Annotated in this window: 189 protein-coding genes, 4 tRNA genes and 7 pseudogenes (2 of these 200 cut by a window edge); 114 read left to right on the top strand and 86 right to left on the bottom strand. The window is 70.2% G+C overall.

Annotation, left to right across the window (positions count from 1 at the left end):
• A protein-coding gene (locus OG858_RS16145) for an NAD(P)-binding domain-containing protein (RefSeq protein ID WP_086749562.1) crosses the window boundary here: on the top strand, window positions 1-336 show its 3' end. Its footprint begins 924 nt before the window's first position; the window shows 336 of its 1,260 coding nt (coding positions 925-1,260); its start codon lies beyond the left edge, outside the window; it ends in the stop codon at window positions 334-336.
• Between the two features lie 51 nt (window positions 337-387).
• Here the strand turns inward: OG858_RS16145 and OG858_RS16150 are convergent, their stop codons facing one another.
• The 3 genes from OG858_RS16150 to OG858_RS16160 form a co-directional block, all read right to left on the bottom strand.
• Window positions 388-1,389 (bottom strand): chaplin, encoded by a 1,002-nt coding sequence (locus OG858_RS16150; protein WP_328544774.1) that lies wholly within the window; start codon window positions 1,387-1,389, stop codon window positions 388-390.
• A 111-nt stretch (window positions 1,390-1,500) separates the two neighbouring features.
• Window positions 1,501-1,758 carry a chaplin gene (locus tag OG858_RS16155; protein ID WP_086750181.1) on the bottom strand — a complete coding sequence of 86 codons (258 nt, stop codon included), beginning with the start codon at window positions 1,756-1,758 and terminating at the stop codon, window positions 1,501-1,503.
• A gap of 250 nt (window positions 1,759-2,008) precedes the next feature.
• The gene (locus OG858_RS16160) at window positions 2,009-2,416 is read right to left on the bottom strand and encodes a rodlin (RefSeq protein ID WP_327724077.1); all 408 of its coding nucleotides are present in this window, start codon (window positions 2,414-2,416) and stop codon (window positions 2,009-2,011) included.
• A 253-nt stretch (window positions 2,417-2,669) separates the two neighbouring features.
• Here OG858_RS16160 and OG858_RS16165 point away from each other — a divergent pair, with 253 nt between their 5' ends.
• Complete coding sequence (locus OG858_RS16165) at window positions 2,670-3,086, top strand: rodlin (protein ID WP_327724078.1); 417 nt, start codon at window positions 2,670-2,672, stop codon at window positions 3,084-3,086.
• A 180-nt stretch (window positions 3,087-3,266) separates the two neighbouring features.
• Window positions 3,267-3,695 carry a rodlin gene (locus OG858_RS16170; protein ID WP_086750179.1) on the top strand — a complete coding sequence of 143 codons (429 nt, stop codon included), beginning with the start codon at window positions 3,267-3,269 and terminating at the stop codon, window positions 3,693-3,695.
• A gap of 83 nt (window positions 3,696-3,778) precedes the next feature.
• Here the strand turns inward: OG858_RS16170 and OG858_RS16175 are convergent, their stop codons facing one another.
• Entirely contained in the window at window positions 3,779-5,704 is a 1,926-nt protein-coding gene (locus OG858_RS16175; protein WP_319064856.1) for an AMP-dependent synthetase/ligase, read from the bottom strand.
• Between the two features lie 123 nt (window positions 5,705-5,827).
• Between OG858_RS16175 and OG858_RS16180 the strand changes: the two genes are divergently transcribed.
• A complete protein-coding gene (locus OG858_RS16180) occupies window positions 5,828-6,460 on the top strand; it encodes a chorismate mutase (RefSeq protein WP_319320216.1) in 633 nt (210 codons plus the stop codon).
• 29 nt (window positions 6,461-6,489) lie between these two features.
• On the opposite strand, the gene OG858_RS16185 is transcribed toward OG858_RS16180, so the two are convergent.
• The 8 genes from OG858_RS16185 to iolC form a co-directional block, all read right to left on the bottom strand.
• Window positions 6,490-8,085, bottom strand: coding sequence for a vWA domain-containing protein (locus OG858_RS16185; protein ID WP_408059409.1), 1,596 nt, complete (start codon window positions 8,083-8,085; stop codon window positions 6,490-6,492).
• Window positions 8,086-8,243: 158 nt separating this feature from the next.
• Window positions 8,244-9,155, bottom strand: a complete 912-nt coding sequence (locus tag OG858_RS16190; RefSeq protein WP_179201201.1) for an ABC transporter permease — start codon at window positions 9,153-9,155, stop codon at window positions 8,244-8,246.
• On the bottom strand, window positions 9,152-11,809 hold the full coding sequence (locus tag OG858_RS16195) for an alpha/beta fold hydrolase (RefSeq protein WP_319064860.1): 2,658 nt from the start codon (window positions 11,807-11,809) through the stop codon (window positions 9,152-9,154). The genes OG858_RS16190 and OG858_RS16195 overlap by 4 nt, the downstream gene beginning before the upstream one ends.
• Window positions 11,810-12,268: 459 nt before the next feature.
• Complete coding sequence (gene mmsA, locus OG858_RS16200) at window positions 12,269-13,771, bottom strand: CoA-acylating methylmalonate-semialdehyde dehydrogenase (RefSeq protein WP_319263935.1); 1,503 nt, start codon at window positions 13,769-13,771, stop codon at window positions 12,269-12,271.
• Between the two features lie 16 nt (window positions 13,772-13,787).
• Window positions 13,788-15,671 (bottom strand): 3D-(3,5/4)-trihydroxycyclohexane-1,2-dione acylhydrolase (decyclizing), encoded by a 1,884-nt coding sequence (gene iolD / locus OG858_RS16205; RefSeq protein ID WP_086750045.1) that lies wholly within the window; start codon window positions 15,669-15,671, stop codon window positions 13,788-13,790.
• Entirely contained in the window at window positions 15,668-16,561 is an 894-nt protein-coding gene (iolB, locus tag OG858_RS16210) for a 5-deoxy-glucuronate isomerase (RefSeq protein WP_328544773.1), read from the bottom strand. Before iolB ends, iolD begins: the two co-directional genes overlap by 4 nt.
• 7 nt (window positions 16,562-16,568) lie before the next feature.
• The gene (locus OG858_RS16215) at window positions 16,569-17,456 is read right to left on the bottom strand and encodes a Cgl0159 family (beta/alpha)8-fold protein (protein ID WP_319065018.1); all 888 of its coding nucleotides are present in this window, start codon (window positions 17,454-17,456) and stop codon (window positions 16,569-16,571) included.
• A gap of 86 nt (window positions 17,457-17,542) precedes the next feature.
• Complete coding sequence (iolC, locus tag OG858_RS16220; RefSeq protein WP_319064861.1) at window positions 17,543-18,493, bottom strand: 5-dehydro-2-deoxygluconokinase; 951 nt, start codon at window positions 18,491-18,493, stop codon at window positions 17,543-17,545.
• A gap of 124 nt (window positions 18,494-18,617) precedes the next feature.
• Here iolC and OG858_RS16225 point away from each other — a divergent pair, with 124 nt between their 5' ends.
• From OG858_RS16225 to OG858_RS16235, 3 genes and pseudogenes are all read left to right on the top strand, one after another.
• A complete protein-coding gene (locus OG858_RS16225; RefSeq protein WP_086750015.1) occupies window positions 18,618-19,535 on the top strand; it encodes a sugar phosphate isomerase/epimerase family protein in 918 nt (305 codons plus the stop codon).
• Window positions 19,536-19,849: 314 nt separating this feature from the next.
• Window positions 19,850-20,050: a helix-turn-helix transcriptional regulator gene (locus tag OG858_RS16230; RefSeq protein ID WP_086750016.1), complete on the top strand. Its 201-nt coding sequence runs from the start codon at window positions 19,850-19,852 to the stop codon at window positions 20,048-20,050.
• Window positions 20,051-20,111: 61 nt separating this feature from the next.
• Window positions 20,112-20,433 (top strand): annotated as a pseudogene (locus tag OG858_RS16235) (GNAT family N-acetyltransferase); the annotation flags it as partial.
• 5 nt (window positions 20,434-20,438) lie between these two features.
• Here OG858_RS16235 and OG858_RS16240 read toward each other — a convergent pair.
• Entirely contained in the window at window positions 20,439-22,070 is a 1,632-nt protein-coding gene (locus OG858_RS16240) for a transposase (RefSeq protein ID WP_328544772.1), read from the bottom strand.
• A gap of 194 nt (window positions 22,071-22,264) precedes the next feature.
• Here OG858_RS16240 and OG858_RS16245 point away from each other — a divergent pair.
• A pseudogene (locus OG858_RS16245) lies at window positions 22,265-22,480 on the top strand (GNAT family N-acetyltransferase); the annotation flags it as partial.
• Here OG858_RS16245 and OG858_RS16250 read toward each other — a convergent pair.
• The gene (locus OG858_RS16250) at window positions 22,461-23,504 is read right to left on the bottom strand and encodes a zinc-dependent alcohol dehydrogenase family protein (protein WP_319322269.1); all 1,044 of its coding nucleotides are present in this window, start codon (window positions 23,502-23,504) and stop codon (window positions 22,461-22,463) included. The pseudogene OG858_RS16245 and the gene OG858_RS16250 overlap by 20 nt on opposite strands.
• A 345-nt stretch (window positions 23,505-23,849) precedes the next feature.
• Complete coding sequence (locus tag OG858_RS16255; protein WP_328544771.1) at window positions 23,850-26,096, bottom strand: MMPL family transporter; 2,247 nt, start codon at window positions 26,094-26,096, stop codon at window positions 23,850-23,852.
• Window positions 26,097-26,269: 173 nt separating this feature from the next.
• On the opposite strand from OG858_RS16255, the gene OG858_RS16260 reads away from it, so the two are divergent.
• The 3 genes from OG858_RS16260 to OG858_RS16270 all read left to right on the top strand — a co-directional run bounded on the left by OG858_RS16260 (window position 26,270) and on the right by OG858_RS16270 (window position 29,643).
• On the top strand, window positions 26,270-26,938 hold the full coding sequence (locus OG858_RS16260; RefSeq protein ID WP_327748880.1) for a TetR/AcrR family transcriptional regulator: 669 nt from the start codon (window positions 26,270-26,272) through the stop codon (window positions 26,936-26,938).
• Between the two features lie 159 nt (window positions 26,939-27,097).
• Entirely contained in the window at window positions 27,098-27,337 is a 240-nt protein-coding gene (locus OG858_RS16265) for a heavy-metal-associated domain-containing protein (RefSeq protein WP_086752458.1), read from the top strand.
• Window positions 27,338-27,372: 35 nt separating this feature from the next.
• On the top strand, window positions 27,373-29,643 hold the full coding sequence (locus tag OG858_RS16270; protein WP_328544770.1) for a heavy metal translocating P-type ATPase: 2,271 nt from the start codon (window positions 27,373-27,375) through the stop codon (window positions 29,641-29,643).
• Window positions 29,644-30,402: 759 nt separating this feature from the next.
• Here the strand turns inward: OG858_RS16270 and OG858_RS16275 are convergent.
• From OG858_RS16275 to OG858_RS16290, 4 genes and pseudogenes are all read right to left on the bottom strand, one after another.
• A complete protein-coding gene (locus tag OG858_RS16275; protein ID WP_037703262.1) occupies window positions 30,403-31,692 on the bottom strand; it encodes a citrate synthase in 1,290 nt (429 codons plus the stop codon).
• A gap of 258 nt (window positions 31,693-31,950) precedes the next feature.
• Window positions 31,951-34,215, bottom strand: coding sequence for an SF1B family DNA helicase RecD2 (recD2, locus tag OG858_RS16280; protein WP_086752454.1), 2,265 nt, complete (start codon window positions 34,213-34,215; stop codon window positions 31,951-31,953).
• Window positions 34,216-34,254: 39 nt separating this feature from the next.
• Complete coding sequence (locus tag OG858_RS16285; protein WP_319320172.1) at window positions 34,255-34,440, bottom strand: DUF397 domain-containing protein; 186 nt, start codon at window positions 34,438-34,440, stop codon at window positions 34,255-34,257.
• 7 nt (window positions 34,441-34,447) lie between these two features.
• Window positions 34,448-34,849: pseudogene (locus OG858_RS16290) on the bottom strand (Scr1 family TA system antitoxin-like transcriptional regulator); the annotation flags it as partial.
• Between the two features lie 118 nt (window positions 34,850-34,967).
• Here OG858_RS16290 and OG858_RS48510 point away from each other — a divergent pair.
• The 3 genes and pseudogenes from OG858_RS48510 to OG858_RS48160 all read left to right on the top strand — a co-directional run.
• Window positions 34,968-35,063 (top strand): annotated as a pseudogene (locus OG858_RS48510) (helix-turn-helix domain-containing protein); the annotation flags it as partial.
• A 338-nt stretch (window positions 35,064-35,401) separates the two neighbouring features.
• Window positions 35,402-36,043 (top strand): HAD-IA family hydrolase, encoded by a 642-nt coding sequence (locus OG858_RS16295; protein WP_256960934.1) that lies wholly within the window; start codon window positions 35,402-35,404, stop codon window positions 36,041-36,043.
• Between the two features lie 237 nt (window positions 36,044-36,280).
• A complete protein-coding gene (locus OG858_RS48160) occupies window positions 36,281-36,667 on the top strand; it encodes a zeta toxin family protein (RefSeq protein WP_406196568.1) in 387 nt (128 codons plus the stop codon).
• 42 nt (window positions 36,668-36,709) lie between these two features.
• On the opposite strand, the gene OG858_RS16300 is transcribed toward OG858_RS48160, so the two are convergent.
• Entirely contained in the window at window positions 36,710-37,357 is a 648-nt protein-coding gene (locus OG858_RS16300) for a hypothetical protein (protein WP_086752450.1), read from the bottom strand.
• 298 nt (window positions 37,358-37,655) lie between these two features.
• On the opposite strand from OG858_RS16300, the gene OG858_RS16305 reads away from it, so the two are divergent.
• From OG858_RS16305 to OG858_RS16375, 15 genes are all read left to right on the top strand, one after another.
• Window positions 37,656-38,720 carry a LacI family DNA-binding transcriptional regulator gene (locus OG858_RS16305; RefSeq protein WP_319064864.1) on the top strand — a complete coding sequence of 355 codons (1,065 nt, stop codon included), beginning with the start codon at window positions 37,656-37,658 and terminating at the stop codon, window positions 38,718-38,720.
• A complete protein-coding gene (locus tag OG858_RS16310; RefSeq protein ID WP_086752446.1) occupies window positions 38,717-40,252 on the top strand; it encodes a sugar ABC transporter ATP-binding protein in 1,536 nt (511 codons plus the stop codon). The genes OG858_RS16305 and OG858_RS16310 overlap by 4 nt, the downstream gene beginning before the upstream one ends.
• Window positions 40,242-42,194 carry an ABC transporter permease/substrate-binding protein gene (locus OG858_RS16315; protein WP_086752444.1) on the top strand — a complete coding sequence of 651 codons (1,953 nt, stop codon included), beginning with the start codon at window positions 40,242-40,244 and terminating at the stop codon, window positions 42,192-42,194. The genes OG858_RS16310 and OG858_RS16315 overlap by 11 nt, the downstream gene beginning before the upstream one ends.
• 277 nt (window positions 42,195-42,471) lie before the next feature.
• Window positions 42,472-43,371 carry a ribokinase gene (locus tag OG858_RS16320; protein ID WP_319064865.1) on the top strand — a complete coding sequence of 300 codons (900 nt, stop codon included), beginning with the start codon at window positions 42,472-42,474 and terminating at the stop codon, window positions 43,369-43,371.
• A complete protein-coding gene (gene rbsD / locus OG858_RS16325) occupies window positions 43,368-43,757 on the top strand; it encodes a D-ribose pyranase (RefSeq protein WP_319064866.1) in 390 nt (129 codons plus the stop codon). The genes OG858_RS16320 and rbsD overlap by 4 nt, the downstream gene beginning before the upstream one ends.
• A gap of 571 nt (window positions 43,758-44,328) precedes the next feature.
• Window positions 44,329-44,661: a hypothetical protein gene (locus OG858_RS16330; RefSeq protein WP_179201537.1), complete on the top strand. Its 333-nt coding sequence runs from the start codon at window positions 44,329-44,331 to the stop codon at window positions 44,659-44,661.
• A 32-nt stretch (window positions 44,662-44,693) separates the two neighbouring features.
• Window positions 44,694-45,005, top strand: coding sequence for a pore-forming ESAT-6 family protein (locus OG858_RS16335; RefSeq protein ID WP_086754559.1), 312 nt, complete (start codon window positions 44,694-44,696; stop codon window positions 45,003-45,005).
• A 143-nt stretch (window positions 45,006-45,148) separates the two neighbouring features.
• Window positions 45,149-45,454 (top strand): hypothetical protein, encoded by a 306-nt coding sequence (locus OG858_RS16340; RefSeq protein WP_086754561.1) that lies wholly within the window; start codon window positions 45,149-45,151, stop codon window positions 45,452-45,454.
• A gap of 16 nt (window positions 45,455-45,470) precedes the next feature.
• Complete coding sequence (gene eccD / locus OG858_RS16345; protein WP_319263917.1) at window positions 45,471-46,859, top strand: type VII secretion integral membrane protein EccD; 1,389 nt, start codon at window positions 45,471-45,473, stop codon at window positions 46,857-46,859.
• Between the two features lie 817 nt (window positions 46,860-47,676).
• Window positions 47,677-48,756: a type VII secretion protein gene (locus OG858_RS16350; protein WP_319263915.1), complete on the top strand. Its 1,080-nt coding sequence runs from the start codon at window positions 47,677-47,679 to the stop codon at window positions 48,754-48,756.
• Window positions 48,757-48,796: 40 nt separating this feature from the next.
• Window positions 48,797-52,825 (top strand): type VII secretion protein EccCa, encoded by a 4,029-nt coding sequence (gene eccCa / locus OG858_RS16355; RefSeq protein WP_319319662.1) that lies wholly within the window; start codon window positions 48,797-48,799, stop codon window positions 52,823-52,825.
• Window positions 52,826-52,844: 19 nt separating this feature from the next.
• Window positions 52,845-54,290: a DUF6177 family protein gene (locus OG858_RS16360; protein ID WP_086749124.1), complete on the top strand. Its 1,446-nt coding sequence runs from the start codon at window positions 52,845-52,847 to the stop codon at window positions 54,288-54,290.
• 128 nt (window positions 54,291-54,418) lie between these two features.
• On the top strand, window positions 54,419-55,621 hold the full coding sequence (locus OG858_RS16365; RefSeq protein WP_328544769.1) for an ABC transporter substrate-binding protein: 1,203 nt from the start codon (window positions 54,419-54,421) through the stop codon (window positions 55,619-55,621).
• A gap of 43 nt (window positions 55,622-55,664) precedes the next feature.
• The gene (locus OG858_RS16370) at window positions 55,665-57,437 is read left to right on the top strand and encodes an ABC transporter permease (RefSeq protein WP_086749126.1); all 1,773 of its coding nucleotides are present in this window, start codon (window positions 55,665-55,667) and stop codon (window positions 57,435-57,437) included.
• Window positions 57,430-58,557 (top strand): ABC transporter ATP-binding protein, encoded by a 1,128-nt coding sequence (locus OG858_RS16375; protein WP_086749127.1) that lies wholly within the window; start codon window positions 57,430-57,432, stop codon window positions 58,555-58,557. Before OG858_RS16370 ends, OG858_RS16375 begins: the two co-directional genes overlap by 8 nt.
• A 65-nt stretch (window positions 58,558-58,622) precedes the next feature.
• Here OG858_RS16375 and OG858_RS16380 read toward each other — a convergent pair whose 3' ends face one another.
• Window positions 58,623-59,213, bottom strand: a complete 591-nt coding sequence (locus OG858_RS16380; RefSeq protein ID WP_256960528.1) for a hypothetical protein — start codon at window positions 59,211-59,213, stop codon at window positions 58,623-58,625.
• 298 nt (window positions 59,214-59,511) lie between these two features.
• On the bottom strand, window positions 59,512-59,967 hold the full coding sequence (locus OG858_RS16385; protein ID WP_086749129.1) for a lactococcin 972 family bacteriocin: 456 nt from the start codon (window positions 59,965-59,967) through the stop codon (window positions 59,512-59,514).
• A 394-nt stretch (window positions 59,968-60,361) separates the two neighbouring features.
• Here OG858_RS16385 and OG858_RS16390 point away from each other — a divergent pair, with 394 nt between their 5' ends.
• From OG858_RS16390 to OG858_RS16410, 5 genes and pseudogenes are all read left to right on the top strand, one after another.
• Window positions 60,362-61,066, top strand: a complete 705-nt coding sequence (locus OG858_RS16390) for a hypothetical protein (RefSeq protein WP_256960529.1) — start codon at window positions 60,362-60,364, stop codon at window positions 61,064-61,066.
• 30 nt (window positions 61,067-61,096) lie between these two features.
• Window positions 61,097-61,204: pseudogene (locus tag OG858_RS16395) on the top strand (transcriptional regulator); the annotation flags it as partial.
• Entirely contained in the window at window positions 61,201-61,443 is a 243-nt protein-coding gene (locus OG858_RS16400; protein ID WP_319263908.1) for a DUF397 domain-containing protein, read from the top strand. The pseudogene OG858_RS16395 and the gene OG858_RS16400, both read left to right, overlap by 4 nt.
• An 8-nt stretch (window positions 61,444-61,451) precedes the next feature.
• Window positions 61,452-62,432 carry an AraC family transcriptional regulator gene (locus tag OG858_RS16405; protein ID WP_319064875.1) on the top strand — a complete coding sequence of 327 codons (981 nt, stop codon included), beginning with the start codon at window positions 61,452-61,454 and terminating at the stop codon, window positions 62,430-62,432.
• 3 nt (window positions 62,433-62,435) lie between these two features.
• On the top strand, window positions 62,436-62,726 hold the full coding sequence (locus OG858_RS16410; RefSeq protein ID WP_319064876.1) for a hypothetical protein: 291 nt from the start codon (window positions 62,436-62,438) through the stop codon (window positions 62,724-62,726).
• Window positions 62,727-62,859: 133 nt separating this feature from the next.
• Here the strand turns inward: OG858_RS16410 and OG858_RS16415 are convergent, their stop codons facing one another.
• Genes OG858_RS16415 through OG858_RS16425 form a run of 3 tightly spaced genes read right to left on the bottom strand, consistent with a single transcriptional unit; the run spans window position 62,860 to window position 65,992 of the window.
• Window positions 62,860-63,657, bottom strand: a complete 798-nt coding sequence (locus OG858_RS16415) for a sugar phosphate isomerase/epimerase family protein (protein ID WP_319264039.1) — start codon at window positions 63,655-63,657, stop codon at window positions 62,860-62,862.
• 32 nt (window positions 63,658-63,689) lie between these two features.
• Window positions 63,690-64,844 (bottom strand): dihydrodipicolinate synthase family protein, encoded by a 1,155-nt coding sequence (locus OG858_RS16420; protein ID WP_327748877.1) that lies wholly within the window; start codon window positions 64,842-64,844, stop codon window positions 63,690-63,692.
• A complete protein-coding gene (locus tag OG858_RS16425) occupies window positions 64,841-65,992 on the bottom strand; it encodes a Gfo/Idh/MocA family protein (RefSeq protein WP_046704088.1) in 1,152 nt (383 codons plus the stop codon). The genes OG858_RS16420 and OG858_RS16425 overlap by 4 nt, the downstream gene beginning before the upstream one ends.
• 235 nt (window positions 65,993-66,227) lie before the next feature.
• On the opposite strand from OG858_RS16425, the gene OG858_RS16430 reads away from it, so the two are divergent.
• The 9 genes from OG858_RS16430 to OG858_RS16470 all read left to right on the top strand — a co-directional run bounded on the left by OG858_RS16430 (window position 66,228) and on the right by OG858_RS16470 (window position 74,876).
• Window positions 66,228-67,271: a LacI family DNA-binding transcriptional regulator gene (locus tag OG858_RS16430; RefSeq protein WP_319064878.1), complete on the top strand. Its 1,044-nt coding sequence runs from the start codon at window positions 66,228-66,230 to the stop codon at window positions 67,269-67,271.
• A 631-nt stretch (window positions 67,272-67,902) separates the two neighbouring features.
• The gene (locus OG858_RS16435; RefSeq protein WP_037703320.1) at window positions 67,903-68,100 is read left to right on the top strand and encodes a CsbD family protein; all 198 of its coding nucleotides are present in this window, start codon (window positions 67,903-67,905) and stop codon (window positions 68,098-68,100) included.
• Window positions 68,101-68,326: 226 nt separating this feature from the next.
• A complete protein-coding gene (locus tag OG858_RS16440) occupies window positions 68,327-69,322 on the top strand; it encodes an iron-containing redox enzyme family protein (protein ID WP_319263903.1) in 996 nt (331 codons plus the stop codon).
• Between the two features lie 75 nt (window positions 69,323-69,397).
• Entirely contained in the window at window positions 69,398-70,186 is a 789-nt protein-coding gene (locus tag OG858_RS16445; RefSeq protein ID WP_328544768.1) for a methyltransferase, read from the top strand.
• Window positions 70,167-70,415, top strand: a complete 249-nt coding sequence (locus tag OG858_RS16450) for a CDGSH iron-sulfur domain-containing protein (protein ID WP_319064881.1) — start codon at window positions 70,167-70,169, stop codon at window positions 70,413-70,415. Before OG858_RS16445 ends, OG858_RS16450 begins: the two co-directional genes overlap by 20 nt.
• A gap of 222 nt (window positions 70,416-70,637) precedes the next feature.
• Complete coding sequence (locus OG858_RS16455; protein ID WP_328544767.1) at window positions 70,638-71,444, top strand: sugar phosphate isomerase/epimerase family protein; 807 nt, start codon at window positions 70,638-70,640, stop codon at window positions 71,442-71,444.
• Between the two features lie 234 nt (window positions 71,445-71,678).
• Window positions 71,679-72,629 (top strand): MHYT domain-containing protein, encoded by a 951-nt coding sequence (locus tag OG858_RS16460; protein ID WP_086749553.1) that lies wholly within the window; start codon window positions 71,679-71,681, stop codon window positions 72,627-72,629.
• A gap of 142 nt (window positions 72,630-72,771) precedes the next feature.
• Window positions 72,772-73,983, top strand: coding sequence for an NAD(P)/FAD-dependent oxidoreductase (locus OG858_RS16465; protein ID WP_327748876.1), 1,212 nt, complete (start codon window positions 72,772-72,774; stop codon window positions 73,981-73,983).
• Window positions 73,980-74,876, top strand: coding sequence for an RNA polymerase sigma-70 factor (locus tag OG858_RS16470; protein WP_086749555.1), 897 nt, complete (start codon window positions 73,980-73,982; stop codon window positions 74,874-74,876). The genes OG858_RS16465 and OG858_RS16470 overlap by 4 nt, the downstream gene beginning before the upstream one ends.
• A 53-nt stretch (window positions 74,877-74,929) precedes the next feature.
• On the opposite strand, the pseudogene OG858_RS48165 reads toward OG858_RS16470, so the two are convergent.
• A pseudogene (locus OG858_RS48165) lies at window positions 74,930-75,094 on the bottom strand (peptidase E); the annotation flags it as partial.
• Window positions 75,095-75,108: 14 nt separating this feature from the next.
• On the bottom strand, window positions 75,109-76,350 hold the full coding sequence (aroA, locus tag OG858_RS16480; protein WP_086749556.1) for a 3-phosphoshikimate 1-carboxyvinyltransferase: 1,242 nt from the start codon (window positions 76,348-76,350) through the stop codon (window positions 75,109-75,111).
• 681 nt (window positions 76,351-77,031) lie between these two features.
• Between aroA and OG858_RS16485 the strand changes: the two genes are divergently transcribed.
• On the top strand, window positions 77,032-78,834 hold the full coding sequence (locus OG858_RS16485) for a glycoside hydrolase family 3 protein (protein WP_328544766.1): 1,803 nt from the start codon (window positions 77,032-77,034) through the stop codon (window positions 78,832-78,834).
• Between the two features lie 231 nt (window positions 78,835-79,065).
• Entirely contained in the window at window positions 79,066-79,740 is a 675-nt protein-coding gene (locus OG858_RS16490) for a hypothetical protein (RefSeq protein WP_328544765.1), read from the top strand.
• Window positions 79,741-79,838: 98 nt separating this feature from the next.
• Here OG858_RS16490 and OG858_RS16495 read toward each other — a convergent pair whose 3' ends face one another.
• The 5 genes from OG858_RS16495 to OG858_RS16515 all read right to left on the bottom strand — a co-directional run bounded on the left by OG858_RS16495 (window position 79,839) and on the right by OG858_RS16515 (window position 88,784).
• Window positions 79,839-81,269, bottom strand: a complete 1,431-nt coding sequence (locus OG858_RS16495; protein ID WP_086749939.1) for a S28 family serine protease — start codon at window positions 81,267-81,269, stop codon at window positions 79,839-79,841.
• A 199-nt stretch (window positions 81,270-81,468) separates the two neighbouring features.
• Complete coding sequence (locus OG858_RS16500; RefSeq protein ID WP_086749938.1) at window positions 81,469-81,819, bottom strand: hypothetical protein; 351 nt, start codon at window positions 81,817-81,819, stop codon at window positions 81,469-81,471.
• A gap of 120 nt (window positions 81,820-81,939) precedes the next feature.
• Window positions 81,940-85,692 (bottom strand): ABC transporter ATP-binding protein, encoded by a 3,753-nt coding sequence (locus tag OG858_RS16505; RefSeq protein ID WP_327743874.1) that lies wholly within the window; start codon window positions 85,690-85,692, stop codon window positions 81,940-81,942.
• Window positions 85,693-86,630: 938 nt separating this feature from the next.
• Window positions 86,631-87,734 carry an esterase-like activity of phytase family protein gene (locus tag OG858_RS16510; RefSeq protein ID WP_086746459.1) on the bottom strand — a complete coding sequence of 368 codons (1,104 nt, stop codon included), beginning with the start codon at window positions 87,732-87,734 and terminating at the stop codon, window positions 86,631-86,633.
• Window positions 87,735-87,794: 60 nt separating this feature from the next.
• Window positions 87,795-88,784: a serine hydrolase gene (locus OG858_RS16515; protein ID WP_086746458.1), complete on the bottom strand. Its 990-nt coding sequence runs from the start codon at window positions 88,782-88,784 to the stop codon at window positions 87,795-87,797.
• 144 nt (window positions 88,785-88,928) lie between these two features.
• On the opposite strand from OG858_RS16515, the gene OG858_RS16520 reads away from it, so the two are divergent.
• Window positions 88,929-89,303 (top strand): hypothetical protein, encoded by a 375-nt coding sequence (locus OG858_RS16520; protein WP_328544764.1) that lies wholly within the window; start codon window positions 88,929-88,931, stop codon window positions 89,301-89,303.
• A 75-nt stretch (window positions 89,304-89,378) separates the two neighbouring features.
• Complete coding sequence (locus tag OG858_RS16525; protein ID WP_060907052.1) at window positions 89,379-89,744, top strand: DUF4180 domain-containing protein; 366 nt, start codon at window positions 89,379-89,381, stop codon at window positions 89,742-89,744.
• Here OG858_RS16525 and OG858_RS16530 read toward each other — a convergent pair.
• Entirely contained in the window at window positions 89,690-91,129 is a 1,440-nt protein-coding gene (locus tag OG858_RS16530) for a phosphatase PAP2 family protein (protein WP_256960169.1), read from the bottom strand. The two genes, OG858_RS16525 and OG858_RS16530, sit on opposite strands and share 55 nt — an antisense overlap.
• A 176-nt stretch (window positions 91,130-91,305) precedes the next feature.
• On the opposite strand from OG858_RS16530, the gene OG858_RS16535 reads away from it, so the two are divergent.
• The 4 genes from OG858_RS16535 (at window position 91,306) to OG858_RS16550 (ending at window position 96,850) form a co-directional block, all read left to right on the top strand.
• Entirely contained in the window at window positions 91,306-91,656 is a 351-nt protein-coding gene (locus OG858_RS16535; protein ID WP_328545331.1) for a hypothetical protein, read from the top strand.
• 297 nt (window positions 91,657-91,953) lie between these two features.
• Complete coding sequence (locus OG858_RS16540; protein WP_086746455.1) at window positions 91,954-92,757, top strand: endonuclease I family protein; 804 nt, start codon at window positions 91,954-91,956, stop codon at window positions 92,755-92,757.
• A 155-nt stretch (window positions 92,758-92,912) separates the two neighbouring features.
• Window positions 92,913-95,186, top strand: a complete 2,274-nt coding sequence (locus OG858_RS16545) for an ArnT family glycosyltransferase (protein ID WP_319064891.1) — start codon at window positions 92,913-92,915, stop codon at window positions 95,184-95,186.
• 173 nt (window positions 95,187-95,359) lie between these two features.
• Window positions 95,360-96,850, top strand: a complete 1,491-nt coding sequence (locus tag OG858_RS16550; RefSeq protein WP_256960804.1) for an FG-GAP-like repeat-containing protein — start codon at window positions 95,360-95,362, stop codon at window positions 96,848-96,850.
• Window positions 96,851-97,069: 219 nt separating this feature from the next.
• Here the strand turns inward: OG858_RS16550 and OG858_RS16555 are convergent, their stop codons facing one another.
• On the bottom strand, window positions 97,070-97,978 hold the full coding sequence (locus OG858_RS16555; RefSeq protein ID WP_327724092.1) for an alpha/beta fold hydrolase: 909 nt from the start codon (window positions 97,976-97,978) through the stop codon (window positions 97,070-97,072).
• 105 nt (window positions 97,979-98,083) lie between these two features.
• On the opposite strand from OG858_RS16555, the gene OG858_RS16560 reads away from it, so the two are divergent.
• Window positions 98,084-98,698 (top strand): TetR/AcrR family transcriptional regulator, encoded by a 615-nt coding sequence (locus OG858_RS16560; protein WP_327724093.1) that lies wholly within the window; start codon window positions 98,084-98,086, stop codon window positions 98,696-98,698.
• 55 nt (window positions 98,699-98,753) lie between these two features.
• Here OG858_RS16560 and OG858_RS16565 read toward each other — a convergent pair whose 3' ends face one another.
• The gene (locus OG858_RS16565; RefSeq protein ID WP_327724094.1) at window positions 98,754-100,445 is read right to left on the bottom strand and encodes a thiamine pyrophosphate-binding protein; all 1,692 of its coding nucleotides are present in this window, start codon (window positions 100,443-100,445) and stop codon (window positions 98,754-98,756) included.
• Window positions 100,442-101,494 (bottom strand): agmatinase, encoded by a 1,053-nt coding sequence (gene speB, locus OG858_RS16570; RefSeq protein WP_319263558.1) that lies wholly within the window; start codon window positions 101,492-101,494, stop codon window positions 100,442-100,444. Before speB ends, OG858_RS16565 begins: the two co-directional genes overlap by 4 nt.
• A 173-nt stretch (window positions 101,495-101,667) precedes the next feature.
• On the opposite strand from speB, the gene OG858_RS16575 reads away from it, so the two are divergent.
• Window positions 101,668-103,257 (top strand): PucR family transcriptional regulator, encoded by a 1,590-nt coding sequence (locus OG858_RS16575; RefSeq protein ID WP_327724095.1) that lies wholly within the window; start codon window positions 101,668-101,670, stop codon window positions 103,255-103,257.
• A gap of 98 nt (window positions 103,258-103,355) precedes the next feature.
• Window positions 103,356-104,150 (top strand): phosphatase, encoded by a 795-nt coding sequence (locus tag OG858_RS16580; RefSeq protein WP_086748781.1) that lies wholly within the window; start codon window positions 103,356-103,358, stop codon window positions 104,148-104,150.
• Between the two features lie 23 nt (window positions 104,151-104,173).
• Here the strand turns inward: OG858_RS16580 and OG858_RS16585 are convergent, their stop codons facing one another.
• From OG858_RS16585 to OG858_RS16595, 3 genes are all read right to left on the bottom strand, one after another.
• Entirely contained in the window at window positions 104,174-105,052 is an 879-nt protein-coding gene (locus OG858_RS16585) for an acyl-CoA thioesterase (RefSeq protein WP_319064899.1), read from the bottom strand.
• A gap of 84 nt (window positions 105,053-105,136) precedes the next feature.
• Entirely contained in the window at window positions 105,137-106,294 is a 1,158-nt protein-coding gene (locus OG858_RS16590; RefSeq protein WP_086747145.1) for an acyl-CoA dehydrogenase family protein, read from the bottom strand.
• Between the two features lie 324 nt (window positions 106,295-106,618).
• On the bottom strand, window positions 106,619-107,215 hold the full coding sequence (locus tag OG858_RS16595) for an SACE_7040 family transcriptional regulator (RefSeq protein WP_086747146.1): 597 nt from the start codon (window positions 107,213-107,215) through the stop codon (window positions 106,619-106,621).
• Between the two features lie 106 nt (window positions 107,216-107,321).
• Here OG858_RS16595 and OG858_RS16600 point away from each other — a divergent pair, with 106 nt between their 5' ends.
• The 5 genes and pseudogenes from OG858_RS16600 to OG858_RS16620 all read left to right on the top strand — a co-directional run.
• On the top strand, window positions 107,322-108,938 hold the full coding sequence (locus OG858_RS16600; protein ID WP_328544763.1) for a carboxyl transferase domain-containing protein: 1,617 nt from the start codon (window positions 107,322-107,324) through the stop codon (window positions 108,936-108,938).
• A 67-nt stretch (window positions 108,939-109,005) separates the two neighbouring features.
• Window positions 109,006-111,030, top strand: a complete 2,025-nt coding sequence (locus OG858_RS16605; RefSeq protein WP_086747152.1) for an acetyl/propionyl/methylcrotonyl-CoA carboxylase subunit alpha — start codon at window positions 109,006-109,008, stop codon at window positions 111,028-111,030.
• On the top strand, window positions 111,027-112,004 hold the full coding sequence (locus OG858_RS16610) for a hydroxymethylglutaryl-CoA lyase (protein WP_086747148.1): 978 nt from the start codon (window positions 111,027-111,029) through the stop codon (window positions 112,002-112,004). Before OG858_RS16605 ends, OG858_RS16610 begins: the two co-directional genes overlap by 4 nt.
• 5 nt (window positions 112,005-112,009) lie before the next feature.
• Complete coding sequence (locus OG858_RS16615) at window positions 112,010-113,170, top strand: acyl-CoA dehydrogenase family protein (RefSeq protein WP_086747153.1); 1,161 nt, start codon at window positions 112,010-112,012, stop codon at window positions 113,168-113,170.
• A 154-nt stretch (window positions 113,171-113,324) separates the two neighbouring features.
• Window positions 113,325-113,444: pseudogene (locus OG858_RS16620) on the top strand (IS630 family transposase); the annotation flags it as partial.
• A 105-nt stretch (window positions 113,445-113,549) separates the two neighbouring features.
• Here the strand turns inward: OG858_RS16620 and OG858_RS16625 are convergent.
• Together OG858_RS16625 and OG858_RS16630 are read right to left on the bottom strand one after the other, a co-directional pair.
• The gene (locus OG858_RS16625; protein WP_319263567.1) at window positions 113,550-113,933 is read right to left on the bottom strand and encodes a GntR family transcriptional regulator; all 384 of its coding nucleotides are present in this window, start codon (window positions 113,931-113,933) and stop codon (window positions 113,550-113,552) included.
• The gene (locus tag OG858_RS16630) at window positions 113,930-114,688 is read right to left on the bottom strand and encodes a hypothetical protein (protein ID WP_319263720.1); all 759 of its coding nucleotides are present in this window, start codon (window positions 114,686-114,688) and stop codon (window positions 113,930-113,932) included. Before OG858_RS16630 ends, OG858_RS16625 begins: the two co-directional genes overlap by 4 nt.
• Window positions 114,689-115,440: 752 nt before the next feature.
• On the opposite strand from OG858_RS16630, the gene OG858_RS16635 reads away from it, so the two are divergent.
• The 6 genes from OG858_RS16635 (at window position 115,441) to OG858_RS16660 (ending at window position 122,946) form a co-directional block, all read left to right on the top strand.
• Window positions 115,441-116,493 (top strand): ABC transporter substrate-binding protein, encoded by a 1,053-nt coding sequence (locus OG858_RS16635; RefSeq protein ID WP_319064901.1) that lies wholly within the window; start codon window positions 115,441-115,443, stop codon window positions 116,491-116,493.
• Window positions 116,494-116,836: 343 nt separating this feature from the next.
• A complete protein-coding gene (locus OG858_RS16640; RefSeq protein ID WP_328544762.1) occupies window positions 116,837-117,694 on the top strand; it encodes a siderophore-interacting protein in 858 nt (285 codons plus the stop codon).
• A 228-nt stretch (window positions 117,695-117,922) separates the two neighbouring features.
• The gene (gene desA, locus OG858_RS16645) at window positions 117,923-119,368 is read left to right on the top strand and encodes a lysine decarboxylase DesA (protein ID WP_327724097.1); all 1,446 of its coding nucleotides are present in this window, start codon (window positions 117,923-117,925) and stop codon (window positions 119,366-119,368) included.
• Window positions 119,349-120,629, top strand: a complete 1,281-nt coding sequence (locus OG858_RS16650) for a lysine N(6)-hydroxylase/L-ornithine N(5)-oxygenase family protein (protein WP_319263571.1) — start codon at window positions 119,349-119,351, stop codon at window positions 120,627-120,629. Before desA ends, OG858_RS16650 begins: the two co-directional genes overlap by 20 nt.
• The gene (locus OG858_RS16655) at window positions 120,626-121,177 is read left to right on the top strand and encodes a GNAT family N-acetyltransferase (protein WP_086749221.1); all 552 of its coding nucleotides are present in this window, start codon (window positions 120,626-120,628) and stop codon (window positions 121,175-121,177) included. The genes OG858_RS16650 and OG858_RS16655 overlap by 4 nt, the downstream gene beginning before the upstream one ends.
• The gene (locus tag OG858_RS16660; RefSeq protein ID WP_086749222.1) at window positions 121,174-122,946 is read left to right on the top strand and encodes an IucA/IucC family protein; all 1,773 of its coding nucleotides are present in this window, start codon (window positions 121,174-121,176) and stop codon (window positions 122,944-122,946) included. Before OG858_RS16655 ends, OG858_RS16660 begins: the two co-directional genes overlap by 4 nt.
• A gap of 541 nt (window positions 122,947-123,487) precedes the next feature.
• On the opposite strand, the gene OG858_RS16665 is transcribed toward OG858_RS16660, so the two are convergent.
• Entirely contained in the window at window positions 123,488-125,137 is a 1,650-nt protein-coding gene (locus OG858_RS16665; RefSeq protein ID WP_179201077.1) for a beta-N-acetylhexosaminidase, read from the bottom strand.
• A 63-nt stretch (window positions 125,138-125,200) separates the two neighbouring features.
• Between OG858_RS16665 and OG858_RS16670 the strand changes: the two genes are divergently transcribed.
• Complete coding sequence (locus OG858_RS16670) at window positions 125,201-126,070, top strand: DUF4429 domain-containing protein (protein WP_328544761.1); 870 nt, start codon at window positions 125,201-125,203, stop codon at window positions 126,068-126,070.
• Between the two features lie 69 nt (window positions 126,071-126,139).
• On the opposite strand, the gene OG858_RS16675 is transcribed toward OG858_RS16670, so the two are convergent.
• A complete protein-coding gene (locus OG858_RS16675; protein WP_086749225.1) occupies window positions 126,140-127,723 on the bottom strand; it encodes a purple acid phosphatase family protein in 1,584 nt (527 codons plus the stop codon).
• A gap of 186 nt (window positions 127,724-127,909) precedes the next feature.
• Between OG858_RS16675 and OG858_RS16680 the strand changes: the two genes are divergently transcribed.
• Window positions 127,910-128,167: a hypothetical protein gene (locus OG858_RS16680; protein ID WP_086749226.1), complete on the top strand. Its 258-nt coding sequence runs from the start codon at window positions 127,910-127,912 to the stop codon at window positions 128,165-128,167.
• Between the two features lie 70 nt (window positions 128,168-128,237).
• The gene (glmS, locus tag OG858_RS16685; RefSeq protein ID WP_086749227.1) at window positions 128,238-130,055 is read left to right on the top strand and encodes a glutamine--fructose-6-phosphate transaminase (isomerizing); all 1,818 of its coding nucleotides are present in this window, start codon (window positions 128,238-128,240) and stop codon (window positions 130,053-130,055) included.
• Between the two features lie 297 nt (window positions 130,056-130,352).
• On the opposite strand, the gene OG858_RS16690 is transcribed toward glmS, so the two are convergent.
• The gene (locus OG858_RS16690; RefSeq protein ID WP_037703396.1) at window positions 130,353-130,883 is read right to left on the bottom strand and encodes a universal stress protein; all 531 of its coding nucleotides are present in this window, start codon (window positions 130,881-130,883) and stop codon (window positions 130,353-130,355) included.
• A gap of 475 nt (window positions 130,884-131,358) precedes the next feature.
• Here OG858_RS16690 and OG858_RS16695 point away from each other — a divergent pair, with 475 nt between their 5' ends.
• From OG858_RS16695 to OG858_RS16710, 4 genes are all read left to right on the top strand, one after another.
• The gene (locus OG858_RS16695) at window positions 131,359-131,829 is read left to right on the top strand and encodes a hypothetical protein (protein WP_319263576.1); all 471 of its coding nucleotides are present in this window, start codon (window positions 131,359-131,361) and stop codon (window positions 131,827-131,829) included.
• 378 nt (window positions 131,830-132,207) lie between these two features.
• Entirely contained in the window at window positions 132,208-133,437 is a 1,230-nt protein-coding gene (locus OG858_RS16700) for a helix-turn-helix domain-containing protein (RefSeq protein ID WP_086749202.1), read from the top strand.
• Between the two features lie 91 nt (window positions 133,438-133,528).
• Complete coding sequence (orn, locus tag OG858_RS16705) at window positions 133,529-134,131, top strand: oligoribonuclease (protein WP_086749203.1); 603 nt, start codon at window positions 133,529-133,531, stop codon at window positions 134,129-134,131.
• 128 nt (window positions 134,132-134,259) lie between these two features.
• Window positions 134,260-134,332 (top strand) — tRNA-His (locus OG858_RS16710).
• A gap of 52 nt (window positions 134,333-134,384) precedes the next feature.
• On the opposite strand, the gene OG858_RS16715 is transcribed toward OG858_RS16710, so the two are convergent.
• Entirely contained in the window at window positions 134,385-134,609 is a 225-nt protein-coding gene (locus OG858_RS16715; RefSeq protein WP_143677248.1) for a hypothetical protein, read from the bottom strand.
• A 184-nt stretch (window positions 134,610-134,793) separates the two neighbouring features.
• Between OG858_RS16715 and OG858_RS16720 the strand changes: the two genes are divergently transcribed.
• The gene (locus OG858_RS16720) at window positions 134,794-136,620 is read left to right on the top strand and encodes a tetratricopeptide repeat-containing protein (protein WP_327724102.1); all 1,827 of its coding nucleotides are present in this window, start codon (window positions 134,794-134,796) and stop codon (window positions 136,618-136,620) included.
• 371 nt (window positions 136,621-136,991) lie between these two features.
• Here the strand turns inward: OG858_RS16720 and OG858_RS16725 are convergent, their stop codons facing one another.
• Window positions 136,992-138,047, bottom strand: a complete 1,056-nt coding sequence (locus tag OG858_RS16725) for a LacI family DNA-binding transcriptional regulator (RefSeq protein WP_086749209.1) — start codon at window positions 138,045-138,047, stop codon at window positions 136,992-136,994.
• A 548-nt stretch (window positions 138,048-138,595) separates the two neighbouring features.
• Between OG858_RS16725 and OG858_RS16730 the strand changes: the two genes are divergently transcribed.
• The 4 genes from OG858_RS16730 to OG858_RS16745 all read left to right on the top strand — a co-directional run bounded on the left by OG858_RS16730 (window position 138,596) and on the right by OG858_RS16745 (window position 143,407).
• Window positions 138,596-139,918, top strand: coding sequence for an ABC transporter substrate-binding protein (locus tag OG858_RS16730; protein WP_086749206.1), 1,323 nt, complete (start codon window positions 138,596-138,598; stop codon window positions 139,916-139,918).
• Complete coding sequence (locus OG858_RS16735; RefSeq protein WP_086749207.1) at window positions 139,915-140,943, top strand: carbohydrate ABC transporter permease; 1,029 nt, start codon at window positions 139,915-139,917, stop codon at window positions 140,941-140,943. Before OG858_RS16730 ends, OG858_RS16735 begins: the two co-directional genes overlap by 4 nt.
• Complete coding sequence (locus tag OG858_RS16740) at window positions 140,940-141,845, top strand: carbohydrate ABC transporter permease (protein ID WP_086749208.1); 906 nt, start codon at window positions 140,940-140,942, stop codon at window positions 141,843-141,845. Before OG858_RS16735 ends, OG858_RS16740 begins: the two co-directional genes overlap by 4 nt.
• 119 nt (window positions 141,846-141,964) lie before the next feature.
• The gene (locus tag OG858_RS16745; RefSeq protein WP_319322276.1) at window positions 141,965-143,407 is read left to right on the top strand and encodes a GH1 family beta-glucosidase; all 1,443 of its coding nucleotides are present in this window, start codon (window positions 141,965-141,967) and stop codon (window positions 143,405-143,407) included.
• A 244-nt stretch (window positions 143,408-143,651) separates the two neighbouring features.
• On the opposite strand, the gene OG858_RS16750 is transcribed toward OG858_RS16745, so the two are convergent.
• Window positions 143,652-144,086: an ATP-binding protein gene (locus OG858_RS16750; protein WP_319064910.1), complete on the bottom strand. Its 435-nt coding sequence runs from the start codon at window positions 144,084-144,086 to the stop codon at window positions 143,652-143,654.
• 253 nt (window positions 144,087-144,339) lie between these two features.
• Here OG858_RS16750 and OG858_RS16755 point away from each other — a divergent pair, with 253 nt between their 5' ends.
• Window positions 144,340-145,221, top strand: a complete 882-nt coding sequence (locus tag OG858_RS16755) for a helix-turn-helix domain-containing protein (protein ID WP_328544760.1) — start codon at window positions 144,340-144,342, stop codon at window positions 145,219-145,221.
• 11 nt (window positions 145,222-145,232) lie between these two features.
• Window positions 145,233-145,427 carry a DUF397 domain-containing protein gene (locus OG858_RS16760; protein WP_319320825.1) on the top strand — a complete coding sequence of 65 codons (195 nt, stop codon included), beginning with the start codon at window positions 145,233-145,235 and terminating at the stop codon, window positions 145,425-145,427.
• On the opposite strand, the gene OG858_RS16765 is transcribed toward OG858_RS16760, so the two are convergent.
• The 11 genes from OG858_RS16765 to OG858_RS16815 all read right to left on the bottom strand — a co-directional run bounded on the left by OG858_RS16765 (window position 145,417) and on the right by OG858_RS16815 (window position 159,713).
• The gene (locus OG858_RS16765) at window positions 145,417-149,589 is read right to left on the bottom strand and encodes a trypsin-like peptidase domain-containing protein (protein ID WP_086747992.1); all 4,173 of its coding nucleotides are present in this window, start codon (window positions 149,587-149,589) and stop codon (window positions 145,417-145,419) included. The two genes, OG858_RS16760 and OG858_RS16765, sit on opposite strands and share 11 nt — an antisense overlap.
• Entirely contained in the window at window positions 149,573-149,884 is a 312-nt protein-coding gene (locus OG858_RS16770; RefSeq protein ID WP_086747993.1) for a trypco2 family protein, read from the bottom strand. The genes OG858_RS16765 and OG858_RS16770 overlap by 17 nt, the downstream gene beginning before the upstream one ends.
• Before the next feature lie 71 nt (window positions 149,885-149,955).
• Window positions 149,956-150,369: a DNA-binding protein gene (locus tag OG858_RS16775; protein ID WP_328544759.1), complete on the bottom strand. Its 414-nt coding sequence runs from the start codon at window positions 150,367-150,369 to the stop codon at window positions 149,956-149,958.
• Entirely contained in the window at window positions 150,351-150,632 is a 282-nt protein-coding gene (locus OG858_RS16780) for a hypothetical protein (RefSeq protein WP_086747994.1), read from the bottom strand. The genes OG858_RS16775 and OG858_RS16780 overlap by 19 nt, the downstream gene beginning before the upstream one ends.
• A 68-nt stretch (window positions 150,633-150,700) precedes the next feature.
• On the bottom strand, window positions 150,701-152,722 hold the full coding sequence (locus OG858_RS16785; RefSeq protein ID WP_328544758.1) for a beta-galactosidase: 2,022 nt from the start codon (window positions 152,720-152,722) through the stop codon (window positions 150,701-150,703).
• Window positions 152,719-154,041 carry a glycoside hydrolase family 36 protein gene (locus OG858_RS16790; protein ID WP_328544757.1) on the bottom strand — a complete coding sequence of 441 codons (1,323 nt, stop codon included), beginning with the start codon at window positions 154,039-154,041 and terminating at the stop codon, window positions 152,719-152,721. Before OG858_RS16790 ends, OG858_RS16785 begins: the two co-directional genes overlap by 4 nt.
• 41 nt (window positions 154,042-154,082) lie before the next feature.
• Entirely contained in the window at window positions 154,083-154,988 is a 906-nt protein-coding gene (locus OG858_RS16795; RefSeq protein WP_086749229.1) for a carbohydrate ABC transporter permease, read from the bottom strand.
• Complete coding sequence (locus OG858_RS16800; protein WP_086749230.1) at window positions 154,985-155,974, bottom strand: carbohydrate ABC transporter permease; 990 nt, start codon at window positions 155,972-155,974, stop codon at window positions 154,985-154,987. The genes OG858_RS16795 and OG858_RS16800 overlap by 4 nt, the downstream gene beginning before the upstream one ends.
• A gap of 52 nt (window positions 155,975-156,026) precedes the next feature.
• Window positions 156,027-157,337, bottom strand: a complete 1,311-nt coding sequence (locus tag OG858_RS16805; RefSeq protein ID WP_086749231.1) for an ABC transporter substrate-binding protein — start codon at window positions 157,335-157,337, stop codon at window positions 156,027-156,029.
• Window positions 157,338-157,587: 250 nt separating this feature from the next.
• The gene (locus OG858_RS16810; protein ID WP_327748867.1) at window positions 157,588-159,012 is read right to left on the bottom strand and encodes a sensor histidine kinase; all 1,425 of its coding nucleotides are present in this window, start codon (window positions 159,010-159,012) and stop codon (window positions 157,588-157,590) included.
• Window positions 159,009-159,713, bottom strand: a complete 705-nt coding sequence (locus tag OG858_RS16815) for a response regulator transcription factor (RefSeq protein WP_086749233.1) — start codon at window positions 159,711-159,713, stop codon at window positions 159,009-159,011. The genes OG858_RS16810 and OG858_RS16815 overlap by 4 nt, the downstream gene beginning before the upstream one ends.
• 134 nt (window positions 159,714-159,847) lie before the next feature.
• Here OG858_RS16815 and OG858_RS16820 point away from each other — a divergent pair, with 134 nt between their 5' ends.
• The gene (locus OG858_RS16820) at window positions 159,848-160,393 is read left to right on the top strand and encodes a hypothetical protein (RefSeq protein WP_086749234.1); all 546 of its coding nucleotides are present in this window, start codon (window positions 159,848-159,850) and stop codon (window positions 160,391-160,393) included.
• 44 nt (window positions 160,394-160,437) lie between these two features.
• Here OG858_RS16820 and OG858_RS16825 read toward each other — a convergent pair whose 3' ends face one another.
• On the bottom strand, window positions 160,438-161,310 hold the full coding sequence (locus OG858_RS16825) for a spermidine synthase (protein ID WP_319064918.1): 873 nt from the start codon (window positions 161,308-161,310) through the stop codon (window positions 160,438-160,440).
• Between the two features lie 147 nt (window positions 161,311-161,457).
• Complete coding sequence (locus tag OG858_RS16830; RefSeq protein ID WP_319064919.1) at window positions 161,458-161,832, bottom strand: hypothetical protein; 375 nt, start codon at window positions 161,830-161,832, stop codon at window positions 161,458-161,460.
• 258 nt (window positions 161,833-162,090) lie between these two features.
• On the opposite strand from OG858_RS16830, the gene OG858_RS16835 reads away from it, so the two are divergent.
• Window positions 162,091-163,602: a hypothetical protein gene (locus tag OG858_RS16835; protein WP_319064920.1), complete on the top strand. Its 1,512-nt coding sequence runs from the start codon at window positions 162,091-162,093 to the stop codon at window positions 163,600-163,602.
• Window positions 163,603-163,705: 103 nt separating this feature from the next.
• Here the strand turns inward: OG858_RS16835 and OG858_RS16840 are convergent, their stop codons facing one another.
• Window positions 163,706-164,299 carry a histidine phosphatase family protein gene (locus OG858_RS16840; protein ID WP_086746716.1) on the bottom strand — a complete coding sequence of 198 codons (594 nt, stop codon included), beginning with the start codon at window positions 164,297-164,299 and terminating at the stop codon, window positions 163,706-163,708.
• Between the two features lie 205 nt (window positions 164,300-164,504).
• On the opposite strand from OG858_RS16840, the gene OG858_RS16845 reads away from it, so the two are divergent.
• The 7 genes from OG858_RS16845 to OG858_RS16875 all read left to right on the top strand — a co-directional run bounded on the left by OG858_RS16845 (window position 164,505) and on the right by OG858_RS16875 (window position 171,285).
• A complete protein-coding gene (locus OG858_RS16845) occupies window positions 164,505-165,536 on the top strand; it encodes a phosphatase PAP2 family protein (protein ID WP_086746715.1) in 1,032 nt (343 codons plus the stop codon).
• Window positions 165,487-166,695, top strand: coding sequence for a hypothetical protein (locus tag OG858_RS16850; RefSeq protein WP_086746714.1), 1,209 nt, complete (start codon window positions 165,487-165,489; stop codon window positions 166,693-166,695). The genes OG858_RS16845 and OG858_RS16850 overlap by 50 nt, the downstream gene beginning before the upstream one ends.
• Window positions 166,686-168,290, top strand: coding sequence for a hypothetical protein (locus tag OG858_RS16855; protein ID WP_319064921.1), 1,605 nt, complete (start codon window positions 166,686-166,688; stop codon window positions 168,288-168,290). Before OG858_RS16850 ends, OG858_RS16855 begins: the two co-directional genes overlap by 10 nt.
• Entirely contained in the window at window positions 168,287-169,630 is a 1,344-nt protein-coding gene (locus OG858_RS16860) for an AAA family ATPase (protein ID WP_319064922.1), read from the top strand. Before OG858_RS16855 ends, OG858_RS16860 begins: the two co-directional genes overlap by 4 nt.
• Window positions 169,631-169,872: 242 nt before the next feature.
• Window positions 169,873-170,235 carry a hypothetical protein gene (locus tag OG858_RS16865; protein WP_037703437.1) on the top strand — a complete coding sequence of 121 codons (363 nt, stop codon included), beginning with the start codon at window positions 169,873-169,875 and terminating at the stop codon, window positions 170,233-170,235.
• A gap of 296 nt (window positions 170,236-170,531) precedes the next feature.
• Window positions 170,532-171,221: a bifunctional DNA primase/polymerase gene (locus OG858_RS16870; RefSeq protein WP_319064923.1), complete on the top strand. Its 690-nt coding sequence runs from the start codon at window positions 170,532-170,534 to the stop codon at window positions 171,219-171,221.
• A tRNA-Lys gene (locus tag OG858_RS16875) sits at window positions 171,212-171,285 on the top strand. Before OG858_RS16870 ends, OG858_RS16875 begins: the two co-directional genes overlap by 10 nt.
• 114 nt (window positions 171,286-171,399) lie before the next feature.
• Here the strand turns inward: OG858_RS16875 and OG858_RS16880 are convergent.
• Window positions 171,400-172,794, bottom strand: coding sequence for a M6 family metalloprotease domain-containing protein (locus tag OG858_RS16880; protein WP_319064924.1), 1,395 nt, complete (start codon window positions 172,792-172,794; stop codon window positions 171,400-171,402).
• Window positions 172,795-173,331: 537 nt separating this feature from the next.
• On the opposite strand from OG858_RS16880, the gene OG858_RS16885 reads away from it, so the two are divergent.
• Complete coding sequence (locus tag OG858_RS16885; RefSeq protein WP_408059410.1) at window positions 173,332-175,053, top strand: putative bifunctional diguanylate cyclase/phosphodiesterase; 1,722 nt, start codon at window positions 173,332-173,334, stop codon at window positions 175,051-175,053.
• Between the two features lie 28 nt (window positions 175,054-175,081).
• Here the strand turns inward: OG858_RS16885 and OG858_RS16890 are convergent, their stop codons facing one another.
• From OG858_RS16890 to OG858_RS16900, 3 genes are all read right to left on the bottom strand, one after another.
• Window positions 175,082-176,197, bottom strand: coding sequence for an LLM class flavin-dependent oxidoreductase (locus OG858_RS16890; RefSeq protein ID WP_086746851.1), 1,116 nt, complete (start codon window positions 176,195-176,197; stop codon window positions 175,082-175,084).
• A 215-nt stretch (window positions 176,198-176,412) separates the two neighbouring features.
• Window positions 176,413-177,144, bottom strand: a complete 732-nt coding sequence (locus OG858_RS16895) for a maleate cis-trans isomerase family protein (protein ID WP_086746852.1) — start codon at window positions 177,142-177,144, stop codon at window positions 176,413-176,415.
• Window positions 177,141-177,950: a maleate cis-trans isomerase family protein gene (locus OG858_RS16900; RefSeq protein ID WP_179200811.1), complete on the bottom strand. Its 810-nt coding sequence runs from the start codon at window positions 177,948-177,950 to the stop codon at window positions 177,141-177,143. The genes OG858_RS16895 and OG858_RS16900 overlap by 4 nt, the downstream gene beginning before the upstream one ends.
• A gap of 192 nt (window positions 177,951-178,142) precedes the next feature.
• On the opposite strand from OG858_RS16900, the gene OG858_RS16905 reads away from it, so the two are divergent.
• Both OG858_RS16905 and OG858_RS16910 read left to right on the top strand, forming a co-directional pair.
• Window positions 178,143-179,102 carry a D-2-hydroxyacid dehydrogenase gene (locus OG858_RS16905; RefSeq protein ID WP_319064926.1) on the top strand — a complete coding sequence of 320 codons (960 nt, stop codon included), beginning with the start codon at window positions 178,143-178,145 and terminating at the stop codon, window positions 179,100-179,102.
• Between the two features lie 20 nt (window positions 179,103-179,122).
• The gene (locus OG858_RS16910) at window positions 179,123-180,532 is read left to right on the top strand and encodes an amidase (protein ID WP_319064927.1); all 1,410 of its coding nucleotides are present in this window, start codon (window positions 179,123-179,125) and stop codon (window positions 180,530-180,532) included.
• Window positions 180,533-180,816: 284 nt separating this feature from the next.
• Here OG858_RS16910 and OG858_RS16915 read toward each other — a convergent pair whose 3' ends face one another.
• Window positions 180,817-181,311: a DUF3830 family protein gene (locus OG858_RS16915; RefSeq protein ID WP_319319667.1), complete on the bottom strand. Its 495-nt coding sequence runs from the start codon at window positions 181,309-181,311 to the stop codon at window positions 180,817-180,819.
• A gap of 147 nt (window positions 181,312-181,458) precedes the next feature.
• Here OG858_RS16915 and ehuB point away from each other — a divergent pair, with 147 nt between their 5' ends.
• The 6 genes from ehuB (at window position 181,459) to OG858_RS16945 (ending at window position 185,862) form a co-directional block, all read left to right on the top strand.
• Window positions 181,459-182,394: an ectoine/hydroxyectoine ABC transporter substrate-binding protein EhuB gene (gene ehuB, locus OG858_RS16920; RefSeq protein WP_086748685.1), complete on the top strand. Its 936-nt coding sequence runs from the start codon at window positions 181,459-181,461 to the stop codon at window positions 182,392-182,394.
• A 50-nt stretch (window positions 182,395-182,444) separates the two neighbouring features.
• A complete protein-coding gene (gene ehuC, locus OG858_RS16925; protein ID WP_319263722.1) occupies window positions 182,445-183,266 on the top strand; it encodes an ectoine/hydroxyectoine ABC transporter permease subunit EhuC in 822 nt (273 codons plus the stop codon).
• On the top strand, window positions 183,263-183,913 hold the full coding sequence (ehuD, locus tag OG858_RS16930; RefSeq protein WP_086748683.1) for an ectoine/hydroxyectoine ABC transporter permease subunit EhuD: 651 nt from the start codon (window positions 183,263-183,265) through the stop codon (window positions 183,911-183,913). The genes ehuC and ehuD overlap by 4 nt, the downstream gene beginning before the upstream one ends.
• 10 nt (window positions 183,914-183,923) lie before the next feature.
• Window positions 183,924-184,700: an ectoine/hydroxyectoine ABC transporter ATP-binding protein EhuA gene (ehuA, locus tag OG858_RS16935; RefSeq protein ID WP_086748688.1), complete on the top strand. Its 777-nt coding sequence runs from the start codon at window positions 183,924-183,926 to the stop codon at window positions 184,698-184,700.
• Between the two features lie 214 nt (window positions 184,701-184,914).
• Window positions 184,915-185,673, top strand: coding sequence for an IclR family transcriptional regulator (locus OG858_RS16940; protein WP_086748682.1), 759 nt, complete (start codon window positions 184,915-184,917; stop codon window positions 185,671-185,673).
• Between the two features lie 115 nt (window positions 185,674-185,788).
• A tRNA-Lys gene (locus OG858_RS16945) sits at window positions 185,789-185,862 on the top strand.
• 138 nt (window positions 185,863-186,000) lie between these two features.
• Here OG858_RS16945 and OG858_RS16950 read toward each other — a convergent pair.
• The 7 genes from OG858_RS16950 to OG858_RS16980 all read right to left on the bottom strand — a co-directional run bounded on the left by OG858_RS16950 (window position 186,001) and on the right by OG858_RS16980 (window position 193,987).
• Window positions 186,001-186,654 carry a response regulator gene (locus OG858_RS16950; RefSeq protein WP_086748681.1) on the bottom strand — a complete coding sequence of 218 codons (654 nt, stop codon included), beginning with the start codon at window positions 186,652-186,654 and terminating at the stop codon, window positions 186,001-186,003.
• Window positions 186,639-187,877 carry a sensor histidine kinase gene (locus tag OG858_RS16955; protein ID WP_328544755.1) on the bottom strand — a complete coding sequence of 413 codons (1,239 nt, stop codon included), beginning with the start codon at window positions 187,875-187,877 and terminating at the stop codon, window positions 186,639-186,641. Before OG858_RS16955 ends, OG858_RS16950 begins: the two co-directional genes overlap by 16 nt.
• Window positions 187,878-187,948: 71 nt before the next feature.
• Window positions 187,949-189,595, bottom strand: coding sequence for a long-chain-fatty-acid--CoA ligase (locus tag OG858_RS16960; protein ID WP_328544754.1), 1,647 nt, complete (start codon window positions 189,593-189,595; stop codon window positions 187,949-187,951).
• A 40-nt stretch (window positions 189,596-189,635) separates the two neighbouring features.
• A complete protein-coding gene (locus tag OG858_RS16965) occupies window positions 189,636-190,106 on the bottom strand; it encodes a DUF3592 domain-containing protein (RefSeq protein ID WP_086748679.1) in 471 nt (156 codons plus the stop codon).
• 135 nt (window positions 190,107-190,241) lie between these two features.
• Window positions 190,242-190,859 (bottom strand): lytic polysaccharide monooxygenase auxiliary activity family 9 protein, encoded by a 618-nt coding sequence (locus tag OG858_RS16970; protein ID WP_328544753.1) that lies wholly within the window; start codon window positions 190,857-190,859, stop codon window positions 190,242-190,244.
• Window positions 190,860-190,970: 111 nt separating this feature from the next.
• Window positions 190,971-192,116 (bottom strand): SPFH domain-containing protein, encoded by a 1,146-nt coding sequence (locus OG858_RS16975; protein ID WP_319064934.1) that lies wholly within the window; start codon window positions 192,114-192,116, stop codon window positions 190,971-190,973.
• Window positions 192,117-192,253: 137 nt separating this feature from the next.
• Window positions 192,254-193,987, bottom strand: a complete 1,734-nt coding sequence (locus OG858_RS16980; protein ID WP_328544752.1) for a peptidoglycan-binding protein — start codon at window positions 193,985-193,987, stop codon at window positions 192,254-192,256.
• Window positions 193,988-194,904: 917 nt separating this feature from the next.
• Here OG858_RS16980 and OG858_RS16985 point away from each other — a divergent pair.
• From OG858_RS16985 to glxA, 7 genes are all read left to right on the top strand, one after another.
• Window positions 194,905-195,345 (top strand): hypothetical protein, encoded by a 441-nt coding sequence (locus OG858_RS16985; protein ID WP_319064936.1) that lies wholly within the window; start codon window positions 194,905-194,907, stop codon window positions 195,343-195,345.
• On the top strand, window positions 195,345-195,980 hold the full coding sequence (locus OG858_RS16990; protein WP_319064937.1) for a hypothetical protein: 636 nt from the start codon (window positions 195,345-195,347) through the stop codon (window positions 195,978-195,980). Before OG858_RS16985 ends, OG858_RS16990 begins: the two co-directional genes overlap by 1 nt.
• A 69-nt stretch (window positions 195,981-196,049) precedes the next feature.
• A complete protein-coding gene (locus OG858_RS16995) occupies window positions 196,050-196,685 on the top strand; it encodes a hypothetical protein (protein ID WP_319064938.1) in 636 nt (211 codons plus the stop codon).
• A gap of 84 nt (window positions 196,686-196,769) precedes the next feature.
• On the top strand, window positions 196,770-197,213 hold the full coding sequence (locus OG858_RS17000) for a hypothetical protein (protein WP_086749144.1): 444 nt from the start codon (window positions 196,770-196,772) through the stop codon (window positions 197,211-197,213).
• Window positions 197,214-197,333: 120 nt separating this feature from the next.
• Window positions 197,334-197,410 (top strand) — tRNA-Lys (locus tag OG858_RS17005).
• A 459-nt stretch (window positions 197,411-197,869) separates the two neighbouring features.
• Window positions 197,870-199,867 carry a glycosyltransferase family 2 protein gene (locus OG858_RS17010; protein ID WP_086749143.1) on the top strand — a complete coding sequence of 666 codons (1,998 nt, stop codon included), beginning with the start codon at window positions 197,870-197,872 and terminating at the stop codon, window positions 199,865-199,867.
• Complete coding sequence (gene glxA, locus OG858_RS17015) at window positions 199,864-201,801, top strand: radical copper oxidase GlxA (RefSeq protein WP_319320810.1); 1,938 nt, start codon at window positions 199,864-199,866, stop codon at window positions 201,799-201,801. Before OG858_RS17010 ends, glxA begins: the two co-directional genes overlap by 4 nt.
• A 315-nt stretch (window positions 201,802-202,116) precedes the next feature.
• Here the strand turns inward: glxA and OG858_RS17020 are convergent, their stop codons facing one another.
• The 6 genes from OG858_RS17020 to OG858_RS17045 all read right to left on the bottom strand — a co-directional run bounded on the left by OG858_RS17020 (window position 202,117) and on the right by OG858_RS17045 (window position 208,918).
• Window positions 202,117-203,139, bottom strand: a complete 1,023-nt coding sequence (locus OG858_RS17020; protein ID WP_319064940.1) for a glycoside hydrolase family 6 protein — start codon at window positions 203,137-203,139, stop codon at window positions 202,117-202,119.
• Window positions 203,140-203,729: 590 nt separating this feature from the next.
• Window positions 203,730-204,434, bottom strand: coding sequence for a class F sortase (locus tag OG858_RS17025; RefSeq protein ID WP_086750624.1), 705 nt, complete (start codon window positions 204,432-204,434; stop codon window positions 203,730-203,732).
• Between the two features lie 8 nt (window positions 204,435-204,442).
• Window positions 204,443-205,186: a hypothetical protein gene (locus tag OG858_RS17030; protein WP_328544751.1), complete on the bottom strand. Its 744-nt coding sequence runs from the start codon at window positions 205,184-205,186 to the stop codon at window positions 204,443-204,445.
• A gap of 206 nt (window positions 205,187-205,392) precedes the next feature.
• Complete coding sequence (locus OG858_RS17035) at window positions 205,393-206,172, bottom strand: HAD-IIA family hydrolase (RefSeq protein ID WP_319064942.1); 780 nt, start codon at window positions 206,170-206,172, stop codon at window positions 205,393-205,395.
• Window positions 206,173-206,385: 213 nt separating this feature from the next.
• Window positions 206,386-207,258: a cell wall protein gene (locus tag OG858_RS17040; protein WP_179201505.1), complete on the bottom strand. Its 873-nt coding sequence runs from the start codon at window positions 207,256-207,258 to the stop codon at window positions 206,386-206,388.
• Between the two features lie 478 nt (window positions 207,259-207,736).
• Window positions 207,737-208,918, bottom strand: a complete 1,182-nt coding sequence (locus tag OG858_RS17045) for an ROK family transcriptional regulator (RefSeq protein WP_328544750.1) — start codon at window positions 208,916-208,918, stop codon at window positions 207,737-207,739.
• 56 nt (window positions 208,919-208,974) lie between these two features.
• Here OG858_RS17045 and OG858_RS17050 point away from each other — a divergent pair, with 56 nt between their 5' ends.
• Complete coding sequence (locus OG858_RS17050) at window positions 208,975-210,060, top strand: Gfo/Idh/MocA family protein (protein ID WP_328544749.1); 1,086 nt, start codon at window positions 208,975-208,977, stop codon at window positions 210,058-210,060.
• Window positions 210,057-210,551 (top strand): heme-degrading domain-containing protein, encoded by a 495-nt coding sequence (locus OG858_RS17055; RefSeq protein ID WP_408059411.1) that lies wholly within the window; start codon window positions 210,057-210,059, stop codon window positions 210,549-210,551. The genes OG858_RS17050 and OG858_RS17055 overlap by 4 nt, the downstream gene beginning before the upstream one ends.
• A gap of 185 nt (window positions 210,552-210,736) precedes the next feature.
• Here the strand turns inward: OG858_RS17055 and OG858_RS17060 are convergent, their stop codons facing one another.
• The 4 genes from OG858_RS17060 to OG858_RS17075 all read right to left on the bottom strand — a co-directional run bounded on the left by OG858_RS17060 (window position 210,737) and on the right by OG858_RS17075 (window position 213,784).
• The gene (locus tag OG858_RS17060; protein WP_328544748.1) at window positions 210,737-211,594 is read right to left on the bottom strand and encodes a fumarylacetoacetate hydrolase family protein; all 858 of its coding nucleotides are present in this window, start codon (window positions 211,592-211,594) and stop codon (window positions 210,737-210,739) included.
• Window positions 211,595-211,746: 152 nt separating this feature from the next.
• Window positions 211,747-212,526: a YidC/Oxa1 family membrane protein insertase gene (locus tag OG858_RS17065; protein WP_328544747.1), complete on the bottom strand. Its 780-nt coding sequence runs from the start codon at window positions 212,524-212,526 to the stop codon at window positions 211,747-211,749.
• Window positions 212,527-212,686: 160 nt separating this feature from the next.
• Window positions 212,687-213,016: a DUF6412 domain-containing protein gene (locus OG858_RS17070; protein WP_408059476.1), complete on the bottom strand. Its 330-nt coding sequence runs from the start codon at window positions 213,014-213,016 to the stop codon at window positions 212,687-212,689.
• 57 nt (window positions 213,017-213,073) lie between these two features.
• A complete protein-coding gene (locus OG858_RS17075) occupies window positions 213,074-213,784 on the bottom strand; it encodes a class E sortase (protein WP_328544746.1) in 711 nt (236 codons plus the stop codon).
• 249 nt (window positions 213,785-214,033) lie between these two features.
• Between OG858_RS17075 and OG858_RS17080 the strand changes: the two genes are divergently transcribed.
• From OG858_RS17080 to OG858_RS17110, 7 genes are all read left to right on the top strand, one after another.
• The gene (locus OG858_RS17080) at window positions 214,034-215,587 is read left to right on the top strand and encodes a glycoside hydrolase (protein ID WP_328544745.1); all 1,554 of its coding nucleotides are present in this window, start codon (window positions 214,034-214,036) and stop codon (window positions 215,585-215,587) included.
• Between the two features lie 196 nt (window positions 215,588-215,783).
• The gene (locus OG858_RS17085; protein WP_328544744.1) at window positions 215,784-216,803 is read left to right on the top strand and encodes a tetratricopeptide repeat protein; all 1,020 of its coding nucleotides are present in this window, start codon (window positions 215,784-215,786) and stop codon (window positions 216,801-216,803) included.
• A gap of 177 nt (window positions 216,804-216,980) precedes the next feature.
• Entirely contained in the window at window positions 216,981-218,561 is a 1,581-nt protein-coding gene (locus OG858_RS17090) for an ATP-binding protein (RefSeq protein ID WP_328544743.1), read from the top strand.
• Between the two features lie 118 nt (window positions 218,562-218,679).
• On the top strand, window positions 218,680-221,568 hold the full coding sequence (locus OG858_RS17095) for a Z1 domain-containing protein (RefSeq protein WP_328545329.1): 2,889 nt from the start codon (window positions 218,680-218,682) through the stop codon (window positions 221,566-221,568).
• Between the two features lie 54 nt (window positions 221,569-221,622).
• Window positions 221,623-222,033 (top strand): very short patch repair endonuclease, encoded by a 411-nt coding sequence (locus OG858_RS17100; RefSeq protein ID WP_119580378.1) that lies wholly within the window; start codon window positions 221,623-221,625, stop codon window positions 222,031-222,033.
• Window positions 222,021-223,016: a DNA cytosine methyltransferase gene (locus OG858_RS17105; RefSeq protein WP_119580377.1), complete on the top strand. Its 996-nt coding sequence runs from the start codon at window positions 222,021-222,023 to the stop codon at window positions 223,014-223,016. The genes OG858_RS17100 and OG858_RS17105 overlap by 13 nt, the downstream gene beginning before the upstream one ends.
• An 11-nt stretch (window positions 223,017-223,027) precedes the next feature.
• On the top strand, window positions 223,028-224,410 hold the full coding sequence (locus tag OG858_RS17110) for a DNA cytosine methyltransferase (protein ID WP_119580376.1): 1,383 nt from the start codon (window positions 223,028-223,030) through the stop codon (window positions 224,408-224,410).
• A 50-nt stretch (window positions 224,411-224,460) separates the two neighbouring features.
• Here the strand turns inward: OG858_RS17110 and OG858_RS17115 are convergent, their stop codons facing one another.
• From OG858_RS17115 to OG858_RS17125, 3 genes are read right to left on the bottom strand one after another with little or no spacing between them, the layout of a single operon-like run.
• The gene (locus OG858_RS17115) at window positions 224,461-225,339 is read right to left on the bottom strand and encodes a DUF6339 family protein (protein WP_328544742.1); all 879 of its coding nucleotides are present in this window, start codon (window positions 225,337-225,339) and stop codon (window positions 224,461-224,463) included.
• Entirely contained in the window at window positions 225,336-226,331 is a 996-nt protein-coding gene (locus tag OG858_RS17120; protein WP_086749995.1) for a hypothetical protein, read from the bottom strand. Before OG858_RS17120 ends, OG858_RS17115 begins: the two co-directional genes overlap by 4 nt.
• A 3-nt stretch (window positions 226,332-226,334) precedes the next feature.
• Window positions 226,335-228,488, bottom strand: a complete 2,154-nt coding sequence (locus OG858_RS17125; RefSeq protein WP_119580373.1) for a helix-turn-helix transcriptional regulator — start codon at window positions 228,486-228,488, stop codon at window positions 226,335-226,337.
• Window positions 228,489-229,518: 1,030 nt separating this feature from the next.
• Between OG858_RS17125 and OG858_RS17130 the strand changes: the two genes are divergently transcribed.
• Window positions 229,519-230,686, top strand: the 5' portion of a protein-coding gene (locus OG858_RS17130) for a DEAD/DEAH box helicase (protein ID WP_328544741.1). 3,596 nt of this gene lie beyond the right edge of the window; 1,168 of the gene's 4,764 nt are visible here — the first part of the coding sequence; its start codon is at window positions 229,519-229,521; the stop codon falls past the right edge of the window.

Raw genomic sequence — 230,686 nt, forward strand, 5'->3', positions numbered from 1 at the left:
CTGGACACCGAACACGTCATCGCGGCCACGGGGTTCCGGGCCACCTGCGAGCGGCTGGACCTGCTGGCGAGTGACGTACGCGCGGACGTGGTGCCCCTCGCCGACGGCTCGCCCTCGGTCGGGCCGGACTTCGAGTCCTCGGTCCCGGGTCTCTTCCTCGCGGGTCTCACCACCGCCGCCGGCTTCGGCCCCGCGATGCGCTTCGTGTACGGCGCGTCGTACACGGCTCCGGCCCTCGTGCGAGGGGTACGGCAGCGGCTGCGCTCGGGCGTGCCCGGCGGGCGGATCCCGGTGCCGGAGGCGCGGGCCGACCTGGCTCCGACCACCGGGGCGTGACGGGCTCGGGTGCCGGGCGGCGCGCTGCGCGTCCCGGCACCCGAAAGCGGCTCAGCGACCGGACGCGGCCCGGCCCCGCCGGTACAGGATGCCCCCACCCGCGATCAGCGCGAGGCTGGCGGCCCCGGCGGCGAGCAGAACCTCACGGTCACTGCCGGTCTCGGGGAGGGTGGGGGGCGGGTCCGTCGGGGGGTGGCTGGTGGGCGGCTTGTCCGTCGGAGGCCTGTCGGTCGGCGGCTTGGTCGCGGGGGGCCCGGCCGTCGGCGGCGCGTGGGTCGGGGGCTTGGTCGTCGGCGGCGCGTGGGTCGGAGGCTTGGTCGTCGGAGGCTTGGTCGGCGGCTGGTGTGGGGGCTTGGTCGGCGGGGTGTCGCCGTAGCCGCCCTCGGTGTCCTCGTCGGTGTCCGGAGCGTCGCCGTAATCGCTCGGGGAGTCGTCGTAGCCGCCCCCGGTGTCCTCGTCGGTGTCCGGAGCGTCGCCGTAATCGCTCGGGGAGTCGTCGTAGCCGCCCCCGGTGTCCTCGTCGGTGTCCGGAGCGTCGCCATGGTCGCTCGGGGAGCCGCCGTAATCGCTCGGGGAGTCGTCGTAGCCGCTCTGGGCGCCGTCGTGGTTGTCGTGGGCGCCGTCGTCCCACTGGTTCGTGTACTCCTCGTACTCGTCGTACTTCTCGTACGCGTCGGGCTGCGTGTACTCCTCGTACGCCTGCTCCCAGGAGTCCTCGGGGTCCGTCGCCGGGGCCGCGGAGTACTGGGGCTCCGCCACCGGAGTGGTGTGGCGCTCCGGGGCGCTCCGGGGGCTCTCCGGGGCGTGGTCGCCGGTGTTGCCGCACTTGTTGCCGATGGTCGGGTTGCCGACGGCCGCAGCGTCGACCGTGTTGCCGCAGATGTTCACCGGGATGGTGACCGGCACCTCGACCGCGTTGCCCGACGCGACGCCGGGCGAGTTCGAGGCGGCCCCGTGCGCGCCCGTGTCCGCGAGCACGGGCGTGCCGTAGAGGGACAGCAGGCCCGTCGTCGCGGCGGCCACGACCATTCTCTTGCGCAGGGTCTGTCGCATCTCGTTTTTCTTCCTGCTCGAAGAAGTGGGAAAAGCCGGCCTTGGAGCCGCTGAGGACATTCCAAGACCGGCTGAGGCACAGCCGAACGGCTGGCGCGATGCGCTACGACGTCAGTCGTTGACGCAGACGTTGCCGGCTGCCGGGTTGAGCAGGCCGATGATGGTGATGGAGTTGCCACACACGTTGATCGGGATGTGGACAGGAACCTGAACCACGTTGCCCGAGAGGACACCCGGGGAACCGATGGCGGCGCCCTTGGCCTCCGCGTCGGCGACGGCCGGGGTGGCCAGACCCACGGCCATGATCACGCCGGCAACGACAGCAGCGCTCTTCTTGAGCTTCACTTCATTTCCCTTCTCTGCGGCCATGCCTCAATTGACGGCCGAAACCGAGCGAGCACAGCATGAACGGCTCGCATCATGACCCGCAGTCTGCGAACGAGGAATAGACACAGGAAGAAACTGAGGAACGCGGGGAGTCGGGTAATTCACCCGATCGCCCCGCGAAATTGTCGAACAGTCATATCGGCGCCACCCGAATGGTCCTGCCCCGATGACAGACGAAGGGCTCGGGCCGCACGCAGCGCGTGGGCGGCCCGAGCCGTTCCTCGAACTACGATCAGCCGTTGTTGTTGCCGTTGCCGTTGTCCGAGAGGATCGGGATGTCGGACAGGATGTGCGACAGTGGCTCGTCACCCTTGGCCTGGGTGGAGTTCTCGGTGCACTGCTGGTTCTGCGGGGCGGACAGGATCGGGATGTCCTGAACAGCAGCACCCACGGCGCCGATTCCGCCGACGTTGGCCTTGAGCGGCAGGCCGATGCAGGGCTTGTTGAGTGAGCCCTGGACCAGCGAGAGCTGCGGGCTCATGTCGCCCTTGGTCACGGAGTTGCCGAACGCCTGGCTGGCACCGTTGCCGCTGAAGGACGTGGTCCCACCGTCGTCGGCGAGCGCCTGGGGAGCGGCGGCGGCTGCGAGGCCGGTGATGGAAGCGGCGACCGCGACTGCTGCCATTGCCTTCTTGAGCATTTCGCATTCCTTTCCTGGCGGACCCGCGGGTCCATGCTCTGGCAGCAACGGCGGCACACCCCTACCGGTTTCGGCACATCACCCGTTCAGCCCGCTCACGCCTGCGCATTCCGGGGGATCGGAAACGCTCCGTACGCCCCTTTGTCACTCCGCCGCATGGGCTGACGGAGTGAATCAGAGCAACCGGGGAGTCACTGGGGAAGTTGTCCATGGCGCTCCGGTGGAACGGGGTTCTTCCAGAAGGGAATCGCAAGTGATCAAGAAGATTATGGCCGCAGCGACGATCGCCGCCTCTGTCGTCGGAGCCTCGGCCGCCGCCGCGCCCCATGCGGTCGCCGACGACGGCGGCACCACGACCTTCAGCGGGAACGACGCCCAGCAGGTGTACGGCAACTCGGCGACGTACGGCAACATGAGCCCGCAGATGGCGCTGATCCAGGGCTCGTTCAACAAGCCCTGCATCGCCCTGCCGGCCAAGCTCAACGTCGGCGGCATCGGCGCCGCCGGAGTCGCCCTTCAGGACATCCCGATCCTGTCCGCCCCGCAGAACCAGCAGTGCACCGAGAACTCCACCCAGGCCAAGGGTGACGAGCCGCTGTCGCACCTCCTGTCCGACATCCCGATCCTCTCGGACAACGGCAACGGAAACGGCAACGGCCGCGGGAAGTAGCCCGACGCCACCACCACATGGGTGGGTCTCCCACCGCTCGGTGACCCACTGACGATACCCAAGTGCCGCGATAAGCCGCCTATTGCGCCAATAGGGGCAATCAACGCAACTGTTTGCCGGATGCGCTGTTGATCAGGGCGCAACTCCGCAACGGAGTCCGCTTTCCGAAAGGGATCGAACATGAAGAAGCTGTGGGCTACCGCGGCTGTTGCCGCTTCCATTGCCGGCCTTGCGGCCACCACCGCCCCCCAGGCGCTGGCTGACGACGGTGGGACCACGTCCTTCAGCGGCAACGGTGCCAGCCAGGCGTTCGGCAACTCCGTGACCAAGGGCGACATGAGCCCGCAGCTCTCGCTGGTCCAGGGCTCACTCAACAAGCCCTGCATCGGCCTGCCGGCCAAGCTCAACGTCGGCGGCATCGGCGCCGCCGGAGTCGCCCTTCAGGACATCCCGATCCTGTCCGCCCCGCAGAACCAGCAGTGCACCGAGAACTCCACCCAGGCCAAGGGTGACGAGCCGCTGTCGCACATCCTGTCCGACATCCCGATCCTCTCGGACAACGGCAACGGCAACAACAACGGCGGCGACAACGGCGCGAAGCACCACTGACGCCACCACCGCACGCACGGAAGCGGGTCGCCGAGTTCATCGGCGGCCCGCTTTCCTGTGGCCGGACAGGTGTCGGCCCCGGCTCACTTCTTCGCGTACAGCGACTCGATCGCCGCCGCGTACGCCGCCATGACCGCGTGGCGTTTGATCTTCATCGAGGGGGTGAGCAGGCCGTTCTCCTCGTTGAACTCGCCTTCCACCACCTTGAACTCGCGGATGGACTCGGCGCGGGAGACGGCCTGGTTGGCGTAGTCGACGGCCTGCTGAACGTCGGCGCGCATCCGGGGGTCCGCGACGATCTCGGAGAGCGGGGTGTCCGGGGACATGCCGCGGACGTGGAGCCAGTGGGTGACGTCCTCGGGGTCGAGGGTGATGAGGGCGGCGACGAAGGGGCGGTTGTCGCCGACGACGATGCACTGGCCGACCGGCGGCCGGCTGCGCAGCCGGTCCTCCAGGACGGCTGGGGAAACGTTCTTTCCTCCGGAGGTGACGAGGATGTCCTTCTTGCGGCCGGTGATGGTGAGGTAGCCGTCCTCGTCGAGGGCGCCGAGGTCGCCGGTGGCGAACCAGTCGTCGGTCAGGGCGGCGTCTGTGGCGACCGGGTTGTTCCAGTAGGTGCCGAAGACGATGCCGCCCTTGATGAGGACCTCGCCGTCGTCGGCGATGCGGATCGCGGTGCCGGGGACGGGCCGGCCGACGGTGCCGGGGCGGGGCTTGAGCGGCGGGACGATGGTGGCGGCCGCGGTGGTCTCGGTGAGGCCGTAGCCCTCGTAGACGATGATCCCGGCGGCGTAGAAGAAGAGGTTGAGGTCGCGGTCGAGCGGGGAGCCGCCGCTGATGGCGTAGCGCATCCGGCCGCCGAGCTCCCTGCGGATGCGGCGGTAGACCAGCAGGTCGTACAGAGCCCAGGCGGCGTACAGACCGGGGGTCGGGCCGGGGCCCTGGTCCAGGAACCTGTCGAGGTGGGCGCGGGCGAAGCGGACGCCGAGGCGGTGGCCGCGGTCGAAGGAGGCACCGCGGCCGATGCGTTCGGCGGTGGCGCGGCCCGTGGCGTGTATCCGCTCGAAGAGGTACGGGACGCCGACCAGGAAGGTGGGGCGGAACTTCTTGAGCGCGGGCCGCAGTTCGTCGGGCTTGATGCTCGGGCAGTGGCCGATCTCGATGCGGGCCATCAGACAGGCGATCTGGATCGTACGGCCGAGGATGTGGGCGAGCGGGAGGAAGAGGAGGGTGGAGGCGACCTGACCGGAGATCTCCTTGAAGATCGGGTGGAGCAGTTCGACCGTGTTGGCGGCCTCCGCGTGGAGGTTGGCGTGGGTGAGGACGCAGCCCTTGGGGCGGCCGGTGGTGCCGGAGGTGTAGCAGATGGTCGCGGCCGTGTCGGGGGTGAGGGCCGCGCGGCGCTTGGTGACCTCGCCGTCGGGGACGCCCCGGCCCAGGTCGGCGAGGTGGGCGAGGGCCTCCCGGTCGATCTGCCAGACGTGCGGGGGCTGGGAGTGGCGGGCGGTGGCGGTGGCGACGGCCTCCGCGTTCTCGGCTGCCTCCGCGACCACGAAGCGGGAGCCGGAGTCGCGGACGATCCACTCGATCTGCTCGGGCGAGGACGTGGCGTAGATGGGGACGGACTGGCCGCCGGCCGCCCAGACGGCGAAGTCGAGGACCGTCCACTCGTAGCGGGTGCGGGACATCACCGCGACACGACCGCCCGGTTCGAGGCCGGCGGCGATCAACCCCTTGGCGGTGGCGGTGACTTCGCGGGCGAAGGCGGCGGCGGTCACCGGGTGGTAGGTGCCGTGGCGGTCGGCGCGGCGCAGGACCACCGCGTCGGGGGCCTCGGTGGCGTTGACGAAGGGGAGGTCGGCGATGCTGCCGCTCGTCGGGCGGGGTGCGAGGGCGGGCGTGCTCGCCTCGCGGACGACGCCCTGCGCGTCCTTGACGACCTCGACCTTGACACGGTCGGTCAGGCCGCCGCGCTGCTTCGCCCGGTTCAAGTCCCTGCGTACGCCCATCACCGCTCCCCGAGGCCCCACGACCACTTCATTACCGACGAGTAAACTTACCGGTGCGTAAGAATTTTTCAATGGTTCGGTCAGACTCCGGAGGCCGGGTGGGGCGTGTGATAGGCCTGGATCATGCGCCCCCACCGCCTCAGGTCCTTCCTGATCTCCGTCCCGGTCTCCGTCTGCCTCTCGTCCGCCCTGGCTCTGTCCGGTGCCGTGCCGGCCGTCGCCGTGTCCTCCTCCGCCTCCGCTCCCCCTCGTACGGCTGCGGGCCCCCGGTCGCTCACCGTGCTGACGGATCTCTTCGCCGAGCGGCTGCTCGTCGCGGACAAGGTGGCGGCGGCCAAGTACGGGACGGCCACGCCCATCGACGACCCCGTACGGGAGAAGGCGATCCTGGACGACGTGGCCGGGCGGGCGGTCGGGCTCGGCCTCGATCCGGATGCCGTGACCGCCGTGTTCCGGGACCAGATCGAGGCCAACAAGCTGGTGCAGCGCGGCCTTTACGCCCGCTGGGACGCACATCCGCAGGAGCGGCCCACCGAGCGACCTGACCTGGTGAAGGAGGTGCGGCCGGTGCTGGACCGGATCACCACGCAGCTGCTGACCGCGCTCCAGGAGACGGAGTCCCGGCGGGCCGGGGCGCCGTGCGAGCCCTGGCTGCGGGTGGCGGCGGCACGGTCCGCGTTCGTACACCGGCTGGACCTGCTGCACGGGGAGGGGCTGGCACGCGCGCTGCCGTCGGTGTGCGGGACGAGGCGCTAGCTGCCCATCAGGGTGTGCGGGACGAGGCCCTAGCCCATCAGCCGGTCCGCCGTCCTGATCGCCTCGGCCAGGGCGCGCACGTCCTTGTCCTCTCGGTCCCTCGCCAAGTCGTCGGCCCGGTAACCCAGTCGGCGGAGGGTCGGGCGGGCCGGGAGGTCGGTCCAGCGGCTGTCCTCCTGGCGGAGGGCGTCGGCGAAGTAGGCCGCCACGGCGGCTACTTGGAGGCCGTACGGGGAGGCTTCCCACAGGTCGTCGTGGAGTGCCGATGCCTCCAGGCCGGCCGACTCCTCGTGCGGTGTGCGGTTGCCGGGGTCCAGCCAGCGGACGGTGGCGGTGGCGAGGTGGCCGCCTTCGGTGCCCTTCTCGGTGCGGACGGCGTAGAGGGCGGTGACGGTGTGGCCGGGGCCGACCTCTCCGCCGTCCACACGGTCGTCGCGGAAGTCCTCGTCGGCGACCTGCCGGTTGTCGTAGCCGATCAGGCGGAACTCCTCGACCGTCGCCGGGTCGAAGGAGACCTGGGCCTTGGCGTCGCGGGCGGTGAGGTCGACGTGGCGCGGGAGTTCCTCGCAGAAGACCTCCTCGGCCTCCTCCTCGGTGGCGACGTAGGTGGTGTGGCCGTCTCCCTGGTCGGCGAGCTGTTCCATGAGCGCGTCGCCGTAGTCGCTGCCGACGCCCACCCCGAAGAGGGTGATGCCGTGTTCGCGGCGTTCGCTCGCGATGCGTTCGAGGATGGTCTCGGCGTCGGTGGAGCCGGTGTTGGCCAGGGCGTCGGAGAGAAGGACGACCCGGTTCGTCGCGCCCTTGCGCAGGCCCTCGACGGCGGTCTCGTAGCCGGTCTCGACGCCCGCCGCGAGGTTGGTGGAGGCGGTGGGTTCCAGGCTGTCGACCGCCTCACGGATCTCGCCCCGGTTGTCGTCGAGGCGGGTCATCGGCAGGACGGTCTCGGCCTCGTCGCTGAAGGTGACGATCGCGACGGAGTCGTCGTCGCGCAGCCGGTTCGTCATCGTGCGCAGGGCGTCCTGGGCGAGGTCGAGGCGGCCCGGTTCGGACATGGAGCCGGAGACGTCGATGACGAAGGTGAGGGCGGCGGACGGGCGCTTGCTGTCGCCCTCGGCGGCGCGTGTGGCCAGGCCGACGCGGACCAGGGACCAGTCCTCGTCAGCGGTGCGGGCGCCGTCGACGGTGACCGAGAAGCCGTCGCCGTCTGGGCGTTCGTAGTCCTGGCGGAAGCTGTTGACGAACTCCTCCGGGCGGACCGTCGACGGGTCGGGCAGGCTGCCGTCGTCCAGGGTGCGGCGGGCGTAGCCGTAGGAGGCGGTGTCGACGTCGAGGGCGAAGGTGGAGAGGTAGTCGGGGGACGGGGCGAAGTCGTCGGAGTCGTCGCCCTGTTGTTCGCCGCGCTGTTCGCCGGTGCCGGTGCCCTCGGGCGCGGGGGCCGGGAAGCCGTCCGCCTTGCCGCCCTGTCCCCGGTCGTGCGACGAGGAGTTGTTGCCGTCGCCGCTCGCGCTGCAGCCGGTGAGGAGCAGGGCTCCGGCCGCGCCCAGGGCGAGGAGTGTGGTACCCATCCGTCGCCGTGCCGTCGGCCTCGGCCTCGTCGTCGGCGTGCTCCTGCGATACGTGTGCATCCGGGCCCCCTAGCCACGTCATCTGTCGCCTTTCGTGGGCGACTGTTGTGACTGTGACGGCGGAGAGGGCCCGGATGTGCGCCACGGGGTGTTGCGGATGCGTCTCGAAGCGGCCACGGCGGGGGCCCGTCGAGACCGGTGGGTGATCCTCCGGTGACCTAGGAGACGACGTCCTTGCGGCCGAAACCGCGGAAGGCCAGGGCGAACAGCACCAGCGCGTACGTTACGGAGACCGAGACGCCCTGGATCATGTCGGTGTACTCGGGCTGCGGGCGGACGACGTCCAGCCAGGCATACTGCCAGTGCGCGGGCAGGAAGTCGCGCCAGTCGCCGAGGGCGGTCACCGAGTCGAGCACATTGCCGACGATGGTGAGGCCGACGGCACCGCCGACCGCGCCGAGCGGGGCGTCCGTCCGGGTGGACAGCCAGAACGCCAGGGCGGCGGTGACCAGTTGGGACACGAAGATGTATCCCACCGTGATCAGCAGCGCCTGAGCGGCGGCGCCTTGCGCGATCTCACCACCGGTGGGCAGTTCCAGGGGGCCCGATCCGTATGCCACCGTGCCGACGGCGAGCGCGACGACCGGCAGCAGCACGATCGCCGCCAGGCTGAGGGTGAGGCCGACGACGAGCTTGGACCACAGCAGCCTGGCGCGCGGGACGGGCGCGGCGAGGAGGTAGCGCAGGGAGGACCAGCTGGCTTCCGAGGCGACCGTGTCGCCGCAGAACAGCGCGACGGGGATGACGAGCAGGAAACCCGCGGCGGCGAACAGGTTCACCGCGGCGAAGTTCGCGCCGGACGCCGTCGCCATGTCCATCAGGTTGACCCGGTTGTTGCCCTCGCCGGGCGTGCCGCCGACCTGGAAGGCGATCAGCAGCACGAACGGCAGGGCGAACAGGATGCCGCCCATGACCATCGTGCGGCGGCGCTTCAGCTGCCGGACCAGCTCGACCCTCAGGGGCAGGGTGCGGCCCGCGCGGTAGCCGTCGGCGACCTCCACGGGTTCGCTACGGCCGGGCTCGGTGTGCCCGGGTTCTGCGTGCTCGGCACGCTCGGCCAGCGTGCTCATGCGGACTCTCCGATCAGGGTGAGGAAGGCGTCTTCGAGGCGGCGGTGCGGGCCGACCGACTCCACGGGGATCTCCAGCCGCACGAGTTCGGCGACCAGGCGCTGGGCGCTGCCGTCGGCGTCGAGGCGGACCACCAGGCCCTCGTCGGCGCGGACGGCCGAGTCGACGCCCGGCAGCGCGGCGATCTTCTCGACGACCGGCTCGTCCACGGGCTCGGACGTACCGACCAGGAGCGTGTCGCCGGAGCCGACGATCTCGCTCACGGGGCCCGCCTGGACGAGCTTGCCGTGGTCCATGACGACCAGGTGCGTGCAGGTCTGCTCGACCTCCGCCAGCAGGTGGCTGGAGACGATGACCGTTCGGCCGGCCGCCGCGTACCGGATCATGACCTCGCGCATCTCGCGGATCTGCGGCGGGTCGAGTCCGTTCGTCGGCTCGTCGAGGATCAGCAGGTCGGGCAGGCCGAGCATGGCCTGGGCGATGGCCAGACGCTGGCGCATGCCCTGGGAGTAGGTGCGGACCGCGCGGGCCAGGGCGTCGCCGAGGCCGGCGATCTCCAGGGCCTCTTCGAGGTGGGCGTCCTCGGCCGGGCGGCCGGTTGCGGCCCAGTACAGCTCCAGGTTCTCGCGGCCGGACAGGTGCGGGAGGAAGCCCGCGCCCTCGACGAAGGCGCCGACCCGGGAGAGGACCGGGGCGCCCGGCACGATCGCGTGGCCGAAGACACGGATCTGGCCGCCGTCCGGCTGGATCAGGCCCATCAGCATGCGCAGGGTCGTCGTCTTGCCCGCGCCGTTCGGGCCGAGGAGACCGAGGACCTGACCCTTCTCGACGCGGATGGAGAGGTCGCGGACGCTGTAGCGGTCGCCGTTCTTGTACTTCTTGCTCAGGTCCGTGATCTGGAGCGGGACCTCGGCGAGCGCGGGGTCGGGAGCCGGGGTGACGATCCGCCGGCGGCCGGTGACGAGGAGGACGGCCGCGATCACGGCGCCGCCGATCGGCAGGTACCAGACCCAGGCGGGCAGGACGTCCGCGCGGTCGGCCCGGCCGAGGGGCGTGGGTACCTCCAGGTCGCCCTTGACGGAGACGGTGTACGTCGCCGGGGTCGTCGGGGAGGCGTAGCCGAGGTCGGTGGAGGCGAGGACGAGGCGCAGGCGGTGGCCGTCGTCGAGTTCGTGGTCGATGGCCGGGAGGGTGAGTTTCACGTCCTTGCCGGCCTTGGCGCCCTCGACCCGGAGGGGCTCGACGAGTTGGGAGGGGAGGACCTGGGACCTGCCGTCCGGGCCGACGTCGTAGACCTTGGCGAAGAGGACGGCGTCCTCGCTGGTCGACTTCACATGGACCGTCGCCGTGGGCGAGCCGGTGATCTGGAGGTCGTCCGCGACGGGCTTGGACTCGAAGGCGGCGAACTGGCCGGGGAAGTCGAGGGAGATGCTGACGCCGAGCGAGGACAGCTGGGCCAGGCCGCCGCCGGCGCCGAGGCCGGGCAGGGCCGAGATGGCGGGCGGGTTGGCGCCGGCCGGGTTCTCGAAGCTCTGCTCGCGTCCGGCGAGCGCGATCGACGTGGGGTGGCTCTCCAGCCCCGGGTAGGTGTCGTCGGTCGTACCGCTCAGGCGGGTCTCGCCGTCGCCGGAGCCGGTGCCGAGGGTACGGGTGACGCGGAACGCGGAGCCGGTGTCGGCGCTCTTGTCGTCCTTGAGGTAGCGGTCGAACCAGGCGTTCGTCCGGGCCTGGACGCGGGAGGTCTCCATGTCGCCGCCGTCGTGACCGCCGGAGATCCAGTCGACCTCCACGGGCGCGCCGTTGGCCTTGATCGCCTTGGCGGCGGCGTCGGCCTGGCCGAGCGGGAAGAGCGAGTCGGTCTGGCCCTGGAGCAGCAGCGTGGGCACCTTGATGCGGTCGCCGACGGCCTCGGGGCTGCGCTCGTCGAGGAGCTTCACGGCCTCCGCGTCGGGCTGCCCGGACTCGGCGACCCGCTGGTACATCTCGCAGAGCCGCGTCTCGAACTTCTCGCAGCCGCCGCCGGTGTTGACGAACAGGCCGGCCCACAGCTTCTTGAAGACGCCGTTCGGGAAGAGGGCGTCCGACAGGTTCCAGTACGTGATCGCGGGCGCGATGGCGTCGACCCGGTCGTCGTACCCGGCGGCCAGCAGTGAGATCGCTCCGCCGTACGAGGCGCCGGCGACGCCGAGGCGCGGGTCGCCCTTCTTGTCGAGTTGTACGTCGGGGCGCTTCGCGAGCCAGTCGATCAGCTTCGAGACGTCGGCGACCTCGCCCTTCGGGTCGTTCAGGCCGATCTTGCCGGTCGAGTCGCCGAAGCCGCGCGCGGACCAGGTCAGCACCGCGTAGCCGTCGCGGGCGAGGGCTTCGGCCTGGCTGCGGACGTCGTTCTTGCTGCCGCCGAAGCCGTGCCCGAGCAGGACGGCCGGGCGGCGGCCGTCTCCTCCTGAGGTGAAGTACGAGGTGTCGATGCGTACGCCCTCGGCCGTGTCCATGGCCTGGTCGGTGCGGGTCACCGGCGCCGCTTCGTCCGAGGCGGTGGCCGTCCAGGTGCCCGCGCCGGCGAGCACGACGACGGCGGCCACGGCGGCGATGGTCCGCCGCGGCCTCCGCCGCAACGCCCCGCGCAGTCGCGGTCCGGTCAGTCGAAGATCCATGCGTCAACGGTACGGGGCCCCGGCGGTGGGCCACGGCCCTCTCAAGGGGGAGGGGTGGGGTATCCCACGGTCGTACGGGAGGAATTCGGTATACAGCGGGTGCGGTATGCGGGGGTGGGTGACGGACTCGACAGCAACCTGATAAGTGGGGCGGCCCGGGTCGTTTCTCGCCCCCGCCGCCCCTACCCGTCCCATCCCCAGGGGCTGTGCCCCTTCGACCCCCTATAGGCGCCCTATAGCTCGAGGGGTGGGATTTGCCGGCGGGTGCGGGTTCGTCGTGGTCGGTCGCGCAGTTCCCCGCGCCCCTGAGCGGGTGCGGGTTCGTCGTGGTCGGTCGCGCAGTTCCCCGCGCCCCTGAGGGCAGGTGCCCGTGCCCTCCGATGGAGGCGGCTCCCCGCGCCCACCGGGAAACAGCTCTCCCCGCGCCCTCACGGGGCGCGGGGAGAGTGAGGCGGGGCCTCAGTGGTTGCGCGGGAAGCCCAGGTCGACGCCCGTGGGGCCGTCGGCCGGGTCGGGCCAGCGGGTGGTGACGACCTTGCCCCGGGTGTAGAAGTGGGTGCCGTCGTTGCCGTAGATGTGGTGGTCCCCGAAGAGGGAGTCCTTCCAGCCGCCGAAGGAGTGGTAGCCGACGGGAACCGGGATCGGGACGTTGACGCCGACCATGCCGGCCTCGACCTCCAGCTGGAAGCGGCGGGCGGCGCCGCCGTCGCGGGTGAAGATCGCGGTGCCGTTGCCGAACGGGGAGGCGTTGATGAGGGCGATGCCCTCGTCGTAGGTGTCGACACGCAGCACGGTCAGCACCGGGCCGAAGATCTCGTCCTGGTACGCCTTCGCGGACGTGGGCACCTTGTCCAGCAGCGAGATGCCGATCCAGTGGCCGTCCTCGTAGCCCTCGACCGTGAAGCCGGTGCCGTCCAGGACGACTTCGGCGCCTTCCGCCGCCGCGCCGGTGACATACGAGGCCACCTTGTCGCGGTGTACCGCCGTGATCAGCGGGCCCATCTCGGAGGTGGGGTCGTTGCCGGGGCCGATCTTGATCTTCTCGGCGCGCTCGCGGATCTTCTCGACGAGTTCGTCGCCGATCGCGCCGACCGCCACGACCGCGGAGATCGCCATGCAGCGTTCGCCCGCCGAGCCGTAGGCCGCCGAGACGGCCGCGTCTGCGGCCGCGTCGAGGTCGGCGTCCGGGAGGACCAGCATGTGGTTCTTGGCGCCGCCGAGAGCCTGGACGCGCTTGTGGTTGGCGGCGGCCGTGGTGTGGATGTAGCGGGCGATCGGGGTCGAGCCGACGAAGGAGATCGCCTTGACGTCCGGGTGCTCCAGGAGACGGTCCACGGCCACCTTGTCGCCGTGGACGACGTTGAAGACGCCGTCCGGCAGACCGGCTTCCGAGAGGAGTTCGGCGATCTTGATCGAGGCCGACGGGTCCTTCTCGGACGGCTTCAGCACGAACGTGTTGCCGGTCGCGATGGCCATCGGGAACATCCACATCGGGACCATCGCCGGGAAGTTGAACGGCGTGATGCCCGCGACGACGCCCAGCGGCTGGCGGATGGAGGCGACGTCCACGCGGCTGGCGACCTGCGTGGACAGCTCGCCCTTCAGCTGGACGTTGATGCCGCAGGCCAGGTCGACGATCTCCAGGCCGCGCGCGACCTCGCCGAGCGCGTCGCTGTGCACCTTGCCGTGCTCGGCGGTGATCAGCTCGGCGATCGCGTCGCGGTTGGCGTCGAGCAGCGCGCGGAAGCGGAACAGGATCTCCGTGCGCCTGGCCAGCGAGGACTGGCCCCAGGTGACGTAGGCCTCCTTGGCGGTCTGTACCGCCGCGTCGACCTCGTCGACGGTCGCGAAGGCGACCTTGGTGGTGACCGCGCCGGTCGCCGGGTCCGTGACCGGACCGAACGTACCCGACGCGCCTTCGACGGTCTTGCCGCCGATCCAGTGGTTGACGATCTTCGTCATGCCGAGAAACTCCTTCTCACAGATGGCGGCGTCGGGTTGAGACGTGCCGGTCGTACTCCTCGCGTGCCTTGACCGCCGACGCGCGGGTCGCGGTCTCGGCCACAGGTACATCCCACCAGGCCTGCGCGGGAGGCGGGCCCGACACTGTGTCGGCCGTTTGGGTCTCCACGTAGACACAAGTGGGAGTGTCGGCCGCCCGCGCATCGGCGAGGGCGGCACGCAGGTCACGGATGGTCTTGGCGCGCAGGACGCGCATGCCGAGACTGGCCGCGTTGGCGGCGAGATCCACGGGCAGCGGGGCGCCCGTGAACGTGCCGTCGTCGGGGTTGCGGTGCCGGTAGGCGGTACCGAACCGCTCACCGCCGACCGACTCGGAGAGGCCGCCGATGGAGGCGTACCCGTGGTTCTGCACGAGCAGCACCTTGATCGGGACGTTCTCCTGCACGGCCGTGACGATCTCGGTCGGCATCATCAGATACGTGCCGTCGCCGACCAGCGCCCACACCGGGCGCCCGGGAGCGGCCAGCCGGACGCCGATCGCGGCCGGTATCTCATAGCCCATGCAGGAGTAGCCGTACTCCAGGTGGTACTGGTCCCGCGACCGTGTCCGCCACAGTTTGTGCAGGTCACCCGGGAGGGAACCGGCCGCGTTGATGAGGATGTCGTCCTCGTCGACGATCTCGTCGAGGAGGCCGAGGACCTGGGCCTGGGTGGGCCGGGTGTCCGGCTCGTCGGCCTCGAAGCAGGCGTCGACGCGGTGTTCCCAGCGCTGCTTGTCCTCCGTGTACTCGGCGACGTACGCGTCCGCGACCCGGTGCCCGTGCAGCTCCAGGGCCTCGGCGAGCGCCTCGAGACCTGCCCGCGCGTCCGCCACCAGCGGCAGCCCGGAGAGCTTGTGGCCGTCGTGGGGCGCGATGTTGAGGTTGAGGAAGCGGACGCCGTCGGCGGCGAAGAGGGTGCCGGAGGCGGTGGTGAAGTCCGTGTACCGGGTGCCGACGCCGATCACCAGGTCGGCGGTGCGGGCGAGTTCGTTCGCGGTCGCGGTGCCGGTGTGGCCGATGCCGCCGACGTCCTGCGGGTGGTCGAAGCGGAGGGAGCCCTTGCCGGCCTGGGTGGACGCCACGGGGATGCCGGTGGCGGCGGCCAGTTCGGCGAGCGTCTCCTCGGCGCGGGCGTGGTGGACACCGCCGCCGGCGACGATCAGGGGGCGGCGGGCCGCACGGATCGCGCCGATCGCGGCGGCCAGTTCGGCGACGTCGGCCGCCGGGCGGCGGACGTTCCAGGTCCGCTCGGCGAAGAACTCCTCCGGCCAGTCGTACGCCTCGGCCTGCACGTCCTGCGGCAGGGCGAGGGTCACGGCCCCCGTCTCCACCGGGTCGGTGAGGACACGCATCGCCTGCAGCGCGGCCGGGATCAGGGCCTCGGGGCGGGTGACCCGGTCGAAGTACCTCGACACCGGGCGGAGCGTGTCGTTGACGCTGATGTCGCCCGCGTACGGCACTTCGAGCTGCTGGAGTACCGGGTCGGCCGGGCGGGTGGCGAAGATGTCGCCGGGGAGCAGCAGCACCGGGAGGTGGTTGATGGTGGCGAGGGCTGCGCCGGTGACGAGGTTGGTGGCGCCGGGGCCGATGGACGTCGTCACGGCGTGCGTGGAGAGGCGGTTCGACTGCCGGGCGTAGCCGACGGCCGCGTGCACCATCGACTGCTCGTTGCGGCCCTGGAGGTACGGCATGTCGTCGGCGTACTCGATCAGCGCCTGGCCGAGGCCCGCGACGTTGCCGTGGCCGAAGATGCCCCAGGTGGCGCCGATGAGCCGCTGCCGCTCGCCGTCGCGCTCGGTGTACTGGGCGGAAAGGAAGCGGACCAGCGCCTGGGCGACCGTCAGCCGGATCGTGCTCATCGGTACCCCTCCGTGTGGTCGGGATGGAAGCAGATCCGCCACTGCCGCTCGGAGCCCGGACCGGCCATCACGTTCAGGTAGTACATGCTGTGGCCGGGCTGCGCGATGGACGGGCCGTGCCAGCCGTCGGGCACGAGCACCGCGTCACCGGAACGGACCTCGGCGAGCACCTCGGACCCGCCCTCGCGGGAGGGGGACACGCGCTGGTAGCCGAAGCCGTGGGGGCCGTCGATCTCGAAGTAGTAGATCTCCTCGAGTTCGGTCTCCTCCCCCGGCCGGTTCTCGTCGTGCTTGTGCGGCGGGTACGAGGACCAGTTGCCGCCGGGGGTGATGACCTCGACGGTGATCAGCTTGTCGCACTCGAAGGCGTCGGCGGAGGCGAAGTTGCGCACCTGGCGGGCGCAGGTGCCGCTGCCGCGGTCTTCCACGGGGACCTCCGGCGCGGGGCCGTAGCGGGCGGGGAGTCGTCGCTCGCACTTCGCTCCTGCCAAAGCGAAGCGGCCTCCCGCGCCGGAGGCGATCTGTACCCGGGCGTCACGGGGCGCGTACACGAAGTCGGAGACTCCGGCGAACACGCTCTCCCTGCCCAGGATCTGAAACTCTGCGTCTTCCTCGCCGCCGGGTTCACCTGATTCACCTGACTCACCGGATTCACCGGAAGGTGCGGATTTACCCGATTCACCCGATACTCGCACCGTGCAACCGCCGTTGAGGGACAGCACGATCCATTCGCTGTCCCCGGTCGTGAACGCGTGCGTCCCGTCCGGCTCCAACTCCACGATGCGCAGGCTGCTGTGGGTCCAGCCGGCCCGCTTCGGGTCGATGTCGACGGCGTACTCCGCGTTCGCGGTGGCGCCCTTGGGTACGTACAGCTCGGTCTTCTGTGTCATGCGGCCCTCACAACAGTCCTACGGCGGTGTCCACGGCGGCGGTCACGTCGTCGTCCGACGGGTAGAGCAATGAGCGGCCGACCACCAGGCCCTGCACGGTGGGCAGTTGCAGCGCGCCCCGCCACTTCTCGTACGCGCCCTCCTGGTCCTCGCCGACATCGCCGCCGAGCAGTACGGCGGGCAGCGTCGAGGTCTCCATCACGCGGGCCATGTCGTCGGGGTTCTCGGTGACGGGCACCTTCAGCCAGGTGTACGCCGAACTGCCGCCGAGCCCGGCCGCTATGGCGATCGACTTGGTGACGGCGTCGGCACTCAGGTCGTTCCTGACCTTGCCGGTGGCCGGGTCGCGGCGGCTGATGAACGGCTCGACGAACACGGGGAGCCTGCGCTCCGCCATGGCGTCCACGGCGCGGGCGGTGGACTCCAGGGTGGTGAGGGAGCCCGGGTCGTCGTAGTCGACGCGCAGCAGGAGCTTGCCTGCGTCGAAGCCGAGGCGCCTCATGTCCTCGGGGCGGTGGCCGGTGAAACGGTCGTCCAGTTCGAAGCTGGCGCCCGCGAGGCCGCCCCGGTTCATCGAGCCCATGACGACCTTGCCGTCGAGGGCGCCGAGGAGAAGCAGGTCGTCGAGGATGTCGGCGGTCGCGAGGACACCGTCCACGCCGGGGCGGGACAGCGCCAGGCACAGGCGTTCGAGGAGGTCGGCCCGGTTCGCCATGGCGAGTTTGCGGTCACCGACGGAGAGGGCACCCCGGGCCGGGTGGTCGGCGGCGACGATCATCAGCCGGCCGGAGTCGCCGATCAGGGGGCGCCGGGTACGCCGGGCGGCGGCCTCGGCGATCGCCTCGGGGTGGTGGACCCGGGTGCGGACGAGGGCGGAGACGTCGACGCGGCTCAGGGGGCCGGCGGCGGAGGCGCGACCGAGAGGGTCGGCGGCGGGGCTGCCGTTGGTGGCAGCGGTGGGACGGCCGGGCTCGGTGGTGCTCACAGGACCGCTCCTGCCGCGACCGCTGCCTCGATCTCCGCCACCGTGGGCATCGCGGAGGAGCACTCCAGGCGGGAGGCGACGATCGCGCCGGCCGCGTTGGCGTGCCGCATGATCTTCTCCAGGTCCCAGCCTTCGAGCAGGCCGTGGCAGAGGGAGCCGCCGAAGGCGTCACCGGCGCCGAGGCCGTTCAGGACGTTGACGGGCAGCGGCGGGACCTCGGCGGACTCGCCCTTGCTGTTGACCGCGAGGACACCCTTGGGGCCCTGCTTGACGACCGCGAGTTCGACCCCGGCGTCGAGCAGTGCGCGGGCGGCGGCCTGCGGCTCACGGACACCGGTCGCGACCTCGACCTCGTCGAGGTTGCCGACCGCGACGGTCGTGTGCCGCAGGGCCTCCTCGTAGAAGGGGCGGGCCTCGGCCGGGTCGGTCCAGAACATGGGGCGCCAGTCGAGGTCGAAGACCGTCGTACCGGCCCTGGCCCGGTGGGCGAGGGCCGCGAGCGTCGCCGTGCGGCTGGGCTCCTCGCTCAGGCCGGTGCCGGTCACCCAGAAGATCCGGGCCCCGGCGACGGCGTCGAGGTCCAGCTCGTGGGCGTCGATCTCCAGGTCCGGGGCCTTGGGGCGGCGGTAGAAGTACAGCGGGAAGTCGTCCGGCGGGAAGACCTCGCAGAAGGTGACGGGGGTCGGCAGGCCCGGGACCGGGGTGACCCAGCGGTCGTCGACACCGAAGTCGCGCAGCGCCTGGTGGAGGTACTCGCCGAAGGGGTCCTCACCCGTGCGGGTGATGACGGCGGTGGAGCGGCCGAGACGGGACGCGGCCACCGCGACGTTCGTCGCCGATCCGCCGAGGAACTTCCCGAAGGACGTCACCTGCGGCAGCGGGACCCCCGTCTGCAACGGGTAGAGGTCCACACCGATCCGCCCCATGGTGATGAGGTCGTACGCCATCGAGTTCCCTTCACGCGCCGGTTCGGTCAAGGTCTAGTCCCGTCGGAGCGACCCTGTCAATACTTTGTCCAGACATTCGGACTACCTATTGACACCTTCCGCTTCGGGACTGAAGCTGACTCCCATGACGTCGTTGTCACCTCAGTCCTCACTCTCGCGCATCCGAGTCGGCTCGGCGCCCGACTCCTGGGGCGTCTGGTTCCCCGACGACCCCCAGCAGGTCCCCTGGCAGCGCTTCCTCGACGAGGTCGCCGCTTCCGGCTACGAGTGGATCGAGCTGGGCCCGTACGGCTATCTGCCGACCGACCCGGCGGTCCTCGCCGAGGAGACCGCCAAACGCGGCCTGAAAGTGTCGGCCGGCACGGTCTTCACCGGCTTGCACCACGGTCCGGACGTCTGGGAGAAGACCTGGGCGCACGTGGCCGACAACGCGGTCCTCGCACAGGCCATGGGCGCCAAGCACCTCGTCGTCATCCCCTCCTTCTGGCGGGACGACAAGACGGGCAAGGTGCTGGAGTCCAGCGAACTGACCGTCGAGCAGTGGCGGCACCTCACCCAGCTCACCGAGCGGCTCGGGCGGGAGGTGCGGGAGAAGTACGGCCTCCAGATCGTCGTCCACCCGCACGCCGACACCCATATCGACAGCGAGAAGAACGTCGTCCGCTTCCTGGACGGCACCGACTCGTCGGTGGTGTCGCTGTGCCTCGACACCGGGCACTACGCCTACTGCGGCGGCGACAGCGTCAAGCTGATCGAGACGTACGGGGAGCGCATCGGGTATCTGCACCTCAAGCAGGTCGACCCCGAGATCCTGGCCGACGTCCGCGCGAACGAGATTCCGTTCGGGCCGGCCGTGGCCAAGGGTGTGATGTGCGAGCCGCCGAAGGGTGTGCCCGAGCTGGGGCCGGTGCTGGCCGCCGCGCAGAAGCTGGACGTGGATCTGTTCGCGATCGTCGAGCAGGACATGTATCCCTGCGAGCCGGACAAGCCGCTGCCCATCGCTCAGCGGACTCGGGCGTTCCTGAGGTCCTGCGGCGCGTGAGCGCTCCGCCGGGAACCGGGCTCTGAGGCGCCGGGGAACTGCGGGTTGTTCGCAGGCTGCGGCTGGTTCGTGGCTCGTCGCGCAGTTCCCCGCGCCCCTGACGGGGCGCTGATGCCTCACTCTTGCCACAAAGAACCCCTTTCTGTCACGAATGTCACGTGTGTGCGGGTCTTCCGTCACACGTGCACGACGGACCCTGCCGGTGATCACCTCGCGTCGTTGAGCGACACAGATTTGTGATCGCCAGCGCAGTGCCCGGCTCCCCCGATGGTCTTCCCGGCCGCCGCCGTGGTGCGCGCAGGGAGGTGCCACTGATGACCGACCGACGCCTCTGGTCGTACAAGGACATCGCGGCGCACATCCGTGTGCAGCCCGACACCGTCCGCTCGTACCGCAAACACGGGCTGCTGCCGCCGCCCGACCACATGGAGAACGGCAAGCCCTACTGGTACGCCGACACCGTCCGCGCCTGGGTGGCCTCCAGACCGGGCAATCGAGGGCGCAAGGTCGACTGACCCGCTCCGCAGCCCACTTATTCATTCGTCCCCGGGTCCGTCCGCTGTCCAGGATCCGGGGATGACTTTTTCCCAGAAACCCGTGCTCACCGGTGAGAGGGCCGTGCTGCGGCCGTTCACCGAATACGACGCGACGGCATCGTGGACCGGGCGAGCGGTGAACTGGTGGGTGAGGCCGTGCTCAATGTGAGGGTCCCCCCGGTTCGAGCGAAGCAGAGAACTGGGGGAGGGACGAGGCCAACCGCAGCTGCTGCTTCCGGATTCTGATCGGGCCTGGCGGACGGGGCCGGGGGCTGGGCACGGAGGCCGTGCGACTGACGGTCGGGCATGCCTTCGAGGGGCTGGGGCTGCATCGCGTGTCGTTGTACGTCCACACCCACAACCGTTCCTAGAGACTGAGCGGGAGTGAGTCCTGTTGCCAGAACCCATGCTCAGCCGAACGCCCCGGACGGTGTTGGGCGTTCTGGTTGCCCGCGTTCGCTCCGCGTCCGGGCGGCACGGATCGTGTCCGTGGTCCGGGAACGCGGGGGCGGGGTCCCTCACGCCCAGGAACATCCGGTCGGGCCTGGACGGTCCGATGCCCCACACGATCACTCCGGTCGTGTGGGGGCGGTGCCGTCCGTCGCCGGATCGGGTGTTGTTGGGCGCGCCTTCCGATCGCCACGGCGGCAGCCTCGTGGCGAGTGGTCTTACGAGTCGTGCTGGTGAGGGGTTTCTGCCAGTGTTGGGCGCCCCAGCGGCTGGTGTAGGCGGGGTCGACGGCGATGACCGCGACACCCGTCTGATCCGCCATCGAGGAGAGCCGACCGCGGAGTCTCCCGGTGGGCATACCGGAGATCAACTGCCGGAAGCGTTTTTTGCGGCCCTGCTTCTCCCGGGTCTTCTCCGCACCGAAGTCCAGGTCCTCCACCGCGATCGCCTTCACACCACACGTTTGGGCCCAGTGCAGGAGGCGGGTGAGGGCGTGGCGGACCTGCGCGTCGCGGTGTTCGGCGCTGCCGGTCAGGCCGTAGAAGAAACGGCGCGGGCTGCCGGTGGGGTTGCCATGGGCATCCAGGCGCCAGGAGGCCAGGTGGCCGGCGTTCATGTCGACGCCGATCACGCCGTGGGCGAGCGCGGCCTCGATGGGGATGGTCTGTGCGACCGGGAGCTGCCAGGACGCGGTCAGATAGCAGCGGTCCCGGCCGGTATCCAGGTGGATGCGGTAGGCGATCGCCCGGTTGGCCGCAACGCGGTCCGCCCACTCACCGCCCCGGTGCGCGAACACGACCCGACCTGCGAGGACGTAGCGGCCGTGCGGGGCGTTCGCCAGATGCGCCAGCGGCGCGGGCAACTTGATGCTCACCTCGCCGTCGGGGCTGATCCGGATGGTCTCGTTGCCGTGGCGCTTGCCGGACTCCCCGTCCGCCTGGCAGAACCAACGCTCCGCCTCCCAGCCCCGGCGCCACTGCGACTGGGTGAGCCGGGCAGCCTCCAGGTGGTGGCGGGCATGGGCCAGGCGTTTACCGCCACGTACGACGTGGACGAGGCCGGCCTCACGGTCGGCCCGCGCGGCAGCCAGCCGGTCCTGCAGTACCCGCAGCCGCCGCGACTTCGCATGCCACTCCCGCCGGGACCGGTAACCCCCCGGCGCCTTCCTCGTCCCCTTCTGCCCCACCGGCAGGGACAGCCGGTTCTCGATGGTGCGGATGCCGACTTCCAGGTGCTGGATGTGCGCCAGCTGGCAGCGCCGGGCCAGCGCCCACTGGTCGTGCGAGGCTTTGCTGATCGACCCCGCCCACCGTGACGACGACAGCGGCGTCAGCTCCCGCTTACGCACCGCCCACGCCTCACCGGAATGCGACAGGCCGTCCCGGCACCGTGTCTTGAGGTCCTTCGAGACCAGCGACCCCAGATACGCCCCCACCAGACGCAGCACCTGCTCATCGCCGGGCGTCACGTGCTTCAGACGGGTCCGGACAGCCACACCGCCCGGGCCGGACGCGACGAACGACGGCGCCACACTCCTCAGCCCACCCACCCCGTCACCCCCACCCGAAGAACCCTGCCGCCATGACGAACGAGCACCACCCAGGAAGGTCACACATTCGACGCAAGAACGTCAGTTCCCTGCCGCAAGACGACCCCACCGCCGAGATACACGACACGACACCGCCCGCCCTCACTGCCGCTCACCAGAACGCCCTTGAACGCACTCCAGCGCCAGCAGCTCCAAACCCCCGGGCCCAACACGCCTACGAGAAGGCCGGCTTCGTGGCCGAGGGGGTCGAGCGGCAGACCCTGTGGCAGGACGGAGAGTGGATCGACACCGTGCGGATGTCGGTCCTCGCGCCGGAGTGGGCCGCCCACCAGGGGCGGCCCGACATGGGGCGGGGCCAGCCGGGCGGGCGGGGCGAGCCGCGTGGGCGGGTCAGCTCCACGGCTCGATGACCGTCACTCCGCTGCCGGGTGCCGTGCCCATCGCCGCGAGGGCGGCGGGGGCCGCGTCCAGGGGGATCGTCGTGGTCACCAGGAGGTCGGGGCGGAGGACTCCCGCCCGGACCAGCTCCAGCATCCGGGGGTAGGCGTGGGCCGCCATGCCGTGGCTGCCCAGGAGTTCGAGCTCCAGGGCGACCGCTCGGGCCATGGGGACGGGGGTGGTGCCCGTCTCGGACGGGAGCAGGCCCACCTGGATATGGCGGCCTCGGCGGCGGAGGCTGTTGACGGAGGCCGCGCAGGTGGCCGGGGAGCCGAGGGCGTCGAGGGAGAGGTGGGCGCCGCCGCCGGTCAGCTCGCGGATCGCTGTGGCTGTGTCTGGTTCCACCGACGCGTTCACGCACTCCGCCGCGCCGAACTTGCGGGCCAGGTCCAGGGCCTGAGGGGAGATGTCCACGGCGATCACCCGCGCGCCGGAGGCCGCCGCGATCATCACGGCGGAGAGGCCCACACCGCCGCAGCCGTGGACCGCGACCCACTCCCCCGGCCCGACGCGGCCCTGTGCGACGACCGCGCGGAATGCCGTGGCGAAGCGGCAGCCCAGTGCGGCGGCCGTGCCGTACGACAGCTCGTCCGGCAGCGCCACCAGGTTCACATCGGCATGGTCCAGGGCGACGTACTGGGCGTACGAGCCCCAGTGGGTGAAGCCCGGCTGGGTCTGCCGCTCGCACACCTGCTGGTCCCCGGCCGCGCAGGCGGCGCAGGTGCCGCAGGCGCACACGAACGGGACGGTGACGCGGTCGCCGGGGCGCCATGCGGTCACCGCCGTGCCGGTCGCCTCCACGACGCCGGCGAGTTCGTGGCCGGGGACGTGCGGGAGGGTGATGTCGGGGTCGTGGCCCTGCCAGCCGTGCCAGTCGCTGCGGCAGAGGCCGGTGGCTTCCACCCGTACGACGACTCCGTGAGGGGTGGGGGTGGGGGCCGCGACGTCCTTCACCGTGGCCGGTTCTCCGAACTGCTCGAACACGACTGCGCGCATGTGTCCCACCTTTCGACTGCGGCGGGCCGGTGATCGTGCTCCCTGCCGGTCCGGACCTGCCCCGGTCAGCATCGCATCGCCGGGCAGAGGGTTCTCGCCCCCGCCGCCCCTACCCGTCCCCTCCCCAGGGGCTGTGCCCCTTCGACGCCCTTTTGACCTCCGGTCGGCTTTCCTGGGGCTGTCGCCCCAGGCCCCGCCCGGGGCGAGAGGGCGGCTGACGTGATTCTTGTCCGTGCCGGAGCGTCGTGGCTTGTCGCGCAGTTCCCCGCGCCCCTGGAGGCACGACGGCCCTTCGGGCCTGTCGTGCCACCTCCCGTTGGGGCGTCCGTCCGTCTTGTTCGTCTCTCAGACTCCGGGGCTGCTCGAGACGGGCTCCGGCTCCTTCGACTTCTCCTCGGTCTTCGGGGGTACCACCGGCGCCTGTTCACCCTCGCTCAGGCCGAACCTCTCGTGGAACCTCCTCAGCGGGGCCGGTGCCCACCAGGTGGCGCGGCCTGTCAGGCGCATCACCGCCGGGACCAGGAGGCTGCGGATGACCATGGCGTCCATGAGGACGGCGAGGGCTATGCCGAGGCCGAGCATCTTGGTGTTGGTGACTCGGGAGGTGCCTATGGCGATCATGACGACGGCGAGGATGACGGCGGCGGCGGTGATGAGGCCGCCGGTGCGTTGGAGGCCGAAGCGGACGGAGGCCGTGTGGTCGCCGGTGTGGTCGTACTCCTCCTTGATGCGGGAGAGCAGGAAGACGCCGTAGTCCATGGAGAGACCGAAGGCCACGCAGAACATCAGGACCGGGAGGGTCGTCTCTATGGAACCCGGGCTGGTGAAGGCGAGGAGGCCGGAGAGGTTGCCGTCCTGGAAGACCCAGACCAGCGCGCCGAACATCGCGGTGAGACTGAGGGCGTTCAGCAGGACCGCCTGGAGGGGGATCAGCACGCTGCCGGTCAGGAGGAAGACCAGGATCAGGGTGACGATCGCTATGAAGGAGAGGGCCCAGGGGAGGCCGTCCCCTATCGCCGCCTTCGTGTCCACCAGGACCGCCGCCGTGCCCGTCACCGAGGTGTCGAAGGGGGCGTCCATCGCCCGGATGTCGTCCACCAGGCGCTGCGCGCCCTCGTCGACCGCCTCACCCTTCGGCTGCACGGTGAAGTAGGCCCAGTCGCCCTGGACCAGTGGTCCGTCCACCCGGAGCACCTCGGGCAGGTCCGCCAGCCGCTCCTTGTAGGCGGCGTACTGCGTCTTCGCCGCCTTTCCTTCCGCCAGCACCGCCAGGCCGCCGCCGGGGGTTCCCGGGAAGCCGTCCCTGAGGTGCTGTTGGACGACATGGGACTCGGCGGTCGAGGGGAGCTGGCGGTCGTCGGCCGTGCCGAACTTCACGCCCAGGAAGGGGAGGCCGAGAAGGACCAGGCCCGCTGTCGTGGCGATGGCGAAGTACGGGGCGCGGCGCATGACGAGGGCTGCCATGCGGCCCCAGGCCGCGCCGTCCTCCGCGACCGGGGAGTCGCTCCCTTCGGTGTCCGACCTCTTGCGGCGCTTGAACAGCTTGCGCAGGTCCCAGGCGTTGACGCGCTCGCCCAGGAGGACCAGGGCCGCGGGGAGGAGGATCAGGGCCGCCGCCGCGGCCAGGAGGACCACCGCGATGCCCGCGTAGGCGAAGGACTTCAGGAAGTACTGCGGGAATACCATCATGGCCGCCAGGGAGACGGCGACCGTGAGGGCGGAGAAGAGGACCGTGCGGCCGGCTGTGCGCAGGGTGGTGGCGACGGCCGTCAAGGAGTCGGCGCCGGTGGCCAGTTCCTCGCGGAATCGGCGCACGATGAACAGGGCGTAGTCGATCGCGAGGCCGAGGCCCATGGCCGTGGTGAGGTTCAGGGCGAAGACCGAGACGTCGGTGACCTCGGTGAGGCCGCGCAGGATCGCGTTGGTGCCGAGGATCGCGACGATGCCCACGCCCAGCGGCAGCAGGGCGGCGACCGCGCTGCCGAAGACCATGACCAGCAGGACGAGGGTCACCGGCAGAGCGATCATCTCGGCCCGCAGCAGGTCCTCCTGGATGATCGTCTGCATCTCGTGGCGCACGGCGAGAATGCCGCCGACCTTGACCTCGACCGGGCCGTGTGTGCCGCGGAACTCGGGCGCGATGCGGTCCAGGGTCTTGTTCACCGCCGTCTCGTCGCCGGTGAGGCGGGCCGCTATCAGCCCCTCCCGGCCGTCCTCCGCGCGCAGGGTCGGCGCGCCGGTCTGCCAGTAGGAGCCGACGCCCGTGACGCCCTTCTCGGCGGCGAGCCGCTCGGTCAGCTGCTTCGCCTCGGCGGCGACGGCCGGATCGTCGACCGAGGCGCCGCCCGCGTCGACCAGCAGCAGGAAGTTCGGGTTGGAGTCGGGGAACTCGCGTTCCAGGGCCTTCGTCGCGTAGGTGGACTGGGCGGCCGGGTCCTCCCAGCCGCCGCTGCCGAGACGGTCGGCCACATCGCTCCCCGCCACGACCGCGAGAGCGGTGAGCAGCAGGGCGACGAGCAGGGAGAGCCGGGGGCGGGCGGTCACGAACCGGGTCCAGCCTCCCACTCGGGGTGGCCGGTTGACTTCGGTCATGGTGCGGTGTCCCCTTCACTCTGATCCGTCGCTCTGATCCGTGCTGTGCGCTGTCGGGCAGCACGGGAGCACCGAGCCATACACTGGAAAACACGAGACATCGCTCGCGTTTCTCAAGAATGCGAGCGACCACTCGCGTTTGTCAATCACGTCCGGAAAGCTGGGGATAACGCGTGCCCGTGAACCAGGAGAAGGAGCAGCCGCGCCGCCGTCAGGCCCGCGGCGAGCGCCGCATCGCCCAACTCCTCGAAGCCGCGGCCTCCGTGTTCTGCTCGACCGGGTACACCGCCGCCAGCACCAACGCCATCGCCCGCGAGGCCGGGGTCTCGCCGGGCACGCTGTACCAGTTCTTCCCGAACAAGGAAGCGATCGCGATCGAGCTGAGCGAGCGGCTCATGCGCGAGATGCGGGAGACGTACGGAGAGGCGCTCGCGCCCGTGGACCCGGCGACCCCGCTGGAGGAGGCGGTCGGCGCCGCCGTCGACCGCTTCATCGACTTCAACTGCCGGCACCCGGTGATCTTCACGCTGATGCACGGCCCGGACGTCCCCGGCCGGATCGCCGAGCAGCACGACGCCCTGCACACGGCCCTGCTCGCGCGGATCGAGGCACTGCTCGCCCCCTTCCTGTCCGACACACCGGCCGCCGACATCACCCGTACCGCGCACGTCTGCGTGGCCATGTACAAGGCGGGCCTGGAGCTGGTGCTCGGCCGCGAGGGCGCCGAGCGCGACGCGTACGTCCAGGAACTGAAGAACGTCCTGCTCCGCTACCTGGAGCCCCTGGTGTGCGACCACCCGCCCGCCGCCCTCTCGAACACCCCCCGCCCTCCGGCCCTCTGACACTCCCGGGCGCGGCCCACGAGCACCCGCCGCGCCCCGGACACCCCCGGCACCCCACCCGCCCCGCCCGACCCCTCTTGGATTCATACCCCTAGGGGGTATAAGGTGGACGCTCTGAAGGGTTACTCGGACCCAGACACCCCGACGAGGAGTAACGACATGACCGTCGAGACCGACACCCAGGGCTCCGTCACCGCCGTCTACCAGGTGAGCGGAATGAGCTGCGGGCACTGCGAAGGCGCCGTTTCGGGCGAGATCACCCAGCTCGCCGGTGTCTCCTCCGTGAAGGCCGTCGCCTCCACCGGTGAGGTCACCGTGGTCTCGGCCGCCCCCCTCGACGAGGAGGCCGTACGCGCCGCCGTCGACGAGGCGGGCTTCGAGCTGGTCGGCAGGGCCTGAGGCCGGGCACGGGTACGGACGTCAGGGGCACGGACATGACGAGCACCACCGCGGCAGCCCCGGCAAGCGCGCCCGTCCATGAGGTCGAGCTGACCATCGGCGGGATGACCTGCGCCTCCTGCGCGGCCCGCGTCGAGAAGAAGCTCAACCGCCTGGACGGGGTCACGGCGTCGGTGAACTACGCGACGGAGAAGGCGAAGGTCAGCTACCCCGCGGGGGTGGCGGTCGCCGACCTGATCGCCACCGTGGTGAAGACGGGCTACACGGCCGAGGAGCCACCGCCCCCGGCTCCCCCGGAGACCGCCGCGGAACCGGCGACGGAGGACGGGACCGACCCCGAACTCGCTTCCCTGCGGCAGCGCCTCACCGTCTCGACCCTGCTCGCGCTCCCCGTGATCCTCATGTCCATGGTGCCCGCCCTGCAGTTCGACAACTGGCAGTGGCTCTCACTGACGCTCACCGCGCCGGTCGTCGTATGGGGCGGGCTGCCCTTCCACCGGGCCGCGTTCACCAACCTCCGGCACGGCGCGGCCACGATGGACACGCTCGTCTCGGTGGGCACGCTCGCCGCCTTCGGCTGGTCCCTGTGGGCCCTCTTCTGGGGCCACGCCGGCATGCCGGGCATGCGGCACGGTTTCGAGTTCACCGTCTCGCGCACCTCGGGCTCGTCGACGATCTACCTCGAAGTGGCTGCCGGGGTCGTGGCGTTCATCCTGCTCGGCCGCTATCTGGAGGCCCGCTCCAAGCGTCGCGCGGGCGCCGCGCTCAAGGCGCTGCTGAAGCTGGGCGCCAAGGACGTCTCGGTGCTCCGCCAGGGTCGCGAGGTGCGGATCCCGGTGGGACGGCTCGCCGTCGGCGACCGTTTCGTCGTACGCCCCGGGGAGAAGTTCGCCACCGACGGGACCGTCGTGGAGGGCGCCTCCGCCGTCGACGCGTCCATGCTGACCGGCGAGTCGGTGCCGGTGGACGTGACGGCCGGGGACGCCGTCACGGGTGCGACCGTGAACGCCGGGGGCCGGCTGGTCGTCGAGGCGACCCGGATCGGCGCGGACACCCAGCTGGCCCGGATGGCGCGGCTGGTGGAGGACGCGCAGAACGGCAAGGCGGAGGTGCAGCGGCTCGCCGACCGGATCTCGGCGGTCTTCGTCCCCGTCGTCATCCTGATCGCGGTCGCCACCTTCGGCGCCTGGCTCGGCCTCACGGACGACACCACCGCCGCCTTCACGGCGGCCGTCGCGGTGCTGATCATCGCCTGCCCGTGCGCGCTCGGCCTCGCGACCCCGACCGCCCTGATGGTCGGCACCGGCCGTGGCGCCCAGCTCGGCATCCTCATCAAGGGCCCCGAGGTCCTGGAGTCCACCCGCCGCGTCGACACCGTCGTCCTGGACAAGACCGGCACCGTCACCACCGGCCGGATGACGCTCCGGAAGGTGCACGTCGCCGAGGACGCCCCCGACGACGTCACCGAGGAGGACGTACTGCGCCTCGCGGGCGCCGTCGAACACGCCTCCGAACACCCGGTGGGCCGGGCGATCGCCGCGGGCGCCGAGGACCGGGTGGGCGCACTGCCGCCCGTCGAGGGTTTCGAGAACCTGCCCGGTAAGGGCGTACGCGGCCGCGTGGAGGGCTACGGCGTCCAGGTGGGCCGGATCCTCGAAGGACCGCTCCCCGAGTCCCTGAACAGCGCCAAGGAGGCCGCCGAGGGCGAAGGGCACACTGCGGTCGTGGTCACCCGCGACGGAGTGGCACTCGGTGTCGTCACGGTCGCCGACGCGGTCAAGGAGACCAGCGCCGAGGCCGTACGGCGGCTGCGGGCGCTCGGGCTCACACCGGTGCTGCTGACCGGGGACAACGAGCGGGTGGCCCGGTCCGTGGCCGCCGCGGTCGGCATCTCCCCCGAGCACGTGATCGCCGAGGTGCTGCCCGAGGACAAGGTCGACGTCGTACGCCGCCTCCAGGGCGAGGGCCATACGGTCGCGATGGTCGGGGACGGGGTCAACGACGCGGCCGCGCTGGCCACGGCCGACCTGGGGCTCGCCATGGGCACCGGAACGGACGCGGCGATCGAGGCGGGCGACCTGACGCTCGTCCGCGGGGACCTGCGGGTGGCCGCCGACGCCATCCGACTGTCGCGCCGGACCCTGTCCACCATCAAGGGCAATCTGGCCTGGGCCTTTGGATACAACCTGGCGGCGCTGCCGCTGGCCGCCGCCGGGCTGCTCAACCCGATGATCGCAGGGGCCGCTATGGCCTTTTCGTCCGTTTTCGTGGTAACGAACAGCTTGCGACTCAGGACATTTTCGTGACCGCCGGGCAAAAGTCCCTCTAGAGTCCGGAAGCAGCCTCACATAAGCTCTTCACAAGGCTCGCGCATCATCCTTACGCTGGGGCCTCGATCACCGATTCGCGTCTCTTGCGCATCTTCAGGACATGCGGCAAGAGACGCAGATCACAGTGGTGTGAACGTAACCACTGAAGGGGTTCGTGAGTCTAAGTTGGCGATGTCAGAAGCGTCTTGGGGGGCGTGACTGACATCTGGGGATGTCTTGGGGGACGTTCCCGGAATTGCGTTGCCGGGGCACGTGCACCGGGGAGCTTTGAGCGGCCCTCCCGTACGTACGCGTCCCGGCAGACCGCACACCGCCGCACAACAGAGAGATACAAGTAGGACGAGTTCTGCTCGTTCTGCTCAGCGATTCAGGCGCTGGTCCACCAGACGCCCGGCCGGATCCCGTGGGGGGAATCCGCACCGGGACATGGGAAGGCGCCCTGCTCGCCGGCCCGTGGGGGGACCAGCGTTGCAGGGCGCCTTCTCTCATTCTTTTTGGGGCTCGGTTCGCCTCCGGGGCACCCAAGCCGGTGTCGAGGCGGCGATCGTGCTCGAGCCTTCGGGCCTCCGCGCGATCGCCGTCTCTACACCGGCGCACCCCTTCGGCTCACTCGCCGTAGGGCGCCCTCTTCTGTGGTGCGACAAAGCAGTCAGCCCCAGTGGGGCAAGCCAAGGGGCCCGTACGGATGATCTTCCGTACGGGCCCCTTGGCCTGCAAAGTACTCGGCGCGCAGGGTCAGCGGGCCTCTACCGGGACGAAGTCGCGCTCGACCACGCCCGTGTAGATCTGGCGCGGGCGGCCGATGCGGGAGCCGGGCTCCTTGATCATCTCGTGCCACTGGGCGATCCAGCCCGGGAGGCGGCCGAGGGCGAAGAGAACCGTGAACATCTCGGTCGGGAAGCCCATGGCGCGGTAGATCAGACCCGTGTAGAAGTCCACGTTCGGGTAGAGGTTGCGCGAGACGAAGTACTCGTCCGAGAGCGCGTGCTCCTCCAGCTTCAGCGCGATGTCCAGCAGCTCGTCGGACTTGCCGAGGGCCGAGAGGACGTCGTGCGCGGCGGCCTTGATGATCTTGGCGCGCGGGTCGAAGGACTTGTACACCCGGTGGCCGAAGCCCATCAGGCGGACGCCGTCCTCCTTGTTCTTCACCTTGCGGATGAAGGAGTCGACATCGCCGCCGTTCTGCTTGATGCCCTCCAGCATCTCCAGGACGGACTGGTTGGCGCCGCCGTGCAGCGGGCCCCAGAGCGCGGAGATACCGGCGGAGATCGAGGCGAACATGTTCGCCTGCGAGGAGCCGACCAGGCGCACGGTGGACGTCGAACAGTTCTGCTCGTGGTCCGCGTGCAGGATGAGCAGCTTGTCGAGCGCGGAGACGACGACCGGGTCGAGGTCGTACTCCTGGGCCGGGACCGAGAAGGTCATGCGCAGGAAGTTCTCGACGTAACCGAGGTCGTTGCGCGGGTAGACGAACGGGTGACCGATCGACTTCTTGTACGCGTACGCCGCGATGGTCGGCAGCTTGGCGAGCAGGCGGATCGTGGAGAGGTTCCGCTGCCGCTCGTCGAACGGGTTGTGGCTGTCCTGGTAGAACGTCGACAGTGCGCTGACCACGGAGGACAGCATCGCCATCGGGTGCGCGTCGCGCGGGAAGCCCCGGTAGAAGTTCTTGACGTCCTCGTGCAGCAGCGTGTGCTGCGTGATCTCGCCCTGGAAGGTGGCGAGCTCGTCGACGGTCGGAAGCTCGCCGTTGATCAGCAGGTACGCCACCTCAAGGAAGGTGGAGCGCTCGGCCAGCTGCTCGATCGGATAGCCGCGGTACCGAAGGATGCCCTGCTCGCCGTCGAGATAGGTGACGGCGGATTTATAGGCGGCGGTGTTGCCGTAACCGCTGTCCAGGGTGACCAGACCGGTCTGGGCCCGGAGCTTCCCGATGTCGAAGCCCTTGTCGCCGACGGTGCTGTCGATCACCGGGTAGGTGTACTCGCCGTCGCCGTACCGCAGTACTACAGAGTTGTCGCTCACGTCATCCCTCACCGACGTAGTGCCTCATCCTTGAGGTGCCCTGACTGTCTCTACCATCCCCCAATTGGCTCAGGAGAGTGCACTCGGGGTCGACCATCGGGCCCATCGGCGGCACTGAGTGCCGCCAACTTGCTCATCCTGCCCCCTCCGTCCGACATCTGGAAGGGCTGTGTGACCTTTACGACTCGTTTGATCGATCAAATTTCACTCACGGGTCGCTCGAACGGCACGAGAGGTTCCCCCGAAGAGAGCCCACAGCTACAAAACCCGTGGTGCGAGCCGGAAGTCGAGGGCCGTGCACCGTCGGCCGGCGGAGACCGTGCGGACCGCCTGGCCTATCGCCTTGCGGGAGCCGACGAGGACGACCAGCTTCTTCGCCCTGGTCACCGCCGTGTAGAGGAGGTTGCGCTGGAGCATCATCCAGGCTCCGGTGGTGACCGGGATCACCACGGCCGGGTACTCGCTGCCCTGGGACCGGTGGATCGTCACCGCGTAGGCGTGCGCCAGCTCGTCCAGTTCGTCGAACTCGTACGGCACCTCCTCGTCCTCGTCCGTCAGGACCGTGAGCCGCTGGTCGACCGGGTCCAGCGCGGTGACGACGCCGACGGTGCCGTTGAAGACGCCGTTCTCGCCCTTCTCGTAGTTGTTGCGGATCTGGGTGACCTTGTCGCCGACGCGGAAGACCCGGCCGCCGAACCGCTTCTCGGGCAGGTCGGGGCGGGCGGGGGTGATGGCCTGCTGGAGCAGCCCGTTGAGGTTGCCTGCGCCCGCCGGGCCCCGGTGCATGGGTGCCAGCACCTGCACGTCCCGGCGCGGGTCGAGCCCGAACCTGGCCGGGATGCGCCGGGCCGCCACGTCCACCGTGAGCCGCCCGGCCTCCTCCGTGTCGTCCTCGACGAAGAGGAAGAAGTCCTTCATACCGTCGGTGACCGGGTGGTGCCCGGAGTTGATCCGGTGCGCGTTGGACACCACGCCGGACTGCTGGGCCTGACGGAAGACCTTGGTGAGGCGGACGGCAGGGATCGGGCTGCCGTCGGCCAGGAGGTCGCGGAGGACCTCGCCGGCGCCGACGCTGGGGAGTTGGTCGACGTCGCCCACGAAGAGCAGATGCGCCCCCGGAGGCACCGCCTTGACCAGCTTGTTGGCCAGCAGGAGATCCAGCATCGAGGCCTCGTCGACGACCACCAGGTCGGCGTCCAGAGGACGGTCCTTGTCGTACGCCGCGTCGCCGCCCGGCTTCAGCTCCAGCAGGCGGTGGACGGTGGAGGCGTCGGCGCCGGTCAGCTCGGCGAGGCGCTTGGCGGCGCGGCCGGTGGGGGCGGCCAGCAGGACCTTCGCCTTCTTGGCGCGGGCCAGTTCGACGATCGAGCGGACGGTGAAGGACTTGCCGCAGCCGGGACCGCCGGTCAGGACGGCCACCTTCTTGGTCAGCGCGAGGCGTACGGCCGCCTCCTGCTCGGGGGCCAGCTCCGTGCCCGTACGCCCCCTCAGCCAGGCCAGCGCCTTGTCCCAGGCCACGTCGTGGAAGCCGGGCATACGGTCCTCGCCGGTGCGCAGGAGGCGCAACAACTGGGCGGAGAGGGAGAGTTCGGCACGGTGGAAGGGGACGAGATAGATCGCGGTGACCGGGTCGTCGTGCTCGCCGTTCTGACCGGGGACCTTCTCCCGTACGACGCCGGGGTCGCCGGAATCCTCGTCCGGCAGGGCGAGTTCGGCCAGGCACTCGATGACCAGGCCCGTGTCGACCTGGAGGAGTTTGACCGCGTCGGCGATCAGGCGCTCCTCCGGGAGGTAGCAGTTGCCCTGGTCGGTGGCCTGCGAAAGGGCGTACTGCAGGCCCGCCTTGACGCGCTCCGGGCTGTCGTGGGGAATGCCGACGGACTGGGCGATCTTGTCGGCGGTGAGGAAGCCGATGCCCCAGACGTCGGAGGCGAGGCGGTAGGGCTGGTTCTTCACCACGCCGATCGAGGCGTCGCCGTACTTCTTGTAGATGCGCACGGCGATGGACGTGGACACCTCCACCGTCTGGAGGAAGAGCATGACCTCCTTGATCGCCTTCTGTTCCTCCCAGGCGTCGGCGATCTTCTTGGTGCGCTTGGGGCCGAGGCCGGGGACCTCGATGAGGCGCTTCGGTTCCTCCTCGATGATCTGGAGGGTGTCCAGGCCGAAGTGCTGGGTGATGCGGTCGGCGAAGACCGGGCCGATGCCCTTGACCAGGCCGGAGCCGAGGTAACGGCGGATGCCCTGAATGGTGGCCGGGAGGACCGTCGTGTAGTTCTCGACGGTGAACTGTTTCCCGTACTGCGGGTGCGAGCCCCAGCGGCCCTCCATGCGCAGCGACTCGCCGGCCTGGGCACCGAGGAGGGCGCCGACGACGGTGAGGAGGTCGCCGCCGCCCCGGCCGGTGTCCACGCGCGCGACCGTGTAGCCGTTGTCCTCGTTCGCGTACGTGATGCGTTCGAGCACGCCTTCGAGTACGGCGAGCTGTCGTTCGCCCGGGGGGTTCCCCGCCTGTTGAGCCATGATCCGACGGTACCGGTGAGGTACGACAGAGGTGGCGGATCAGGTGCGGGAACGGGTTTTGAGGGCTGCGAGGAAGGAGGTGAAGGCGAGGGTGGAGAAGGTGAGGGTGGCCCGGGACGGGGTTTTGGAGTCGCGGATGGCTATGTGGGTGGGGGTGGGGGCTATCTCGACGCAGGCGTTGCCGTCGTCCGGGCCCGAGTAGGACGACTTCCGCCAGTTGCACATGGGCGCCTCACAGCTCTTTCGCCAGCCGGTCGATGAAGTCGCGCGACCGTTCGGGGTTGAGCGACACGGCTTCCACCTTACGGAAACGCGTTCGGAAGGCGTTGAGCTGTGCTTCGGAGTCGATGAACGCCGAGCCGGTGGGCACGTCTCGCACCACCGTGTCCAGTCTGGGCACCGAGCCACCCGCGTACGTCATGGTGCTGGCAGCTCTGGCGAAGCCGTCCAGGTCGAAGGGAACGACGCGCACCGAGATGTGGTCCGCTTCGGAGTGATCGAGAAGCTTGGCGAGTTGAGCTCGGGAGGCGGCGCGATCACCGACCCTGATGCGCAAGGCCGCCTCGTGGATCACCAACTCGTACGGGATCACGCGCCGCTGGCGCGCCATTCGGTGGCGGACACGCAACTCAAGTGGTGCGAGTTGGCCGCGGCGTAGAACCAAGACCGGCCTCGGCGGACCAGGCCGCTACTGACTTTGCCGGCGTGATGTCGTAGCTGACGCATGATGGTTTCGGTGGTAGGCCGGTTGCATGAGCTATCCGCAAGGGGGCGGGCTGACCGCGGAGCGGCAGGCGTTTCGTGAGCACATTCGATTGCAGACGGCCCATTTGTTCGCGGCTGGGAAAGGCCCGCCGGCTTACAAGCGGACCCTTCCCTACGATCGGACCGGCGGTCCGACGGAAGCTGACCGCACGTGACCACGGTGCGGGGCGCCGCTCACTGTTCGACAAGCGCCGGGCCGCCGGTGCAGGAGCGTGCCTTCACGCTGGCCCTACGCCGCTATGAGGTGTGCGCGCACTGCGACACCGGAAAACGACATACCCGACCACCAAGCCAACGAGGCTATTCTCTGCGGGGATATGCAGGTCCATCACGAGGGGCCTCTGCTCTCGCGGGCCCACTTCGCAAGATCACAGTGAATCTGCCGATTCGGCGCCCGATGCCCGGAGAGGTTGGAGACCGGATGGAAGCAATCCTTTTCGACGTCGACGGAGTCCTCATCGATTCGGGGGCAGCGCACGAACGCGTATGGAAGGCGTGGGCTGAACGGCGCGAGCTCGACCCTGATCATGTGTTCGCCGTGACCCAGGGGAAGCGACGAGTTGACACTCTCCGGGCTCTGGCTCCCCACCGTTCAGAGGACGAGGAGAACGAACTCCTCAACGCTCTCATGGCGAAGGAGGAGGCATCAATCCGCGCGTACTCGGGGGTGCGCGCGTTGCTGCGGGACCTGGCACCGGACCGATGGGCCGTGGTGACGTCCAGCAGGGGTGACGCGACCGTTCGCCGTTTCGAGGCAGAGGGGTTGCCCGTACCTGCGGTGCGGATCTGTGCGGAGAACGTGCCGGAGGGCAAACCCAGCCCCCTGGGTTACTTGGCTGCCGCCAAAGCGCTCGCGGTTGACCCGGCGGCCTGTGTGGTGGTGGAGGATTCCCCGGCCGGCGTCGAAGCCGGGTTGGCAGCGGGCTGCACGGTCTACGCCGTGGCCAGTACGCGCCCGGCCGAACAGCTTCGGGAAGCACACGTCACCTACGAAAGCTTCGACCAGATCGCTGACCGACTCAGGGAAGGTACGAACTCATGGCTGACGTCGCCTCGTACATAAAGCAGGACGCAGAGCTTTCAGCTGCTGAGGAGATCCGGACACACTGCTCGGATGGGCTGCCACTCAACTGGACCGAGCGTCAGACAAGGGAACCAATACAGCGACCGCAGCCTACTGGCGGGCTCAGTGCGATGCGTACGAGCAGTTGACGCGCACAATACCCCGCATGACAGCCGATGAGGTGAGTGACCTCATCGCCGCGCTCTCCCCCGTAGTGAAAGGCATGGTGAAGAAAGGATGAGTCTTGCAGGGTTGGATCCCAAGCGCTACAGCCTGCCCGGCAAGGAGCACGACCGGATCTACCGCAATGTGGTGCGACCTCGGGTGTGGAACATTCCAGCAGCTGAGCACCCCGCAGCCGTCATCCTCTGCGGAACTCCGGGCATGGGGAAATCCAGCGTTGCGCGTCAAATTCTGGCCAACGAGCCAGCCGCAAAAATCAGCAGTGACAAGCTCTCGAAGTTTCACCCGCGGTGGTCCCACCTCCTGGCCGCCGACGAATCGACCGCCGTGTCAAGGGGGGAGGGGCCCGACGTCGTGGTGATCACTCATCGGCCGGGCGGGAATCCGGTTCGATTGGCTGGAGCTTCCAACTCCTGCGGGGGACGTACTTGTTCGAGGTGACGACGTGGCGGCCCGGGTGTTCGCGCTTGTGACCCAGCCCCATCAGGTCTCGTCCCCCAGGCTCCCCGCCAGGTGAACGGCCGCGTCGACTTGCTCGTCCAACGGCGTCCATTTTCCCGGCCAGCCCCTGTACCTCACACACAACTCCCGGCCAACCGACTTCACCGACTCCACGCTCTCCGGCAGGTCCAGCCGGCGTATGTCCCGGGCGCGCAACCGTGTCGACGGCCGCTCCTCGGACAGGCGGACCAAGACCGCAGTCAACCACGCGGTCCCTGCCTCGCCCGCATCCTCGGTCGAGCAGACGATGCCCACCTCGACGCCGTCCCGGCGGCCCACGGCGAACAGTTCGCCGCGGAAGAGCGGGCTCGCCAGCAGTTCCCGGCGCTCCTCATGGGTGGGTTCGGCGCTGTTGGTGGTGAACGCGGCCAAGTCGGCTCCGCAACTCCACCCGTTACGGTCCGCCCAGGCCGTCAAGATCCGGCGGCTGTTCTCCCGCCGCTGTGCTGCGCGCTGTACTTCGCCGTGAGAGATGACGGTGACCCAAACGCCGGCCACGGCCAAGACAGCGGCGAGGAAAAGCAACATCTGCCACGGCCAGTCCCCGAAAACCCAGAAGGCAAGGAGGACCGCCGACCCGGCCGCTGCCGTGAAGGCACCCTGTATCAGGGATTCCCGCTGATCGTCCATAGGGGACACGACACTCAGTAGACCACTGGGGATCGTGCATGGCTACGGTCTGTGCAGAGTCCGTAACCATGCTCTATGAGTCCTGCGGCGTCCGGCGGCCATAGTGGCGCACCCGTGGACGAGGAGGACTTCCGATGCGCAGCGTGACCTATCGCGGCTCACGGGATCCCCTGGACCGAGTCGTTCCACGAGCCTCGGTCACGATTGGATTTCAGCCACTGCCGACCCCTTGCTCCGAGCCGTGTAATCGATTCCAATCCTCCTCGTGTAATCGATTCCACGAGGAGGTGGGGCGGCGATGGCGAGTATCAAGGACGTCGCGGCCGAGGCGGGGGTGTCCGTCGCCACGGTGTCGCGGGTTCTGAACGACCATCCGTCGGTCAGTGACGACGCGCGTGCGCGGGTGATGGCCGCCGTGGCCGCGCTGGGCTACCGCCCCAACGCCGTCGCCCGCTCCCTGCGCACCGATCAGACCCACACCCTCGGGCTTGTCATCAGCGATGTCATGAACCCCTACTTCACGGAGCTGGCACGGTCCGTGGAGGAGGAGGCGCGGGCGCTCGGGTACAGCGTGATCATCGGGAACGCCGACGAACGGCCCGAGCTGCAGGACCATCACGTACGGAACCTGCTCGACCGGCGGATCGACGGGCTGCTCGTGTCGCCGACGGACGGTGGTTCGCCCCTGATGCTGGACGCCGTGCGGGCGGGGACTCCGATGGTGTTCGTGGACCGGTGGATCCCGGGTGTGGACGTGCCGATCGTCAGGTCCGACGGGCGAAGCGCCGTACGGGATCTGGTCGCGCACCTGTACGGGCTCGGGCATCGGCGGCTCGCGATCATCGCCGGTCCGGCGGCCACCACGACCGGGCGGGAGCGTGTCGAGGCGTTCCGGGAGGCCCTCGCCGAGCACGGGCTGCCGCTGCCGGACACCTACATCGGGCAGGGCGACTTCCAGGCCGAGAGCGGGCGGCGGGTGACCGAGGGGTTCCTCGACCTGGCCGAGCCGCCGGAGGTCGTGTTCGCGGCCGACAACCTGATGGCGCTCGGGGCGCTGGACGCCGTCCGCGCACGTGGGATGCGGGTTCCGGAGGATGTCGGGCTGGCCGCGTTCGACGACATCCCGTGGTTCGTGCACACCGATCCGCCGATCACGGCGGTCGCCCAGCCGACGGGCGAGCTGGGGCGGGCCGCCGTACGGGCCCTGGTCGACCGCATCGAGGGGCGGCCCCCGCGGTCCGTCACCCTCCCCGCCCACCTCGTCGTACGCCTCTCGTGCGGCGAGTCCACCGCCGGTGCCCCCACCGATTCCCCCGCCGGATTCCCCGCCGAGTCCCCCGTAACGAACAGGAGCGCGTCGTGAGCGACCCGGACGAGTTGCTGCGTATCGAAGGCATACGGAAAACCTTCCCCGGAGTGGTCGCGCTGGACGGCGTCGACTTCGATCTGCGCCGGGGCGAGGTGCACGTCCTGCTCGGTGAGAACGGCGCGGGCAAGAGCACGCTCATCAAGATGCTCTCCGGCGCCTACACACCCGACGCGGGGCGGATCCTCGCCGGTGGCGATGAGGTGCGCATCCATGGTGCGCAGGACTCCGAGCGGCTCGGGATCGCCACCATCTACCAGGAGTTCAACCTCGTACCGGATCTGACGGTCGCCGAGAACATCTTCCTGGGGCGCCAGCCGCGCCGCTTCGGGCTGATCGACCGGAAGCGGATGGAGGCCGAGGCCGCCGAACTGCTGGACCGGGTCGGCGTGAACGTGTCGCCACGCGCGCGTGTGCGTGAACTCGGGATCGCCCGGCTGCAGATGGTCGAGATCGCGAAGGCGCTGAGTCTCGACACCCGCGTGCTGATCATGGATGAGCCGACCGCCGTGCTGACGACCGAGGAGGTCGAGAAGCTCTTCGCAATCGTGCGTCGGCTGCGTGCGGACGGGGTGGGTGTCGTCTTCATCACCCATCACCTGGAGGAGATCGCCGCTCTGGGGGACCGGGTGACCGTCATCCGGGACGGGAAGAGCGTCGGGCAGGTGCCCGCCTCCACACCCGAGGACGAGCTCGTACGGCTCATGGTCGGGCGGTCGATCGAGCAGCAGTATCCGCGGCAGCAGGGCGAGGCCGGCGCCGGCGAGGCGTTGCTCGTCGTCGAGGGGCTCACCCGGGACGGCGTCTTCCATGACGTGAGCTTCGAGGTGCGGGCCGGTGAGGTCGTCGGTGTCGCGGGGCTCGTGGGGGCCGGGCGTACGGAGGTCGTGCGGGCCGTGTTCGGCGCCGACCGGTACGACAAGGGGGGCGTGAAGGTCGGGGGTTCCGCTGTTCCCAAGGACGACGTCAACGCCGCCATGGCCGCCGGGATCGGGCTCGTGCCCGAGGACCGCAAGGGCCAGGGGCTGCTGCTGGACGCCTCCGTCGAGGAGAACCTCGGGCTGGTGACCCTGCGGGGCGCCACCAGGGGCGGGTTCGTCGACCTGAAGGGGCAGCGGGAGAACGCTGCCCGCGTCGCCGAGCGGCTCGGGGTGCGGATGGCGGGGCTGCACCAGCACGTCCGCACCCTGTCCGGCGGCAATCAGCAGAAGGTCGTCATCGGCAAGTGGCTGCTGGCGGACACCAGGGTGCTGATCCTCGACGAGCCGACACGTGGCATCGACGTCGGTGCGAAGGTCGAGATCTACGAGCTGATCAACGAGCTGACGGCCGGCGGCGCCGCCGTACTGATGATCTCCAGTGACCTGCCCGAGGTGCTCGGCATGAGCGACCGGGTGCTGGTCATGGCCCAGGGGCGGATCGCGGGAGAACTCGCCGCCGCCGAGGCCACCCAGGACGCCGTGATGGCTCTCGCCGTCTCCAACCCCACCAACCCCCTCAGTGAGAAGGAGGCCCCCCGTGGCCGCTGACACGCTCAAGAGCTCGACGGGCGCGAGTGGCGCCTCGGGGCTTCGTCGGCTTCTGCTCGACAACGGCGCGCTGACCGCGCTCATCGTCCTCGTCGTCGCGATGTCGGTGCTCTCCGGCGACTTCCTGACGACCGACAACCTGCTCAACATCGGTGTCCAGGCCGCCGTCACCGCGATCCTCGCGTTCGGTGTGACCTTCGTGATCGTCTCGGCGGGCATCGACCTGTCGGTCGGTTCGGTGGCGGCCCTGTCGGCCACCGTCCTCGCCTGGAGCGCCACCTCGGAGGGCGTACCGGTCTGGATAGCCGTGATCCTCGCGATCGTCACCGGTGTCGCGTGCGGTCTCGTCAACGGCTTCCTCATCTCGTACGGGAAGCTGCCGCCGTTCATCGCGACGCTCGCCATGCTGTCGGTGGGGCGCGGCCTGTCGCTGGTGATCTCGCAGGGCAGCCCGATCGCGTTCCCGGAGTCGGTGTCGCACCTCGGTGACAACCTGGGCGGCTGGCTGCCGGTGCCGGTTCTGGTGATGGTCGTGCTGGGTGTCGTGACCGCCGTGATCCTCGGGCGTACGTACATCGGGCGTGCCATGTACGCGATCGGCGGCAACGAGGAAGCGGCCCGGCTGTCGGGGCTGCGGGTGAAGCGGCAGAAGCTCGTCATCTACGCCCTGTCCGGACTCTTCGCCGCCGCCGCGGGCATCGTGCTCGCCTCCCGGCTCTCCTCCGCGCAGCCGCAGGCCGCGCAGGGCTACGAACTGGACGCGATCGCGGCGGTCGTCATCGGCGGCGCCTCGCTGGCCGGCGGTACGGGCAAGGCGTCGGGGACGCTGATCGGCGCGCTGATCCTGGCGGTGCTGCGGAACGGGCTGAACCTGCTGTCGGTGTCCGCGTTCTGGCAGCAGGTCGTCATCGGTGTGGTGATCGCGCTGGCGGTGCTCCTCGACACCGTGCGCCGGAAGGCGGGGGCGACCCCGGTGGCGGCGGGTGCCGGTGGCTCCGGGGACCGGCGGAAGCAGGCGGTGACGTACGTGCTGGCGGCGGTGGTCGCGGTGGCCGTCGTGGGTGCGACCTCCTTCCTGCACAGCGGGTCGTCGGCGGCGAAGAGCGAGAAGATCGGGCTGTCGCTGTCGACGCTCAACAACCCGTTCTTCGTGCAGATCCGGGCCGGCGCGCAGGACGAGGCCAAGAAGCTGGGCGTGGACCTGTCCGTCACCGACGCGCAGAACGACGCCTCACAGCAGGCCAACCAGCTGCAGAACTTCACCAGCGAGGGCCTCGGCACGATCATCGTCAACCCGGTGGACTCCGACGCGGTGACCCCGGCGGCGAAGGCCGTGAACAAGGCGGACATCCCGCTGGTGGCCGTCGACCGCGCGGTGAACGGCGCGAACACGACCGCGCTCGTCGCCTCCGACAACGTCAGCGGCGGCGAGCTGGCCGCCAGGTCGCTCGCCGAGAAGCTGGGCGGCAAGGGCGAGATCGTCATCCTCCAGGGCCAGGCGGGCACTTCCGCCAGCCGGGAGCGCGGCGCCGGCTTCGCCGAGGGTCTGAAGGCCTACCCGGGCATCAAGGTCCTCGCCAAGCAGCCCGCCGACTGGGACCGCACCAAGGGCCTCGACGTGATGACGAACCTCCTCCAGTCCAACTCCGGCGTCGACGGCGTCTTCGCGGAGAACGACGAGATGGCGCTCGGCGCGATCAAGGCGCTCGGCGCCAAGGCCGGCAAGTCCGTCCAGGTCATCGGCTTCGACGGCACGGCCGACGGTCTGAAGGCCGTCGAGTCGGGCACGCTGTACGCGTCGGTCGCGCAGCAGCCCGCGGAACTCGGCAGGATCGCGGTGCGCAACGCGGTGAAGGCCGCCGAGGGCGAGAAGGTCGCGAAGTCGGTGATGGTGCCGGTGAAGGTGGTCACGTCGGAGAACGTGGCCGAGTTCAGCGGCTGAGACGATGCGCTGGCCGGACGGGAGCGTCAAGACCCGTCCGGCCGCTTCGGCTCTGCCGGCCGCTTCGGCTCTGCCGGGTGTTTCGGTTCTGCCAGGTGCTTCGGTCTTTCCGGGTGTTTCGGTTCTGCCGAGTGCTTCGGTCTTTCCGGGTGTTTCGGTTCTGCCGAGTGCTTCGGTCTTTCCGGTGCTTCGGCTCTGCCGAGTGTTTCGATCGTTCCGCCCGGCAACGCGACCGGCCGTCGGGCGGCCCCAATCCACCTGCACAGGGAGATGGATCATGTACGACTACGACCTCCTGGTCGTGGGATCGGCCAACGCCGACCTGGTGATCGGTGTCGAGCGACGGCCGGGGGCCGGTGAGACCGTGCTCGGCTCCGACCTGGCCGTGCATCCGGGCGGCAAGGGTGCCAACCAGGCGGTGGCGGCGGCCCGGCTCGGGGCGCGTACGGCGTTGCTGGCGCGGGTCGGTGACGACGGCAACGGGCGGCTGCTCCTCGACTCGCAGCGCGCGGCCGGGGTCGACACGGCGGGGGTGCTGGTCGGCGGGGCGCCCACCGGGGTCGCGCTGATCACGGTGGACCCGTCGGGCGACAACAGCATCGTCGTGTCGCCGGGCGCCAACGGAAAGCTGACTCCCGAGGACGTGCGGGCGGCGGACACGCTGCTGCGGGCCTCGCGGGTGGTGTCGGCGCAGTTGGAGATCCCGCTGGAGACGGTGGTGGAGGTGGTGCGACGGCTTCCGCAGGGGACGCGTTTCGTGCTGAACCCGTCGCCGCCGCGGGAGTTGCCCGCCGAGGTGCTGGCCGCCTGTGATCCGCTGATCGTCAACGAACACGAGGCGCAGGTCATCGTCGGGGGTGAGCTGGCGGGTTCGCCGGAGGACTGGGCGCGGGCTCTGCTGGCGCTGGGGCCGCGTTCGGTGGTCGTCACGCTGGGCGCGGAGGGCGCGCTGGTCGCTGACGCCGAGGGCAGCGCGCGGGTGCCCGCCGTGCGGGTGGACGCCGTGGACACCACGGGGGCCGGGGACGCGTTCACCGCGGCGCTGGCGTGGAAGCTGGGGGCGGGTGCGGAGCCGTCCGTGGCCGCCGCGTACGCGGCCCGGGTGGGGGCCGCCGCCGTCACGAAGGCCGGGGCGCAGGTGTCGTTCCCGACCGCCGAGGAGGTCGCCGCGCTGTGAAGCGGGCCGGGATACTCAACCGTCATCTGGCGGGCGCACTCGCGGAGTTGGGGCACGGGCACGGCGTGCTGGTGTGCGATGCGGGGATGCCGGTGCCGGACGGGCCGCGCGTGGTCGACCTCGCGTTCCGGGCCGGGGTGCCGTCCTTCGCGGAGGTGCTGGACGGGCTGCTCGACGAGCTCGTGGTCGAGGGCGCGACCGCCGCGCGCGAGGTCCGGGACGCGAACCCGGAGGCGACCGCACTGCTGGAGGACCGCTTCCCCGACCTGGAACTGGTCTCCCACGAGAAGCTGAAGGAGTTGTCGGCGGGCGCGCGACTGATCGTACGGACCGGGGAGGCGCGGCCGTACGCGAACGTGCTTTTGCGGTGCGGGGTGTTCTTCTAGCGTTGCCGTGCGGGGTGTCTTCCGGCGTTGCCGTGCGGGGTGTTCTTCCAGCGTTGCCGTGCGGGGTGTCTTCCGGCGGAGGGTGTTCTTCCGGTCGGTCTTCGCCGTCCGGAGGCGCCCGGAACGTTTCGAGGGGCCCGGTCCAGTGGACCGGGCCCCTCGGCTTTTCCCCTCCCGTATCAGAACCCCCGCGATCCCCCCAGATCCCCCTCCGGGAAGCCCTGATGCCACCTACGACCCGCGGAGTGCGGGAAGGGTTGCACGGTGTCTTGAGAATTTTTTGGTATGCCAAGACCGGGCTGGGGTTGATCAGTGGCGATCGGTCGAGGTGTCGACTTCGGCCGGAGTGCGTTGTCAGCGCCGACTGGCAGGGTTCGACCTGGGCGCGATCGGCCGAGTGGTCGGGAGGGAATGCGGAACGGGTGATTGCCGGGAGTGCGACGCAACACAAGGACGTTCGAATTATGTCCCGATGATGTCACCGCACAGGCAAGTGCGTTGCGGGTGCAACGCGTTGTGGGAGAGCATGTTCGGGACGTAGGTGAACCGGACACACGGGGGTGGGCACGACGTGAAGTTCGACATGGGGTCGACGACCCTGGCGGAACTCGGGAAGAGCACGGTCGGTTCCAGCGACGACCTCGGGACGCTGATCCAGCTGCTGATCAGCGCGGCCGAACCGCTGGAGGGCAAGTTCAACGGCGCCGGCAAGTTGGCGTTCGACTCGTTCAAGAGCCGCGCGGACGAGATCACCGCCGATCTGAACGGCTCGCTCGCCGCGATCCTGGGCGGCCAGTCGGGCATGGACAACGCGTTCGGCACGGGTGACGTGGAGTCCCAGGACAACGCCAACCAGAACATGGGCCTGGCCAACTTCGACGCGGCCCGCTTCGGCGCCCGATAAGCCATCGAGAGCATCAGCAGGGGGACATCCACATGGCTCAGAACCAGGACCGCCGTTCGTACGACACCGGGGCCTCGGGCGAGGTGCAGACCGCGCTCGGCACGATCGTGGGGCAGTTGGAGCGGGTGCTCGGCGACCGTGACGCCGCCGTCAAGGCCGCGATGACCGAGTTCCAGGCCGACGGTGTCTCGGACGACTACCACGGCAAGGAAGAGCGCTGGAAGAAGGCCGCGACCGAGGTTCGCGAGATCATCCGTCTGGTGCGCACCACGCTCGAACAGAACGACGGCACCGCCCAGTCCACGCTGGCCAAGGCCCGCGCGGCGGTCGACCAGATCGGCTGACGGAGCGGATCGAGCGACAGCGTGCCGATCCGCCGCCGGAGCGTATCGGCCGGCAGCGCAGATCATCTGACAGAGCAGATCTGCTGACAGAGCAGATCTGCTGACAGATCGGCTGACAGAGAAGTGATCGGGGTCCCGTAGCCGTGGCAGCGCAGGATTACGACAGCCAGTTGCTGGAGTCGGTGTCGGTGCGGCGTCGACGGCTGCGGGACGCCCTGCTGTTCGGAGCGCAGCGACAGCGGCGCTCGGTGGACGAACGGATCGGGAAGATCTTCGCCGGGATCGTCATCGCGGCGGTGTTGTGCGCGGGATGTGTGGGGTGGTCTTTCGTGTCGAACCGCATCATCGGAAAGAGCCCGTACGGAGGTTCCGTGCAGCCGTCGGGCACGCCGTCCCCGTCTGTTTCCACAGCGGTTTCCACAGCCCCGACCAGCGCTTCTACCCGGTGATAGGTTCGATCGCGTGATGTCTACGGGGACGTTGGGACAGGCCACGGGCGGGGCGCGGACGGCGCTCAGCCGGGTCACGCTGGTGGGCGAGCGGCGGCGGGTGGATCTCGTGCTGCCGTCTCGGGAGCCGGTCGGACTGCTGCTGCCGGAGATCATGCGGCTGCTCGACGACCGGGTCGGCGGGCGGCCCGAGTTGCGGCATCTCGTCACCGCGGACGGTTCCGCGCTGGCGCACGACAGCACACTGGAGTCGGCCGGGGTTCCGGACGGCGCCGTACTGCGGCTCGTCCGGGCCGAGGACGCGCCGTCGGCGCCCGTCGTGCACGACGTCACGGACGAGGCGGCCGAGGATCTCGACGCCCGCGGCTGGCGCTGGCGGCCGGCCACGCGCAGGGTCACCGCCGGGCTCGCCACGGTCGGCTGGGCCCTGGCCGCCGGAATGTTCGCACGGGCCGCGTACGAGCCCGGGGTCGTCGCCGGCACGCTGCTCGGCGTCGCGCTGGTGGCCGCGCTCGCGGGTGCGCTGTTGGGGCGGGCCGGGAAGCGGGGCCTGGCGACGACACTGATCGCGACGGCCGGTGCGCTGGGGCTGCTCGGCGCCTCGACGTCGGCGCAGGCACAGGACTGGTCCGGGACGCCGCAGGTCGCGGCCATGGCCACGGCCGGGGTCGTCACGCTCGCGCTCCTCGGGCTGTTCACCCCGCTCGGGCGGGGCGGGCTGGTCGGGGCGGGGGCGCTGGCCGGGGCCTCGGTGTGCTGGCTGGGGGTCGCCGCGACCGTGTCGGGCGCGGTGTCGCCGTCGGTGCCGGAGCAGGCCGAGGTGGGGGCCGTTCTCGCGGTGGTCTCCGTGGTCGTGCTCGGGCTGCTGCCCCGGCTGGCGCTGATGGCGTCGGGCCTCTCCGGCCTGGACGACCGGCGTTCCGGTGGCACCTCCGTGAGCCGCTTGCAGGTGTCGGCGGCGCTCACCGCCACGCACCGGGGGCTCGCCCTCGCGACGGTCACCCTGGCCGTCTCGGCCACCGCGGCCGGGGTGTTCGCGTTGCGCGCGCCCACCAAGTGGACCGTGCTGCTGGCCGTCGTCACCATGGTCGTCCTCGCGCTGCGCGCGCGGGCGTTCCCGCTGGTCGCCGAGGTCGTGGTGCTGCTCGGCGCGGCGGCCGTGCTCGGCGTGCGGCTGGTCTCGGCCTGGCTGGACCATTCCGGCGGGGCGGCCGGTCCGCTCGCCGTCCTCGTCCTGCTCGCCCTGCTTCCGCTGCTGGTACTCGCCGTGCAGCCCGCCGAGCATGTACGGGTACGGCTCCGGCGTTTCGGCGACACCCTCGAATCCATCGGCGTCATCACTCTGTTCCCGCTGCTCATCGGGGTGTTCGGCGTGTACGGACGACTGCTCGACACGTTCGCTTAGGAGCTGGGGGCCGCACATGGCGCAGGCAGGGGACTGGCAGCGGGATGTGCTGCGCGAGCTGGGCCGGCAGGAACCGGCCGGCGGGGGCGACGACGCCACCCCCGGACCACCGGAGGCTCCGGCCCGGCGGGCCGAGCCGACGCTGAGGTTGGTGCGGTCGATGCCGACGGGCCCGCCCGAGCCGACGCAGACGCCTGAACCGACGCAGACGCCCGAGGCGCCCGAGCAGCCGGGGTCCGCGCAGGGGACCGGGGACGATCGCTCCCCTCGATCGGCACCGGCCCACGGCACACCCGCGGGGCAGTCTTTGGCGCAGGCGGGGCCCGCCGTGCAGCCGCCGGCACAAGCAATGCCCGCCGTGCAGCCGCCGGCACAAGCAATGCCCGTCGCGCAGCCGCCGGCACAAGCGATGCCCGCCGTGCAGCCGCCGGCACAAGCAATGCCCGCCGTGCAGCCGCCAGCACAAGCAATGCCCGCCGTGCAGCCGCCGCACGTCCCAGAGCCACCAGTTCGTCCGACGCACGTCCCACAACCGACACCTGCCGCGCAGCCGTCGGCACACGCAGGGCCCGTCGGACAGCCTCCGGCACAAGCAGGGCCCGCCGGACAGCCTCCGGTTCAACCGATGCCCGCCGCGCACCCACCGGCACAGCCGACGCCCGGCGTGCACCCACCGGCACAGCCCGGCGTGCACCCACCGGCACAGCCCGGCGTGCACCCACCGGCACAGCCCGGCGTGCACCCACCGGCACAGCCCGGCGTGCACCCGCCCGTCGCGTCGCCCGTCGTAGGGCCGCCCGTGCCCCACACCCCCGCCGTGGGTCCCCGCACGGGGCTCCCCCAGGTCTCCGCGCACCCGCCGGTCGCGCCCGGTGGCGGGGACCGGGCGGGGCAGCCCGGCGACGTCCCTCCAGGGTCGGGGGGCTCCCCGGCCGCACCTGCTCCCCGTGGTTCCCGTGCGCCTCAGACCCCCCTGCGCGCCCCCGACTCGGTCCCCACGATCGATCCTCGGCTCGCGCACGCGCTCGGGCGGCCGCAGCACGGGGACTCGGTGGCCCGGCGTACGGGGCGGTCGATCCGGAAGCTCACCTCCTCCGCCGCGCAGGACGTGGCCGAGGAGACGCGGATCGCGCGGGAGCTGCAGCAGCCGGTGACGACGGGACGGGTGATCGCCGTGACGTCGATCCGGGGCGGGGTCGGGAAGTCGACGACGGCCGCGCTGCTGGGGCGGACGTTCAACCACTACCGCCACGACCCCGTGCTGACGATGGAGGCGGACGCGGCGCTGGGCACCCTGCCGGTGCGGATGGGGGCCGACTCGGTGCGCTGGTCGGTGGCCGATCTCGCGCACATCCTGAACCCGGCGATGCAGCTCACCGATGTCACCGGGTACCTGGTGCCGGTGTCCGACGGTGGCTGGCTGCTGCCCGGGAGCCAGGGCCGGGTCGGGGCCCCGCTGGACATCCGTACGTACCGCACGGTGACCCTCGCGCTGCGGCGCTACTTCGCGGTGACGGTGGTGGACTGCGAGACCCTGCCGGGCGAGGTGGCCCGTACGGCGATGGACACGGCCCACGCGCGTGTGGTCGTCGCGCCGATGACCGCGGAGGGCGTCAACGGCACCCGCCAGGTCCTGGACTGGCTCGGCCAGTTGCCGCACTCCGCGCTCGCCTCGACCGTCGTCGCGCTGACCGCCAACTCCCCCGACCTCACGCTGGACCTCAAAACGGCGGTCGCGCATCTCAGGGAGTCCGGCGTCCACGTCGTCCCCGTCCCCTACGACCGCCACCTCGCCCAGGGCGGCCCCATCCGCACCGCGCTGCTGGGGCAGGAGACCCGTGAAGCGGCGATCACGCTGGCGGCGGAGGCGATGACCCGGGCGGTGCGGATGCGATGACCACGGCAGCCACCCGAGAGATACGAGAAGGGGTCCGTCCGTGACCCAGCAGTTGATCCATCGGCCCGCGCGGAGCACCCGGCCGCTCGGGGCCGCCGGGGCCCGGACGATCGAGCCGCCGCCGAACCTCCCGGAGGGCAAGGCGGGGACGGCGGCGACGGCGCTGCTGCCGATGGCGGGTGTCATGGGCTCGGTCGTGATGATGACCGTGATCCGGAACAGCCAGTTCGCGGCACTCGGCGCGATCGTCCTGGTGTTCGCGCTGCTCGGCGCGGTCGCCCTCTTCCTCTCCCAGCGCGGCAAGGCCCAGCGCACCCGGCGTACGCAGCGGGAGCGGTATCTGGAGTATCTGGAGGAGCTGCGCGAGGAGTTCGGCACCGACGAGCGGCAGCGGCGGCAGCTCGCGCGGGTGCTCGATCCGCCCCCGGAGGCGCTGTACGACCTGGTGCGCGACCCCGCCCGGCTCTGGGAACGGCGGCGGCAGGACACCGACTTCCTGCGGGTGCGGGTCGGCACCGGTGACGTACCCGTGGCGGACCTGGCCATCGGGCAGAACCAGGGCGGGGTGCTGACCCCGCCGGACCCGTTCATGCTGAACGAGGCGCGGGCGCTGCTGGCCCGCTACTCCGTCGCCAACGACTGCCCGATCACCGTGCCGTTGGACCGCGCGGGCAATGTCAGCGTGGTCGGCGACCGGGAGGGTGTGCTGCGGGTGGCCCGCGCACTCCTCGTCCAGATCGCCGTCTCGCACGCGCCGGACGACGTGGCCGTGGCGCTCGGGGTGCCCGGCGAGCGGCTGGCGGACTGGGAGTGGGCCAAGTGGCTGCCGCATGTGCTGGACGGACAGGAGCACGACGGCCCGGTGGCGGCCCGCCGTATCGCGCCGAGCCTGCCGCAGCTGGCCCGGCACTTCCGTCATGAGCTGGGCCGACGTGCCTCGTACGCGGCGGAGGTGCGCCGAGGGCTCGCCGACCGCAAGGCGCTGAGGCTGGCGTCCCGCATGCTCGTCGTGAGCGACGAGTACGGGGAGACGGCCGCCGAACTGCCCCGGCCCGACACGGCGGTCGGGCTGCCGGACATGGGGGTCACCGTGCTGCACCTGCTGGAGGAGCAGGTCCACGAGCCCGATCAGGTGTCGGTGCGGATCACCGTGCGGGGCGATCAGGTGGTGGTGGAGGATCTTCGTGCGCCGGACCCCCTCTCGATCGCGGAGCCCCACACCGTCCCGGCCGCGCACGGCACCTCCGACCACGTCACCGCCGCCGGTGCCGAAGGCCTCGCCCGGCTGCTCGCGCCGCTGCGGCTGTCCGCGGAGTCGGCCGCCGAGGGCACCCCGGTCACCGGTCCCGTCGACTTCCCGGGCCTCCTCGGCATCGACGACCCGGCCGTCCTGAACCTGGTCGACCTCTGGGCGCCGCGCCGTGAGCGTGACTTCCTGCGCGTGCCCATCGGCTTGACCGACCGTCACGAACCCGTGCTCCTCGACCTCAAGGAGTCCTCTGAGCTGGGCATGGGCCCGCACGGGCTGTGCGTCGGCGCGACCGGTTCCGGTAAGAGCGAGCTGCTGCGCACCCTCGTGCTGGCGCTCGCCGCCACCCACTCCCCCGAGGATCTGGCCCTCGTCCTGGTCGACTACAAGGGCGGGGCGACCTTCGCCCCGTTCACCGAACTCCCCCACGTGGCCGGTGTGATCACCAACCTGGAGAACCAGGCGGGGCTCGTCGAGCGCGTCCACTCCAGCCTCGCGGGCGAGGTCAAGCGGCGGCAGCAGGTACTGAAGGACGCGGGGAACGTGGCCGACATCGGGCACTACGCCGCCCTGCGCGCGACCCGGCGCCCGGACCTCGAACCGCTCCCCCACCTCTTCGTCGTGATCGACGAGTTCGGTGAACTGCTCACCGCCAAGCCGGACTTCATCGACCTGTTCCTGTCCATCGGCCGCATCGGGCGTTCCATCGGCGTCCACCTCCTGCTCTCCAGCCAGCGCATCGAGGGCGGCAAGCTCAAGGGCCTGGACACCTATCTCTCGTACCGGCTGGGGTTGCGCACCTTCTCCGCCGACGAGTCGCGGACCGTGCTCGACACGACCGACGCCTTCCATCTGCCGCCGCTGCCGGGCTTCGGCTATCTGAAGGTGGACACCTCGACGTACGAGCGGTTCAAGGCGGGGTACGTGTCGGGTGCGTACCGGGGTCCGGCGTTGGTCGCGCAGGAGGACGACACGCCGCTGGCCTGGGCGTATCCGACGTACAACACGCTCGACAGCGCGTCCGCCACGAACGCGGTCGTCGACGAGCCCAAGGCGACCGAGCGGGAGACGGGGCCGACCGTGATGTCGGTGATGGTGGACCAACTCGCCTCCGCCGCACGGCCGGTGCGGCGGATCTGGCTGCCGCCGCTGCCGGACGCGATCACGCTGGACACGGCGGCCGGGCCCGTGCAGATCGACGAGCGGGGGCTTCAACTCGCCTCCGCCAGGGGACCGTTGCGGGTGCCGCTCGGGGTGCTGGACGATCCGGCGAAGCAGTGGCAGGGGCACTGGGTGCTCGATCTGACGGTCGCGGGCGGGCACGCGGCGGTGATCGGCGGCCCGCAGTCCGGCAAGACGACGCTGCTGCGGACGCTCGCGCTCTCGCTCGCCACGACCCACACGCCCGCCGAAGTCGCCCTCTACGGGCTGGACCTGGTGGGTGGCGGGCTGTCCGCGCTCTCCGGGCTGCCGCACGTCGGCGGGATCGCCGGGCGGGCCGACCGGGAGCGGGCCGCGCGGACGGTCGCCGAGGTGCGGACGATGCTGGCCGAGCGGGAGGAGCTGTTCCGGGAGCACGGGATCGACTCCGTCGACCAGCTGCGGCACCTGCGTGGGCAGGGCGGGCTGCGGGAGCTGGGATCCACCGACATCGTGCTCATCATCGACGGATTCGGCGCGCTGCGCGACGAGTTCGCCGAGCTGGACGACACGGTCGTGGATCTGCTCAAGCGCGGTGGCGGCTACGGCATCCATGTCGTCGGCGGCATGCTCCGCTGGAACGACGTACGGATCGCGACGCAGTCGATGTTCGGGACCCGGGTGGAGCTGCGGCTCAACGACCCGAGCGATTCGAGCGTCGACCGCAAGCTCTCCGAGACGCTGTCGCCCGACACTCCCGGGCGTGTCCTGACCGACGGCAAACTGTTCGCGCAGGCCGCGCTCCCCCGCCTCGACGGGCGGCCGTCGACGGGTGACCTCGGTCCGGCGCTGGAGAACGCGGCCCGTACGATCCGCTCCACCTGGCACGGTGAACTGGCCGCGCCCGTAAGGGTGTTGCCGACGAGGCTGTCGTCCGACCGGCTGCCGGCGCTGGTCGCCGAGCCGCACCGGGTGCCGATCGGTGTGGACCAGGACGCCCTGGCGCCCGCCCTCCTGGACCTCTTCGGCTCGGACCAGCATCTGCTGATCCTGGGCGACAACGAGTGCGGCAAGACGAACCTGCTCAAGCTGGTCGCCGCGCAGCTGGTTCAGCGGTACTCGGACGAGGAGCTGGTCTTCGGTGTCTTCGACCCCCGGCGCGGGCTGCGGGGTGTGATCCCGGAGCCGTACCGGGGCGGGTACGCGCACAACGCGAAGCTCGCGGCGGGCCTGGCGACGGGTATCGCGAGCGAGCTGGAGAAGCGGATGCCGCAGAGCGCCGACCCGGACGCACTGACCGACGAGCCCACGTTCACGGGCCCGCGGATCGTGATCCTGGTCGACGACTACGACATCCTCACCACCGCCGGACAGCAGCCGCTGGCACCGTTCCTGCCGTATGTGTCGTCGGCGCAGGACATCGGGCTGCACTTCGTGATCACGCGCCGGGTGGCGGGCTCGTCCCGGGCGATGTACGAACCGCTGCTGCAGACCCTCCGCGAGACCGGTACGGCCGCGCTGCTCATGACCGGCGAGCGCAGCGAGGGCCAGCTCTTCCCGGGCCTGTACGCCTCGGCGCAGCCGGCCGGGCGTGGCACGCTGGTCCGCCGGGGCCGGCCCCACCAGCTGATCCAGACCGCCGTGGCAACCGACAAGAACCCCGAAGGACTCCCGCTGTGACCCCCGGAGGACTCCCGCTGTGACCAAGGACGTCATCGCCCTCACCCCGAAGATGCCCGACGTCTGGACCCTCATGACGAGTCTGTACGCCGGCGGCTCCGACCTGGACCTGTCGGCGGCGGCCGACGGCGCGGTCGTCCAGCTGCACGGTCCCGGCGGCCGACCGCTGGTGTCCGTGGAGTCGCCGGTGCTCGTGCAGGTGCCCGGTGAGGCGGAGCGGCTGCTCGGGCAGGCCGTTCAGGCCCCGTTCTGGTGGACGGAGGCGCGGGCGTCCACGGCGGTGCCGGAGGCGGAGCGGCTCGCGGGCGTGGTGTGCGGGCGGCTCAACGCCCTGCTGGGCGGCTCCACCTGGCCTCCCGGGGCGGCGAGCACGAAGGTGGTGGACGTGTCGGCCGTGCCGTCGGCCGGGTCGGGGCAGCCCGCCGTGGACGTGGTGACCGAGCATGCGGCCGTCGTCCTCGTCGACCGGCCGGTGGTGGCCCTGACCAGCTGGCTCGCGGAGATCATGCGGACGGCCGTGGCGTCCCGGCGGTCCCTGCAGATCGTCACGCCGCCCGGTGTACGCCTGACCACCGCCGCCCGTACGACACTCGCGCGCGTCCCCAACCGCTGGGTCGTCCAGGACCCGGAGTGCGGGTACTACGACGGGCTGTCGGGGGCGGTGCTGCGCTGGCAGGACGGGGCGTTCTCGCCGGCGTTCGCGCAGGACGGGACGGCGGCCGTGGCCGCCGCGTTCACGCGCCCGGCGAGCGGTCCGGCGAGCGGCCCGGCGGACGAGGCGCCGGGCCGGCAGCTGATCGTCGCCCTCCGTACGGTGCACCGGGCCGACGAGGGGCTGCTGCTGGGCGGCGCCCTGGAGGCGGCGTGGGAGGCACTGACGGGGACGGCGCCGGCCGGCTGGGGTACCGCCGAGCCCGTCAACCTCCCCTGGTCGCCACGGCAGTTGACCGACCTGGCCCGGGAGCGGGTGCCCGAGCCGTCGCAGCTGGTCGTCGTCGGCACCCCGGACCGGCCGGCCATGGCGACGGTCCGGGTGACGCGTACGACGAAGGGCGTGGAGGAGGACGTGGTCCTGACCGTCGGGTACACGGCCGGCGAGGACGTGCCGCTGGAGCGGATCGAGCCGCTGGCCGACACGCTGGTCCGGGAGCACGGGCTGCGGACCATGCTGGCCTCGGTGCGGGTGGCGCGTGCCGACCTGACGACCGCGCCCCGCCTGGAGGGACCGCCGCTGCCCGCGGCCTTCACGCTCGGCCCGGACGACGTGCACACCATCGGGCTGGACCGCGCGCGGCGGCCCCCGGTCGAGGTCCGGGCGGTCCACCTCGGCCCGACGTCCCGTCCGGCGCTGCACTACCCCCTCGGGGACGGTACGGACACCGAGGCGTGGGCGCGGTTCCAGCAGCTCACGGCCCATCTCAAGGGTGATCGTTCCCAGCCATCCGCCCCTGGTCAGCAAGGGTGACTCGCGTCACTAACACAACGACCAATACCACCAGTACGAGTTCTGACCGGCAAAGGATGTACCGGCCTGACCTGGGTCTCTAACCTCCCGGCAACAGCTGCCAGAAGGCACGCGCCAGGAGGAGAACCATGGCCAGATCCAGCCACATCGGCACCGGGCACACCATCGTCACCGGCACGGGGTCCGTGCACCGGCGTCCCGTCCGGCGTCCCCTCGCGGCGGCGTTCGCCGCGACCCTCGCGCTCGGCACCCTGGGCGCCTGCGGCGGTGGCGACACCGACGCGCCGAAGGTGGCGGAGAACAAGATCTCGGCGGGCCAGGTGCCGGACTACTACCCGGCGGACTACGCCGACCTGATCTCGGCGGCGGAGAAGGAGGGCGGCAAGCTCACCGTCTACTCGAACCTCGGCGACGAGAACATGGCGCCGATCGTCCGGGACTTCAAGAAGAAGTACGACTTCATCAAGACCGTCTCCGTCAACGAGCTGGACAGCGACGAGCTGTTCCAGAAGACCCTGTCCGAGAACGCGGCCGGCTCCTCCCCGGCGGACGTGCTGATCTCCAGCGCGGCGACCGCGTGGGCCGACTTCTCGGGCCGCAAGGGCACGGTCCTGGAGTACAAGTCGCCGGAGCTGGAGGAACTGGGCGCGAGCGCGGAGCTGCTGCCGAGCGTGTACTCGGTGTCGCAGGACCCGATGACGATCGCGTACAACACGTCGCTGATGGAGACCCCGCCGACCACGCTGACGGACTTCGCGAAGATCCTCACGTCGGACGAGGACAAGTACAAGAACAAGGTGACGGTCCGCGACCCGGAGGGCTCGTTCGGCTTCACGGTCACGCGGGCGCTCACCGAGGGCAACCCGGAGTCCTGGACCGACCTGGAGAAGATTCTTCCGCTGACCCGCCCGGAGACCTCCTCCGGCACCCAGCTGGAGAAGATCGTCGCCGGTGAGTACATGGCCGGCTTCCTGATCAGCGCCTCCCCCGCGTACCCGGTCGTCGAGGACAGCGCGGGTCTTGTGAAGATCGTCTTCCCGAAGGACGGCACGGTCGTCCTGCCGCGCGGCCTCGGTATCGCCGCCGAGGCGCCGCACCCGGCGACCTCGAAGCTCTTCCTGGACTTCGCCCTCTCCGACGAGGGCCAGCGCGCGGTCGCCGAGGGCGGTCTGGCCTCGTACCGCGAGGGCGTCAAGGGCGAGGGTCTGCACACCTACCAGGAGGTCGTGGACGCGGTCGGCGAGGAGAACATCATCCACGTCGAGTACAAGCCGGTCGCGAAGGACGACGCCGCCGCCTGGCTGGAGCGCTTCGACGGACTGCGCAAGTAGTCCGTAACCAGGCAGCCTCCAGGGACGATCGGAGTCAGAGCAGATGTCAACCCTCACCCAGCCGCCCCGCACCCCGGCCGGCGAGTCACCCACGGAAACGTTCAGGCCGCCGCGCTACCGCCGCCCCCTCGGCATCGGGCGGGACACGGTCGTCCAGTACGCGGTCCTGGCGTTCCTCGCCGTCCTGGTGCTGGCCCCGATCGTCCCGACCCTCTACCAGAGCATCCGCAACCGCCCGCTCTACGAGGCGGGCGGAGCCTTCACCCTCAGCGGCTACACCGACCTCTTCACCAAGGCCGGCTTCGGTGAAGTCGCCCTGAACACGCTGCTGTTCGCCTCGCTGACGACGATCCTCAGCCTGGCCATCGCCATCCCGATGGCGATCGTGGTGGTCCGGACGAAGCTGCCGGGCGGCCGGCTGGTCGCGCTGGCGATGCAGTGGCCGTTCTTCATCTCCTCGCTGATCCTGGGCTTCGGCTGGATCATCATGTACGGCCCGGCCGGGTTCGTCAGCGTCAAGGTGCAGCAGGTCTTCGGCGGGGTGCCGTGGAACCTGTACTCGATCCCCGGCATGGCTCTCACGGAAGCCGTGGCACTCGCCCCGATCGCGTACGTCTTCTGCGCCAACGCCCTGCGGCAGTCGGACGCGTCGCTGGAGTCGGCCGCCCAGGTCTGCGGTGCGGGCCCCTTCCGCATCCTCGCCCAGGTGATCGTCCCGCTGCTGCGGCCCCCGATCGTCTACTCGGCGATCCTCGTCTTCTCCGTCTCCATCGAGACGCTGAGCGTGCCTCTGCTGTACGGCCAGCCGGTCAGCATCGACGTCTTCTCGACCTTCCTCTACCACAACGGACTTCAGTCGGTGGACCCCGACTACACGATGCTGGGCGCCGCCTCCACGGTGATCCTCGTGCTCACCCTCAGCCTGGTCGCCGTACAGGCGAAGCTGCTGAAGGACGCGGCCCGGTTCGTGTCCGTGCGCGGCAAGGTGACCCGGCCGCGCAAGCTCGACCTGGGCTGGCTGAAGTGGGTGAGCATCGCCTGCATCTGGTTCTACGTGATCGTCGGCGCCCTGATCCCGATCGCGGGCCTGGTGATGCGGTCCTTCACGCTCGTCTTCACGCCGCTGCAGTCGCCGTTCAGGACGGTGACGACGAAAAACTACGAGCTCGTCTTCGACTCCGACAACTACGTGCAGTCGCTGTGGAACAGCCTCATCGTGGCCGGTGTCGGCTCGGTGGTGGTCAGTGTCCTGGCCGTGTTCGCGGTGATGGTGGCCCGGCGCTCCACGTTCAAGTGGGGCCGGGCGGTGGAGTATCTGGCCCTCATCCCCCAGTCCCTCCCCGGCATCATCATCGGTATCGGCTTCTTCTGGGCCTTCGCGCTCGCCCCGTTCGGGATGGGGTCGGTCCTCCAGGGCACGATCTACGCCGTCGTCATCGCCTTCGGCATGCGGGCCCTGCCCAGCGCGTTCGGCTCGGTCGCCCCGGCGATCATGCAGATCGGCGGTGAGCTGGACAACGCGGCCCGGGTCTCCGGCGCCGACTGGCTGATGACCTTCTTCCGTGTCCTGCGGGCCCTGATCACGCCGGCGTTCGCCGGAGCCCTGGTGCTCACCTTCGTGATCATGCTCAAGGAGTACTCCCCGGCCGTCTTCCTCAGCTCGGCCGACAACAACATCCTCGGCACCACCATGCTCAGTCTCTGGACGCAGGGCAGGGCCGGATCCGTCGCCGCGCTGGCCACCCTCCAGATCGGCATCACCGCGGTCTTCGTCGCACTCGCTGGACTGCTCATGAAGGGAAAGCACCATGCCTGAGGTGACCGTCAAGAACCTCGCCAAGACGTTCGGCGACAACTCCGTCCTGCGGGATGTCACCTTCACCATCAAGGACGGCGAGTTCTTCACGCTGCTCGGCGCGAGCGGCTGCGGCAAGTCGACGACGCTGAACTGCATCGCGGGTCTGGAGCAGCCGACGGAGGGCTCGATCGCGGTTGGGGGGAGACCGTTCGTGGACGCCGGGGCCGGGATCTTCCTTCCTCCCGAGGAGCGCAACCTCGGCATGGTCTTCCAGTCGTACGCGCTGTGGCCGCACATGACCATCGCGAAGAACCTCGCGCTGCCGCTCAACATCCGCAAGGTGCCTAAGGACAAGCAGAGGACGCTGATCCACGACGCGCTGGACAAGGTGGGCCTGGCCGCGCTGAGCGGCCGGTACCCGCACCAGCTCTCCGGCGGCCAGCAGCAACGCGTCGCCCTGGCACGGGCGTTGGTGTACTCGCCGACGGTCCTGCTGCTGGACGAGCCCCTGTCGAACCTGGACGCCAAGCTGCGCGAGCAGGCCCGTGCCTGGCTCAAGCGGCTCCAGGAGGAGCTGGGCATCACGACCGTCTACGTCACCCACGACCAGGACGAGGCGCTCGCGCTGAGCGACCGGATCGCCGTGATGGAGGGCGGCAACATGATCCAGATCGGCACGCCGCACGAGATCTACGAGCGGCCCGCGGCCCCGGCCGTCGCCGCGTTCGTCGGCCGCTGCAACTTCCTCACCGGCAAGGTGGTGAGCCTGGACGGCACCCGGCACACCGTGCTCCTCGACTCCAGCGGGGACGTCGTACGGGTCGACAGCGAGCGGCGCGTCCCGACCGGGGACTCCGTGACGGTGGCCGTCCGCCCCGAGCGCCTGGAAGTCGTCGCCTCGGCCGAGACCCCGGCCGGCGTGAACAGGCTCGACACCCAGGTCATCACCAGCTCCTACGTCGGCTCCCGCTACGAGTACGACGTCCGCCTCGGCGACCAGGTGGTGCAGGTGCTGAGCGGCAACGGGGGCCTGGCGGGCGAGGTGGCCCTGGTCTTCGACCCGGGGCACGCGCTGCTGTACGCGGACAAGGTCGAACTGCCGGAGGACCAGCGGGACTTGCTGACGGTCGTCAGGTGACGGAGGGGCCTGGCCGAGCTTTGACCCGCACGTGGGTCATCGCCTCCCCCCACAGGCCCCGACCTCTACCGGACCTGGGGCGGTTCGCTTCGCGGTGCCGCACCCTCCGCGTACTCCCTGGGGCGACTACGTCGATCACGCCACCAGTCCTGCGCTGAGTGAACGATCAGCACGACAGCAGTCACCAGCGCGACGACGCGAATCGCATTCCAGGTTATGTCGGTGGTCAATCCCTGCGAGTCCGCCTCCACGACGAGCCGCTGAGAGGTCTCGAGGAAAGCAATCAGCGGAACAAGCAGGCGGAAGGGGAGGCCACCGATACCGGGCGTGCGTGCCAGGTTTCCCAGGAAGCCCAAAGGCGCCCCGAGGACGAACGCCGCCAGTCCCCAGGCCAGCATTTTGGAAGTGAGACCCTCGCCGGCCCCACCGGAAATCACCCGACCCATCGGGGCCTCAGGGCTAAGATACTTGAAGAGGTAATACGCGACCACACCGATGGCCAATGCCGAAGAAGCCAGCAGCGACGACTCGATTTTAGATCGCCGCGACCAGCCGACCACAAAAGCAAAGCACGCCCACGACCACCCGCCGGAAAACACAAGATGCACAGCATGAAGAAGCGGGTTTTCGAATTTACCTGCCAGTGGGCCGACCATGCCGAGTACGAGACCCGCCCCGAGAGTCATCACAGCAGGAAAGGCGCGAGTATGCGAAAAGTGTACGATTTCCTATACCTCACTCTGTGCTCATGATCGCATGCACTCGGCTCCCGGCGTCACCGTCGACAGACGGGCGTGACGCAGGCGCAGGCACGGGCCTGTGCGATCACGGAGCTCTCCACGCTCAGTGATCACACGGAGAACCCGTGCCTGCACCGCCGCTGGTCCTGGACCGTGAGATCTCAGCCGCCGACTACGCTTGTGGCCGCCTCGAGTGATCCATTCGGGGCCGGTCTCAGTCCTTGGACCAGAACGCCTGGCACGTGTAGGCGCCACCACCGGTCAAGTGGGCGCTGGCCGTGAGGTTGGCGCGAGCCCAGGCGCGCTTCGAGCCGCCGGCGATCTTCACGGTCGCACTATGACCCACTGCGTGATGGAAGTAATTCGAGTAGCAGTCCTTGCCACCCGCGACGGCGTTCCAGCCGAAGCTCCAGGTTCCGCCACCGACCTCGACAATGGTCTGCGGCTTCACAAGCCTCACCGAATCGTCCATCGTGATCGTCACCATGCCCCATTCGCTGGGGTTACCCAGATGCGCAGGCGGCTGGGTGCCGTCCCCACGAGTGTGGAACGTGACCGCGCTGGAGACGTCGGCCTGATCGTCGGCCGCGGCAGCCGGTGTGGCGAGGGCGCCGGCTGCCAGAGCTGCGCCGGCAAAAGCCAGACCCAGAGATTTCCTGAAAACCTTCACGAAACATTCCTCCCGTTGTTCCCCCACACGGGGGACGGAAGGATCCTAGGCAGCACCACATCCCTCAACAAAGGAATATTGAGGCGCTCGCCCAAAAAGCGCCATCGACCGATTTGCGCACTCCAAGCGGGCTTCCCCCACATTGCGACGGCAGCTTGGATGCGTAATGCCCCAATATCGCGCGTTGGTCAGACCCTTCGCCCACTCCAGCAGGCTGGTGGCCGAGTCCTGATCTCGATGCTGCACGGCAATCCGTCGACGGATTCGGTAGATCGCCCGCTTTGGGTAGATACCGGGGCAGACCGAGGTTGCCGGGGTCGGGCAGCGAAGCGCGGGGCGATGCTGCCTGACGCCTCCGCTGTATGCCCGGTAGCCGCCGGGTGAGGCTGTGGCCATGAGAATCGGTGCGTCGCTCCTCACGTTGTCCCTGGTCCCGCTACTGGCCTGCGTCCTGGTGTTCGCCGAGTGGCTGCCCCGGGACATGGACCGCTACGCCGACTACAGGGCAGCCGGGCGATGCGCCGCCGACTCCCCCGTGGTGAAGTACGAGGACTGCCTGCGGACGGCCCCCTTCACCGTCGACGGTACGCGCAACAAGGCGGGCAGAAGCGGCAGTTACCAGGCCACGCTGTCCGGCGCGCCCTTCTGGAACGGGACCGTGTCGTTCGGCGACCCCGACCCCCTGCTGGCGCGGCTGCGGCCCGGGGACCGGGTCACCGGCACAGTCTGGCGCGGGGACGTCGTGGCGCTCGGCCGGGGAGACGTCCGGCAGAGCACCTCCGTCGAGCCTCGCGACGAACCCCAGATGACGGCCGCGATCGGCACGTTCGCGGGCCTGCTGGCCGCCCTCGCGTTCTGGCTCGGCACGATGCGGCTGACCGGCCCCCGCGACCGTGAGCCCCGCACCTGGGCCCATTACGGCAAGCCCCTGCTCATCACCCTGGTCGGCGTGTGCTTCGGGATCGGGCTGCCGTCCGTGTGGCTGGGCCTCCCGTGGCGGCTCGTGCCCGCCGTCGTCGTCCCCTTCATGGTGTGCGCGGCCTGGCTGCTCCACCGGTACCGCGTCGCTTCGGCGGCCTCCGGTCCGGCAGCCGCTTGACCAGCGACCGCCAGCCCGGCAGATCGGTCTCCAGAGGAGGTCGGCGTCCTGCAACGGCGGTGTGCCAGGATGCGATCGCAGGCTCTCACCTCCGAAGACTCTGTGAGCCTGTTGCGGCGGATGCGAGGAAATCCATGAGCAGCTCCGAACCGACCTGGTTCAAAAGCAGTTACAGCGGCGCCGACGGCGACGACTGCGTCGCAGTGGCCCTCTCCTGGTTCAAGTCGAGCTACAGCAGCGGCGACGACTGCGTCGAAGTGGCCGTCGCCCTCCCCCACACCATCCACGTCCGCGACTCCAAGAACACCACCGGCCCCCAGCTCACTCTCTCCCCCACCGCCTGGGCCGACTTCGTCCCGTACGCCGCTCAGGACTGACCCTCGCCATGATCGGAACGGTCTTCCGAAGTGACGACGTGCCCAAGGAGCACCGGTTCGAGTACTGGGGCGAGTTGATGCACCGGGCGATCGCGCCCAGTCACATGAACAGCTTGTTCGCCGACGACTTCTGGGCGGAACAGCGGTTGCTGGAGCTGGGCCCGGTGCTGGTGTGGCCGACGGCGCACCTGCCGACGGAGTTCCGGCGTACCGAGAAGCTGATACGGCAGTCCGACCCGGAGATGTACCACCTGTCCCTGGTGGTCGGCGGCGACCTGGGGTTCGAGCATGTGGGGCGGGCCGAGGCGTACGGCCCGAGCGACCTGTGGCTGAGCGACACCTCACGGCCGTACGAGGTGCACCTGCCGGCCGACCGGGGCCGTCAGGTGATCACGGGGGTGGGTGTGGACTTCCCCAAGGCGCTGGTGCCCCTGCCGCCCGCCCGCATCCAGCAGCTGCTGGGGCGGCGGCTGCCGGGGCGGGAGGGGGTGGGCGCCCTGCTGACGGGGTTCCTCACCGGTCTGGAGCAGCAGGCCGACGTCCTGCAGCCGTCCGACGCGCCCCGCCTCGGCACCGTCCTGATCGACCTGCTGTCGGCCTGGTTCGCACAGGTGTTGGAGGCGGAGGACGCGCTGCCTCCGGAGACCCGCCAGCGGGCTCTGACGACGCGCGTACGGGCGTTCATCCGCCAGAACCTGCACGACCCCGAGCTGGCACCGCCCGTGATAGCGGCCGCGCATCACATCTCGCTGAGCTATCTGCACCGGATCTTCCAGGAGGACACCCCCGGCGAGACGGTCGCGGCCTGGATCCGCGCCCAGCGCCTCGAAGGCGCCCGCCGCGACCTGGCGGACCCCAACCTCGCCTCCACGCCCGTCCACACCATCGCCACCCGCTGGGGGATGGTCCGCCCCTCCGACTTCACGCGGGCGTTCCGGAGCGCGTACGGGGTGTCGCCCATGGAGTACCGCGCGCGGGAGACGGAGTGAGAGGTGTCGGCCTTGTGGATCGGCGCCGCCGTGGCCGGTGTCGCCCTGGCGGTGGTGCTCGTGGACCTGCCCGACCTCGACCTGCTTGCCGCAGAGCGGCTTGAGATCGTCGAGGTCGGAGGTGAGGACGGTCACCGGGGGCTGCGCCGAGCGGGCGGTGGCGGCGACGATCGCGTCCAGGGCGTACTTGTGCCCGCCGGTCCTGCCGCTGTCCTTCATCCGCGCGACGGCCTCTTCGGCGATGTCCGCGGTGACCGGCTCCACGACGAGTCGGGAGAGGTCAGGCCGGTCTGACCCGGGCGTCCTCCACGACGAGTCGGGAGAGGTCAGGCCGGTCTGACCCGGGCGTCGGTTCCGCTCCCTGCCGTACGACGCCGCCGCCGGCCCCCGGGATACCACCGGCCCCCGGGAACCGGACGCGACTACCTCACACCGCGTGCTCCACGAACCGCTGCGCCGTCTGCGCGAGCAGCTCTCGGCCGTCGCCCGCCCACAGCTCGTCGTTGAACAGCTCGACCTCGATGGGGCCGGTGTAGCCGGCCGCCTCGACGTACGACTTCCACTCGCGCATGTCGATCGAGCCGTCGCCGATCTGGCCCCGGCCGGTCAGGACGCCCTGGGGCAACGGGGTGATCCAGTCGGCGAGTTGGAAGGTGTGGATGCGGCCGGAGGCACCCGCGCGGGCGATCGCCGCCGGGGCCGTGTCGTCCCACCAGATGTGGTAGGTGTCCACGGTCACGCCCACCTGGTCCGCCGGGAAGCGTTCCGCGATGTCCAGGGCCTGGGCCAGGGTGGACACCACGCAGCGGTCCGAGGCGAACATGGGGTGCAGCGGCTCGATGGCCAGGCGTACGCCGTTGGAGGCGGCGTAGGGGCCCAGCTCCGAGAGCGCGTCCGCGATGCGTTCCCGTGCGCCGTGCAGGTCCTTCGAACCCGCCGGGAGGCCGCCCGAGACCAGGACCAGCGTGTCCGTGCCCAGGGTCGCCGCCTCGTCGATCGCCTTGCGGTTGTCGGCCAGCGCCGCCGCCCGCTCCGTCGGGTCGATCGCCGTGAAGAAGCCGCCCCGGCAGAGGGTCGTGACCGACAGACCCGCGTCGCGGACCAGCTTGGCCGTGGCGTCCAGGCCGTACACCGCCACCGGCTCGCGCCAGAGGCCCACGCCCCCGATACCCAACTCCACGCAGCCGTCGACCAGTTCGGGCATCGACAGCTGCTTGACCGTCATCTGGTTGATGCTGAAGCGCTCAAGTCCGTTACTCACTGGGCCACTCCGTACACCGCGAGCAGGTTCTTCATACGGGTCTCCGCCAGTGCCGGGTCCGGGAACAGGCCCAGGCCGTCGGCGAGTTCGTAGGCGCGCGCGAAGTGCGGGAGGGAGCGGGCCGACTGGAGGCCGCCGACCATCGTGAAGTGCGACTGGTGGCCGGCCAGCCACGCCAGGAACACCACGCCCGTCTTGTAGAAACGGGTGGGGGTCTGGAAGAGGTGGCGGGAGAGCTCGACGGTGGGGTCCAGGAGCTCCCGGAAGCCCTTCGCGTCGCCCGTGTCCAACACCCGTACCGCTTCCGCCGCCAGCGGGCCCAGCGGGTCGAAGATGCCGAGCAGGGCGTGGCTGAAGCCCTGCTCGTCGCCCGCGATCAGCTCGGGGTAGTTGAAGTCGTCGCCCGTGTAGCAGCGGACGCCCTGCGGGAGCCTGCGGCGGATGTCGATCTCGCGCTGGGCGTCCAGCAGGGAGACCTTGATGCCGTCGACCTTGTCGGGGTGGGCCGCGATCACGGCGAGGAAGGTCTCCGTGGCCGCGTCGAGGTCCGACGAGCCCCAGTAGCCGTCCAGCGCCGGGTCGAACATGGGGCCGAGCCAGTGCAGGACGACCGGTTCGGTGGCCTGGCGGAGCAGGTGGCCGTAGATCTCCAGGTAGTCCTCGGGGCTCGTCGCGGCGGCGGCCAGCGCGCGCGAGGCCATCAGGATCGCCTGGGCGCCCGACTCCTCGACGAGCGCCAACTGCTCCTCGTACGCCTTGCGGATCTCCACCAAGGAGGCGGGGCCCGTGAGCTGGTCGGTGCCCACGCCGCAGGCGATACGGCCGCCGACCGACTTCGCCTCGGCGGCGCTGCGGCGGATCAGTTCCGCCGCGCCCGCCCAGTCGAGGCCCATGCCGCGCTGCGCGGTGTCCATCGCCTCGGCGACGCCCAGGCCGTGCGACCACAGGTGGCGGCGGAAGGCGAGGGTGGCGTCCCAGTCGACGGCGGCCGGGGAGTCCGGGGACACGTCCGCGTACGGGTCGGCGACGACGTGCGCCGCCGAGAAGACCGTACGGGAGGTGAAGGGGGCGCCGGTGGAGAGGGCGAGCGGTTCGGTGCGGGGGGTGTAGGGCTTCAACAGCCCGTCCGCGCCGGGGAGTCGGATCGTCACAGCGAGATCTCCGGTACGTCGAGACGGACGCCCTCGGCCGAGGACTTCAGGCCCAGTTCGGCGAGCTGGACGCCGCGGGCGCCGGCCAGCAGGTCCCAGTGGTAGGGCGCGTCGGCGTAGACGTGCTTGAAGAACAGCTCCCACTGCGCCTTGAAGCCGTTGTCGAACTCGGCGTTGTCCGGCACCTCCTGCCACTGGTCGCGGAAGGAGTAGGTGGCGGGGATGTCGGGGTTCCACACCGGCTTGGGGGTGGCGGAGCGGTGCTGGACACGGCAGTTGCGCAGGCCCGCCACCGCCGAGCCCTCGGTGCCGTCGACCTGGAACTCGACCAGCTCGTCACGGTTGACGCGGACGGCCCAGGAGGAGTTGATCTGGGCGATCGCGCCGCCGTCCAGCTCGAAGATGCCGTACGCGGCGTCGTCGGCCGTGGCGTCGTACGGCTTGTCCTGCTCGTCCCAGCGCTGCGGGATGTGGGTGGCGGTGAGGGCCTGGACGGACTTCACGCGGCCGAACAGCTCGTGCAGCACGTACTCCCAGTGCGGGAACATGTCGACGACGATGCCGCCGCCGTCCTCGGCACGGTAGTTCCAGGAGGGGCGCTGGGCCTCCTGCCAGTCGCCCTCGAAGACCCAGTAGCCGAACTCGCCGCGGATGGAGAGGATGCGGCCGAAGAAGCCGCCGTCGATGAGGCGCTTGAGCTTCAGCAGGCCCGGGAGGAAGAGCTTGTCCTGGACGACGCCGTGCTTGATGCCGGCGGCGTTCGCGAGGCGGGCCAGCTCCAGTGCGCCGTCCAGGCCCGTCGCGGTCGGCTTCTCCGTGTAGATGTGCTTGCCCGCCGCGATCGCCTTCTTGAGCGCCTCCTCGCGGGCCGAGGTGACCTGGGCGTCGAAGTAGATCTCGACGGACTCGTCGGCGAGGACCTCGTCCACGTCCGTGGTCCAGTGCTCCAGGCCGTGCTGCTCGGCGAGCGCCTTCAGCACGTGCTCGCGGCGACCGACGAGGATCGGCTCCGGCCACAGCACGGTGCCGTCGCCGAGGTCGAGGCCGCCCTGCTCGCGGATGGCGAGGATGGAGCGGACGAGGTGCTGGCGGTAGCCCATGCGCCCGGTCACGCCGTTCATGGCGATCCGTACGGTTTTGCGTGTCACGGCCGGTCCTTTCGTTGGTGTGCGTTCGTTTCTGCGTACGCGTCCGGCGCCGCGTACGCCCGACGAAAGGGTGAGCGTCACAGCAAGCGCTTTCTATCCAATGAGAAGCTAGCCTCTGAGCAGCGGTCTGGACAAGACCGCGAGGGGGTCGAGTTGTTCGAGGGGGCGAACGGTGATCGCGGCCGTAAGGTTCCCCGACAGCCCGAACATCACGCGCACCGGAGGACGAGCAACGATGACTGTGACCCTGGCGGACGTGGCGGCCCGTGCGCAGGTGTCGCCCGCGACCGTATCCCGGGTGCTCAACGGCAACTACCCGGTCGCCGCGTCCACGCGCGAGCGGGTGCTGAAGGCCGTGGACGAGCTGGACTACGTCCTCAACGGGCCCGCGAGCGCGCTCGCGGCCGCCACCTCCGACCTGGTCGGCATCCTCGTGAACGACATCGCCGACCCCTTCTTCGGGATCATGGCCGCGGCCATCCAGTCCGAGATCGGCGGGCCGGGCGGGCGTGCGGGCGGTGAGCGGCTGGGTGTGGTGTGCAACACGGGCGGCTCCCCCGAGCGCGAGCTGACGTATCTCACGCTGCTCCAGCGGCAGCGGGCCGCCGCTGTCGTGCTGACCGGTGGGGCCATCGAGGATCCCACGCACCTGGCCGCCGTCGGCAACAAGCTGCGAAAGCTGGCGGAGGCCGGGACGCGGGTGGTGCTGTGTGGTCGGCCGCCGACGCCGGAGGCCATCGCGATCACTTTCGACAACCGGGGCGGCGGTCAGCAACTCACCGAGCATCTGATCGGGCTGGGGCACCGGCGGCTCGGGTACATCGCCGGGCCGCAGGAGCGGACGACGACCCGGCACCGCCTGGAGGGGCATCGGGCGGCGCTGACGGCGGCCGGGATCGAGGACGATCCCCGGTGGACGGTGTACGGGCGCTACGACCGGCTCTCCGGGTACGAGGCGACGCTGGAGCTGCTGCGGCGGGATCCGGCTCTGACCGCCGTGGTCGCCGCCAACGACACGGTGGCGCTGGGTGCCTGTGCGGCCCTGCGCGATTCCGGGCTGCGGATTCCGGACGATGTCTCCGTGGCCGGGTTCGACGATCTGCCCTTCAGCATCGACGCGGTGCCCGCGTTGACGACCGTGCGGTTGCCGTTGACGGAGGCGGGGGCCCGCGCCGGGCGGATCGCCATGGGGCGGGAGGAGCCGCCGCCGGGTGGGATCGCCACGGTGCGGGGGGAGTTGATGGTGCGGGGGTCCAGTGGGGGGCCGCGGGAGGCCTGAGGGAGATGAGGCCGGGGGCCTGCGTCGTATGAAGCCCGGGGGCAGCGGCGCATGAGGCCTGGGGAGGCCAGCGGCGCATGAGGCCTGGGGAGGCCAGCGGCGCATGAGGCCTGGGGAGGCCAGCGGCGCATGAGGCCTGGGGTCTTGAGAGGGATGGGATCGGGGAATCTTGACGGGGTGGGGGCGACGGCCACCGCCCCGTCGGCCGTTGCCGCCTGCCAGCCGTTGCCGCCTGCCGGCCGTTGCCGGTCCGACTGCCGTTGCCGGTCCGGCGGACCGGCAGTACGCGGTACGCAGTCGCGCGTCGCCGGCCAGGAGGAACAGCGGCCGGAGTAACGGCTTCGGGGCGTCGTGCCTGGTCGGCTCGTGCCTGGTCGGCGAGCGGTCGGCTCGGCTCGCCTGAGGCGTCCCGACGCGGCAGTGGGTGACGTCTTCACCGGGCGACGCCTTCACCGGGCGGGCCGAGGTCCGCGCGGGAGACCACGCTCGGTCGGCCCGGATCCCCTCCCCAGCGGGATCGCCACACCCGCGGTGAACACACAGTGTGACGTCTCGGCGCGCGACAGTCACCACTCCGCCTTACGTTGTGCGGGAGGGCCATCACCTCACCCGCCACCACCAAGGAGAAATCGTGGCCGCCAAGGACAAGGGCAGCATGGACAAGATCAAGGGCAAGGCCAAGGAGATGACCGGCAAGGTCACCGGCAGCCGGGAGCAGCAGGCCGAGGGCCAGATGCAGCAGGCGCGCGGCGAGGCCAAGAAGATGAAGGGCAAGGCGCAGGAGCGCGTCCAGGAGACGCAGCGCTCGGCGAAGCGCGACGGCATGTGAGGTCGCGTCGCGCGTAGGCATGACGCGTAGCGCCGAGGACCGGAGTCTGCGGTTCCCGGCCGGTGGATGGGGGCTTCCGTGGGCATGGGAGCCCCCATCGCCATGAGCGCCACGACCGCCGCCGTCGACCACCGCCGTTGATCGCCCACCGTCTTTGTCGCCGCCATGACCGCCATGAGCGGGGACCCACAGGTGAGTGCTCGCGCATCACGGGTACCCGGCGCCCATGGAGACCCGCGTGGCAGGACCGGCGCTGCCGGAGAGCAGGGGCCGGATCTCGGCCGGGGTCGCGGGGTTTCTGCGGGGCAAGGGGGTGCTGCCCGACAGCCGGGAGATCGCCGGGGCCGACCCCTTCGGCGACGATCTCCAGCTCGCCCTCTACCTCTGCTACGAACTGCACTACCGGGGTTTCGCCGAGGTCGACGCCGGCCTCGAATGGGACCCGGAGCTGCTGCGCTGCCGGGCGGCCCTGGAGTGGCCGTTCCTGGAGACGCTGCGTGACCGGGCGACCCGGCATGGGAGCGCCCGGGAGGCGCTGGACGACCTGCTCGTGGAACCGGCGGCCGGCGACAAGGCCGGTGTCGGTGACTTCCTCCAGGACGAGGGCGAGCTGTGGCAGGTGCGTGAGTATGCGGCGCTGCGGTCGCTGTACCACCTGAAGGAGGCCGACCCGCACGCCTGGGTGCTGCCCCGGTTGTGGGGGCGGGCGAAGGCGGGGATGGCCGCGATCGAGTTCGACGAGTTCGGCGGGGGCCGGGCCGAGCGGGTGCACGCACGCCTCTTCGCCGACCTCATGACCGACCTGGGGCTCGACCCGGCATACGGCCGTTATGTGGACGCCGCCGGTGCCGAGGCGCTCGCCCTGGTGAACCTGATGTCCCTCCTCGGGCTGCACCGTGCCCTGCGTGGCGCCCTGGTCGGGCACTTCGCGACGGTCGAGATCACCTCCTCCCCCGGTTCCCGGCGCCTCGCCCAGGCCATGCGACGGACCGGGGCCGGCGCCGCCGCCGAGCACTTCTACGACGAGCACGTCGAGGCCGACGCCGTACACGAGCAGATCGTCCGGCGGGAGGTCGTCGCCGGGCTGCTGGAGGAGGAGCCGCAGCTGGACGCCGACGTGGCCTTCGGCGTCGACGCCACCAACCATCTGGAGGACGCCCTCGCCGACCGCCTCCTCGGAGCGTGGCGGGCAGGCCGGTCGTCCCTGCGCACGCCGGTCTGACGATCGGATGACCGGCTCCCCCGCCCGCTCCCCGGCCGCTCCCCCGCCGACTCCCCTACCTGGAGGCCCATCCCCGTGATCCCCCTCTCCCTCCCCGTGTCCCTGCCCGGCGTCTACGCCCCGCAGGACGACACCGAACTCCTGGTCCATGCCCTGGGGCGCGAACCTCTCGCCCCGCGGGCCCGTGTGCTGGACGTCGGTACGGGGACGGGTGCCGTCGCACTGGCCGCGGCGCGGCGGGGCGCGCTGGTCACGGCGGTCGACATCTCCTGGCGGGCCGTGCTCAACGCCAGGGTCAACGCCGTACTGGCGCGGCTGCCGATGACGGTCGTACGCGGAGACCTGCTGGGCCCCGTGTCCGGGCGGTCCTTCGACCTCATCCTGTCCAATCCGCCGTACGTGCCGGGCCCGGAATCGGCGCGGCGCCGGCCGGGTCAGGGGCCGGGCGCCGCGCCGAGGCCCGACAGGCTCCGCCCCGCGAGGGGAGCCGCGCGGGCCTGGGACGGCGGGTGGGACGGCCGGCTCGTGCTGGACCGCATCTGCCGGGACTCGCCGTCGCTGCTGCGGCCCGGCGGGGTGCTGCTGCTGGTCCACTCGGCGCTGAGCGACGCGGAGCGGACGCTGACACAGTTGCGGGCGGCGGGGTTGCGGGCCGACGTCGTGGAGCACCGCCGGGTCGCGTTCGGGCCCGTCCTGCGGTCACGGAGCGACTGGCTGCGCAGTCGCGGGCTGCTGCGGGCCCGGGGGAACGGCGACGACGGCAGCCACGACGGCATCGGTGACGGCGACAGCCACGACGGCGACAGCCACGACGGCGACGAGAAGGAAGAGCTGGTGATCATCCGTGCCGAGAGTCCCCGCTGAACGCCGCCGCGTCACCCTGCAACGCCCTGGCCCGCTGCTGGTCGAGGGGCCGGTCGAGGTCACGTTGGACGACGGTACGACCGTGTCGTCGGACCGCTTCTGCGTGGCCCTGTGCACCTGTCGTCGCAGCCGGATCTACCCCTGGTGCGACACCAGCCACCGGCGCCGCGCCCAGCCGCCGCCCACCGGTGCCGACGACCCCGGACCCGCCCAGCCGCCGCCCGTCTGAAGGGACCCCGGCGCCGGACGGGGACAGTTCCTCTGCCGCGGCTCCCACTTCGGCCCGGACGGGAACATCGTCCATGCCCGCGCCCCTGAGAACAGGGCTGCCCCCGTCCTGCCGCCCCGTCAGCCGGCCGGAGCCTTCCGGCCCCCACCCGTCGGCCGACCCGCACCCACACACCCCGGCAGGGTGCCGCACATCGCCGGCCGACGTGTACGGTCCGAAGGCATGAAGCTCGCGTTCTCCACCCTCGGTGTCCCCGGTCTCCCCATCGCCGACGTCGTACGGCTGGCCGTCACGCACGGCTATCACGGCGTCGAGTTGCGCGCCCATCCCGAGGAGCCGGTGCATCCGGGGATCGGGGCCGACGAACGGGCCGAGGTGGCCGCCGAGTTCAAGGCGGCGGGCGTGGAGATCCTGGGGCTCGCCGGGTACGCGCGGGTCGCGGCGCCGGGCGAGGACGGACCCGTACTGGACGAGATCCGCGAACTGCTTGACCTGGCAAGGGACTTGGGTGCCCCCTTCGTCCGTGTCTTCCCCGGCGCCGACCTGGCCGGCGGTCAGAACGTGCGGGAGGCCGACGCGATCGCCGCCCGGCGACTCGGTACGGCGGCGGAGGACGCGGCCGACCGGGGCGTACGGGTCCTGCTGGAGACCCATGACTCGCACCGCACCGGCGCCGACGCGATCCGTGTGCTCGGCCCGGTCGGCCACGGCAGCGTCGGCTCGCTCTGGGACGTGATGCACACCTGGCTCGGCGGCGAGCAGCCCGCCGAGTCCTACGCCGCCCTCTCTCCCTTCCTCGGCTACGTCCAGGTCAAGGACATCGCCTCCCCCGACGACACCACCCCGCTCCCGCTCGGCGCGGGCGTCCTCCCGCTCGGCGAGTGCGTCGAACTCCTCTCCCGCAAGGACTGGGACGGGTGGCTCTGCTGGGAGTACGAGAAGCGGTGGTACGAGGGGGCCACGCCGCTGCCGGAGCTGCTGGCGGCGGGCCGGGAGCACCTCGGGCGACTCCTCAACGACGCGGCGTAAAACCATGGCCTGAGCTTGAGTTATCAAGTAAACCTCGGCAAGACCTCAAGCTCAGGCCGCTTTCCGCAGGCATTTTGACCGCGAATCAGTATCGACTCACACAAAGTCGATCACCCGTTGAACAAGTACCGACAGTAACTCTTGGAAAACGGAGCGCTGCGGTACGCGCCTACAGCAGACTTACCTCCCGCAACAGCCATGCGCAACTGGCCATGTATCGGGGGGATTTGGCATATGCAAGGCACAGTCGACGGTTTCAGCTACGGTGCGGTCACCCCAGTGGCGGCCTATGTCATGGCCTGCCTGGGCGCGGCGCTCGGACTGCGCTGTGTCGTCAGGTCGGTCTACAACGAACAGTCCTGGAAGCCCGGCTGGCTGGCCCTCGGGGCCGCGTCGATCGGCTGCGGCATCTGGACGATGCACTTCATCGCGATGATCGGCTTCCGGGTCAAGGAGAGCGAGATCCACTACGACGTCGGGCTGACCGTGCTCAGCCTCGTCGTGGCCGTCACCGTCGTCGGCATCGGGGTCTTCGCCGTGGGCTACCGCGGTGTCAGCAGGTCCACGCTGTGCTCGGCGGGGTGCGTCACGGGGCTCGGGGTGGCCGCCATGCACTATCTGGGCATGGCCGCCATCCAGTTGAACGGCTACATCCAGTACGACATCGCCGTCGTCGCCCTCTCCGTCGGCATCGCCATCGTCGCCGCGACCGCCGCGCTCTGGGCGGCCGTGTCGATCCGGGGCTTCCTCACCAGCCTGGGCGCCAGCCTGGTGATGGGGGTCGCCGTGTCCGGGATGCACTACACGGGGATGGCCGCGGTGGGGGTGCATCTGCACGGCTCGGCCCCCGGCGCGTTCACCGGTGAGTCACCCACGTCGATCCTCATGCCCATGCTCATCGGACCGGTCATCTTCCTGCTGCTCGCGGGTGTGGTCGTGATGTTCGACCCGATGCTCGTGCTGGGCGAGGGCGACTGGGACCGGTCCGCCGTCCGCCGGCGCGAACTGGAGCGGCAGCGGACGGAACCTCCGCAGTCCTGGCGCGCCGACCGCCCCGACGTACCGCTGCAGCACCCGGACGACTCCCCCGGCTCCCTCTTCGACCCCTCGACCCGCCGGGCCCGGCAGCAGCCGCAGGAAGAGCCCCGCCCACAGAGCACCGGACGCCGTATCCAACAGTGGTGAGGACACTCGGTGAGGACGCTCGGTGAGCCGTTCGGTGAGCCGTTCGGTGAGGCCGTTCCGAGAAAATCAGGCACGCGATGTCACAGCGACCGCGCCGCCGGTGTCTTGAGGTCGAATCCCCTTGAAGCGGAGGAGACACACCATGACTGAGAACATCGATGTGATCGTGATTGGCGGCGGATACGCGGGTGTCATGGCGGCCAACCGCCTGACCCGGCACGACGACGTGACCGTGACGCTGATCAACCCTCGCCCGACCTTCGTCCACCGGATCCGCCTGCACCAACTGGTGGCCGGGACCGACGAGGCCGTCGTCGACTACCAGGAGGTCCTGGCCCCGGACGTCCGGCTGGTCGTCGACACCGTGGCCGGGATGGAGACGGCCGAGCGCCGCGTGACGCTGGCGACGGGCGGCACGGTCGGCTACGACTACCTGGTCTACGCGGTGGGCAGCGGCAGCGCCGACCCGGGCGTGCCCGGAGCCGCCGAGTTCGCCCACCCGATCGCCTCCCTGGAGGAGGCCGAGCGGCTGCGGCCGATCCTCGACACCGCGCCCGCGACGGCACCGGTGACCGTCGTCGGAGCCGGCCCCACCGGCATCGAGACCGCCACCGAACTGGCGGAGAAGGGCCACGCCGTGACCCTGGTCTGCGGCGGGGTGCTCGGCCCGTATCTGCATCGCCGGGGCCGGCGCTCGGTCGCCCGGCGGCTGGCCGAACTGGGGGTCGACGTGCTCGACGGCCCCGGCACGAAGGTGACGGAGGTGACGCGGGATGCCGTACGGCTCGACGACGGCCGTGCGGTACCGAGCACGGTGACCGTCTGGACCGCGGGGTTCGGCGTACCGGACCTGGCCGCACGCAGCGGGCTGAGCACGGACGCCCTGGGCCGCCTGCTCACGGACGAGACGCTGACGAGCCTGGACGACCCGCGCGTCGTCGCGGCCGGGGACTCGGCGGCACCGTCGGGCCTGCCGCTGCGGATGAGCTGCCAGGCCGCGATGCCGCTGGGCGCGCGGGCCGCCGACACGGTGCTGGCCCGGATCGCGGGTGAGCGGCCCGCGCCCCTCAACCAGGTGTTCGCCGGCCAGTGCATCAGCCTGGGCCGACGCGCCGGCATCTTCCAGTTCGCCCACCGGAACGACGTGGCGCTCTGGTTCCACATCGACGGCCGCACCGGCGCGAAGCTCAAGGAGTTCGTGTGCGCGGGCATCGTCAAGCATCTGGCCGGCGAGGCCCGCAAGCCCGGTTCGTACGGCCTGCACCGCGTCTCGGGAGGCGCCGGGCGCCGTGAGCTGCTGCGGGCCGAGCGCGGCGGGGCCGCGGCCACCGCAGGGCGGGAAGTCGAGGTATGAGCGAGCACACCACCGACCCGGCGACCGAGACGTTCGTCGCCCACCGCAATCTGCTCTTCACCGTCGCCTACGAGATGCTCGGGTCGGCCGCCGACGCCGAGGACGTCCTCCAGGAGACCTGGCTGCGGTGGGCGGGGGTCGACCTGGCGCAGGTACGCGACCGGCGCGCCTACCTGGTCCGGATCACGACCCGGCAGTCACTCAACCGGCTGCGCGCGATGAGCCGCCGCAAGGAGTCGTACGTCGGCCCCTGGCTGCCCGAGCCGCTGCTCACCGCGCCCGACGTGGCCGAGGACGCGCTGCTGGCCGAGAGTGTGTCGATGGCGCTGATGCTCGTCCTCGAAACGCTGTCGCCGACCGAGCGCGCGGTCTTCGTGCTGCGTGAGGTCTTCGACCTCGGCTACGACGAGATCGCGGCGGCCGTCGACAAGAGCCCCGCGGCCGTACGTCAGATCGCGCACCGGGCCCGCAAACACGTCGACGCCCGTCGGCCCCGCCAGGCGGTCTCCGCCGACGAGACACGGGCGGCGCTGGAGTCGTTCCGGCGCGTGGTGGAGACCGGGGATCCGCAGGGCCTCCTCGACGTACTGGCGCCCGACGTCGTCCTGGTGAGCGACGGCGGCGGCATCAAGCGGGCCGCGCCCCGGCCGATCACCGGCGCCGACAAGGTCGTCCGCTTCATGTTCGGCGGCCTGAGCAGGACCGGCCTCCCCCTGACCGTCGTCCCCACCGTCGTCAACGGCAGTCCGGCCCTCGCGCTGCACCTGGACGGCGAGTTGGACGGCATCCTGGCGATCCGCGTCGAGGACGCTCGGGTCGCCGGCCTGTACTACGTCCGCAACCCGGAGAAGCTGTCCCGGGTGGAGTCGGAGACCCGGCTCACCCTGCGGTGAGCGTTGCAGAGGGCGGGGCGGGTTCTTCGGCAGCGGATCCGCGGGGAGGCCACTCAGTGCGCGGCTCCCGGCAGGAGGCGGGGCTCCACCCGCTCCTCCGTCGCCGTATCGCCCTCCCGCCGGACGATGTACGCCCCCTTGCCCGGGAGTTCGGTGACGGCCTCCGCCAACCGGGTGCCCCGGTGGACGAGTCCGACACCGTCGTCCGTGCGGTGGGACTTCGGCCGCGGCCCTACCCGGCGGCCCGCGCCCCCCGCCACAGCTCCGCGAACGCCTCGTGGAAGCCCGGGAACGTCTTCCGTACGCAGCCGGGGTCGTCGAAGGTGATGCCGGGCGTCCGCAGGCCCGTCACCGCGAAGGACATGACGATGCGGTGGTCGCCGTGGGTCCTGATCTCCGCGCCCCGGGGGGTGCCCGGGCGGATCTCGATCCAGTCATCGCCCGTCACCACGTCCACGCCCAGCCGCCGGAGGTTCTCCGCGCAGGCCTCCAGCCGGTCGCACTCCTTCACCCTCGTGTTCGCCACGTCCTCGATCCGCACCGGCCCCGACGCGAAGGGGGCGATCGCGGCGAGCGTCGGCATGGTGTCGGAGATGTCCCGCATGTTGACGGTGACGCCGTGGAGTTCGCCGGTGCCCTTCACCGTCGTACGGTCCACGCCGACGTCCACCAGCGCGCCCATCCGCCGCAGGACCTCCACGAAGCCCAGGTCGCCCTGGAGCGCCCCCTGGCCCAGGCCCGGCACGGTGACCTCGCCGCCGGTGAGCGCGGCGGCCGCGAAGAAGTAGCTGGAGGTGGAGGCGTCGGGTTCGATCGGGTAGGTGGTCGCGCGGTAGCCGCCCGGCGGGACGACGTAGGTGTCGCCCTCCCGGCCGACCTCCACGCCGAACGCCCGCATCATCGCGATCGTGATCTCCACGTACGGCACCGAGACCAGGTCGGTGACGGTGATGCGCAGGCCGGTGCGGGTGAGCGGGCCGAGCAGGAGCAGGGCGGTCAGGTACTGGGAGGACTGGCCGGCGTCCAGCACCACCTCGCCGCCCTCGACGCCGTGCGCGGTGACGGTGAGCGGGTGGTGGCCCTCCGCCTCCTCGTGCCGCAGGTCCACGCCGAGGTCGCGCAGGGCGCGGGTCAGCGGGGCGAGGGGGCGGCGGCGCATCTGGGCGGAGGCGTCGAAGCGGTAGGTGCCGTGGCCGGCCGCGGCGAGGGTCGGCAGGAAGCGGGCGGTGGTGGCACCGTCCCGGCAGTACACGTCCGCCTCCGCGACCGCGGGGCCCTGCGGGCGGCCGTCGACCTGCCAGGCGTCCGGGGTACGGCCGACGCGGTAGCCGAGGCGTACCAGGCCCTCCGCGAAGCCCTCCGTGTCGTCGGACCTCAGGGGGCGGACGAGGGTGGTGACGCCGTCGGCCGCCGCCGCGAGGAAGAGGGCGCGGGCGGTCAGGGACTTGGAGCCGGGGATGTCGACGAGGGCCATGCCGCCATGCTGGACCGGGGGCCGTCTCGCCCGCCGAAGCGTCCGGCTTGTGGACCGGGCGCCTGATTGCTCGGGGCCGGCTGTGCGTCGGCGGGCGCGGGTGCGTGGGGCTTCTCGCGCAGTTCCTCGCGCCCCTAAAAGCCCAGGCCCCTGCGGGCCTGGAAGACCATCGCCCCGCAGGCCTGAAAGGCAACGGGGCTGCGGGCCGAAAAGCACGGGGCGCAGCCCCTGCTTTTCAGGGGCGCGGGGAACTGCGCGAGCAACCACAACGCACCCGCACCCGCACCCGCCAACACACAGCCGCCCCCCGAGCTCCCCCGCGCCCCTCCCTCCCCACCGGCACCAACTTCCCGAAATCCGCAGCCCCCGGGAACCCGAACCCGCCCCACCTCGTCCAACCGCCATGCCGCCGGACGAGTCTCCGCAGCGCGGTGTCGGCCTCGCTGCTGGCTGCGAACGCTGACCAACCCTCTCCGCCGCCTGCGGCCGGCAGCACGCCGTCACCGGCGCGCCCCCTCCGACAGCGCCGGTGACGGCCCCTCAGGTCCAGCAGCCCACAGCCTCGCCGCAGGCACCGCCGTGCGTTCCCTTGACCGGAAGAAACTTCCCGGATAATCGTGACACCTTGGAAGTTTCCTTCAGCAGCTCCCTCTCTCCCCACCTCCGGAAGGAGCGACGCACGTGCCCTCCAGACGTACCGTTCTCGCCGCCACGGCCGGCGTCACCACGTCCCTGGCCCTCGGCACCGACGCACAGGCCGCCGGCGGCCCCCACGACAAGAGACTTCGCGGCCTCATCGCGCGTATGACCCTTGAGGAGAAGGTCGGCCAGCTCTTCGTGATGCGGGTCTACGGGCACTCCGCGACCGCACCCGACCAGGCCGACATCGACGCCAACCTCCAGGAGATCGGCGTCCGGACGGCCGCCGAACTGCTGGCGAAGTACCGCGTCGGCGGGATCATCTACTTCTCCTGGGCGCACAACACCCGCGACCCGCACCAGATCGCCGCCCTGTCGAACGGCATCCAGCGTGCCTCCCTCGGCCTCCCCCGCGGCCTGCCCGTGCTCATCTCCACCGACCAGGAACACGGCATCGTGGCCAGGGTCGGCATGCCCGCCACGCTGCTGCCGGGCGCGATGGCCCTCGGCGCCGGCGGCTTGGGGGCCGACGCCCGCGAGGCCGGACGTATCGGCGGCGCCGAGCTGCGGGCGATCGGCGTCCGGCAGGACTACGCGCCGGTCGCCGACGTGAACGTCAACCCGGCCAACCCGGTCATCGGCGTCCGGTCCTTCGGCGCCGACCCGAAGGCCGTCTCGGGGCTGGTCGCCGCACAGGTGAAGGGGTATCAGGGGGCCGGGGTCGCGGCCACCGCCAAGCACTTCCCGGGGCACGGGGACACGGCCGTCGACAGCCACTACGGCTTCCCGGTCATCGAACACACCCGGGAACAGTGGACAGCCCTCGACGCCCCACCGTTCCGGGCCGCGATCCGCGCCGGCATCGACTCGATCATGACCGCGCACATCATGGTCCCCGCCCTGGACCCCTCCGGCGACCCGGCCACCCTCTCCCGCCCGATCCTCACCGGCATCCTGCGCGGCGAGCTGGGCTACGACGGGGTCGTCGTCACCGACTCGCTCACCATGCAGGGCGTACGGGACAAGTACGGCGACGACCAGGTGCCGGTGCTGGCACTGCGGGCCGGTGTCGACCAGCTCCTCAACCCACCGTCGATCGACGTGGCGTGGAACGCCGTCCTCGCCGCCGTACGCGCCGGGGAGCTGACCGAGGCCCGCCTCGACGAGTCGATCCTCCGCATCCTGCGGCTCAAGGCGAAGCTCGGGCTGTTCGAGCGGCCGTACGTGAGTGAGGGAGGCGTCGACCGGGTGGTGGGGATCGGGCGGCATCTCGACGCCGCCGACCGGATCGCCGAGCGGACCACGACACTCCTGGTCAACGAGGGCTCGCTGCTGCCGCTGTCCCGTAGTACGCACCGGAACGTGCTGGTGGTCGGTGCCGACCCGGCGTCCCCGTCGGGCACCACGGGACCGCCGACGGCCGTCCTCGCCGCCGAACTCACCGCCCTCGGCTTCACCACGACCCGCCTGTCGACCGGTACGGCTCCCACCGGGTCCGTCATCGACCAGGCCGTCGCCGCGGCGGCGGGCAAGGACGCGGTGGTCGTGGCGACGTACAACGTGACGGCGGCCGGCACGCAGAAGACCCTCGTCGCACGGCTCCTCGCCACCGGGGTCCCGGTGGTGGCGGTCGCGGTCCGGAACCCGTACGACGTGGCCCAACTGCCCGACGTGAAGGGCTGCCTGGCGTCGTACTCGTGGACGGACGTCGAGGTGCGGGCGGCGGCGCGGGTGCTGGCCGGGCGGGTGGCGCCGCGCGGGAAGCTGCCGGTGCCGGTACAGCGGGCCGACGACCCGGCGCGGGTGCTGTACCCGATCGGGCACGGCCTGACCTACGGACCCTGACCTACCTACGCACTCTGACCTACGCACCCTGGCCTACCCACCCTGCCGCACCGAGCTGACGTACGGATCCTGATGTACGGAATGTGACGTACGGGTCCTACGTCGCATACCTCGCGCACCACCCCCAAGTGGCGCAAAGCGCACGATATGTCTGACGTGGCCCTCTCCGCGGGGTCACGCTGGGCGGGGGTTCATCGGGGGGTGGCCGTGCGAGGGGTGCGTCGCGTTCGAATGGTGCGTACAGGGGTGCTCGTGGCTGCCGTCGCGCTGGGCGTCGCCGCGCTCTCGGGGTGTCAGGCCTGGTCGGGCGGCGTGGGCGAGGAGTCCGAGGAGCGGACGACCACGACGGCGCCGGCCCTGCCGTCCGGGTACGGGACGGTGTTCCTCGGGGTCGACGAGTGCAGTTCGTTCGGGACGACCAGCTTCACCGAGGTGCCCTGCGCGGGCGAGCGGGCCGCCGCCCGGGTCGTGGCGCGGCACGACGGCCGGGTCGGGCAGGGGCCGCTCTGCCCGCCGACCACGGACTTCGTCCTCCACATCAGCGTGTCCCGGTCCTCCTTCGGCGAGTCCGGCGAGTCCGGCGAGTCCGGCGAGTCCGGCGAGTCCGCCGAGGACGAGGACGGCGACGGGTCCGTGCCGCAGGGGTACGCCTGTATGCGCAAGCTCCAGCCGCCGCACCCGGGCGACCCCGGTGGCGGGGGCGGCCCCCGCACGATCGTCGGCGACTGTGTCTACGGCGCCGGGCAGGGCGAGGTCCGCGAGACGGCCTGCGACGGCAAGGGCAGGCACGATCCGGAGTACGAGGTGACGACGGCCGTCGACGCGAGGGCGCAGTGTCCGGCCACGACCGATCTGTATGTGCGGTTGGGCGGGAACCGGCCGGTGGGGTGCGCGGTGCCGGTGTGAGAGGGACCGGACGACGGCTGAGCCCCGGTGCCGCCGTACAGGCTCGGCACCGGGGCTCAACTCACGTGCGAGGCAGGCCGGTTACGGCCGCAGACCGGTTACGGCCGCAGCGCCGGCTCCCGCTCGACATCACGCTTGTCGAGCTTGGAGTCGAACTTCGCCAGCGGCTTCGCCTTGCTCGGGTCCGCCTGGACGGTGGCCGGGGCGACGCCCGCCCACTTCAGGATCCGGGCCGTGGCCAGGTCCTTCTGCGCCTCGACCAGGCCGGCGACGTTGGCGCCGTGGTTGGCGCCGGGTGCCGTGAAGACGTACGAGTCGCGGGCCTTCTTGCCCAGGTGGAACGGCTCGGCGCCCCACGGGTCGTTCTGCCCGTAGACGAAGAGCATCTGCTTGGCGTTGTCACGGACCCAGGTGTCGACGTCCCGCATCGCGTGCTGCTGGAACTTCATCTCGATGTCCCGCGGGACGAAGTTCCGGGGCGGCTGGTAGCCGTAGCGGATGTACTTCTTCTCGATGTGCGGGAACTGGATGTCGGGCGCGCCCAGCTGCGTACCGGCCTGGTAGTAGTACGGCGTGTACTGCTCCAGGCCCTGGTCGGTGTAGGCGGAGAAGCCGGAGATCGTGTCGATGGACGTCCAGATCTCGTCGTCCGTCGCGGCCTCGGCGTCCTTCGGGATGGCGTCGCTGTCGCAGTCCGCGAGCTTGCTGTACTGCCAGAAGCCCCACACGTAGTCGAGGACGACCGCCTCGTACGCCTTGTCGAGGCTGCCGACCGTGTCGAAGGTGTAGCCCTCGGCGGCGACGACCTCCGCGTACTTCTTCTCCAGCGGCTCACGCCGGACGAGCGCCTCGCGCTGCACGGCGTTCAGCCGGTCGCGGCACTCCTTGGTGCCGACGTTCGCGAAGAACCGGTCGTACGCCGAGTCCTCCTTGTTGACGACGTCGTTGGGGGCGACGTACGCGACGACGCCGTCCATGTCGTGCGGGTAGAAGCGCTCGAAGTAGGTGGCGGTCATGCCGCCCTTCGAGCCGCCCGTCGAGATCCACTTCTTGTTGTAGATCTTCCTCAGCGCCCTGAAGATCCGGTGCTGGTCGCTGGCCGCCTGCCAGATGTCCAACTTGGACCAGTCGGCCGGGTCGGGGCGGGACGGGTTGAAGAAGCGGTACTCCATGGAGACCTGGTTGCCGTCCACGATCTGCGTGGGCTCGCGGCGGCCGGGGTTCGTGGAGACGTTGTAGCCGCCGGTGTAGAAGACCGTCGGACGGGCCGTGTCCTTGTGCAGCACCGTGATCCGCTGCTGGAACGTGCCCTTCTTCGGGTTCCTGTGGTCCACCGGCTGGGTGAAGTTGAGGACGAAGAAGCGATAGCCCGGGTACGCCTTCTCCTGGACCAGGCTCATGCCCCGTACCCCGAGCAGTCGGTCCTTGATGTCGGCGGCGTCCGACCCCGCGGCGGTGGCCGCCCCCGCCGTGCTCAACGTGCCAATGAGCACCACGAGCGACAGCACCCATCTGAGTGCTTTGCGCATGCGTTTCTCCCCTTTGCAGCAGCTGTGCGCCGGAAGCTATCGGAGCCACGGTCGGGGCACCAGGGAAGAAAGGGGCCAACTGGACTGCTTCCAGCCGCAGATGGGAGGGATAGGGAAAACCCTGTGTGGCACACCCATCCGCCAGAGGCCCGGGAGGCGGCGGCCCGGTGGGCATGGCGGGCGTGGCGGGCGTGGTGGTTCAGCGGAGGATCCATCCCGAGTCGTACGTCTTGCCGCCGGCCCGTGCGTTGATCCACACGGCGCGTCGGCCCGCGTGCACGGTCACGGGACCGGCGGGGTGTTTCTTGTTACGCACCCACTGGCCGCCCCAGGCCCGGATGCGCACGGTCCCCTTGCGGGCCTGCTTCCGGGGCACGAGCACGGCGCACACATACCGGCCGCCCTTGCGGTACACCCGTACGGTCCCGGTGTCGAAGGTCAGCGTCCGCACCTTGCGTCCGCCGCAGGACGCGGCGGCTTCCGCGCTCGCCGGCGGCCCGGCCAGTGTCAGCAGCCCGGCGGTCGTCAGCACGGCCAGTCCGAGCGTCATTTGCCGACGTATCCCACGCCTGCTCACTACTGCCCCTCCCGCTACACGCCCGTACTGATGTACGGACGCATGACCCCCTCGAACGGTTGCCCGCTCAGGGGGACACGCTACGAAGGGCCCCTACGGCTTCAGAACCGGCTCGCCCACGAAGGTCCGCCAGAGTTCCGCGTACCGGCCGTCGCGGGCCAGCAGTTCGTCGTGGGTGCCGTCCTCCGTGACGCGGCCGTGGTCCATGACGACGACGCGGTCGGCTCGGGCGGCCGTGGTGAGGCGGTGGGCCACGACGAGCGTCGTACGGCGGCCGGCGAGGCGGTCGGTGGCGTGGTTGACCTGGGCCTCGGTGGCCAGGTCCAGGGCGGCCGTCGCCTCGTCGAGGAGCAGGATGTCGGGGTTCACCAGCTCGGCGCGGGCCAGGGCGATCAGCTGGCGTTGCCCGGCGGAGAGGTTGCGGCCGCGTTCGGCGACCTCGTGGAGGTAGCCGCCGTCGAGCGTGGCGATCATGTCGTGGGCGCCGACGGCACGGGACGCGGCCTCCACCTCGGCGTCGGTGGCGGCGGGGCGGCCGTAGGCGATGGCGTCCCGGATCGTGCCCTGGAAGAGGTACGCCTCCTGCGGGACGACGCCCAGGCGGTGTCGGTACGAGGTGAGGTCGAGGTCGCGCAGGTCGGTGCCGTCGACCGTGACCCGGCCGCCGGTGGGGTCGTAGAAACGGGCGACGAGTTTGACGAGCGTCGACTTGCCGGCGCCGGTCTCGCCGACGAAGGCGACGGTCTGCCCGGCGGGGATCGACAGCGCCACACCGCTCAGGGCCGCTTCCCCTTCGAGGTCGGCCCCGTACGCGAAGTCCACGTCCTCGAAGGTGATGTCGCCGCGCAGGGAGACCACCTCCCGGGGCTCGGAGGCCGCCTTCGTCGACGTCGGCTCCTGGAGGAGTTCCTGGATGCGGCCCAGGGAGACGGTGGCCTGCTGGTAGCCGTCGAAGACCTGGGAGAGCTGCTGGACGGGGGCGAAGAAGAGGTCGATGTAGAGGAGGTAGGCGACCAGGGCACCGGTGGTGAGGGTGCCCGCGTCGACGCGGTGGGCGCCGACGACCAGGACGGCCGCCGCGGCCGCCGAGGACAGGAACTGCACGAACGGGAAGTAGATCGAGATCAGCCACTGGCCGTGGACGCGGGCCTGGCGGTAGCTGTCGCTGCCGGCCGCGAACCGCTCGCCCCCGTCACGCTCGCCCCGGAACGCCTGCACGATCCGCAGCCCGGCCACCGACTCCTGCAGGTCCGCGTTGACCACGGAGACCCGCTCACGGGCCAGCTCGTACGCCTTCACGCTCGCCCGGCGGAAGAAGACCGTACAGACGATCAGCGGGGGGAGCGTGGCGAAGACGACGAGGGCGAGCTGTACGTCGAGCACGAGCAGGGCACCCATGATGCCGAAGAAGGTGACGACGGAGACGAAGGCCGTGACGAGGCCGGTCTGGAGGAAGGTCGAGAGAGCGTCGACGTCCGTCGTCATCCTCGTCATGATCCGGCCCGTCAGCTCCCGCTCGTAGTAGTCGAGTCCGAGGCGCTGCAGCTGGGAGAAGATCTTCAGACGGAGGGAGTACAGGACGCGTTCGCCGGTTCGGCCGGTCATGCGCATCTCGCCGATCTGGGCCGCCCACTGCGCGATGACCGCGAACAGGCCCAGCAGGGACGCGGCCCAGACCGCGCCCAGGGCCGCCTGCGAGACGCCCTCGTCGATGCCGTGCCGGATCAGCACGGGCAGCAGCAGGCCCATGCCCGCGTCGACGGCGACGAGCGCCAAACTGATCAGAAGGGGCGGGCCGAAGCCGCGCAGCAGCCGCTTCAGGCCGTACGACTCCTCCGGCGCGACCGCGCGGGCCTCGTCGATGCCGGGGGTGTCGGTCGCCGGGGGCAGCGCTTCGACCTGGGCGAGGAGTTCGGGGGTGGCGGGGGTGCCGTCGAAGGCGGTGTCGCGGGGCTCCCGGTCCCCGGTCCACAGCCGGGGCGTGATGCCGCGCTCGGCGTCGAACTCGGCGTCCAGTTCGTCCCGTATCGAGTCCCGTACGGCGGTGTCGTCGGCCTTGGTGAGGGAGGTCGGCGGGACGTGCCCGGGTGAGACGCCGCCGAGTTCGTCCGGGTCGGTGAGCAGCCGACGGTAGAGGGCGGAACGGCGCTCCAGTTCCTCGTGGGTGCCGATGTCGCCGAGGCGGCCCTCGTCGAGGACGGCGATGCGGTCGGCGAGGTTGAGGGTGGAGCGGCGGTGGGCGATCAGGAGGGTGGTGCGGCCCTCCATGACGTGGGTGAGCGCCTCGTGGATCTCGTGCTCCACGCGGGCGTCCACGGCGGAGGTCGCGTCGTCGAGGACGAGAAGGCGGGGGTCGGTGAGGATCGCGCGGGCGAGGGCGACGCGCTGGCGCTGGCCGCCGGAGAGGGTGAGGCCGTGTTCGCCGACCTTGGTGGCGTAGCCGTCGGGCAGCTCGGCGATGAAACGGTCCGCCTGGGCGGCGCGGGCGGCGGTCTCGATCTGCTCGTCGGTCGCGTCCGGACGGCCGTACGCGATGTTGGCGCGGACCGTGTCGGAGAAGAGGAAGGAGTCCTCGGGGACCAGGCCGATCGCGGCGCGCAGCGAGTCGAGGGTCAGCTCGCGGACGTCGTGGCCGCCGATGAGGACGGCGCCGCGGGACACGTCGTAGAAGCGTGGGAGGAGGAGGGAGACGGTGGACTTGCCGGAGCCGGAGGAGCCGACGACGGCGAGGGTCTCGCCGGAGCGGATCTCGAAGCTGAGGCCGTCGAGGACGGGGGTGGTTCTGCCGTCGGCGCCGTCATAGCCGAAGGACACGTCGTCGAACTCGACGGTCGCGGGCGCGTCGGCGGGCAGCGTCTTCGTGCCGTCGTCGAGCGTGGGCTCGGTGTCGATCAGCTCCAGGACGCGCTCGGTGCCGGCGCGGGCCTGCTGGCCGACGGTGAGGACCATGGCCAGCATGCGGACGGGGCCGACCAGCTGGGCGAGGTACGTGGAGAACGCGACGAACGTGCCGAGTGTGATGTGCCCGCGCACGGCCAGCCAGCCGCCGAGCGCCAGCATGGCGACCTGGCCGAGGGCGGGGACCGCCTGGAGGGCGGGGGTGTACCGGGAATTGAACCGGATGGTGCGCAGCCGCCCCGCGAAGAGCCGCCGCCCGACCTCCCTCAGCTTCCCGGTCTCCTGCTCCTCCTGCCCGAACCCCTTCACCACGCGTACGCCGCTGACGGCGCCGTCGACCACGCCCGCGACGGCGGCGGCCTGGGCCTGGGCGTACCAGGTGGCGGGGTGCAGCTTGGTGCGGCTGCGCCCGGCGATCCACCACAGGGCGGGGGCGACGGCGATCGCGACCAGGGTGAGCGGCAGGGACAGCCACGCCATGATCACGAGGGAGATCAGGAACAGCAGGATGTTGCCGATGGTCATCGGCAACATGAAGAGCAGGCCTTGGATCAGCTGGAGGTCGCTGGTGGCACGGCCGACGACCTGCCCGGTGGACAGCTCGTCCTGCCGCCGCCCGTCGAGGCCGGTGATCGTCCCGTACATCTCCGTCCGCAGATCGTGCTGGACGTCGAGGGCGAGGCGGCCGCCGTAGTAGCGGCGGATGTAGGTGGAGACGTACACGAGGAGGGCGGCGCCGATCAGGGCCGCCGCCCAGGGGCCCATGTCCCTGGTCCTGTCCCCGATCACGTCATCGATGATCACCTTGGTGATCAGGGGGACCAGCGCCATCACCGCCATACCGGCGAGGGACGAGCCGAGGGCGAGGATCACGCCCTTGGGATACCGCCAGGCATATCCGGCCAGTCTGCGCGCCCAACCTCGGTCGCCCCCCTGCTGCGCTGCCACGCCGGTGCCCTCCTGTTCGTCCTGGTCTCCGCAAGACACCAACGCGGCGGAAGAAGGATTTCATCCCGCCGCAATATTCGGGGGGCGCCTGACGGCTCGGGGTTCGGTTCGTCGGCGGGTGCTGGGTGCGGCGGGGCTGGGTGCGGCACGGGCCGGGTGCGGCACGGGCCGGGTGCGGCACGGGCCGGGTGCGGCACGGGCCGGGTGCGGCACGGGCCGGGTGCGGCACGGGCCGGGTGCGGCACGGGCCGGGTGCGGCACGGGCCGGGTGCGCAGTTCCCCGCGCCCCTGAAAAAGCAGGGACTGCGCCCCTTGCTTTTTCGACGGCCGCAGGGCTGTCCTCTTTTAGGGGCGCGGGGAACTGCGCGACCGGCCCCCACCCAACCCGCGCTTTGGGGGTCGAAGGGGCGCAGCCCCTGGGATGGGACGGGTAGGGGCGGCAGGGGCGAGAAACGCCTACGCCGGACCTTCCTCCCGCTCCTGCTCCGTGGTGTCCACACCCCCCTCCGCCGGCTCCTCGTCCCGGCTGAACAGGCACACGAACACGCACCCGCAGCGATCAACGCGGCCACGTACCAGTTCGCGCCCGGCATGTCCCACGAGAGGGACGTGCCGAAGAGGATCCCCGCCGGCAGCGAACCGATCATGCTGCCGGCGCCGCGGAAGAAGTGCATGGCGCCCATGGCCTTGGCGAGCCGGTCGGCGGGGACCTTGCGGGTGACCCAGATGTCGAAGGACGGGACGAAGAGGATCTCGCGGAGGACGACGGTGACGCAGCCGACGACCACCCAGGGCGCGGAGCGGCCCGCGCCGAACGCCGTGAACGCCGCGAACGCCACGAACACCGCGAACACCGCGAACACCGCGAACACCGCGACCATGCCCGCCAGACCCAGCACCATCACCGCGCCGTGCGCTCCGGGACGCGAGGTATGGCGTCAGCGTGCCGGGGCCCCTGTTTCCACCGGTGTGATGGTCCAGGGCCTCTTCGTCGCCTCTGGCGCCACACGGACCCGAAGCGAGTAGAACCGGGTGGTCTGTACGGCGTTCTGGTTGTCGTCGCTGACCAGCACCACGTTCAGCCGTCCCCCGGACCGCGAGGGCCCGGTGACGGCCATCCCCTCGATGTTGTCGAGCAGCGGATTCGGCTGGGGCTGCTTGGCGGTGGCGCCGAGGGAGGGGCAGTTCACGAGGTCGGCGAGGAGGGTCTTGCGGACGAGCCGTACGCCGTCACCGTCCTGCCCGGTGAGGACGTCGACGCCGCTGGTGTCGGTCGCGCCGCGCGTGTCGGCGGCATAGAGGCGAACCGTGTTGCCGACCCCGGCGGTGAAGCCCCGCTCCAGCACCAGCAGCCGCCCGCCCGGGAGGCCCGCCACCTCGACGACGCCGAGTCCGGTGTCGGAGCGGTAGCCGTACTGGGCCGAGAGCCTGAAGTCCCGTGCGCCGCCGTGGCGTTGCCAGGTCTGGAAGCGGACGGCCCCGGCGGTGTCGCCGCTGAGGGCGCCCTCCATCGAGGCGAGCAGGGTGCGCTCGCCGGGCAGGAGGGTGAGCCCCTCGAAGGTCTGGTTGGCGACGGCCCGCCCGGCCGGGGCGACCTTCAGCGCGTCGGGCACGGGAAGGCTGCCCAACAGCCGCCCCCGCCGGTCGTACCGCCGTACGGACGGCTCGGTCTCGGAGGTGACGAGCCGGGTGCCGTCGCGGTCGACGGCCAGACCCTCGGAGTCGAGCGCGGCACCGGTCTCCGTGGCGAGCGGGACGACGCCCCTCGGCCGGAGCGTGCGGCCGTCGAGGGTGAAGAGGGAGGAGCGGTCGGAGACGGCGAGGAGCGAGCCGTCGTGGTCGACGGCGAGGCCGGAGAGGTTCCCGACGAAGGTGCCCGCGTACGTCGTCTTGTCCAGGGCGTCGGAGTACGCCTCGATCGACACGGACGACGAACAGGCGTGGCTCCGCGCCGAGTCGGCGTGGACGGGCCCGGCGGCGGCGAAGGTGGTGGCCGCCGCCAGGCCTGCGGTCAGGGTCGCGACGAGGCTTCGGAGAGGCATGGCGTCACCGTAGGACGACGCCGGTGATCCACGGATGGCCTCGCCGTGAACGTCCGGATATCAGCCGCTGCCGGTCCCGGCCTCCGGCACCGGCACGGTCGCCTCCTGAGGCCGGTCGGTGGGCACGTACCGCTCCACGCTCGGCGTACCCGAGGCGTTCTTCGCGACGGGCACGAGATCCTTGTGGATGACCTTGGCGACGGCCTGGATGGTGTTGACCCCGTACTGCATGTCGGGGTTGCCGTGGGTGAGAACGGTGATCGTGTAGTCCCGCTTGCCGCCGACGAACGTGCCGACGCTGTGCACCCGCCAGCCGTGCGTGGCGCGCGACAGCCACCCGTTCTTGACGTGCACCTTCACGGTGGAGGGCGCCCCTGCGGGGGTTCCCCAGCGCTGCCCGGCGACGACCTTGTTCATGAGCTTGAGGACGTAGGCGCGGGCGTTGTCGCTCAGGACGTTGTTCTTCGCGGTGAGCAGCGCGAGCAGCCGCTGTTCGTCCCGGACGGTGATCTGGGTGAGGCCCCAGTAGTTGTTCGCACCCGGCTTGGTCTGGGTCATCTTGGCGGCGGTGAGGAACGCCTTGATCTTGGTCAGTCCGAGTTGTTTCCACAACGTGCTGGTGGAGGCGTTGTCCGACTTGGTGATCATGGCGGTGGCGAGCTTGGTCTCACGGTCGGTGAGATAGCGGTTCTTCTTCTTCGCGTCGTACAGCAGCGCGGCGAGCACCGTCACCTTCACGACGCTGGCCGAGTCGAAGGCGGTGTCGCCCCGCAGCGTGCAGGTGGTGTCGGTGACCCGGTCGTACAGCCCGACCGCCACCGTCCCCTTCCGCTTAGCCAGCGCGGCCGTGATGTCCTTCTGCAGCTTCTCGGCCAGTCCGGCCTGCTTAGACGTACAGGTGACCTGCGGCGTCGGCGCCGCGGCGGCGGCCGGCGCGAACGCCGTGGCCGCCGACGTCACGATCATCCCCGCCCCGATCCCCGCAGCGACCACACGTGTCCTTCTGGACGTACGCGACACCCGGGATACCCCCGATATCCGGTGAGTCATCAGACCCTTCCCATCCCCTTGAGCGACTGGAACCCGCCTCAGGCGGGCTCACCTCAGTCGACTCGCAAGTATGAGCGATGGTTGTACGTACGTTCGCAGAACCGGGGATTCATATCGGCGCGGGGCCGTGGGCATGAAGAAGGCATGGCAGGGACGACACTGGACGATCACGCCAAGGCCGGGCGGCTGTACGCCGCCCTGCGGGCGCTGCACCTCCTCACGACCGCCTCGGGATCACCGCCCGGGCCGGAAAGGCTCGCACCGAAGAGGGTGCCCGCCCAACTGGTGGACAGCGGACTGGAGTCGCTGCACAAGTACCTTGTCAGGGCCAGGGCCCAGGGCGGCGATCGATGGGCCGCGGTGGTCGAGGTGTACCACGAGATACCGGAACTCTTCCCGGCACCGAGGGTGCCCGGCACCACCATGAGCCCCGGCGAACAGCGGTCGTTCATGGAGGCGTACGAGGAGCAACTCCGCTCGTACAAGGCGAAGTTCGGCAAGCTCTTCCCGACGGAGTGAAGTCCTCCCACAGCGCCGCGAGGCCGGCAGCCGCCCTGATGTCTCGCAGGGAACCGGACAGTAACCTCGAGACTCATGACCACCACCCTGCAGACGATCCACGACGTGTCCGTCCTGATGTGCGCCCCCGAGGGCGAGACGATCGCCCGGGAGAGCGACGCCCTGGATCTCATCGGCAATGCCGGGTACCAGGGCGCCGCCTGGGTCGTCGTCCCCGTCGAGCGTTTCGACGGGGCGTTCTTCGAACTGCGCACCCGCGTCGCCGGCGACATCATCCAGAAGTTCGTCCAGTACGGCGTCGGCCTCGCCGTCATCGGCGACATCTCCCGCCACACGACCGCCAGTACATCCCTGCGGGACTTCGTCCGCGAATGCAACCGCAACCGTCAGACGTGGTTCTTGGCCGATGTCGACGAGCTGCGGGAGCGACTGAAGGGCTGAGGAACACGTACCGGTTCCGGGTGCCGTTCGGAGTGCCGTTCGGGGCCCGGCTCCGGCTGCCGCTCCGGCGCGGCCTTCGTCGCCCACCGTCGGTCGATCCGTACGTAGCCGTAGACCACTGACGCCATCATCAGCAGGAGGAGCGGCCCGAACACCCACGGGTGTCGGGCCATCTCCAGCGGCAGATAGCGATATGCCACCAGGAGCGCGACGAAAACCGTCGCGCCGTGGACGACCAACCGGATTCCCGACCGGTCCCAGCCACGGTCGAACGTGCGCAGGGCCGCCTCGATGGTGACCGTGAAAACGACACCGGCGACGAGATCCACGCCGTAGTGGTAGCCGAATCCCAGTGTCGCGGCGAGTGTGGCGATCAGCCAGAACGTGCCCGCGTATCGCAGGTAGCGTGGCCCGCCGCGGGAATGAATGAAAATCGCGGTGGCCCATGCCGTGTGCAGACTGGGCATGCAGTTGCGAGGCGTGATCTCGTCGTACGGCATCGAGTGCGGGACGCCGATCGGCGGCGGTGTGTCGGGCCACAGGTTGGCCAGCGCCCAGTGCTCGCCGCCGGTGCCGAAGGCTCCGGGGCCGTAGGCGAAGACCGGTCCGACCACCGGGAAGATCATGTAGATGCCCGGCCCGAGGAGGCCTATCACCAGGAACGTGCGCACCAGGTGGTGGCGCGGGAAGCGGCGCACGGCGGCCACGTGACGCAGTTGGTAGAGCGCGACGCAGACCGCGGCCACCGCGAGCTGGGTGTAGATCCAGTCGAGAAGATGGGAGCCGATCGGGCCGGTGGCCCTGACCATCCGGCCCACCAGCCACGACGGGTTGCCCAGTGCGTGGTCGGCGGTCGCCAGATACGGGTCGAGCACCGTCGGGCGGGTCTTGGACGTGATCAGCAGCCAGGCGTCACCGGTCTTGCGCCCGGCCACCAGCAGCAGGCCCAGCCCGACGCCCTTCAGCAGCAGCGCCCGTTCACGGCCGGTGCGGCGTGTGACGGCGATGACCGCACAGCCCAGAAGCACCCACAGCGCGCCGTTGCCGAACATCATCCCGGCGTCGAGAACCCACCGCACCAGAAAGAAGACGATGTCGATCCCGATCGCGACACCGAGCGCGATGAACCGTTGCCGCCAGGTGAGCACCACCATCATCAACGCCATACTGGCGTACAGCAACGGCCCCGACTTGGGCGCGAATATCACCTCCCGCGCCTGGTTGGTGATCGGCCCCGGCAGGCCGTAGCCACGAGAGGCGATCTCCAGCGCGAGAATGAATCCGACGGCCGCGACACTCACCGCGGCCCACAGAATCACCCTCGGCCGACGCCACGTGGTGGACACGAACGCGCTTCTTATTCGCGGGAGCACCCGCGAGACCATGGATATCAACTATTCGGCCGTCGTCTTGTTCGGTTGGCCGGGTCTCTTCTTGGTGGGCAGCATGGCTTTCCGGTGTGTGGTGTGGGCGAGTGGACCGGGCACGGCGAGCGCGATCGCCCCTTGGAAGACGGGCGACCGCCCCTTGAGGTTGCTCGCTGCCGGATAAGTTGGGCACCCTGCCGTCCGCTCTTGTCATCGGACACGACCCGCAGGCGGTACCCGGCGTCGACGAGGAAGCCCTGCGTGCGGCCCTCGACGCGGAGTTGGCCCGGTTCGGCGCCCCCGGCATCGACGCGGCCGCGGCGCCGGCCGGGTACGACGAAGCGGCCGAGCCCACCGTCGTCGCGGCCCTGACCGAGCGTCCGTGGGACGTGGTGGCCGTCGGCGGTGGGATCCGCGAGGCGGGGCCGCTGCTGCTGCTCTTCGAGCAGGTCGTCAACCTGATCCGCCTCCACTCTCCCCAGGTCGCCATCGTGTTCGACACCAGCATCGCCGACAGCTGCGAGACAGCTGGGCGCCGCCTGTGAACTCCGACGGGCCGACCGGCGGGCCGGCCGCCGGCCCGACCGGCGAAACACGGGCGCAGCACGCCTGATTCCGCACGTCAATTGGGGTCTCCCCTCGCGTCGGGGCACGCCGAAGAGGCTGGGGGCACGGGGGTTGTGCCGTTAGTCATAACGTCACCGAATCGCCTTCCCTTCGTAACACACGGACTGACCCGTCCATGCCAATCTCTCGGTTACCCACACAGTCAACCCGCGTAGAACGAGGCTCCCCGAAGCAACTCCTCGCGCTGCGCGGCCCTCTGGGAAGGGACACCCCTCATGCCCGCTGCGCGGATACGCAGTTGGAAGTCGGTCGCGCTCGCGACGTCGGCCGTGCTCGTCGGTATCGTCCTCCCGGCGGCCACCGCCAGCCCCGCCTCGGCGACGACGACCGCCTACGACAGCACGTACTACAAGAACGCGATCGGCAAGACCGGCACGGCCCTGAAGTCCTCCCTGCACACGATCATCAGCCCCCAGACGAAGCTGTCGTACTCGGCTGTCTGGGAGGCCCTGAAGGTCACCGACCAGGACCCGAACAACAGCAGCAACGTGAAGCTGCTGTACAGCGGCATCTCGCGCAGCAAGTCCCTGAACGGCGGCTCGACCGGCAACTGGAACCGCGAGCACGTGTGGGCCCAGTCCCACGGCGACTTCGGCACCTCCGCCGGCCCGGGTACCGACCTGCACCACCTGCGCGCCGAGGACGTACAGGTCAACGCCCGGCGCGGCAACCTGGACTTCGACAACGGCGGCAGCAGCTTCACCAACAGCGGTGGCAGCCTCGTCGACTCGAACTCCTTCGAACCCCGCGACGCGGTCAAGGGCGATGTGGCCCGCATGATCCTCTACATGGCCGTCCGGTACGAGGGCGACGACGGCTGGCCCAACCTGGAGCCCAACGACCTGGTCACCAACGGCGGCACCCGCTTCCACGGCCGCCTCTCCGTGCTGAAGACCTGGAACGACGAGGACCCGCCGGACGCCTGGGAAGAGCGCCGCAACGACCTCGTCTACAACAACTACCAGGGCAACCGGAACCCGTTCATCGACCACCCGGAGTGGGTCGAGGCGATCTGGTAGACGCCCGCCGAGCGCGGCGAACCCCCGGCCCGCACGGGCCGGGGGTTCGCCGTTCGCACAGCGCCACGTCCCCTTTACCCGCCCCTGTGCGAATTCACAGGCGGCTGCCAGGCACGCCACAGTGCGCGCCCATGCCGCCGCCGCACGGTGCAGTGGTGACATCTGCCACCGATCCACGTCCCCGCACCTGCGACAGCGCCGAGCCGGTCCCGACCCCGTCGGCGCCGGCCTCCGAGCCGCCACCGCCCGCCACGCCCGTACAGCCGCCGCAGGCCGCGCCACGCTGGTCGCTGCCCGCCCTGCTCGGGATCATGGTCCTCGCGGCGGTGCTGTACTCCTGGAACCTGTCCTCCTCCGGCCTGAACAGCTTCTACAGCGCGGCCGTGCTGAGCGGCACACAGAGCTGGAAGGCATGGTTCTTCGGCTCGCTGGACGCGGGCAACTTCCTCACCGTCGACAAGCCGCCGTTCGTGCTGATGGTGATGGGCCTGTCCTGCCGGATGTTCGGCTTCGGAACGTGGCAGATGATGGCCCCGCTGATCGCCTCGGCCCTCGGCACCATCTGGATCCTGCACTCCTCGGTGAAGCGCGTCTGGGGCCACGGCGCGGCGGCCGTCGCCGCACTCGTGCTCGCCCTCACCCCCATCACGGTCGCCATCAACCGCGACAACAACCCCGACACCCTCCTCGTCTTCCTGATGGTGGCGGGCGCGGCCCTCGCCCTGCGGGCCGTGCACAACGGCAGGCTGCTGCCGCTCCTCGGCTCGGCCGCCTGCTTCGGCCTCGCGTTCAACACCAAGATGCTCCAGGGCTACATCGCCCTGCCCGCCGTATTCGCCGTCTACCTCTACGCGGCGAACACCGGCCTGGTGAAGCGGATCGTGAACCTGCTGTTCGCGGGCGTGGCCCTGGCCGTCTCCAGCTTCTGGTGGGCGGCGGCCGTCTCCCTCGTACCCGCCGACGAGCGGCCGTACATCGGCGGCTCCACGGACGGCACCGCCTGGAACCTGATCATGGGCTACAACGGCCTGGGCCGGATCCTCGGCGGCGAGGGCAACGGCGGAGGCGGGGGCGGCGGAGGCGGCGGCTTCTCCGGCACCGCGGGCCTCGGCCGGATGTTCAACGACACCCTCGGCGGCCAGATCTCCTGGCTGCTCCCCTTCTCGGCCATCGCGCTCATCGGCGGCCTGGTGCTGCGCGGCCGCGCCCCGCGTACGGACCTCACGCGCGCCGCGCTGGTGATGTGGGGCGGCTGGACCGCCCTGCACTACCTCACCTTCAGCCTCGCCGAGGGCACGATGCACCCCTACTACACGACCGCGCTCGCCCCCGGCATCGCGGCCCTCTGCGGGGGCGGCGGCCTGATGCTGCTGCGCGCCTTCCGCACGGACAAGCGGTGGCTGTGGGTGCTGCCGGCCGCGTTCGCGGTCACCGGTGTGTGGGCGGTCGTGCTGCTGCGCCGGGCGACGGACTGGAACACCTGGCTGTGGCCGGCCGTCGCGGTGGTCATGGTGGCCGCGGTCGTGGGCCTGATCGTCTTCCGTTCCGGCGGCTCCGGCAACCGCGTACGGCTGCTGGCCGCCTCCCTCACCGCGGCGGTCGTCGCCTCGGTCGCGGGCCCGGCCGCGTACGCCGCCACGGAGATCTCGGGTACGGGCGGCGGTATGGGCGGCACCAACCCGACCGCCGGGCCCACGACGGGCGGCGGCATGGGCGGCTTCGGTGGTGGCGGTGGCGGCAATCGCGCGGGCGGCGGCGGTCCTGGTGGCGGCGGGTTCCCGGGCGGCGGTCAGAACGGGCAGGCGAACGGGCAGGCCAACGGGCAGACCGGCGGTCAGACCGGCGGGCAGCAGCAGGGCGGCGGTCAGATGGGTACGCCCCCGAGCGGCGCACCCGGCGGCACTCAGCAGAACGGGACCCAACAGGGCGGGCAGAGCAGCGGTCAGGCCCCGCAGGGCGGCACGAGCGGCGGCCCCGGTGGCGGCATGGGCGGCGGCGGTGGTGGAGGCGGCATGGGCGGCGGCGCCGACAGTGAGCTGATCTCCTACCTGAAGAAGAACCAGGACGGCGCCAAGTGGCTGCTCGCGGTGTCGAGTTCGCAGAGCGCGTCCCAGCTCATCCTCAGCAGCGGCGAGCCCGTCATCTCCATGTGGGGCTGGTCCGGCAGTGACCAGGCCATGACCCTCGCCAAGCTCAGGGAACTGGTGAAGAACGGCGAACTGCACTACATCCAGCTCGGCGGCGGCATGGGTGGCCGAGGCGGCGACTCCGGCCTCAGCTCCGAGGTGACCGCGTGGGTGCAGGAGAACGGCACCGCGGTGAACACGAGCGAGTACGGCGGAAGTACGACGTCGGACTCGGGTGCCACCTCCGGTGAGAACAACCAGTCGTCGAGCGTCTACCGCCTGGACGCGTCGGACGTGAAGTAGGCACCGGCCCGTACCTCACCCGAGAGCCCCTGGACGACATCACGTCCAGGGGCTCTCCGTCAGTTACCCATCCATGACATTCGAACGTACAACCGGTGAAGCCCTATCGGAGTCGGACTACATGGACGCGGCGCCTCCGCCACGCCGGACCCCACGACCCGAAAGGCACGTGCATGTCACCAGCACGAGCACGACGCAGCACCCACGCGGCACGGCTGAGCGCCCCCATGGCGGCAGTGGTGCTGCTGACCGGCGGCCTGACCGCCTGGTCGCTCGGCCCGGCCTCGGCGGCCCCCGCGAAGGTGGGCGTGGCGGACGACTTCAACGCGGACGGGTATGCCGACCTGGTCGTGGGCGCCCCGAACGCCAAGGTGTCCGGGAAGGCCAGGGCGGGCTATGTGGCCGTCATGTACGGCTCGAAGAGCGGGGTCTCCACGGCGAAGAAGAAGCTCGTCAGCCGTTCGACGAGCGGCGTGCCCGGCTCCGCCACCGCGAACCAGCGTTTCGGCTCGACGTTCACCAAGGGCGACCTGGACCGGGACGGCTACGGCGACCTGGTGATCGCGGGCGGCCCGGCGGGCTCCGTGATCCTCTGGGGCTCGGCCTCCGGGCTGACCGGCGGTACGAGCATCGCCAAGTTCGGGGCGGCCCCGCAGGCGGGCGACTTCGACGGCGACGGCAAGACCGACCTCGCGCTCTTCTCCGTGCAGGACATCTCCGGCGACGACCCCGAGGGTGCCCCGGCGGCCCTGTGGAAGGGCCCGATCTCCCGCGCCGGCAAGCCCGCCGCCGTCCTCCCCCTCCTCGACAAGTCCCTGTGGTGGGGCTGGTACGAGGACGACGCCTCCTGCGCCACCGGCCACGGCTGCGAGAACGGCCCCTCCTCGATCACCGGCCCGGTCGTCTCCGGCCAGGTCGGCGACGTCAACGGCGACGGCAGGGACGACCTGGTCCAGTGGCACTACACGGGCGACGGCACCTGGGGCAACCGTCTGCTCCTGGGCGGCGCTTCGGGCTTCACCCGCGGCTTCGTGCCCGGGGACGACACGAGCCGCGACCCGGCCGGCACGGGCATCGGCGACGTGAACGGTGACGGCTACGACGACGTGGTCGTGGGCGCCGAGGGCTGGTCCGACCAGGTCCGCGTGGCCTACGGCTCCCCCACCGGTACCTCCGAGTCCAACGTCCAGACCTTCGACCAGAACCTGCCCGGCTTCCCCGGCGCACAGGAGGACGGCGACCTGGTCGGCTCGGCGGTCTCGGTCGCCGACGTCACCGGTGACGGCTACGCCGACATCGCCCTCGGCATCGCGTACGAGGACGTCGGCACCATCGTGAACACCGGTTCGGTCGCCCTGGTCCCCGGCAGCGCCTCCGGCATCACGGGCGCCGGTACCAAGGTCTTCCACCAGGACACCGCCGGGATCCCCGGAGCCGCCGAGGCGGAGGACAAGTTCGGTACCACCGCGGCCCTCCTGGACCTCAACGGCAACGGCCACCCCGACCTCGCCGTCGGCGCCCCCGCCGAGAACAGCGACAACGGAGCGGTCTGGGTCCTCCCCGGCACCGCCACCGGCCTGACCACCAAGTCGGCCCTCGCGTTCGGCCCCGGCGGTGTGTCGGGCCCGGCCACGGACGCGATGTTCGGCGCGACTCTGCGCTGACCACCGTTCCGGTTCGGCGTGACCGCCGCCGCGCGGTCACGCCGAACCGGTGATACGGCTGTGGCCGTCAGGTCGAACCGGTGATACGGCCGTGGTGTCAGACCGAACCGGTGATACGGCCGTGGTGTCAGACCGAACCGGTGATACGGCTGTGGCCGTCAGACCGAACCGGTGATACGGCTGTGGCCGTCAGACCGAACCGGTGATACGGCCGTGGTGTCAGGCCGTGTGCCGCAGGATCTCCTCGGCCAGACGGGCGTCCAGAGCGGTCGGCAGGGTATGGCCCAGGCCCTCGATCATGACCAGCCGGGCGCCGGGGATGGCGGCGGCGGTGGCCTCGGCGTGCGCGGGCGGGAACATCGGGTCCTCGGTCCCGTGCAGCACCAGCGTCGGCGCGGTGACGGAGACGAGATCCGCCGTGTCGTCCCCGCCGGCCGCCCCGGCGAGCGTGTGGTTGAACCCGGCCGACAGATCGCGCGCCCGCTCGTACACCCGCCGCTCCATGGCCCGGTACTCCTCCTCGTCGAACGGCAGCACCGAGCCGTGCAGCACCCGCCACAGCGGAAGACGGAGGGCGAGATGACCCTCCAGGCCCGCTTCCGGATCGGGGAGGGCGGAGGCGAGCGCGGCCAGCAACTCGGCGCTGGGCGGAGGCAGTTCACCCGCTTCCGGCGGCGCCCCTTCCAGTACCCGCCGCACGACCGCCGCCGTGTCCGTGCCCAGCGGCTGGGACGACAGGCTCGTCAGGGTCAGCACCCGCTCCGGATCGGTGACGGCGACGCGCTGCGCGATGATCCCGCCCAGCGACGCCCCCACGAGATGGGCCCGCTCCACCCCGAACGCATCCAGCACGGCGAGCGCGTCCGAGGCCATGTCGGCGACGGTGTACGGCCGGACGGCGAAGTCGACGACCGAGGACCGCCCGGTGTCACGGTGGTCGTACCGGATCACCCGCCGCCCGCCCTCGACCAACCGCCAAACGATCCCGTCGTTCCACTGCACGCCCTGCGCCTGCGCGCCCATCACCAGCAGCACGGCCGGACACTCGGGGCCGCCGAACTCCTCGGCCCACAGCTCGATGCCGTCCACCCGAACGATCCGCTCGCGGCCGACCAGGTCTTCGCTCATGACTCTATTTTCCTGCATGGTCGTTCAAGATAATGACTCGATGCCGATGCCGCACGGTTTTTTCGAAGTGGACGCCTCGGCACCCCACCCGGCACCCTGATCCCCATGGCCGGGGTCAAGGGACAAGTACAGAAGCGAGGCGTGGAACGCCGTCGCGCGATGGTGGACGCCGCGATCAGGCTCTTCTCCCAGCAGGGCGTACGCGGCACGGGCGTCGCCGCGATCGCCGAACAGGCCGGCGTCACCCCCTCCGCCCTCATCCACCACTTCGGCAGCAAGGACGGCCTGGTCCAGGCGGTCCTTGAGGAGGCCGACCGCCGCGCCCTGGCCCGCCTGTCCGCGACCCCGACTTCCGAGCCCACCCTCACCGAGGCCTTCGACTGGTTCGTGCGCGACGCCGAGCACACGGCCACCACCGAACGCGAACTGACGGCCCTGCACACCACGTTGACCGCCGAGAACCTGGAGCCGGGCACCACCCTCCACGCCTGGTTCCGCGACCGGGGCCGAGCCCTACGCGTCCACCTGACCGCTCTCTTCACCCGAGCCGCGGCCGACGGCACGACCCGCCCCGACCTGAACCCGGCCCTCCTGGCCACCGAAGTGGCCGCCTTCCTCGAAGGCGCCCACCTCCTCTGGCTCCTGGACCCCGACCAGGTGGACCTGCCCACCGTGCACCGCGGCTACTTCGAGGGGCTGGCCTCCCGTCTCCGCCCCTGACATCCGGCCACCGTCGAGGAGAGCCCCCACCGACCCCTCTCCGTACGCGGAGCGGTCAGCCCTCCAGATGCGTCGGCGCGAACATCCGCAGCACCACCGGGAGCACGACCACCGAAGGGCCCGGCGCGGCAAGGGACTTGGCCAGGTCGCCCGCGAGGGTCTCGGGGGTGGTCCGCGTGCCGGGGACGCCGAACGACTCGGCCAGGGCCACATAGTCGGGCCGGGTCAGTTCCGTGCCGGTCGTCTCGCCGAACGCGTCGGTCATGTACTCGCGCAGGATGCCGTAGCCGCCGTCGTCGACGATGAGCCAGGTGACGTCGAGGTCGTACTGCCGGGCCGTGGCCAGTTCGGCGATCGAGTAGAGCGCGCCGCCGTCGCCGGAGACGGCGAGGACCGGGTGGGTGGGGTCGGCCGCCGCCGCGCCGAGGGCCGCCGGGAAGGCGTAGCCGAGGCCGCCGGAGCCCTGGGCGGAGTGCATGGTGTTGGGCCCCTTGGGGTCGAACGCCGACCAGGCCCAGTACGCCAGGATCGTCATGTCCCAGAAGGAGGGCGCGCGCGGCGGCAGAGCCCGTCGGACGGAGGCCAACAGGTCCTGTTCCAGGGTGAGGTCCTGGGCGTCGATGCGCTCGCGGACCTTCCCGAGCACCTCACGCACCCGCTCCGGCGCGGACTCGTCCTCCCGCGTCTCCTCGATCGTCTCCAGCAGTGCCTGGAGGGCCAGGCGGGCGTCGGCGTGGATGCCGAGTGCCGGATGGTTGGACTCCAGCTTTCCGAGGTCCGCCTCGATCTGGATCACTCGGCCCCGGGGCCTGAACGTGTGGTAGTTGGACGACAGTTCACCGAGACCCGATCCCACCACCAGCAGGACATCCGCGTCCTCCAGGAAGTCCGTCGTGTGCCGGTCCTCCAGCCATGACCGGAGCGACAGCGGATGCGTCCACGGGAAGGCACCCTTCCCCCCGTACGTCGTCACGACCGGCGCCGACAGCCGCTCCGCCAGCTGCCGCAGCTTGCCGGACGCGTCCGCCCGTACGACCCCGCCGCCCGCGATGATCGCCGGGCGGGCCGCGGACGACAGCAGGTGGGCGGCCAGCGCGGTCAGTTCGGGGCGCGGGGGCAGCTCCTCGGGGAAGGCGTCGCCGCCCGTCACCACCGGGAGGGACGTCTCGGCCAGCAGCACGTCCTGCGGGATCTCCACCCACACCGGACCGTGCGGGGCGGTCAGCGCGGACTGCCAGGCGGCGGCCACGGCCGAGGGGATCTGGGACTGCGTACGGACGGTGTGGACGGACTTGACGACACCCCTGAACGAGGCGGACTGGTCCGGGAGTTCGTGGAGGTAGCCGCGGCGGCCTCCGCCCAGGCCCGCCGTCGGGATCTGGCTGCTGATGGCGAGGACGGGAGCCGAGGCCGCCGCCGCCTCCTGGAGCGCGGCCAGGGACGTCAGCGCGCCGGGGCCCGTGGACAGCAGCAGCGGCGCCGCCTCGCCCGTGATGCGGCCGTACGCGTCCGCCGCGAACCCGGCGTTGTTCTCCACCCGCAGGCCGATGTACCGCAGGTCGGAGCGGCGCAGCGCGTCGAACAGGCCGAGCGCGTGCTGGCCGGGGAGCCCGAAGACCGTCGTCGCGCCGAGCCCGGCCAGTGTCTCCACGACCAGGTCTCCGCCGTTGCGGCCGGGGGGAGGGTTCAGCGCGGCCTCCGTCTGGGCGGCCGTCGGGCGGAGTACCAGGTCGTGGTCGTGGGTCACTGCGCTGCCTTCTCCTGCTCTTCCTGCTTCGCCCGCGCGATCTGGCGGGACATGATCGTGGTGAGTTCGTACGCCGTGTGCGAGGCGGCCACCGCGGTGATCTCGGCGTGATCGTACGCGGGCGCCACCTCGACGACGTCGGCGGAGACCAGGTTGCAGGAGGCCAGGCCCCGCAGGATCTCCAGCAGCTCCCGCGAGGTCATGCCGCCGGCCTCGGGCGTCCCGGTGCCCGGCGCGTGGGCCGGGTCCAGGCAGTCGATGTCGATGGAGATGTAGAGGGGCCGGTCGCCGATGCGCTGGCGCAGCTGGTCGGCCACCTCGTCCGCGCCCCGGCGGTAGATGTCGGCGGAGGTGACGATCCCGAAGCCCATCTTTTCGTCGTCGGTGAGGTCCTGCTTGCCGTACAGCGGGCCGCGCGTGCCCACGTGCGAGAGGGCCTCGGTGTCGAGGATGCCCTCCTCCACGGCCCGCCGGAACGGGGTGCCGTGCGTGTACTCGGCGCCGAAGTACGTGTCCCAGGTGTCGAGGTGCGCGTCGAAGTGGAGCAGGGCCACCGGCCCGTGCTTCTTGGCGACGGACCGCAGCAGCGGGAGCGCGATGGTGTGGTCGCCGCCGAGGGTCATCAGGCGGGCCCCCGTCCCCAGCAGCTCGTCCGCCGCCGCCTCGACCGTCTCCACCGCCTCGTTGATGTCGAACGGGTTCGCGGAGATGTCACCGGCGTCCGCGACCTGGGCGAGGGCGAAGGGGGAGGCGTCCTGGGCCGGGTTGTAGGGGCGCAGCAGCCGGGACGCCTCACGGATCGCGTTGCCGCCGAAGCGGGCGCCCGGCCGGTAGGAGACACCCGAGTCGAACGGCACTCCCACGACCGCGACGTCCGCCCGGCCCACCTCGTCGAGGCGCGGCAGCCTGGCGTAGGTCGCGGGCCCGGCGTAGCGCGGGATGCGGGAGGAGTCGACAGGTCCTCGGGGCGAGCCGACCGGACCTCGGGACGCGTCGACGGGGCCGTGGGGCGTGTCGACGGGGCCGTGGGGCGTCTCGTTGCTGCTCATGGGAACTGCCTACTTCCTGCATACGCTGTGGTCGGCACGGATGGTTATGCGCTGATATGTGCGACTCGCGTTGACTCTACTGGTGACGAGCACCGACCCTAGGCCGCTGAAAGGCGGCTGCGAAGTGTACGTTCCATCCATTCAAGCCGTGGCTGATGTAAGGAACGCACACCATGCCGGACCCGGCCTCACCCCCCACCCCGGCCGTCCCTCCCACTCCGCCCGTACCCCTCTCGGCCCTCCTCGCCCGCGACGACCTGGGCCTGCGGCAGATCGCCGGGCCAAAGGACGCGGGGACGGCCATCCACTGGGCGCACACCTCGGAGATGTCGGACCCGTATCCGTATCTGCTCGGCGGCGAGCTGCTGCTGACGGCCGGCGTCCACATCCAGGAGGCCGCGGGGTCCGGCACCTACTTCGACGACTACGTCTCCCGCATCGTCGCGGCGGGCGGCGCGGCCCTCGGCTTCGGCGTCGCCCCCGTCCACGACAGCGTCCCGAGGGCGCTGGTCGTGGCCTGCGACCGCTACGACCTGCCCCTGATCGAGGTCCCGCCCCGGACGACCTTCTCGGGCGTCGCCCGCGCGGTCTGGCAGCTCATGGCCCGAGCCCGCCACGCCGAACTCCGCCGTGTCACTCAGGCCCAGCAGGGCCTGGCGGCAGCCGCGTCCCGCCCGGACCCGGTACACGCGGTCCTACGGCAACTGGCCCAGCGGGTCGGCGGCCGGGCGGTGCTGTACGGCCCGGACGGAACGGAACTGGCGACGGCAGGGCGAGGACCGACGCCGGATGCCCTGGCCGGCCTGGCGGCGGTGGTACAGCCGGGTTCCCGTCAGAACGCCGGCCGCCCCTCAAGGGGCGCCGGGAGCTGCGCGGCCGGCCCCGCCGAACCCGCGCCCGCCGACCCACCACAACCCCCTTCCCCGCGCACCTCCACACCCGCCTCCGCCACGGACACGGTCGACGGCACCCACCTCGCCGCCTACACCCTCACCTCCGGGGGACACGGCTTCACCCTCGGCGTGGCCACCCCCCACCGGGACCCCGGCGACCACACGATCGCCTCCGTCGCCGCCGTCCTCCTCTCCCTCCTCACCGGCGAGCAACAGAGCGGCACGGGTGCGGCACGCGTGTCCGCGCTCGTCCGCCTGCTGCTGGGCGCCCCGCCCGATGAGGTGGCCCCCCTCCTGGGCGGAGCCCCCCGCTGGCTCGTCGTGCACGCCCACCCCGCCGAGACCGGCCCTCCCGACACCCTCGCCGCCGCCGCGCTCGGTGCCGCCCTGGGCTCCGCGCTGGTCGACGCCCACGGGGACGTCGTACGCGTCCTCGTCCCCGCCGACCGCGAGGTCGACGCCCAGCCCGGCTGGACGTGCGGGGTGAGCGCCCCCACCGAGCCGCACGCGTGGAAGGCCGCCGACGTACAGGCCGCCCGCGCCCTGGCCCGGGCCAGGGCGACACGGACGGCGCTGGTCCGGCACGGCTCCCGCACGGCCCTCACCGACCTGGTGCCGGCGGTGGACGCGACCGCCCACGCCCAGGCTCTGCTGGCCCCCCTCACCACCGCTCCCGGCGCCCCGGCCCTCACCGAGACCCTGCGCACCTGGCTCTCCCTGCACGGCAGTTGGGACCGTACGGCCGTCGCCCTGGCCGTCCACCGCAACACGGTCCGCCAACGTATCGGCCGGTGCGCGGCGTTGCTCGGCGTGGACCTCGACGACCCGGACGTACGGATGGAGTTGTGGTTCGCGCTGCGGCGGGAGTGACACGGCGGCCGGGGGCCACCGGTCCGTCGCGGAGTGACGCAGGTCGCAGCGGGCGGGACGCCCGCGACTCCCGCTGTCGTCTGCCTCACAATGGACGCATGCCGATACCCGGGACCCCCAGCCGCGCCGAGCTCGTCGAACACCTTGTACGGACGCGTATCGCGGGCGACGTCGCCACGCCCCGCGAGAACAACCTCTCCCACTACCGCGAACTGGCCAACGGCAACCGCCACTACTGGCTCGGCCTGGAGCTCGGGGACCGCTGGACCGACGAGCAGGACGTGCTGGCCGTGATGGCGGAGCGCGTCGGCGTGAACGACGACCCGGGACACCGCTACGGCCAGGACACCATCGACCCGGACCTGACGGTCGACGCGCTGGAGCGCATGGCGGCCCGGCTGCGCAAGGCGGCGGAGGGCGCGCAGCGCGTCCTGTTCGCCACCGGCCACCCCGGCGGGCTGCTCCAGGTGCACCACGAGACGGCGCGGGCGCTGCGCGCGGCGGGCTGCGAGATCGTCGTCATCCCGGAGGGCCTGCAGACGGAGGAGGGGTACGTCATGCAGTTCGCGGACGTGGCAGTCCTCGAACACGGCGCCACGCTCTGGCACACCCACTCCCCCGAGCCGATGCGCGCCATCCTCCGGGGCCTGGAGGGCGCCGGCCGCCCGCTGCCCGACCTGGTCGTCGCCGACCACGGCTGGGCGGGCTGTGCCGGCCAGCTCGGCGTCGACTCCGTCGGCTACGCGGACTCCAACGACCCCGCCCTCTTCCTCGGCGAGTCCGAGGGCACCCTCCAGGCCGTGGTCCCGCTGGACGACCACGTGGTCAGCCCGCGCCACTACGACCCGATGTCGGCTTACCTGCTGGAGCAGGCGGGGCTCAAGGACGGCTAGGCCCCTTCGGCCTGTCGTGGGTCTCAGGGCGTCTTCGGCCTCGGTACGCGGACGACGCCCTCCTGGATCACGGAGATCGCGAGCCGGCCGTCCTGCGTGTAGATCCTGCCCTGGCCGAGGCCACGGCCGGCCGACGCGGACGGCGACTCCTGGTCGTACAGGAGCCACTCGTCGGCGCGGAACGGCCGGTGGAACCACATGGCGTGGTCGAGGGAGGCCCCGACGACGTCGCCGACGGCCCAGCCGCCGCGCCCGTGCGCGAGCAGGATGGAGTCGAGGAGCGTCATGTCGGAGACGTAGGTGGCGAGGACGACGTGCAGGAGCGGGTCGTCGTCGAGCTTGCCGTTGGCCCGGAACCAGACCTGGGAGCGCGGTTCGCGCGGCTCGCCGTAGCGGCCGTACGGCGGGTCGTCGACGTAGCGGAGGTCGACGGCGGCCCGCGCCTCCAGCATCTTCTCCACGACGGCCGGGTCGAGCCCGTACGCCGGGAGCCGTTGCTCGGCGGTGGGCAGGGACTCCGGGTCGGGCGCGGCTGGCATCGGGGCCTGGTGGTCGAGGCCGTCCTCGTACCGCTGGAACGACGCGGAGAGGGCGAAGATCGGCTGGCCGTGCTGGACGGCGACGACGCGGCGCGCGGTGAAGGAACGGCCGTCGTTCATGCGCTCCACGGTGTACACGATGGGCGCGCCGGCGTCGCCGATGCGCAGGAAGTACGCGTGGAGGGAGTGCGGCAGCCGGTCCGCGGGGACCGTCCGCCCGGCGGCGACGAGCGCCTGGGCCGCGACCTGCCCGCCGAAGACCCGGGGGACGATGGCGGGCCGGGACCGGCCGCGGAAGATGTTCTCCTCGATCTGCTCGAGGTCGAGCAGATCGAGGAGAGACTGCAGTGGTACCTGACTCATGGGGTCAGTTGTACTGCACAGTAATTTCCGGGGCCTTACGGACCCGTGTCACAGTCCGTGTGAAGGCCTGCGTGACGGCCCGTGTCACAAGCCCATGTCCTTGGCGATGATCGACTTCATGATCTCGCTGGTGCCGCCGTAGATGCGGTTGACCCGGTTGTCCGCGTACAGGCGGGCTATCGGGTACTCGTTCATGAAGCCGTAGCCGCCGTGCAGCTGGAGGCAGCGGTCGATGACGCGGTGGGCGACCTCGGTGCAGAACAGCTTGGCGCTGGCGGCCTCGGCGGGCGTCAGCTCACCGGCGTCGAGGGCCTCCGTGGCGCGGTCGGCGACGGCCTCGGCGGCGTCCACCTCGGCCTGGCAGGCGGCCAGCTCGAACTTGGTGTTCTGGAAGTGGGCGACCGGCTTGCCGAAGACGACCCGCTCCTGCACGTACTGCTTGGCGAACCGGACGGCGGCCTTGGCCTGCGCGTACGCGCCGTAGGCGATGCCCCAGCGCTCGGAGGCGAGGTTGTGGCCGAGGTAGGAGAAGCCCTTGTTCTCCTCGCCGAGGAGGTTCTCGACGGGCACCTTGACGTCGACGAACGCCAGCTCGGCGGTGTCGGAGGTCTTCAGGCCGAGCTTGTCCAGCTTGCGGCCGACCGAGTAGCCCTCGGACTTGGTGTCCACCACGAGGAGGGATATGCCGTGGCGGCGGTCCTCGGCGCTGGGCGCGTCGGTGCGGGCGCAGACGATCATCTGGTCGGCGTGGACGCCACCGGTGATGAAGGTCTTGGAGCCGTTGAGGACGTAGTGCGTGCCGTCCTCGCTCAGCTTGGCGGTGGTCTTCATGCCCGCGAGGTCGGAGCCGGTGCCCGGCTCGGTCATCGCGATCGCCCACATCTCCTCACCGGAGACGAACTTCGGCAGGTAGCGCTTCTTCTGCTCGTCGGTGGCGAGCAGCTTGACGTACGGCAGGCCGAGCAGCACGTGCACACCGGAGCCGCCGAAGGACACACCCGCGCGGGCGGTCTCCTCGTACAGGACGGCCTCGAACTTGTACGAGTCGATGCCGGCGCCGCCGTACTCCTCGTCCACGCGGATACCGAAGACGCCCAGCTCGGCGAGCTTGTAGTAGAAGTCGCGCGGCGCCTGGCCGGCGGCGAACCACTCGTCGTACACGGGCACGACCTCGGCCTCGATGAAGGCACGCAGGGTCTCCCGGAACGCCTCGTGATCCTCGTTGAACACCGTACGGCGCACCGCCGGCCCCTCTCTGCGCCTAAGCCGGCGCCGCTCTCGCGGGTGTGGTTGCTCGCCGTCGAGGGTTCCTCAATTGATGGTTGCGGCCCCATCGATACGGCTAAGCGCTCGCTCAGACAACCGTACCGGCGGGTAGGCAAGCGCGTCCAGATGGTCGGCCCCGTAACGCTCATCACGCTTTTGACCCACAGCCGAGACCGCCGCCCCGGACCCACGCCGCCAGGGGCGCGGGGAACCGCGCGGCCGGCCCCACTCGACCCGCGGCCCACGACCGCCGGAACCCCACCCCCGAACCCGGCCCACCGGACAGCCGGAACCGGGCGGTCAGCCGGAGGCAGCCGCCTCGAACGCCCCCCGGGCCATCCGGTGCAGCAACCCCGCCGTGGCCGCCCGCCCGGGCAACGACCCCGGCCGCCCCAGATGCGGCGTCGAGTTCAGGAGCCCGAACACCGAGTGCACGGCGGACCGGGCGGCGGGCTCGGCGAGCCCCGGGTGCGCCTCGCGGAGCACCTGCACCCACAGCTCGACGTACTGGCGCTGCAACTGCCGTACGAGCTTGCGGTCGCTGTCGCGGAGGCGGTCCAGCTCGCGGTCGTGCAGGGTGATGAGGGGACGGTCGTCGAGAGCGAAGTCGATGTGCCCCTCGATGAGCGAGTCGAGGAGGGCCTCGGCGTCGCGCCCGTCGGCCTCCGCCACCCTCCGCTTCGCCCCCGTCAGCAACTGCCCGCTGATCCCCACCAGCAGCTCCGCGAGCATCGCGTCCTTGCCCGCGAAGTGCCGGTAGAGGCCCGGCCCGCTGATGCCGACGGCCGCCCCTATCTCGTCGACGCCGACACCGTGGAAGCCTCGCTCGGCGAAGAGGCGGGCGGCTTCCTTGAGGATCTGTTCGCGGCGGGTGGGCGCGTCGGTTCTCGTGGCCATGAAGTCGATTCTAGACAGGGAGGTTAGCGGTCGTTAACCTGACGGAAACGCGTTAACGCTCATTAACAGGTGACCACAGGTGACCACTGGGTGAGGGGACCGCACGATGGACCAGGCACCGGAGCTGACGACCGCGGCAGATCCCGCGGCTCAGGCGTATCGGGCCAACGAGGCCGCGCACCGCGCGCTGGGCGAGGAGCTGCGGGCCAAGCTGGCCGCGGCGCGCCTCGGCGGCGGCGAGAAGGCGCGCGCCCGGCACACCGCACGCGGCAAGCTGCTGCCGCGCGACAGGGTGGACACCCTCCTCGACCCCGGCTCGCCCTTCCTGGAGCTGGCGCCCCTGGCCGCCGACGGCCTGTACGACGGCCAGGCCCCGGCCGCGGGCGTCATCGCCGGGATCGGCCGGGTCAGCGGCCGTGAGTGCGTCGTCGTCGCCAACGACGCCACCGTCAAGGGCGGCACGTACTACCCGATGACGGTGAAGAAGCATCTGCGGGCCCAGGAGGTGGCCCTGGAGAACCGCCTCCCCTGTCTCTACCTCGTCGACTCCGGCGGCGCCTTCCTGCCCATGCAGGACGAGGTCTTCCCCGACCGCGAGCACTTCGGCCGGATCTTCTACAACCAGGCCCGGATGTCCGGCGCGGGGATCCCCCAGATCGCCGCGGTCCTCGGGTCGTGCACGGCGGGCGGCGCTTACGTCCCCGCGATGAGCGACGAAGCCGTCATCGTCCGGGGGCAGGGGACGATCTTCCTCGGCGGCCCCCCGCTGGTGAAGGCCGCCACCGGCGAGGTCGTCACCGCCGAGGAGCTGGGCGGCGGCGAGGTCCACTCCCGGATCTCCGGCGTCACCGACCACCTCGCCGAGAGCGACGCCCACGCCCTGCGCATCGTGCGGACCATCGTCTCCACCCTCCCCTCCCGGGGCCCGCTCCCCTGGTCGGTCGAGCCGGCCGTCGAGCCCAAGGTGGACCCGTACACGCTGTACGGCGCCGTGCCCGTCGACTCCCGCACTCCGTACGACGTACGCGAGGTCATCGCGCGCGTGGTCGACGGTTCGCGGTTCGCCGAGTTCAAGGCGGAGTTCGGGCAGACCCTCGTCACCGGCTTCGCCCGCATCCACGGACACCCGGTCGGGATCGTCGCCAACAACGGCATCCTCTTCTCCGAGTCGGCCCAGAAGGGCGCCCACTTCATCGAGCTGTGCGACCAGCGCGGCATCCCGCTGGTCTTCCTGCAGAACATCTCCGGCTTCATGGTCGGCCGGGACTACGAGGCCGGCGGCATCGCCAAGCACGGCGCCAAGATGGTGACGGCCGTGGCCTGCACCCGCGTCCCCAAGCTGACCGTCGTGATCGGCGGCTCGTACGGCGCGGGCAACTACTCGATGTGCGGCCGGGCGTACTCCCCCCGCTTCCTGTGGATGTGGCCCAACGCCAAGATCTCGGTGATGGGCGGCGAACAGGCCGCGTCCGTCCTCGCGACCGTGAAGCGGGACCAGTTGGAGGCGCGCGGCGAGGACTGGCCCGCGGCGGACGAGGAGTCCTTCAAGGACCCGATCCGCGCCCAGTACGAGCGCCAGGGCAGCGCCTACTACGCCACGGCCCGCCTCTGGGACGACGGCGTGATCGACCCGCTGGAGACCCGCCAGGTCCTGGGCCTCGCCCTGACCGCCTGCGCCAACGCGCCCCTGGGTGAACCCCAGTTCGGCGTCTTCCGGATGTGAGGGGGAACCGATGAATCCGACGAAGCCGATGGAACCGAAGAAGCCGATGGAACCGAAGCAGCCGACCATGTTCGACACGGTCCTGGTGGCCAACCGGGGCGAGATCGCCGTCCGCGTCATCCGCACCCTCCGCGCACTCGGCGTCCGCTCCGTCGCCGTCTTCTCCGACGCGGACGCCGACGCCCGGCACGTCCGGGAGGCCGACACGGCGGTACGGATCGGTCCGCCGCCGGCGACGATGAGCTATCTGTCGGTGGAGCGGCTGCTGGAGGCGGCGGCCCGGACGGGCGCGCAGGCGGTGCACCCGGGGTACGGCTTCCTCGCCGAGAACGCCGGGTTCGCGCGGGCGTGCGCCGACGCGGGTCTCGTCTTCATCGGTCCGCCCGCCGACGCCATCTCCCTCATGGGCGACAAGATCCGCGCCAAGGAGACGGTCCGGGCGGCCGGGGTGCCGGTGGTGCCCGGTTCCAGCGGCAGCGGTCTGACCGACTCCCAACTCGCCGACGCCGCCCACGAGATCGGCATGCCGGTGCTGCTGAAGCCCAGCGCGGGCGGCGGCGGCAAGGGCATGCGGCTGGTCCGGGACGCGGAGCTGCTGGCCGACGAGATCGCCGCCGCCCGCCGCGAGGCCCGCTCGTCCTTCGGCGACGACACCCTCCTCGTGGAGCGGTGGATCGACCGCCCCCGGCACATCGAGATCCAGGTCCTGGCCGACGGTCACGGCGGCGTGGTCCACCTCGGTGAGCGCGAGTGCTCCCTCCAGCGCCGCCACCAGAAGGTCATCGAGGAGGCGCCCAGCGTCCTGCTCGACGAGGCCACCCGGGCCGCGATGGGCGAGGCGGCCGTCCAGGCGGCCCGCTCCTGCGGTTACTCCGGCGCGGGCACGGTCGAGTTCATCGTCCCCGGCGGCGACCCCTCCTCGTACTACTTCATGGAGATGAACACCCGCCTCCAGGTCGAGCACCCGGTGACCGAGCTGGTCACGGGCGTCGACCTGGTGGAGTGGCAGCTCCGGGTCGCGGCGGGCGAGCGGCTGTCCTTCGGGCAGGAGGACGTACGGCTGACGGGGCACGCGGTCGAGGCGCGGATCTGCGCCGAGGACCCCTCGCGCGGCTTCCTCCCCTCCGGCGGCACGATCCTGCGCCTGCGCGAGCCGGACGGCGACGGTGTCCGTACGGACTCCGGCCTCACCGAGGGCACTGAGGTCGGCTCGCTGTACGACCCGATGCTCTCCAAGGTCATCGCCTACGGCCCCGACCGGCCCACCGCCCTGCGCAGACTCCGCGCGGCCCTCGCGGAGACGGTCACCCTGGGCGTCCAGACGAACGCCGGGTTCCTGCGCCGGCTGCTGGCCCATCCGGCGGTGGTGGCGGGCGAGTTGGACACGGGGCTGGTGGAGCGGGAGGTGGACGGGCTGGTCCCGGACGAGGTGCCGGTGGAGGTCTACGCGGCGGCGGCGGCACTGCGCCAGGCCGCGCTCACTCCGACCGCCGGCGACGGCGCCGGCTGGACCGATCCGTTCGACACCGCGGTCGGCTGGAGGCTGGGCGGCGAACGGGCCTGGACGGCACACCACCTGCGGCTGCCGGGCCACGAGCCGGTCACCGTGCACGTGCGCCGCACACCGGACGGCGGGACCGAGGTGCTGCCGGACGGGGCCGAAACCCCCCTGCGGGGGTCCGGGGGTGCGCCCCCGCGTCCCGGGGCGGAGGGCAGGTTCACCTTCCACCTCGACGGCCTCACCCACACCTTCCACCACGCCTCCGACTGGCTGGGCCGGGACGGCGACGCCTGGCAGGTGCGCGACCACGACCCCGTCGCCGCCGCGCTCACCGGCGCCGCCCACGCGGGCGCAGACTCGCTGACGGCGCCGATGCCCGGGACGGTCACCGTGGTGAAGGTTGCCGTCGGGGACGAGGTGGCCGCCGGGCAGAGCCTGCTGGTGGTGGAGGCGATGAAGATGGAGCACGTCGTCTCCGCGCCGCACGCCGGGACGGTCACCGAGCTGGACGTCACGCCCGGGACGACCGTCGCCATGGACCAGGTGCTGGCGGTCGTCGCACCGCACGAGCTGGAGGAGGCGGCCGTATGACCGTCCAGGAACAGGGCCTCCCCATGACCGTGCCGACCGAAGGCCTCCCGGCCCGCGTCCGTATCCACGAGGTCGGCGCCCGGGACGGCCTGCAGAACGAGAAGGCGACCGTCCCGACGGCAGTGAAGGCGGAGTTCGTCCACCGGCTGGCCGACGCGGGCCTCACCACCATCGAGGCCACCAGCTTCGTGCACCCCAAGTGGGTGCCCCAACTGGCGGACGCGGAGGCCTTGTTCCCCCTCGTCACCGACCTCCCGGTGGATCTCCCCGTCCTCGTCCCCAACGAGCGCGGCCTCGACCGCGCCCTCGCCCTCGGTGCCCGCCGGGTCGCCGTCTTCGCCAGCGCCACGGAGTCCTTCGCCAAGGCCAACCTCAACCGCACGGTCGACGAGGCACTGGCCATGTTCGACCCGGTGGTGACCCGGGCGAAGGCCGAGGGCGACGTGCATGTACGGGGCTACCTCTCGATGTGCTTCGGTGACCCCTGGGAGGGTGCCGTCCCGATCCCCCAGGTCGTCCGGGTCTGCCGCGCGCTCCTGGACCTGGGCTGCGACGAACTGAGCCTCGGCGACACGATCGGTGTGGCCACCCCGGGCCATGTCCAGGCACTGCTCACCGCGCTGAACGAGGCGGACGTCCCCACGTCCGCGCTCGGCGTGCACTTCCACGACACCTACGGCCAGGCCCTCGCCAACACCCTGGCGGCGCTCCAGTACGGCGTCACCACGGTCGACGCCTCGGCCGGCGGCCTCGGCGGCTGCCCGTACGCGAAGTCCGCCACCGGGAACCTCGCCACCGAGGACCTCGTGTGGATGCTGCGGGGCCTCGGCATCGACACGGGCGTCGACCTCGGCCGCCTCGTCGCCACGAGCGCGTGGATGGCCGGACACCTGGGCCGACCCAGCCCGTCCCGCACCGTACGAGCCCTGTCCCACAAGGACGACGAGGGCCACGAGGACCACAAGGAGCAATGACGTCCATGAACCACCGCCTCTCCCCCGAGCTGGAAGAACTCCGCCGTACGGTCGAGGAGTTCGCGCACGAGGTCGTCGCGCCCAAGATCGGCGACTTCTACGAGCGGCACGAGTTCCCGTACGAGATCGTCCGCGAGATGGGCCGCATGGGGCTGTTCGGGCTGCCGTTCCCCGAGGAGTACGGCGGCATGGGCGGCGACTATCTGGCGCTGGGCATCGCGCTGGAGGAGCTGGCCCGGGTGGACTCGTCCGTGGCCATCACCCTCGAAGCCGGGGTCTCCCTGGGCGCGATGCCGATCCATCTCTTCGGTACCCGGGCGCAGAAGGAGGAGTGGCTGCCGCGCCTGTGCTCCGGCGAGGTGCTGGGCGCGTTCGGCCTCACCGAGCCCGACGGCGGCTCGGACGCGGGCGCCACCCGTACGACGGCCCGCCTGGACGAGTCGACAGACGAATGGGTCATCAACGGCAGCAAGTGCTTCATCACCAACTCGGGGACGGACATCACGGCCCTGGTCACGGTCACGGCGGTCACCGGCCGCACCCCGGACGGCAAGCCCCTCATCTCCTCGATCATCGTCCCGTCCGGCACCCCGGGCTTCACGGTGGCCGCCCCCTACTCCAAGGTCGGCTGGAACGCCTCGGACACCCGGGAGCTGTCGTTCGCGGACGTCCGGGTCCCGGCGGAGAACCTCCTCGGCGAACTCGGCCGTGGCTACGCCCAGTTCCTGCGCATCCTCGACGAGGGCCGCATCGCCATCTCGGCGCTCGCCACAGGGCTCGCCCAGGGCTGTGTGGACGAGTCGGTGAAGTACGCGAAGGAACGGCACGCCTTCGGCCGCCCGATCGGTGCCAACCAGGCCATCCAGTTCAAGATCGCCGACATGGAGATGAAGGCCCACACGGCCCGGCTCGCCTGGCGCGACGCGGCCTCCCGGCTGGTGGGCGGCGATCCCTTCAAGAAGGAAGCGGCCCTGGCGAAGCTCTACTCGTCCACCATCGCCGTCGACAACGCCCGCGACGCCACCCAGATCCACGGCGGCTACGGCTTCATGAACGAGTACCCCGTCGCCCGCATGTGGCGCGACTCCAAGATCCTGGAGATCGGCGAGGGCACCAGCGAGGTGCAACGCATGCTGATCGCCAGGGAGTTGGGGCTGACCGGATAGCACTGCGGCCGGAAAGGGTTCGCCGTGTTGGTCCTCCCGCATGGCCGGACGGCATCGGCCGGGTTCTCTGGTGCCGCAGGCGCAGGGCTTCACCGGGGCGGCGGGCGGGGCGGTCGGATACGGCGGCGACGTCCTTTCCGACCGCTGGATCACGATGGCCGAGGCTGTGCGGGCATGCAGGCCGACCGATCAGAAAGGGCAGGAACTGCAGTGGACCGTACGCCGGAGCGGTACCAGCTCGGTGCGCTACCGCCGGGCGATGATGCTGCCGGCGTTTCCATGGACGGGAGGGCCGTCCCCCGTCTGCCCAAGCCTGACGACGAGTGCCCCTTTCTCAACCCGGAGGGCAGGGACGAAGCGCTGATGTCCTCTGGGTAGGTCAGGGACCATGGAGAGTCGCGAGAACGTGACGGATCGCCGCGAGCACTTCTTCGTCCGTGGCGTCGAGCTGTCTGGCGGCTGCCGCGTAAGTGCGTGCATGTTCAGCCAGTTTCGCTTTGGTGTCGGTTGGGCCTGGGGGGGCGACAACCCGGGTGCCAGATCCGCGGCGGCTCTTCACCAGACCGGCAGTTTCCAGTTCGCGGTATGCCCGGACCACCGTGTTGTTGGCTACGCCGAGGTCAGAGGCGAGCTGTCGCACGGGCGGCAGTCTGTCGCCCTGCTGTAGCTGGCCAACAGAGATCAAGTCGGCTAGCTGTACGCGGAGTTGCTCGTAGGGCGGCACCGGGGAAGCGTGGCTCACGCTGACGTTCTGCACTGTCACGGCCGAGCCTTGATGTAGATCTGCGGCAGCAGAAGGACGCTCAGGCAGTGGCCGGCAGTCACTGCGGAGGTGAGGGCTGCGAGGCCCAGCCCCCACAGGGCCACGTTCTGCATCAGGCTCGCGCAGGACGTGTTCAGCACGGCCTCGGCCATCGTCGAGGAGACGGCGAAGAGAGGGGCGGTCACCAGCACTCCCCATGCGCCGACCGCCGCCCGGACCGAGATGCGGCGTTGGTCAACGCTTCCGGACCGGACTGTGACTCGGTGCAGGAGCAGTGCGCAAGCGACGGTACCGGCGGCAAGACCGCTCAGGGCCGGCCAGGCGTAGTAAGGGCCGGGCCAGGGTGAGAGCAGTTGGGTGCCTGCCGGACAGGTGACGGACAGGGCGCGGCCCGAGCGGCCGTCGGCGTCCGCCGAGGCCGTAACTGCGGCGATGGTCACAAGCATCAGCAAGAGACCCGCCTGGACGGCCAATACTGCACTGAGGGACCGGGGCAGATACTCCCGGATCCGGCGTGGCGCCACCTGGGCCACTCGAATCCAGCCGGAACCTGGGCGCGCGGTCAGATCCGCCGCAAACACGCCGGCCATGACACACAGAGCGAACACGGGAAACCCGTACAGCAGATCCACGTCAGGCTCAGGGTCGAACGAGACCAGCGCGTTGACCGCCAGGCCGGTCGCCGCGCCGACCCACCGCACGGGCGTATCGAGCCGCGCCCGCCACGCGGCTTCCGTTCCTGCGGCAGCCGGCATGCTGATCACTTTGCCCTTCCGCCCAGTGTATTAACCATGTGACACAATTATCGACCGAGCCCGAAGCGTGTCAAGGAGTTGACACACTCGATTCGCGGCGAGAACGACCCGGGCCGCCGACCCGAGTTCGGATGGACCAGCAGACAGGCGTCAGCTTCGCCGCTCCCTGACCGCCCGCCTGGCCACCAGAGCGATAGCCGCCCGCACGTCAAGGACTCGCTCACCCCGGGCAGGCGCTCGTGGTCACCGCAGTACCGATGGGCACGCAAGCGACCCCCCGGGCGCCGTCGACCCCAAACCGGAGCCCGCCCAGGCGGGGTGCAACGCACGCCGCTCGCCGACGAGTCGGCCCGGCCGGCTCGATCCCGGCAGCGCAGCCCCGCCGGACGACCGCCCCCAGACAGGATGCGTTCGAATGAAGGCCGGAATCAGCCATGCCGAGCCGACGCCGACACCCTTCCGCCCGACTCGCCGCACACAAGTCGGACGACCGTTTGCCCCATGTAAAGAACAGCCGAGTCGGGTTCAAGCATCCTTCACATTGGCGACACAAGCCACGGGTTTAAGGGCCAGCAGCACCCTGCGAACCCCACCAACCTTCGATTCACAGGTAATTCAAAGATTAGGACAGAGTCGGACCCGGGCATTCCATTCCCTGGAACCACCCCCTGGACAAGCAGTGAGGTTAGGCTAACCTACCTTCGAACTCACCCTCGGGCGGCACTCCGCCCCGTTCGAAAGTAGCCATACACATGTCCAACGCCAGAGCCGCTCACCTCACCCGCCGTGGCATCCTCGCCGCCGGTGGCGCACTCGGTCTCGGTGCCGTCCTCGCCGCCTGCGGAGACGAGGACGCGACGAGCAGCAGCACTGGCTCCGACAAGGAGACGGCTGCCGCCAAGTCCGGTCCCTGGTCGTTCAAGGACGACCGCGGCGTGACCGCCAAGACCGACAAGGCCCCGGCGAACATCGTCGCCTTCGTGGGTGTCGCCGCCGCGCTGTACGACTACGGCATCGACGTCAAGGGCGTCTTCGGTCCGACCAGGACGACGGACGGCAAGGCCGACGTCCAGGCCGGTGACCTCGACATCAGCAAGGTCACCATCCTCGGCAACGTCTGGGACGAGTTCAACGTCGAGAAGTACGCCGCACTCGCCCCCGACGTCCTCATCACCACGCTGTTCGACGACGCCGGCACCCTCTGGTACGTGCCCGAGACCTCCAAGGACAAGATCGCCAAGCTCGCCCCGAGCGTCGGCATCTCCGTGTACGACCGTCAGATGACCGAGCCGCTGCAGCGCATGCTGGAGCTGGCCAAGTCCCTCGGCGCGGACACGGAGTCGGAGAAGATCACCGCGGCCAAGAAGCGGTTCGAGGACGCGGCCGCCCGGCTGCGCGCGGCCGCCAAGGCCAAGCCCGACATCAAGGTGCTCGCGGGTTCCGCCAGCCAGGACATCTTCTACGTCTCCGGCTCGAACCTCTCCATCGACCTGGAGTACTACAAGGCCCTCGGCGTGAACTTCGTCGAGCCGAGCGCCGCCGCGCTGGAGGCCAGTGGGGGCTGGTTCGAGAACCTCAGCTGGGAGAACGTCGACAAGTACGACGCGGACGTCATCATCATGGACAACCGCACGTCGGCGATCCAGCCGGACGCGATCGAAGAGGCGACGTGGAAGAAGCTGCCGGCTGTGAAGGCGGGGCAGGTCATCGGGCGTAACCCCGAGCCGATTCTGTCCTACGACAAGTGCGCGCCGCTTCTCGAGGAGCTGGCCGAGGCGATCGAGAACGCGAAGAAGGTCAGCTGACCGGCGTAGCCCGGCCGCGGGTCGCATGTGGCTGGGGTCGTGGTCCCGCGTCGTGGTGTACGCGATCAAGCTGTGCGCGTTCCGGTACGAGACCGCTGGCGATCTCCGCAGAGGCGGCAGTCCACGAGGCGCCCTGCTGAGGCGGGTTGAACACCCGGTCCGGCGGTGCCACCGTCCCCGACCTGCGGATTCCGGGACCTTGATCGGCTACACCACCCGGCGGGACGCCGTCGTGGCTGGCCGCGCCCACGCGGCGCAGCCGCACATGTCAGCACCCCGCGCCCCTGAGTTGCCCGGGCACGCCCCTCCCACATACGACCCCGCCCCTGATGCAGGAGCCCCCATGACGACGGCCGTAGCCGCCCCCTTCCGTTTCTTCTCTCTTCAGGTCGTGCGGACGGAGCGGCTGGGGCCGTCTCTCGTACGGGTCTCGTTCGCGGGGGACGATCTGAGGTATTTCCACTCCGACGGCCGGGATCAGTCACTGTCCCTCTTTCTGCCGCAGCCGGGGCAGGACGTCCCAGCCATCCCCTTCGAACTGGGCGACGGCTGGTGGCAGGCATGGCGGGAACTGCCGGACGACGTAAGGGCGGTGATGCGCTCGTACACCCTGCGGGGGCTCCGCTCGGACATCCACGGCGACACCGTCGAGATCGACATCGACTTCGTGCTGCACGGGGTGGAGCCGGGGGCCGCCATGCCCGCCGGGCCCGCGTCCCGGTGGGCGTCGGCGGCGCGGGCCGGTGACCGGGTCGTGCTGCTCGGACCCGCCGTCGCCGACAACCGCGCGATCCGCTTCCGTCCGCCGGCGGACACCGACCTGGTGCTGATCTGGGGTGACGAGACGGCGCTGCCCGCCGCCTCGGCGATCCTGGAGTCGCTGCCCGCCGGTACGCGGGCCCGGGTCTGGCTGGAGGTCCACCACGCGGGCGACATCCAGGACCTGGCCACCGAGGCCGACGCCGAGATCACCTGGCTCGTACGGGCCGAGGGGGCGCCGACCGCCCTCGACACCGTCCGTGCCGCCCGACTGCCGTCCAGCGAGCTGCCGTACGCCTGGATCGCCGGTGAGTCGGGCCGCGTGAAGGAGCTGCGCCGTCATCTCGTGCGGGAGCGCGGGATCGACAGGCGGCGGGTGACCTTCGTCGGGTACTGGCGTGAGGGTCTGACGGAGGAGCAGCTGCGGGAGCGCGGCGAGTAGACCGAGTCACCAGAACTACCCGAGCCACCAGAGATACCGGAGCCCGCAAGTCACCGAAGTCACCGAAGTCACCGGAGACACCGGAGACGGTGAAGTGACCACGGTCACGGCCGAGTTCGGGCTCCACTTGCGTTAGTTAGGTTAGGCTTACCTAAGTTGGACGACGTGATGTCACCCCCCACTCACCTCTCCGTCCCACCCGGACCGCCCCGCTCGGAGGACCTCCCCATGCGCTCGCACCTGCTCAATGACACGACCGCGGAGCGGTACCGCCGCACCGTGACCGAAGGCGTGGAGCGGGTGGCGGCCAAACTCGCCACCACCGACCGACCGTTCACCGGTGTCACCGTCGACGCCCTCTCCCCCCACATCGAGAAGATCGACCTCGACAAGCCGCTGCACGACACGGCCGCCGTCCTCGACGAGTTGGAGGACGTCTACCTCCGCGACGCGGTCTACTTCCACCACCCGCGCTATCTCGCCCACCTCAACTGCCCGGTCGTCATCCCGGCCGTGCTCGGCGAGGCCGTCCTCTCCGCCGTCAACTCCTCCCTGGACACCTGGGACCAGTCGGCGGGCGGCACCCTGATCGAGCGCAAACTCATCGACTGGACGAACGAGCGCATCGGCTTCGGTCCGTCCGCCGACGGCGTGTTCACCTCCGGCGGCTCGCAGTCCAACCTCCAGGCCCTGCTCCTCGCCCGTGAGGAGGCCAAGACCGACGACACCGCGAGACTGCGGATCTTCACCTCGGAGGTCAGCCACTTCAGCGTGAAGAAGTCGGCGAAACTGCTGGGCCTCGGCCAGGACGCCGTCGTCTGCGTCCCGGTCGACGGCAACAAGCGCATGCAGACGGTCGCCCTCGCCCGCGAGCTGGAGCGCTGCAGGAACGACGGCCTCGTCCCCATGGCCGTCGTCGCCACCTCCGGCACCACCGACTTCGGCTCCATCGACCCGCTGCCCGAGATAGCCGAGCTGTGCGCGCAGTACGACACCTGGATGCACGTCGACGCCGCCTACGGCTGCGGTCTGCTCGTCTCGCTCAAGCGCCGCGACCTCCTGAACGGCATCGAGCGCGCCGACTCCGTCACCGTGGACTACCACAAGTCCTTCTTCCAGCCGGTGAGTTCGTCCGCCGTCCTCGTCCGTGACTCGGCCACGCTGCGCCACGCGACCTACCACGCGGAGTACCTCAACCCGCGCCGCATGGTCACCGAGCGCATCCCCAACCAGGTCGACAAGTCCCTGCAGACCACCCGCCGCTTCGACGCGCTCAAGCTGTGGATGACGCTGCGCACGATGGGCGCCGACGGCATCGGCCAGCTCTTCGACGAGGTCTGCGACCTGGCGGAGGAGGGCTGGAAACTGCTCGCCGCCGATCCGCGCTACGACGTGGTCGTGGAGCCTCAGCTGTCCACGCTGGTCTACCGCTACATCCCCGAGGCCGTCACCGACCCGGCCGAGATCGACCGCGCCAACCTGTACGCCCGCAAGGCCCTGTTCGCCTCCGGTGACGCCGTGGTCGCGGGCACCAAGGTCGGCGGTCGCCACTACCTGAAGTTCACCCTGCTCAACCCCGAGACGACGGCCGAGGACATCGCCGCCGTACTCGACCTGATCGCCGGCCACGCCGAGCAGTACCTGGGAGAATCCCTTGACCGCGTCGCTTCCTGAACCCGCCGTGAAGACCTACGACTTCATCGGCATCGGACTGGGACCCTTCAACCTCGGCCTCGCCTGCCTCACCGAGCCCATCGCCGAACTCGACGGGATCTTCCTGGACTCGAAGCCGAACTTCGAGTGGCACTCGGGGATGTTCCTCGACGGCGCCCACCTCCAGACCCCGTTCATGTCGGACCTGGTCACCCTCGCCGACCCGACCTCCCCGTACTCCTTCCTGAACTACCTGAAGGAATCGGGCCGCCTGTACTCGTTCTACATCCGCGAGAACTTCTACCCGCTGCGGGTCGAGTACGACGACTACTGCCGCTGGGCCGCGAACCGGCTGAGCAACGTCCGCTTCGCCACGACGGTCACCGAGGTGACGTACGAGGACGACGTGTACGCCGTGCGGACGGCCGACGGCGACGTCCTGCGCGCCCGCCACCTCGTCCTCGGCACCGGCACGCCCCCGTACCTCCCGGAGGCGGTCCAGGGCCTGGGCGGCGACTACATCCACAACTCCCGCTACATGCGGCACAAGCGGGAGCTGCAGAAGAAGAAGTCGATCACCCTGGTCGGCTCCGGGCAGTCGGCCGCCGAGATCTACCACGACCTGCTCGGCGAGATCGACGTCCACGGCTACCAGCTGAACTGGGTGACACGCTCCCCGCGCTTCTTCCCCCTGGAGTACACCAAGCTCACGCTGGAGATGACCTCCCCGGAGTACATCGACTACTTCCGCGAGCTGCCGGAGCCGACCCGCCACCGCCTGACCCAGGAGCAGAAGGGCCTCTTCAAGGGCATCGACGGAGACCTCATCAACGAGATCTTCGACCTGCTCTACCAGAAGAGCCTCGGCGGCCCGCTCCCCACCCGCCTGCTCACCAACTCCGCCCTGAACAGCGTGCGTCACGAGAACGGCACGTACACCCTGGGCCTGCGTCAGGAGGAGCAGGGGAAGGACTACGAGATCGACTCGCAGGGCCTGATCCTCGCCACCGGCTACAAGTACACCGAGCCGGAGTTCCTCAAGCCCGTCCGCGACCGGCTGCGCTACGACACGCAGGGCAACTTCGACGTGGCCCGCAACTACGCGATCGACACCACCGGCCGAGGCGTCTTCCTGCAGAACGCCGCCGTCCACGCCCACAGCATCACCTCGCCCGACCTGGGCATGGGCCCGTACCGGAACGCGTACATCATCCGCGAACTGCTCGGCACCGAGTACTACCCGCTCGAGAAGAGCATCGCCTTCCAGGAGTTCGCGGTATGAGCGGCCTCGACGGTGCGCACTACACCTTCCGTCCCCTCGACCCGCTGAACGACGCCGAGCTGCTGCACGGCTGGGTGACGCACCCCAAGGCGGCGTACTGGATGATGCAGGACGCCAGGCTGGAGGACGTCGAGCGCGCGTACATGGAGATCGCGGCCGACCCGCACCACCACGCCCTGCTGGGGCTGCTGGACGGCGAGCCCGTCTTCCTCATGGAGAAGTACGACCCCACCCACCGTGAGCTCGTCGGCCTGTACGAGCCCGAGCCCGGGGACGTCGGCATGCACTTCCTGGTACCGCCGACGGACACCCCGGTGCACGGGTTCACCAGGTCCGTGATCACCGCCGTGATGGCGCACCTCTTCGAGGACCCGGCCACCCACCGGGTCGTCGTCGAGCCGGACGTGTCCAACAAGGCCGTCCACGCCCTCAACGACGCCGTCGGTTTTGTCCCCGACCGCGAGATCGACAAGCCGGAGAAGCGCGCACTGCTGAGTTTCTGCACGCGAGAGCAGTTCTTCGAGGCCGCCCGAGGAGTAGCCGTATGACCCTGTCCGACGCCGTAGCGCATCTGTCCCCCCACCGCTGGGCACGGGCCAACCGCCTGCTCATCCGCAAGGCCCTCGCCGAGTTCGCCCACGAGCGGCTCATCACGCCGGAGGCCACCGCCGACGGCCGCTTCGAGGTCCGCTGCGACGACGGCTCGACCCGCTACGGGTTCACCGCCGTCCGGCGCGCCCTCGACCACTGGCAGGTCGACGCCGACTCGATCACCCGTCGACGAGACGGCGTCGACCTCCCTCTGGCCGCCCTGGACTTCTTCATCGAGCTGCGGCACTCCCTCGGCCTGAGCGACGAGATCCTCCCGGTCTACCTGGAGGAGATCTCCTCCACCCTCGCCGGCACCTGCTACAAGCTCACCAAGCCGCAGACGCCGGTCGCCGAGCTGGTGGACGGCGGCTTCCAGGCCATCGAGACCGGGATGACCGAGGGCCACCCCTGCTTCGTCGCCAACAACGGCCGTCTCGGCTTCGGCGTCCACGAGTACCTCTCGTACGCCCCCGAGACGGCGAGCCCGGTCCGTCTGGTCTGGCTGGCCGCGCACCGCTCACGGGCGGCGTTCACGGCGGGCGTGGGCATCGAGTACGAGACGTTCCTCCGGGACGAACTGGGCGCGGAGACGGTCGAGCGCTTCGACTCCGTGCTCAGGGAACAGGAGTTGGACCCCGCCGACTATCTCTTCATCCCGGTCCACCCCTGGCAGTGGTGGAACAAGCTCACCGTCACCTTCGCCGCCGAGATCGCCCAGCAGAACCTGGTCTGCCTCGGCGAGGGCGACGACGAGTACCTGGCCCAGCAGTCGATCCGGACGTTCTTCAACCGGTCCGCCCCCGAGAAGCACTACGTCAAAACGGCCCTGTCCGTCCTCAACATGGGCTTCATGCGCGGCCTCTCGGCGGCGTACATGGAGGCGACCCCGGCCATCAACGACTGGCTCGCCGGTCTCATCGACAGCGACCCGGTCCTGAAGTCGACCGGTCTGTCGATCATCCGCGAGCGCGCCGCCGTCGGCTACCGGCACCTGGAGTACGAGGCCGCCACCGACAAGTACTCCGCCTACCGCAAGATGCTGGCCGCGCTGTGGCGCGAGAGCCCGGTCGCCTCGCTCCAGGAGGGCGAGTCCCTGGCGACGATGGCCTCCCTGGTCCACGTCGACCACGAGGGCAACGGCTTCGCCGCCGCGCTGATCGCACGCTCGGGCCTGACCCCGACGGAGTGGCTGCGCCGCTACCTGAAGGCGTACTTCACCCCGCTCCTCCACAGCTTCTACGCCTACGACCTCGTCTTCATGCCGCACGGCGAGAACGTCATCCTCGTGCTGAAGGACGGTGTCGTCGAGCGGGCGATCTACAAGGACATCGCCGAGGAGATCGCGGTCATGGACCCGCAGGCGGTGCTGCCGCCGACGGTCGAGCGGCTGCGCGTCGAGGTCCCCGAGGACAAGAAGCTCCTGTCCCTCTTCACGGACGTCTTCGACTGCTTCTTCCGCTTCCTGGCCGCGAACCTCGCCGAGGAAGGCGTCCTGGACGAGGAGGAGTTCTGGCGCACGGTCGCCGAGACCGTCCGCGACTACCAGCACTCGATGCCCGAACTCGCCGACAAGTTCGCCCGGTACGACATGTTCGCCCCCGAGTTCGCGCTGTCCTGCCTCAACCGCCTCCAGCTGCGCAACAACAAGCAGATGGTCGACCTGGCGGACCCGGCGGGCGCACTCCAGCTCATCGGCACCCTGCAGAACCCCCTCGCGGGCGTGTAGCCCCCGGCACGGCCCCACCGAAGCAGGCGGGCACCTCGGAGTACGGTCCTCCGAGGTGCCCGCCGTGTCATGCGTCCGACGGCGAACGATTTCGACTGCGGGCGAGTGGGGGCTGATCACGCAGTTCCCCGCGCCCCCAAAAAACCAGACCCCCACGAGCCTGAAAGCCCACGGCCCCGCAAGTCTGAGGACCAAGGCCCCCGCGAGCCTGAGGACCAAGGCCCCGCGAACCTGAAGACCAAGGCCCCGCGAACCTGAAGACCAAGGCCCCGCGAGCCTGAAGACGACGGACCCGCGAGCCTGAAGGCCAAAGGCCCTCGGGCCTTATGGCGACAGGCCCGCGGGCCGAAAAGCAAGGGGCGCAGCCCCTGCTTTTCAGGGGCGCGGGGAACTGCGCGAGAAGCCCCGCCGGACCCGCACCCGCCGCCGCACCGAACCCCCGAGCTCTATCGCGCAGACCAGGGCACCGACACCGCACCACCGAACACCCGAGCCCTACCACGCAAGCCAGGGCACCGACACCGCACCGAACACCCGAGCCCTACCGCGCAAGCCAGGGCACCGAAGCCGCACGGAAGAACCCGATCCCGAGCGCCTCCCACCGAGCCCCCTGCGCGGCGAGCCGCACCCGATACCCGTCCCAGCCATGCGTCGACGCCGGCGACCACCCCAACTCCGCAACCCCCGGCAGCCTCGGAAACGCCATGTACTCAACATCGTCCGAGGTCACGATCGTCTCGGTCCACAACGGCGCCTCAACCCCCCGAACCGCGGAGTCAGGAACACCCGCCAGGTACTCCCCCGGATCCCAGTCGTAGGCCCGCCGCACATCCACATACCCCGCCCAGTCGAGCCCCAGCGGCGTGTCCTTGTCGTACTTCATGTCGAGGTAGATCCGGTCGGCCGGCGACAGAACGACCCCCGTCCCGTTCCGCGCGGCAGCCGCGACCCGCTCCTTCTCCTCGGCCTCCGTGCTGTCCAGCCCCCAGTACTGCGCGAGCGCGCCCCGCGCCGGAGTGGCTCCGGTCAGCTGGTGCCAGCCGATCACGGTCTTCCCGTACCTCTCGACGACCGGCTGCACCCGGTCCATGAACTTCGCGTAGTCCTCGTGGCTGGTGGAGTGCGCCTCGTCACCGCCGATGTGCAGATACCGCCCCGGAGTGAGCGCGGCCAGCTCCCGTACGACGTCCTCCACGAAGTCGTGCGTCACATCCTTGCCGACGCAGAGGGAACTGAAGCCGACCTCGGTGCCGGTGTAGAGCGGGGGCGCGACACCGTCGCAGTTCAGCTCGGCGTAGGAGGCGAGGGCCGCGTTGGTGTGGCCGGGCAGGTCGATCTCGGGAACGACCTCCAGGTGGCGCGAGGCCGCGTACCGGACGATCTCCTCGTAGTCGGCCTTCGTGTAGTGGCCGCCGGGGCCGCCGCCGACCTGGGTGGAGCCGCCGTACGGGGCGAGGCGCGGCCAGGAGTCGATGGCGATGCGCCAGCCCTGGTCGTCGGACAGGTGCAGGTGGAGCTTGTTGAACTTGTAGAGCGCCAACTGGTCGATGTAGCGCTTGACCTGGTCCACGCCGAAGAAGTGCCGGGAGACGTCCAGCATCGCGCCGCGCCAGCCGTAGCGCGGGGTGTCCTTGACGGTGCCGCCCGCGATCAGCCACGGACCCGGCTGCACGGAGTCCTTCTCGACGGCGGCGGGCAGAAGCTGGCGCAGGGTCTGGACGGCGTGGAAGAGCCCGGCGGGCGCGCGTGCGGTGAGGGTGACACCCGAGGGGCCGCTCTCCAGCCGGTAGCCCTCCTGGCCGAGACCCGTCTCCCCGGGGGCCAACCGCAGGCGGATTCCAGCCTCTTGGCGTTCGGTCACCGGCAGCCGGTACCCCGTCGAGGGCCGCAGGATCCCCGCGAGGTAGTCCCCGATCCGACGGACCTCGGGCCCGCCGTCCACGACGATGCGGGTACCGCTCGTCAGCCGGTAGGGCGATCCCCCGGCCCGGACCGAGGCGGGGGCCGGGATCACCTGCCCGAGCGGGATCGTGACGGTGTCGGCCTGGGCGTTCTCGGACACGGGTGCGGCTCCCACGGCGAAGATCCCGGCCGCCACCACCAGCAGCGCACCGAGAAGGCGGGTCGATCTGTGGTGCGATCTCACAACGAGCTCCCTCCACCCATCGACGAACTGTGCGCTCCCCACCATCGCCCCTGCACCCCCTTCAGGTCTAGACCATCTCTTCCCGCAGCCGGTGGAACAATCCTCCTCATGGCGGAAATCCTCCAGCGCGACGGCACATGGACCTTCGACGGCGACACCCTGCGGCTGACCCCGGGCCGCGACAAGGGGGTGAGCCTGCTCCGCAGGACTCTGGGTGAACTCTCCGTCCCGCTGGGCGCGTTGGCGGGCGTCTCCTTCGAACAGGGCAAGAAGTCGGGGCGGCTGCGGCTACGGCTGCGCGACGGCTCCGACCCGCTCCTCCAGGCCACCGGCGGCCGGCTCGCCGACTCCGACGACCCGCACCGGCTCAGCGTCGACGCCGACCGGTACGGCGTCGCCGAGTACTTCGTGGACGAGGTCCGCAACGCGCTGCTGCTGGACGAGGTGCCGACCGACGCGGTGGACTCCTACCTGCTCGCCGGGCCCGCCGTCCCGCTCTCCGTCTCCGCCGGGGACGGCACGGCGAGCTTCGACGGCGACCACGTACGCCTGGAGTGGAACTGGAAGACGGAGGACGCCAAGGCCGCGTCCGGGACGCGGACGCTGCCGCTGGCGGACATAGCGGGCGTCGAGTGGCACCCCTCGGTCGGCCTGGAGAACGGCAGCCTCCGCTTCACCGTGCGGAACGCGCCGACGAAGGCACCGCCCAAGTACGACCCCAACTCCGTCGAGCTGTGGGGCTTCAAGAAGGACCCGCTGATGGCCCTGGTCGCGGCGGCCGTGCAGGCCCGCCTCCCGCATCCGGCGGCCCCCGCGCCCAAGCAGCCGACCCCGCCCGCGCCGGACCGGCCGGCCCCCGAGGAGGACCATGACGCCCTGCTGCGCCGCCTGCGCGAACTGGGCGACCTCCACCGGTCCGGCGTGCTCACGGACGAGGAGTTCACCCTGGCCAAACAGGCGGTCCTCAAACGCATCTGACGCGTGTGAGGACCCCCTTCCCGGCACCGGACCGTTCGTGCGCCCCGCCTTCCGGGCGCACCGGCGGCGCTACTTGGCCCGGCGCGCCACCGTGAAGTGGTCGACCTGCGCACCGGTCTCCGCGATACCGCGCACGGTCAGCGTGGCGTAGTGCCCCTTCGGCGCGGGCTTCACGTCCACGCGGAGGAAGGAGTAGTCCAGGTAACGCACCCGCGACCACGTGACGGTCTCGTTCTGCTTGCCCTCCTTGGTGTTGATGTAGGACGAGACGGACTCGACCTCGTTCTCGTGCCCCTCGTACGACAGCGGGGCGGTGAAGGAGTAGAGGCTGCGGCCGGCCGCGCCCGCCGTCACGTACACCACCCCCTCGGTCTCCGGGTACGCCGTGCCGCCGATCGGGAGCTTCTTGGTGACCGCGCCGGCCTTGATGACGTCGGTGCGCTCGTACTGGTGGTTGTGGCCGTTGATGACCAGGTCCACCGCGTACTTCTCGAACAGCGGCACCCACTCCTGGCGCACACCGCCTTCCGAGGCGTGCGCGGTGGAGGTGCAGTAGGCGCAGTGGTGGAAGAAGACCACGACGAAGTCGACGTCCTTGGCCGCGCGGAACTTCTTGAGCTGCGCCTCCAGCCACTTGGTCTGGGTGCCGCCGGAGATGCCGAGGTTGGCCGGGATCTCGAAGGAGATGTCGTTGGCGTCGAGGGAGACGACGGCCGTGTTCCCGTAGACGAAGGAGTAGACGCCCGGCAGGTTCTTGCGGTCGGGGCCGTTGTCGGGGAGGTTCCAGCGGGCCTCCTCGCCGCCGTAACCGTTGGGCGAGTACCAGGCCTCCATGTCGTGGTTGCCGTAGGCGGGCATCCACGGCACGGACTTGGCCACGGCCTCGGTCTGGGCGAGGAACTGGTCCCACACCCGGGAGTCGAAGCCGGTGTCGGCGGTCTTGCCCTGGCCGGCCGGGTCGGCGTAGGCGATGTCGCCGGCGTGCAGGTGGAAGGCCGGGTTCTGGCCGAGGAGGAGGCTGTTGTTGGCGAGGCCGTGGTAGCCGACACCCTCGTCGCCGAAGGCCGTGAAGGTGAAGGGCGCCTTGTGGGCGGGGGCGGTGGTGAAGGTGCCGATGGTGCCCGCGAACCGCGGTGAGGCCGGGTCGAAGCCGTCGTGGCCGACGCCGTAGAAGTAGGTCCTGCCGGGCTTGAGGTGGGTGAGCTTGGCGTGCACGTAGTACTGCGTGTGATCGGCACTGGCTCCGACGCCGGCCGGGGTGTGGAGGGTGCGGACCTCGGCGTCGATCTTGACGGAGAGGTGCGAGGCGTGGGTGCCGATCCGCACGAAGGGCTTCTTCACCGGGAGCGGGACCTGCCAGGAGATGGTGATCTCGGTGCGCGGGTCGTTGCCGTAGGCGAGGTGGCGGCCGAAGGGGGCGACGAGGGAGCCGTCGACGCGCTCGGCGCTCGCGCCGGCCTGGGTCGGAACCGAGGTGCGGAGGGCGGCCGGGGTGGCGGCCCGGGCCGTGGCCGGAACGAACGCGCCGCCCGCGACGGCGCCGAGCGTGACGGCGCCGCCTCTGATCATCGAGCGCCGGGAGAACTTGGAGCGCAGGTACTCGTGCTGCTCGGCCATGCTCATGCGCTCGGCCAGCTGCTCGGGTACGCCCATGCGAGGTATGTCCATGACGTCCGAAACTCGTCGCCTCAGGCGACGGGATGCGGGACGCCGGATGGACGGCGCACGAACAGCGACTCATAACACATTCAACGTTCCCCCAAGGGGTGGTAACAGCCTCCTGCCCGATATCGGGCAGAATTCTTGCGAAACGCCCGCCCGTCCCCCAGGATCTACCGAGTGCACGACGAACTCGTTGATCATTTGACGCGATCCTCGCCCCTAAACCGGGGCGAGGCGCTGCGTGTGATCCAGGACGTGCTCGCCTTCTTCGACGAGACGACCGAGGCCTACGTCCGTCGCCGCCACCGCGAGCTCCAGGCCCAGGGCCTGGTCAACGCGACGATCTTCGAACGGATCGAGGCGGACCTGAAGTACCGGGCGGTCGCGCCGCCGGAGCTGACGCTCAGACAACTGCGGCGCATCGTCTACGGCTGATCGTCCGCGGCCGACCCGGCCGCGGACGATCAGCCACGACCGAACACCTACGGCTAGGGGATACGTATATATGTGCGGGATTGTCGGTTACATCGGCAAGCGCGATGTGGCGCCGCTGCTCCTTGAGGGCCTGCAGCGCCTGGAGTACCGGGGCTACGACTCGGCGGGCATAGTGGTCACCTCGCCCAAGACGGCCGGTCTGAAGATGGTCAAGGCCAAGGGCCGCGTCCGTGACCTGGAGGCCAAGGTCCCCGCGCGCTTCAAGGGCACCACCGGCATCGCCCACACCCGCTGGGCCACCCACGGCGCCCCGTCCGACGTGAACGCCCACCCGCACATGTCGGCCGACAACAAGGTCGCCGTCGTCCACAACGGCATCATCGACAACGCCTCCGACCTGCGGAAGAAGCTCGAAGCGGACGGCGTCGAGTTCCTCTCCGAGACGGACACCGAGGTCCTCACCCACCTCATCGCCCGCTCCCAGGCCACCACCCTGGAGGAGAAGGTCCGCCAGGCGGTACGCATCGTCGAGGGCACCTACGGCATCGCCGTCATGCACGCCGACTTCAACGACCGCATCGTCGTCGCCCGCAACGGCTCCCCGGTCGTCCTCGGCATCGGCGAGAAGGAGATGTTCGTCGCCTCGGACATAGCCGCTCTGGTCACCCACACCCGCCAGATCGTCACCCTCGACGACGGCGAGATGGCCACCCTCAAGGCCGACGACTTCCGCACCTACACCACGGAGGGCACCCGCACCACGGCGGAGCCCACCACCGTGGAGTGGGAGGCCGCCTCGTACGACATGGGCGGCCACGACACCTACATGCACAAGGAGATCCACGAGCAGGCCGACGCCGTGGACCGCGTGCTGCGCGGGCGCATCGACGACCGCTTCTCCACCGTGCGCCTCGGCGGCCTCAACCTGGACGCCCGCGAGGCGCGCCAGATCCGCCGCGTGAAGATCCTCGGCTGCGGCACCTCGTACCACGCGGGCATGATCGGCGCCCAGATGATCGAGGAGCTGGCCCGTATCCCCGCGGACGCCGAGCCGGCCTCCGAGTTCCGCTACCGCAACGCGGTCGTCGACCCCGACACCCTCTACATCGCCGTCTCCCAGTCCGGCGAGACGTACGACGTGCTGGCGGCCGTCCAGGAGCTGAAGCGCAAGGGCGCCCGCGTCCTGGGCGTCGTGAACGTCGTCGGCTCGGCGATCGCCCGCGAGGCGGACGGCGGCATCTACGTCCACGCCGGCCCCGAGGTCTGCGTCGTCTCCACGAAGTGCTTCACCAACACCACGGTGGCCTTCGCCCTGCTGGCGCTGCACCTGGGCCGCACCCGCGACCTCTCCGTCCGCGACGGCAAGCGGATCATCGAGGGCCTGCGCAGGCTCCCCGCCCAGATCGCCGAGATGCTGGAGCAGGAGGAGGAGATCAAGAAGCTGGCCGAGCAGTACGCCGAGGCCCGCTCGATGCTCTTCATCGGCCGCGTCCGGGGCTACCCGGTGGCCCGTGAGGCCTCCCTGAAGCTCAAGGAGGTCTCGTACATCCACGCCGAGGCCTACCCCGCCTCCGAGCTCAAGCACGGCCCGCTCGCCCTCATCGAGCCCGCCCTCCCGACGGTCGCCATCGTCCCCGACGACGACCTGCTGGAGAAGAACCGCGCCGCCCTGGAGGAGATCAAGGCCCGCAGCGGCAAGATCCTCGCCGTCGCCCACCGGGAGCAGGAGAAGGCCGACCAGACGATCGTCGTCCCCAAGAACGAGGACGAACTCGACCCGATCCTCATGGGCATCCCCCTCCAACTCCTCGCCTATCACACGGCGTTGGCCCTGGGCCGCGACATCGACAAGCCCAGGAACCTCGCGAAGTCGGTCACGGTCGAGTAGGGACGCAACCCGCAGAGGCCGTACAACGAGGACGGACCCCCCGTGATGCCACCCATCACGGGGGGTCCGTTCGACACGCCGGGGCCGCCCAACGCCCCGACGCCGCTGCCAACTACCCGTGGCCGTCACACCACTCCGTCAGGCATCACGCGGGTTATGCCCTTCACAAGGGCACAAACACCCCTACGCGTCAGTAGACTTACGCGTTTCCGAAAGCGACGCGGAACGCCAAGGACCGACGACACGGAACGCCACGGACCGACGACGCGGAACGCCACGGAACAGCGACGCCGAACGTCACGGAATGACGATGACCGGCCGCTGCGCCCGCTTCGCGAGCCGTCCCGCGACCGACCCGAAGAGCCGGCCGACGAGCCCGTGCGTGGAGCCGACGACGATCGCGTCGGCCTCGTACTCCCGCCCCACCTCTTCGAGTTCGTGGCAGATGTCGCCGCCGCGCTCCACGAGGATCCAGGGCACTTCGGCGAGATAGTCGGCGCACGCGAGCTCCAGCCCGAGGACCTCGGTCCGGTGATCGGGGACGTCGACGAAGACGGGCGGCTCGCAGCCGGCCCACACGGTCGTGGGCAGCCGGTTGGCGACATGCACGATGATCAGGCCCGAGCCGGAGCGGCGGGCCATGCCGATGGCATACGCGAGGGCACGCTCACTGGACGTCGAACCGTCGAAGCCGACGACGACGCCATGCTTGAAGGCGGGATCGCAGGAGGGGCGTGTCTCTTCTGCCGCAAGGGGCTCGGCCGCCGTGTGATCGGCGACGGGCCGCCGCTTGCGGTCCGCGGAGTCGAAGAATTCTTGACCGGCCATGGGTGTCTCGGCGTTTGGTCCTCGTGTGGGACGACGTGGATGGGACGTCAGTGTGCGGCGGAGCCGTGTCCGGGAATCATCTTCCCCACCCCATACCCCCAAGGGTACGACCGCACGCCTCCTCCGCCCAGTTCCCGCACCGGCTGCGCGGGGTTCCAGGGAGCATGCACGAGCACTGCCCCGTAACGCAATGGTTGCTGCCACGTACAGCCGGTTTCGGACCGACGGGCGCCTCACGGCTCGGGGTGCGGTTCTCGCATGGTCGTCGTGACTGCGGGCAGTCGTGCCGCCAGGGGTGATGAGGGAAGGCGGGCGCAACGACACCCCGCGAGCGGGGGCGGACGAAGACACCGGCGAAGACACCGGCGAAGACACCTCCGACGGCAACCCGATCAAGCAGTACCAGTGACCGACAGGTCGAACAGGCGTTGAACCCCGGTAAGCCGCAGCCCAGGGAGCCAGGAGGGAGCCCGCAGTGTCCGCACACCGCACCGCGCCCCGGTCCGCCCCCGAAGCCGACGAGATCCCCCCGCCCCCGCGAAGCGCCCCCGGCCGCGCCCCCCAGCCCGTGCCCCACCCCACCGACACCGCCACGGACGTGGTCCGCTGGGCGGCGTTCAGCTGCGTCCTCGTCCCGGTCGTCCTCGTCTGGTACGGCACCTCCCTCGCCGGCGCGACGGGCGCGGCCCTCGGCCTCGCCGCGGTCACCGGCGTCTGCCGCGTCCTCCTCCGCCAGTCGGAACGCGGAGCGGCCCGGGCGGCCCGCAGGACGGCCTCACACGCGTCGGCCACACACACGACGCTCACCCGCGCGACACCAACCCGTAGGACAGCCGCCCGTTCGATGGCCGAAGATCGCACCCCCCGGCGTGGCCGTCGGGGACGCTCCTCTTCCGGGGCGCACAGGGGCGGACGGAACTCCGGCCCGAGTACGCCGGTCGACTGACCGGTTTCCGCGCACACCCCCGTATCTTTTCAGCCAACTTCTGTTACCCGCACACCCCTTGGCCGAACACCCCTCCACCCCCCGTTCGACCTGCACTGAAAGGGGTCCAGGGGCCGCGCGCACCCTACGTGGACCGGCCACTGGGACGAGGCGCACTTCCCTGCACGGCCCACGAGTGCAACGCTTCGTGATCGAATGCTTCACGCCAAGTTGCCATGTCGACAATGTGCCGGGTGGCGAACTGGTCACGCCGGCACCACGGGACACAGTAGATTCGATCATGACTGTCTTACGGCGGGGGACTCGTGCAGGACCAAGGGGAAACGTGCAGGAGCGACACAACCGAGGAGCCGCGACCACCGAGGGGGGCTTAGCAGTATGAGCCACGACTCCACCGCCGCGCCGGAAGCCGCGGCCCGGAAGCTGTCCGGGCGACGCCGCAAGGAGATCGTCGCGGTGCTGCTGTTCAGCGGCGGTCCCATCTTCGAAAGTTCCATACCACTGTCGGTGTTCGGGATCGACCGCCAGGACGCCGGCGTACCGCGCTACCGCCTGCTGGTGTGCGCGGGAGAGGAAGGCCCGCTGCGGACCACGGGGGGCCTGGAACTCACCGCACCGAACGGCCTTGAGGCGATCTCGCGTGCGGGCACGGTGGTCGTGCCCGCATGGCGTTCGATCACCTCACCGCCGCCGGAGGAAGCGCTCGACGCACTGCGCCGAGCGCACGAAGAGGGTGCCCGCATCGTCGGGCTGTGCACCGGCGCCTTCGTGCTGGCCGCCGCCGGCCTGCTGGACGGCAGGCCGGCGACGACACACTGGATGTACGCGCCGACGCTGGCCAAGCGCTATCCGTCCGTACACGTCGACCCACGAGAACTCTTCGTGGACGACGGCGACGTACTGACATCGGCCGGCACCGCGGCCGGAATCGATCTATGTCTGCACATCGTGCGGACCGACCACGGGAACGAGGCGGCCGGCGCGCTGGCCCGTCGTCTCGTCGTCCCACCCCGTCGATCGGGCGGCCAGGAGCGCTACCTCGATCGATCTTTACCAGAGGAGATCGGCGCCGACCCGCTCGCCGAGGTCGTCGCCTGGGCGCTGGAGCACCTCCACGAGCAGTTCGACGTGGAGACGCTCGCGGCACGGGCGTACATGAGCCGTCGTACGTTCGACCGCCGGTTCCGCTCGCTCACCGGGAGCGCTCCCCTGCAGTGGCTGATCACTCAGCGCGTACTGCAGGCGCAGCGTCTCCTGGAGACGTCGGACTACTCGGTGGACGAGGTCGCGGGGCGGTGCGGCTTCCGTTCGCCGGTGGCCCTGCGCGGGCACTTCCGGCGGCAGCTGGGCTCGTCCCCGGCGGCGTACCGGGCGGCGTACCGGGCGCGGCGTCCGCAGGGTGAGAAGCACAGCGACCACCACCACGACGGCCCGCACGGCATCCATGGGCCGTCCCCGGTGTCGCCGGAGCACGCCCCGGTGCCGCTCCAGGCCCGGCGCACGGCGGCGGCGAGCACCCTGGCGCCGTCGGCGTCCCTCTCCACGGAGGGCACCAAGCCCGAGCTGTACGCGACGGGCCGCCTGCCGGGGCAGCGCAGCGCGCCGTAGCACCAACCGGCCCGTACGGCCCGGTCCCGCACCTGATCACCCCGGTGCAGGACCGGGCCGTACGGCTGTCACGGGCCGTAAGGTGAGACACATGAACGATCGCATGGTGTGGATCGACTGCGAGATGACCGGCCTCTCGCTGTCCGACGACGCGCTCATCGAGGTGGCCGCCCTCGTCACCGACTCCGAGCTGAACGTGCTCGGCGAAGGTGTCGACATCGTCGTCCGCCCGCCGGACTCGGCGCTGGAGACCATGCCGGAGGTGGTGCGCACGATGCACACCGCGTCCGGCCTGCTCGACGCGCTGCCCGGCGGCACGACGCTGGCGGACGCCGAGGCACAGGTCCTGGCGTACGTACGGGAACACGTGAAGGAACCGGGCAAGGCCCCCCTGTGCGGCAACTCGGTGGGCACGGACCGCGGCTTCCTGCTCCGGGACATGCCCACGCTGGAGGACTACCTCCACTACCGCATCGTGGACGTCTCCTCGATCAAGGAGCTGGCCCGCCGCTGGTACCCGAGGGCGTACTTCAACAGCCCCCAGAAGAGCGGCAACCACCGCGCCCTCGCCGACATCCGCGAATCCATCGCCGAGCTGCGCTACTACCGCGAGGCGATCTTCGTCCCGCACCCCGGCCCCGACTCGGACACGGCACGCACGATCGCCGCGAAGCACGTCCTGCCCGCGCTGTAATCCCGTCCACGGGGCCCGTCCGGGCCCCCGAACGCCCTCCACCGAAACGCGTGCGCGGGCACCCCTCAGGACCCTGTACACTTTTTCTCGGCCGGTCGGTGAAACCTTCGGATGAACCGCCGGTCATGGTGGGTGTAGCTCAGCTGGTAGAGCACCTGGTTGTGGTCCAGGATGCCGCGGGTTCGAGTCCCGTCACTCACCCTGAGAGTCCGGCCCCGGTCCGCGAAAGCGGACCGGGGCCGGACTTGTTTCGTCAAGTCTGTCGGCGGTGGCCTCGCCAGGCCGTGAACAGGCCCGTGCCGACGGAGGTGACGGCGGCGAAGGCTTCGGGACCGGCCAGCAGGAACACCGCGGTGACAACGGTGAGCATGCCCACCAGGGCGACGAAATCGAGCGTGCGCTCGACGAGAGCTGCGTGAGCCGTCTCACGCGCTCCCTGCTCGGTCGGACGCTTCATGGCATGTGTTTTCTCGGTCATGCCGCCAGTGAAGCCGGACCCAGTGGGAATGCTTCAGACAGTCGAACGGTCCCGCAGCATCCCGGACGTGGCGGAACACGACCGGACGTCCGTGAACGCGGTCGGACGGCCGGCAACTCTCCCGCTCCGTATGCCGGACGGATGCCAGGGACGCATTCCGGGGCGACAGTCGGAGGGTGACCGCGTGGACGTCGAGCAAGGACTCGCCGAGTTGGCCGCGGACTTGAGGGCACTTCAGGTCCAGCACGGCAACCCGGCCCTGCGCGAGATCGAACGGCATGCCCCGGCCGAGCGCCCGCTGCCCCCGTCGACCGTCAGCGAGGTACTCAACGGCAGGCGTCTGCCCCGACTCGACCTGCTGCTCGCGCTTGTACAGACACTGCTGGGCTTCACCGGTGGCGGCGACCACCGCCCGGTGCCGCCGCGTGACCCCAGGATCGAGAGCTGGCGCGACCGCTGGAGCGCACTGCAGCTTCTTCAGAGGTCGGCCAAGCAGAGCATCTCGGCTGCCGAGGCGACTCAGCAACAACCGCACGCGCACCCGCACCCGCCGGCCCCGGCCCCGGCCCCGTCGCCGTCGCCGTCGCTGTCGCCGGAACCGGACCATCCGGCTGAGGCATCCGTGTTCGACGAGCCTCCGGCCGTCCGTATCTTCGTGGCGATGCCCGGCAGCTCAATGGGGGGCGGGGCCCGCTGGACGAACATCCCGGAGATCCGACGACAGTTACTGGAGCCCGTGGCCACGCGCGTCGGCAAGGTGCTGGGCTGCGAGACGCATCTGGTCATCGAGAAGGAGAAGACGTTCATGGGGACGATTCACCGCTCGATGTTCCGCGAGGCCATGGAGGCAGATGTCTACATAGCCGACCTGAGCGGCGCCAATCCCAACGTCTACCTGGAACTCGGTGTCCGGTGGGCGCTGCGCGACGCGGTGACCGTGCTGATCGCCCAGGACGTGCGCCAGGTCCTGTTCAACGCCGCGGCAAGCCGGGTGATCGGCTACGGCCCCATGCCGGAGGAGCTCAAGGAGGCAAGGCGGCAGATCACGGAGGCCGTGGTCGGGGGAGTACGCCGACGCGAACATGTGGACAGCCCCGTACGTGAGGGCTCCGCCTACGTCACGGTGCCGCGTGCCCACTACGAAGCCCTGGCCACGGAGATCGCGGGCCTGCGGGCACAGCAGGGCGAGGACCTCATCGACGCAGCGCTCGCCCTGAGCCATGACAACCAGGACCGGAGCATCGAGTTGCTGCACGAAGCAGTGGCCCGCAATCCTTCGAGCCTGCGCGGACACTTCGAGCTGGGTGTCGCACTGCGCCGGAAGAACCGCCATGCCGAGGCGGAGGCCATGTTGTGGATCTGTGTGAGGCTGCGGGCCGACCATGCCCCGAGCTGGCGTGAACTGGGCACCACGCGCAGCAAACGCGGTGGGCTCCAGGAGGCCGCGGACGCCTTCGCCCGCGCGGTCGAACTCGACGACTCCGATGGGGAGACCTGGGCCACCCTGGGCGGTCTGCACCGACGTCTGGCGCGCCGAGAACCTCCCGAGCAATTCGACCCCGTCGAACTGGAGAGGGCCCTGGGTTGCTATCGCCGGGCCATCGCACTGAGCGGCAACGACACCTATCCGCGGCTCAACGAGGCCCGGGTGGAACTGCTGCTCCACGGAGTCCGCGGCACCGACCCCTCCCCCGTCCTCGACAGATTCCGCCGGCTGGAGCATCTGGCGCGCTTCGCCGCGGAGGATGCTGCGGGAACCGACCCCTGGCCCGTCTTCGACCTCGCGGACACCCTGTTGCTGACGGGCCGCGAGGAGGAGGGGCTCACGGAACTGCGGAAGGCGATCGGCCTGGTACGGCCGCACGAGACCGAGTCGGTGCTCTCATCCGTCGTGGCGCCCCTGCAGGACTTCCTGAACTGCCAACGACTACTGGCCCCGACCGCCACGAGCGCCATCGGTGCGGCGGTCGCCGAGTGCCTACGGCATCTGCCGCAGCGAATTCAGAGCTGACGGCCGACACCACCGTAGGCAAGACGTTCCGGTTTCTACCGCCGCCTTCACAAACCACCGCTCATCGCGATCGGGCAGCCTCACCCCGTAGGCCCTCCCCCGAGTCCTGCTTCCCGACCGCCCGGAAGACATCACCGATCCGGGCCAGGTGCGCCCCTGACGGACCCTCGACCCGCTCCTGCCCACCAGCGGGTGGCCACCCGCGTCTTCCCCGCTCCTGCCAAGGTTCTCCATGAGGCAAGGACGCGGTGCTTCTCCGGCAGACGCAGACCATTCCACGGGGCGGAGAGCCACCGGACGATGACCATGACCATGGGCGATGACGGTCAGGCCCAGCATCTCGGAACCCCGGTGTTCGAACAGAGCCGCTCTCAGGAAGAAGCCCGCGCCACCAGCTCCGTGGGCAGCATCACCTGTCGCCGCTCCAGCCCCCGGGACACCGCCGGGCGGCGGTCCGCGATCTCGTCGAGGAGGAGGTCGATCATGGCGCGGCCCATTTCCTCTATGGGCTGGCGGACGCTGGTGAGGGGTGGGTCCATGTGGCGGGCGATCGCCGAGTCGTCGAAGCCGACGAGGGCGACGTCGTCGGGTATGCGGCGGCCCGCCTCGCGGAGGACCTGGCGGGCGCCGGCGGCCATGACGTCGGACTCGGCGAAGACCGCGTCGAGGTCGGGGCAGCGGGCCAGCAGTTCCGTCATCGCCCGGCGGCCGCCCTCCTCCGTGAAGTCACCGGGGACGATCAGGCGCTCGTCGACCTCGCGGCCGGCGTCCTCCAGGGCGTCCCGGTAGCCCACGACGCGCCGCTGGGCGCCGTAGACGTCCAGGCGGCCGGTGATGGTGCCGATCCGGGTCCGCCCCCGCTCGATCAGGTGTTCCACCGCCGAGCGGCCGCCGCCGTAGTTGTCGGAGTCGACGGAGGGGAGCGTCTCGTGCTCCGAGCGGGGGCCGCTGATGACCGCCGGGATTTCCAGTTGTGACAGCAAATCGGGGAGCGGGTCGTCCGCGTGGACCGAGACCAGGAGGACGCCGTCGACGCGGTGCGCGGCCAGGTACTGGGCCAGACGGCGGCGCTCCCGGTCGCTGCCCGCGAAGATCAGCAGGAGCTGCATCTCCGTGTCGGACAGCTGTGCGCCCACGCCCTTGAGGATGTCGGAGAAGTACGGCTCGGAGAAGAAGCGGGTCTCCGGCTCGGGGACGACCATCGCGATCGCATCGGTGCGGTTCGCCGCGAGAGCACGGGCCGCCGTGTTCGGGACGTAGCCGAGCTCCGCGACGGCCGCCTCGACCGCCGCGCGGGTCGCGTCACTGACCCGGGGCGAGCCGTTGATCACCCGGGACACCGTCCCCCGGCCCACGCCGGCCCGAGCGGCGACCTCTTCCAACGTCGGCCGTCCACCGCTCCGGCCCCGTGCTCCGTGGCCTGTCACCATGGTCGCCTCCCGTTCACACCGCGCTGGCGTGGAATCTAACAGTCCTGATCGTCGTACGACGTCCGAGAAGTGCTCATCCGGGTTTCGGCGCCGTCGGTGAGACCGGCCCGGCGCCTCCGACGGCGTCCCCTCCGGGACGACTGGTTACACGAGTCCAACAGTGTCGGCGCCCCGGAACCCGGCGGGCCCGGCGGCGGGCCGGCGCCGCGGACCCGTCCGCCCGTGTCGGCCCGGGTGCCGTCGGCGCCCGATTCCGCAGACCGCTTGAGCCCCGGCCGGGCCCCGCCCTACCGTTTCCGGGCATGCCAGGCCACCGACCCCGGGTTAGTTAACAGCCCGATAACCGAAGGCATCTCTCCGCGCTCGCTCCCTTGACACCCCCGCGCGAACCGACGACTCTTCAACACATCACTCGTGGGAGCGCTCCCACAGTACCTGGCACTTACACAACCCGCACGTTCCCCGCCCGAGCCGCAGCATGAACTAACGGGCCCAACAAAGCCGTTGGCCGGGGGGTCGGCACGTCAGGGCATCAGGAGGACGCAATGCGAGCACGTACCCGAACCGCCCGCAACACGGTGGTCCTGGCAGCCGTCGCCGCCCTGGGCGCCGGGCTGCTGGCCGGCTGTTCCGAGGACCCGGACGACGGCACGTCGAACGAGGGCGGCGGCAACACCGAGGGCAAGATCACGCTGACGGTCGGCACCTTCGGCGTCTTCGGCTACAAGCAGGCCGGCCTGTACGACGAGTACATGAAGCAGAACCCGAACGTCGTCATCAAGGAGAACGTCACCACCAAGACCTCGGTCTACTGGCCCAAGACACTCACCCGTCTGCAGGCCGGCTCCGGCACCGACGACATCCAGGCGATCGAGATCGGCAACGTCACCGAGGCCGTGGAGACGCAGGGCGACAAGTTCGTCGACCTCGGCAAGGAGGTCGACAAGTCGCAGTGGCTGGACTGGAAGAACCAGCAGGCCACGACCAAGGACGGCAAGCTCATCGGGCTCGGCACCGACATCGGCCCGATGGCGATCTGCTACCGCAAGGACCTGTTCGAGAAGGCCGGCCTCGAAACGGACCGCGCCAAGCTCGCGGAGCAGTGGAAGGGCGACTGGAGCAAGTACGTCGACCTCGGCAAGGAGTACATGAAGAAGGCGCCGAAGGGCACCAAGTACGTGGACTCTGCCTCCTCGGTCTACAACGCGGCCCTCGGCGGCGCGACCGAGCGCTACTACGACAAGGACGGCAACACCGTCTGGGAGAAGTCGCAGGGCGTGAAGGACGCCTGGAACGACGCGATGACGGTGGCGACGAGCGACATGACGGCGAAGCTGAAGCAGTTCGAGCTGCCCTGGGAACAGGCCTACGCCAAGGGCTCCTTCGCCACGGTGGCCTGCCCGGCGTGGATGATCGGCTACATCCAGGAGAAGTCCGGTGACGCCGGCAAGGGCAAGTGGGACGTGGCGGCGGCGCCGACCGCGGCCAACTGGGGCGGCGCGTTCATCGGTGTGCCGACCGCGAGCAAGCACCAGAAGGAGGCCATCGCCCTGGCGAAGTGGCTGACCGCTCCGGAGCAGCAGGCCAAGGTCTTCGCCAAGCAGGCCAGCTTCCCGTCGACCCCGTCGGCGTACGGGACCCTGAAGCCGAGCGCCGATACCACCGCCTACTTCTCCGACGCGCCGCTGACGCAGATCTTCTCCGACTCGGCGAAGACGATCCCGGTGCAGTACTTCGGCGCCAAGGACCAGCCGATCGGCACCGCGATCACCGACATCGGCATCGTGCAGGTCGAGCAGAAGGGCAAGAGCCCTGAAGAGGGCTGGGACGCCGCCAGCAAGGAGATCAAGGACGTGCTCGGCCAGTGACCAGCTCCAAAGAGGCACTCGCGCATTCCGCGACGAGCGCCGAGACCGCGCCCGGCGATGAGCCGGGCGCGGTCCGGGGCGCTCAGGGTCGCGGTACGCCGCCGCCGGGCACCGACTCGTGGCGCAGCCGGCTGTACCGCTGGGACATGAAGGCGTCCCCGTACGTGTTCATCTCCCCCTTCTTCCTGATCTTCGGGGCGTTCTCGCTCGTCCCGCTCGTGTACACGGGCTGGTACTCGCTGCACAACGTGCAGCTCTCCGACCTGGACAACCAGACCTGGGTGGGACTGGACAACTACCAGAACCTGCTGTCCTCGGACTTCTTCTGGAACTCCCTGTGGGTCACCTTCGCCATCGGCGTGATCGCGACCGTGCCGCAGCTGATGGTGGCGATCGGTATCGCGCACCTGCTCAACTACCGGCTGCGTGGCTCGACCGTGTGGCGGGTCATCATGCTCACCCCGTACGCCACCTCGGTGGCGGCAGCCACACTGGTGTTCGTGCTGCTGTTCTCCTGGGACGGCGGCATGATCAACTGGCTGCTCGACTTCATCGGGATCGACCCCGTCAACTGGCGTGAGTCCAACTGGGGTTCGAAGTTCGCCGTCTCCACGATCGTGATCTGGCGGTGGACCGGCTACAACGCGCTGATCTACCTGGCGGCGATGCAGGCGATCCCCGCCGACCTGTACGAGTCCGCGTCCATCGACGGCGCGAACCGCTGGCAGCAGTTCATCCATGTGACGATCCCGCAGCTGCGGCCCACGATCCTGTTCACCGCGGTGGTCTCCACGATCGGCGCGACCCAGCTCTTCGGTGAGCCCCTGCTGTTCGGCGGGGCGGACGGTTCCAAGGGCGGCTCCGAGCACCAGTACCAGACGCTCGGCCTGTACATGTACGACCAGGGCTTCATGATCGGCAACCTCGGCAAGGCGTCCGCGATCGCCTGGTCGATGTTCCTGATCCTGCTGATCGTGGCCGCGATCAACCTGCTGCTCACCCGACGGCTGAGGAAGTCCCCATGACCACGAGCGAACTGACTCTTCCCCGGACTCCGGAGAAGGTTCCGGAGAAGAAGGGCTCCCGCCGACGGGTGATGGGCGCGGGCAAGCAGCTGCACGCGGGCCCGCTCACCTATGTCGTACTGACCCTCTTCGCCGTGGGCTCACTGGCCCCCCTGGTGTGGACGGCGATCGCGGCCTCACGCACCAACCAGCGGCTCGCCGAGGCGCCACCGCCGCTGTGGTTCGGCGGGAACCTGTTCAGGAACCTGGAGACCGCCTGGGAGCAGGCCGGGCTCGGCACCGCCATGCTCAACACGACGTTCGTGGCCGGGACGATCACCGTCGGTACGGTGCTGTTCTCCACGCTCGCCGGGTTCGCCTTCGCCAAGCTGCGGTTCCGGTTCTCCAGCACGCTGCTGCTGCTGACCATCGGCACGATGATGATTCCGCCGCAGCTGGCCGTCGTCCCGCTGTATCTGTGGATGAGCGATCTGAACTGGTCCAACCAGCTGCAGACGGTCATCCTGCCCACGCTGGTCAGCGCCTTCGGCACGTTCTTCATGCGGCAGTACCTGGTCCAGGCGCTGCCCACCGAGCTGATCGAGGCGGCGCGGGTCGACGGCGCGAGCAGTCTGCGGATCGTGTGGCACGTCGTCTTCCCGGCAGCGCGGCCGGCGATGGCGGTGCTCGGGCTGCTGACCTTCGTCATGGCCTGGAACGACTTCCTGTGGCCGATCCTGGCCCTGAACCAGCAGAACCCGACCGTCCAGGTGGCCCTCAACGCCCTTGGCACCGGCTACATCCCCGACCAGTCGGTGATCATGGCGGGCGCGCTGCTCGGCACGTTGCCGCTGCTGATCGCCTTCCTTCTGTTCGGCAAGCAGATCGTGGGCGGCATCATGCAGGGCGCGGTCAAGGGATGACCCGGCTCGCCGCCGCGTAGTTCCCCCTCGGGGGCCGGGCCAGCGCCGTCCCCGCCCCCCTCTGCTTCATCCCCCCACCCGCCACTGTCGGTCTCCACGACCACTATGGGAGCGCTTCCATGCCTGAATCCGTGAACCCGGTGACCCCGGTGACCTTTCCTCCCGCCTTCCTCTGGGGCGCGGCCACCTCCGCCTACCAGATCGAGGGAGCGGTGCGTGAGGACGGCCGTACGCCCTCCATCTGGGACACTTTCAGCCATACCCCGGGCAAGACCGCCGGTGGCGAGACCGGTGACATCGCTGTCGACCACTACCACCGCTACCGCGACGACGTGGCGATGATGGCGGACCTGGGCCTCAACTCGTACCGCTTCTCCATCTCCTGGTCGCGGGTGCAGCCGACGGGCCGGGGCCCGGCGATCCAGCGCGGCCTCGACTTCTACCGCCGTCTGGTCGACGAGCTGCTGGACAAGGGCATCAAGCCGGCCGTCACCCTCTACCACTGGGACCTCCCCCAGGAGTTGGAGGACGCGGGCGGCTGGCCCGAGCGGGACATCGTGCACCGCTTCGCCGAGTACGCGCGGATCGTGGGCGAGGCGCTCGGCGACCGTGTCGAGCAGTGGATCACCCTCAACGAGCCGTGGTGCACCGCGTTCCTCGGCTACGGCTCCGGGGTGCACGCGCCGGGCCGTACGGACCCGGTGGCGTCGCTGCGCGCGGCCCACCATCTGAACCTGGCGCACGGGTTGGGCGTCTCGGCGCTCCGCTCGGCGATGCCCGCCCGCAACTCGATCGCGGTGAGCCTCAACTCGTCGGTGGTACGGCCGATCACGAACTCCCCCGAGGACGTGGCCGCGGCCCGGAAGATCGACGACCTCGCGAACGGCGTCTTCCACGGGCCGATGTTGCAGGGGGCGTACCCGGAGACCCTGTTCGCCGCCACCTCGTCGCTGACGGACTGGTCGTTCGTGCAGGACGGTGACGTGGCGGCGGCCAACCAGCCGTTGGACGCGCTGGGGTTGAACTACTACACGCCGACGCTGGTGGGCGCGGCCGAGGCGGACGCGACCGGGCCGCGCGCGGACGGCCACGGGGCGAGCAACCACTCGCCGTGGCCGGCCGCGGACGACGTCCTGTTCCACCAGACTCCGGGCGAGCGTACGGAGATGGGCTGGACCATCGACCCGACGGGTCTGCATGAGCTGATCATGCGGTACTCGCGGGAGGCGCCGGGACTGCCGATGTACATCACCGAGAACGGGGCGGCGTACGACGACAAGATGGACGCGGACGGTCGCGTCCACGACCCCGAGCGCATCGCCTACCTGCACGGCCACCTGCGGGCGGTCCGGCGCGCGATCGCCGAGGGGGCGGATGTGCGCGGGTACTACCTGTGGTCCCTGATGGACAACTTCGAGTGGGCGTACGGGTACGGGAAGCGGTTCGGGGCGGTGTACGTCGACTACGCGACGCTCGCCCGTACGCCCAAGTCGAGCGCGTACTGGTACGGGCAGGCGGCGAAGACGGGGGCGCTGCCGCCGCTGATGACGACCTCGGCGTAGGGGACGTCGGGGTGTAGAGCCGGGGGCTGGGGGAGCCCTCCGGGGGGAACGGGGGTCCGGGGCGCGGCGCGATTAGGGGAGCGCCGCGCCCCGGGCGTTGTCGGAGGCGGCGAGCAGGGCTACTGCGAGCGTCTGTTTCTTGGCATACGACGGCTTCCCTGCGGGGCGGTGCCGGCGGTCTTCTCGACGGCTTCGGCGCGGAGGGCCAGGGCTGCCAAGGCCAGTAGTTCGACATCAAGGTCAATCAGCGGCTGGGCCGCGTAAGAGCGTTCCGGCTTGTTCGTGATGTGCATGCTCCCAGTTCGAACCAGGTGGCCTTGCCCTGGCCGGAGCTGTCCGTACGCACACCCCACGCATGGGCGCCGAACGAGATCAACTGCATGCCCCGGCCGCCCTCGTCATCGGGGGTGGCCGAGCGTCCGATGGGCAGGCCGGGGGCCTCGTCGTGGACGAGGACGCGGAGGCGGGCGGGACGGATCCAGGAGGCATGGAGGATGACAGAGGTCGTGCAGCCCTTCGCCGTACAGGCGTTGATGGCATTGGTGACTGCCTCGGAGGTCAGCAGGACCGCGGTGTCGGTGAGTTCGGGGTGGTCGGCGGCGGTGAGAAGGGCCCGGACGGCTTCCCGGGCGGTGCGGACCCAGGCGGGGTGGGGCGGGAAGGTGAGGGAGAGGTTCATGGGGTCAGCCTCTTTCGGCGGGGTCGAGCGTGCACGCGGTGACCAGGTCCGGGCCTCGGCGCCTGGGAACCGGCTTGAGGGCGGGGGTACTTCCTCGTGACGCGGAGTGGGTGGCAGATACTGACGGTAGGGTCATTCATGACCTAGGTTCAATCGTGAACGCCATAATTGACCCTTGTGAGTGACTCGCCTGGCGACTGGTCGACGGCTTGAGCAGGTGAGCGGCACACTGCGCACGACCGAGGGAGGGACAATGCCACCAAGGAATAGCCCCAGTGAGCGACAACTCCGTCTGGGGATCGAACTGCGCAAACTCCGGCTTCGCGCAGGCATGTCCAGCGACGACGCTGCCAAGTTGCTGGAGGGCGAGCGCTCACGCATCAGCTACATCGAGTCCGGGCGGCTCGGGGTCTCCCGCAACCGGCTGCACCCGCTGCTTCGCGCGTACAACTGCCCGCCGGGTCCCCACTTCGACGAGTTGATGAAGATGGGACAGGCCAGCGGCAAGGGCTGGTGGGACGACTTCGCCGACACCATCGGCCCGGCGGCCCGCGACCTGGCAGAGCTCGAAGCCCGGTCGACGGTGTTGCGTACGCATGAGCCCCTGGCCATCCCCGGCATGCTTCAGACCGACGAGTACGCCCGCGCCGTCCTGGCCGTCACGGAGCCGCAGTCCCCGCATGTCGACCGGTACGCCGAGTTCCGCCTGGCCAGGCAACGCGTGCTGAACGCCGAGCCACCGGTGATCTACCACGCGGTGATCAACGAAGCCGCGCTCCGCACTCGCGTGGGCGGCCCGGCAGTCATGCGCCGCCAACTCCTACGACTCATGGAGGTCAGTCGACTGCCCAACGTGACTGTGCAGGTGTGGCCCTTCGAGTCCGGCATCTACTCCGCGCACATTCAGTCGTTCGTCATCTACGGCAACACGGCGCCCGAATTGGACACGGTCTACCTGGAGCATCCGACGAAATCACTCTTCCTCCGCGATGGAGACCAACTCGACCAGTACGCGAAGATGTTCGAGCGACTCACCAAACTGGCGCTGACACCGGTGGACCCTGAATCAACCCCGGAGTCGCACGAGTCCCGCGACTCACTGAGCCTCATCCAACATGTGATGTACGACCTCTGAAAGGACCCTCGATGCCACCTCAACTCTCTTGGCAAAAGTCGTCGTTCAGCACCGGCGGCGAGGGCAACTGCATAGAGCTGGCGGCAGCCACCACCCACCGCATACACCTCCGCGAGAGCGACCGGCCGCACGAGATCACCACGGCCACCCCCCGCGCCTTGGCGCACCTTTTGCACACGGTCAAAGGCGGAAGCCTCAGTCGCTGAGGCCCACATGGGCGAAAACCACGTCCCATACGCGGTGGACGGCGTCGGGGTCGATGGCGGCCAGGACCGGAACGACGTGGTGCCATCCGTCCGGGGTGGCCGCCTCTGCGAGCAGAGCTCGCGCGCGACGGAGGTCCGGGCCACCCAAAGGCGGAAGGACCATGGCCGCGAATCGGCAGATTGCGGGGATGTAGGTCGAGGAATTCTCAAACGACGTGCTCTTGCGGACACCAGGTACGCAGGCAACGTACGCAGCGAGGTCCGCGAGCGTCTCCCCACGTTCTTCTCCCGTTGCTCTGCCACGAGCAACGGCCTGGGCCGCTTCGTGATCGCCGAGAACGGCATACACGATTGCCTCTGCGGTGCCCGGTCTAGAGGGCCAGGACTCCCTGTTCTTCAACAGGGCTTGGTCGAAGCGGCGACGAGCCGCAGCCGGATCCTCGACGGCGGTGAACAGACTCATGAGCACTTCGTCATGGAACGTGCGGCCCACAGAGTCGTCCGAGGCCATGTGCTGCAGGGCCCTGAGGATGCGGCCGCTGCGCACCCCATCGTGGGGACGCACGACAGCGAGCAGCATCGCAAGTAGCGACGGAGTCCCAGAGCGTGTGCCCGGGAGCAGGTCATCGACCAACCGCGCCGCTGCTTCCGGATCATGCGGCCACAGACCCGATGAGGCCGTCATGCACACCATGTCATGGTCATACCCGACCAATTGATCCCGCATCCCGCCCAAGCGATGCTCGATCATCTCCATGACGCGGTCCGTCGCACCCGCATGAGCAAGTGCCTCAAGTGCTGTCGTGAGAGTGTCGGCGCGCACCATTGCAACGGGGGTTGTCAGCGCCGCATGGATGGCCTCTTCAGCAAAGCGCAGCGCCCGGCTGCGGTCCGCTGGTGCAACGGCCACGGCTGCGGCGGCATACCCCCAAGCCTGCGCGTCACGCGAGCCGAGCGCCCTGATGAGACGTTCGGCCTCGCTCGACAGGCTCACTGTTGCAAGCGCACCGGCGAAGGCGGCAAAGCGATCGGGCTGAGAGAGGCGGATCTCTCCGCCTTCCGACTGGTGCCCAGGCGCTGCGCGGTCGAGCAATCTCCATGACCGTTGCGGGTCGTGCTCTGCGAAGTGGGCCGCGAGCACGGCGAGCGCCTCGGACACATGCCACTGCGGGACCTCCGACTCGTTGAGCAGCAAGGTCTCTAATTGATCAGCAGCCCCGGCACGAACAAGCAACCCAGCTGTGACAGCAGTCGACGAGGCGTTCTCGCCACGATGTGCGGCGACCTTCCAAAGGCCTGCCAAGGCCGCCCACGCCTCTGCGGCTCGGCCTCGGCGAGCCAGCCCTTCGGCGATCGCCGCCAGTTCCTCACGCAACTCCAGTGAAGTCGCCTGCCGGACGGCCCGCGCGAGCAGCCAGCCGTCATCCAACTGATCCGCTACAACGAGTGCGCGCACGGCCTCGGTCAGCCGGTACCAGTTGTCCTCGTTCCCCCAGATTTCAGGGCCTTCAAGGCTCCGCAGAAGGTTCTGTGCATACTCAGCCGCGCGCCTGGCGATGCGCTCCGCCTCGCGCGGACGCACCTCCCGTAGGACGTCCGCCACAGTTGCGGCGACCTCCACCGAGTCTTCCGCATCATAGTGAGCGAGCATGACCACAGAGTCGTACAAGCGCACCGCACTACCAAGGTCGCCGCAAGCCGCCCATGCCTCAGCTATGGATGCCATGGCACGCATGCGAGCCGGCACTCGCCACATGTTCTCTACGGCCTTCTCGGCTCGCCTCAGCAGACCTGCCGCGTCCCTCGGAGCCTGCAGCGCAGTCGCAGTTGACACGAATGCCTCGACCATCGCTTCGACGTCAGAGTCGTACTCCGGAACAGGGAGTTCGCTGAGCCGACGCAGTGCTTCGTCTCTTAACCCCACTGCTGCGAGAGCGATGGCCAGCCTGCCCCGTGCTTCCAGAACGCAGGTGTCACTGTAGAACCCGGGACGCTCCGCAATCGTCTCCTCAGTCAGCCGCAGTGCTTCCTCCGCCACCCCCACCGCCCGCAGGTCTCCCTCGTCGGCCAGGACTCGCGCGACTCGTCCCAATGCTCGGGCCCGATCCATGGGGCGGAAGACACTTCGAGCAAGGCCAATGGCAAGTCGGGGGCGGCCGAGACGGGCGTAGACAGCTGGGATGTCCGGGTGGAGTGACTCGTTGCGCCGGGCGACCAGATCGCCGACGACCGCAAGCGCCACCGACATGCCCAGGTCTTCGGGCGCCACTCTCCGAACGGTCTCCCGCGCCGCCGCGATCTCCGCGAGACACGCCGCGTCGCTGCCCGTCACCTCTCGGAGGCGGTCGCGGCGCCGGGCGTCGGTGGCCAGGGCGGTGGTTCGGCTCACGTCCCGGAGCAGGGCGACCAGGCGGCCGTACGGCTGAAGCAGATACGGCGGCGTGTCCTCAGGCCAGCCCCGACGCTCGTACGTCTCCGCCCAGACGTGCACCCGTTCCCGGTACGCGTCCACGTCGGGCCCCAACTCGTTCTCGGCGGTCTTGAGGAGGGTCTCGTGGGCGAAGAGGTAGCCGCGGCTGGTGGTGTACAGGGCCGTGTCGCCGCCCCCGGCGCTGTTGAAGTCGCTGCCACGCAGACGCAGGATGCGGCCGAAGACACTGCCCAGTCTGTGGCGGAGTGTGTAGCCGGGCTCACCCGTGAGTGCACGGAGATCATCGTCCGTGAGGGTGCCGCGCGCGGCCGTGAGTAGACCGAGCAGGTCGCGCTCCAACCGTTCACCGGTGAACGCCCGATGGAGGTCGTACTTGGCTTCGTGCTCGGTGTGCCGAGCCGCTTCCACCGTGGAGAGCTTGACCACCGGGCAGCCGCGCAGGGGATGGCTGCCCTTGACGTCCGACGGGATACCCGGGATGTCGGGGCTCGGGCGGCTGGTCACCAGGACGCGGACGTTCGACGGCAGCCGCTGCGGCAGGAGCGCGGCGATACTCGTGCCGCTGCCGCCGGGCTGCAGGGACTGGTCCTCGTCGAGGCCGTCCACGACGAGGAGGAGTGTGCCGCCGTTCTGGGCGACGCGTTCTGCGGCCTCGCGCAGGAGGAGTCGGCGTTCGCCGTCGCGGGCGGTCGGGGAGGCGTGGCGGTTGGGTTCGCGGCCCGCGATCGTGGCGAGCTGTTCGATGACGGCTCCGGTGTACGCATCGCCGTCCGACTGACCGGCATAGCGTGCCGTGATGAAGAACCAGACCGGGACGACACCACGGGGCGGGTGCAGGGCGAACCAGGCCGCGAGGGCCGTCTTGCCGGTCCAGGGCGGTCCCTGGAGCCAGCGGTACTGGGTGGGGCCGCCGCAGAACTCGACGAGGTCACGGAGTTCGGACTGTCTGTCGGTCAGTTCTTCGGGGGCGATGTCGGCGAGTTGTGCCCGGTAGATCTCCTGGATGAGGGCGAGGCCGGTGGCCGGTAGGGCGTCCGGCAGCGTGCCGGGGCACAGCTCGCATCCCAACGCCTCTTCCAGCGAGGCCAGTTCCGTCGCGGACAGCTTCTCGGCCCAACGGTCCGCCCGGCTCGCCGCGACACGGCCGGGCCCGTCGGACCGGTGATGCCGGGTGATCACGCCGACGAGACGATCGCCCGCGAAGAGGGCCGCGCCGGACATGCCCTCCCACGCGTCCCGCTCTGGGTCCGGATCGTCCGCCGGAGGCGAGGTGACGCACAGATCGAGCGTGCCCTCGCGCCGGTTGGACAGGACCGCGCAGGTCGCGTGTACGTGCTCGGCGTCCCGGAATCGCGAACCGTCGTCGCCCGTACGGAGCTTGAAGCGCGGGAAGCCGAGGGCCGTACAGCGCAGTACAGCGTCGTGCTCACCGACGCGGCCGTACGGGACCGGGATGAGTTCCGTATCGTCATCCGGGAGGGCGAGCACGGCAATGTCGATGCCCTCGTGCCGCCAGGCCACGCTCGCCTCGACGGTCCGCTCACCCGGCCTGTCGGCCTGGAAGCGCACCCGGATGGTCGTGGCGCCCGCGACGACGTGCGCGGCGGTCAGCACCTTGCCCGGCGAGACCAGATAGCCCGAACCGCGACGCCCCGCACCACCACCCGACAGCGCGACGATGATCTCGGCGACCCGCTCCGGCCGCAGCCCCCGGTCAGCGTTCGCCGTCAACCTCGCCGCCCGCGATCAGCACCGACTGCGGTGAACTACCGTCGGCAGCCACAGCCTTGGGTGTCAGCGTGACCGTGATCCGCTGGGTCTGGGCGTGTGCGTACTTGCCGTTCGCCCCGGCGTCGACAACCCACAGTCGGACCTTGGAGTCCGCGCCGGCCTCACGAGTGACCGCGACGGTCGCCTCGATCTCCACAGGACCGACCTCGAACCGGACCGCCTCGTCGGCTCCGTCCACGAGCGCGCTGCTCAGCTGTTGCCGCAACTCCCGGATCATGTCGGACAGTTCGATCACGCTTCCCCCTCGCGCCACGGTGTTCAGATGCTACAAGTCACAGCGGCACACTGCCGGTTCCAAGCACCGCCCTATACGGCAACCAACCGCACCCGCTCCCCGCAAAGCTTCGCCATGTCGTCGATGTCCGAGGTGAGCATGACCACCGGGCGGTGCTGGCGCAGCGCCATCTCGGCCACGGCGGCGTCGATCGCGTACTCGTGGCCGTGCAGGCCTGCCCCGATCAGCATGGCCGAGGCAGCCTTGGCGTCCTCGTCCCCGATGGGCACGATCCGCATGCCGGACAGCATCCACGCGAGCCGCGCCCTGTCCGTCCGGCGATGAACCGCCTCGATGATCGTGAGGGCACCGATGACCACCTCCATGCCCCGTTTGCGCGCCTCGGCGACCAGCGCGACGGCAGGCTCGTGATCGCCGACCAGCTTGGACAGGCCTTCGCGGTCCAGCACGAGGGTGCCCTCGTGGCTCAGCCTGCGGAGGGCCACTGGCCCTCCGCGAACACCTCGTCGAAGACGCGACGCGCCCGCGCCTCTTCGTCGGCGGAGATCGGCCCCTTGCGCTGTCCGTGGTCGGCCAGATACTCGTCCAGGATCCGACCGCGCAGCTCACGCTCCACCGCTTCGGTGATGAACGCCGAGAACTCACGCTTACCGACTCGCTGCCGGATCGCCTCTGCAGTCCCCTCCGGAAGCGAGAGGCTCACCCTGGTGGCAGGACCTTCCCGTCTACTGCTGACGACCCGCCCCAGGCACGCTGACCAACGAGTCGGGCCGCGGCCCCCGAAGGAGCCACGGCCCTGGTCGATCGTGATCGGTGTCAGCGTGGTTCGCGGACGACCGCCACGTCCCCGGCCGCCACCAGCACGCTCGCCGAGGCACCGCTCGTGGCGACCCCCTTGCCCGTCAGCAGCTCGGACGCGTCGGCCGCGACCTCGATCTCGGCCGCCGACTCCCCGTGGTTGATCAGGAAGAGGTAGTCCGCGTCCGCACCCCGGCGCAGGACCGCCTCGACCCCGTCGGGGGTCGTACGCACCGACGCCACGCCCGCCTCCTCGCGGATGCGGCCCAGGAGGGAGGCGAGGGTCGTCGGGTCCGGGCGGGTGGCCACGTACCAGGCCGTGCCCGAGCCGTGCGTGGCGCGGGTGACGGCCGGGACGCCGGCCAGGGGGCCGGAGGCGTACGTCGCGATCGGCTCGGCGCCCGCCAGGGCGACCCGCTCCGACCAGAGTTCACCCGTGCCGGCCTCGCCCAGGCCGGCCAGGGCCACCGACTCCCCCGGCAACAGCGGGAACAGCTCGTCCGTGCGCACGCCCAGCGCCTCGCGGAACGCTCCGGGGTAACCGCCCAGCCGGACATGGCAGTTCTCGTCCACCGCCCCGCTGTGGAAGCCTACCGCCAGCGTGCCTCCGGCCGCCGCGAACCCCGTCAGGTTCGCCGCTCCCTCGTCGTCCACCAGGTACAGGCTCGGCGCCAGGACCAGCTTGTACGCGGACAGGTCCGCGTCGGGGCGCACGAAGTCCACCGCCACACCGGACCGCCACAGCGGCTCGTACCAGGCACGGACCAGGTCCTGGAAGCGGAGTTCGCCGCTCGGCTGGGACGGGAGTTCCACCGCCCACCAGGCGTTCCAGTCCCAGACGATCGCCACCTCGGCGACGCCCGCGCTGCCCCGCACCTCCGCCAACGACCCCAGATCCGCGCCCAGTCGCACCACGTCACGCCAGATCTGGCTGTCCGTGCCCGCGTGCGGGAGCATCGCCGAGTGCCACTGCTCGGCGCCCGCCTTGGCGGCCCGCCACTGGAAGTAGGCGATGCCGTCGGCGCCCCGGGCCACGTGGGACAGGGCGTTGCGGCGCAGCTCGCCCGCCGTCTTGGCCCGGTTGACCGGCTGCCAGTTGACCGCGCCGGTGGAGTGTTCCATCAGGAGCCAGGGGCCGCCGGCCAGCGAACGCACCAGGTCGCCGCTGAGCGCGATGTCGATCTCGGACTCGGGGTCCGTCGACTGGAGGTAGTGGTCGTTGGAGACGACGTCCAGCTCCGGCGCCCAGCGCCAGTAGTCCAGCTTGTCGAAGTTGTACATCACCATGAAGTTGGTGGTGGCGGGGGTGGCGGGGGCCGCCTCCAGCAGCACCTCCCGCTCCGCCTTGCACAGTGACAGCAACGCGTCGCTGCAGAAGCGGCGCCAGTCCAGCTGGTGGGCCGGGTTCGGGACCGCGCCCGTCGGGCGGGGCGGGATGATCTCGTCCCAGTCGTAGTACCACTGGCTCCAGAACGTCGTGCCCCAGGCGTTGTTCAGCGCCGCCAGGTCGTCGTACTTCTCCCGCAGCCAGACCCGGAACGCCGCCGCGCTCGTGTCGCAGTAGCACTCGCCGTTGTGGCAGCCGTACTCGTTGTGGATGTGCCACATGACGACGGCCGGGTGGTCCGCGTACCGCTCGCCCAGCACACGGGCGATCCGCAGGGCCGCCTCGCGGTAGGCGGGACTCGACGGGCAGAAGGTCTGGCGGCTGCCGTACGAGAGGGTGCGGCCGTCCTTGTCGACCGGCAGGGCGTCCGGGTGCGCGACGAAGAACCAGGCGGGCGGAGCCGCCGTGGGTGTCGCCAGGTCGGCGGCTATCCCGTTCTCGTGGAGGAGCGCCAGGACGCGGTCGAGGCGGGAGAAGTCGTACTCGCCCTGCCTCGGCTCCAGCAGCGCCCACGCGAAGATGTTGACGCTGACCATGGTGACGCCCGCCTCGCGCATGAGGCGTACGTCCTCGGCCCAGACCTCCTCGGGCCACTGCTCGGGGTTGTAGTCACCGCCGTAGGCGATGCCGGGGACCTTCAGTTCGCGCTTCATTCGGCAGCCTCCGTGCCCTTGGCCAGCAGACGGCGAGTCGTGTCCACGCCCCAGGCGTCCAGCGACAGCAGACGGTCGCTGGAGGCCATGAGGCCACCCGTCGCCTCGACGTGCGCCGCCCAGCGTTCCCGTGTCTCCACGGCCGGGCGGGCCATCAGGCAGTCGGGGTCGTTCACCCAGAGACGGCCGTGCTGCCACTGCCGGCCGACGCCCGTGAACTCGGCGGGGTCCTGGCCGGGCTGGCTGTGGTCGTCCGCCTCGGGGCGGCGGTGCGGGGCCGTGTCGGGGCTGACCCGCATGGCGTCGAACAGGCCGATGGACGGGAGGATCGGCGCGCCGCAGCCCAGCAGGTAGGCGTCGGGGCCGATCGCGTCGCGGATCAGCTCGATGCCCTCGCGGTACGCCGTCAGGGCGTCCACGGAAGCGTGCCGTACGCCGTCCAGCGCGCCCGCGTACAGGAAGTCGACCTTGAAGTAGTCGTAGCCCTCGGCGCGCAGGGTCGTGAAGACCTCGGTCAGGTACGCCGCCGCCTCGGGGTGCGTGGTGTCGAGGACGTACAGGTCGTGGCCCCAGTTGCGGCCGGCGTGCAGCGGCCGGCCCGCCGTGTCCCTGACCAGCCACTCCGGGTGCTCGGCCGCCAGGGTGCTCGACGGGTCGACCAGGAAGGGGGCCGTCCAGATGCCCGCTCGGCGGCCCCGCGCCCTGATCGTGTCGGCGATGCCCGCGCGGGAGCGGAAGCGGCCGGAGAGGGTCAGCCAGTCGCCCAGGGCGCGCTGGTAGCCGTCGTCGATCTGGACGACGTCGATGGGGAGGTCGAGGGTGTCCATCGCACGGAGGTTCTCGTGGATGTCGTCCTCGGTGACGGAGGTGAAGTACTCGTACCAGGAGCACCAGACGGTGGGGGCCGGGCGGGGGGCCGCGAGGCCGAGGCCGGCGGCCCAGTCGCCCAGCACCGACTGGATGTCCTGGCCCGTCCACTCCTTCACCGGGCCGTCGGAGCTCACCTCGGCGACCCCGTCCCGTACCACCAGACGGATGGACGGGACCTCACGTACGGGGTCGGGGGCGGCCCAGAGGCGGACCGGTGTGCCGTCGCCCGGGTCGAGGGCCAGCAGGCCCTCGCCCTGGAAGGTGCCGGCGGGGGCGGTGACACCCGGGCGGTAGCAGACCGTCGCCCAGTTGTCGTCGGTCGGACGGTACGGGGCCGCGTCGAGGGCGTAGGCGCCGCTGGGGCTCCAGGACTGCCAGCCCTCCTCGTGGACCCGTGCCGTAGTGGTGTCCACGGGCACGGAGACCACGTGGGTGAAGGGGTGGTGCACGGAATGCTTCTCTTTCACGGAATGGGCCGCCGGACGGGCCGTCAGCCCTTGTTGGCGCCCAGGGTCAGACCGCTCACGAACTGCCGCTGGAGCGCGAAGTACACGACCAGTGTGGGGATCGCTGTCAGGAGGGCGCCGGCGGCGACCAGGTTGGGGTCGGTGAAGTACTGGCCGGAGAGGTTGTTCAGGGCCGAGGTGATCGGCATGTTCTCGCCGGTGGAGATCAGGACGAGGGCCCAGAAGAAGTCGTTGTAGATCCAGATGGAGAGCAGGGTCGCCAGGGCGGCCATCGCGGGCCTGCACAGCGGCAGCACGATCTGCCAGTACAGGCGCCACACGGACGCGCCGTCGACGAGCGCGGCCTCGGTCAGCTCGTGCGGCAGGGAGCGCATGTAGTTGCTGAGCACGAAGGCGCAGAAGCCGGACTGGAACGCCACGTGGATGAGGACCAGGCCGAGGGCGGAGTCGTACAGCTTGCCGCTCATCGTGATGCCGGGGATGTCGATGAGCAGGTACAGGCGGTACAGCGGGGTGATGATGACCTGCTGCGGGAGCAGGTTGCCCGCCGTGAAGACCAGGAGCAGGAAGATGTTGACGCGGAAGTCGAAGCGGCTGACGTAGAACGCCACCATCGACGACAGGAACAGCGTCAGCAGTACCGCCGGGACGGCGATGATCAGGGTGTTCACGAAGTAGTGCGTCATGTCCGACTGGGTGAACGCGTTCGTGAAGTTGTCGAGGCTCAGCTTGTCGGGCCACGAGACGTAGCCCTTCTCGCTGGTCTCGCCGTACGGGCGCATGGCGGCGTACAGGGCCCACAGCAGGGGCGCCAGCCACGCCAGCGCCGCACCGGCGAGGAAGACGTGCAGGAGGATCCGGGCGGGGCGGACGGGCGTGCGCTCCTTGGGAACGGCGGTGGCGGCGGTGGTGTCGACGGTGGTGCTCATGCGCGCCGCTCCTTCCGGAAGGTCGCGATCAGATACGGGATGATCACGACGAGGGAGATCACCAGGAGGACGACCGCGATCGCCGATCCGTATCCGATACGGCTGGACTCTCCGATGATGTTGTTGGTGACGAGGATCGACAGCAGTTCCGTGCCCTCGGCGCCCTTGTTGAAGACGAAGACGAGGTCGAAGGCGCGCAGGGCCTCGATGATGGTGACGACCAGGACGACGGTGTTCGTCGGGCGCAGGGTCGGGAAGATGACGTTCTTGAACGTCTGCCACTCGTTGGCGCCGTCCAGCGCGGAGGCCTCCCGCAGGGACGGGTCGACGCCCTTCAGGCCGGCCAGGTACAGGATCATCATGTAGCCGGCGTGCCGCCAGGACGCGGCGATGAGGATGGCCCAGAGGTTGAGGTCCGGGTCGCCGATCCAGTCGATGTAGTGGCCCGGCTCGTTGGCGCCGATCAGGCTGTTGATCAGGCCCGTGTCGGGGTTGTAGATCAGCTGCCAGACGAACCCGATGACGGCGAGCGACATCACGACGGGCAGGAAGAAGGCCGTCTGGTAGACGCGGCTGAACCGGATCTGCTTGTCCAGCTGCACGGCCAGGAACAGGCCGAGCGGCGTCGGGATCAGGATGAGCGCCACGAACCAGATGATGTTGTGCTCGACGGCGGGCCAGAACTGCGGGTTGTTGGTGAACAGTTCCTTGAAGTTCTCCAGCCCGACCCACTTGATCGAGTCGAAGCCGATGCCGTCCCAGGTGGTGAAGGCCAGCGCGATCGAGGCCAGCGCCGTCACCCAGACCAGGGTGACGTGCAGGATCGTCGGCAGACCCGCCATCAGGCCCAGCGTGAGCCTGTCGCGGCGGGTGAGGAGCCGCCGGTGTCCCTGGGGCACCTTCGCGGCTTTTGCGGTCTTGGCGGCAGGGCCGGAGCCCGGAGGCGGCGTGGCCGCCTCCGGGCTCTCGGTGGGGGTGGTCGTCATGTCAGGAGGTCATCCAGTCGTGAGGACGGTCGATCGTCAGGATGCTCGGTCGTCAGGACGCGAAGATCGTCTTCTTCTGGCGCTCGATGGACGAGAGCAGGCTGTCGACGCCCTTGGGGTCGCGGATGAACTTCTGCAGCGCCGGCTGCATCACCGTGGAGGTGAAGTCGGGGCGGCTGTCGCGGTCCATGAACTGGGTGAGGGTCTTGGCGCCGGAGATCATCTCGTACGCCTTCTTCTGCAGCGGCGAGTACGAGGAGGTGTCGGCCTTGGTGGAGGCGGCCACCACGTTCGGGTCGGCCTTGAGGTAGATCTGCTCGGCCTCGGGGGTGCCGAGGAACTCCATCAGCTTGACCGCGCCCGCCTTGTTCTTCGGGCTCTTGCTCATCATGAAGCCGTCGGTCGGGGCCTCGACGGTGTCCTGGCCGTACGCCGGGTCGATCTCCGGGAAGGCGAAGAAGTCGAGGTCGTCGAGGTCGGCCTTGTTGGTGAACTGCTGGCCCACGAAGGTGCCCAGCAGGTACATGCCGGCCTTCTTCGACGCCAGGGTCTGCGCGGCGTCCTGCCAGGTACGGCCGACGGCGCCCTCCTGGTGGTACGGCAGCAGCTCGGCCCACAGGTCGAAGACCTTGCGCACCTTGGCGTCGGTCCAGGACGCCTTGCCCGCCATCAGCTCGACGTGGAAGTCGTAGCCGTTGGTGCGGAAGTTGAGCTGGTCGAAGGTGCCGAGCGCCGGCCAGGCGTCCTTGTCACCGAAGGCGATGGGGACGAGCTTGTCCTTCTCCATCTGCTTGCAGAGGGCGATCAGCTGGTCCCACGTGGTGGGAACCTCGTAGCCCTTCTCCTGGAAGACGCTCTTGCGGTAGAAGAGCGCCCAGGGGTAGGTGTACAGCGGCACGAAGTAGAACTTGCCGTCCTCGCCCTTGCTGAGGCCCTTCATCGCCTCGGGGAAGTTGCCCCCGATCTTGTCCCACACGTCGTCGATGTCGGTGGCCAGGCCCTTGGAGGCGAAGAACTGCATGCGGTAGCCCGCGAACCAGTGGAACACGTCGTCCGGCGTGCCCTGCAGGTAGGTGTTGATCTGCTCCTGGAACGTGTTGTGGTCCTTGGTGTTCACGTCGACCGTGATCCCGGACTGCTTCTTGAACGCCGCGTAGATCTCGGCGAACGCCTTCTTCGGCACCGCGTCCGACGCGTTGGAGCCGAGGGTGACGGTCTTCGAGTCGGCGGCCGTACTGCCGCCGCCTCCGCATGCGCTGAGCAGGGGGACTCCAGCGCCGAGTGCCGCGGCCCCGCCGACGCCGCGCAGCAGGGTGCGACGGCTCGGCCCGGGGACGGAGAGACCGGAAGGTGTGAGATGCATGTACGGCTCCCTGGGGGACAGGTGGTTCGGTCTCAATGGCCCTCGCCGGTGACTGATCGAAAACAATCAGAAACCAACTCGACCGAACACGGTGGCCGCCATAACAGCTCTATGTCATGTCATACGTCAAGACTTCTTGTCCCCCTTTGTTGAAACGTAATCCGTGGATGTCGAAACGTGACCGACACATACGTGAGCCACCTCACTCACCGGAGGGGGCGCAGTCGCGGGACACCATGACCGCACAACATCAACCACCGAGGTCACCGGCTCGGGCGGAAGCCGTTCCGGTGTGTCTGCGCCTGCGAATCGACACCCCTCGGTGCCCCCTGCGCGCCGGCGCCCTGCCGTCGCCCGCCGCACCCCCGTTCAGCTGGATCCAGATCCGCACCTCGGCCCCGCCCAGCACCGACGACCCCAGGCGGACGTCACCGCCGGTCGACTCGGCGAGCCTGCGCACGATGTCCAGACCGAGCCCGGTCGAGCCGTCGCTGCCGGAGCCCCGGCCACGGGCCATGGCGGCCTCGGGGTCGGCGATGCCGGACCCCGCGTCGGAGACCAGGAGGATCACCGCGTCCTCCCCGTTGTGGACGTCGACCGCGAAGGCCGTGCCCTGCGCCGTGTGCCGGAAGACATTGCCGAGGAGGGCGTCCAGCCCCGCGGCCAGGTCGGCTCGGGCGACGGGTATGCGGACCGGGCGCTCGACCCCGGCCACCCGCCACTTGCGGCCCTCGTCCTCCGCGAGCGCCGACCAGAACGCCATCCGCTCCCGGACCACCTCGGCCGCGTCGCACCCGGCGCCGGGCCCCACCGCCGCCGTCCGCGGCTTGGCCTCCCGCGCCGTACGGATGATCGTGTCGACCTCACGCTCCAGCTGTTCGACCGCCGCCCGCGTCTGCTCGGCGGCCGGCCCGTCACCGAGCGAGGCCGCGTTGAGCCGCAGCACGGTCAGCGGTGTCCGCAGCCGGTGCGACAGGTCCGCCGCCAGCTCCCGCTCGTTCGCCAGCAGCTGGACCACCTGGTCGGCCATCGCGTTGAACGCCACCGCCGCCAGCCGCAGCTCCTTCGGCCCCTTCTCCGGCACCCTCGCGCCCAGCTGCCCCTCCCCCAGCTCGTGCGCGCTCTCCACCAGCCGCCGCGCGGGCCGGACCATCCGCACCCCGAGCCGGTCGGCCACCGCCACCGAGCCGACGATCAGCGCGAGGCCCACCCCCGCGAGCACCGCCCACGACGTCGCGACCCCGTTGCCCACCTCCGACTCGGGCACATACACCTCGACCACCGCTATCTCGCCGGAGCTGAGCGCGGTGGGCTGGAGCAGTGTGGATCCGCCCGGCACCTCGGTGGTCGAGGCCCGGCCCAGCTTCCGCACGGTCGCGATGTCCTGGTCGGAGGCCCGCTGCCGGCCCAGGTCGAGCGCGGCCGCGCCCGCACCGTCCGCCGGTATGTGCACCGCCATCCCGACGTCCGAACCTGCCGAGGCGACGACCCGCTCCAACTGCTCCCGGTCGGTGGTGATGGAGAGCGCCGGGGCGATCGCGGCCGCCTCCCGCTCGGCGTTGGAGAAGGCCCGGTCCCGTGCCATCTCCTTGATCACCAGCCCGAGCGGCACCGCGAAGGCCAACACGACCATCGCCGTCACCGCCACGCACACCTTGACCAGCGCCCACCTCACGGCCGCGCCCCCGCCCCCGGCGGCTCCAGCTTCACGCCGACCCCCCGCAGCGTGTGCAGATAGCGCGGCTTCGCCGCCGTCTCCCCCAACTTCCGCCGCAGCCACGACAGATGCACGTCGATGGTCTGGTCGTCCCCGTACGACTGCTGCCACACCTCGGCCAGCAGCTCCTTGCGCGGGACGACGACCCCGGGCCGGGCGGCGAGGAACGCGAGCAGGTCGAACTCGCGCCGGGTGAGATCGAGCCGTACGCCGTCCAGCTCGGCCTGGCGGCGCAGCGGGTCGATCACGAGGCCCCCGACCCGGATGACCGTGGACGGGGGTGCCTCGCCGACGAAGGCGCGGGACCGGCGCAGCACGGCGGCCATCCGCGCGGACAGGTGTTCGACCGAGAACGGCTTGGTCAGATAGTCGTCCGCGCCCGCGTTCAACAGGCGGACGATCTCCGTCTCGTCGTCCCGCGCGGTCGCTATGATCACCGGGACGTCCGTGATGCCGCGCAGCATCTTCAGCGCCTCCGAGCCGTCGAGATCGGGCAGCCCGAGGTCGAGGATGACCACGTCGAAGTGGACATGCGCGACCTCGCGCAGCGCCTCCAGGGCCGTACCGACGCTGCGCACGGTGTGTGCGGCGTCCGTCAGATGCCTGATCAGCGCCGAGCGTACGAACTGGTCGTCCTCGACCACGAGCACACTTGCCATGCGCCGCACCGTACGCCAAACGGGGCGGGCCGGTCGGGGCCTGTGGACAACTCACGCGGAGGCCCCGTACACAGGCTCGGGAACGGGCCCGCACACTCCCCACCCCACGACACCACCGGGGCTCGTGGGGCAGTATGGCCGCGATGCGCAGAGGACTCCTACACGTACTGGCCTGGCTGCTCGCCACGGGCGCGGCGGTCACGCTGACGTGGTGGGGCGTCCACACGGTGATGGCCGGTACGGCCTACGACCCGCCCCGCGCCCTGCCCATCACGGCCGCCGACGCCAAGGACGAGGGAGCTCCGACGCCGATCACCGCGACGGCACTCCCGGAGCCGTCGAGAAGCACCGAAGCGCCGGAGAAGGGCGACGCGGAGGAGCCGTCCTCCACCCCCGCGAAGCCGTCGAGGTCCGCGAAGCCCGGCCCCGGTCCGAGCACCGGCGCCCCGGCCGACTCGGGCGAGATCAAGGCCTACGACACCGAGGGCGGCCGCGTGGTCCTCTCGCTCGACGAGGAGTACGCGACCCTCGTGTCGGCGACGCCCGGCTCGGGCTGGTCGATGCAGGTGTGGAAGACGGAGACGTGGATCCGGGTCGACTTCGCCGCCGGTTCGGACCGGGTGTCGGTGTTCTGCACCTGGCACGACAGCGCGCCCCGGGTGGACGTCCAGAACTTCTGAGAACGGCTGCTGCGAGGATCGGTTCCGCCGGAGGACCGGTGACCTCAGCGGAACGCCGACGACGGCGGCGCGGGCGAGGCCACCGCGCCCGCGTCCGTCACCGGCACCGCGCCGCCCGTGAAGTCGGTAAGGGCCCGGCCGTGTTCGACGCGGCCGGGGTGCGGGTCGGAGGCGGCGCGACGGGTCAGTTCGGCGACGGGCAGCGGTCGGCCGGAGGCGACGAGGACCGCGTTGCCGAATCGTCTGCCCCGCAGCACGGTGGGGTCGGCGATCAGCGCCAGCTCCGGGAAGACGCCGGCGGCGGTGGCGATCTGGCCGCGCAGATGGGCCAGCGGCGGTCCGTCGGCGAGGTTGGCGGCGTAGTACCCGCCGGGCCTCACCACCCGCCGTACGTCCGTGAGGAACTCCGTCGACGTCAGGTGCGCCGGGGTGCGCGCCGCGCTGAACACATCCGCGATCACCAGGTCCGCCCATTCGTCCGGCACCTTCGCGAGCCCTTCCCGCGCGTCCGTCGACCGCACCCGTACGCGCGCGTTCGGATCCAACGGCAGCTGCCGCCGGACCAGTTGGACGAGTGCCGCGTCACGCTCGACGACCTGCTGGGTGGAGCGGGGGCGTGTGGCGGCGACATACCGGGCGAGGGTGAAGGCGCCCCCGCCCAGGTGCACGACGTGCACGGGCCGGCCGGCCGGGGCGACGAGATCGATGACATGCCCGAGCCGGCGCTGGTACTCGAACGACAGATACGCCGGATCGTCGAGGTCGACGTGCGACTGCGGCGCCCCGTCGACCAGCAGTGTCCACGCCCGAGGCCGGTCCCGATCCGGAAGCAGTTCGGCGAGCCCCCCGTCGACCTCCTCGACCACGGCGTCGGCCCCCTGCCCACGCCGCCCCTGCCCCTTCTTCGACCTGCCCATTGACCCATTATCGACCCCGACGGAGAGGGGCGCCGCCCTCTGGCGGGCCGCAGGCCCGCTCTTGAGGGGCGCGGGGAACTGCGCGACCAGCCACGACGAACCCGCGGCCGCCGACGAACAGAACCACCTACGGCGACTGGGCCGCGCTCACCGACAGTTGTCCGCCGCCTCGATCAACCGCGCGGCCTCGCCCAGCGCAGCGCGCAGCACCGTCGGATCCGTCGCCAGGTCCGCCTCCCCGGGCGGCAACAACCAGCCCGCCCCCTCCGGAGGAGCCAGCACCGCCCCCCGCCCATCGCTCTGCGTACACGTACTCCCCGGCACGTCCCAGGCGTCAGCCGTACCCGGCGGCACCAGAAACCCGAGGGTGTCGCAGGTGTCGTCGTGCAGAACGGGCCCGACCGTCATGACGGGCCCCACCGCGTCGAGGGCGCCCCGGCGGAGAATGTCAACCGCCTCCAGACCCTGCCGCGCGGGCACCGTCACCAGGTCGCACTCGGAACGGGGTTCGAGGTTCTTCATCCGGGCCTCCCACGCCTACCAGCCCCCTGCCCAACGCACCGCTCCGTCAAGGGCTACGGCGAAACTGCGCCGCAAAGGATGGCAGTTCATGGCGGATCCAGGATGAGATATCCGGTTTGTAGCCAAACCTCGCTTGGGGGCACCGACGGGGCGGGTACGTTCTTGCCCCGCCGGACACAGCGGAACCAACCGTGCAGCACGCACACAAGTCCTACTGAATCCGGCATGGTTCGACGGTTCGCGAGAGAGGGCCCGGCCATGGCGTCGTCATCGGTGACCTCGTCCCAGTTCCCCCGGCCACAGCGGCCGAACCTCGCCTTCAGGCGGCTGCGCGGGCAGCGTTCGCCGGGCGAGTTCGCCGCGGCGGTACGGCGGGCCGCGCGTGAGATCGGCGAGCGGGTGAGCTGTGACGCTCGGTACGTCGGACGGGTCGAGGCGGGCGAGATCCGCTGCCCCAACTACGCGTACGAACGGGTGTTCCTGCACATGTTCCCCGGCCGCACACTGACCGACCTGGGGTTCGCGCCCCGCGCGGAGGTACGCGGTCGGGGGGCGCGCCCCGCCGACGAGGCGCCCTCCCCTCGCGACAAGAGCCGCTCGCACTCCTCACATGGAATGAGGGGTGAGACGGAAGACGCGTACGAGCCGTATGACACGCAAGAGATGTACGAGATGCAGGACCCGCGGGGCGACACGGGCTATGTGCGCGGCCGGCGGGGCACGCAACAGACGTACCAGAACGACGAGGAGAGCGACGTGCAACGTCGCGCGTTCATGACCGGCGGTACCGCCGCGGTGGCGGCCGCCTCGCTCGGCCCCCTGGCACCGGGGGGCACCGCCTCGGCTGCCGGCCGTCCCGTCCGCCGGGCGGGCACGGGGGAGGCGGGGGCCCTCGAAGCGGCCGTACGCAAGATCCGGCTGCTCGACGACCGGCACGGGGCGGACGGGCTGTACCGCAGGGCCTCGGCGCCTCTGCGGGCGGCGTACGCGCTGCTCGACGCGGGCACCACCCGGCAGGCCACCGCCGACCGGCTGTACTCGGGGGCGGGGGAACTGGCCATCTCGGTGGGCTGGTTGGCCCATGACTCGGGACGTTTCGACGACGCTCGCTCGCACTACGCGGAGGCCCTCGCCACGGCCCGGATGTCGGGGGACGCGGGGCTGGAGGCACACGCGTTCTGCAACACGGCGTTCCTCGCGCGGGACGCCGGCCGGCCGCGCGAGGCGGTACGGGCGGCGCAGGCCGCGCAACGGATCGCCCGGCCCCTGGGGTCGCCACGATTGATGTCCCTGCTGGCGCTGCGGGAGGCGGGCGGCTGGGCGGGGCTCGCCGACCGCACCGGGTGCGAGCAGGCGCTGGCCCGGGCGCACGCCCTCTACGGGCGGGGGACCTCCGAGGCCGACCCGGAGTGGATGAGTTTCTACGGGGAGGCCGAGCTGGAGGGTCTGGAGGCGCAGTGCTGGTCCACGCTGGGCGACTGGCCCCGGGCGGCCCGGCACGCGCGCCGGGCGGCCGGTCTGCAGAACCCGCACTTCACGCGCAACATCGCGCTCTACACCGCCGAACTCGCCGACGACCTCGCGCGCGGGGGGCGTCCCGACGAGGCCGCGGCGGCCGGGATGCGGGTCCTCGACCTCCTCGACGAGGTCCAGTCCTCCCGCGTCCAGCAGATGCTCGCGGGGACGGCTCGGGTGCTGCTGCCGCACCGCCGGGCCTCGGGGGTGTCGGCGTTCCTGGAACGGCACGCGGGGGTCGCGCGGACCGCGTAGACAGCCACCTGTCGTAGCTGCGGGCAGTCGTGCCGCTCGGGTGGCACGGGTGGCTCGGGTGGCACGGGTGGGCGCAGTGATGACGGGCAGACCTGCCCCGCAGCTACGACAGGTGCCCCGTGTCGTTCCATGACTCGATCGCCGGGTCGCCGTAGGCCCAGCCGAGGACCGACAGGGAGGTCGGGTTGAGCCGGATGCGGGCCGCGAAGTCGAGGTCCGACCCCAGCCAGCGCGCGGCTATGCACCGCAGGATGTGCCCGTGGGCGAAGACCAGCACATCGCGGTCCTCGCTCCGCGCCCACCCGACCACCTCGTCCGCGCGCGCGGAGAGCTGCCGAAGGGTCTCCCCCTCGGGAACGCCGTCGCGCCACATGAGCCAGCCGGGCCGGAAGGCCTGTATCTCGGCGGGGGTCAGCCCCTCGTACGCCCCGTAGTCCGCCTCCATCAGCATGTCCCACTCGGTGGCCCGGTCGCCGAAGCCGGCCAGATCGCAGGTCTCACGCGCGCGGGACAGGGGACTCGTCCTGACATCGACACCGGGCAGCCCGTCCAGGGGCGCCCGGTGAAGGCGCTCCCCGAGGAGCTTGGCACCGCGCCGCCCCTCTTCGAGGAGCGGAATGTCCGTCCTGCCGGTGTGCTTCCCGAGCAGGGACCATTCCGTCTGTCCGTGCCGGGCCAGCAGAACGCGCGGTGCCATGAGCGACCTTTCCGGGGGCCTTCTGCGAGAAGGGAGAATTGAGAGGCGGATGCTTCCATCATCGCTCACGCTGTCGGGGGGCAACCCGGAAGGCGATCTCTGCGTCTTGGACATCGTCTTGCACAAGAGCCACAGCTGAACCACGCACAGATGAACACCGATCTCAGGTGAACACCGACGCACGCAGATGGGGGAGGACGTTCGGATGCCGCAGACCGAGGCGACCGAGGCACCGGTTACCAGAAGGACCGGCGCACCGGTTACCGAGGGGGCGCCGACCGCGCGGCTCCGCTGGTGGACCGAGCTGCCACTGATCCTGCTGGTGTACGGGGCGTACTCGGCCGGCCGACTGCTCGCCCGCGGCGACACCGCCCACGCCGTCGACCACGGCCTGGCGCTCCTGCGGATCGAGAAGGCCCTGTGGCTCAACGCCGAGCATCCGCTGAACCGTCTGTTCACCCGTGAGCCCTGGATCGGCATACCCGCCGACTTCTGGTACGCGTCGCTGCACTACCTGGTCACACCCGCGCTCCTGATATGGCTCTTCAGGTCCCGCACGGTGCGCTATCGCGCGGCCCGCACCTGGCTGCTGGTCTCCACCTTCATCGGCCTCGTCGGCTTCACCCTGTTCCCCACCTGCCCGCCCCGGCTGCTCGACCCGTCCCACGGCTTCGTCGACACCATGGCGCACTACAGCTCGTGGGGCTGGTGGGGCGGCGAGGCCAGCGCACCCAGGGGCCTGGGCGGCATGACGAACCAGTACGCGGCGATGCCGAGCCTGCACGTCGGCTGGGCCCTGTGGTGCGGTGTGATCCTCTGGCGCTTCGGCGGCGGCTCACGCCTCGTGCGGACCGCCGCCGTCGCGTACCCGCTGATCACCACCATCGTGGTGATGGGCACCGCGAACCACTACTTCCTCGACGCGGTGGCGGGCGCCGTCGTGATGGGGGCGGGCCTGCTGCTGACACCGCTGGTGCTGCGGACCGCGGACCGGTGCCGGACGGCGCTCGGACTCCCGGCGATGACCACGGGCCGGTTCGGTGACGGTGACCGACAGCACAGGGGGGAGCCCGTCGTTCCAGCCACGGCCGCCTCTCGCGGCTCGGTTTCCCCAATTGTCAGTGCCGGGTGCCAGACTTCCCCGGGTGAGCGAATTCCACGGCAGCGGATCATCGAACCCGAGCCGGGTGCCGCCCCCTCGGAAGCAGGGGACGGCGCTGCGGCAGCGGCTCGCTGAGCTGCGCGGACCCGAGGTTCCACCCAAGTCGCTGGACGCGCGCGCCCTCGCCGCGCTCGCGGCCAACCCGGGCTGCGAGCGCCGCGCGCTCCTGGACGGCGCGGGCGTGAACAAGGCGGTGCTGGCGGACGCGCTCGGCTCGCCCTCCGCCTTCGGCCAGTCCCAGTTCGCCTTCATGCGGGGCAACGCCTTCGAGGCCAAGGTCAAGGCGGACGGCGGCGCGGAGCTGCTGCGGTTGGTGCACGAGAGACTGGACCCCGGCGCCGAGCCACCGACCTCCGCCAAGGTCCCCGACCTCACCGCCGTGGGCCCCGAGGGTCGCGCCGCCCGTACGGCACTGGCGTTGCGCGAGGCCACGGACGCCGGCGGCTGGGCGCTGCTCGACCACCCCATGCTCGCGCTCGACGTCGCGGGCACCCCTGCGTTCCTGGAGCCGGACGCGGTGGTGGTCCACCCGGACGGCAGCTGGTCGGTCGTCGAGATCAAGTCCTTCCCGATGCTGGACGGTTCGGCGGACGCCGCGAAGGTGGGCGCGGCGGCCCGCCAGTCCGCGGTGTACGTGCTGGCGCTGGAGGAGGTCGCCGCCCGGCTCGGCGGCGAGGCCAGGAAGGGCGCCCCCGCACCCGAGGTCCGCCACCGGGTGCTGCTGGTCTGCCCCAAGGACTTCACCAACCTCCCGACGGCCGCCGCGGTGGACATCCGCAAGCAACGGGCGGTCACGCGCCGCCAGTTGACGCGGCTGACCCGCATCGAGGAGATCGCGGACACCCTCCCCGAGGGCACCTGCTTCGCCACGGACCTTCCCCAGGAGCAGCTGACGACGGCCGTCGAGGCGCTGTCCGCCTCCTACGCCCCCGAGTGCCTCGCCGCCTGCGAGCTGGCCTTCCACTGCCGGGCCCGCTCCCGCGCCGAGGGCGCGGTGACCTCCCTGGGCCGGGCCACACGCGCCGAGCTGGGCGGCCTCACGACGGTCGACGACGTCCTGGCGGCGGCCCACGGCAGAGCGGGCGACCCGGACGACCCCGCCGTGGCCGCGCTGCGCAGGGCGGCGGAGCTGCGGGCGGAGGCGCTGGGGTCGCAGGCGCTGGGAGCCCCGGCCGGGCGTCCGGAAGCCGCCGTCCTCCCCGGTTCGGCCCCGGAGGGGGTTCCGTGTCGCTGATCGCCACCCTCGCCCGCTTCGAAGCCGTCAGCACGGGACGCGCCCAGCCCGCGGCCACCGTCCTGCACCGGCATCTCTCGGCCCGCCCCCTCGTCCTCGTGCCGCTCACCACCGCCGGTGAGGCCGGGGCCCCGCTCGGCGCGCTCGTCGGCACCGACCGGGACGCGCCCCGGCTGCTGGTGGTGCCCCAGCCCCGGGACCGTGACCTGCGGTTCGCGTTCCTGGCCGAACTGGCGGACATCGTCCTGCCGTACGTGGACACGTACGCCGACGTGGTGGAGGCGGCCGAGCGCAGCGAAACCGACCCGGAGACCGGCAAGCGCGTCAAGGTCGAGGTCGAACTGTGCGCGGACGCCCCGCAGTTGATCCTGCCGAGCCGGACGGGCATCGACTTCCTACGGCTCCTAGGGCGCTCCATGCGGTTCCGGCGCACCGCCGAGCAGGACCCGGAGGCGCCCCATCCGGCGCCGCCGCGCGTGCCGTTGCTCGGCAGGTGGCTCACGCACTTCGGGGAGCGGGCCCGGGTGCCGGGCTCCTCGCTGCTGCTCGCGCTGACCGACCTGCTGTCGCGGCACTGGGCGACCGGGCAGTCCGGGGTGGAGGACCAGCATCTGGCGTCGCTGCTCGCCTGGATCGACCCCCCGGAGGGGGAGTCGGGTGAGGCGGCGGCGCGGCGGGCCGAGCTGGCGCGGGACGCCGGGGGCCAGTTGCTGTGGCCGCCCGCCGGGCCCGCGACCGACCCGGCGTTCGACAACAAGCTGCTGGCCCCTGCCATCGAGCGGTACGACCGGGCGCGGCTCGCCCTGGCCGCCGCCGAGGACGGCCTGGAGGCGGACGACCGGCTGGGCGCGCTGGCCGCCGCCGAGCGGGAGATCCGCGCCCTGGTCGAGAGCCGCACCCGGCCCACGTGGGACGCGGTCTGGCACGGCCTCGACCTGCTGCGCGCCCTGCCGGAGGGCGCCCACGCGGCCGACCGGTGGACCCGCGACCGCTGGTCCTTCACCGGCCACCGGGACCGGATCGTCGCCGGGGAACCCCCGCAACCCCGCATCGACGACGCGGTCACCGCCGCGAACAAACTGGCCGCGCGCGAGCGGGAACAGGCCCGCCTCGACGCCCAGGAGGCCCTGGACGACCCCCTCGTCATGGCCGGGCGGCGGCTGGCCGGGGAGGCGTTCGCCGGACAGGTCACGGACGTCGTCATGGCCTACAGCGAGAGCAAGCGGCCGAGCCCCCGGCCCCTGGTCACCGTGGCGACGCGGGACCGGCCGCATCTCGGGGAGCGGGCGAAGGTGTACCGCTCGCTGGGCGGGAAGCCGCAGACGGCGGAGTTCGTGGGGTACGAGGAGGGCGAGGAGGGCGAGGGCCTTCTGGTGCTGCGGATCATGGACAAGATGGGGCGGGGCAAGGAGCCGGAGGCGGGGTCGGTCCCCGACCGGGGCGACCTGCTCTGTTTCACCCTCTTCGAGCACGACCAGCGGGGCGGGGCGAAGCTGCCGGACCCCGAGGAGACACCGTGGACACACGGTGGGCCGCCGGGTGAGCCCGACGCCGTACCACTGCCGGATCCGGTGACCGACGAGGATGTCCTGTGACCCCCACCGAGGCCCTGCTCGACCCCGGAGCGACGGCCGGCCGTGCCACCGACGCGATCCTGCGCGACACGCTGCGCGGCGACGCGCGCGGCGTCGTCGTCGACTCGCCGCCCGGCGCCGGGAAGTCGACGCTCGTCGTCCGCGCGGCGCTCGAACTCGCCTCCGCCGGCCGCCCCCTGATGGTCATCGCGCAGACGAACGCGCAGGTCGACGACCTGGTCGTCCGGCTCGCCGAGAAGGACCCGGACCTCCCGGTCGGCCGGCTGCACAGCAGCGACAGCGACCCGTACGACAAGGCGCTCGACGACCTGGCGAACGTGCGGAAGTCGACGAAGGCGGCCGATCTGGCCGGGCTGGACGTCGTGATCTCCACGGCCGCGAAGTGGGCGCACGTCAAGGGTGTCGAGCCATGGCGGCACGCGATCGTCGACGAGGCGTACCAGATGCGGTCGGACGCGCTGCTGGCCGTCGCGGGGCTGTTCGAGCGGGCGCTGTTCGTGGGTGACCCCGGGCAGCTGGACCCGTTCGCGATCGTGGGCAGCGAGCAGTGGGCGGGGCTGTCGTACGACCCGTCGGCCTCGGCGGTGACGACGCTGCTGGCCCACAACCCCGAGCTGCCCCAGCACCGGCTGCCGGTGTCGTGGCGGCTCCCGGCGTCGGCGGCGCCCCTGGTCTCCGACGCGTTCTACCCCTTCACCCCCTTCCGCAGCGGCACGGGGCACGGGGACCGGCGGCTCGGGTTCGCGGTGCCGTCGGACGGCTCCGGGCCCGACCGGGTCATCGACGAGGCTGCCGAGTCGGGGTGGGGTCTGCTGGAGCTGCCGGCCCGGCACACCCCACGGACCGACCCCGAGGCGGTACGGGCCGTCGCGCTGGTCGTACGGCGGCTCCTCGACCGGGGTGGGGCGGCGACCTCGGAGCGGTCCGAGGAGCCCGTGCCGCTGACCGCCGACCGGATCGCCGTCGGCACGGCCCACCGCGACCAGGCCGCCGCGGTGCGCTCCGCGCTGACCGAGCTGGGCGTCTTGGACGTGGTCGTGGACACGGCCAACCGGCTCCAGGGGCGCGAGTACGACGTCACGGTCGTGCTGCACCCGCTGTCCGGGCGCCCGGACGCGACGGCGTTCCACCTGGAGACCGGGCGGCTGTGCGTCCTGGCCTCCCGACACCGGCACGCGTGCATCGTGGTGTGCCGGGCGGGCGTCACCGACCTGCTCGACGACCATCCGTCGACCGAGCCGGTGCAGCTGGGTGTGACCGTGAAGTTCCCGGACGGGTGGGAGGCGAACCACGCGGTGCTGGCGGAGCTGGGGGAGCATCGGGTGGGCTGGCGGCCCTAGTCGGGGCCCGGCGGAGCGCGGGCTCCTGATCTGCGGCTCGGGGGCGCGTGGCCCGCAGTGGGCTCGGACCGGTGCGAGCGGGGCGGCGCCTTCGGGGGCGCAGGTGTGTGGGGGCCGGCGCGTGGGGAGTCTGGGCAGGGTCGATGCCCACTTGCGCGGTCACGAGAGAATGGACGGTGGCCCTCCACCCGGGACGCTCCCGGGGACCGGCCCACTGAACCGTCGTACGAGGAGGAGAAGACATGGCGGAGCCCACGTCGCGTCGGAACGAACCGCGGCTACGCCCCGCGCCCCTGCTCTTCGAGCCGGCGGAGGCGGCAGGCGACCCCGAGCACTTCTTCGATCTGGAGTCGATCGACGATCCGCGGGCGTTGCTGTCGCGGGCGACGGAGTTGGCGCAGGCGTTTCGGGCGGCGGCGGACCGGGCCGTGGAGTTCCAGGCGATCGCGGCGGCGCAGCTGGCGGATCCTCGGCGGTTCGATCGGCTGACCTCGGCGGACATCGCCGAGCGGGCGGAGTGGACCGAGGACTATGCCAAGAAGATGGTCGAGTACGGGCGGGAGCTCCTGCGGGGGCGGGACGTCAGCGGGCCTGAATCCATCTGAGCGGGGGTTGCGCGGCCAGGGTCGGCAGGTGAACCGGGCTGCAGCTGGTGCTGAGGTCGGGGCGGTGCGGGGTTTCGCTCACCGGCGCTTGCGGGGTGCCGCTGCGCCCGCCCTCCCCCATCGCCCCCAGCGGCACCACTGCCCGCGGTCATGTGCGGCCGGTGAGTGCTCTCCCAGCCGGAGGAAACAGCTTCCGGCATATGCCGGGTGGGCAAGATACCCCACTTGCCCATCTCACGTACCAATTTTCGGCAACCACTCGGGGTCGAGCGGTCACGGACGGTAGATCTGGATGTATGAGCGGTGGAGTTGAGACGGGCAGGTACCCGCAGGACGGGGCCGATGTCGCGAGGGTCACGGCGGAGGGGGCGGCTTGGCTGGCCTCGGCAGGAACGTATCCGCGCAGCACGTTGACGCTGTGGGAGGAGCGGCCGGCCGCGCCGGTGGTGTTGCCGTGCGGGACCGTCTTCGACGTCGTCAGCGTGCCGGCGATCTTCGGGCGGCGGATGCTCGACCGGTTATGGGACGAGGGCCCCGGCTCGGGACCCATCGCCGTGTACCGCGGGCGCATGCTGCTGTTCGCCGCCCCCGGCACCGCCCACCGGCTGCCCACGCTCCTGGAGTGGGAGGAGTGGGGCTCCCCCGGCCGCACGGGCGCCGTCCCGCCCCTCCTCTGTCACGGCACGGGCGACGCCGTGACCGTCCCGGCCGTCCTCCACACCGGAGGCGACAGCACCTTCGAAGGCGACGACAAGGGCATCGGCGAGGCCGGCGGCGGGACGCCGGACGCACCCGGAATCACCCGCCTCGGATCCCGCTGGCTCGTCGCCCCGGACACCCGCCGACCTTGGCTTCCTGGGCCCGAGGTACTGCTCTGGGCGGCCGTCCGGGCGGCCCGCGCGAGTGCCTCCGCGACCGTGCGCGTATCGATTTTTCCTCCCGCCGATCAGGGTGCTAAGGTCTACGACGTCAGCAGGCGCCGCTAGCTCAGTTGGTTAGAGCAGCTGACTCTTAATCAGCGGGTCCGGGGTTCGAGTCCCTGGCGGCGCACGACACGAAGGAAGCCCCTCGCGGAAGCGAGGGGCTTCCTTCGTTCCCCGGCACACCCCACCCGGGGGCCCCTCCGGCCGCCCTCACCCGACCCCTATCGCCCCGCAACGGTCCCTATCGCCCCGTCACGATCCGGACCGCCCACGCCCCGGTCGCCGTGCGCCCCTCCACCTCGACCCGTACGGCCTCCCCCGGCACCGTGAAGCTCTCCCCCACACCCACCGGTGCGTCCGCGAGGGGCGGGTACACGGAGTCCTCCCAGCAGGCCTCGGTGCGCGGATGGGCGTCGAGGACCTCGATGGGGCCGCCGCCGGACTCGGCGCCGCTGCGGATGCGGTAGACGAGGACGCCCTGCGTGCAGACGGAACCGTCGTTGCCGACCGCACCCCGCGCCTCGATCGCGAGCGCGCTGTCGGGACCCGTACGGACGACCGCCAGTTTCGTACCCCGTCCGGCCCCGAAGGTCCGCACCCCGACACCGGCCACCATCCCGCCCGCGCTCCCAGCGCCACCGCCGACGACACCGGCACCACCCGCACGCCCGACGACCTCACCACCCTCGGCCTCGCCCACCTCGGCCGCTCCCGTCTCCCCTTCGTACGCCCCCCGCGGTCCCGCTCCCACCGCCTCCAGCGTCAACCGGGTGCTCCCCACCCCCCGTACGCACGTCACCTGGCGCGGTTCCAGCCAGCCCAGCTTCCACTTGTGCCAGGCGAACAGGTCCGGGGCCAGGGCGAACTGGCTGCCCATGAGGTCCCAGTCGCCGACATGGGTGTCCCAGTCGCCCTTGCCGTCGGCGGGGCGGTGATAGAGGTCGGGGAGGTCGAAGACGTGGCCGGTCTCATGGGCGAGGACGAGGCGGTCCGGGGGGTGTCGCTCGAACACGGTGACGACCCGGCGGAGGCCCGTGCCGTCGACCTCCAGCGGGGTTTCGAGGTTGACCACCTTCGTCGCGTCCGAGTCGACGCCGGGCGCGTGGGGGTCGGCGACGAAGTACACGATGTCGTAGCGGGAGAAGTCGACGTGCGGGTCGGCCGTGGCGAGGGCGTCCCTGAGGTAGGCGGCCCGGTGCGCCGCGTTCCAGTCTCGCCGTATGGCGTACGCCGTCGACGGCTGGGGCATCTCCAGCCACTCGCGGCGCGGATGGGGGCGGAGTGCGAACTTTCCGTACGAGGCGCGTTCGAAGAACTCACTGGTGGCCGGAAAATGATCCGCGGTCAGCTCGGCCGGTGTGGTGAGAGGGGCCGCGTCCGGGAATGACAAGAATACGAGTACGGCGTCGAGGTCGCGGGTGGGGCGCGGATAGGCGGAGTTCCAGGTGTCGAGGCCCTCCGAGTGATGCGCCTGGGTGCGTCGCAGCGTGCACGGCTCCGACAGCGGTACGGCGGAGGGGGCAGCGATCAAAGAGGTCGCGGCGAGTGCGGTGAGGGAGGTGAGCATGGCCGCTGTACTGCGCAGAGCGGGCGCCCGGTCGCCGAGCAGTTCCTTCCAGGGGAGCGGACGCTGCACGGAGACCTCCGGATGCGGATCTTGTGAACACCGCGTCCAGATTTTCGGAATTAGTAGTACTTTGCCCTGTTTCTCTGCACCAGAAGAGTGAGGAACAGGCGAGAAGGAGCCGGATCGCCCCCAATGGCCGACACCCCGGGCACTCACGGAACGTCACAAGCAGTCGACGGAGCGGGGAAGCCGTTCAGCTCGGGGCAGAAACGATCTGTCAGATCAGGTCGTTGTTCAGGGAGACTGGAGAGTGGCTAGAAGGCCTCGGGGCCAGCCTCTATGATCGGCACACTTTCCTGCACGGACACGGCTATGAGCGCCCTGCCTACTTGGTTCGGCCGCTCCGACGAGACACATGAGATCCGTACGAAAACGAGTGCACTGCGGGAGCGAACGGTGAGCGGAACGTCCCAAGGGCCGGGGCCCGCGGCAGACCTCGTCCGGCCGGCGATTACAGAACGTCACGCCAATGCGTCAGTTCAGTCGTCCCCGCCGTCGGGGGAGAGTCCCACGGCACCCGCCGCGTTCTCCGTCGCGCCGCTCGCCATGGCCGTCGTCGACCGGGACGGGCTGGTCGTCACCGCCAACGGGGCGATGGGGACGCTGCTGGGTACGGGTGGGGAACCGCTGGTCGGACGGGTCGCCGCCGACCTGGTGGACCTCGCCTCGGACACCCGGACCTGGCACGCCTACCGCGAGGTGCTGCGCGGCCGGCAGGCCCGGCTGCGCTGTACACGCCGACTGAAACAGCCGGACGGGGCCTGGCTGTGGGTGCAGGTGTCGGTGGCGCCGCTGCCCGAGGAGGAGCGGGCGGTGCTCCTCTCGGTCGCCGACATCAGCGCCAACCGCCAGCTTCAGGCCAGGCTTCGTCACCTGCAGATGCACGACCCGGTGACCCGGCTCCCCAACCGCACCCTCTTCTTCGAACAGCTCTCCGCCGCCCTCGAACGGGAGGCGTACGACGAGGTCGGCACCGGCCGGATCGGCCTGGTCTATCTGGACCTGGACGGATTCAAGGCGGTCAACGACACCCTCGGCCACCGTGTCGGCGACCGGCTCCTCACGGCCGTCGCCGAGCGGCTCACCCGCTGCGCCGACGAGGCCGCCCTCCTGCGCACGGCCGGTACGGCCGCCGGGGCGCCGCTGGTGGCCAGACTCGGTGGTGACGAGTTCGCGCTGCTCGTGGAGGACTCCACCGGCACGGAGCAACTCGCCGACCTGGCCGACTCGGTCCTCAAGGCCCTCCAGGCGCCCTTCGACCTGGCCGGTCAGCGGCTGTCCGTCTCCGCGTCGATCGGGGTGGTCGAGCGGCAGTCGGCGAGCACGACGGCGACGGGGCTGATGCAGGCCGCCGACACGACGCTGTACTGGGCGAAGGCCGACGGCAAGGCCCGCTGGACGCTGTTCGACCCGGAGCGCAACGCCCACCGGATGACCCGTCAGGCCCTGTCGTCGACGCTGCGGGCGGCCGTCGGACGGGGCGAGTTCGTCCTGGACTACCAGCCGCTGGTGGGCATGGCGCAGGGCGAGGTGCGCGGGGTCGAGGCGCTGGTGCGCTGGCATCACCCGCAGTTCGGCCTGTTGACGCCGAATCGGTTCATCTCACTGGCCGAGGAGGACGGCTCGATCGTCCAGCTCGGGCGGTGGATTCTGGCCACCGCCTGCCGGCAGGCCCGTCGCTGGCAGATCGACCACCCCGACCGGGCGCCGATCTTCGTCAGTGTGAACGTCGCCGTCCGCCAGGTCTGGGACTCCGACCTGGTCGCCGACGTCGCCGAGATCCTCGCGGAGACCGGCCTCGCCCCGCACCTGCTGCAGCTTGAGCTCACCGAGTCCGCGCTCATGGGCTCCGCCGGCCGCCCGCTGCAGGCCCTCAAGGCGCTCAGCGACATGGGCGTACGCATCGCCATCGACGACTTCGGCACCGGGTACTCCAACCTCGCGTACCTGAGCCGGCTGCCGGTGTCGGTGCTGAAGCTGGACGGGGCGTTCGTACGGGGGTTCCAGTACGAGAGCGGGGAGGAGAGCGGGGCCGCCGGGGACGACGGGCAGCCCAACCCCGCCGACGAGATCATCGTCGAGGCCCTCGTCCAGCTCGCCCACCGGCTCGGGCTGTCGGTCACGGCGGAGGGCGTGGAGACCGACGCGCAGGCCTCCCGGCTGCGCCGGCTCGGCTGCGACACCGGGCAGGGGTGGCTGTACTCCCGCGCGGTGTCGCCGGAACGGATCGCGGAACTGCTGGGGGCGGCGGCCTGCCCTCAGGCCTGAAGGAGCCTGAGGGGCCCAGGTGCTCCGATCAGGCCTGCGGTTCGGCTTCGGTACGGGGGACGCGCGGCAGGTCGTAGGCGTCCGCGATCAGTTCGTACGAGCGCAGACGCAGGTCGGGGCTGTGGGCGTGGCTGGTGAGCATCAGCTCGTCGGCGCCGGTGCGCTTCTGGAGGTCGTCGAGGCGGGTGCGGACCTCGTCGACGGTGCCGTGGACGACATCGGCGTTCCAGGAGTCGATGAAGTCCTGTTCGACCACGCTGAATTCGTACGCCTCCGCCTCCTCCGGCGTCGGGACGAGGCCGGGGCGGCCGGTGCGCAGGCGGACCATGTTGAGCGCGGCGGCCCTGACCTGGCGGCGGGCCTCCTTCTCCTCGTCCGCGGCGAGAGCCGAGACGCCGATCAGCGCGTACGGGGCGTCGAGAACCGGCGAGGGGCGGAACGACTCGCGGTACAGGTCGAGCGCCGGAATCGTGTTCCGCGCGGAGAAGTGGTGGGCGAAGGCGAAGGGAAGGCCGAGGGAGCCGGCCAGGCGGGCGCTGAAGCCGGAGGAGCCGAGCAGCCAGACCGGGGGGCGGTGCGGGGACTGGACGCCGCCGGGTGAGGTGCTCTGGATGGGGCCCGGGACCGCGTGGACACGGCGGTAGGGGTGGCCGTCCGGGAAGTCGTCGTCGAGGAAACGGATCAGCTCCGCGAGCTGTTCGGGGAAGTCGTCGGCGCCTTCGTGAAGGCGGGCCGAGCGACGGAGGGCGGCTGCGGTGGCGCCGTCCGTGCCGGGGGCGCGGCCGAGGCCGAGGTCGACACGGCCGGGGGCCATCGCTTCGAGGGTGCCGAACTGCTCCGCGATGACCAGGGGGGCGTGGTTGGGGAGCATCACGCCGCCCGATCCGAGGCGGATGCGGGTGGTGTGGGCGGCGAGGTGGGCGAGGATCACGGCCGGGGAGGACGAGGCGACGCCGGGCATGGAGTGGTGTTCGGCCACCCAGTAGCGGTGGTAGCCGCGGTCTTCTGTCTGGCGGGCGAGGGTGACGCTGGTGCGCAGGGCGTCCGTGGCTGTGCGGCCGGCGCCTACCGTGACCAGGTCGAGGACGGAGAGAGGGACCGGGGCGGTGCCCTTGGCTTCGCCTCGTATCTCGTCTGTGGTCACGGTGGGGCCTCCTGCGGACGGATCGGTGGTGGCTACGGTCGGGACTAACAGGAGGGTGGCTCCGTTTATTCCCCGCACCCGCCGCCCCTACCCGCCCCTACCCGTCCCGTCCCCAGGGGCTGCGTCCCTCCGACCCCGAGGCGCGGGTTCGGTGGGGGCTTGTCGCGCAGCTCCCCGCGCCCCTGGGAACGGGGCGCGGGACTCCCGCCCGGAAACTAGACCTGCACGATCGGTTCCCGTGTGAACAAGGCCCCCAGTTCCGGGGCGTTGACCCTCCTGTCCGCCAGCCTCAGGGCCTCCCAGACCGTGACCTGGTTGGCGGTGAGGACCGGTTTGCCGAGTTCCTTCTCCAGGGTGGGGATGTGGGAGGCCGTGTGGAGCGCCGTGTCCGGGAGGAGGAGGGCCTGGGCTTCGGGGTGGTCGGCCGAACGGGCCAGGGCGAGGGTCTCGTCGAGGCCCCAGGTGCCCACCTCCGCCGCCGTGATGATGCCCGCGCCCCGCACCGACAGGACTTCCACGCCTGCCGCCGCCAGGAAGTCGACGAAGAGCCGGGCGATGTCGTCGGGGTAGGTCGCCGCGACGGCCACCCTGGTGGCGCCCACCTCCCGCGCCGCGTGGGCGAAGGCGAAGGAGGTGGAGGAGGCGGGGAGGCCCGCCGCGCGGGCGAGGGCGCGGATCTGGTCGTGGGCGCCTTCGTAGCCGTAGACGAAACTGCCGCTGGTGCAGGCCCAGACGACGGCTTCCGCGCCGGAGAGGCGCAGGGCCTCGCAGCCGGCGGCCAGTCGTTCGGGTGCGCCCATCTCGCGCAGGGCGTCCACGCGGTGGGCGTCCTCACCGATGTCGGTGTGCACCACGTCCACCCGGATGTCACTGCCGAGCAGTTGTTCCATACGCGGATAGTCGTCCTCGGCGGAGTGGCCCGGGTAGAGGAAACCGAGTGCGGTCATGCCCAACCTTCCTGTTCTTCCGGCAGTACCGGCGGTGGCGGAACAGGTCCCGCACCGAACGTCTGCCTGGCCGACTCGTCGAGCAGAGCCTGGTACGGACCCACCGCCCGGGTACCCAGATGACGCAGCGCCGCCCATATCGTCACCTGGTTGGCCGAGAGAACGGGCATCCGCAGTTCCGCTTCCAGCTGGGGGATGACGTCGTACGTGGGGAGGTTGGTGCACGAGATGAAGAGGGCGTCCGGCGTCGCCGAGCGGACCGCGCGATGGGCCATGGCGACCACATCGTGGTACGGAACCTTCCAGATGTGCCGGACCAGGCCGAGCGAGGCCCGGCCGATGACCTGGACGCCCGCCTCCGCGAGGTACTCCTCCAGGGACTGGGTGACCGAGTCGGTGTACGGGGTGACCAGCGCGACACGGCGCGCGTTCAGCTCGGCCAGGGCGGCGAGCATCGCGCCCGAGGTGGTGACCGCGTGCGCGGCGCCCGCGCGGGTCATCGCCTCCCCCATCGCGCGCTCCCCCGCGACCCCGCCGACGAAGCTGCCACTGGTGCAGGCGTAGGCCACGACCTCGGGCGCGACCTCGTTGAGGGCCCGGACCGCATCGTGGAGCGTCTCGTGCTCGGAGACCAGCCGGGCGAGGTCGAGGCTCACCTCGACCGGGACGTACGGGGTCCGGGTGAGATGGAGGGAGACATCGTCCGGGACCCAGCGCCACAGCTCGCGGTCGAGGGCGAAGTCGAACGGGGCGATGACACCGACGCCGCGCTGCGGCCGGGGCCCACCGAGGAAGGAGACGTTCATGACAGCCACCGGCCTCACGGAGAGAGAAGTGTGGACGACAGACCGTGCGCAAGTCCGTGTTGACGAAGGTAGGTTCGGGTGCGAGCGTGGTCAATCAGTGCATGTCACACGCATCCCGTGGGGCCGGTAGAGCCGCTTCCGTTTGTGATCTGTCTTTTGTGATCTGTCTTTTGTGATTGGTGTCTTACGCCTATGACCTCGTCGCATCGCCCGCACCTCCTCGTCCTCGACACCGAGCCGCGTCCCCGGCTCGGACGGCTCACCGGGCGGGCCACGATCGAGTACGTGGACGCCTCGACGCTGGCCGAGCGGCTGCCGTACGCCGATGTGCTCCTGGTGTGGGACTTCGCGTCCCGCGCGGTGCGGGACGTCTGGCCGGGCGACGGGCCCCGGCCGCGCTGGGTGCACACGGCGAGCGCGGGCGTCGACCATCTGCTGGGCCCCGGGCTCGCCGCCGACGAGGACACGGTGGTGACGAACGCGCGCGGGGTCTTCGACGCGCCGATCGCCGAGTACGTCGCCGCGCTCGTCCTGGCCATGGCCAAGGATCTGCCGCGCAGCTGGGAGTTGCAGGGGCGGCGGGAGTGGCGGCACCGGGAGACGCTGCGGGTGGCGGGCGGGCGGGCCTGTGTGGTGGGGTCCGGGCCGATCGGTCGGGCCGTCGCACGCCATCTCAAGGCCCTCGGCCTCCATACGGCCCTGGTCGGCCGGGCCGCGCGCGCCGGCGTCCACGGTCCGGAGGACCTCGACCGGCTGCTGGCCCGCGCCGACTGGGTGATCGCGGCCGCGCCGCTGACGGAGGCCACGTACGGCATGTTCGACGCCCGGCGGTTCGGGGTCATGCAGCCGTCCGCACGGTTCGTGAATGTGGGGCGTGGGCAGCTCGTGGTGGAGGACGCGCTCGTCGAGGCGCTGCGGAAGCGGTGGATCGCGGGGGCGGCGCTGGATGTGTTCGAGCGCGAACCGCTGGGTCCCGACGATCCGCTGTGGGAGGTGCCGGGGCTGATCGTCTCTCCCCACATGAGCGGGGACACGGTGGGGTGGCGGGACGAACTCGGCGCCCAGTTCGTGGAGTTGTTCGAGCTGTGGGAGGCGGGAAAACCGCTTCCCAATGTGGTCGACAAGCAGCGCGGGTACGTACCCGGACACTGAACTCCCCTGGGAGGGGCCACATGTCGGAGCCGACGCGATTGACGGAGCTGTCCGCCGTACGACTCGTCGAGGGGTATCGCAAGGGCGAGTTCAGCCCCGTGGAGGTGGCGCGGGCGACGCTGGAGCGGGCCGAGCGGGTGCAGCCTGACGTGAACGCGTTCGTGCGCCTTGACGCCGAGCCGGCCCTCGCCCAGGCGCGGGAGTCGGAGGGGCGCTGGCGGCGCGGGGAGCCGGCCGGGGCGGTGGACGGGGTGCCGGTCACGGTGAAGGACATCCTGCTGATGCGGGGCGGGCCGACGCTGAAGGGCTCCAGAACGATCTCGGCTGCGGGTGGTTGGGACGAGGACGCGCCCTCCGTGGCCCGGCTGCGCGAGCACGGTGCCGTCTTCCTGGGGAAGACCACGACACCCGAGTTCGGCTGGAAGGGCGTCACCGACTCGCCGCTGAGCGGGGTGACGCGGAATCCGTACGACCTCTCGCGTACGGCCGGGGGCTCCAGCGGGGGCGCCGCGGCGGCCGTGGCGCTCGGGGCGGGGCCGCTGGCGCTGGGCACGGACGGGGGTGGCAGCGTCCGTATCCCGGCCGCCTTCTGCGGGGTGTTCGGGCTGAAGCCGACGTACGGGCGGGTGCCGCTGTATCCCGCGAGCGCCTTCGGCACGCTGGCCCATGTGGGGCCGCTGACACGGGACGCGGCGGACGCCGCGCTGATGCTGGACGTCGTCTCCGGGCCCGACACGCGGGACTGGTCGGGGCTCGGGCCGGCGCCCGGGTCCTTCGTGGACGCGCTCGCCGGTGGGGTGCGGGGGCTGCGGGTCGCGTACTCGGCGTCGCTGGGCGGGCAGGTCGCCGTACAGCCGGACGTCGCCCTCGCGGTGCGGCAGGCCGTGGAGGGGCTCGCCGGGCTGGGGGCGTACGTCACCGAGGCCGACCCCGACTTCTCCGATCCCGTCGAGGCGTTCCACACGCTGTGGTTCAGCGGGGCGGCGCGGGTGACGCAGCGGCTGGGGGCGCGTGAGCGGACGGTGCTGGACCCCGGGTTGCGGGAGATCCGGGATCTCGGGGCGCGGCTGTCCGCGCTGGACTATCTGGCTGCGGTGGATGTGCGGATGGATCTCGGGCGGCGGATGGGGGCCTTCCATGAGCGGTACGACGTGCTGGTCACGCCCGCCCTGCCCGTGACGGCCTTCGAGGCGGGGGTGGAGGTGCCGGGTGGGTCCGGGCATCGGCGGTGGACGGGGTGGACGCCGTTCACGTATCCGTTCAACCTGACGCAGCAGCCTGCGGCGAGTGTGCCTGTGGGGGTGGATGGGGGTGGGCTGCCGGTGGGGGTTCAGGTGGTGGCGGCTCGGCATCGGGATGATGTGGTGTTGCGGGTGGGGCATGCGTTGTACGAGGCGGGGGTTGCGGGGGTGGTGCCGCCCCGGCTTTGATCGCCCCCGCCGCCCCTACCCGTCCCATCCCCCAGGGGCGCTGCCCCTTCGACCCCGAGGGGGGGTGCGTTGTCGGGTGCGGGTGGCGTGTGGTTGGTCGCGCAGTTCCCCGCGCCCCTGAAGAGCAGGGGCTGCGCCCCGTGCTTTTCGGCCCGCAGGGCCGATGTCTGTCAGGCCCACAGGACCTGGTCTTTCAGGGGCGCGGGAAACTGCGCGAGCGACCACGAACCCACCCGCACCCGCCGACGCTCCCGCACCCCCGGGCCATTGGGCGCCCCGCACCGTCATGCCCGGCTGAACCGCAGGCTCTCCCCCAGCGCCCCCGCCCTCCACAGGTCGTTGCACGCCTCCGCCATCTCGTCCAGGCCCGACATCACCTGGCCCCAGACGATGCCCGGCACCCAGCCCACATCGCCGTTGAGCAGCAGGTTGTTGCGTTCGTAGAAGAGGGCCAGGTCGACGAGGGTCGTGCCGGGGCGGACCTCGCGGTCGTAGCCGTACGCGTTCGTCGCCAGTTCCGTGCCGGCGAAGGAGAAGTAGCAGAGGTCGCCGGGGATGGGCGTGACGGTGGGGTTCTCCAGGGGCGGCTCGCGGTCGGCGAAGGGTGGGAAGAGGGCGTAGATCTCGTTGCGGGCGTACTTGGCGTGGTAGACGTCACCGGACAGGGGCAGGGCGTCCCACACCGCCGCGCAGGTGACCGGCGCGCGGTCGTCCAGCAACCGGGCCGTGCAGCGGACCCCGCGCCGGTCGAGCGCGATCTCGACGTGCCGTTCCGCCATCGACGCCTCCTTGCATCATCACGTCCGTCCGGTGGCGCCTGCCCCGTGGCCCGGGCCTCAACCCCGACCGTTCGCCGCGGGCACCGGTGCGTGAAGGACCGGAAAAGACCTGGCATACCCGTTGCCGCCTCGGGTAGCCGCGCGGCCATGGCTCGATTGCACGCACACGACAGGAAAAGCCGACATCCCAGCAGACCCGGCATCCCCCGCCGCACCCTGCTCACCGGCACCGCAGCCCTGGTCAGTACGGGCGCGGTGGTCGGTGCGAGCAGCGGGTGCAGCCGGGTGGCGACCGCGGACACCGGCGACGGCGGACAGCTGTTGCAGCAGCTGCGGGCGAAGGGCACCGTCCGGCTGGGCATCGCGGGTGAGCAGCCGTACGGCTACATAGGCAAGGACGGCGAGATCACGGGCTCCGCGCCGGCCATCGCGACGCGGATCTTCCGCAGACTCGGCGTCGATCACGTCGAACCGTTCCCGACCGAGTTCGGTTCGCTGATCTTCGGGCTGAACTCCCTGCAGTTCGACGTGGTCGCCGCCGGCATGTACATCAACCCGGAGCGCTGTGAGCAGGTGCTCTTCGCCGACCCCGAGTACCAGATGAAGGACGCCTTCATCGTGCCCAAGGGGAACCCGAAGAAGCTGCGCACCTACGCCGACATCGCGCGGACCGGGGCCCGTATGGCGACCGGCATCGGCTACGCGGAGATCGACTACGCCGAAGCGGCCGGGGTGAAGAAGATCGACACCCTGCCCGACCAGCTGGCCGGTCTCCTCGCCGTCGAACAGGGCCGGGTCGACGTGTTCGCGGGCACCGCCGTCACCGTGCGGAACGTGGTCGAGCAGACCGGGAGCACGAAGGCGGAGGCGACCGACGAGGTCACCCCGATCGTGGACGGCAAGCCGGTCGTCGACGTCGGCGGGTTCGCGTTCCGCATGCCCGAGCGGAATCTTCGGGACGCCTTCAACCGCGAGCTGCACAAGATGAAGCGGAGCGGGGAGCTGCTGGAGGTCATGCGGCCCTTCGGGTTCACGAAGGACCAGATGACCGACATCAGGGCAGAGGAGAAGTGCCGCCCATGAGTGCCATGAACGACATGACCGCCATGGGTTCCGTGAGTGCCGTGAGCGCCATGAACGAGGTGACCGCCGCCGGTTTCCTCGACGGATTCACCTTCAGCTCGGGCCTGTGGGAACTGCTCCTGCGCGGTGTGTGGATCACCGTCCAGCTGACCGTGTACGGCGCGGCCCTCGGTGCGGCCGTCGCCTTCGCCGTGGGGCTCGCCCGGCAGCACCGGCTGTGGATCGTGCGGCTGGTGGCGGGCGCGTACTTCGAGATCTTCCGCGGCACCTCCGCCCTGGTCCTGATGATCTGGGTGTTCTTCGTGGTGCCACTGACCTTCGGCTGGCAGCTCGTCCCGATGTGGGCCGCCGTGCTCACCCTCGGCTGCACGTACGGCGCGTACGGCTCGGAGATCGTGCGGGGCGCGGTGGCCGCGGTGCCGGCGGCGCAGCGCGAGGCGGGGGTGGCGCTGAGCTTCACGCCCGCCCAGCGGATGCGGAAGATCGTGCTGCCGCAGGCCTGGCCGGAGATGGTGCCGCCCTTCTGCAATCTGCTCATCGAGCTGCTGAAGGGCACGGCCCTGGTGTCCGTGCTCGGTGTCGCCGACACGACGTTCGCCGCCCAGCTGGTGCGCAACGCCACCGGGCAGAGCGCGCCCGTCTACACGGTGATCCTCGTCATGTACTTCGTCCTCGCCTTCGCCATCACCCGGGTGATGCGGCAGGTCGAGCGGCGGGCCAAGGCCGGCGTCGGCCGGGCCCCCGCGAAGGGCGTCCCCGGGCCGCGCGAGGCCGTCGCCGGGCGCCCCCAGGACCTGGCCGCAGCGGGTGCGGGAACAGGAACGGGAACAGGAACGGCCGCGAAGACGTCCGCCCCCGGAGGTGCCTCATGAAGTGGGACTGGTCCACACTGGGCGACTTCATGCCGGCCTTCCGGGACGGCGTACTGGTCACCCTGCAAGCCCTTCTCTGGGGCGCACTGCTCGCCTTCTCCCTCGGCCTGGTCTGGGCCCTCGCCCAGCGCTCGAAGCTGAAGGTGGTGCGCTGGCCGGTCAAGGCGGTCACGGAGTTCATCCGCAACACCCCGCTGCTGGTCCAGCTGTTCTTCCTCTTCTACGTACTGCCCGAGTGGGGCCTGACCCTGTCCGCGCTGGCCACCGGCGTGCTCGGCCTCGGGCTGCACTACTCGACGTACACCGCCGAGGTGTACCGCGCCGGTATCGACGGGGTGCCCGCCGGCCAGTGGGAGGCGGCGACGGCGCTCAGCCTGCCGCGCTCGCGCACCTGGACCGCGGTGATCCTGCCGCAGGCGCTGCGCCGGGTCGTGCCCGCCCTCGGCAACTACGTCATCGCGATGCTGAAGGACTCGCCGATGCTGATGACCATCGGTGTGCTGGAGATGCTCGGCGAGGCCCGCCAGTTCGGCTCCCAGACCTTCCAGATGAACGAGGCCATCGTGACCGTCGGCATCGCCTTCATCGTCATCGCGTACCCCGCCTCCCTCCTCCTGCGAGCCCTGGAGCGTCGTCTTGTCCGCTGACACCCCGCTGATGAAGGAACCCGAGTCGCCCGGTACACGTCCGGCCGACACCGGTGAACTGATCCGCTTCGAGAACGTGACCAAACGATTCGGCAGCAACACCGTCCTCGACCGGCTGGACTTCTCGGTCGACGCCGGCAAGCACGTCACGCTGATCGGCCCGTCCGGCTCCGGCAAGACGACGATCCTGCGGCTGCTGATGACTCTCACCAAGCCCGACGAGGGGCGGATCACCGTCGGCGGGCAGCAGCTGTACCCGGCGAGCGACAAGCAGTGCCGTGAGGTCCGCAAGAACATCGGGATGGTGTTCCAGCAGTTCAACCTCTTCCCGAACATGAAGGTGCTGCGGAACATCACCGAGGCGCCCGTCAACGTCCTCGGGCTCTCCAAGGACGAGGCCGAGGCGCGCGCCCGCGAGCTGCTCGACCTCGTGGGGCTCGCCGACAAGTGCGACTCCTACCCGAGCCAGCTCTCCGGCGGGCAGCAGCAGCGGGTGGCGATCGCGCGGGCGCTGGCGATGCGCCCGCAGGTGCTGCTCCTCGACGAGGTGACGTCCGCGCTCGACCCCGAGCTGGTCGCGGGCGTCCTCGACCTGCTCGGCGACATCGCCCGCACCACCGACATCACGATGCTCTGCGTGACCCACGAGATGAACTTCGCCCGGGACATCTCGGACCAAGTTCTGATGTTCGATTCTGGCCAGGTGATCGAGTCGGGCAGCCCCGAGCAGATCTTCGGCGATCCGTCGCACGAACGAACGCGCGAGTTCCTGAGCGCGGTCATCTGACTACACCGAGTGAACGGGGTAACGCGTGGGAACATGCGAGGTCCACCCGCCGGGCCATGCCTTTGGCATATGCCAGAGTGCTGGTCCGGCAGTTGGGAGGCCCGAGGGCCCGGGGAATTTCTCGTGAACAACCCCTCCACGCAGGGCTCTTGGGCCGTATCGTGGGAAACGGCAAGCTGTCCGAAAAACGGCCCGAGAAGCGCAGGGGGAAACCGTGGCGCTCAAGCACGAGCCGACCGCGCCGTACCACTCGGCCCAGGACGCCCTGCGCGTCCTGGAGACGGTGGCGCAGCACGCAGGTGGCGTCACCGACGCCGAGATCGCCCGTCGCACCGGCGTCGACAGCGAGCGCCTGACCGCGCTCCTGCGGATGCTACGTCGCGAGGGATACGTGGAGCAGACCACCGACGGCGCCTACGTCACCGGTGCCGCGTTCGCCCGGCTGGGCTCCGCGGAGGGTCATGACCAGGCCCTGCGCGAGCAGCTCCAGCACACCCTCGACCGGCTGCGCGACTCGGTGGGCGCCGCCGTCTACATCACCCGATACCTGGACGGCGAGATCCAGGTCACCGGCTGGGCCGACGGCCCGGCCATGCCCGCGGTCCACGAGTGGGTCGACTTCCGCTCCTCCGCCCATGCCACCGCCTTCGGCAAGGGCCTGCTGGGGCAGCTCGACCTCAACGGCCGCCGTGACCATCTCTCGCGCCACCGCCCGGCCCGGCTCACCGCCCGCACGATCACCAACGAGAAGGTGCTGCTGAGCAAGCTCGACGCCCAGACACCCACGGTCCCGGTCCTCGACCTCCAGGAGTACGCGCCGGGCACGGTCTGCGCGGCGGTCCCCATCACCGCGGGCTCCGCCGTCGGCTGCCTCGCGCTGTCGCTCCCTCTGGAACACGCGCACCGGTTGCGCGCGGCGGCGCACACGCTGAACCGGGGAGCGGCACCGGTACTGCTCTCCTTGGCGATCTAGACACGCGGGGACCTACGGAGATCCAGCTCACGTTTAACTGGTCGAAGGCACCCCTACGGACCAGGTAGTATTTTCTCTGTCGCCAGCCGCCGAAGGCGGAAGAGCGACAGAGTCTGCGCCGCTAGCTCAGTTGGTTAGAGCAGCTGACTCTTAATCAGCGGGTCCGGGGTTCGAGTCCCTGGCGGCGCACAATGACGATGGCGGGGCATGTTCGCAGAAAGCGCGAACCTGCCTCGCCATCGTCGTTCTCGCCATCGTCGTTTTTGCGCGGCTCCGCCGCGCGCCGTGGGGGCTCCGCCACCCACACCCCCTTCCGCCGTGCGGGCCTCAGCCTCGCAGGTACGCCAAGACCGCCAGCACCCGTCGATGTGTGTCCGCCGCCGGCGGCAGGTCCAGCTTCCCCAGGATGTTGCCGATGTGCTTGCCGACGGCCGCCTCGGTGACGACCATGGCGCGGGCGATCGCCCCGTTCGACTTGCCCTCGGCGACCAGGGCCAGCACTTCCCGCTCGCGCGGGGTGAGCGCCGTCAGCGGATCACGCCGGCGCCGCAGCAGCTGCCGTACGACCTCGGGGTCGACGACCGTGCCGCCGGCCGCGACCCGCTGCACCGCCTCCGCGAACTGTTCGACCTGGCCGATGCGGTCCTTGAGGAGATAGCCGACGCCGGTGCCGTCGCCGGTGTCCAACAGCTCGGCGGCGTAGGCCCGTTGGACGTACTGGCTGAGGACGAGGACGGGCAGGGAGGGGTCCGCCGCGCGTAGTTCGAGGGCGGCGCGCAGGCCTTCGTCCGTGAGGCCGGGCGGCATCCGCACGTCGGTGACGACGAGGTCGGGGGCGTACGACGTCACGGCCGCCGTCAGCGCCTCCGCGTCCCCGACCGCCGCGACGACCTCGTGGCCGAACCGGGTCAGGACGCCGACGAGTCCTTCCCGCAGCAGCACGCTGTCCTCGGCGAGCACGATCTTCAGCGCTGCGGGCACGGGATCTCCAGGGACAGGACGGTCGGGCCGCCGGCCGGGCTGTGGACGGACAGTCTCCCATCGAGCACGGCGAGCCGGTCGGCGAGGCCGGTCAGGCCCGTGCCCCGCGCGGGGTCGGCGCCGCCCGTCCCGTCGTCCCGCACCTCCACCCGCAGCCGCCCGCCCGCGTACCGCCCGCCGATCCATGCCCGTTCCGCCCCGCTGTGCCTGCCGATGTTGGCGAGCGCCTCCCGGACCGCGAAGTACGCGGCGGACTCGACGGAGTCGGCGAACCGCGGGAGGTCAACGTCCAGTTCCACGGGGACGGCGGAACGGTCGGCCGCGTCGGCGAGGGCGTCCGGAAGGCCGTAGTCGGCGAGGACCTGAGGATGGATGCCGTGGATCAACTCCCGCAGTTCGCCCAGGACTTCGTCGGCCTCCCGATGGGCGGCGGCCAGCCGGTCGGCAAGTTCGGGCGGGGCGTCGAGCCGGACCAGGCCCAGGGTCATGCTCAGGGACACGAGCCGCTGCTGGGCGCCGTCGTGCAGATCGCGCTCGATCCGGCGCCGCTCCGCCTCGAAGGCCGCCACCAGCCGGGCCCGTGAGCGCGTCACCTCGCCCAGCCTCCGTTCCGCCTCCGCCTGGCTCGGCGCGAGCAGCAGCCGGGCGAGAGCGACGCGGGCCCGTGCGTACCGGACGAGGGGCCACAGCAGAGCGAGGAGGAGGACGACGCCGATGGCCGTGCACAGCAGGGCCTGGCCGTAGGAGTCGATCAGCCAGAGCTTGGCGATCCGCGCGTCACCGCTGGCACTGCTCGTCATCGCCAGCTGCACGGGCGCCCCGATCATCGCGCCGGGTACGCCCAGCGCCCCGAACAGCACGAGCGCGTCCAGCGGCCACAGCACGAAACCGAGGAGCCCCGTGTACGCCAACTCCCGCCAGGTCGCCCGCTCGGTCAGCCGCAGCCGGGCCCACGCGCCGAGACCGGGTTCGGCCGGGGTGGCGTGCGGGTCGGGCAGCGGCGGGGCGCTGGTGAGGGCCGGCCGCCGCCGTTCGAGCGCGCCGACGGGGATGCCCGACAGGACGGCCACGGCGAGCAGCGGCAGGCCCACGAGGACCGGGGCCAGGGCGAGACCCAGGGTGCCCAGGACCAGGAGCACCACCAGCAGGGGGCCGCCGACCAGCACACCGCTCAGCAGGTAGGCCACCGCCCGCGCCACATCCCGTACGACCGTTCGGATCATGGAGTCACGGTAGGCGGGAGCGGTGGGCAACGGCCATACGCGCAGGGGGCGTTCCGGAGGTAGGCCCAGCCCTACCTCGTCAGCAGCTCCTCCCGCCCCCGCTCCCGGTACTCCGTCACCAGTCGCGCCAGATCCACGGCGGAGAACTTGCGGTACGCCCATTTCCCCGGCGGGCGCCACCAGACCGGGTCCGGGCAGCAAAAGCCCTCGCGGCGGAGGGTGGCTCGTTGGATCTTGTTGGTGGCGGTGACGGGCATGGACGGGACAACGCGTACGAAGCGGGGGGTCATCTTCGTGCCCAGGTCGGGCTGGGAGACGAGGAATTCGGCGAAGCCGTCCGGGTCGAAGGCACCCGCGATGGTCGCCATGACCTGGTCCCCGGCGACCGGGTCGGGGACCGCGTAGACGGCGACGGCCTCGGCTCCGTCGTAGCGGGCGAGGATGTTCTCGATGACGGCGGCGGCAAGGTTCTCGCTGTCGACGCGGAGGCGGTCGTCGGTGCGGCCGGCGAAGTAGAGGAAGCCTCCGGTGTCGCGGTAGAAGAGGTCGCCGGTCCAGTACCAGCCGTCGTGGCGGCGGGCGGCGTCCGCCTCCGGGTTGCGCCAGTAGCCCTCGAAGGGGTTGGGGCCACGGTTGACCAACTCCCCTATCGACTCGGTGCCGTTGAGCAGACGGCCGTCGTCGGCGAGGAGGGCCGGCGGGCACTCCTTCCGCGTCTGCGGGTCGACCACCGCGAGGTCGTCGCCGGGTGCCGCCCGCCCGATCGCGCCCGGGGGCGCCCCGGGCGTCCGCTGGATCGCCGCCCCGCCCTCGGACGACCCGTACCCCTCCACGAGCCGCACCCCGAACCGCTCCTCGAACGCCGCCGCGTCCACCGCCCCCGCCTCCGTGCCGAAGCCCATGCGCAGGGGGTTGTCGCGGTCGTCGGCGCGGGGCTCGGTGGCGAGGACGTACTGCACGGCCCGTCCGACGTAGGTGAAGTATGTGGCCCCGTACGCCCGTACGTCGTCCAGGAAGCCGGAGGCGGAGAACCGGCGCCGTAGCGCGATCCCCGCCCCGGCGACCAGCGCGGGGGCCCAGTCGGCGATGACCGCGTTGCCGTGGAACATCGGCATGCAGATGTAGTGCACGTCGTCCCGCCGCACCCCGAAGCGGTCCACCAGCGCCCGTCCGGCCGCGGCGAGCCGTCCCTGGGAGCAGATCGCTGCCTTGGGGGCGCCGGTGGAGCCGGAGGTGAAGTAGAGGAGGAGGCGGTCGGCGGGGGTGGCCCGCGTCGGGTCGGGTGCGGCCCCGGCGTGCGGGGCGAGGAGGTCGGCGTAGGACTGGGTCTCCGTCACCAGTACGTGCACGCCCGGAAGTTCGAGGTCTTCGAGAAGCGGTAGGTGGGCCCGTTCCGTGATCAGTACCCGGCACTCGGTGTGCAGGATGTCGCGGGCCAGTTCGGGGCCCCTGCGGGTGTGGTTGATCCCGGCGACGGCGGCGCCCGCGAGGGCCGCCGCGCTCAACCACAGGGGGAATTCGGGGGTGTTGTCGAGGAGGACGCCGATGTGCGGTTCTGCGGCCGGCGGCAGGAGGTCGGCGAGCAGTGCCGCACGGGCGGCGGCTCCGGCGGCGACCTCGTGGTGGGTCAGGACCTGTTCCTCGAACCACAGCCCGGGTCGGTGGTCGTCCCACCGGTCGGCGACGAGCTGTGCGACCGTGCGCCTGATGGACTCCATGTCGGCGCACGGTAGTTGACGGCTCGTCAGTTGAGGAGGGTCACGGCATCGTGAACGAGGAGTCCGTGGAGAACTGGTGGAAGGTGACCATGAAGAAGACGCAGAACGCGAAGGCCACCCCGAGGAATGCCAGGAGGCCGAGGCCGGCCGCGGCCTGCTTGACCCGCTGGCCGGGCGCGTGGGCCGTGGCGACCACGTTGGGGCCGTCGGTGTAGTACACGGTGACGAAGTCGCCCTCGACCGTCGTCATCGGACCGTCCTCCTCCTCGAAGCGGACGGCCTGGCCGTCATGGGTCCTGAACTCGTACACGTGGTGGATGGTCGTCCTCACGCGGCTGTGCTCACCCACGCCTTCGCTGACCGTCGTGAACGTCTTCAGGCAGCGCGCCTCGGCCGTCAGCCCGCTGTTCCAGGCCCTTCTGATACGCAGCCAGCGGCTCAGCACCCGGTACGCCATGAAGCCGATGATGGTCATCATGACCACGGGAATGAGGTAGAAGAAGACGTCCATGGTGCGTTCCCCCGGAGTTCGGCCGCCGCCCTGGTCGGCGGTGTGTGGGGAACGTACCCGCGTGGGGGCCCCGCGCAGCTCAAGGGATGCTCAGAACTCGCGGGGCCGGGTGGCGCCGACGCTCGGAAGGTGACGTCAGAAGGTGACGTCCGAGCAGGCGTAGAACGCGTTGGTGGTGTCCGCGACCGTCCAGACCGCGAGGATCACGTGGTGGCCGCTCAGCCCGGACGGCAGACGGCCCGTGTGGGAGAGCGTGGACGGCGGGCGCTGGCCGTTGTACGGGACGGTGAAGAACGGAGTGAGGTTGAGGTCGGAGCGGGCCAGGGCGTGGTTCTGGTTCCAGCCCGCCTTGGTGACGTAGTACTTGAAGTCCGTGGTGGCGTGCATGGCGGTGAACTGCCAACGGAAGGTGTAGTTCTGATTGCCCGTCACCCTGGAGGTGGGCCAGGCGCCGCCGCCCGGCCTGGTGGACGCGTCGAGCCGGCCGAACCTGCTGTTGCCACCGGAGCAGAGCCGCCCGTCAGCCGGCCCTGAGCCCGGGAAGCCCTTCGGACCCTCGACGCTCTGCGGCTCCCACTGGATGTCGCCGCAGTTGGTGACGGTGCCGTTCTGACAGAGCTTCTGCCGGCTGACGGGGAGGTCGGTGTAGCCGTGGCCGGTGGCGCCACCACTGGAGAGCACGAGCGCTCCGGTGGTGGCGAGGCCCACGATGGCCGCGTACCACTTGGTCCTGTTCCGCGCGTGATTGAGCATGCTGCCGCTCCCTGGAGTACGTGGGGGTGATTCCAGGTCTAGACCAAGTCCCAGATTATGAGCGGCTCCTGGCCGTGTCCATATCAACGACGCCCCTACCGGTTCAGGGGTTCACGAGGACACTTCGCGCCTCCCTGTGTAGAACGCCACCGTCAGATCCTTGACCAGCGCCTTGCGTTCGTAGTCGTCCAGTTCGACCAGGCCGCGCAGGGTCAGCCGGGTCACCGTGTCCTCGACCGAATCGACGACCGAGGTGAGGACGGTGTCTCGGTGCTGGGCGTCGAGCGCGGCGATCCGGCGGCGCTGCATCACAGCGGCCACCTCGGGCGCGTACTCGATCCGGGTCGGCTGGACCGAGAACACCTCCATCCCGACCGGCGCCGTGTCCGCCACGACCAGCCGGGTCAGCGCCTCGCCCACCGCATCCGTGTTCCGCAGGGTCGCGTCCCGGACCAGCGCGCCCGGCGGCACATCCGCGGGCAGCTGTGCCAGCACCCGGGAGACCGCCGCCTCCACGCACTCGCGCAGATACCGCTCGTGGTCCTCGACCCCGAGCAACGCCCGCGCGGTGTCCCTGACCCGCCACGCCACCAGGACCACGACCCGCAGCGCGACCCCGTTCGCGTCGACGGCCGCCATCGGCTCGCTCCGCCAGTGCCGCAGCCGTACGTCGACCCGGCGGCGCAGCACGAGCGGGTTCACCCAGAGCAGCCCGGTACGGCGGACGGTCCCCCGGTACCGCCCGAACAGTCCCAGCACCCAGGCCCGTCCGGTCCGCCCCCGCGCCAGCCCGCCGAACCCGAACAGTGCCAGGGCTCCGGCCCCGGCGTACGCGGCCCACTGCGCCGGTCCGAGTCCGGCACCCGCATGCGCGGCCGGAAGCCCGAGCGCCCGCACCGCGAGCCCCGGCAGCACCCCGGCCCACCATGTGGTGAGCACGCATCCGGCCACCCCGCACGCCCCGCCCAGCACTCCCACCACCCCGGGCACCACCCGCGCGGGGCGCTCGACCAGTTCGGGGTCGACCTCGACCGCGGGGCGCGGCTTCGCGGACGCGGGCCCCTGCCGCACCCGCGGCTGCTCGCCGGTGCCGCGCCGCCGGCCCACGACGGCAGGGGTGACCGGTACGGCCACCGGGGCGGGGTCGTCCCGGAACAGCAGATGTACGGGGATCTCGGTGGTGGTCTCGTTCTGGATGAGCCGGGCGGGCCGCGCGGGCCCGCCGGGCTCCGGTGTGTGTGAGGTGGTCGTACTCATACGTGCCTTTCGTGCCTCCGCGCAGGAAGAACCGTGGTGAGAGTCATGTGGGGGTGTGTGTCGGTCGGGGGTGGGAGGGGTGGGCCGGTCTTCTTGGGGGGAGCGGCTCCAGGTCCCGGTCGGGGCGGGGCCGTCCGTCAGGCGAAGAGCCGGCGCCAGGTCTCGGGGCCCGGGTAGCCGTCCGCCGCGCCGCCGCGCCACCCCTGGGCCCGCTGGAACGCCTCCACGTTCCGCCGGTCCGACTCGCCCCAGCGCGGCCCCGGATCCGAGGTGTAGTACTTGCCGAACCCCTTCTTGACCAGCTGCTTCCCCAGCCGGGTGACGTATGCGTTGTCCGCGCCCGGCCGGAACATGCCGCGCCCCGGATAGCCGAGGACGCCGTGCGAGGCGGGCGTCACGGGAACCCCGGGAGCCCCGGGACTCCGGGGAGTCCTGGGAGCTCCAGGTGTCACGGGTGTCACGGGACCTCCGGGCAAGTCGGGCCCACCGGGCGACACGGGCCCACCGGGCGGGGTGGGCCTGCCGGTGGTGGCGGGCTTCCCCGATACGCCGGGCGGGGCCGCCTCCCCGGACGCTCCGGACGTGCCGGAGGTACCGGGTTCTCCCGGCTTCCCCGGTGGCCGATGCACCACCGGCGGCCGGTGCACCACCGGCGGCCTGGGCTCCGCCGGCTTCCCCCGCGGGCCCGGGTTCCCGGCCGACGGGATGTCCTTGCCCCTCCCGGTGACCAGATACGACCAGGTCAGCGGGCCCGGAATGCCGTCCGCGGAGCGGCCCGACCAGCCCTGCGCCCGCTGGAACGCCCGGGTGGCCCAGCGGTCGGCGTCCGACCAGATCGACCCCGGCCCACCGGTGTAGAAGCGGGCCCCGCCGCGCTGCACCAGCATCTGCCCCAGCCGGGCGACGTACTTGTTCTGCGCGCCTGGCCCGAAGGCCCCGGGGCCCGGGAAGCGGTCGCTGCCCGGCCCGGCGGCCCCCTTCGCACCCGGCCTCTCCGGCCTCTCCGGCTTCTGCGGCTTCTGCGACTTCTGCGGCTTCTCCGGCTTCTCCGGCGGGGCGACGGGTGAACCGGAGCCGCCGGAGGCGGCCGTCTCCTCGTCCGGCCGGCCCGCCCCGTCGTCGATCAGCCCCTTGTAGCGGTACGGCACGTAGTGGGTCGCGTTGTCCCAGTACCCGTACGGGGTGGCCTGCCTGCGGGCGTACGGGCGGGCCGACTCGTAGGCGATGTAGTGGGTCTCGGCGTGGTCCGTCCAGCCGCCGAAGATGACGACGTGCGAGCCCTTTTGAGGGTCCTTCGGATTATGGAAGAGCAGCATGTCACCCGGCTCCAGCCGGTTCTTCGGAATGCGCTGTGCGAACTTGTCGAGGCTTCCCGTCCATTCGTTGCCGGTCAGGCCCCAGGCCATCGAGACGAACCCCGAGCAGTCCTGCCGATAACCGTCGGACCAGTACTCGCGCATGCTGTACGGGACCTCGGCCGCGATCCAGGTCTTGGCCCGCCTGATGATCTCGGCGCGGGTCGTGGGCGGCGTCAGCACCTCCTTCGGCGGCTTCTCCCCGTCCGCCGGCCGACCGCCGGGGCCGTGCAGCGGAGCTTTCTTCCCCTGGGGCGTGTCAGGCCCCTCACCTGCGGGAACGCCACCTGGATGCGCCGGTCCGTGTGCCGCCGCGACCGCCGGCACCGCATGCCCCGCGCCGAGTGCGGCACCAGCGGCCGTGGCCACGACGAGGGCGCTCCTGGCGGTTCTGGCCGCCGGGTGACTCAGATGGGCGTACTGGGCCGAATAGGGCATGACCTGCCGCCAGTGGACACAACCGGGGCATTCGCAATCGACCCCCGGCTCGATCTCCTCGAATACCGGAGTCTCCATGCGATTCCCCTCGCGAACCGACCGAAGAATTCCACGCTTCTGCACGTCCGTCAGTTTCTCAACTGTGCTCCGGTGTCGCATGTTGACGGTCCAAATGATGTACACGGCCCGGCGGGCCCCGAACCCTTCCTCGCACGTGGCGGTCCCGCCGGGGGTGGGCCGCCACGGTCGGCGGCGATCCCGGCCTGCCCGACGTCGCTGCCGGCCGTCGACGGCTGCGGCAAGTCGCGGGCGACTGCTCCCCGACAACAGTGACGGTTCATCAGGAGCGGCCAACACGCCTTCTGGGAAACGTAGTTACCGTACGGTTCGGTAATTCTTGAAGTGACTCCTCGGTAGAGTTTCGTTCATTGAGTCCGGTCGCGCTCGATCTTGACGGCCGCGCCCGTCGGCTGCATGATCAGCGCTGAACCAGAGCCGCGTAACCCCGAAGAAACCTCCCCATGGGCCTTGACCAGTCCCCAGGGTTTCTTCGCACGGGAAAGCGACACGGGGGTTTCGGACAGGCACACCAAAAAGTGCCGCCTTCCCTCGATGTCGCGTTTCTTCCGCCATTGCCCTTCTGCGCGTTCGCGGAACCATCTCCAAAGACCCCCACCTTCTTTGGGAGCCGTACATCACCCCCCCACCCCCACCCCCACCCCCCACTTACGTCTTCACGCGAACTCCCCCCCTTCACACGAACTCTCTCCATTTCGTGACCCCTTTCCTCGCCTTCTGACCATGTCTGCAGGTGTGAAAGGGGCGCCTACGGCTGCCCTGAAACTGAATTATTTCGGTATCCAGAAAAGATTTCCGAGGGTGTTCTTGAAGCCTTGACTTCACCTTCGAGCAGCCCCATATTGATTCCCGACCACCCCCACCCTCGAATTCTGACGTCGCTGGACGTCCGTTTTCGTGGACCCAAGGAGAAACAAGTGGCGATCACTCTCCCGTTCAACCGCAAGGCGGTTCTGGCCGCTCTTGTGATCACAGCCGCCGCGGCCACCACGGTCGCGTTACCCGGAAGCGCCGAAGCCCAGTCGGGGTCACGTATCTGCGGGAACTACTGGGAGGCCCGGGCCAACGGAAAGACGGTCGGGATCATGGCCAAGGTCCTGGAGGTTCCCAAGGTCGACTTCGGAATCTGTCTGCGCGTCATCGACAAGACGAACAGCATCAACGGCCGGAGCCTGCCCGGCTACAACGGCAAGGTGACGTGGAACCCGCGCCAGCCCATCCGGTCCTGGACCTGCGAGGACGCCGGCGATCTGTTCAACGACACCTACGGCGACGACCCCTGCCTGACCATGAACCGGGTGGACCTCATCGGCCAGGTGGCGAACCGTACGCCCGTCGAGTGGTCGCAGGTGTACTGATGCGCAAAAACACCTGGTGGCATCGCGTTCTGATGTGCGGCACCCTCGCCATGGCGACCCTGGCGACGACCGAGGGCACGGCGAGTGCGGCCACTCAGTGCTTCAGCCAGAGCTATTCCGACGGGGCGAATATCGTCCCCGGCACGGGCGGCGGAAACATGACCCGCTCGATCACCCGGCAGCGGGCCGGCAACACCTGGGACGACTGGGTCTGGCGCGGCACCGAATTCCAGTGTCCACGGGGCCGGACCTGCGAATACGCGTGGGACAAGTCGAAGACGACGACCACCGGCTGGGCCATCGGCGGCGGGACCGATCTCGGTAACGCCAGCTCACCCTCAAAGAAGTGGTACAACACCGTCCTCGGCCTGGTCGGTGGTTATCAGAAGACCACGCAGATCACCACCTCATTCACCTGGACCGTGCACCTCAACGGCGGTGACGTGGCACAGCCCATTCAGGTCGCGGTCCGCCGCTGGACGCAGGGCGACTTCGCCGGCGGCTGGGTGAAGACCAACCGGGGCTGCCGAGGCGGAACCACCTACGAATGGAACGGAAACGTTCGGTTCGGAAACTGGACCCGCGATGTCTTCGAGAAGGAAAAGGTCGGCTACGCCGTCAACGGCCGGATGTGACCTCGCACATCAGCCGACGCACCCAGAAACAATTCCGGGTATTTCCCTTCTCCAGGAAAGGACACAACCATGCGCAATAGAGCTTGGTGGCATCGCGTTCTGATGTGCGGAGCGCTCGCCATGGCAACCTTGGCGACGACCGAGGGCACGGCGAGTGCGGCCACTCAGTGCTTCAGCCAGAGCTATTCCGACGGGGCGAATATCGTCCCCGGCACGGGCGGCGGAAACATGACCCGCTCGATCACCCGGCAGCGGGCCGGCAACACCTGGGACGACTGGGTCTGGCGCGGCACCGAATTCCAGTGTCCACGGGGCCGGACCTGCGACTACGCATGGACGAAGTCGAAGACGACGACCACCGGCTGGGCCATCGGCGGCGGCGTCGACCTCGGTAACGCCACTTCGCCCTCCAAGAAGTGGTACAACACCGTGCTCTCCCTGGTCGGCGGCTACCAGAAGACCACCGAGATCAGCACCAACTTCACCTGGACCGTGCACCTCAACGGCGGTGACGTGGCACAGCCCGTCCAGGTCGCGGTCCGCCGCTGGACGCAGGGCGACTTCGCCGGCGGCTGGGTGAAGACCAACCGGGGCTGCCGAGGCGGAACCACCTACGAATGGAACGGAAACGTTCGGTTCGGCGACTGGACCCGCAACGTGTTCGAGAAGGAGAAGGTCGGCTACGCCGTCAACGGCCGTATGTGACCGCGTAGTTCGCCCCCGCACCCGAACACACCCCGGGGTCGACCCTCCCCCCACCGCCCCGGGGAATAAGTCAAGGAGGTACCCATGAGGATCCAGCGCATCAAGCGACGCACGGCGGCACTTGCGGCCGCCGGTATGGCGGCGGCCCTGTTCGCCGTCGCCGTCCCCGGCACGGCCGAGGCCCAGTCCGGCTCCCGCATCTGCGGGAACTACTGGAAGGGCTACTACAACAACGGCCAGAAGGAGGTCACCTGGTCCCGGGTGATCGAGGTTCCCAAGAGCGACGGCATCTCCTGCGATGTCGCCATCAACAGAACCGACAGGGTCGGAAACCCTCCGCAGGAGACCGTGAACCTCGGCGTGAAGTGGGGCGCTCGACAGCGGTTGCAGAACGTGACCTGCGAGTACTTCTCCCAGGACGTCCTGGACTCCAAGCACGGCGACGACGTCTGCAACAGCATGCTGCGTGCGGACAACGTGATCCAGGTCAAGAACCGCACCATCAGCCAGTTCTACTTCAAGGCCTGAGCATGCGGTCCGGTCGCCCGTCTCCCCCACCGGGAGCCGGGCGACCGGCCGTTTCCAGCCGAGCGAACCGCGCACCCGTGGTCAGGAGCACCCCCGCCCCTCCGCTAGAATTTTTCTCGCGCGCCGCTAGCTCAGTTGGTTAGAGCAGCTGACTCTTAATCAGCGGGTCCGGGGTTCGAGTCCCTGGCGGCGCACCACCCGGAGAGGCCCCTCGCGAGCACGAAGCGCGAGGGGCCTCTCCGCATGTGCACGCCACCTCGCACGCTCCCCCTCACGCTTCCCCCAAATCCTCCACCAATGCCCCAATAACGGCGTATGGCCGGTAAACGCCGCGTTTCGCATCTTGTGATCAAGCCTCACGCCATAGAACCCTGGGCTGCAAGAGACTGCCGATACACGGCAGTTCGGGGGCCATGGGCGGTTTGCGCCCGAGAATGGGGATCTCGGCCCCCCGCCGAGGCATGCGACGTACGCGCTCAGGCACAAAAGATGCCGAGGGGGCATCAATGCAACCGGATGGCCGTCGTCCCGTGTCTCCATGGTGTAGATCACATGGTGACGATGGCCCACTGATGCGTCCGTAACGGTCGAGGGGGACTGATTCGGACGAAAGACCGACGAACACACACTCGATGTGTGTGCGGGGGGAATGACTCATGACGTCGACGCCGACGGGCGCCCGGCATAACCAAGATCCATCCGAAACGACCCGGCTCAAGGTGCCGTCACACCGGACCGGCACATTCCGCAAGCTGCGGAAGAACCTTCCCAGATACGACTACGAGCACTACAGCCGCCTCGCGGGACCACTCACCCAGCCAGACCCGACCAGGCCCTACGAGGTCCAGTACCGCTCCCTGATCTCCCAGGAGCCGCACCGTCTGCGGGTCGCCCTGATGCTGGCGGCCGCACCACTGCTCTCCCTGGTCCTGCTCGGCTGGCTGCTGCAGCAGGAGCACTGGACCAAGCGCGACTACGTCGAGTACGAGTTCCTGCCCACCCTCGACATGGTCATGCTGATCTCGATCGGCCTGATCGAGTTCTTCCGCTGCATGAACGTCCTGTCCAACGCGCACGCCACCCTGGTCGCCCGCGACCCGATCCCGGTCGTGCCCGAGACCGGCACCAGAGTCGCCTTCCTCACCTCCTTCGTACCCGGCAAGGAACCGCTGGAGATGGTGACGAAGACCCTGGAGGCCGCGGTCAGGCTCCGCCACCGCGGGCTTCTGCACGTGTGGCTGCTCGACGAGGGCGACGACCCGGATGTGAGGACGGTCTGCGCACGCCTGGGCGTGCACCACTTCTCCCGCAAGGGGATCGCGAAGTGGAACCAGCCGAAGGGCCCGCACCGGGCCAAGACCAAGCACGGCAACTACAACGCCTGGCTGGACGCGCACGGCGACGACTACGACTTCTTCGCCTCGGTCGACACCGACCACGTGCCGCTGCCCAACTACCTGGAGCGGATGCTCGGTTTCTTCCGCGACCCGAACATCGGCTTCGTCATCGGCCCCCAGGTGTACGGCAACTACGACAACTTCGTCACCAAGGCCGCCGAGTCCCAGCAGTTCCTGTTCCACGCGCTGATCCAGCGCGCCGGCAACAAGTACGGCGCCCCCATGTTCGTCGGCACCTCCAACGCCGTACGGATCAAGGCGCTCAAGCAGATCGGCGGCCTGTACGACTCGATCACCGAGGACATGGCCACCGGCTTCGAGATCCACCGCCACAAGAACCCGGCGACGGGCAGGAAGTGGCGCTCGGTGTACACGCCGGACGTGCTCGCGGTGGGTGAGGGGCCCAGCGCCTGGACGGACTTCTTCACCCAGCAGATGCGCTGGTCGCGCGGGACGTACGAGACGATCCTCAAGCAGTACTGGAAGGGCTGGTACTCACTGCCGCCGAGCAAACTCTTCAACTACACGATGATGATCATCTTCTACCCGATGTCCGCCCTCAACTGGATTCTGGCGGCGCTGAGTTGCACCCTGTTCCTGGGCCTGGGCGCCTCGGGTGTGAACATCGATCCGACGGTGTGGCTGATGCTCTACGGCAACGCCTCGGCCCTTCAGATAGGCCTGTACGTCTGGAACCGCCGCCACAACGTCTCGCCGCACGAGCCGGAGGGCTCCGGCGGTGTGGCCGGCATGGTGATGTCCGCGCTGTCCGCGCCGCTCTACGCCAAGGCGCTGATCGACTCGGCCCTGCGCCGCAAGAGCAAGTTCGTCGTCACACCCAAGGGGGACTCGGCGAGCCCCGACAGGTGGTTCGGCACCTTCCGGTACCACTGGTACTTCATCGTCATCTTCGGGGCCTCGATCGCCGCCGGTTTCGTCTTCGGCAACTCGCACCCCGCGATGGTCATCTGGGCCGTCTTCGCCATGACGATCACCGCTCTCCCCATCTTCGCCTGGCGTTACATGCTGAGGCAGGACAAGAAGAAGGCCGCCGCCGCGGCCGAGCTGCAGGGTTCCATGGTGGCGCCGCCCGAGGCGGCTCCCGCACCCTTCGCGCCGCCACCCGCACCGCACGCCCCACACACACCTCACGCTCCCCAGCACAAGCCGAGCTGGGCGGCGTCCGGGTCGGGCAGCGGGGGTAGCGACCAGACCATGCAGATCGCCCTGGGCGGACTTGGGGGACGTAAGGAATGAAGGACCGTGCAGGCCGCCGCCGCGCCCGTCGCCTCGCGATCGGCGGGGCGGTGGTCCTCGCGCTCGCCGGGATGAACGGGCCGTGGGTGTACCGCTTCAGTACCGAGAAGTACCACGACTACAAGATCAACAGACCCGAGTACAAAGCGGCCAACGGGCACTGGAAGGTCGTGGAGTTCCCGGAGGAGTACCGGCAGAACACGATCCACGCCGCACTCCTGCACACCGGCAAGATCCTGCTGATCGCGGGCTCCGGCAACGACGCCGACAACTTCGACAAGAAGAAGTTCGACACCCGCGTCTGGGACCCGGTCAAGCAGACGATCAAGCGTGTGCCGACCCCGGCCGACCTGTTCTGCACGGGGCACACCCAGCTGTCCAACGGCAATCTGCTGATCGCGGGCGGCACCAAGCGCTACGAGAAGCTGAAGGGCGATGTCACCAAGGCCGGCGGCCTGATGATCATCCACAACGAGAACCCTGACAAAAGGATGCGGATCAGGGCGGGGACCAGGTTCGTCGGCAAGGCGAACGGTAAGACGTTCGTCCTCAAGGACACCGTCGACATCAAGAAGGCAGTCAAGACCTTCGATCCGGACACCGGGAAGTTCACCGGCAACAAGCCGGGCATCGCGCGCGCCTATGTCGAGGCCGAGAGGCGCGGCAAGAAGTACGAGACGGGGACGGAGGACAACTACCGGGTCGCGGGTCTGAAGGGCGTGGACGCGCGGAACACGTACGGCATCGCGCAGAAGCTCGCCCTCGACAAGAAGGACTTCCAGGGGATCAAGGACGCCTACGAGTTCGACCCGGTCGCCGAGAAGTACATCAAGGTCGACCCGATGAACGAGGCCCGCTGGTACCCGACGCTGACCACCCTCAGCGACGGCACCGTCCTCAGTCTCTCCGGCCTCGACGAGATCGGTCAGCTGGTCCCGGGCAAGAACGAGATCTACGACCCCGAGACCAGGAAGTGGACGTACACGAAGGACGTCCAGCAGTTCCCGACGTACCCGGCGATCTCCCTGATGCAGAACGGCAAGCTGTTCTACTCGGGCGCGAACGCGGGATACGGGCCGGACGACATCGGGCGCGACCCCGGTGTCTGGGACCTGAGGACCAACAGATTCACCAAGCTCCCCGGCATGAGCGACGGCAAGCTGCTCGAAACCGCCGGGACCGTGCTGTTGCCTCCGGCGCAGGACGAGAAGTACATGGTCATCGGGGGCGGCGGGGTCGGTGAGTCGGAGCGGTCCAGCAAGAAGACCCGGCTGATCGATCTGCTGGCCGACGAACCCAGGTTCGTGGACGGGCCTGAGATGGCGAAGGGCACGCGGTATCCGCAGGCCTCGATCCTGCCCGACGACACGGTACTCATCTCCGGCGGCTCGGAGGACTACCGCGGGCGGGGCGACTCCAACATCCTGGAGGCACGGCTGTACAACGCGAAGACGGGTGAACTGCGGCGGGTGGCCGACCCGTTGGTGGGTCGGAACTACCACGCCGGGTCGATCCTGTTGCCGGACGGGCGGGTCGTCTTCTTCGGGTCGGACTCCCTGTACTCCGACAAGGCCAACACCAAGCCGGGGGAGTTCGAGCAGCGCATCGAGATCTATACGCCGCCGTATCTGTTCCAGGCCGCGCAGCCGACTCTGACGGGTGGGCCGAAGACGGTCGCGCGCGGCGGGAAGGCGACGTTCGGTACGCGGCACGCGTCGGCGGTCAAGTCGGCGCGGTTGATCCGGCCGAGTGCGTCGACGCATGTGACGGATGTGGACCAGAAGTCGATCGAGGTGGACTTCGAGGTCACCGGTGACGAGATCACGGTGACGGTGCCGAAGAACCGGAATCTGGTGCAGTCGGGGTGGTACATGCTGTTCGTGACGGATGACGCGGGCACGCCGAGCAAGGCGCGGTGGGTGAAGGTTCCGTAGGCTCGTCTTTCGGGTGCGGGTGCGTGGGGGCTGGTCGCGCAGTTCCCCGCGCCCCTGAAAGACCAGGCCCGGCGGGCCTGGAAGGCGACAGGCCAGCGGGCCTGGAAGGCGACAGGCCAGCGGGCCTGGAAGGCGACAGGCCAGCGGGCCTGGAAGGCGACAGGCCAGCGGGCCTGGAAGGCGACAGGCCGGCGGGGCGAAAAGCTGGGGGCGGAGCCCCCGCTTTTCAGGGGCGCGGGGAACTGCGCGGCCAGCCACGAACGACCCGCAGCCGCCCAACACCCCCACGCCTCACCCCAGTGGGCGCGCCGCCCCTCAGTCAGACGCCTTGGCCAAGTCCAGCGCGTACTCCGGCCACCACTCCCCCGCCTTCGGTCCGCCCTTGCACTCGCCGTCCGATTCACCAGGACGCTTCACCCACAGGTACGCGTCCACCAGCGAGTCCGCCGTCTTGGTCGTCGGAGTCTCCCCCAGCGCCCGCCCCGGCGGGTTGCACCAGCGTTCGTCCTCGTCGCCCTCGGTCCAGGGGCCGTTGCCGTTACGGCTGGTGTCGACGACGAACGGCTTGTCGCCGATCTTCGAGGAGAGCTGCTTGCCGTAGTCGATGGAGTCCTCGGTGGTGTAGAAGTTCGAGACGTTGACGGCGAAGCCGTCCGCCTTTTCGACTCCGGCCCACTTGAGGGGGTCGTAGATCTCCTCGGGGTCGCCCCAGCCGGCGTTGCCCGCGTCCAGGTACACCTTCGTGTTCTTCAGCGCGCCGAGCGTCTCGATAGCACCGTTCAGCAGGTCGTACCGCTCCTCGTGGAACTCCTCCGGGGTGCAGCCGTCCACCACGTGGAGCACCGCGTCGGGCTCCAGGACGACCGTGGCCGCCCGGTCCCCGATGCCCTTGGCCACGCCGTCGATCCACGACCGGTACGCGTCGCCGTCCGCGGCGCCGCCGCCGGAGTACTGGCCGCAGTCGCGGTGCGGGATGTTGTAGAGGACGAGGACGGCGTCCCGGTCGGCCTTCTCCGCGGCCTCGGTGAAGCCCTCGGCCTCCTGCTCCGGGTTCTCCGGGCCGATCCATTCGCCGGTCGGCTGCTCGGCGATCATGCGGATCAGCCTGGCGTCCTTGTCCTTGCCCGCCTTCTCGTAGGCGGCGACCTGTGTCGCCGCGTTGCCCCGCGGATTGACCCAGAACGGGGCCGTGCCGCGCGGCTGTTGCGTGATGTCGGAACCGGAGGACGGGTCTTCCTCGCCGTCACCGCTGTCTCCCCCGAAACAGCCGGCGAGCAATAACGCCGCCCCCACCACCCCCACGGACGCCCGAACCCCGGCCCCCCTACTGCCGTACATCCAACTCCCCCTTGGGTGCACCGTGTCGTAAGCCCCAATCCTGACATAAGTCCCGCCTCGCCCACGAGGTCGTCGCCGCCTTGGCGAGAAGCTGTCGACTCCTGACCACGACGGGTGGACTGCGTGTGTGGATGGGGGCGGAAAACGCCCGTAAGACCGGGCGGAACACCAGGACGGCTCGACTCGCGCCAAGCGCCCGCCGCCCGACTTCATCTGGACTGATGGCATAGAGCCGCGACCTGTCGACATGGCGTCAACAGCCTCTGGCCGGTGGCGCCCGCACGCTCTGGAGTCGCGGACGAACGGCCCCGGCCCCCGGCCTGTCGTTCCCCTCCGTCCTCCGGGTACTCCGAGTTGTCATACCTCCCGTGTCGGCGCCGGGTTACTCCCGCAACCCGAGCCCGCGCACGGTCGAGGACCAGCCCGGTCGGCGGCCCCCGGGGGAGAGGGTCGCCGACCGGGCCAGGTGTGCGCTCTCAGGGGGTCGCTCTCAGGGGGCTCTTACGTTGCTGCTCCGGTCAGGGTCCCGGATCCGGTCAAAATCCCGGGTCCGATCAGAATCCTGGCTCCGATCAGAATCCCGGGTCCGATCAGGGTCCCGTCCCGCTCAAGTACGCGGAGACGACGACATTCGCCGTGTAGGTGCGGCTCGTCCTGTCGAAGGTGCCGCCGCAGGTGACCAGACGCAGTTCGGCGCGCCCCGACTGCCTTACGCCGTAGGCCTGTTGGGCGTCGAAGTCATCGCGGCCCATGACCTGGACGTCGTCCACGGTGAACTCGGCCATCCGGCCGTCGCTGCGGGCCACCCGGATCGTCTCGCCGACGCGCAGCGCGCTCAGCTTGTAGAAGACGGCGGGCCGCGTCTCGGTGTCGACGTGCCCGACGAACAGCGCGGCGCCCGTCGCCCCCGGCCGCGCACCGCCCGCGTACCAGCCGACGACACCCGGCTGACCGTAGGAGGGCGGTTCGATCGCCCCGTCCCGGTCAAGGCCGCGAGCCACGACCGGCGCCTGCACGCCCATCGAGGGGATGTCCAGTCGCTGCGGCCTCGCGCCTCTCAACGGCTGCGCTGCAGGCGGTAGTTCGGCCAGGGCGGGCCGCCCGACCGCCGCCACGTCGCCGGTGGTCGGCGCGGACCCACCCGTACGTACGTCGGTGACCTCGCGGCCCCACAGCCACAGGCCGAGCAGCAGCACGGCCCAGGCGACACCGGTGACGACACGGCCGGTTCCACTGCCCGGTCTGGCCCCTGTGCCGCTTCCGATTCCGTCGTCGGAGTAGTCCCGTCCCGACACGGCGACCCCTACTCCGTACCGCGGCCGCGACCACGGCGCGCGCCCCGCGCCACGACCGCCGCCGCCGCGACCCCGGCGAGGACCAGGCCGACCACCGCGTGGCGGGTGCCGGGGCCGGCACGCCGGGCGTCGTCCATGGAGTTGGCCGGATCGGCCGAGCCCCGCGCGCCGGCCGGATCGGCCGCCGCGAGCCGGGCCGCCGCTCCGCCACCGCCTGCGCGCACGGGCGCGACCGGGGAGGCGGGCGACGACGGCCGCGGGGAGTAAGCGGGCTTGGAGGCCGGTGGTTTGGAGGCCGGTGCTTTGGAGGCCGGTGCTTTGGAGGCCGGTGGTTTGGAGGCCGGTGGTTTGGAGGCCGGTGGTTTGGTGAACGGTGGCTCGTTGGCGGCGGGCTTCCCGTCGCCGACCTTGATGGTCCCCGTGACCTTGTCTTCCTTGCCGTCGCAGGTGATCCGTACGCCGTAGGTACCGGGTTTGAGCGAGGACCGTACGCGGGTCTCCCCGGCAAGCGTGCCGAGGCTCCTGCCGCTGAGCTGGGTGAGCAGCGCGTCCGCGACGAACGCCTCCGACGCGGCCGTTCCGGACTTCCCCCCGCAGCCCTTGGCCCGCACCTGGATGTCGCTGCCTGGTGCCGGTGAGGCCGGCACCACCGAGACGTTTCCCGAGTCGGCCGCGTGGGCCGGGGGCGCCGACGCGGCCAGCGCGGCCGCGACCACCGCACCGGCGCAGAGAGTGACTCGCACTGAGCCCATGGTGAACCTCCAGACACCTGAGACTCCCCCGCCGGACACCGAGCCGCATCCGGGGAGGTGCCGCGACTGCTCCGTACGGGTGTCCGGGGGTTTATCCGTGGTCCAGGTGCGCCCTGAGACCCAGCGGGCTCAGTGGTGGGTCCCTCGGTGATTCAGCTGGCTCAGTGGTGGGTTCAGCAGTGGTTGAGCGGGGCTCAGTAGTGGGTTCAGATGCGGTCGACGAGGTCCGCGATCGAGTTCACGACCTTCGACGGGCGGTACGGGAACTTCTCGATCTGCGCGGAGGTCGTCAGGCCGGTGAGGACGAGGAAGGTCTCCATCCCGGCCTCGATGCCCGCGAGGACGTCCGTGTCCATGCGGTCGCCGATCATCGCGCTGGTCTCGGAGTGCGCGCCGATCGCGTTCAGGCCGGTGCGCATCATCAGCGGGTTCGGCTTGCCCGCGAAGTACGGCTTCTGCCCGGTCGCCTTGGTGATCAGCGCGGCCACGGCACCGGTCGCGGGCAGCGGGCCCTCCGTGGAGGGGCCGGTCTCGTCCGGGTTGGTGGCGATGAACCGGGCGCCGCCGTTGATCAGCCGTACCGCCTTCGTCATGGCCTCGAAGGAGTACGTGCGGGTCTCGCCGAGGACGACGTAGTCGGGCTGGTGATCGGTGAGGACGTACCCGATGTCGTGCAGGGCGGTCGTCAGGCCCGCCTCGCCGATGACGTACGCCGTGCCGCCGGGCCGCTGGTCGTCCAGGAACTGGGCGGTCGCCAGGGCGGAGGTCCAGATGTTCTCCACGGGCACGTCCAGGCCCATGCGGGCGAGGCGGGCGTGCAGGTCACGTGCCGTGTAGATCGAGTTGTTGGTGAGCACCAGGAAGGGGCGCCCGGATTCTCGCAGCCTCTTTATGAAGGCATCGGCGCCCGGGATCGGCACGCCCTCGTGGATGAGCACACCGTCCATGTCGGTGAGCCACGACTCGATGGGCTTGCGCTCTGCCATGTGCGGTCTCCTGCCGGCCTCTGCTGATTCCCGCCATACGTCCGTACACCCGGGTCCGCCCCAACCCTAGTGAGACCTGGCTGAAAAGAGGAGGCCGATCTTGGCCGCTGAGACCGCCCTCATCAGGTCAGCGGAGGTGTGTACGGAAGTGAGGGCGGCCGGTGGGGGCCGGCCCCAGCGGGGAGGCGGTGCGTGGGGGCGGGTGCTCCGAAGTCACCCGGCTCGTCTGCGGACCGTCGCGACCAGCAGACCGCCGGCGGCGGAGAGAAGCAGAAGCCCGGTCACGTACGGCAGTGCCTCGCGCATTCCCGATGCGGCCAGTTCGTCAGGGCGCGCGTCGGGGCGCTGGTCGGGGCGCTCGTCGGGATACGGCCGCGGCTCGCCCCGTACAGCATCTCCGCCCTCCTTCGCCGCCCCGCCACTGTCCTGGCCGCCCTCCTCCTTCTCCCCTTCCGCTTCCTCTCCCTCCTCGCCGTCGGTGATGCGGAAGCGGTAGTCGTTCGACTCCCCCACCCACTCGCTGTCGTCGCCGCGCCGCTCGACCACGGCCGCGTTCGCCACGATGTCGTTCGGTACGGCCGCGTCGGAGGTCAGGGAGAGGCGGACCCTGACGGTGAGGGTGCGGCCGGGCGGCACGGTGAAGCCGGTACCGCCGCCGTCCCCGTCCCCGCCTAGGACACCGACCAGTTCGTCCGAGTCGGTCCGTTCGAAGGTCACCGGCCGGGGGGTCGTGTCCTTGGCGTCGTCGTAGAACTCCAGTTGCGGCTGCGTCCGCTTCAGCATGCGCGCGCCGTCGACCAGTACGACCACCGGGTGGATGTTCCCGCAGGTCCGGGAGGTGGTGTTGGTGAGCTCCAACGCCCAGGTGTGGAAGCCACCGCCGGCGACGTAGGTCGCGGGGCCGCCGCGGATACGGGTCCGGATGGGGAAGGCGCCGCCGTCGGCACCGGCGCAGGTGGGCCGCCGGTCGTCCAGGGCCGCGAGAGGGGGTCCGGGCGCGGGGGCACCGCCGAGCGCCGCCGCGGGACCACTGACGAGGGCGGCTGCGGTGGCGAGGGCAAGGGTCAGACACGTACACAGTCGCATGAACACATGACCATGCCATCTGCCTACAACACGAAGCCCCGCCACGCCTTGGGCCCGCGGGACTGGGACGGAAGACCGCCCGATCAGCGGAACAAAGAGCTGCCCCGGGGCGGGGGCTACGTCTTGGACACCGGGCAGGGACGCATCAGTCCATCTCAGGGGCACGGGGCCATCCGCCAGACACCGGGCACAGGCGCACCGGACCTGTCAGGGGCGCGGGGCCGACCCTCGAACACCGGAGAAGGGGCACACCGGCCCTTCTCAGAGACACGGGGCCATCCGCCAGACACCGGGCAGGGGCGCACCGGCCCTTCTCAGAGACGGGGTCACCTCTTGGACCCCGCGAAGGCCCGCGCCGGTCCTTTCAGGGGCGCGGGGAACTGCGCGAGCAACCACGCACAACCCGCAGCCGCCAGCCGCCCCACTCCCCCGACGGCGAACCGGCGCCCCGAAGAGACCTCACCCGACCGCCCCGTCCTCACCCGTCCGCACGCCCGAACAACGGCGCCAACAGCAACTGAGCAGCCCCCTCCGCAACAGCCGCCCGACCGCCGGAGGCAACCCGCACGGGCACGGCCGGATCCTCCCCCTGCCGCCGAGCCCACTCGTCGAGCACGAACCCCACCCCCCGCACGAACGCGTCGGGATGGGCCTCGACCGTGCGCCCCCCGAGCAGCACGAGTTCGATGTCGAGCAGCCCGACAAGATTCGCGACGCCCGCGCCGAGCACCCGCGCCGCCTCGTCCACGTCCCCCCGCGCCACCGCCGCGAGGCACAGCGCCTCTATGCACCCCCGGTTCCCGCACTCGCACAACGGCCCGTCCAGCTGGACGACCTGATGCCCGAACTCCCCGGCCCGGGTCCGGGCCCCCCGGTGCACCGCCCCGTCGATCACGAGCCCAGCCCCCAGCCCCGTACCGAGGTGGAGGTAGGCGAAGGACCCGTGCGCCCCCGCGACCGCCGCGAGACCGAGCGCCGCCGCGTTGGTGTCCTTGTCCACCACCACCGGCATCCCCAGCCGCCGTGCCAGCGCCGCCCGCAGCGGAAACCCGTCCCACTCCGGGAACCCGGTGACCCGGTGCAGCACGCCGTGCAGATGATCGAGGGGGCCGGGCAGAGCGACTCCGACACCGAGCACGGGGAGGAGAGAGGAGCCGTACGGATCGGGCTCGGCGTCGACCGGCGCCGCGCGACGGCCCTCGCTCGCGCCCGCCAGCAGCGCCTCCACCTCGCGCGCCGCGCCCTCGACCACGGCGTCCGCCCCGGCCCCCAGGTTCAGCGGCGCCCGCCGCTCCGCGACCACCGTGCCGGTCAGGTCACAGAGCACGGCCGTCAGCTCGTCGCGGTCGAGGTGGAGGCCGACCGCGTGCCCGGCGTCGGGCACGAGCCGCAGCACGGTGCGCGGCTTGCCCCCGGTGGACGCCCGGTACCCCGCCTCCGTCAGGAGCCCGTCCGCACGCAGCCGGGCGGTGATCTTGCTGACGGCCTGCGGGGTGAGCCCCGTCCGCTCCGCCAGTTCGAGCCTGCTTATCCCGGCCATCCCGGCGCCGCGCAGCAGGTCGAGCACCAGCGCCCCGTTGTGGCTGCGCAGGGCGAGCAGATTCACGCCGGTCACTCCTGCGGTACGCCCGCTCCCGTTGCCGTTCCGGTTGCCGTTCACACCCCCATTGTCCCTCGCGCTTGCACTTTGGCAACAGCGTTGCTTAAGTGGAGGGTATGACAGGCACCAGCACAGGTAGGACCCCTCGCGTCGCCCTGGTCGGCTACGGCCTCGCCGGCTCCGTCTTCCACGCCCCGCTGATCGCCGCGACGCCGGGCCTGGTCCTCGACACGGTCGTCACATCGAACCCGGAGCGGCAGGCACAGGCCCGCGCCGAGTTCCCCGAGGTGCGGTTCGCGGCCACGGCCGACGAGCTGTGGGACCGGGCGGACGAGCTGGACCTGGTCGTCGTCGCCTCCCCGAACAGGACGCACGTCCCGATCGCCACCGCCGCCCTGGAGGCGGGCCTCGCGGTCGTCGTCGACAAGCCCGTCGCCGGTACGGCGGCCGAGGCGCGCGAGCTGGCCACCCTCGCGGACTCCCGCGGCCTGCTTCTCTCCGTCTTCCAGAACCGCCGCTGGGACAACGACTTCCTGACCCTCCGGAAGCTCCTCGCCGACGGCGAGCTGGGCGAGATCCGCCGCTTCGAGTCCCGCTTCGAACGCTGGCGCCCCCAACTCAAGGGCGGCTGGCGCGAGTCCGGCGACCCGGCAGAGATCGGAGGTCTCCTCTACGACCTGGGCAGCCATGTCGTCGACCAGGCCCTCACCCTCTTCGGCCCCGCAACCCTCGTGTACGCCGAGTCCGACCTCCGCCGCCCCGGCGCCGAGACGGACGACGACACGTTCATCGCCGTCACCCACGCGAGCGGCGTCCGCTCCCACTTCCACGCCTCCGCCGTCACCCCCCGACTCGGCCCGCGCTTCCGCGTGCTGGGCTCCGAGGCGGGCTACGTCAAGTACGGCCTCGACCCCCAGGAAGCAGCCCTCCGAGAAGGCGAGCGCCCCGCCCCCGGCGTCGCCTGGGGCCTGGAGCCCGAAGGCCTCTGGGGCCGCGTCGGCGCCGGCGACTCCCCCCTGACCGACGGCGGCCGCCCCGTCCCGACCCTCCCGGGCGACTACCCCGCGTACTACACGGCCGTGGCCGCCGCCCTGCACGGCACCGGCGAGAACCCGGTCACGGCACACGAGGCGGCCGCCGCGCTGGACGTACTGGAGGCGGCGCGCAGGTCGGCGAGCGAAGGCGTGGCGGTGAAGCTGTGACTGTGACAAGCGACGCCACCACCCCCACCGTCCCGAGCATCGACGAACTCGAAGCCCAGGAACGCCGTCTGGTGCTCCCCCGGTTCACGTACGAGGACGCCTGGACCCTGGGCTCCCTGCTGGTGGACCTGGCCCGCGAGCGCGACGCCCCCGTCGCCGTCGACATCCGCCGCGGCCCCCAACAGCTCTTCCACGCCGCCCTCCCCGGCTCGACCCCGGACAACGACGCCTGGATCGACCGCAAACGCCGCGTCGTGGAGCGCTACGCCAACTCCTCCTACCTCGTCGGCGCCCGCTTCCGGGCCAAGGGCACGACCTTCGAAGCCTCGTCCCGCCTGGACCCCGACCACTACGCGGCCCACGGCGGCTCCTTCCCCCTGGCGGTGGAGGGAGCGGGCGTGATCGGCACGGTCACGGTCTCGGGCCTGCCCCAACTGGAGGACCACACGATGGTGGTGGAGGCCCTGGAACGCTTCAAGGACACGCTGTAGCCACGGAGTTCGGACCGCGCCCCTTGTCTTCCAGGGGCGCGGCGAACTACGCGGTGCCTTGGGGCCGAGGAGAACTGCACGCTCTTAGGGGCGCGGGGAACTGCGCGACAAGCCACAACGAACCCGCAGCCGCCAACACCCCACAGCCCCCAACCCCTTAGGCACCCGGCCCCCAAGCGGAGCGCCTACGCATCCTTGAATTCCTGCCTCTGCCGCCCAAGCCCGTCGATCTCCAGCTCGACCACAGCCCCGGCCCGAAGGAACGGCTTCGGCTCGGGCTCCCCCAGAGCCACCCCCGCCGGCGTCCCCGTGTTGATGACATCCCCGGGATAGAGCGTCATGAACTGACTGACGTACCGCACGACCTCACTCACCGCGAAGATCTGCTCCCCGGTGGTCCCGTCCTGCTTCAACTCCCCGTTGACCCACAGCCGCAGCCCCAGCTTCTGCGGATCGGGAACCTCGTCCGCGGTCACCAGCCACGGCCCCAGCGGATTGAACGTCTCGCAGTTCTTGCCCTTGTCCCACGTGCCCCCGCGCTCCAGCTGGAACTCCCGCTCGGACACGTCGTGCGACACGGCGTACCCGGCGACATGCGCGAGCGCCGCCTCACGCGACTCGACGTACCGGGCCGTACGCCCGATCACGACCGCGAGCTCGACCTCCCAGTCGGTCTTGGTCGACCCACGGGGCACGAGCACCGTGTCGTGGGGCCCGACCACCGTGTCCGCCGCCTTGAAGAAGATCACCGGCTCGGCGGGCGGCTCGGCCCCCGTCTCACGCGCGTGGTCGTGGTAGTTGAGCCCGATGCAGACGATCTTGCCGATACGGGCGACCGGCGGCCCGATCCGCAGCCCCGCCCCGTCCAGGACGGGCAGCTCACCGCTCTCGGCCGCCGCCCGGACCCGCCCGAGCGCCTCCTCGTCCGCGAGCAGCGTGCCGTCGATGTCCGGCACGACGCCCGACAGGTCCCGCAGGACTCCTTCGGCGTCGAGCAGCGCGGGGCGCTCCGCACCCGCCGTACCGACTCGCAGCAGCTTCATGGTCGCCATCTCCCTCGATCGTCCGCAGCCCGACCGATGGGTGCAGCCATCGGAGGACTGGTCGATCCTCCAAGCTCACGGTCCACTCCGCAATACCTGGTTCACGGACTGGACCGCTCCCGCCACAGGCCCAGGCCAGGCCCAGGCCGGGTCTACCGGGCGACGGCCGCCGCCGGCGCGCCCGCGGCGGCCCCGGCCGCGGGCAGGGGGTAGAGGAACGCCCGCTCCACCGCACTCCACGTCGTACTGGTCACCACGTACAACGCGGCCGCCAGCGGCACCACCGCCACGCTGACCAGCGTGAAGAAGGACATGAACGGCATGAACTTGCTGACGGCTCCCATGCTCGCCGCCATCCCGGGCATCTGCTCGTCCGACACGGCCGGCATCCCGGCCGTACCCGCCGCCATCATCCGCTTCGTACGCCGGAAGTTGAACACCGCGACCCCCGTGACGATCACGAACAGCCCCACATAGACGAGCCCCTGCGGCCCGAACACGCCGCCGTCTCCCAGCGCGTCGTGCCAGCGGTCGCCGAGCGGGGCCGCGAAGAGCTTGTGGGTGAGGAGGGCGTTGGCCTCGCCGCCGATGGTCCGGTTGGAGAACAGGTGGTAGAGGAGGAAGAAGGCCGGGAGCTGGCAGAGGCTGGGCAGGCAGCCGGACAGCGGCGACACCTTCTCCTTCGTGTGCAGCTCCAGCATGGCCTTCTGCAGCTTCTCCGGGTTCTTCGCGTGCTTCTTCCGCAGCTCCGCGATCTGCGGCTGCAACGCGACCCGCGCCCGCTGCCCCCGCGCCGCCGCCCGGGACAGGGGGTGCACGAGCAGTCGTACGAGTGCTGTGAACAGGACGATCGCGACGGCCGTCGCGGAGGCGTGGAACAGCGGCTGGAGCAGATCGGCGAGGTGCGCGACAAGGTCGGCGAAAACGGACATGGGTGGGAGCCCTCCAGGGGTCTCGTCGTGCCAGGAAGTCGTCAATCCGGAGACGCGACGTCGTTCGGTGACGTCGTCGGGTGATGTCGTCCGGTGACCGGGGCATGGCGCGACGGCCCGCGAGAAGGGGCACGTGCAGTCAGGTGGCTGGGAGCGTGCCCTACGCGGTGGCCGTCAGGAGGGCACGTCCGGGCGCCCTGGGCCGCGTACGGCCGCGTGCGTCGGGATCGCGTTGGGACAGGAACGCCGTACGGCGCTCACGGTCCCGTATGGCTGTCCGTACGCGTGTACGGGGTACGACGGGCGCGCAGCGCGAGGCGATCACCGCGCAGGCGGCGAACGCGGAGCCGGCGGCGGCGGTCGCGGCGAAGGCGACGGCCGCGGAGAGCGTGCCGCTGTCGAGGACGGCGACCTCGAAGAGGAGCAGCAGAAGGATCGCGGCGGGACGTGCACCGACCCAGTCACGGATCACGGCTCTCCCCCTCTCCATTCGGTCGCGGCTCACCCGGACTCACGGGCCCACTCGGGCGTACTCGCACACATGCTCTCATCTCAGCCGCACCGAGCGCAGCTTCCCCCAGACTACGAGGCGGTACGTGGAGGTGTACTCGGGAGTGCAGGTGGTGAGCGTGAGGTAGTGGCCGCGCTCGCCGTACCCGTACGACGGCCGCACGTCGCTGCGCGGGACGGACCGCAGGACCCCGCCGTCGCCGGGCGCGGTCTGCGGGAGCGTCCGGTCGACGACGTACGTGTGGACGGCGTCCCGGGTCTCGACGCGGACCTCGTCGCCGGGTTCGAGCCGGTCGAGGTGGCGGAAGGGCTCGCCGTGGGTGTTGCGGTGCCCGGCGAGCGCGAAGTTCCCGGGCCGGCCCGGCTGCGCGGTTCCCGGGTAGTGCCCTGCGTACCCCTTGTCGAGAACGTCCGCCCGGCCGACCCCCTCGGCGATGGGCACTCGGAGGCTGAGGCGAGGGACGACGAGGACGGCGTAGGCCTCGGCCGGGCGGGGCGACGCGGACGGACTGGCGAGCGGGGCCGGGGCGGCGAGCGGTACCGGCCCCGGCCCCGCGTCGCTCTCTCCCGCAGCCGACCGCTCCCTCCCCCAATCCCTCTCCAGCGCGGCCACCTCCCGAGCCGCCCCCTCCTGGGCCTGCCTGTTGGTCCACCACAGCTGATGGGCGACGAAGAGCAGGAGGACGAGTCCGAGGGTGACGGCGCCCTCGGCGGCGATCCAGAGCGCGCGGGGGTGGGCGACTTTCATCTCCCCTTCTCACAACCCTTGAAAGAAATAGGAGAAAGCGCTGTCACACCTCTCGACAACCTCACCTTTCACCCCTGACTCTTCCGATGTCGCTACCAGCAGTTGTCCCCACTGAGCAGTTGTTCGCACTGAGTAGTTGTCTGCACTGAAGTAACTGAAGTAGTTGTCTGCACTGAGCAGTTCGGAAGGTGGCCGGCCCCCCAACCCCACCTTTCCCTCCCTTCGGCACCCGCATCCCCCGGAGCTGACATGACTGCATCCCCCGACCCCAAGGACGACCAGGCGAGACCGGCCACACAGACCCCGGCGGCCGAAGGCCCCCCGACGGCCTTCGGCCGCAGAGCCCTCCTGGCCGCGGCAGGCGGCGCGGTGGTGGGCACCGCCCTCGGCACAGGCACGGCACACGCGGACGCGACCATCGCGATCAACCCGGCCACGAAGTACGGCACCTGGGAGGGCTGGGGCACCTCGCTCGCCTGGTGGGCCAACGTCTTCGGCGCCCGGGACGACTTCGCCGACCTGTGGTTCACCACCAAGACGACGACGTACAACGGCACGGCCCTGCCCGGCCTGGGCATGAACATCGCCCGCTACAACCTCGGCGCGTGCAGCTCGAACTCGATCGCCGGCGAGTCGATGGTCAAGTCCGCCAACATCCCCGCCTTCAAGCAGATCGAGGGCTTCTGGCAGGACTACACCAACGAGAACCCGACCTCCTCGGCCTGGAAATGGACGGCGGACACCAACCAGCGCGCGGCCCTGACGAAGGCGGTGGCGCGCGGAGCGACGACCGAGCTCTTCGCGAACTCCCCCATGTGGTGGATGTGCTCGAACCACAACCCCTCGGGCGCCTCCAGCGGCGGCAACAACCTCCAGACCTGGAACTATCGCCAGCACGCCTCCCACCTGGCCGCGACGGCCCTGTACGCGAAGAACAACTGGGGCGTGAACTTCGCGACGGTCGACCCCTTCAACGAGCCGGCGGCCTCCTGGTGGACGGCGACCGGCACCCAGGAGGGCTGCCACATGGACCCGGCGGTCCAGGCCGCCGTACTCCCGTACATGCGCAGCGAGTTGGACGCCCGCGGCCTGACGTCGGTCCGTATCTCGGCCTCCGACGAGACGAACTACGACACGGCCCGCTCGACATGGAACTCCTTCGGCGCTTCCACGAAGGCCCTGGTCAGCCAGGTGAACGTACACGGCTACCAGGGCGCGAACGGCCGCCGCGACCTCCTCTACACGGACGTGGTCACCACCGCCGGCAAGAAACTCTGGAACTCGGAGACGGGCGACAGCGACGGCACGGGCTGGACCCTCGCCCGCAACCTCTGTTACGACTTCCGCTGGCTGCACCCCACGGCCTGGGTCTACTGGCAGGTGATGGACCCGACGGCGGGCTGGGCGATGATCGCGTACGACGCGAACACGCTCCAGCCGACGACAGTCCAGACCAAGTACTACGTAATGGCACAGTTCAGCCGCCACATCCGCCCGGGAATGACCATCCTGGACGCGGGCTCCAGCTACACGGCGGCGGCGTACGACGCGGCGGCCAAGCGCCTGGTGATCGTGGCGATCAACACCGCGTCGTCTGCCCAGACCTTCACCTTCAACCTCTCGGGCTTCACGACGGTGACCGGCGGCACGAACGGCCTGGTCCCCCGCTGGAACACCCACACCTCGGGCGGCAGCGACCGCTACCGCGCGTACTCGGACACCCGTCTGAGCGGCAAGTCGGTGGCGGTGCCGTTCGCGGCGGGGGCGGTGCAGACGCTGCAGATCGACGGGGTGACGATCTAAAGAGCCGACCGGAGTCGACGAAGCCGAGCGCGGGCGCGCGGGCCGGGGCCACCCCCGGCCCGCGCCCCAGCTCGGGGCGGCCCGGCGCGGAGGACGCTCTCGCTTCCCGCGCCGCCCTGGCCTGCTCCCCGCACCCCTGTCCCTACCTCAACCCGTCCCTCACCTCCGCCCCCCATCGGGCAGTACCGTGTCGTCCATGCGCCCCGACACGCCTGCCGAGAACGTCGACCACAACGCCGAAGCGGCACGCCTGGAGCGGACCGCCGACCTCTACCCGGAGGACGCCGAGCACCTGCTCCTGCAGGCCGCCGCCCACCGGGAACTCTCCGGCGACCGCCCCACCGCGACAGCCCTCTACGACCGCCTACTGTCGTCGTCCGTCCCTCTCGACAACCCCCACCTCGTACGAGCGCTGAAAGCCTCCAACCTCTGGGAGTACGGCCACGAGGCGGAGGCCCGCGCGATCATCGCCGGAGTCCGCGCAGCCGCCCCCCGGGACCCGGCCCCCTGGGTCATCGTCGCCGAGGCCCTGGAATCCCATGACGAGCTGGAAGCGGCTCAGGACACCTTCACGGCAGCCGCGACCCTCCTCCTGACAGACGTCCCGGAGCCCCCCTACGCCACCCGCGCCCTGCTCTTCGGCCGCCACCGGGTCCGCCGCATGCTCGGCTCGCCCCACGACGAGTGGGACGCCCTGGCGGACACCCTCCACTCGTCCTCGGTCTCCCTGGACGAACTGCACGACCCGAAGCGCGTGTGGTCCCTGGGCTCGGACAACCCGGCGGAGTTGCAGGCCGAAATCTCCCGCCTCCGGGCAGAGTTGGGCGCGTACCGCGAGGCCCTGTCCCGCCCGTTCCCGGTAGCGGTCCTCCACTGGCCGGCGAACGAACTGAGCGAACTGGTAACGGCGTACCCGGGCCTCTCCACCGAATACCCGTCCCACGAGGAACACCTCGCGACCATAGAGTCCTCGCTACGAGAGCTCTCCTCCTCAGGCACCCCGAACCTGGGCATCGTCACGGGAACGGTCCCGTCGTACGAAGCCTTCGCCGCCTCGGAGGGCTCGTCCCCGGCCGACGCGACGCTGCTACCGCAGTACGCGACGACGCTGGCGGCGCGGGGGTTGGCGGTGGAGTGGCCGCCGCAGCGGGGGGCGGGTTGTTGGTGCGGATCGGGTGACGCGTACACGACGTGCCACGGGAGCCCGGAAGTCTGATCCCAGCAGTGCTCCGCTGCCTGGTTCGGCCACTGGAACTCTTATCGGAATTTCGGCCCTAGCTGTTCCAATTCCGCCACTCCATCACAACTCGTTCGCGCTAGTGTCACGTCCAACAGCTGAATTGGCATGCCCGCACACATTCCGGGCATGTCCCCGCCCGCGAGGAACACCCGTATGCCGCCATACCAGCCGTCTTCGGACTGGCAGTTCGACGTACCCACCAGCGGAAGCAAGCGGCTCCCACCGGCTGCCAGGTCGTTCGAGTCGCTCGCGCACCAGGGCTACGGCTTCGAGGCAGCCATCGCCGACCTGATCGACAACTCCATCGACGCAGGAGCCCACAACGTCGTCGTGAGTTTCGTCCGGGACACCGGCGACCGTGGCGGACGAGACCGCCTCGTCGGCCTGCTCGTCATCGACGACGGCCACGGCATGGACGAGGCGGACTTGGACACGGCGATGACGGTCGGCGGGCGCGCCGTGTACGCCGCAGGCGCCCTCGGGCACTTCGGCGCCGGGCTGAAGGCGGCCTCGCTCTCGCACGCCGACGCACTCACCGTCATCAGCCGGACCAAGCGCAGCCCGTCGGCCGGCCGCCGCTGGCTCACCGCCCGCGCGCAGGCCGACTTCACCTGCGACATCGTCGACGCGACGTACTGCCAGAACCTGGTCGACCGTTACGACGGCGTCATCGGCTGGCACGGCGCGATCATCCGCTGGGATCATGTCCGCGCGTTCGAGACCATCACGGCCGGGCAGACCGACCGCTACCTCAACGACGCCATCGAACGGCTCGAAACCCACCTGGGTCTCTACCTCCACCGCTTTCTGGCCCGCGACGACTTCAACATCGACATCGTCGTCGAGGATGTCCACACCCGGGAGGAGTTGGACCACCGAGGTGTGGAACCTATCGACCCCTTCGGCTACCGCGTTCCAGGCCGCGCCGGTTATCCCCGTACATATGTCGCCCCCGTCGAGGGCGTCGGCGACGTCGCGCTCACGGCTCACATATGGCCGCCCAAGTCGCCGCTCGTGGCCTACCGAGGTATCGGCCCGCTCGCCGAACGCCAGGGCTTCTACCTGTACCGCAACGACCGGCTTGTCCAAGCCGGCGGCTGGAACGACACCCGCAGCCCGGAGGGCCACCTCCCCCTCGCCCGGATCGCCGTGGACCTGCCGCCCGAGCCCAACGACGTGTTCGCCCTGACCGTCAAGAAGGACGGCGTCCAGGTGACCCCGGCCTTCGCCCGAGGGCTCGAGCAGGCGGTCGCCCCCACGACCGGCCACACCTTCACCGAGTACGTCCACGATGCCGAGGCGACCTACCGTGAAGCCGCCAAGCGGCGTACCGAGGTCAAGCGCCCGGTCGTCATCCCGCCCGGGAAGGGAATCGACCCGAAGTTGAAGCGGACACTGCGGGACGAGCTGCCGCAACTGGAGGGCGACGACCCCATCGCCTTCACCTGGGCCAGGCTCGATGTTCCGCCCGGTGTCGACTCCGCCGAACTGCTCTTCACTATCGACCACAAGGAGCGCTTGGTCGTCCTCAACAAGGACTACCGGCATGCCTTCAACGGCGGGCGGCGCGGGGGCTCCAACGACGCCCCGGTCCTCAAGAGCCTCCTCTATCTGATGCTCAACGAGATCTTCCAGAAGGAGCGGGTCTGGGCCAACCAGACCGACAAGGTCACCCTGTGGAACAGCGTGCTCGTCGCCGCGGTACAGGCCGAACTCGCCCGCGCCGAGGCTTAGTCCTCCTCTCTCCCTCGCATCCTCCCGTACGTCAGAGAGGCCACCAGCCGCCGTGACCGCCGAGAACACGCCCGCCCCCGACCACCTCACCGATCTCCACGGCGAGGTTCTGGACGCGATGAGTCGTCGCGGCCCCAAGCACTTCGCCAAGCTGGCTTTCGTCCTGGCCGACACCGACGAACCGGCCGACATGAACATGTCCCACTTCCGGGATCGCATCCTGACTGCGGGCACTGGCGACGAACTCTTCGCTCTCTGGAGCCGCAAGCTCACTGCTTGGGACTTTGAACAGTCCCCCACCTGGTCCGCCACCGCGCCCCGCACTCCAGAGCGCCGCACCGAGGTCTACGACAAGCTCGCGTTCGGCGCGGATCTACGCAAGGCGCTCGACGTGGCCGTCCCGGTCCACAAAGAACCGGGTCCCGTCACCATCAGCCGTGAGTTCCAGCCCTGGTACACCCGGGAGCAGGCAGCGAACCGCTCTTTCTACTGGACTTCGTACGAGCGGCTGCTACGTCGCAAGGACTGGAACGACACAGCGGTCTCCAGCCTGGATGAGGCGGCCCATGCGGTCGTGGAGCGGCTCGCCGACCCCACCCGTGACGACCCATACGGCGCGCGAGGACTGGTGGTCGGCTACGTACAGTCCGGCAAAACCGCCAATTTCACCGGCGTCACGGCCAAAGCCATCGACGCGGGCTACCGCCTGGTGATCATCCTTGGCGGCACTCTGAACCTGCTCCGCGGCCAGACCCAGCGCCGCCTCGACATGGAACTGATCGGCCAGGAGAACATCCTCGGCGCCGCCGACCCGACCGACCCGGACGCCCTGGTCGACATCGACTACCAGGACGACGAGGACTGGCCCACGAAGTTCGTCTCGTTCGGTGCCCGCCCCTCCGTGCTCGGCGCCTTCGACATCGAGCGTCTGACCTCTCGCGACCGTGACTACATGGCACTGGAGCGCGGCATCAGTGCCCTGGAGTTCGAGAAGCCGGACCGCACCCGTCCCCTGTACGACCCGGCGAACCTGCATGCGGCCCGCGCCCGCGTGATGGTCGTGAAGAAGAACAAGTCGGTGCTGGAGAAGCTTGTCAGAGACCTCAAGAAGATAGGCCCGATCCTCGGCGAGATACCGGCCTTGATCATCGACGACGAGTCGGACCAGGCCTCGGTGAACACGACGAACCCGAAGAAGTGGGAGGACGGCAAGGTCACCCGCACCGCGATCAACGGCCAGATCAGCAAGCTCCTCAAGCTCCTGCCACGCGCCCAGTACGTCGGCTACACCGCGACTCCCTTCGCCAACGTGTTCATCGACCCGGGCGACGAGGAAGACCTCTTCCCACGCGACTTCCTGATCTCCCTTCCCCGTCCCACCGGCTACATGGGCGTTCAGGACTTCCACGACCTGGACCCCGTCGACGACAGCGAAGGCGAGGCCGAGAAGAAGCATGTCCGAGGTATCTACGACTCCACGGGCGACCGACTCCAGGAAGCCCTGGACGCCTTTGTCCTCACCGGCGCTCTGAAGCTCTACCGGGAGGAACACGGCGTCCCCTCCGAATCGTTCCGGCACCACACGATGCTCGTGCACGAATCGGTCCGCATGGCCGAACACGCGGCGCTCGCCCTGCGCATCAACACCATGTGGCACAACGCCGCGTACACGGGCCCGGAGGGTCACACACGCCTGGCATCCCTCTTCGACAAGGACTTCCACACCCACGCGGACGGCTCCCTGCCCACTCCCACGACCTACGCGGACCTCAAGCCGTATGTTTCTCAGGCCCGCCGTCTCATCAACCAGGGCGGCAGTCCCGTCATGGTCATCAATGGTGAGAGCGAGCGCGACTACGCCCAGCCCGACCTGGACTTCGACCGCACGCCGAACGTCTGGAAGATCCTCGTCGGCGGCACCAAGCTGTCCCGTGGCTTCACCGTCGAGGGCCTGACGATCACGTATTACCGCCGCACGACGCAACAGGCCGACACCCTGATGCAGATGGGCCGCTGGTTCGGCTTCCGGCCCGGCTACCGCGACCTCGTGCGCCTCTACATCGGCCGAGAGGAGGCCCTCGGCCGCGGCCGCAACGCCAAGACGGTCGACCTGTACGAGGCCTTCGAGGCGATCTGCCGAGACGAGGAACTCTTCCGCGCCGAGCTGGCCCGCTACGCCCCCTTGGTGGACGGCCGCCCGCAGGTCACCCCCGCCCAGATCCCGCCGCTGGTGGCCCAGCATCTGCCGTGGGTGAAGCCGTCGGCTCGGAACAAGATGTTCAACACGGAGTTGGTGGAGGTACGGTCACCCGGGTCCTGGGTGGAGCCGACCGCCTACCCGGAAACCCCGGAGGGGCTGGCACACAACACCGAGTGCTGGGAGCCGGTGCTCGCCGCGCTGGGCCAGAACCCTGTGCGTCTTTCGGTCGGGGACGGCCCCATGTACGAAGCGCGCGTAGGGGCGGTCTCGCACGAGACCCTCACAAAGGTGCTGTGCGACCTACAGTGGTCGATTCCGAGCCAGTTCTCGCCGCACCTGGAGTTCCTGCTCGGGGCAGGGCAGCAGGCGACGACGATCGACGACTGGCTCGTGATCACGCCCTTGCAGACCTCCGCCAGGCGCGTGGAGGCCCGCATCCTGGGGCACGGCCCGTTCACCCCGGCCCGCCGTACCCGCCGACGGGGCTCGCTCTTCAGCGCGCTCAGCGAGCCCAAGCACCGCGCCGCCGCCCTGCGCGTCGCAGGCGCTGTCGAGACGGCTGGTAACGCAACGGTCGAGCAGCACGTCCGCCCGCGCCGAGGCGCATTGTTGCTCTACCCGGTGGTCGAGTCCGAGCCCCGACTCACCTCCGGCGGGGCGCTGGACCCTGGTGACCTCGTGATGGCCTTCTCCTTCGTTGCCCCGAAGTCGTCGGCGGGATCCGAGCGCCCGCTGGTCCGGTTCCGTGCAATCGACTCGAGCCGGCCGGATGCGGTCGTCATCGGCCGAGACAGCATGGATTCTTGAGGCCTGACAGCATTGGACGACATGAGGCCCTCCTCGCCCGGCGTCTCAGCACGCATGTCCCGCCAGGCCAGCAAGGACACGAGCGCCGAACTGGCCGTGCGGCGCCTGCTGTACGCGGCGGGCATGCGCTATCGCGTGGAATACCCGGTGCCGGGCATGGCGCGGCGGCGCATCGACGTGGCCTTCACCCGAGCCAAGGTGGCCGTTCTGATCGACGGGTGCTTCTGGCACGGGTGCCCAGAACACGCTACGCATCCGAAGTCCAACGCGGAGTGGTGGCGCAAGAAGCTGGACCGGAACATGGCCCGCGATCGGGAGACGACGGAGCACCTGACCGCGGCGGGGTGGATGGTGTTGCGGTTCTGGGAGCATGAGGCCCCTGAGGAAGTGGCCGTGCGAGTGGGGGCAACTGTGCAACAGCGTCTGACAGAACTGGCAAGGGGGCGTGAAAAGTGGGGGGACTGACCTTCGTGGACGTGTGTTCCGGGGCGGGTGGTCTGGCTCTCGGTCTGGAGCAGGCGGGATTCGAGTCACGCCTGTTGCTGGACGACGACGAGGTCGCCGTCAAAACTCTGCGGACCAATCGACCGCGGTGGAACGTACTGCAAGCCGATCTGTTGGACTTCGACCCGTCCGAACACCCCGTGAGCTACGACGTCGATCTTCTCGCGGCGGGCCTACCACGGGTGAAGTCGAGCGCGACCGTCAGGCGGACGGATTCGGGTATGGAGGAGCGGCTGCTGGAGGCCACGGTCTACCTCGTCCATGCGATCAGACCTCGGGCGATACTCATCGAGAACGTTCCCGGGCTCGCTCACTCGGACGAGTATCAGCAGTTCCGTGATTTCGCCCGAGCCGAACTGGCACACCTGGGCTACGAGTTCAGTTGGTTCGTCGTGAACGCCGCCGACTTCGGCGTACCGCAGAACCGCAAGCAGGGCGTCCTGGTAGCCGTCGAGCGGCAGCAGGCCAAGGCATTCCAGCCGCCGGCACCGACCGTGCAGCAGCCGACGACGGTCGGCGCTGCCTTGGGAACGTCCATGGCGTCACGCGGTTGGCAGGACGCCGCCCGTTGGGCCGCCCAAGCCGATCAACCGGCTCCGACGCTGGTCGGCGGCTCGAAGAATCGGGGCGGTGCTGACCTGGGGCCGACGGGAGCCAAGCGGAAATGGGCGACCATGGGCGTCAACGGTCACACCGTGGGTGACGAGATCCCCGGCGCGGATTTCGTGTGGAACCCCGAGCTTGGCAGGGACAACATGGTGAAAATCACGTCGGCACAGGCGGCGCTACTGCAGGGGTTCCCTGAAACATGGGAGATCGCAGGGCTCAAGACCGCCCGGTACCGTCAGATCGGGCACGCGACGCCGCCGCCCGTCGGAAGGGCTCTGGGCCGGGCCATCGCCAAGGCCCTGAATGGGGATCCAGCAGCCTCTGCGGCCGGCTAGACTTCCGCCACATGACCAGCGCGGCACCACACCAGTCCATCCTCGACAAACCCTTTGTCCTGGATCTCTTCGCGGGGCCCGGAGGACTGGATGTCGCCGGACACGCGCTCGACATCCCGAGTCTCGGTATCGAGTGGGACAAGAGCGCCTGTCTGACGCGGTACGCGGCTGGGCTGGACACCCTTCACGGCGATGTGAGCGCGGTGCGTAGAGATGCCTTCGAGTCACTGCCACCGGAGATCAATGTGCTGGCCGGCGGGCCTCCTTGCCAGACCTACTCGGTGGCTGGGCACGGCGCTGGGCGTAAGAACTTGAACAAGGTCAAGGAGTACATCGAGCGACTGACGGCGGGCGAATCCGACGAGGCGATCGACGAGGATCTGAAGACTCTCAGCGATCCCCGCACCGCGCTGGTCCTTGAACCCCTCCGATACGCCATTCAGGCAACCAGGAGCCCGAACCGGGAGAAGCGCCCGTACGACGTCATCGTCCTGGAGCAGGTCCCCGCGGTCGAAGAGCTCTGGCTCCACTACGCCAAGGTGCTACAGGGGGCGGGCCTTCCGGACGGCACCAAGTACAAGGTCGTTGTCGGCCGCCTCGACACCGAGACCTACGGCGTGCCTCAGAAGCGATCCCGCGCGGTATTGATCGCTCGTCGTGAAGGGCTCGCCGCGCCTTCGCTTCCCGTGCCGACCCACCGTTCCTACGAGGCGAAGGAATGGAACCGTAGGAGCGAGGACGACCAGGCCTCAACAGGCCAGGCTCATCAGCCGACCCTCGACGAGGGCACGACACCAGGAACCGAAGAACGCGGGGAAACCGGTGACAAGGGCCTGCGACCCTGGAGGTCGATGGGTGACGTGCTCGCCGACCCGGTGGGTACACATCCGGGACGCGCCACTCCTTTCCTCGTCCGCTCGAACTACGGCAGCTCCGGGATCCCTGGGAGGCGCGGGGTACGGAGCGATCGACAGCCCGCGTTCACCGTCACCGGTCGCATCTCCCGCTTCGTGGTCTTCCAACACCTCGACGCGAACATCGTCTACGAGGGCGCGCGGTTCAGCATGAACGAGGCGGGGATGCTGCAGAGCTTCCCGCCGGACTATCCGTGGTCCGGTAAGGCACAGTCCCAGCAGGTGGGCAACGCCGTGCCGCCTCTGTTCGGAGCGCACCTGCTGAGCGCCGCACTCGGGCTCCCCCCGCTGGATCCCGATGCGTTGAGGGAGCCGTGGCAGCCGGCCACGGAGGAACAGCGGGCGAAGCTGCGAAGTCAAGGCTGTGGGGCCGCCGATGCCTGCACGGACATGTGCCCACGACCCGAGGATCAGGCACCGCCACCCTCCACCGAGCGCCCACGCAAGAGCAACAAGAACAACTCGGAGACATCGGAGTAGCACGGGGAGCGTGTCCGTGAAGATCCTTCACAGACACGCTCCCCGTCTGATCAATCTGCGTTCTTCCGTCCCCTGACCGGCGCGGTCTCGAACATTTCCGCAAAGTACTCGGTGAGCGCGGACACGGATTCCTCAGGCACCGGCTCCTCGTCGGGCCCCTCCGGGAGTTCGCGCCGACTCACCGGCTGCGCCGATCCCGCCTCCGCGATCCACCTTCGCAAACCGGCCGAGTTCCGAGGCTCGTCCGGCGCGAGCACGTCGTAGACAAGGGTTGCGCCGGCAGCATTGATCGCGGCGCTGAGGCCCTCGACCTCTCGCCCGGTGGTGACCAGCCCCCTCTTCAGTAGGCGGACCAAAGCCTGAGCGGTGGGACGGTGGTCGATCAGCTCCTTCCTCAGAACGCTGTGGATAAGGTCCTGGTTTCCGCAGGCTGTCACAACCGGCTCGTAGTCCGCCCCGTTCCTGAACAGCTCAGCCGCCCACCACAGGCGCGAGAGACACTGCCGGTCCGCAGGACCCCGGAAGCGCTCTGCGGCGACGCGCCTTCCCGGCTTGTTCGCCGTCGGCTCCGAAAGGTGGCGCCAGACCACGTAGTCGGGAGCCACCGCCAGAGCGATGTGGTTCCACAGACGTTTGTCCGCCGCCTCTCGCCGCGTCAGGCGCAGCGTGGCGTGGAGCCGTGGCGCGAGCCACGCGTCGGCTCGGGTCCGGTCCGCCCGGAACTCGAACATGGCGTCCTCCACCAGGCTCCGGATCGGCTCGACCGACCACCTGGCGTCGTCCTCGGACAGCGGGTCGACCACCTTGGCGAGATCTATGCCGCCATGCACATGTTCGCCCTTGAGCAGTTCCTCAGTGAGGAACGGGTCGACGGCCGAGGTGGAGAGCAGCCCCAAGCGCTCCGGTACGTGGTTCGGTGGGGTGATCACGTCTCACTCTCTCGGTTCATCTGTTCCAGACTGCGGATGGCGTAGGCGAGCGCCTTGGTGGCGTCCGCACGGCGGACCGCCGCGTAGTGGATGCGGGTTTGGAGTTCCACCCAGCCCGAATCTCCGGTACGGCGGCGATGAACCTGCCGTAGGGCCTCTTCGACCTGTACGCCGGGAAGCACGTCCGGGAGCATCTCCCGCAACACCTCGCCCTGCCAGTCGGTCGGGAAGACCGGGCTGCCGCCGGGTCCCACCTCCAGGTCACCGATCGCACCGTGGAACACCGCGGTCCAGACGTCGGTGGCCATCTGGGCGACCAGGAGGTCACGCACCTTGCTGTCCACGCCGGAGCCGCTGCTGTCCAACAACCCGATGACGCCCTCGACATCCGTGTTCACGAACACGGTGGGGACTCTCGCCGAGGCATCCACGACCCAGGGCACGTCCGCGTAGGCCTGCAGCCACGCCCGGGAACTCTTCTTGAACGAGGCTTTCTGAACGTCCAGTTGGAGCCCACGGACCGGCTCGTCGGAGACCGTGTCGACGATCCAGCTGCGATCGGTCTCCGCGATCGACCGTCCGTGTATTCCGTCCACGGTCCCGACGGCGTAGACGGCGAGGGAGGCCCTACCCAGGTGATCGTCACGGAGCACCTCCAGGGAGCCCGACCAGTCATGGCCGTCCTCCGCGTCACGTGTGAGGTCCACAGAGGTGCGGACATTGGTCTCGCCGTCTGTCAGAACGGCGAGGACTCGCAGGTCGGACCAGGCCACGTCCGGCGCGTTCGCCCCGGGCGGCAGCGTCGCCGAGAGGCCGATCGTGGCGCTCACCCAGTCGCTGCGACCCGCGATGCCGAGTGCGACCGCCTGCTGTTGGGTCGAGTATGCGGTGGTCTCCAGTTGGTCGCGCGTACCGTCCGAGAGTCTTAGGGAAACGGAGGTCGCTCTGAGAGTGACCGGACGGTTGAGTCGTTTGTACGGGTAGATCTTCACGCGTCACTCCCCCTTGCCGGCACGGAGTTCGAGCACGAGGCGGGTGAGTGTGGTCCTGACCGGGTGGCTGGTGACATCGGTGGATCCTCGGAACTTCGCGCGACGGGTGCCGGGCGGGAAACGCAGAATCCCGTCCTCCACCTCGCAGCCCTCGACGGCCACCAGCTCCGCCCAGTCCAGCTTCGGGCGGCCACCCGAGCGCACGTCGAGCTGGGCGACCGGCACCATCGGGACGATCTCGTCACCGCGCGGGATGCTCACCTCCCCGGTGATCCGCCATTCCCCGTCATCGCCAACCGTCGCATCGAGCACGTCCAGGACCGGAACCACCGGCCCGGAGGGCGCCTTAGCCTTGGGCCTCGTCTTCACGGTCAACGCCTTGCGCAGAGCCTCACCGCCTTCACCGCTGCCGCGCTTCGGCCGCGCGACGAGTTCTCTCACCGCGCTGTTGACCTCTGTGGTCAGCATGTTGATCCGTCGGTACGCGGAAGGCGACCACCGCAGGCTCAGCTCCTCGGTCTGCCCCCAGCGGTCGTGCTCGGGTGGTTCCGCCGCACGCAGGAATTCCTCGGCGTCCTTCGCGAAGGGGGCCGATTCGCCGGCGGCCTCGCCCACCAGGAGAACCGCCTGGAACGGATTCGTGCCGAGCGGCAGGTTCGGGACTCCGGCCGTCTTGACGGTCATGCGGTTGCCCCGTAGCGAATGCACCTGGTTCTTTACTCCACCCTCGCCTTCGGCGTCGGTGGTCAGGTCGGTGACCAACAGGACCGCTTGGTGTGTCCCGAGGGTCCCTCGGGCTCCTCCGGACAGCGGCAGCTTCAGCGGAACGCTTCGCGCCGCCACCTGGCCGGCCTCAAGAAGCCGATCCACGGTGGTGCCCTCGTAGTGCGCCCTCAGGGCACGGGTCCGAGCGGGCTGTTCGACGGATGGGTCGACCTGCTTCTCCGGTACAACCACTTTGCCGTTGCGAAGAGCCTGGACCGATACCTCCAGGAGGGGAAGCCTGGTACCACCACCGGTCATCGCAGCCCAGAAGTCACGCCCCAGTGCCTCGACCAGACGCTGGTGCATCCTGCTGATGTCCCGGGTGTCCTTGGTGCCCTCCTCGTCCAGGTTCTCGTCGTCGATGTCGGCCCTGCTCTCCTCCAGGCTGGCCACGTCGTGCGCGCCGACGATGAGGAACGAGGTCCCGGGTTCGTCGCCTTCCCTGGCAAGATGCAGACGCGCGACGGTCTCCTCGTCCGCCCACCAGGAACGGGCGACCCGCGCGCCGGGAGAGTCGGGATCGGGACGCCCGAACCAGGCGGGGCCCGCGTACGGCTTGCCGTCGACCTCGCGCCAGGGCAGTTCGAGACGTCCGATGACCCGTCGCTCCGTACGCCCCTCATGGGGTACGGACAGAGTCGAATTGATGAGCACGAGCCCCAAGGCGCTCGTGGCCCACAGGGTCGCCTTGCCCAAGCCGTACGAACCACCCGCTCCATGACCCGACTTGAGGCTCTCCAGTTGCCGCCTGACCACAGCGGCGAACTTGCCGTCCGCGTAGTCGTCGCCGATGAGTCCTGACGCGTTGTAGTCGTCGACCCTCAGCAGGACCAGGCGGCCCTTCTCGTACATGTCGCGCACTCCGGCGTCCACCACCCGGCCGACCTTCTGATTTCCCGCGCTCTCCGAGACGGCGGAGTAGTGGGGGAAGAGGTCGTTCCAGAGGATCGCCTCGCGGAAGGCGTCGAGCGCTTCTCCGGTCAACTCATGCAGGGTGTAGCGGACCCTGACAGGTCGGCCGCTTTCGATGCGGCGTTCGTCGAGGCTGTTCTGGCAGGTCTCCCGGGCGAGCACCTGGACGTCGGCGTCGAACGCGAAGGCCGCGGCGTTGCCCAGGTCACGGCCCCCGTCGGGATAGCCGGGACGGTGGTACCAGGTGGTCGGCAGACCGGCCTGGGTATCGGTGGTGCGGGTGTGCACCGTGCCAACGTCCGTGCCGAGCGCCTTGGCGATCTCCGTCATGACAGTCGGGCGGGGAGTCGACCGCCCGGTGATCCAGGCAGAGATGGCGGCCCGAGTCAGGTTGAGCTCCTGAGCCAGTTCGGCCTGCGTCTTCCCCGCGAGCTTAAGTTGACGAGCCAACCAGGGCCCGAACTCCTCACCTGTGTCCAACGTGCCACCTGTTCTTCCCCTCGGAGTCACGTGCGGCTCGCAGGCGACTGACCAGGAGGTTAATTTGACGCTGTGAGCACTGTCAACCAACAGTTGATCGAGCGCGAACCATCGACATCACCTAGGTGAGCAGGATCCGGATTGTCCGGTTTTGGAGGTTCATGGACAGAAATTCACACACAAGTGGACAACCCGGACCTTCACGCCCCCCGATCCGGCCAGCAGCGGACCTTGGCCGACCACCGACCCCCATCAAGTTCGAAAAGTCGACAATCACCCATCGGCGAAGGGGAGTTGGGGTGGACACCCGATCGGCATCTGATACTATTTTAGTGGTGGCAAAGTCTCGCCCCGCTCGCAAACTCGGCGCAAGTCGAGAAAATCGAGCGGCCTGTCACATCTATGTCCAAAATCAGCACCAAGGGGCGCTCGAGAGGTGTAGACCAATCTTGAGCAAGTGTCTTCTCGTCAGATCTGACATCTTGTCAGGTCGAATCTCGTCCTGCTACGGTGAATTTGTTCAGCAAAACGTTTTTCCGAGATTTCTACACCAACTTATCCGCAAGGGGTCAATTGCACCTTTACGCACCCCTGGACATGAATGCGACAGGGGTACCCGATATGGACGAATACTACAGCTACGGCCTGGATTCCGACCGTGAGCTGGATACGCTAATCCTGGACATGTTCCGTGGAGTCATCACTCCCAGGGAAGTAATGGAATTACTGAAGGGGCACCCGTGCGAAGGCGCATTCTTGGCACTGTATCCCGACCTGAAGGACTGTACGGAACCCCCCGACGACGACGCCTCCTCTTCGACCTGACCCCTTCATGTGCTCACTCCGTGCGCGCCGGAGACCCGTTCGAAACCTGCGCTCTTCCGCCTCTCACCTGCACAAACAGGCAGAAGCGGTGATTTTGTACACCCGTTGGCAACACTCGAACATCCGTGGGCCGGCTGCACGAAGTTGGCAGCCGGCCCATCCCAAAATTTTCCCGAAGCCCTTGAAACCTAGGAGTGCAGGACCAGTGTCGTCTTCGTTCTCTCCGGTAATTGAAACCGTCCTCGAGCAATCTTCCCGTGTCCTTAAAACCTATGCTGTAGATCCCGGCCTCGTCGCCGAGCACGCCAACGGAGAGCGTCGCATCACCCAGGGCGGATACGGTGATCGCCAACTCTTCGAACTCGTCCAGAACGCGGCCGACGAAATCGCCGCCGAACCCGGCGGAAGGGTCCACGTCGTCCTCACGGGAACCCATCTGTACTGCGCAAACGAAGGAAGCCCCGTCACTCCTGAGGGTGCGGAGACCATTCTTCGAATGAGCATGTCGAAAAAGCGTGGGGGGCAGATCGGAAGGTTCGGCGTGGGCGTGAAATCCGTCCTCGTGGTGACCGACGCGCCAGAATTCTTCAGCAGCACCGGAAGTTTCGGATTCGACCGCGCCTGGTCGTACGAGCAAATCAAGAACGTGCCCGGCGTGACCGCTCGCTACGGCCCGGAATTCGACGCCCCCGTGCTGCGGATGGCCCGTCCTCTGGACGTGCAGGCCGAGCGCGCCGCCGACCCCGTCCTGCACGAGCTGCTGACCTGGGCGACCACCGTCGTACGCCTGCCCCTGCTGAAGAAGGCGGACCGCCGGCTCAGCTTGGACATGCACGGCGGACGTGCCAAGGAGCACGGCGAGTCCCGCGACGAGTTCCCCGTGGGCTTCCAGCTCTTCTCACCGCACGTGGCGAAGGTCGTCCTCGAAGATCGTCGTCACCTTCCTCCGGCTCGCCGGATCCTGACCACGAGGCAGACCGGCGACCTGCACACCGTGACGGAGGAAAGGACCGGGAAGGCCAACACCATCCGCTGGCGGGTGTTCACCGGCACCCATACACCCAGTCCGGCGGCCCAGGCGGACGCGGGTGAACTCCACGACCGTCTCTCGCTCGACCTCTCCTGGGGTGTCCCCGCTCTGCGGAAGGACCCGGAGACCGGGCTGTACGTCAACTCGCAGATTCGTGGCCGCGGCAGGTTCTGGTCCTTCTTCCCGACCAAGTACGAGATGTCATTGAGCGGCATCCTCAACGGAGCGTGGAAGACCAACGAGGACCGGCAGAACCTGCTCGACTCCTCACCCTTCAACCAGGAGATGATCAGGGTATCGGCGGCGTTGGTCGTCGACTCACTTCCCGCACTTTCTCCCGCCG

The organism is Streptomyces europaeiscabiei, assembly GCF_036346855.1.
GTDB lineage: Bacteria > Actinomycetota > Actinomycetes > Streptomycetales > Streptomycetaceae > Streptomyces > Streptomyces europaeiscabiei.

Excerpts from the sequence above, each read along its gene's own strand:
- OG858_RS16815 (WP_086749233.1), bottom strand. The coding sequence starts at position 159,713 with ATGGCAAGTGTGCTCGTGGTCGAGGACGACCAGTTCGTACGCTCGGCG.
- OG858_RS16230 (WP_086750016.1), top strand. The coding sequence starts at position 19,850 with ATGACCGACCGACGCCTCTGGTCGTACAAGGACATCGCGGCGCACATC.
- OG858_RS16980 (WP_328544752.1), bottom strand. The coding sequence starts at position 193,987 with ATGGAGACTCCGGTATTCGAGGAGATCGAGCCGGGGGTCGATTGCGAA.
- OG858_RS48160 (WP_406196568.1), top strand. The coding sequence starts at position 36,281 with ATGAGTCTTGCAGGGTTGGATCCCAAGCGCTACAGCCTGCCCGGCAAG.
- OG858_RS16550 (WP_256960804.1), top strand. The coding sequence starts at position 95,360 with ATGTCACCAGCACGAGCACGACGCAGCACCCACGCGGCACGGCTGAGC.
- OG858_RS16640 (WP_328544762.1), top strand. The coding sequence starts at position 116,837 with ATGACGACGGCCGTAGCCGCCCCCTTCCGTTTCTTCTCTCTTCAGGTC.
- OG858_RS16540 (WP_086746455.1), top strand. The coding sequence starts at position 91,954 with ATGCCCGCTGCGCGGATACGCAGTTGGAAGTCGGTCGCGCTCGCGACG.
- OG858_RS16175 (WP_319064856.1), bottom strand. The coding sequence starts at position 5,704 with ATGGGCGTACGCAGGGACTTGAACCGGGCGAAGCAGCGCGGCGGCCTG.
- OG858_RS16740 (WP_086749208.1), top strand. The coding sequence starts at position 140,940 with ATGACCACGAGCGAACTGACTCTTCCCCGGACTCCGGAGAAGGTTCCG.
- OG858_RS16885 (WP_408059410.1), top strand. The coding sequence starts at position 173,332 with ATGGCCGTCGTCGACCGGGACGGGCTGGTCGTCACCGCCAACGGGGCG.
- OG858_RS17085 (WP_328544744.1), top strand. The coding sequence starts at position 215,784 with ATGCGCCCCGACACGCCTGCCGAGAACGTCGACCACAACGCCGAAGCG.
- OG858_RS16690 (WP_037703396.1), bottom strand. The coding sequence starts at position 130,883 with ATGGCCGGTCAAGAATTCTTCGACTCCGCGGACCGCAAGCGGCGGCCC.
- OG858_RS16675 (WP_086749225.1), bottom strand. The coding sequence starts at position 127,723 with ATGGGCGTACCCGAGCAGCTGGCCGAGCGCATGAGCATGGCCGAGCAG.
- OG858_RS16185 (WP_408059409.1), bottom strand. The coding sequence starts at position 8,085 with ATGCACACGTATCGCAGGAGCACGCCGACGACGAGGCCGAGGCCGACG.
- OG858_RS16635 (WP_319064901.1), top strand. The coding sequence starts at position 115,441 with ATGTCCAACGCCAGAGCCGCTCACCTCACCCGCCGTGGCATCCTCGCC.
- OG858_RS16530 (WP_256960169.1), bottom strand. The coding sequence starts at position 91,129 with ATGGTCTCGCGGGTGCTCCCGCGAATAAGAAGCGCGTTCGTGTCCACC.
- OG858_RS16515 (WP_086746458.1), bottom strand. The coding sequence starts at position 88,784 with ATGACTCACCGGATATCGGGGGTATCCCGGGTGTCGCGTACGTCCAGA.
- OG858_RS16965 (WP_086748679.1), bottom strand. The coding sequence starts at position 190,106 with ATGGACGTCTTCTTCTACCTCATTCCCGTGGTCATGATGACCATCATC.
- OG858_RS16305 (WP_319064864.1), top strand. The coding sequence starts at position 37,656 with ATGGCGAGTATCAAGGACGTCGCGGCCGAGGCGGGGGTGTCCGTCGCC.
- OG858_RS17035 (WP_319064942.1), bottom strand. The coding sequence starts at position 206,172 with ATGGCAGAGCGCAAGCCCATCGAGTCGTGGCTCACCGACATGGACGGT.
- OG858_RS16270 (WP_328544770.1), top strand. The coding sequence starts at position 27,373 with ATGACGAGCACCACCGCGGCAGCCCCGGCAAGCGCGCCCGTCCATGAG.
- OG858_RS16755 (WP_328544760.1), top strand. The coding sequence starts at position 144,340 with ATGCCACCAAGGAATAGCCCCAGTGAGCGACAACTCCGTCTGGGGATC.
- OG858_RS16160 (WP_327724077.1), bottom strand. The coding sequence starts at position 2,416 with ATGCTCAAGAAGGCAATGGCAGCAGTCGCGGTCGCCGCTTCCATCACC.
- OG858_RS17070 (WP_408059476.1), bottom strand. The coding sequence starts at position 213,016 with ATGGAGAGGGGGAGAGCCGTGATCCGTGACTGGGTCGGTGCACGTCCC.
- OG858_RS16825 (WP_319064918.1), bottom strand. The coding sequence starts at position 161,310 with ATGGGCAGGTCGAAGAAGGGGCAGGGGCGGCGTGGGCAGGGGGCCGAC.
- OG858_RS16975 (WP_319064934.1), bottom strand. The coding sequence starts at position 192,116 with ATGAGTACGACCACCTCACACACACCGGAGCCCGGCGGGCCCGCGCGG.
- OG858_RS17065 (WP_328544747.1), bottom strand. The coding sequence starts at position 212,526 with ATGTCCGTTTTCGCCGACCTTGTCGCGCACCTCGCCGATCTGCTCCAG.
- OG858_RS16415 (WP_319264039.1), bottom strand. The coding sequence starts at position 63,657 with ATGACGGTCAAGCAGCTGTCGATGCCCGAACTGGTCGACGGCTGCGTG.
- OG858_RS16605 (WP_086747152.1), top strand. The coding sequence starts at position 109,006 with ATGTTCGACACGGTCCTGGTGGCCAACCGGGGCGAGATCGCCGTCCGC.
- OG858_RS16610 (WP_086747148.1), top strand. The coding sequence starts at position 111,027 with ATGACCGTCCAGGAACAGGGCCTCCCCATGACCGTGCCGACCGAAGGC.
- mmsA (WP_319263935.1), bottom strand. The coding sequence starts at position 13,771 with ATGACGAAGATCGTCAACCACTGGATCGGCGGCAAGACCGTCGAAGGC.
- OG858_RS16895 (WP_086746852.1), bottom strand. The coding sequence starts at position 177,144 with ATGACCGCACTCGGTTTCCTCTACCCGGGCCACTCCGCCGAGGACGAC.
- ehuD (WP_086748683.1), top strand. The coding sequence starts at position 183,263 with ATGAAGTGGGACTGGTCCACACTGGGCGACTTCATGCCGGCCTTCCGG.
- OG858_RS16180 (WP_319320216.1), top strand. The coding sequence starts at position 5,828 with ATGCGCCCCCACCGCCTCAGGTCCTTCCTGATCTCCGTCCCGGTCTCC.
- OG858_RS16190 (WP_179201201.1), bottom strand. The coding sequence starts at position 9,155 with ATGAGCACGCTGGCCGAGCGTGCCGAGCACGCAGAACCCGGGCACACC.
- OG858_RS16195 (WP_319064860.1), bottom strand. The coding sequence starts at position 11,809 with ATGGATCTTCGACTGACCGGACCGCGACTGCGCGGGGCGTTGCGGCGG.
- OG858_RS16225 (WP_086750015.1), top strand. The coding sequence starts at position 18,618 with ATGACGTCGTTGTCACCTCAGTCCTCACTCTCGCGCATCCGAGTCGGC.
- OG858_RS16900 (WP_179200811.1), bottom strand. The coding sequence starts at position 177,950 with ATGAACGTCTCCTTCCTCGGTGGGCCCCGGCCGCAGCGCGGCGTCGGT.
- OG858_RS16800 (WP_086749230.1), bottom strand. The coding sequence starts at position 155,974 with ATGACGACCACCCCCACCGAGAGCCCGGAGGCGGCCACGCCGCCTCCG.
- OG858_RS16915 (WP_319319667.1), bottom strand. The coding sequence starts at position 181,311 with ATGGCGGAACGGCACGTCGAGATCGCGCTCGACCGGCGCGGGGTCCGC.
- OG858_RS16295 (WP_256960934.1), top strand. The coding sequence starts at position 35,402 with ATGGAAGCAATCCTTTTCGACGTCGACGGAGTCCTCATCGATTCGGGG.
- OG858_RS16465 (WP_327748876.1), top strand. The coding sequence starts at position 72,772 with ATGACTGAGAACATCGATGTGATCGTGATTGGCGGCGGATACGCGGGT.
- OG858_RS16745 (WP_319322276.1), top strand. The coding sequence starts at position 141,965 with ATGCCTGAATCCGTGAACCCGGTGACCCCGGTGACCTTTCCTCCCGCC.
- OG858_RS16455 (WP_328544767.1), top strand. The coding sequence starts at position 70,638 with ATGAAGCTCGCGTTCTCCACCCTCGGTGTCCCCGGTCTCCCCATCGCC.
- OG858_RS16600 (WP_328544763.1), top strand. The coding sequence starts at position 107,322 with ATGGACCAGGCACCGGAGCTGACGACCGCGGCAGATCCCGCGGCTCAG.
- desA (WP_327724097.1), top strand. The coding sequence starts at position 117,923 with ATGCGCTCGCACCTGCTCAATGACACGACCGCGGAGCGGTACCGCCGC.
- OG858_RS16960 (WP_328544754.1), bottom strand. The coding sequence starts at position 189,595 with ATGGAGTCCATCAGGCGCACGGTCGCACAGCTCGTCGCCGACCGGTGG.
- glmS (WP_086749227.1), top strand. The coding sequence starts at position 128,238 with ATGTGCGGGATTGTCGGTTACATCGGCAAGCGCGATGTGGCGCCGCTG.
- speB (WP_319263558.1), bottom strand. The coding sequence starts at position 101,494 with ATGAGCAGCAACGAGACGCCCCACGGCCCCGTCGACACGCCCCACGGC.
- aroA (WP_086749556.1), bottom strand. The coding sequence starts at position 76,350 with ATGGCCCTCGTCGACATCCCCGGCTCCAAGTCCCTGACCGCCCGCGCC.
- OG858_RS16580 (WP_086748781.1), top strand. The coding sequence starts at position 103,356 with ATGCCGATACCCGGGACCCCCAGCCGCGCCGAGCTCGTCGAACACCTT.
- OG858_RS16370 (WP_086749126.1), top strand. The coding sequence starts at position 55,665 with ATGTCAACCCTCACCCAGCCGCCCCGCACCCCGGCCGGCGAGTCACCC.
- OG858_RS16700 (WP_086749202.1), top strand. The coding sequence starts at position 132,208 with ATGAGCCACGACTCCACCGCCGCGCCGGAAGCCGCGGCCCGGAAGCTG.
- OG858_RS16375 (WP_086749127.1), top strand. The coding sequence starts at position 57,430 with ATGCCTGAGGTGACCGTCAAGAACCTCGCCAAGACGTTCGGCGACAAC.
- OG858_RS16405 (WP_319064875.1), top strand. The coding sequence starts at position 61,452 with ATGATCGGAACGGTCTTCCGAAGTGACGACGTGCCCAAGGAGCACCGG.
- OG858_RS17020 (WP_319064940.1), bottom strand. The coding sequence starts at position 203,139 with ATGTACGGCAGTAGGGGGGCCGGGGTTCGGGCGTCCGTGGGGGTGGTG.
- OG858_RS16390 (WP_256960529.1), top strand. The coding sequence starts at position 60,362 with ATGAGAATCGGTGCGTCGCTCCTCACGTTGTCCCTGGTCCCGCTACTG.
- OG858_RS16795 (WP_086749229.1), bottom strand. The coding sequence starts at position 154,988 with ATGAGCACCACCGTCGACACCACCGCCGCCACCGCCGTTCCCAAGGAG.
- OG858_RS16820 (WP_086749234.1), top strand. The coding sequence starts at position 159,848 with ATGGCCGCGATGCGCAGAGGACTCCTACACGTACTGGCCTGGCTGCTC.
- OG858_RS16660 (WP_086749222.1), top strand. The coding sequence starts at position 121,174 with ATGACCCTGTCCGACGCCGTAGCGCATCTGTCCCCCCACCGCTGGGCA.
- OG858_RS16335 (WP_086754559.1), top strand. The coding sequence starts at position 44,694 with ATGGCTCAGAACCAGGACCGCCGTTCGTACGACACCGGGGCCTCGGGC.
- OG858_RS16835 (WP_319064920.1), top strand. The coding sequence starts at position 162,091 with ATGGCGTCGTCATCGGTGACCTCGTCCCAGTTCCCCCGGCCACAGCGG.
- OG858_RS17010 (WP_086749143.1), top strand. The coding sequence starts at position 197,870 with ATGACGTCGACGCCGACGGGCGCCCGGCATAACCAAGATCCATCCGAA.
- OG858_RS16255 (WP_328544771.1), bottom strand. The coding sequence starts at position 26,096 with ATGACCGAAGTCAACCGGCCACCCCGAGTGGGAGGCTGGACCCGGTTC.
- OG858_RS17095 (WP_328545329.1), top strand. The coding sequence starts at position 218,680 with ATGAGTCGTCGCGGCCCCAAGCACTTCGCCAAGCTGGCTTTCGTCCTG.
- OG858_RS17050 (WP_328544749.1), top strand. The coding sequence starts at position 208,975 with ATGACAGGCACCAGCACAGGTAGGACCCCTCGCGTCGCCCTGGTCGGC.
- OG858_RS16995 (WP_319064938.1), top strand. The coding sequence starts at position 196,050 with ATGCGCAATAGAGCTTGGTGGCATCGCGTTCTGATGTGCGGAGCGCTC.
- OG858_RS16320 (WP_319064865.1), top strand. The coding sequence starts at position 42,472 with ATGTACGACTACGACCTCCTGGTCGTGGGATCGGCCAACGCCGACCTG.
- OG858_RS16520 (WP_328544764.1), top strand. The coding sequence starts at position 88,929 with ATGGCAGGGACGACACTGGACGATCACGCCAAGGCCGGGCGGCTGTAC.
- OG858_RS16750 (WP_319064910.1), bottom strand. The coding sequence starts at position 144,086 with ATGAACCTCTCCCTCACCTTCCCGCCCCACCCCGCCTGGGTCCGCACC.
- OG858_RS16865 (WP_037703437.1), top strand. The coding sequence starts at position 169,873 with ATGGCGGAGCCCACGTCGCGTCGGAACGAACCGCGGCTACGCCCCGCG.
- OG858_RS16560 (WP_327724093.1), top strand. The coding sequence starts at position 98,084 with ATGGCCGGGGTCAAGGGACAAGTACAGAAGCGAGGCGTGGAACGCCGT.
- OG858_RS16840 (WP_086746716.1), bottom strand. The coding sequence starts at position 164,299 with ATGGCACCGCGCGTTCTGCTGGCCCGGCACGGACAGACGGAATGGTCC.
- OG858_RS16785 (WP_328544758.1), bottom strand. The coding sequence starts at position 152,722 with ATGAAGCGCGAACTGAAGGTCCCCGGCATCGCCTACGGCGGTGACTAC.
- OG858_RS16670 (WP_328544761.1), top strand. The coding sequence starts at position 125,201 with ATGGCGGAAATCCTCCAGCGCGACGGCACATGGACCTTCGACGGCGAC.
- OG858_RS17000 (WP_086749144.1), top strand. The coding sequence starts at position 196,770 with ATGAGGATCCAGCGCATCAAGCGACGCACGGCGGCACTTGCGGCCGCC.
- OG858_RS16665 (WP_179201077.1), bottom strand. The coding sequence starts at position 125,137 with ATGGTGGGGAGCGCACAGTTCGTCGATGGGTGGAGGGAGCTCGTTGTG.
- OG858_RS16575 (WP_327724095.1), top strand. The coding sequence starts at position 101,668 with ATGCCGGACCCGGCCTCACCCCCCACCCCGGCCGTCCCTCCCACTCCG.
- OG858_RS16585 (WP_319064899.1), bottom strand. The coding sequence starts at position 105,052 with ATGAGTCAGGTACCACTGCAGTCTCTCCTCGATCTGCTCGACCTCGAG.
- OG858_RS17100 (WP_119580378.1), top strand. The coding sequence starts at position 221,623 with ATGTCCCGCCAGGCCAGCAAGGACACGAGCGCCGAACTGGCCGTGCGG.
- OG858_RS16460 (WP_086749553.1), top strand. The coding sequence starts at position 71,679 with ATGCAAGGCACAGTCGACGGTTTCAGCTACGGTGCGGTCACCCCAGTG.
- OG858_RS16440 (WP_319263903.1), top strand. The coding sequence starts at position 68,327 with ATGGAGACCCGCGTGGCAGGACCGGCGCTGCCGGAGAGCAGGGGCCGG.
- OG858_RS16150 (WP_328544774.1), bottom strand. The coding sequence starts at position 1,389 with ATGCGACAGACCCTGCGCAAGAGAATGGTCGTGGCCGCCGCGACGACG.
- OG858_RS17075 (WP_328544746.1), bottom strand. The coding sequence starts at position 213,784 with ATGAAAGTCGCCCACCCCCGCGCGCTCTGGATCGCCGCCGAGGGCGCC.
- iolC (WP_319064861.1), bottom strand. The coding sequence starts at position 18,493 with ATGGCGTACGACCTCATCACCATGGGGCGGATCGGTGTGGACCTCTAC.
- OG858_RS16595 (WP_086747146.1), bottom strand. The coding sequence starts at position 107,215 with ATGGCCACGAGAACCGACGCGCCCACCCGCCGCGAACAGATCCTCAAG.
- glxA (WP_319320810.1), top strand. The coding sequence starts at position 199,864 with ATGAAGGACCGTGCAGGCCGCCGCCGCGCCCGTCGCCTCGCGATCGGC.
- OG858_RS16970 (WP_328544753.1), bottom strand. The coding sequence starts at position 190,859 with ATGCTCAATCACGCGCGGAACAGGACCAAGTGGTACGCGGCCATCGTG.
- OG858_RS16905 (WP_319064926.1), top strand. The coding sequence starts at position 178,143 with ATGACCTCGTCGCATCGCCCGCACCTCCTCGTCCTCGACACCGAGCCG.
- OG858_RS17060 (WP_328544748.1), bottom strand. The coding sequence starts at position 211,594 with ATGAAGCTGCTGCGAGTCGGTACGGCGGGTGCGGAGCGCCCCGCGCTG.
- OG858_RS16380 (WP_256960528.1), bottom strand. The coding sequence starts at position 59,213 with ATGGTCGGCCCACTGGCAGGTAAATTCGAAAACCCGCTTCTTCATGCT.
- OG858_RS16845 (WP_086746715.1), top strand. The coding sequence starts at position 164,505 with ATGCCGCAGACCGAGGCGACCGAGGCACCGGTTACCAGAAGGACCGGC.
- OG858_RS17090 (WP_328544743.1), top strand. The coding sequence starts at position 216,981 with ATGCCGCCATACCAGCCGTCTTCGGACTGGCAGTTCGACGTACCCACC.
- ehuB (WP_086748685.1), top strand. The coding sequence starts at position 181,459 with ATGGCTCGATTGCACGCACACGACAGGAAAAGCCGACATCCCAGCAGA.
- OG858_RS16155 (WP_086750181.1), bottom strand. The coding sequence starts at position 1,758 with ATGGCCGCAGAGAAGGGAAATGAAGTGAAGCTCAAGAAGAGCGCTGCT.
- OG858_RS16250 (WP_319322269.1), bottom strand. The coding sequence starts at position 23,504 with ATGCGCGCAGTCGTGTTCGAGCAGTTCGGAGAACCGGCCACGGTGAAG.
- OG858_RS16510 (WP_086746459.1), bottom strand. The coding sequence starts at position 87,734 with ATGCCTCTCCGAAGCCTCGTCGCGACCCTGACCGCAGGCCTGGCGGCG.
- OG858_RS16470 (WP_086749555.1), top strand. The coding sequence starts at position 73,980 with ATGAGCGAGCACACCACCGACCCGGCGACCGAGACGTTCGTCGCCCAC.
- OG858_RS16955 (WP_328544755.1), bottom strand. The coding sequence starts at position 187,877 with ATGATCCGAACGGTCGTACGGGATGTGGCGCGGGCGGTGGCCTACCTG.
- OG858_RS16715 (WP_143677248.1), bottom strand. The coding sequence starts at position 134,609 with ATGACCGAGAAAACACATGCCATGAAGCGTCCGACCGAGCAGGGAGCG.
- orn (WP_086749203.1), top strand. The coding sequence starts at position 133,529 with ATGAACGATCGCATGGTGTGGATCGACTGCGAGATGACCGGCCTCTCG.
- OG858_RS16490 (WP_328544765.1), top strand. The coding sequence starts at position 79,066 with ATGGTGCGTACAGGGGTGCTCGTGGCTGCCGTCGCGCTGGGCGTCGCC.
- OG858_RS16430 (WP_319064878.1), top strand. The coding sequence starts at position 66,228 with ATGACTGTGACCCTGGCGGACGTGGCGGCCCGTGCGCAGGTGTCGCCC.
- OG858_RS16805 (WP_086749231.1), bottom strand. The coding sequence starts at position 157,337 with ATGCATCTCACACCTTCCGGTCTCTCCGTCCCCGGGCCGAGCCGTCGC.
- eccD (WP_319263917.1), top strand. The coding sequence starts at position 45,471 with ATGTCTACGGGGACGTTGGGACAGGCCACGGGCGGGGCGCGGACGGCG.
- OG858_RS16365 (WP_328544769.1), top strand. The coding sequence starts at position 54,419 with ATGGCCAGATCCAGCCACATCGGCACCGGGCACACCATCGTCACCGGC.
- recD2 (WP_086752454.1), bottom strand. The coding sequence starts at position 34,215 with ATGGCTCAACAGGCGGGGAACCCCCCGGGCGAACGACAGCTCGCCGTA.
- OG858_RS16730 (WP_086749206.1), top strand. The coding sequence starts at position 138,596 with ATGCGAGCACGTACCCGAACCGCCCGCAACACGGTGGTCCTGGCAGCC.
- ehuC (WP_319263722.1), top strand. The coding sequence starts at position 182,445 with ATGAACGAGGTGACCGCCGCCGGTTTCCTCGACGGATTCACCTTCAGC.
- OG858_RS16400 (WP_319263908.1), top strand. The coding sequence starts at position 61,201 with ATGAGCAGCTCCGAACCGACCTGGTTCAAAAGCAGTTACAGCGGCGCC.
- OG858_RS16500 (WP_086749938.1), bottom strand. The coding sequence starts at position 81,819 with ATGACGCTCGGACTGGCCGTGCTGACGACCGCCGGGCTGCTGACACTG.
- OG858_RS17080 (WP_328544745.1), top strand. The coding sequence starts at position 214,034 with ATGACTGCATCCCCCGACCCCAAGGACGACCAGGCGAGACCGGCCACA.
- iolD (WP_086750045.1), bottom strand. The coding sequence starts at position 15,671 with ATGAGCACGATCCGGCTGACGGTCGCCCAGGCGCTGGTCCGCTTCCTT.
- OG858_RS16265 (WP_086752458.1), top strand. The coding sequence starts at position 27,098 with ATGACCGTCGAGACCGACACCCAGGGCTCCGTCACCGCCGTCTACCAG.
- OG858_RS16495 (WP_086749939.1), bottom strand. The coding sequence starts at position 81,269 with ATGCGCAAAGCACTCAGATGGGTGCTGTCGCTCGTGGTGCTCATTGGC.
- OG858_RS16170 (WP_086750179.1), top strand. The coding sequence starts at position 3,267 with ATGAAGAAGCTGTGGGCTACCGCGGCTGTTGCCGCTTCCATTGCCGGC.
- iolB (WP_328544773.1), bottom strand. The coding sequence starts at position 16,561 with ATGACACAGAAGACCGAGCTGTACGTACCCAAGGGCGCCACCGCGAAC.
- OG858_RS16525 (WP_060907052.1), top strand. The coding sequence starts at position 89,379 with ATGACCACCACCCTGCAGACGATCCACGACGTGTCCGTCCTGATGTGC.
- OG858_RS16285 (WP_319320172.1), bottom strand. The coding sequence starts at position 34,440 with ATGTGCAACTGGCGGAAGTCGTCCTACTCGGGCCCGGACGACGGCAAC.
- OG858_RS17110 (WP_119580376.1), top strand. The coding sequence starts at position 223,028 with ATGACCAGCGCGGCACCACACCAGTCCATCCTCGACAAACCCTTTGTC.
- OG858_RS16555 (WP_327724092.1), bottom strand. The coding sequence starts at position 97,978 with ATGAGCGAAGACCTGGTCGGCCGCGAGCGGATCGTTCGGGTGGACGGC.
- OG858_RS16300 (WP_086752450.1), bottom strand. The coding sequence starts at position 37,357 with ATGGACGATCAGCGGGAATCCCTGATACAGGGTGCCTTCACGGCAGCG.
- OG858_RS16990 (WP_319064937.1), top strand. The coding sequence starts at position 195,345 with ATGCGCAAAAACACCTGGTGGCATCGCGTTCTGATGTGCGGCACCCTC.
- OG858_RS17030 (WP_328544751.1), bottom strand. The coding sequence starts at position 205,186 with ATGGGCTCAGTGCGAGTCACTCTCTGCGCCGGTGCGGTGGTCGCGGCC.
- OG858_RS17040 (WP_179201505.1), bottom strand. The coding sequence starts at position 207,258 with ATGCGACTGTGTACGTGTCTGACCCTTGCCCTCGCCACCGCAGCCGCC.
- OG858_RS16655 (WP_086749221.1), top strand. The coding sequence starts at position 120,626 with ATGAGCGGCCTCGACGGTGCGCACTACACCTTCCGTCCCCTCGACCCG.
- OG858_RS16615 (WP_086747153.1), top strand. The coding sequence starts at position 112,010 with ATGAACCACCGCCTCTCCCCCGAGCTGGAAGAACTCCGCCGTACGGTC.
- OG858_RS16830 (WP_319064919.1), bottom strand. The coding sequence starts at position 161,832 with ATGAAGAACCTCGAACCCCGTTCCGAGTGCGACCTGGTGACGGTGCCC.
- OG858_RS16760 (WP_319320825.1), top strand. The coding sequence starts at position 145,233 with ATGCCACCTCAACTCTCTTGGCAAAAGTCGTCGTTCAGCACCGGCGGC.
- OG858_RS16870 (WP_319064923.1), top strand. The coding sequence starts at position 170,532 with ATGAGCGGTGGAGTTGAGACGGGCAGGTACCCGCAGGACGGGGCCGAT.
- ehuA (WP_086748688.1), top strand. The coding sequence starts at position 183,924 with ATGAAGGAACCCGAGTCGCCCGGTACACGTCCGGCCGACACCGGTGAA.
- OG858_RS16630 (WP_319263720.1), bottom strand. The coding sequence starts at position 114,688 with ATGCCGGCTGCCGCAGGAACGGAAGCCGCGTGGCGGGCGCGGCTCGAT.
- OG858_RS16910 (WP_319064927.1), top strand. The coding sequence starts at position 179,123 with ATGTCGGAGCCGACGCGATTGACGGAGCTGTCCGCCGTACGACTCGTC.